203 protein-coding genes, 19 tRNA genes and 16 pseudogenes (1 of these 238 running past the window's edge) are annotated in these 230,686 nt (G+C 50.2%); 157 read left to right on the forward strand and 81 right to left on the reverse strand.

Annotated elements, in window-relative coordinates:
- Positions 1-173: 173 nt before the first annotated feature.
- From KNV97_RS06410 to KNV97_RS06470, 13 genes and pseudogenes are all read left to right on the forward strand, one after another.
- Positions 174-1,514: a Na(+)-translocating NADH-quinone reductase subunit A gene (locus tag KNV97_RS06410; RefSeq protein WP_218562755.1), complete on the forward strand. Its 1,341-nt coding sequence runs from the start codon at positions 174-176 to the stop codon at positions 1,512-1,514.
- 5 nt (positions 1,515-1,519) lie between these two features.
- On the forward strand, positions 1,520-2,764 hold the full coding sequence (locus tag KNV97_RS06415; protein ID WP_218562756.1) for an NADH:ubiquinone reductase (Na(+)-transporting) subunit B: 1,245 nt from the start codon (positions 1,520-1,522) through the stop codon (positions 2,762-2,764).
- A complete protein-coding gene (locus KNV97_RS06420; protein ID WP_136482173.1) occupies positions 2,754-3,521 on the forward strand; it encodes a Na(+)-translocating NADH-quinone reductase subunit C in 768 nt (255 codons plus the stop codon). The genes KNV97_RS06415 and KNV97_RS06420 overlap by 11 nt, the downstream gene beginning before the upstream one ends.
- Complete coding sequence (locus tag KNV97_RS06425; RefSeq protein ID WP_136482175.1) at positions 3,521-4,153, forward strand: NADH:ubiquinone reductase (Na(+)-transporting) subunit D; 633 nt, start codon at positions 3,521-3,523, stop codon at positions 4,151-4,153. The genes KNV97_RS06420 and KNV97_RS06425 overlap by 1 nt, the downstream gene beginning before the upstream one ends.
- Before the next feature lie 7 nt (positions 4,154-4,160).
- The gene (gene nqrE / locus KNV97_RS06430; RefSeq protein ID WP_136482177.1) at positions 4,161-4,757 is read left to right on the forward strand and encodes an NADH:ubiquinone reductase (Na(+)-transporting) subunit E; all 597 of its coding nucleotides are present in this window, start codon (positions 4,161-4,163) and stop codon (positions 4,755-4,757) included.
- Between the two features lie 33 nt (positions 4,758-4,790).
- Positions 4,791-6,014: an NADH:ubiquinone reductase (Na(+)-transporting) subunit F gene (nqrF, locus tag KNV97_RS06435; RefSeq protein WP_136482179.1), complete on the forward strand. Its 1,224-nt coding sequence runs from the start codon at positions 4,791-4,793 to the stop codon at positions 6,012-6,014.
- Positions 6,015-6,205: 191 nt separating this feature from the next.
- The gene (locus tag KNV97_RS06440) at positions 6,206-7,213 is read left to right on the forward strand and encodes an FAD:protein FMN transferase (RefSeq protein WP_136482181.1); all 1,008 of its coding nucleotides are present in this window, start codon (positions 6,206-6,208) and stop codon (positions 7,211-7,213) included.
- Between the two features lie 18 nt (positions 7,214-7,231).
- Entirely contained in the window at positions 7,232-7,465 is a 234-nt protein-coding gene (gene nqrM / locus KNV97_RS06445) for a (Na+)-NQR maturation NqrM (protein WP_020331624.1), read from the forward strand.
- Between the two features lie 194 nt (positions 7,466-7,659).
- A pseudogene (locus KNV97_RS06450) lies at positions 7,660-7,894 on the forward strand (DUF2789 domain-containing protein).
- 174 nt (positions 7,895-8,068) lie between these two features.
- Positions 8,069-9,136, forward strand: a pseudogene (gene dinB / locus KNV97_RS06455) (DNA polymerase IV); the annotation flags it as partial.
- Positions 9,137-9,316: 180 nt separating this feature from the next.
- On the forward strand, positions 9,317-10,066 hold the full coding sequence (locus KNV97_RS06460) for a DUF2884 family protein (RefSeq protein WP_136483151.1): 750 nt from the start codon (positions 9,317-9,319) through the stop codon (positions 10,064-10,066).
- A 52-nt stretch (positions 10,067-10,118) separates the two neighbouring features.
- Positions 10,119-11,687 (forward strand): sensor domain-containing diguanylate cyclase, encoded by a 1,569-nt coding sequence (locus KNV97_RS06465; RefSeq protein ID WP_218562757.1) that lies wholly within the window; start codon positions 10,119-10,121, stop codon positions 11,685-11,687.
- 101 nt (positions 11,688-11,788) lie between these two features.
- A pseudogene (locus KNV97_RS06470) lies at positions 11,789-13,145 on the forward strand (sodium-dependent transporter).
- Between the two features lie 92 nt (positions 13,146-13,237).
- On the opposite strand, the gene KNV97_RS06475 reads toward KNV97_RS06470, so the two are convergent.
- From KNV97_RS06475 to KNV97_RS06505, 7 genes and pseudogenes are all read right to left on the reverse strand, one after another.
- Positions 13,238-14,338: a succinylglutamate desuccinylase/aspartoacylase family protein gene (locus KNV97_RS06475; protein WP_136482191.1), complete on the reverse strand. Its 1,101-nt coding sequence runs from the start codon at positions 14,336-14,338 to the stop codon at positions 13,238-13,240.
- On the reverse strand, positions 14,298-15,203 hold the full coding sequence (gene rimK, locus KNV97_RS06480) for a 30S ribosomal protein S6--L-glutamate ligase (protein ID WP_136482193.1): 906 nt from the start codon (positions 15,201-15,203) through the stop codon (positions 14,298-14,300). Before rimK ends, KNV97_RS06475 begins: the two co-directional genes overlap by 41 nt.
- Positions 15,203-15,643: an ATP-dependent zinc protease family protein gene (locus KNV97_RS06485; protein ID WP_136482195.1), complete on the reverse strand. Its 441-nt coding sequence runs from the start codon at positions 15,641-15,643 to the stop codon at positions 15,203-15,205. The genes rimK and KNV97_RS06485 overlap by 1 nt, the downstream gene beginning before the upstream one ends.
- 324 nt (positions 15,644-15,967) lie before the next feature.
- Entirely contained in the window at positions 15,968-17,440 is a 1,473-nt protein-coding gene (locus KNV97_RS06490) for an aminoacyl-histidine dipeptidase (protein WP_136483153.1), read from the reverse strand.
- 755 nt (positions 17,441-18,195) lie between these two features.
- The gene (locus tag KNV97_RS06495) at positions 18,196-19,974 is read right to left on the reverse strand and encodes an aminotransferase-like domain-containing protein (RefSeq protein ID WP_218562758.1); all 1,779 of its coding nucleotides are present in this window, start codon (positions 19,972-19,974) and stop codon (positions 18,196-18,198) included.
- Between the two features lie 102 nt (positions 19,975-20,076).
- Positions 20,077-21,348, reverse strand: a complete 1,272-nt coding sequence (gabT, locus tag KNV97_RS06500; protein ID WP_136482199.1) for a 4-aminobutyrate--2-oxoglutarate transaminase — start codon at positions 21,346-21,348, stop codon at positions 20,077-20,079.
- Positions 21,349-21,381: 33 nt separating this feature from the next.
- A pseudogene (locus KNV97_RS06505) lies at positions 21,382-22,808 on the reverse strand (NAD-dependent succinate-semialdehyde dehydrogenase).
- Between the two features lie 220 nt (positions 22,809-23,028).
- Here KNV97_RS06505 and KNV97_RS06510 point away from each other — a divergent pair.
- From KNV97_RS06510 to pgpA, 17 genes are all read left to right on the forward strand, one after another.
- The gene (locus KNV97_RS06510; RefSeq protein WP_136482202.1) at positions 23,029-24,045 is read left to right on the forward strand and encodes a TRAP transporter substrate-binding protein; all 1,017 of its coding nucleotides are present in this window, start codon (positions 23,029-23,031) and stop codon (positions 24,043-24,045) included.
- A gap of 12 nt (positions 24,046-24,057) precedes the next feature.
- Positions 24,058-24,717, forward strand: coding sequence for a TRAP transporter small permease subunit (locus KNV97_RS06515; protein ID WP_240798097.1), 660 nt, complete (start codon positions 24,058-24,060; stop codon positions 24,715-24,717).
- Entirely contained in the window at positions 24,707-26,026 is a 1,320-nt protein-coding gene (locus KNV97_RS06520; protein ID WP_218562759.1) for a TRAP transporter large permease, read from the forward strand. The genes KNV97_RS06515 and KNV97_RS06520 overlap by 11 nt, the downstream gene beginning before the upstream one ends.
- A 274-nt stretch (positions 26,027-26,300) precedes the next feature.
- Positions 26,301-27,593 (forward strand): NCS2 family permease, encoded by a 1,293-nt coding sequence (locus KNV97_RS06525; protein ID WP_136482206.1) that lies wholly within the window; start codon positions 26,301-26,303, stop codon positions 27,591-27,593.
- A gap of 39 nt (positions 27,594-27,632) precedes the next feature.
- Positions 27,633-28,097 (forward strand): xanthine phosphoribosyltransferase, encoded by a 465-nt coding sequence (gene gpt, locus KNV97_RS06530; RefSeq protein ID WP_136482208.1) that lies wholly within the window; start codon positions 27,633-27,635, stop codon positions 28,095-28,097.
- Positions 28,098-28,187: 90 nt separating this feature from the next.
- Positions 28,188-29,435, forward strand: coding sequence for an esterase FrsA (frsA, locus tag KNV97_RS06535; RefSeq protein ID WP_136482210.1), 1,248 nt, complete (start codon positions 28,188-28,190; stop codon positions 29,433-29,435).
- Between the two features lie 98 nt (positions 29,436-29,533).
- Positions 29,534-29,923 carry a sigma factor-binding protein Crl gene (gene crl, locus KNV97_RS06540; RefSeq protein WP_136482212.1) on the forward strand — a complete coding sequence of 130 codons (390 nt, stop codon included), beginning with the start codon at positions 29,534-29,536 and terminating at the stop codon, positions 29,921-29,923.
- Positions 29,924-30,043: 120 nt separating this feature from the next.
- On the forward strand, positions 30,044-31,177 hold the full coding sequence (proB, locus tag KNV97_RS06545; RefSeq protein ID WP_136482214.1) for a glutamate 5-kinase: 1,134 nt from the start codon (positions 30,044-30,046) through the stop codon (positions 31,175-31,177).
- Between the two features lie 18 nt (positions 31,178-31,195).
- Positions 31,196-32,446 (forward strand): glutamate-5-semialdehyde dehydrogenase, encoded by a 1,251-nt coding sequence (locus KNV97_RS06550; RefSeq protein ID WP_218562760.1) that lies wholly within the window; start codon positions 31,196-31,198, stop codon positions 32,444-32,446.
- Between the two features lie 102 nt (positions 32,447-32,548).
- Entirely contained in the window at positions 32,549-32,998 is a 450-nt protein-coding gene (gene nrdR, locus KNV97_RS06555; protein WP_136482219.1) for a transcriptional regulator NrdR, read from the forward strand.
- 12 nt (positions 32,999-33,010) lie between these two features.
- Complete coding sequence (gene ribD / locus KNV97_RS06560) at positions 33,011-34,120, forward strand: bifunctional diaminohydroxyphosphoribosylaminopyrimidine deaminase/5-amino-6-(5-phosphoribosylamino)uracil reductase RibD (protein WP_136482221.1); 1,110 nt, start codon at positions 33,011-33,013, stop codon at positions 34,118-34,120.
- Positions 34,121-34,123: 3 nt separating this feature from the next.
- The gene (locus KNV97_RS06565) at positions 34,124-34,780 is read left to right on the forward strand and encodes a riboflavin synthase (RefSeq protein WP_136482223.1); all 657 of its coding nucleotides are present in this window, start codon (positions 34,124-34,126) and stop codon (positions 34,778-34,780) included.
- 38 nt (positions 34,781-34,818) lie between these two features.
- The gene (gene ribBA / locus KNV97_RS06570) at positions 34,819-35,928 is read left to right on the forward strand and encodes a bifunctional 3,4-dihydroxy-2-butanone-4-phosphate synthase/GTP cyclohydrolase II (RefSeq protein WP_136482226.1); all 1,110 of its coding nucleotides are present in this window, start codon (positions 34,819-34,821) and stop codon (positions 35,926-35,928) included.
- A 230-nt stretch (positions 35,929-36,158) separates the two neighbouring features.
- Positions 36,159-36,629, forward strand: coding sequence for a 6,7-dimethyl-8-ribityllumazine synthase (ribH, locus tag KNV97_RS06575; RefSeq protein WP_078925467.1), 471 nt, complete (start codon positions 36,159-36,161; stop codon positions 36,627-36,629).
- Entirely contained in the window at positions 36,629-37,099 is a 471-nt protein-coding gene (gene nusB, locus KNV97_RS06580; RefSeq protein ID WP_136482228.1) for a transcription antitermination factor NusB, read from the forward strand. The genes ribH and nusB overlap by 1 nt, the downstream gene beginning before the upstream one ends.
- Positions 37,100-37,294: 195 nt before the next feature.
- Entirely contained in the window at positions 37,295-38,269 is a 975-nt protein-coding gene (gene thiL, locus KNV97_RS06585; RefSeq protein WP_218562761.1) for a thiamine-phosphate kinase, read from the forward strand.
- Complete coding sequence (gene pgpA, locus KNV97_RS06590) at positions 38,266-38,772, forward strand: phosphatidylglycerophosphatase A (RefSeq protein ID WP_136482232.1); 507 nt, start codon at positions 38,266-38,268, stop codon at positions 38,770-38,772. The genes thiL and pgpA overlap by 4 nt, the downstream gene beginning before the upstream one ends.
- 63 nt (positions 38,773-38,835) lie before the next feature.
- Here pgpA and KNV97_RS06595 read toward each other — a convergent pair whose 3' ends face one another.
- From KNV97_RS06595 to map, 4 genes are all read right to left on the reverse strand, one after another.
- The gene (locus KNV97_RS06595; RefSeq protein ID WP_218562762.1) at positions 38,836-39,216 is read right to left on the reverse strand and encodes a DUF3461 family protein; all 381 of its coding nucleotides are present in this window, start codon (positions 39,214-39,216) and stop codon (positions 38,836-38,838) included.
- A gap of 141 nt (positions 39,217-39,357) precedes the next feature.
- Entirely contained in the window at positions 39,358-40,512 is a 1,155-nt protein-coding gene (locus KNV97_RS22240; RefSeq protein ID WP_407701904.1) for an HD domain-containing protein, read from the reverse strand.
- A 114-nt stretch (positions 40,513-40,626) separates the two neighbouring features.
- On the reverse strand, positions 40,627-41,982 hold the full coding sequence (locus tag KNV97_RS22245; RefSeq protein ID WP_407701897.1) for a [protein-PII] uridylyltransferase family protein: 1,356 nt from the start codon (positions 41,980-41,982) through the stop codon (positions 40,627-40,629).
- 152 nt (positions 41,983-42,134) lie between these two features.
- Positions 42,135-42,977, reverse strand: coding sequence for a type I methionyl aminopeptidase (gene map / locus KNV97_RS06605; protein WP_136482239.1), 843 nt, complete (start codon positions 42,975-42,977; stop codon positions 42,135-42,137).
- 411 nt (positions 42,978-43,388) lie between these two features.
- Here map and rpsB point away from each other — a divergent pair, with 411 nt between their 5' ends.
- The 21 genes from rpsB (at position 43,389) to KNV97_RS06710 (ending at position 66,158) form a co-directional block, all read left to right on the forward strand.
- Positions 43,389-44,117 carry a 30S ribosomal protein S2 gene (gene rpsB, locus KNV97_RS06610; protein ID WP_136482241.1) on the forward strand — a complete coding sequence of 243 codons (729 nt, stop codon included), beginning with the start codon at positions 43,389-43,391 and terminating at the stop codon, positions 44,115-44,117.
- Positions 44,118-44,252: 135 nt separating this feature from the next.
- A complete protein-coding gene (gene tsf / locus KNV97_RS06615; protein ID WP_218562763.1) occupies positions 44,253-45,095 on the forward strand; it encodes a translation elongation factor Ts in 843 nt (280 codons plus the stop codon).
- A 159-nt stretch (positions 45,096-45,254) separates the two neighbouring features.
- Complete coding sequence (gene pyrH / locus KNV97_RS06620) at positions 45,255-45,986, forward strand: UMP kinase (protein WP_136482246.1); 732 nt, start codon at positions 45,255-45,257, stop codon at positions 45,984-45,986.
- A gap of 36 nt (positions 45,987-46,022) precedes the next feature.
- The gene (frr, locus tag KNV97_RS06625; RefSeq protein ID WP_136482248.1) at positions 46,023-46,580 is read left to right on the forward strand and encodes a ribosome recycling factor; all 558 of its coding nucleotides are present in this window, start codon (positions 46,023-46,025) and stop codon (positions 46,578-46,580) included.
- A 95-nt stretch (positions 46,581-46,675) separates the two neighbouring features.
- Positions 46,676-47,428, forward strand: coding sequence for a polyprenyl diphosphate synthase (gene uppS, locus KNV97_RS06630; protein ID WP_136482250.1), 753 nt, complete (start codon positions 46,676-46,678; stop codon positions 47,426-47,428).
- Between the two features lie 16 nt (positions 47,429-47,444).
- On the forward strand, positions 47,445-48,287 hold the full coding sequence (locus KNV97_RS06635) for a phosphatidate cytidylyltransferase (protein ID WP_136482252.1): 843 nt from the start codon (positions 47,445-47,447) through the stop codon (positions 48,285-48,287).
- Positions 48,288-48,338: 51 nt separating this feature from the next.
- The gene (gene ispC, locus KNV97_RS06640; protein ID WP_136482254.1) at positions 48,339-49,547 is read left to right on the forward strand and encodes a 1-deoxy-D-xylulose-5-phosphate reductoisomerase; all 1,209 of its coding nucleotides are present in this window, start codon (positions 48,339-48,341) and stop codon (positions 49,545-49,547) included.
- Complete coding sequence (gene rseP, locus KNV97_RS06645; RefSeq protein ID WP_218562764.1) at positions 49,544-50,902, forward strand: sigma E protease regulator RseP; 1,359 nt, start codon at positions 49,544-49,546, stop codon at positions 50,900-50,902. The genes ispC and rseP overlap by 4 nt, the downstream gene beginning before the upstream one ends.
- Before the next feature lie 48 nt (positions 50,903-50,950).
- Positions 50,951-53,365: an outer membrane protein assembly factor BamA gene (bamA, locus tag KNV97_RS06650; RefSeq protein WP_136482258.1), complete on the forward strand. Its 2,415-nt coding sequence runs from the start codon at positions 50,951-50,953 to the stop codon at positions 53,363-53,365.
- A 14-nt stretch (positions 53,366-53,379) separates the two neighbouring features.
- Positions 53,380-53,889 (forward strand): OmpH family outer membrane protein, encoded by a 510-nt coding sequence (locus KNV97_RS06655; RefSeq protein ID WP_136482260.1) that lies wholly within the window; start codon positions 53,380-53,382, stop codon positions 53,887-53,889.
- Positions 53,890-53,899: 10 nt separating this feature from the next.
- Positions 53,900-54,934 carry a UDP-3-O-(3-hydroxymyristoyl)glucosamine N-acyltransferase gene (gene lpxD, locus KNV97_RS06660; protein WP_218562765.1) on the forward strand — a complete coding sequence of 345 codons (1,035 nt, stop codon included), beginning with the start codon at positions 53,900-53,902 and terminating at the stop codon, positions 54,932-54,934.
- Between the two features lie 116 nt (positions 54,935-55,050).
- Positions 55,051-55,482, forward strand: a complete 432-nt coding sequence (gene fabZ, locus KNV97_RS06665; RefSeq protein WP_206208366.1) for a 3-hydroxyacyl-ACP dehydratase FabZ — start codon at positions 55,051-55,053, stop codon at positions 55,480-55,482.
- A 1-nt stretch (position 55,483) separates the two neighbouring features.
- Complete coding sequence (lpxA, locus tag KNV97_RS06670; protein ID WP_136482266.1) at positions 55,484-56,272, forward strand: acyl-ACP--UDP-N-acetylglucosamine O-acyltransferase; 789 nt, start codon at positions 55,484-55,486, stop codon at positions 56,270-56,272.
- Positions 56,273-56,434: 162 nt separating this feature from the next.
- Positions 56,435-57,574 (forward strand): lipid-A-disaccharide synthase, encoded by a 1,140-nt coding sequence (lpxB, locus tag KNV97_RS06675; protein WP_136482268.1) that lies wholly within the window; start codon positions 56,435-56,437, stop codon positions 57,572-57,574.
- 54 nt (positions 57,575-57,628) lie between these two features.
- Positions 57,629-58,249 (forward strand): ribonuclease HII, encoded by a 621-nt coding sequence (rnhB, locus tag KNV97_RS06680; RefSeq protein ID WP_136482270.1) that lies wholly within the window; start codon positions 57,629-57,631, stop codon positions 58,247-58,249.
- A gap of 95 nt (positions 58,250-58,344) precedes the next feature.
- Positions 58,345-61,824, forward strand: a complete 3,480-nt coding sequence (gene dnaE, locus KNV97_RS06685) for a DNA polymerase III subunit alpha (RefSeq protein WP_136482272.1) — start codon at positions 58,345-58,347, stop codon at positions 61,822-61,824.
- 44 nt (positions 61,825-61,868) lie between these two features.
- Positions 61,869-62,828, forward strand: a complete 960-nt coding sequence (gene accA / locus KNV97_RS06690; protein ID WP_218562766.1) for an acetyl-CoA carboxylase carboxyl transferase subunit alpha — start codon at positions 61,869-61,871, stop codon at positions 62,826-62,828.
- 185 nt (positions 62,829-63,013) lie between these two features.
- Positions 63,014-64,315, forward strand: coding sequence for a tRNA lysidine(34) synthetase TilS (tilS, locus tag KNV97_RS06695; RefSeq protein WP_218562767.1), 1,302 nt, complete (start codon positions 63,014-63,016; stop codon positions 64,313-64,315).
- Positions 64,316-64,378: 63 nt separating this feature from the next.
- On the forward strand, positions 64,379-64,690 hold the full coding sequence (locus KNV97_RS06700; protein WP_218562768.1) for a c-type cytochrome: 312 nt from the start codon (positions 64,379-64,381) through the stop codon (positions 64,688-64,690).
- Positions 64,691-64,804: 114 nt separating this feature from the next.
- Positions 64,805-65,143: a nitrogen regulatory protein P-II gene (gene glnB, locus KNV97_RS06705; RefSeq protein WP_168796919.1), complete on the forward strand. Its 339-nt coding sequence runs from the start codon at positions 64,805-64,807 to the stop codon at positions 65,141-65,143.
- Between the two features lie 166 nt (positions 65,144-65,309).
- Complete coding sequence (locus KNV97_RS06710) at positions 65,310-66,158, forward strand: endonuclease/exonuclease/phosphatase family protein (protein ID WP_218562769.1); 849 nt, start codon at positions 65,310-65,312, stop codon at positions 66,156-66,158.
- Positions 66,159-66,174: 16 nt separating this feature from the next.
- Here the strand turns inward: KNV97_RS06710 and KNV97_RS06715 are convergent, their stop codons facing one another.
- The 3 genes and pseudogenes from KNV97_RS06715 to gloB all read right to left on the reverse strand — a co-directional run bounded on the left by KNV97_RS06715 (position 66,175) and on the right by gloB (position 69,249).
- Positions 66,175-66,861 carry a YIP1 family protein gene (locus KNV97_RS06715; RefSeq protein WP_136482283.1) on the reverse strand — a complete coding sequence of 229 codons (687 nt, stop codon included), beginning with the start codon at positions 66,859-66,861 and terminating at the stop codon, positions 66,175-66,177.
- Positions 66,858-68,304 (reverse strand): annotated as a pseudogene (locus tag KNV97_RS06720) (LysM peptidoglycan-binding domain-containing protein). The gene KNV97_RS06715 and the pseudogene KNV97_RS06720 overlap by 4 nt, the downstream one beginning before the upstream one ends.
- Before the next feature lie 186 nt (positions 68,305-68,490).
- On the reverse strand, positions 68,491-69,249 hold the full coding sequence (gene gloB / locus KNV97_RS06725; RefSeq protein WP_136482287.1) for a hydroxyacylglutathione hydrolase: 759 nt from the start codon (positions 69,247-69,249) through the stop codon (positions 68,491-68,493).
- 37 nt (positions 69,250-69,286) lie between these two features.
- On the opposite strand from gloB, the gene KNV97_RS06730 reads away from it, so the two are divergent.
- The gene (locus KNV97_RS06730; protein ID WP_218562770.1) at positions 69,287-70,039 is read left to right on the forward strand and encodes a class I SAM-dependent methyltransferase; all 753 of its coding nucleotides are present in this window, start codon (positions 69,287-69,289) and stop codon (positions 70,037-70,039) included.
- A gap of 82 nt (positions 70,040-70,121) precedes the next feature.
- Here KNV97_RS06730 and rnhA read toward each other — a convergent pair whose 3' ends face one another.
- The gene (gene rnhA / locus KNV97_RS06735) at positions 70,122-70,586 is read right to left on the reverse strand and encodes a ribonuclease HI (protein ID WP_136482291.1); all 465 of its coding nucleotides are present in this window, start codon (positions 70,584-70,586) and stop codon (positions 70,122-70,124) included.
- Positions 70,587-70,642: 56 nt separating this feature from the next.
- On the opposite strand from rnhA, the gene dnaQ reads away from it, so the two are divergent.
- A complete protein-coding gene (gene dnaQ / locus KNV97_RS06740; protein ID WP_136482293.1) occupies positions 70,643-71,383 on the forward strand; it encodes a DNA polymerase III subunit epsilon in 741 nt (246 codons plus the stop codon).
- 9 nt (positions 71,384-71,392) lie between these two features.
- Positions 71,393-72,642: pseudogene (locus tag KNV97_RS06745) on the forward strand (TIGR03503 family protein).
- 175 nt (positions 72,643-72,817) lie between these two features.
- Here KNV97_RS06745 and fadE read toward each other — a convergent pair.
- On the reverse strand, positions 72,818-75,262 hold the full coding sequence (gene fadE / locus KNV97_RS06750) for an acyl-CoA dehydrogenase FadE (RefSeq protein WP_218562771.1): 2,445 nt from the start codon (positions 75,260-75,262) through the stop codon (positions 72,818-72,820).
- A 300-nt stretch (positions 75,263-75,562) separates the two neighbouring features.
- Here fadE and lpcA point away from each other — a divergent pair, with 300 nt between their 5' ends.
- The gene (gene lpcA, locus KNV97_RS06755; RefSeq protein ID WP_136482299.1) at positions 75,563-76,138 is read left to right on the forward strand and encodes a D-sedoheptulose 7-phosphate isomerase; all 576 of its coding nucleotides are present in this window, start codon (positions 75,563-75,565) and stop codon (positions 76,136-76,138) included.
- Positions 76,139-76,217: 79 nt separating this feature from the next.
- Positions 76,218-77,063, forward strand: a complete 846-nt coding sequence (locus KNV97_RS06760; protein WP_218562772.1) for a class II glutamine amidotransferase — start codon at positions 76,218-76,220, stop codon at positions 77,061-77,063.
- Between the two features lie 101 nt (positions 77,064-77,164).
- Here the strand turns inward: KNV97_RS06760 and purN are convergent, their stop codons facing one another.
- Together purN and purM are read right to left on the reverse strand one after the other, a co-directional pair.
- Positions 77,165-77,803, reverse strand: a complete 639-nt coding sequence (purN, locus tag KNV97_RS06765; RefSeq protein ID WP_136482303.1) for a phosphoribosylglycinamide formyltransferase — start codon at positions 77,801-77,803, stop codon at positions 77,165-77,167.
- 3 nt (positions 77,804-77,806) lie between these two features.
- Positions 77,807-78,847: a phosphoribosylformylglycinamidine cyclo-ligase gene (purM, locus tag KNV97_RS06770; protein ID WP_136482305.1), complete on the reverse strand. Its 1,041-nt coding sequence runs from the start codon at positions 78,845-78,847 to the stop codon at positions 77,807-77,809.
- A 321-nt stretch (positions 78,848-79,168) separates the two neighbouring features.
- Between purM and upp the strand changes: the two genes are divergently transcribed.
- Positions 79,169-79,795, forward strand: coding sequence for a uracil phosphoribosyltransferase (upp, locus tag KNV97_RS06775; protein WP_136482307.1), 627 nt, complete (start codon positions 79,169-79,171; stop codon positions 79,793-79,795).
- 83 nt (positions 79,796-79,878) lie between these two features.
- Here upp and rluF read toward each other — a convergent pair whose 3' ends face one another.
- On the reverse strand, positions 79,879-80,937 hold the full coding sequence (rluF, locus tag KNV97_RS06780; protein WP_136482309.1) for a 23S rRNA pseudouridine(2604) synthase RluF: 1,059 nt from the start codon (positions 80,935-80,937) through the stop codon (positions 79,879-79,881).
- Positions 80,938-81,083: 146 nt separating this feature from the next.
- A complete protein-coding gene (gene smrA, locus KNV97_RS06785; RefSeq protein ID WP_136482311.1) occupies positions 81,084-81,662 on the reverse strand; it encodes a DNA endonuclease SmrA in 579 nt (192 codons plus the stop codon).
- 506 nt (positions 81,663-82,168) lie between these two features.
- Here smrA and KNV97_RS06790 point away from each other — a divergent pair.
- Positions 82,169-82,245: transfer RNA gene (locus KNV97_RS06790), tRNA-Pro, on the forward strand.
- Positions 82,246-82,693: 448 nt separating this feature from the next.
- Here the strand turns inward: KNV97_RS06790 and KNV97_RS06795 are convergent.
- From KNV97_RS06795 to KNV97_RS06805, 3 genes are all read right to left on the reverse strand, one after another.
- The gene (locus KNV97_RS06795) at positions 82,694-83,566 is read right to left on the reverse strand and encodes a TraB/GumN family protein (protein ID WP_218562773.1); all 873 of its coding nucleotides are present in this window, start codon (positions 83,564-83,566) and stop codon (positions 82,694-82,696) included.
- A 280-nt stretch (positions 83,567-83,846) separates the two neighbouring features.
- Positions 83,847-84,290, reverse strand: coding sequence for a DUF411 domain-containing protein (locus tag KNV97_RS06800; RefSeq protein ID WP_218562774.1), 444 nt, complete (start codon positions 84,288-84,290; stop codon positions 83,847-83,849).
- A gap of 15 nt (positions 84,291-84,305) precedes the next feature.
- Positions 84,306-87,068 (reverse strand): heavy metal translocating P-type ATPase, encoded by a 2,763-nt coding sequence (locus KNV97_RS06805; RefSeq protein ID WP_218562775.1) that lies wholly within the window; start codon positions 87,066-87,068, stop codon positions 84,306-84,308.
- Between the two features lie 221 nt (positions 87,069-87,289).
- Here KNV97_RS06805 and gltX point away from each other — a divergent pair, with 221 nt between their 5' ends.
- Together gltX and KNV97_RS06815 are read left to right on the forward strand one after the other, a co-directional pair.
- The gene (gltX, locus tag KNV97_RS06810) at positions 87,290-88,717 is read left to right on the forward strand and encodes a glutamate--tRNA ligase (protein ID WP_136482319.1); all 1,428 of its coding nucleotides are present in this window, start codon (positions 87,290-87,292) and stop codon (positions 88,715-88,717) included.
- A 329-nt stretch (positions 88,718-89,046) separates the two neighbouring features.
- Positions 89,047-90,015, forward strand: coding sequence for an OmpA family protein (locus KNV97_RS06815; RefSeq protein ID WP_136482321.1), 969 nt, complete (start codon positions 89,047-89,049; stop codon positions 90,013-90,015).
- A gap of 105 nt (positions 90,016-90,120) precedes the next feature.
- On the opposite strand, the gene KNV97_RS06820 is transcribed toward KNV97_RS06815, so the two are convergent.
- The gene (locus KNV97_RS06820; RefSeq protein ID WP_136482323.1) at positions 90,121-90,627 is read right to left on the reverse strand and encodes a Fe3+-citrate ABC transporter substrate-binding protein; all 507 of its coding nucleotides are present in this window, start codon (positions 90,625-90,627) and stop codon (positions 90,121-90,123) included.
- 1,285 nt (positions 90,628-91,912) lie between these two features.
- On the opposite strand from KNV97_RS06820, the pseudogene KNV97_RS06825 reads away from it, so the two are divergent.
- Positions 91,913-93,121, forward strand: a pseudogene (locus tag KNV97_RS06825) (malate:quinone oxidoreductase); the annotation flags it as partial.
- Between the two features lie 8 nt (positions 93,122-93,129).
- Complete coding sequence (locus tag KNV97_RS06830; protein WP_256612543.1) at positions 93,130-93,510, forward strand: malate:quinone oxidoreductase; 381 nt, start codon at positions 93,130-93,132, stop codon at positions 93,508-93,510.
- A gap of 802 nt (positions 93,511-94,312) precedes the next feature.
- Here the strand turns inward: KNV97_RS06830 and KNV97_RS06835 are convergent.
- A complete protein-coding gene (locus KNV97_RS06835) occupies positions 94,313-94,966 on the reverse strand; it encodes a glutathione S-transferase family protein (protein WP_218562778.1) in 654 nt (217 codons plus the stop codon).
- A 102-nt stretch (positions 94,967-95,068) separates the two neighbouring features.
- On the opposite strand from KNV97_RS06835, the gene KNV97_RS06840 reads away from it, so the two are divergent.
- Entirely contained in the window at positions 95,069-95,911 is an 843-nt protein-coding gene (locus KNV97_RS06840; protein WP_256612545.1) for a LysR family transcriptional regulator, read from the forward strand.
- Positions 95,912-96,057: 146 nt separating this feature from the next.
- Here KNV97_RS06840 and KNV97_RS06845 read toward each other — a convergent pair whose 3' ends face one another.
- Positions 96,058-96,576 carry a cysteine hydrolase family protein gene (locus tag KNV97_RS06845; RefSeq protein ID WP_218562779.1) on the reverse strand — a complete coding sequence of 173 codons (519 nt, stop codon included), beginning with the start codon at positions 96,574-96,576 and terminating at the stop codon, positions 96,058-96,060.
- Between the two features lie 118 nt (positions 96,577-96,694).
- Here KNV97_RS06845 and KNV97_RS06850 point away from each other — a divergent pair.
- The 4 genes and pseudogenes from KNV97_RS06850 (at position 96,695) to KNV97_RS06865 (ending at position 99,786) form a co-directional block, all read left to right on the forward strand.
- Positions 96,695-97,610, forward strand: a pseudogene (locus tag KNV97_RS06850) (GlxA family transcriptional regulator).
- A gap of 344 nt (positions 97,611-97,954) precedes the next feature.
- The gene (locus KNV97_RS06855; RefSeq protein ID WP_218562780.1) at positions 97,955-98,458 is read left to right on the forward strand and encodes a hypothetical protein; all 504 of its coding nucleotides are present in this window, start codon (positions 97,955-97,957) and stop codon (positions 98,456-98,458) included.
- Between the two features lie 137 nt (positions 98,459-98,595).
- Positions 98,596-99,330 carry a DUF5677 domain-containing protein gene (locus KNV97_RS06860; protein ID WP_218562781.1) on the forward strand — a complete coding sequence of 245 codons (735 nt, stop codon included), beginning with the start codon at positions 98,596-98,598 and terminating at the stop codon, positions 99,328-99,330.
- 132 nt (positions 99,331-99,462) lie between these two features.
- The gene (locus tag KNV97_RS06865) at positions 99,463-99,786 is read left to right on the forward strand and encodes a hypothetical protein (RefSeq protein WP_218562782.1); all 324 of its coding nucleotides are present in this window, start codon (positions 99,463-99,465) and stop codon (positions 99,784-99,786) included.
- Positions 99,787-100,093: 307 nt separating this feature from the next.
- Here the strand turns inward: KNV97_RS06865 and KNV97_RS06870 are convergent.
- Positions 100,094-100,170 (reverse strand) — tRNA-Arg (locus tag KNV97_RS06870).
- Between the two features lie 55 nt (positions 100,171-100,225).
- Entirely contained in the window at positions 100,226-101,329 is a 1,104-nt protein-coding gene (locus tag KNV97_RS06875) for a flagellar assembly protein FlgT (protein ID WP_218562783.1), read from the reverse strand.
- A 193-nt stretch (positions 101,330-101,522) separates the two neighbouring features.
- Here KNV97_RS06875 and KNV97_RS06880 point away from each other — a divergent pair, with 193 nt between their 5' ends.
- Entirely contained in the window at positions 101,523-102,158 is a 636-nt protein-coding gene (locus tag KNV97_RS06880; protein WP_136482331.1) for a FlgO family outer membrane protein, read from the forward strand.
- A 9-nt stretch (positions 102,159-102,167) separates the two neighbouring features.
- Positions 102,168-102,605, forward strand: a complete 438-nt coding sequence (gene flgP, locus KNV97_RS06885; protein WP_136482333.1) for a flagellar assembly lipoprotein FlgP — start codon at positions 102,168-102,170, stop codon at positions 102,603-102,605.
- Positions 102,606-102,696: 91 nt separating this feature from the next.
- Here the strand turns inward: flgP and KNV97_RS06890 are convergent, their stop codons facing one another.
- From KNV97_RS06890 to flgA, 3 genes are all read right to left on the reverse strand, one after another.
- Positions 102,697-103,122, reverse strand: a complete 426-nt coding sequence (locus KNV97_RS06890) for a flagella synthesis protein FlgN (RefSeq protein ID WP_136482335.1) — start codon at positions 103,120-103,122, stop codon at positions 102,697-102,699.
- A 35-nt stretch (positions 103,123-103,157) separates the two neighbouring features.
- A complete protein-coding gene (flgM, locus tag KNV97_RS06895; protein WP_136482337.1) occupies positions 103,158-103,478 on the reverse strand; it encodes a flagellar biosynthesis anti-sigma factor FlgM in 321 nt (106 codons plus the stop codon).
- A 113-nt stretch (positions 103,479-103,591) separates the two neighbouring features.
- On the reverse strand, positions 103,592-104,359 hold the full coding sequence (gene flgA, locus KNV97_RS06900) for a flagellar basal body P-ring formation chaperone FlgA (protein ID WP_218562784.1): 768 nt from the start codon (positions 104,357-104,359) through the stop codon (positions 103,592-103,594).
- Positions 104,360-104,416: 57 nt separating this feature from the next.
- On the opposite strand from flgA, the gene KNV97_RS06905 reads away from it, so the two are divergent.
- The 16 genes from KNV97_RS06905 to KNV97_RS06980 all read left to right on the forward strand — a co-directional run bounded on the left by KNV97_RS06905 (position 104,417) and on the right by KNV97_RS06980 (position 120,874).
- Positions 104,417-105,343, forward strand: coding sequence for a chemotaxis protein CheV (locus tag KNV97_RS06905; RefSeq protein ID WP_136482341.1), 927 nt, complete (start codon positions 104,417-104,419; stop codon positions 105,341-105,343).
- 10 nt (positions 105,344-105,353) lie between these two features.
- Positions 105,354-106,181, forward strand: coding sequence for a protein-glutamate O-methyltransferase (locus KNV97_RS06910; RefSeq protein WP_136482343.1), 828 nt, complete (start codon positions 105,354-105,356; stop codon positions 106,179-106,181).
- A gap of 238 nt (positions 106,182-106,419) precedes the next feature.
- Positions 106,420-106,593 carry a hypothetical protein gene (locus tag KNV97_RS06915; protein ID WP_218562785.1) on the forward strand — a complete coding sequence of 58 codons (174 nt, stop codon included), beginning with the start codon at positions 106,420-106,422 and terminating at the stop codon, positions 106,591-106,593.
- Positions 106,577-106,972, forward strand: a complete 396-nt coding sequence (gene flgB / locus KNV97_RS06920; protein WP_136482347.1) for a flagellar basal body rod protein FlgB — start codon at positions 106,577-106,579, stop codon at positions 106,970-106,972. Before KNV97_RS06915 ends, flgB begins: the two co-directional genes overlap by 17 nt.
- Positions 106,973-106,976: 4 nt before the next feature.
- Entirely contained in the window at positions 106,977-107,393 is a 417-nt protein-coding gene (flgC, locus tag KNV97_RS06925) for a flagellar basal body rod protein FlgC (RefSeq protein ID WP_136482349.1), read from the forward strand.
- Positions 107,394-107,410: 17 nt separating this feature from the next.
- Positions 107,411-108,118 carry a flagellar hook assembly protein FlgD gene (gene flgD, locus KNV97_RS06930; protein ID WP_136482351.1) on the forward strand — a complete coding sequence of 236 codons (708 nt, stop codon included), beginning with the start codon at positions 107,411-107,413 and terminating at the stop codon, positions 108,116-108,118.
- 28 nt (positions 108,119-108,146) lie between these two features.
- The gene (gene flgE / locus KNV97_RS06935) at positions 108,147-109,451 is read left to right on the forward strand and encodes a flagellar hook protein FlgE (protein ID WP_136482353.1); all 1,305 of its coding nucleotides are present in this window, start codon (positions 108,147-108,149) and stop codon (positions 109,449-109,451) included.
- Positions 109,452-109,650: 199 nt separating this feature from the next.
- Entirely contained in the window at positions 109,651-110,400 is a 750-nt protein-coding gene (flgF, locus tag KNV97_RS06940; protein WP_136482356.1) for a flagellar basal-body rod protein FlgF, read from the forward strand.
- Between the two features lie 19 nt (positions 110,401-110,419).
- Complete coding sequence (gene flgG / locus KNV97_RS06945; protein ID WP_136482358.1) at positions 110,420-111,208, forward strand: flagellar basal-body rod protein FlgG; 789 nt, start codon at positions 110,420-110,422, stop codon at positions 111,206-111,208.
- 38 nt (positions 111,209-111,246) lie between these two features.
- The gene (gene flgH, locus KNV97_RS06950; protein WP_136482360.1) at positions 111,247-112,026 is read left to right on the forward strand and encodes a flagellar basal body L-ring protein FlgH; all 780 of its coding nucleotides are present in this window, start codon (positions 111,247-111,249) and stop codon (positions 112,024-112,026) included.
- 91 nt (positions 112,027-112,117) lie between these two features.
- Positions 112,118-113,203: a flagellar basal body P-ring protein FlgI gene (locus tag KNV97_RS06955; RefSeq protein WP_218562786.1), complete on the forward strand. Its 1,086-nt coding sequence runs from the start codon at positions 112,118-112,120 to the stop codon at positions 113,201-113,203.
- A 10-nt stretch (positions 113,204-113,213) separates the two neighbouring features.
- Positions 113,214-114,149: a flagellar assembly peptidoglycan hydrolase FlgJ gene (gene flgJ / locus KNV97_RS06960; protein ID WP_218562787.1), complete on the forward strand. Its 936-nt coding sequence runs from the start codon at positions 113,214-113,216 to the stop codon at positions 114,147-114,149.
- Positions 114,150-114,385: 236 nt separating this feature from the next.
- Positions 114,386-116,320: a flagellar hook-associated protein FlgK gene (flgK, locus tag KNV97_RS06965; RefSeq protein ID WP_136482366.1), complete on the forward strand. Its 1,935-nt coding sequence runs from the start codon at positions 114,386-114,388 to the stop codon at positions 116,318-116,320.
- Between the two features lie 13 nt (positions 116,321-116,333).
- Entirely contained in the window at positions 116,334-117,527 is a 1,194-nt protein-coding gene (gene flgL / locus KNV97_RS06970; RefSeq protein WP_218562788.1) for a flagellar hook-associated protein FlgL, read from the forward strand.
- A gap of 548 nt (positions 117,528-118,075) precedes the next feature.
- Positions 118,076-119,215, forward strand: a complete 1,140-nt coding sequence (locus KNV97_RS06975; RefSeq protein ID WP_136482370.1) for a flagellin — start codon at positions 118,076-118,078, stop codon at positions 119,213-119,215.
- A gap of 525 nt (positions 119,216-119,740) precedes the next feature.
- Complete coding sequence (locus KNV97_RS06980; RefSeq protein WP_218562789.1) at positions 119,741-120,874, forward strand: flagellin; 1,134 nt, start codon at positions 119,741-119,743, stop codon at positions 120,872-120,874.
- Positions 120,875-121,118: 244 nt separating this feature from the next.
- Here the strand turns inward: KNV97_RS06980 and KNV97_RS06985 are convergent.
- The 22 genes from KNV97_RS06985 to lolB form a co-directional block, all read right to left on the reverse strand.
- Positions 121,119-121,203 (reverse strand) — tRNA-Leu (locus KNV97_RS06985).
- A gap of 49 nt (positions 121,204-121,252) precedes the next feature.
- Positions 121,253-121,327, reverse strand: a tRNA-Gln gene (locus KNV97_RS06990).
- A gap of 15 nt (positions 121,328-121,342) precedes the next feature.
- Positions 121,343-121,429: transfer RNA gene (locus KNV97_RS06995), tRNA-Leu, on the reverse strand.
- Between the two features lie 124 nt (positions 121,430-121,553).
- A tRNA-Leu gene (locus tag KNV97_RS07000) sits at positions 121,554-121,638 on the reverse strand.
- A 54-nt stretch (positions 121,639-121,692) separates the two neighbouring features.
- Positions 121,693-121,769, reverse strand: a tRNA-Met gene (locus KNV97_RS07005).
- Positions 121,770-121,805: 36 nt separating this feature from the next.
- A tRNA-Leu gene (locus KNV97_RS07010) sits at positions 121,806-121,890 on the reverse strand.
- A gap of 49 nt (positions 121,891-121,939) precedes the next feature.
- Positions 121,940-122,014, reverse strand: a tRNA-Gln gene (locus tag KNV97_RS07015).
- Positions 122,015-122,029: 15 nt separating this feature from the next.
- A tRNA-Leu gene (locus tag KNV97_RS07020) sits at positions 122,030-122,116 on the reverse strand.
- 42 nt (positions 122,117-122,158) lie between these two features.
- Positions 122,159-122,233, reverse strand: a tRNA-Gln gene (locus KNV97_RS07025).
- Positions 122,234-122,264: 31 nt separating this feature from the next.
- A tRNA-Leu gene (locus tag KNV97_RS07030) sits at positions 122,265-122,349 on the reverse strand.
- 26 nt (positions 122,350-122,375) lie between these two features.
- A tRNA-Leu gene (locus tag KNV97_RS07035) sits at positions 122,376-122,460 on the reverse strand.
- A 46-nt stretch (positions 122,461-122,506) separates the two neighbouring features.
- Positions 122,507-122,583, reverse strand: a tRNA-Met gene (locus KNV97_RS07040).
- Between the two features lie 82 nt (positions 122,584-122,665).
- Positions 122,666-122,740, reverse strand: a tRNA-Gln gene (locus KNV97_RS07045).
- A gap of 15 nt (positions 122,741-122,755) precedes the next feature.
- Positions 122,756-122,842, reverse strand: a tRNA-Leu gene (locus KNV97_RS07050).
- 43 nt (positions 122,843-122,885) lie between these two features.
- Positions 122,886-122,960, reverse strand: a tRNA-Gln gene (locus tag KNV97_RS07055).
- Positions 122,961-122,990: 30 nt separating this feature from the next.
- Positions 122,991-123,075: transfer RNA gene (locus KNV97_RS07060), tRNA-Leu, on the reverse strand.
- A gap of 53 nt (positions 123,076-123,128) precedes the next feature.
- Positions 123,129-123,205 (reverse strand) — tRNA-Met (locus KNV97_RS07065).
- Between the two features lie 329 nt (positions 123,206-123,534).
- On the reverse strand, positions 123,535-124,626 hold the full coding sequence (gene ychF, locus KNV97_RS07070; protein WP_136482374.1) for a redox-regulated ATPase YchF: 1,092 nt from the start codon (positions 124,624-124,626) through the stop codon (positions 123,535-123,537).
- Positions 124,627-124,637: 11 nt separating this feature from the next.
- Entirely contained in the window at positions 124,638-125,228 is a 591-nt protein-coding gene (gene pth, locus KNV97_RS07075; protein WP_136482377.1) for an aminoacyl-tRNA hydrolase, read from the reverse strand.
- Between the two features lie 259 nt (positions 125,229-125,487).
- The gene (locus KNV97_RS07080; RefSeq protein ID WP_136482379.1) at positions 125,488-126,432 is read right to left on the reverse strand and encodes a ribose-phosphate pyrophosphokinase; all 945 of its coding nucleotides are present in this window, start codon (positions 126,430-126,432) and stop codon (positions 125,488-125,490) included.
- A gap of 29 nt (positions 126,433-126,461) precedes the next feature.
- Positions 126,462-127,364 carry a 4-(cytidine 5'-diphospho)-2-C-methyl-D-erythritol kinase gene (ispE, locus tag KNV97_RS07085; protein WP_218562790.1) on the reverse strand — a complete coding sequence of 301 codons (903 nt, stop codon included), beginning with the start codon at positions 127,362-127,364 and terminating at the stop codon, positions 126,462-126,464.
- Positions 127,346-127,960 (reverse strand): lipoprotein insertase outer membrane protein LolB, encoded by a 615-nt coding sequence (gene lolB / locus KNV97_RS07090; RefSeq protein WP_136482383.1) that lies wholly within the window; start codon positions 127,958-127,960, stop codon positions 127,346-127,348. Before lolB ends, ispE begins: the two co-directional genes overlap by 19 nt.
- 174 nt (positions 127,961-128,134) lie before the next feature.
- Here lolB and hemA point away from each other — a divergent pair.
- The 8 genes and pseudogenes from hemA (at position 128,135) to ybaK (ending at position 136,151) form a co-directional block, all read left to right on the forward strand.
- Positions 128,135-129,395: pseudogene (gene hemA, locus KNV97_RS07095) on the forward strand (glutamyl-tRNA reductase).
- A 32-nt stretch (positions 129,396-129,427) separates the two neighbouring features.
- Positions 129,428-130,516 carry a peptide chain release factor 1 gene (gene prfA, locus KNV97_RS07100; RefSeq protein WP_136482387.1) on the forward strand — a complete coding sequence of 363 codons (1,089 nt, stop codon included), beginning with the start codon at positions 129,428-129,430 and terminating at the stop codon, positions 130,514-130,516.
- A 3-nt stretch (positions 130,517-130,519) separates the two neighbouring features.
- Positions 130,520-131,372: pseudogene (gene prmC, locus KNV97_RS07105) on the forward strand (peptide chain release factor N(5)-glutamine methyltransferase).
- Between the two features lie 26 nt (positions 131,373-131,398).
- Complete coding sequence (locus tag KNV97_RS07110; protein WP_136482391.1) at positions 131,399-131,782, forward strand: SirB2 family protein; 384 nt, start codon at positions 131,399-131,401, stop codon at positions 131,780-131,782.
- Positions 131,783-131,883: 101 nt separating this feature from the next.
- Positions 131,884-132,693 carry a SirB1 family protein gene (locus tag KNV97_RS07115; protein WP_136482394.1) on the forward strand — a complete coding sequence of 270 codons (810 nt, stop codon included), beginning with the start codon at positions 131,884-131,886 and terminating at the stop codon, positions 132,691-132,693.
- Positions 132,694-132,713: 20 nt separating this feature from the next.
- Positions 132,714-133,565, forward strand: a complete 852-nt coding sequence (gene kdsA / locus KNV97_RS07120) for a 3-deoxy-8-phosphooctulonate synthase (RefSeq protein ID WP_136482396.1) — start codon at positions 132,714-132,716, stop codon at positions 133,563-133,565.
- 232 nt (positions 133,566-133,797) lie between these two features.
- On the forward strand, positions 133,798-135,459 hold the full coding sequence (gene ushA, locus KNV97_RS07125; RefSeq protein ID WP_218563398.1) for a bifunctional UDP-sugar hydrolase/5'-nucleotidase UshA: 1,662 nt from the start codon (positions 133,798-133,800) through the stop codon (positions 135,457-135,459).
- A 209-nt stretch (positions 135,460-135,668) separates the two neighbouring features.
- A complete protein-coding gene (gene ybaK, locus KNV97_RS07130; RefSeq protein ID WP_136482398.1) occupies positions 135,669-136,151 on the forward strand; it encodes a Cys-tRNA(Pro) deacylase in 483 nt (160 codons plus the stop codon).
- Between the two features lie 89 nt (positions 136,152-136,240).
- On the opposite strand, the gene KNV97_RS07135 is transcribed toward ybaK, so the two are convergent.
- A complete protein-coding gene (locus tag KNV97_RS07135) occupies positions 136,241-137,488 on the reverse strand; it encodes a uracil-xanthine permease family protein (protein WP_136482400.1) in 1,248 nt (415 codons plus the stop codon).
- A 221-nt stretch (positions 137,489-137,709) separates the two neighbouring features.
- Here KNV97_RS07135 and KNV97_RS07140 point away from each other — a divergent pair, with 221 nt between their 5' ends.
- Complete coding sequence (locus tag KNV97_RS07140) at positions 137,710-138,945, forward strand: DUF2066 domain-containing protein (RefSeq protein WP_218562792.1); 1,236 nt, start codon at positions 137,710-137,712, stop codon at positions 138,943-138,945.
- Between the two features lie 155 nt (positions 138,946-139,100).
- Here the strand turns inward: KNV97_RS07140 and KNV97_RS07145 are convergent, their stop codons facing one another.
- The 4 genes and pseudogenes from KNV97_RS07145 to bepA all read right to left on the reverse strand — a co-directional run bounded on the left by KNV97_RS07145 (position 139,101) and on the right by bepA (position 141,963).
- Positions 139,101-139,535 (reverse strand): DUF2069 domain-containing protein, encoded by a 435-nt coding sequence (locus KNV97_RS07145; protein WP_218562793.1) that lies wholly within the window; start codon positions 139,533-139,535, stop codon positions 139,101-139,103.
- Positions 139,532-140,107 carry an NAD(P)H:quinone oxidoreductase gene (wrbA, locus tag KNV97_RS07150; RefSeq protein WP_218562794.1) on the reverse strand — a complete coding sequence of 192 codons (576 nt, stop codon included), beginning with the start codon at positions 140,105-140,107 and terminating at the stop codon, positions 139,532-139,534. The genes KNV97_RS07145 and wrbA overlap by 4 nt, the downstream gene beginning before the upstream one ends.
- Positions 140,108-140,137: 30 nt before the next feature.
- Positions 140,138-140,488, reverse strand: coding sequence for an arsenate reductase (glutaredoxin) (arsC, locus tag KNV97_RS07155; protein ID WP_136482408.1), 351 nt, complete (start codon positions 140,486-140,488; stop codon positions 140,138-140,140).
- 21 nt (positions 140,489-140,509) lie between these two features.
- Positions 140,510-141,963, reverse strand: a pseudogene (gene bepA, locus KNV97_RS07160) (beta-barrel assembly-enhancing protease).
- Between the two features lie 272 nt (positions 141,964-142,235).
- On the opposite strand from bepA, the gene KNV97_RS07165 reads away from it, so the two are divergent.
- The 3 genes from KNV97_RS07165 to KNV97_RS07175 all read left to right on the forward strand — a co-directional run bounded on the left by KNV97_RS07165 (position 142,236) and on the right by KNV97_RS07175 (position 145,639).
- Complete coding sequence (locus tag KNV97_RS07165) at positions 142,236-142,472, forward strand: sulfurtransferase TusA family protein (protein ID WP_218562795.1); 237 nt, start codon at positions 142,236-142,238, stop codon at positions 142,470-142,472.
- Positions 142,465-143,538 carry an AI-2E family transporter gene (locus tag KNV97_RS07170; protein ID WP_218562796.1) on the forward strand — a complete coding sequence of 358 codons (1,074 nt, stop codon included), beginning with the start codon at positions 142,465-142,467 and terminating at the stop codon, positions 143,536-143,538. Before KNV97_RS07165 ends, KNV97_RS07170 begins: the two co-directional genes overlap by 8 nt.
- A gap of 229 nt (positions 143,539-143,767) precedes the next feature.
- A complete protein-coding gene (locus KNV97_RS07175; RefSeq protein WP_218562797.1) occupies positions 143,768-145,639 on the forward strand; it encodes a methyl-accepting chemotaxis protein in 1,872 nt (623 codons plus the stop codon).
- A gap of 57 nt (positions 145,640-145,696) precedes the next feature.
- Here KNV97_RS07175 and bcp read toward each other — a convergent pair whose 3' ends face one another.
- Together bcp and KNV97_RS07185 are read right to left on the reverse strand one after the other, a co-directional pair.
- Positions 145,697-146,170 (reverse strand): thioredoxin-dependent thiol peroxidase, encoded by a 474-nt coding sequence (gene bcp, locus KNV97_RS07180; RefSeq protein ID WP_136482418.1) that lies wholly within the window; start codon positions 146,168-146,170, stop codon positions 145,697-145,699.
- 22 nt (positions 146,171-146,192) lie between these two features.
- Positions 146,193-146,735 carry a glycine cleavage system protein R gene (locus KNV97_RS07185; protein WP_218562798.1) on the reverse strand — a complete coding sequence of 181 codons (543 nt, stop codon included), beginning with the start codon at positions 146,733-146,735 and terminating at the stop codon, positions 146,193-146,195.
- A gap of 437 nt (positions 146,736-147,172) precedes the next feature.
- On the opposite strand from KNV97_RS07185, the gene dapA reads away from it, so the two are divergent.
- Together dapA and bamC are read left to right on the forward strand one after the other, a co-directional pair.
- On the forward strand, positions 147,173-148,051 hold the full coding sequence (gene dapA / locus KNV97_RS07190) for a 4-hydroxy-tetrahydrodipicolinate synthase (RefSeq protein ID WP_136482422.1): 879 nt from the start codon (positions 147,173-147,175) through the stop codon (positions 148,049-148,051).
- 57 nt (positions 148,052-148,108) lie between these two features.
- Positions 148,109-149,137: an outer membrane protein assembly factor BamC gene (gene bamC / locus KNV97_RS07195; RefSeq protein ID WP_136482424.1), complete on the forward strand. Its 1,029-nt coding sequence runs from the start codon at positions 148,109-148,111 to the stop codon at positions 149,135-149,137.
- 77 nt (positions 149,138-149,214) lie between these two features.
- Here the strand turns inward: bamC and KNV97_RS07200 are convergent, their stop codons facing one another.
- From KNV97_RS07200 to KNV97_RS07215, 4 genes are read right to left on the reverse strand one after another with little or no spacing between them, the layout of a single operon-like run.
- Positions 149,215-149,457, reverse strand: coding sequence for a DUF2897 family protein (locus tag KNV97_RS07200; RefSeq protein ID WP_206208368.1), 243 nt, complete (start codon positions 149,455-149,457; stop codon positions 149,215-149,217).
- Positions 149,458-149,461: 4 nt separating this feature from the next.
- Positions 149,462-150,142: a M15 family metallopeptidase gene (locus tag KNV97_RS07205; protein ID WP_218563399.1), complete on the reverse strand. Its 681-nt coding sequence runs from the start codon at positions 150,140-150,142 to the stop codon at positions 149,462-149,464.
- Positions 150,142-151,278, reverse strand: a complete 1,137-nt coding sequence (gene dapE / locus KNV97_RS07210) for a succinyl-diaminopimelate desuccinylase (RefSeq protein WP_218562799.1) — start codon at positions 151,276-151,278, stop codon at positions 150,142-150,144. The genes KNV97_RS07205 and dapE overlap by 1 nt, the downstream gene beginning before the upstream one ends.
- 17 nt (positions 151,279-151,295) lie before the next feature.
- Positions 151,296-151,643 carry an ArsC family reductase gene (locus tag KNV97_RS07215; protein ID WP_218562800.1) on the reverse strand — a complete coding sequence of 116 codons (348 nt, stop codon included), beginning with the start codon at positions 151,641-151,643 and terminating at the stop codon, positions 151,296-151,298.
- Positions 151,644-151,845: 202 nt separating this feature from the next.
- Here KNV97_RS07215 and KNV97_RS07220 point away from each other — a divergent pair, with 202 nt between their 5' ends.
- The 4 genes and pseudogenes from KNV97_RS07220 to galK all read left to right on the forward strand — a co-directional run bounded on the left by KNV97_RS07220 (position 151,846) and on the right by galK (position 155,820).
- Complete coding sequence (locus KNV97_RS07220; protein WP_136482434.1) at positions 151,846-152,133, forward strand: winged helix-turn-helix domain-containing protein; 288 nt, start codon at positions 151,846-151,848, stop codon at positions 152,131-152,133.
- A 371-nt stretch (positions 152,134-152,504) separates the two neighbouring features.
- Positions 152,505-153,521, forward strand: coding sequence for a UDP-glucose 4-epimerase GalE (galE, locus tag KNV97_RS07225; RefSeq protein WP_218562801.1), 1,017 nt, complete (start codon positions 152,505-152,507; stop codon positions 153,519-153,521).
- A gap of 29 nt (positions 153,522-153,550) precedes the next feature.
- Positions 153,551-154,606, forward strand: coding sequence for a UDP-glucose--hexose-1-phosphate uridylyltransferase (locus KNV97_RS07230; RefSeq protein ID WP_136482438.1), 1,056 nt, complete (start codon positions 153,551-153,553; stop codon positions 154,604-154,606).
- 54 nt (positions 154,607-154,660) lie between these two features.
- Positions 154,661-155,820, forward strand: a pseudogene (galK, locus tag KNV97_RS07235) (galactokinase).
- Positions 155,821-156,116: 296 nt separating this feature from the next.
- On the opposite strand, the gene KNV97_RS07240 reads toward galK, so the two are convergent.
- The 5 genes from KNV97_RS07240 to KNV97_RS07260 form a co-directional block, all read right to left on the reverse strand.
- Positions 156,117-157,127: a substrate-binding domain-containing protein gene (locus KNV97_RS07240; RefSeq protein ID WP_218562802.1), complete on the reverse strand. Its 1,011-nt coding sequence runs from the start codon at positions 157,125-157,127 to the stop codon at positions 156,117-156,119.
- A gap of 396 nt (positions 157,128-157,523) precedes the next feature.
- On the reverse strand, positions 157,524-158,561 hold the full coding sequence (locus tag KNV97_RS07245; protein ID WP_218562803.1) for a substrate-binding domain-containing protein: 1,038 nt from the start codon (positions 158,559-158,561) through the stop codon (positions 157,524-157,526).
- Positions 158,562-158,702: 141 nt separating this feature from the next.
- Positions 158,703-161,795 (reverse strand): beta-galactosidase, encoded by a 3,093-nt coding sequence (locus KNV97_RS07250; protein WP_218562804.1) that lies wholly within the window; start codon positions 161,793-161,795, stop codon positions 158,703-158,705.
- Between the two features lie 70 nt (positions 161,796-161,865).
- A complete protein-coding gene (locus tag KNV97_RS07255; RefSeq protein ID WP_218562805.1) occupies positions 161,866-162,729 on the reverse strand; it encodes a MalM family protein in 864 nt (287 codons plus the stop codon).
- A gap of 69 nt (positions 162,730-162,798) precedes the next feature.
- A complete protein-coding gene (locus tag KNV97_RS07260; RefSeq protein ID WP_218562806.1) occupies positions 162,799-164,040 on the reverse strand; it encodes a carbohydrate porin in 1,242 nt (413 codons plus the stop codon).
- Between the two features lie 741 nt (positions 164,041-164,781).
- On the opposite strand from KNV97_RS07260, the gene KNV97_RS07265 reads away from it, so the two are divergent.
- Both KNV97_RS07265 and melB read left to right on the forward strand, forming a co-directional pair.
- Entirely contained in the window at positions 164,782-166,899 is a 2,118-nt protein-coding gene (locus KNV97_RS07265) for an alpha-galactosidase (protein ID WP_218562807.1), read from the forward strand.
- 308 nt (positions 166,900-167,207) lie between these two features.
- Complete coding sequence (gene melB / locus KNV97_RS07270; protein ID WP_218562808.1) at positions 167,208-168,584, forward strand: melibiose:sodium transporter MelB; 1,377 nt, start codon at positions 167,208-167,210, stop codon at positions 168,582-168,584.
- A 56-nt stretch (positions 168,585-168,640) separates the two neighbouring features.
- On the opposite strand, the gene KNV97_RS07275 is transcribed toward melB, so the two are convergent.
- Positions 168,641-168,982: a DUF2956 domain-containing protein gene (locus KNV97_RS07275; protein ID WP_218562809.1), complete on the reverse strand. Its 342-nt coding sequence runs from the start codon at positions 168,980-168,982 to the stop codon at positions 168,641-168,643.
- A 142-nt stretch (positions 168,983-169,124) separates the two neighbouring features.
- On the opposite strand from KNV97_RS07275, the gene KNV97_RS07280 reads away from it, so the two are divergent.
- The 28 genes and pseudogenes from KNV97_RS07280 to flhB all read left to right on the forward strand — a co-directional run bounded on the left by KNV97_RS07280 (position 169,125) and on the right by flhB (position 195,973).
- Positions 169,125-169,589, forward strand: a complete 465-nt coding sequence (locus KNV97_RS07280; protein ID WP_136483161.1) for a DUF2919 domain-containing protein — start codon at positions 169,125-169,127, stop codon at positions 169,587-169,589.
- A gap of 131 nt (positions 169,590-169,720) precedes the next feature.
- Complete coding sequence (locus KNV97_RS07285) at positions 169,721-170,626, forward strand: Dyp-type peroxidase (RefSeq protein ID WP_218562810.1); 906 nt, start codon at positions 169,721-169,723, stop codon at positions 170,624-170,626.
- A gap of 191 nt (positions 170,627-170,817) precedes the next feature.
- Positions 170,818-171,954: a flagellin gene (locus KNV97_RS07290; RefSeq protein ID WP_218562811.1), complete on the forward strand. Its 1,137-nt coding sequence runs from the start codon at positions 170,818-170,820 to the stop codon at positions 171,952-171,954.
- Positions 171,955-172,316: 362 nt separating this feature from the next.
- Entirely contained in the window at positions 172,317-173,450 is a 1,134-nt protein-coding gene (locus KNV97_RS07295) for a flagellin (RefSeq protein ID WP_136482454.1), read from the forward strand.
- A gap of 229 nt (positions 173,451-173,679) precedes the next feature.
- A complete protein-coding gene (locus KNV97_RS07300) occupies positions 173,680-174,810 on the forward strand; it encodes a flagellin (protein WP_136482456.1) in 1,131 nt (376 codons plus the stop codon).
- A 68-nt stretch (positions 174,811-174,878) separates the two neighbouring features.
- Positions 174,879-175,337 (forward strand): flagellar protein FlaG, encoded by a 459-nt coding sequence (flaG, locus tag KNV97_RS07305; RefSeq protein WP_218562812.1) that lies wholly within the window; start codon positions 174,879-174,881, stop codon positions 175,335-175,337.
- Positions 175,338-175,358: 21 nt separating this feature from the next.
- Positions 175,359-177,347 carry a flagellar filament capping protein FliD gene (fliD, locus tag KNV97_RS07310; RefSeq protein WP_218562813.1) on the forward strand — a complete coding sequence of 663 codons (1,989 nt, stop codon included), beginning with the start codon at positions 175,359-175,361 and terminating at the stop codon, positions 177,345-177,347.
- 1 nt (position 177,348) lies between these two features.
- Complete coding sequence (locus KNV97_RS07315; RefSeq protein WP_218562814.1) at positions 177,349-177,654, forward strand: flagellar protein FliT; 306 nt, start codon at positions 177,349-177,351, stop codon at positions 177,652-177,654.
- A gap of 11 nt (positions 177,655-177,665) precedes the next feature.
- Positions 177,666-178,076, forward strand: coding sequence for a flagellar export chaperone FliS (fliS, locus tag KNV97_RS07320; RefSeq protein ID WP_136482464.1), 411 nt, complete (start codon positions 177,666-177,668; stop codon positions 178,074-178,076).
- 227 nt (positions 178,077-178,303) lie between these two features.
- On the forward strand, positions 178,304-179,770 hold the full coding sequence (locus KNV97_RS07325; RefSeq protein WP_218562815.1) for a sigma-54 dependent transcriptional regulator: 1,467 nt from the start codon (positions 178,304-178,306) through the stop codon (positions 179,768-179,770).
- Positions 179,771-179,885: 115 nt separating this feature from the next.
- Positions 179,886-180,938, forward strand: a complete 1,053-nt coding sequence (locus KNV97_RS07330) for a sensor histidine kinase (RefSeq protein ID WP_218562816.1) — start codon at positions 179,886-179,888, stop codon at positions 180,936-180,938.
- Between the two features lie 2 nt (positions 180,939-180,940).
- Positions 180,941-182,347 (forward strand): sigma-54-dependent transcriptional regulator, encoded by a 1,407-nt coding sequence (locus KNV97_RS07335; protein WP_218562817.1) that lies wholly within the window; start codon positions 180,941-180,943, stop codon positions 182,345-182,347.
- Positions 182,348-182,442: 95 nt separating this feature from the next.
- Positions 182,443-182,754 carry a flagellar hook-basal body complex protein FliE gene (fliE, locus tag KNV97_RS07340; protein WP_136482472.1) on the forward strand — a complete coding sequence of 104 codons (312 nt, stop codon included), beginning with the start codon at positions 182,443-182,445 and terminating at the stop codon, positions 182,752-182,754.
- Positions 182,755-182,770: 16 nt separating this feature from the next.
- Entirely contained in the window at positions 182,771-184,516 is a 1,746-nt protein-coding gene (fliF, locus tag KNV97_RS07345) for a flagellar basal-body MS-ring/collar protein FliF (RefSeq protein WP_136482474.1), read from the forward strand.
- Positions 184,509-185,564: a flagellar motor switch protein FliG gene (gene fliG / locus KNV97_RS07350; RefSeq protein WP_136482476.1), complete on the forward strand. Its 1,056-nt coding sequence runs from the start codon at positions 184,509-184,511 to the stop codon at positions 185,562-185,564. The genes fliF and fliG overlap by 8 nt, the downstream gene beginning before the upstream one ends.
- Before the next feature lie 96 nt (positions 185,565-185,660).
- Entirely contained in the window at positions 185,661-186,470 is an 810-nt protein-coding gene (fliH, locus tag KNV97_RS07355) for a flagellar assembly protein FliH (RefSeq protein WP_218562818.1), read from the forward strand.
- Positions 186,470-187,792: a flagellar protein export ATPase FliI gene (fliI, locus tag KNV97_RS07360; protein ID WP_218562819.1), complete on the forward strand. Its 1,323-nt coding sequence runs from the start codon at positions 186,470-186,472 to the stop codon at positions 187,790-187,792. The genes fliH and fliI overlap by 1 nt, the downstream gene beginning before the upstream one ends.
- 4 nt (positions 187,793-187,796) lie before the next feature.
- Complete coding sequence (fliJ, locus tag KNV97_RS07365; RefSeq protein ID WP_218562820.1) at positions 187,797-188,249, forward strand: flagellar export protein FliJ; 453 nt, start codon at positions 187,797-187,799, stop codon at positions 188,247-188,249.
- Positions 188,250-188,465: 216 nt separating this feature from the next.
- Entirely contained in the window at positions 188,466-189,227 is a 762-nt protein-coding gene (locus KNV97_RS07370) for a hypothetical protein (protein WP_218562821.1), read from the forward strand.
- A 643-nt stretch (positions 189,228-189,870) separates the two neighbouring features.
- Positions 189,871-190,452 (forward strand): annotated as a pseudogene (locus tag KNV97_RS22315) (flagellar hook-length control protein FliK); the annotation flags it as partial.
- A 32-nt stretch (positions 190,453-190,484) separates the two neighbouring features.
- The gene (fliL, locus tag KNV97_RS07380; protein ID WP_136482486.1) at positions 190,485-190,982 is read left to right on the forward strand and encodes a flagellar basal body-associated protein FliL; all 498 of its coding nucleotides are present in this window, start codon (positions 190,485-190,487) and stop codon (positions 190,980-190,982) included.
- Positions 190,983-190,989: 7 nt separating this feature from the next.
- A pseudogene (fliM, locus tag KNV97_RS07385) lies at positions 190,990-192,058 on the forward strand (flagellar motor switch protein FliM).
- A gap of 5 nt (positions 192,059-192,063) precedes the next feature.
- Complete coding sequence (gene fliN, locus KNV97_RS07390) at positions 192,064-192,474, forward strand: flagellar motor switch protein FliN (RefSeq protein WP_136482489.1); 411 nt, start codon at positions 192,064-192,066, stop codon at positions 192,472-192,474.
- 3 nt (positions 192,475-192,477) lie between these two features.
- On the forward strand, positions 192,478-192,867 hold the full coding sequence (gene fliO / locus KNV97_RS07395; RefSeq protein WP_136482491.1) for a flagellar biosynthetic protein FliO: 390 nt from the start codon (positions 192,478-192,480) through the stop codon (positions 192,865-192,867).
- Between the two features lie 37 nt (positions 192,868-192,904).
- A complete protein-coding gene (gene fliP, locus KNV97_RS07400; protein WP_136482493.1) occupies positions 192,905-193,744 on the forward strand; it encodes a flagellar type III secretion system pore protein FliP in 840 nt (279 codons plus the stop codon).
- Between the two features lie 12 nt (positions 193,745-193,756).
- Positions 193,757-194,026, forward strand: coding sequence for a flagellar biosynthesis protein FliQ (fliQ, locus tag KNV97_RS07405; RefSeq protein WP_136482495.1), 270 nt, complete (start codon positions 193,757-193,759; stop codon positions 194,024-194,026).
- Positions 194,027-194,034: 8 nt separating this feature from the next.
- A complete protein-coding gene (gene fliR / locus KNV97_RS07410) occupies positions 194,035-194,817 on the forward strand; it encodes a flagellar biosynthetic protein FliR (protein ID WP_136482497.1) in 783 nt (260 codons plus the stop codon).
- Between the two features lie 24 nt (positions 194,818-194,841).
- Positions 194,842-195,973, forward strand: a pseudogene (flhB, locus tag KNV97_RS07415) (flagellar biosynthesis protein FlhB).
- A gap of 57 nt (positions 195,974-196,030) precedes the next feature.
- Here the strand turns inward: flhB and smrB are convergent.
- Positions 196,031-196,585: an endonuclease SmrB gene (gene smrB / locus KNV97_RS07420; protein ID WP_136482502.1), complete on the reverse strand. Its 555-nt coding sequence runs from the start codon at positions 196,583-196,585 to the stop codon at positions 196,031-196,033.
- Between the two features lie 64 nt (positions 196,586-196,649).
- Between smrB and prmB the strand changes: the two genes are divergently transcribed.
- From prmB to KNV97_RS07445, 5 genes are all read left to right on the forward strand, one after another.
- The gene (prmB, locus tag KNV97_RS07425; protein ID WP_218562823.1) at positions 196,650-197,582 is read left to right on the forward strand and encodes a 50S ribosomal protein L3 N(5)-glutamine methyltransferase; all 933 of its coding nucleotides are present in this window, start codon (positions 196,650-196,652) and stop codon (positions 197,580-197,582) included.
- Between the two features lie 266 nt (positions 197,583-197,848).
- On the forward strand, positions 197,849-198,934 hold the full coding sequence (aroC, locus tag KNV97_RS07430; protein ID WP_136482506.1) for a chorismate synthase: 1,086 nt from the start codon (positions 197,849-197,851) through the stop codon (positions 198,932-198,934).
- 151 nt (positions 198,935-199,085) lie between these two features.
- Positions 199,086-199,616: an elongation factor P hydroxylase gene (locus tag KNV97_RS07435; protein ID WP_218562824.1), complete on the forward strand. Its 531-nt coding sequence runs from the start codon at positions 199,086-199,088 to the stop codon at positions 199,614-199,616.
- A 10-nt stretch (positions 199,617-199,626) separates the two neighbouring features.
- Entirely contained in the window at positions 199,627-199,890 is a 264-nt protein-coding gene (locus tag KNV97_RS07440; protein WP_136482510.1) for a YfcL family protein, read from the forward strand.
- Positions 199,891-200,007: 117 nt separating this feature from the next.
- Positions 200,008-200,532, forward strand: a complete 525-nt coding sequence (locus KNV97_RS07445; protein WP_136482512.1) for an NADPH-dependent FMN reductase — start codon at positions 200,008-200,010, stop codon at positions 200,530-200,532.
- Positions 200,533-200,725: 193 nt separating this feature from the next.
- Here the strand turns inward: KNV97_RS07445 and mnmC are convergent, their stop codons facing one another.
- Positions 200,726-202,759: a bifunctional tRNA (5-methylaminomethyl-2-thiouridine)(34)-methyltransferase MnmD/FAD-dependent 5-carboxymethylaminomethyl-2-thiouridine(34) oxidoreductase MnmC gene (gene mnmC, locus KNV97_RS07450; protein ID WP_218562825.1), complete on the reverse strand. Its 2,034-nt coding sequence runs from the start codon at positions 202,757-202,759 to the stop codon at positions 200,726-200,728.
- 128 nt (positions 202,760-202,887) lie between these two features.
- On the opposite strand from mnmC, the gene fabB reads away from it, so the two are divergent.
- From fabB to KNV97_RS07465, 3 genes are all read left to right on the forward strand, one after another.
- Complete coding sequence (gene fabB / locus KNV97_RS07455) at positions 202,888-204,099, forward strand: beta-ketoacyl-ACP synthase I (protein ID WP_136482516.1); 1,212 nt, start codon at positions 202,888-202,890, stop codon at positions 204,097-204,099.
- Between the two features lie 249 nt (positions 204,100-204,348).
- Entirely contained in the window at positions 204,349-205,494 is a 1,146-nt protein-coding gene (locus KNV97_RS07460) for a 4-phosphoerythronate dehydrogenase (RefSeq protein ID WP_136482519.1), read from the forward strand.
- Entirely contained in the window at positions 205,478-206,491 is a 1,014-nt protein-coding gene (locus KNV97_RS07465; protein ID WP_136482521.1) for an aspartate-semialdehyde dehydrogenase, read from the forward strand. The genes KNV97_RS07460 and KNV97_RS07465 overlap by 17 nt, the downstream gene beginning before the upstream one ends.
- Positions 206,492-206,544: 53 nt before the next feature.
- Here the strand turns inward: KNV97_RS07465 and fcrX are convergent, their stop codons facing one another.
- Positions 206,545-206,994, reverse strand: coding sequence for a ferric iron uptake transcriptional regulator FcrX (fcrX, locus tag KNV97_RS07470; protein WP_136482523.1), 450 nt, complete (start codon positions 206,992-206,994; stop codon positions 206,545-206,547).
- A gap of 262 nt (positions 206,995-207,256) precedes the next feature.
- Between fcrX and KNV97_RS07475 the strand changes: the two are divergent.
- Positions 207,257-207,733 (forward strand): annotated as a pseudogene (locus KNV97_RS07475) (DUF4442 domain-containing protein); the annotation flags it as partial.
- 156 nt (positions 207,734-207,889) lie between these two features.
- On the opposite strand, the gene KNV97_RS07480 reads toward KNV97_RS07475, so the two are convergent.
- Positions 207,890-208,777 carry a LysR family transcriptional regulator gene (locus KNV97_RS07480; RefSeq protein ID WP_218563400.1) on the reverse strand — a complete coding sequence of 296 codons (888 nt, stop codon included), beginning with the start codon at positions 208,775-208,777 and terminating at the stop codon, positions 207,890-207,892.
- 120 nt (positions 208,778-208,897) lie between these two features.
- Between KNV97_RS07480 and KNV97_RS07485 the strand changes: the two genes are divergently transcribed.
- A complete protein-coding gene (locus KNV97_RS07485) occupies positions 208,898-209,305 on the forward strand; it encodes a CidA/LrgA family protein (protein ID WP_218562827.1) in 408 nt (135 codons plus the stop codon).
- Between the two features lie 2 nt (positions 209,306-209,307).
- Positions 209,308-210,003: an LrgB family protein gene (locus KNV97_RS07490; protein WP_136483167.1), complete on the forward strand. Its 696-nt coding sequence runs from the start codon at positions 209,308-209,310 to the stop codon at positions 210,001-210,003.
- A gap of 70 nt (positions 210,004-210,073) precedes the next feature.
- Here KNV97_RS07490 and fldA read toward each other — a convergent pair whose 3' ends face one another.
- The 3 genes from fldA to KNV97_RS07505 all read right to left on the reverse strand — a co-directional run bounded on the left by fldA (position 210,074) and on the right by KNV97_RS07505 (position 211,776).
- Positions 210,074-210,601, reverse strand: coding sequence for a flavodoxin FldA (fldA, locus tag KNV97_RS07495; RefSeq protein WP_136482527.1), 528 nt, complete (start codon positions 210,599-210,601; stop codon positions 210,074-210,076).
- Positions 210,602-210,654: 53 nt separating this feature from the next.
- A complete protein-coding gene (locus tag KNV97_RS07500) occupies positions 210,655-210,876 on the reverse strand; it encodes a DUF2788 domain-containing protein (RefSeq protein ID WP_136482529.1) in 222 nt (73 codons plus the stop codon).
- Between the two features lie 135 nt (positions 210,877-211,011).
- A complete protein-coding gene (locus KNV97_RS07505; RefSeq protein ID WP_218562828.1) occupies positions 211,012-211,776 on the reverse strand; it encodes an alpha/beta fold hydrolase in 765 nt (254 codons plus the stop codon).
- Between the two features lie 92 nt (positions 211,777-211,868).
- Here KNV97_RS07505 and seqA point away from each other — a divergent pair, with 92 nt between their 5' ends.
- Together seqA and pgm are read left to right on the forward strand one after the other, a co-directional pair.
- Complete coding sequence (seqA, locus tag KNV97_RS07510) at positions 211,869-212,408, forward strand: replication initiation negative regulator SeqA (protein WP_136482533.1); 540 nt, start codon at positions 211,869-211,871, stop codon at positions 212,406-212,408.
- A gap of 107 nt (positions 212,409-212,515) precedes the next feature.
- The gene (pgm, locus tag KNV97_RS07515; protein WP_218562829.1) at positions 212,516-214,162 is read left to right on the forward strand and encodes a phosphoglucomutase (alpha-D-glucose-1,6-bisphosphate-dependent); all 1,647 of its coding nucleotides are present in this window, start codon (positions 212,516-212,518) and stop codon (positions 214,160-214,162) included.
- Between the two features lie 118 nt (positions 214,163-214,280).
- Here the strand turns inward: pgm and KNV97_RS07520 are convergent, their stop codons facing one another.
- Positions 214,281-215,039 (reverse strand): DUF1853 family protein, encoded by a 759-nt coding sequence (locus KNV97_RS07520; RefSeq protein WP_218562830.1) that lies wholly within the window; start codon positions 215,037-215,039, stop codon positions 214,281-214,283.
- 128 nt (positions 215,040-215,167) lie between these two features.
- Between KNV97_RS07520 and KNV97_RS07525 the strand changes: the two genes are divergently transcribed.
- Entirely contained in the window at positions 215,168-215,926 is a 759-nt protein-coding gene (locus KNV97_RS07525) for a Nif3-like dinuclear metal center hexameric protein (protein WP_168796940.1), read from the forward strand.
- 87 nt (positions 215,927-216,013) lie between these two features.
- Here the strand turns inward: KNV97_RS07525 and KNV97_RS07530 are convergent, their stop codons facing one another.
- On the reverse strand, positions 216,014-217,303 hold the full coding sequence (locus tag KNV97_RS07530; RefSeq protein WP_136482541.1) for a citrate synthase: 1,290 nt from the start codon (positions 217,301-217,303) through the stop codon (positions 216,014-216,016).
- A 394-nt stretch (positions 217,304-217,697) separates the two neighbouring features.
- Here KNV97_RS07530 and sdhC point away from each other — a divergent pair, with 394 nt between their 5' ends.
- From sdhC to sucD, 8 genes are all read left to right on the forward strand, one after another.
- Entirely contained in the window at positions 217,698-218,090 is a 393-nt protein-coding gene (sdhC, locus tag KNV97_RS07535) for a succinate dehydrogenase cytochrome b556 subunit (protein ID WP_136482543.1), read from the forward strand.
- On the forward strand, positions 218,084-218,428 hold the full coding sequence (sdhD, locus tag KNV97_RS07540; protein ID WP_136482545.1) for a succinate dehydrogenase, hydrophobic membrane anchor protein: 345 nt from the start codon (positions 218,084-218,086) through the stop codon (positions 218,426-218,428). The genes sdhC and sdhD overlap by 7 nt, the downstream gene beginning before the upstream one ends.
- A complete protein-coding gene (sdhA, locus tag KNV97_RS07545; protein ID WP_218562831.1) occupies positions 218,429-220,195 on the forward strand; it encodes a succinate dehydrogenase flavoprotein subunit in 1,767 nt (588 codons plus the stop codon). It abuts the gene before it with no gap.
- Between the two features lie 15 nt (positions 220,196-220,210).
- On the forward strand, positions 220,211-220,921 hold the full coding sequence (locus tag KNV97_RS07550; protein WP_136482550.1) for a succinate dehydrogenase iron-sulfur subunit: 711 nt from the start codon (positions 220,211-220,213) through the stop codon (positions 220,919-220,921).
- A gap of 86 nt (positions 220,922-221,007) precedes the next feature.
- Positions 221,008-223,818, forward strand: a complete 2,811-nt coding sequence (sucA, locus tag KNV97_RS07555; RefSeq protein WP_136482553.1) for a 2-oxoglutarate dehydrogenase E1 component — start codon at positions 221,008-221,010, stop codon at positions 223,816-223,818.
- A 30-nt stretch (positions 223,819-223,848) separates the two neighbouring features.
- The gene (gene odhB / locus KNV97_RS07560; protein WP_136482555.1) at positions 223,849-225,057 is read left to right on the forward strand and encodes a 2-oxoglutarate dehydrogenase complex dihydrolipoyllysine-residue succinyltransferase; all 1,209 of its coding nucleotides are present in this window, start codon (positions 223,849-223,851) and stop codon (positions 225,055-225,057) included.
- Positions 225,058-225,252: 195 nt separating this feature from the next.
- Entirely contained in the window at positions 225,253-226,419 is a 1,167-nt protein-coding gene (sucC, locus tag KNV97_RS07565) for an ADP-forming succinate--CoA ligase subunit beta (protein WP_136482557.1), read from the forward strand.
- On the forward strand, positions 226,419-227,291 hold the full coding sequence (gene sucD / locus KNV97_RS07570; protein WP_136482559.1) for a succinate--CoA ligase subunit alpha: 873 nt from the start codon (positions 226,419-226,421) through the stop codon (positions 227,289-227,291). The genes sucC and sucD overlap by 1 nt, the downstream gene beginning before the upstream one ends.
- A 157-nt stretch (positions 227,292-227,448) precedes the next feature.
- Here the strand turns inward: sucD and znuB are convergent, their stop codons facing one another.
- Both znuB and znuC read right to left on the reverse strand, forming a co-directional pair.
- Positions 227,449-228,231, reverse strand: a complete 783-nt coding sequence (gene znuB, locus KNV97_RS07575) for a zinc ABC transporter permease subunit ZnuB (protein ID WP_136482562.1) — start codon at positions 228,229-228,231, stop codon at positions 227,449-227,451.
- Positions 228,224-229,012 carry a zinc ABC transporter ATP-binding protein ZnuC gene (gene znuC, locus KNV97_RS07580; RefSeq protein ID WP_218562832.1) on the reverse strand — a complete coding sequence of 263 codons (789 nt, stop codon included), beginning with the start codon at positions 229,010-229,012 and terminating at the stop codon, positions 228,224-228,226. The genes znuB and znuC overlap by 8 nt, the downstream gene beginning before the upstream one ends.
- A gap of 85 nt (positions 229,013-229,097) precedes the next feature.
- Between znuC and KNV97_RS07585 the strand changes: the two genes are divergently transcribed.
- Complete coding sequence (locus KNV97_RS07585) at positions 229,098-230,111, forward strand: zinc ABC transporter substrate-binding protein (protein ID WP_136482566.1); 1,014 nt, start codon at positions 229,098-229,100, stop codon at positions 230,109-230,111.
- Positions 230,112-230,305: 194 nt separating this feature from the next.
- Positions 230,306-230,686: the 5' end (the start) of a helix-turn-helix transcriptional regulator gene (locus tag KNV97_RS07590; RefSeq protein ID WP_218562833.1), read on the forward strand. Its footprint extends 759 nt past the window's final position; the window shows 381 of its 1,140 coding nt (coding positions 1-381); it begins with the start codon at positions 230,306-230,308; the stop codon falls past the right edge of the window.

Here is a 230,686-nt window from a genome sequence, read left to right on the forward strand (position 1 = left end):
GGATGTTGCGGTTTTGGCTTTTTACAGCCAGAAGCGGACACTGAAAATGTCGTGTCTAGAGACAGTCCACTTCTGCAGTCGCTTCTATTCATGCAAGCTCGCAGAGTTCAGTGCGTCTCGAATTTACGCAATTAAAGAATCTTTTTCCCGATAAAAAAGTAGTGCAAGTGCGTATGATTACAATAAAAAAGGGTTTGGACCTTCCTATCGCAGGAACTCCATCCCAGGTGATTAGTGATGGCAAAGCCATCAACAAAGTCGCCTTGCTTGGCGAAGAGTACGTTGGCATGCGTCCTACGATGCATGTTCGCGTAGGTGATGAAGTAAAGAAAGCTCAAGTTCTTTTTGAAGATAAGAAGAATCCAGGGGTTCTGTTTACTTCACCAGTCAGCGGTAAAGTTGTTGAAATCAACCGTGGTGCAAGACGTGTTCTTCAATCCGTAGTGATTGAAGTAGCAGGTGATGACCAGGTAACTTTCAACAAGTTTGAAGCCAATCAGCTAGCTAGTCTTGACCGTGAAGCGGTGAAAACTCAACTGGTTGAATCTGGTCTTTGGACATCGCTGCGTACTCGTCCGTTCAGCAAGGTTCCCGCTATTGATTCCACCACGAAGGCAATCTTTGTTACGGCAATGGATACCAATCCATTGGCAGCAGAGCCGACGGTGATCATCAATGAGCAATCCGAAGCCTTCGTTGCTGGCTTGGATGTGCTGTCTGCCCTGACTGAAGGCAAAGTTTACGTGTGTAAGAAAGGCAACAGCCTGCCACGTTCTTCTCAGTCTAACGTAGAAGAGCACGTCTTTGACGGTCCTCACCCTGCCGGTTTGCCTGGCACTCACATGCATTTCCTGTACCCGGTAAATGCAGAAACAGTGGCTTGGAGCATCAACTATCAAGACGTTATCGCGATTGGTAAGCTGTTCCTGACTGGCGAACTGTTCAGTGAGCGTGTGGTGTCACTGGCTGGCCCTGTCGTAAACAAACCACGTATTATCCGTACCGTTTTAGGTGCAAGCCTTGACCAACTGACCAGCAATGAAATCATGCCTGGTGAAGTACGTGTTATTTCTGGCTCTGTGCTGTCTGGTGTAAAAGCATCTGGTCCTCATGCTTACCTTGGTCGCTACCATCTGCAAGTTTCTGTACTGCGTGAAGGTCGCGAGAAGGACTTCCTGGGCTGGGCTATGCCGGGTAAGAACAAATTCTCAGTCACCCGTGCCTTCTTGGGTCACCTGTTCAAAGGTCAGCTGTTCAACATGACCACAACAACGAACGGTAGTGATCGATCAATGGTACCAATCGGTAACTATGAAAAAGTATTGCCGCTGGACATGGAGCCGACTCTGTTGCTTCGTGATCTGTGTGCCGGTGACTCCGACAGTGCGCAAGCACTGGGCGCACTGGAACTGGACGAAGAAGATCTGGCGCTGTGTACCTTTGTATGTCCGGGTAAGTACGAGTACGGTCAGCTTCTGCGTGAGTGCTTGGACAAGATTGAGAAGGAAGGGTAATTTTCATGGGCCTCAAAAAGTTTCTTGAAGATATCGAGCCTCACTTTGAACCAGGTGGCAAACACGAAAAATGGTTTGCTCTGTACGAAGCTGTTGCGACAGTTTTCTACACCCCTGGCTTGGTGACGAAAAAAAGCTCACACGTTCGTGATAGCGTTGATTTGAAACGTATCATGATCATGGTTTGGCTAGCAGTATTCCCGGCCATGTTCTGGGGTATGTACAACGCTGGTGGTCAGGCTATCGCAGCACTAAACCACATGTATGCGGGTGCGCAACTGACCTCTATCATCGATGGCAACTGGCATTACTGGTTGACAGAGATGCTGGGTGGCACGCTTGCGTCTGACGCGGGGTGGGGCAGCAAAATGCTGCTGGGTGCGACTTACTTCCTGCCTATCTACGCGACAGTCTTTATTGTCGGTGGTTTCTGGGAAGTGCTGTTCTGTATGGTGCGTAAGCACGAAGTTAACGAAGGTTTCTTTGTTACTTCTATCCTGTTCGCATTGATCGTTCCGCCAACGCTGCCACTATGGCAAGCGGCTCTGGGTATTACCTTTGGTGTCGTGGTTGCTAAAGAGGTATTCGGTGGTACAGGTCGTAACTTCCTGAACCCTGCTCTGGCAGGCCGTGCATTCCTGTTCTTTGCATACCCGGCGCAAATCTCTGGTGATCTGGTTTGGACTGCGGCAGATGGTTTCTCTGGTGCAACAGCACTGAGCCAGTGGGCACAAGGCGGTAACGGTGCTCTGGTGAACTCGGCAACTGGCCAGGCAATTACCTGGATGGACGCTTTCATCGGTAATGTTCCTGGTTCTATTGGTGAAGTATCGACGTTGGCTCTGGCTATCGGCGCTGCATTTATCGTTTACATGGGGATTGCTTCATGGCGCATCATCGCAGGTGTGATGATCGGTATGATTGCGCTGTCGACCCTGTTTAATGTGATTGGTTCAGATACCAACGCAATGTTCAGCATGCCTTGGCACTGGCACCTGGTTTTGGGTGGTTTTGCATTCGGTATGTTCTTCATGGCGACTGACCCTGTTTCCGCTTCATTTACCAATAAAGCGAAGTGGGCATACGGTATTCTGATTGGCCTAATGTGTGTGCTTATCCGCGTGATTAACCCGGCTTACCCTGAGGGTATGATGCTGGCGATTCTGTTCGCGAACCTATTTGCACCGCTGTTCGACCACATTGTGATTGAGAAAAACATCAAACGGAGACTAGCGCGCTATGGCAAGTAAGAACGATAGCATTAAAAAGACGCTGTTTGTTGTTATTGCATTGAGCCTGGTGTGCTCAATCATCGTATCGACAGCGGCAGTGGGTCTGCGTAGTAAACAGCAACGTAACGCCCTGTTAGACAAGCAAAGCAAAATCATCGAAGTGGCTGGCATTCAAGAGTCAGGTTCAGTTCCTGAGCTGTTCGCTCAGTACATTGAACCGCGTCTGATTGACTTCAAGACAGGTAATTTTGTCGAAGGTAACGCAGCGCAATTTGATCAGCGCGCAGCAGCGAAAGATCCTGCTGAGTCAATCAAACTGCCAGCGGATGAAGACTTCGGTAAGATCATTCGCCGTTCAAATACCGGTGTTGTTTACCTGGTCAAAGACGGCGACAAAGTATCGAAAGTGATTCTGCCGATTCACGGTAACGGCCTGTGGTCTATGATGTACGCTTTTGTTGCAGTAGAAACAGACGGCAACACTGTTGCGGGTATTACTTACTACGAACAGGGTGAAACTCCTGGACTGGGTGGCGAAGTTGAAAACCCATCTTGGCGTGCCCAGTGGCCTGGTAAGAAGCTGTATGACGAAAACCACAAACCAGCGATTAAAATCGTGAAAGGTGGCGCGCCAGCAGGTTCTGAGCACGGTGTTGATGCTCTGTCGGGTGCAACACTGACCAGTAATGGTGTTCAACATCAATTCGACTTTTGGTTGGGTGACATGGGCTTTGGTCCGTTCCTGACAAAAGTTCGTGACGGAGGTCTGAACTAATGGCTAGCGCAAAAGATCTTAAAAAGAGCATTGTCGCGCCGGTATTGGATAACAACCCAATCGCGCTGCAAGTTCTTGGTGTCTGTTCTGCTCTGGCAGTAACGACTAAGCTGGAAACAGCATTCGTTATGACTCTGGCGGTAATGTTTGTTACTGCTCTGTCTAACTTTTTCGTGTCTTTGATCCGTAACCACATTCCGAGCAGTGTTCGCATCATCGTGCAGATGGCGATCATCGCATCACTGGTTATCGTGGTAGACCAAATCCTGAAAGCATACCTGTACGACATCTCTAAACAGCTGTCGGTATTCGTGGGCCTGATCATTACTAACTGTATTGTAATGGGTCGCGCAGAAGCATTCGCGATGAAGTCAGCACCGGTTCCGTCGTTCATCGATGGTATCGCTAACGGTCTGGGTTACGGTTTTGTACTGATCACTGTGGGCTTCTTCCGTGAGCTGCTGGGTTCAGGCAAAGTGTTCGGATTGGAAGTACTGCCTCTGATCAGCAAAGGTGGCTGGTACCAGCCAAATGGTCTGATGCTGCTGGCACCTTCAGCGTTCTTCTTAATCGGTTTCCTGATTTGGACGATCCGTACCTTCAAACCTGAACAAGTAGAAGCGAAGGAGTAAGGGCGTCATGGAACATTATATTAGTTTGCTGGTTAAATCGATTTTCATCGAGAACATGGCACTGTCTTTCTTCCTGGGTATGTGTACCTTCCTGGCGGTATCTAAGAAAGTTAAGACATCATTTGGTCTGGGCATCGCGGTAACTGTCGTACTGACTATCTCTGTACCCGTTAACAACCTGGTTTATAACCTGGTTCTGAGACCTGATGCGCTGGCTCCGGGAGTCGATCTTAGCTTCCTGAACTTTATTACCTTTATCGGTGTTATTGCGGCGCTGGTACAGATTCTGGAAATGATCCTCGATCGTTTCTTCCCACCTCTGTACAACGCGCTGGGCATCTTCCTGCCGCTGATCACAGTAAACTGTGCGATCTTCGGTGGTGTATCTTTCATGGTACAACGTGACTACAACTTCGGTGAATCTGTGGTTTACGGATTCGGTTCTGGTCTGGGTTGGATGCTGGCTATCGTCGCTCTTGCAGGTATCCGTGAGAAGATGAAATATTCTGACGTGCCTCCTGGTCTGCGTGGTCTGGGTATTACCTTTATCACAGCGGGTCTGATGGCGCTGGGCTTTATGTCTTTCTCTGGTGTTCAACTGTAAGTCGGGTAAACCGCAACAATAAAGGAATAGTCAATGGACATTATTCTTGGTGTAGTGATGTTTACTCTGATTGTTCTGGCTCTGGTTCTGGTGATTCTGTTCGCCAAATCTAAGCTGGTACCAACAGGTGACATTACAATCTCTATCAATGGCGATCCTGAAAAAGCGATCGTGACCCAACCAGGCGGTAAGTTGCTGAGTGCCCTGGCGGGCTCTGGCGTATTCGTTTCGTCTGCTTGTGGTGGTGGTGGCTCTTGTGGTCAGTGCCGTGTGAAAATTAAATCTGGCGGTGGCGACATTCTGCCTACCGAGCTTGACCATATTACTAAAGGTGAAGCGCGTGAAGGTGAGCGTCTGGCGTGTCAGGTTGCAGTGAAAAATGATCTTGAGCTGGAACTGCCAGAAGATATCTTTGGTGTTAAGAAGTGGGAATGTACTGTTATCTCTAACGATAACAAAGCCACTTTCATCAAAGAACTGAAACTGCAGATCCCGGATGGCGAATCAGTCCCATTCCGTGCTGGTGGTTACATTCAGATTGAAGCACCTGCTCACCATGTTAAGTACGCCGATTACGACGTACCGGAAAAATTCCGTGGTGACTGGGATAAATTCAACCTGTTCCGCTACGAGTCTAAAGTGGATGAGCCAATCATCCGTGCATACTCAATGGCGAACTACCCGGAAGAGTTTGGCATCATCATGCTGAACGTGCGTATCGCGACTCCGCCGCCAAACAACCCAGACGTACCACCAGGCCAAATGTCTTCTTACATCTGGTCACTGAAAGAAGGTGATAAGTGTACAATTTCTGGTCCGTTCGGTGAGTTCTTCGCTAAAGATACTGACGCAGAAATGGTCTTTATCGGCGGTGGTGCTGGTATGGCTCCGATGCGTTCACATATCTTCGACCAGCTGAAACGTCTGCAGTCTAAACGTAAGATGTCTTTCTGGTATGGTGCACGTTCACGTCGTGAAATGTTCTACGTAGAAGATTTCGACATGCTGCAAAGTGAGAACGATAACTTCGTTTGGCATTGTGCACTGTCTGATCCTACGCCGGAAGACAACTGGGATGGTTACACTGGCTTCATCCACAACGTACTGTACGAAAACTATCTGAAAGACCATGAGGCGCCTGAAGATTGTGAATACTACATGTGTGGTCCACCAATGATGAACGCAGCTGTTATCGGCATGCTGAAAGACCTTGGTGTTGAAGACGAAAACATCCTGCTGGATGACTTCGGTGGTTAATCCACAGTAAGTGATATCTTTATGGCTGGCTCGTTTGAGTCAGCCATTCTTTTTTGGCTCTCTGGTCTGGGTATCAATATATTCACACCGAGACATACCTGAGTAGATATAGGTAAATAAGGCGAGGAGCCTGCTGACCGTCGGGATTCGGATTTCCCTATATCTATTTACTGACCTCAAGGAGTAAACAAGTGAAAAACTGGCTTGTTGCATTCGCATCCTTATTGCTGTTGGCCGGTTGCGAGCAGCCACCTCAGCAAGTGCATTTAAGTGGCCCGACGATGGGCACGACCTACAACATCAAATACATAGTTCAGGATGGCCAGCCGTCCTCACAAGCTTTGCAAACCGAAGTGGATCGCTTGCTGGAGCAGGTCAACGATCAGATGTCGACCTACCGTAAAGATTCAGAACTGAGTCGTTTTAATCAGCATCAGAGTACTGAGCCGTATGAGGTTTCAGAGCAGACTGCCACTGTGGTTAAAGAGGCAATTCGTCTTAATCAGGTGACGCAAGGCGCACTGGATGTGACCGTTGGTCCGCTGGTCAATCTGTGGGGCTTTGGCCCGGAGGCGCGTCCGGAAGTGGTACCGAGTGATGAGGAACTGGCCGAGCGGAAGGCTAATGTCGGCATTCACCATCTGAGTGTGGATGGCCATAAGCTGAGTAAAGATCTGCCGCATCTGTATGTTGACCTGTCAACGATTGCCAAAGGCTGGGGGGTGGATGTGGTAGCCGATTATCTACAATCACAGGGCATTCACAACTACATGGTGGAAGTGGGCGGAGAAATCCGGCTCAAAGGTCGTAATCGTGATGGTGTGCCGTGGCGTATTGCGGTTGAGAAACCCACCGTTGATGAGCGCAGTGTACAGGAAATCATTGAGCCGGGTGACATGGCGATTGCCACCTCCGGTGATTACCGCAATTACTTTGAACGCGATGGTGTCCGTTACTCGCACATTATCGATCCACAGACTGGGCGTCCTATACATAACCGTGTAGTATCTGTTACCGTATTAGATAAGTCCTGTATGACGGCCGATGGTCTGGCGACCGGCCTGATGGTATTAGGCGATAAAAAAGGTATTGAGATTGCGGAGCAAAACCAGATTCCGGTCTTTATGATTGTAAAGACTGACGACGGTTTTAAAGAAGTCGCATCAAGTGCTTTCAAGCCTTATCTCAACCGTAATTAACTGAGTGAGCGTGGAATTATGAATACTTTTCTGATTACATTCGGAGTATTTCTGGCTGTTATCGCTGCGATGGCGGTCGGCTATATCTTCCAGAAAAAAGTAGTAAAAGGCAGCTGCGGTGGTCTGGGTGCGGTTGGCATCGAGAAAGTGTGTAACTGTCCCGAGCCGTGTGATGCGCGTAAGAAGCGTGAAGCCCGAGAAGCAGCCCGTGCGGAACGCATTGCCGCCTGGGAAAAAGATCGCATTGCGTAACCCGTTGCCATTGCTTAAAACGTAATAACAGAGAAAACCGGCTCAGGCCGGTTTTTTTATACCTGCTGCCTGGCAGAAGCTTTCGCCTGGCAACGCTATACTCAATGAGCGAGTTCGGATATTTATTGTGTCCTGACACATCAGATTGTTTTAAGCATTCATGGGATCAGAGCAATCCCCTTATTGGAGGAACTATGGAACTGCATCAACATGGTATGGCGGAGCTGTTTGAACAGCTCGGGTTAGGGAAGCAGTCCGCAGGAAATGCGCGATTTTATTACTCAGCATAAGCACCAGCGCGACAGCGCGCCTTTACATGAGGCGGGATTCTGGAGCGCATCTCAGGCGCATTTTCTCAAACAGGCGATTGAGCAGGATGCAGATTGGGCCGAGCTGGTGGATCAGCTGGATGTCATGCTGCGTCCCTGAAATATTGCGTCAGCCATAGCGTTAGTCTTCAGGCAGAAAAGCCTCATTTGTTTATTCGCTGAACGGACAGATTAACGCAGATAGATGAATTGTTGCTCATGCTGATCGATTCGCAGCTTAACTGGTGTATACTGTTTTTTTAAACAGTAATTCATCATCACTGACTGAACAAAGATGGCCGAGCGGATTCGTAAAATTATCCATATTGATATGGACTGTTTCTATGCTGCTGTGGAGATGAGGGATAATCCTCACTACCGCGGCCGGCCGATGGCTGTCGGCGGTTCAGAGAAGCAGCGTGGCGTGTTGAGCACCTGTAACTATGAAGCCCGTAAGTTCGGTTTGCATTCCGCGATGCCGACTGCACAGGCAATAAAACTGTGCCCGGGCCTGCTGGTGGTTCCCGGGCGCATGTCGGTATATAAAGACGTTTCCCGTCAGATTCATGCCATTTTTCAACGCTATACCGATTTGATTGAGCCATTGTCGCTGGATGAAGCCTATCTGGATGTCACCGCATCACCGGCTTACCACGGTAGCGCGACTCTGATTGCTGAAGCCATCCGGCGTGATATCTGGAATGAGCTGCATCTGACCGCGTCGGCCGGGGTCGCTCCGGTTAAGTTTCTTGCCAAAGTCGCCTCCGATATCAACAAACCTAACGGCTGTTATGTGGTGACGCCGGACCAGGTTCAGGACGTGGTCGATAAGCTGCCTTTGGGTAAGATACCCGGAGTCGGTAAAGTCAGTCTGGAAAAGCTCAACCAGGCCGGCTTTTTTGTGTGCGAGGATATTAAAAACAGTGATTACCGTGAGCTGCTGCGCCGTTTTGGTCGCTTGGGAGCGTCGTTATGGAAGAAAAGCCACGGCATTGATGAGCGAGAAGTCGTGGTCGAACGCGAGCGCAAGTCGGTCGGGGTCGAGCGAACCTTCAGCCACAATATTTCGACTTACGAGGAGTGCTGGCAGGTGATTGAGCAGCGTCTTTACCCTGAACTGGATGCCCGTCTGACCCGCGCCTCGGCCGAGCGCGGTATCATCAAGCAGGGGATTAAAGTGAAGTTCGCCGATTTTCAGCAGACCACCATCGAGCACATTCACCCACAACTTGAACTGGACGATTTTAAGCTGTTGCTGAGCGAGGTGCTCAAACGGCAAAAAGGACGCGAAATTCGCTTGCTTGGATTAAGCGTAATGTTAAAGCCGGAAGATCAGATCCGGCAACTGAGCTTTTTTGAATCCGCCACGATGGAATCTGTCACAGGCAGATGTATGCGCCACGCTTGCGCTTTATTTGGCGACAGCATATGCTGCGCAGCCTTGACGATGGTGACATCAGTCAGCGTAATAACTGACTCGCGGTTAACCAAGTGCTGAATGGTTTTGGTTATGGTGAGCAAAAACAGACAAACTGAGGCTATGATGAAAAAGTTAGTATTAGTGATTTCTTTGTTATCCAGTGGCTCTTTGTGGGCGGCTCAGTGCCAGACGGTGGATGTGAAAAATGAACTGCGTCTTAGCCGTGGCTCTGATGTTGAAATCCATACCGCCAATGGCGCGACAGCCTTACTGGATCACGACAACAACCTGTATTTGTCAGGCCAGAAACAGGCGCTGAATTCCGAGCAGCAGGATGCGCTGGAGTCCTACCGTGAAAGTATCGCCGATGCGTTACCGAAAGCGCGCCAGGTCGCCCAGGATGGCGTTGCCATGGCCAATGATATTCTGGACGATGTGGCTGACAGTATCGATGCGCCACAGGCGTTTGACAAGGTCAAACAGTCACTGCAGCAGTTTGTGACGGATATTGAAGCCCGCTACCAAAAAGAGGGCGACTGGGTTCTGCCGGCGGATACGTTTGAATCCATGAGCCAGCAATGGCAGCAGGATTTCGATAAAGCCCGTGCTCTGTTTACCCAGGAATTTCTCAGCGGTGCCTTTGATGCGATTGCCGCCAAAATGAATCAGGATGGTGGCATCAACCTGACCGAGCTGGGTAATACCATGGCACAGTTGCGCTCGCGACTGGAACAGAGATTCAGTGAGCATTCACAAACCATCGAGGAAGAGCGCCAAGAGTTATGTGATTCGCTGGACGAAATGGTGCAACAAGAGCAGCAACTGCATAAAAAGATACCTGAACTCAAGAATTATCAGGTTTTTACGATCTAAAATAAAAGGGCGCGACAGCGCCCTTTTTCGTATTCCCGGTTAGTTAGGTGCCATGTTACTTTCCAATATCAGTATTCGTTGGTTAACTGCGATTACCGCCACCTGTGTGGTGGTCTGTTTTGTGGTGTTTTATCTCACGTTTAAATATTTCTGGTCATTTGAACGTGAGACGCAACATGCTCTGCTTTTGCAGCATGAAGAGAGCAAGCGGGTCGAAACCGTGATCGCGCTGGAAAAGCAGGAGATGGGCAGCTCAATGGCGGACTATGCGGCCTGGAATGACATGGCCGATTATATCGTCTCGCCTGATCCCAGCTTTGTTGAAGACAGTATCGGCATTCATGCGTTTACTTCCCAGTCGCTGGACGGGATCTTCATCTTTGCTCCTGATGCCAGTCTGGTGTGGGGGATGCAATATGATGATGAAGCCGGTCAGCAGATAAGCTATGACAGCTTTATTCCTTATTTCCCGGTCATGCTGCGTGAGTCGCAGCGCTCTTCGGCTGACATGGTTGATCCGAAAGTGCGTTTCGTTGTCATCGATCAGGAGCCCTATCTGGCGGCGGCATCAAGGGTGTGTGACAGTGAAGGATTCAACTGTGACAAAGGGTTTCTGATCTTTATGAAGAAGGTTCGTAGCCAGTTTGAGAGCGTCGTCGAACAGGCAACCGGGATTGATATTGATGTCCTGAGTCGGGCGCCTTTTACTTCTTTACCTGCTAAGCAAATCAATGTTACTTACCTTACTCCGCTCGATTTTCAGGGCCATGCGAGTGTGCTGTTCAAATTGTTGCATCAGGTTAAGCTGCCCGATTTTATTCGCACTGACGAAGTCATTGCGCTGATTTGCTTCTCGTTGTTGCTGTTTTTTGTCAGCTTACTCATGGTGGGTTATCTGGTGCGGCCGATCACCCAAGCCAATATGGCGCTGGAGAACTTTAAAGCGTCACGCGGTAAAATGCCGGACGAAAGCTTGTTCGTGTCACGCGAAATGAAGGATTTTGCCCGCGCAATTAATCGGATTATTGCTGAGCTTGAAGAGAACCGCAATAAATTACGCTGGCAATCTGATCACGATCCTCTGACCCGGCTTTCTAACCGCCGTAAGCTGGAGCGGGAACTGAAACACTTTATTGCTGAACTCAAATATGACTGGTTAGCGGTCTATCTGATCGATGTCGATTACTTTAAGCTGTATAACGATTACTACGGCCACCTTGAGGGCGATGAGGTGCTCAAATCGGTTGCGCAGGCTTTGGAGCAGATCGACTTTAGTGGCGATAAAGTAGTGGCCCGTTTTGGCGGTGAGGAGTTTTGTGTCGTTCTGGCCGGAGACCGTGAGCCTGATACCGGCCATTATGCCGCGCAATTATGTGCACAGATCCGTCAGTTGGCGATCCCACACCAGCGTTCCCCTTTAGGAGGAACGGTAACTGTCAGTATCGGTGGCGTCAACGCGTTTCAAGCGGGACTCGATGATTATCTGCACTTGTTCCATCATGCAGATGCCGCTCTGTATCAGGCTAAACATACCGGGCGGAATCGCTATCAAGTGCTCGACTGGCAACCTGGCAAACAGAAAAACCATATTGGCTCTCCTTTGCCACACAAATTAAGCTAAAAATACGATTTATCTAGTAAACCATTCTTTTACTCATTGAGTATTTTGTTGCTTTATATTAGTGTACTAGCCAACTAGTTTAATGGTATGTGTGAGTCGTAATGGCACAGAACAATTCTCGAGAAACCTTTGGATCCCGTCTGGGCTTTATTCTGGCTGCGGCCGGTGCTGCGGTCGGATTGGGCAATATCTGGGGGTTTCCTACTCAGGCCGCCAGTAATGGTGGCGGAGCCTTTCTGTTGGTCTATCTGATCCTTATCTTTGTGGTTGCCTATCCGATGTTGGTGGTCGAAATGGCAATTGGGCGCTATGGCCAGGCCAATCCGGTTGATAGTATGCACTCACTTAACGACAATCCTGTGGCCAAACGTATTGGTGGTTTGGTCGGTTGGATTGGTCTGAGTGTACCAAGTGCCGTGCTGGCTTTTTACAGCATTGTCGGCGGCTGGATCCTGTGCTACATGTTTGGCGCCATGAGTGATGTACTCGGTCTGACTGACGCTGCTGCATGGTTTAAAGGTTTTTCGGTTGAGCGTAATTTATTTGGTACCTTGCTGTTTTATGTCCTGACGATTCTGATTGTGCAGGGCGGAGTGAAGCAGGGAATTGAAAAGTGGTCGACCCGTTTAATGCCGGCGCTGTTTGTCCTGTTTGCCGTCCTGTTTGTCTACATCATGTTCCAGCAGGGGGGCGGTGGAGGGCTTACAGCATTATTTGCTCCCAGACTTTACCAAGATTTGGGATCGTGACCTGATTCTGGCCGCGATGGGGCAAGGCTTCTTTTCTCTCACCATTGGTGGTTGCTCAATGCTGATTTACGGTTCGTACCTGAGCAAAAAAGAGAATCTGCCGAAAATGGCGATGAGCGTCACCTTAGTCGATACAGCGGTCGCGTTTATTGCCGGTCTGGTCGTAATGCCGGCGATGTTTGTTGCGATGCACAAAGGGGTTGAAATCTATGCCCAGGATGGTTCTCTGCTCAGCTCGGACACGCTGGTGTTTACCGTTCTGCCACTGATGTTTGACAGCCTGGGGCTGCTTGGACAGTTGTTTGCGATTGTTTTCTTCCTGCTGCTGACGATAGCCGCTTTAACTTCATCGATTTCGATGCTGGAGTGTCCGGTTGCTCTGGTTAGTGAACGCCTGAATACCAAACGTACCCCCACCAGCTGGGTGCTGGGCAGTCTGATTGCGCTGTTTAGTGTGGTGATTGTGTATAATTTTGGCGCGCTGTTTGGTCTGGTGGCAAAGACAGCCACACAGTACCTGCAGCCGACTGCGGCGCTGATGTTCTGTCTGTTCGGTGGTTGGGTTTGGAAACGTAACGAGAAATTCAATGAGCTGCGCCAGGGATTTCCGGAGTTCAGTCACAGCCTGTTTGGCAGAATCTGGCCTTGGTACGTGCGTTTTGTCTGTCCGCTGCTGGTGATTACGGTTATCTGGGCATCATTTGGTTAACGCTGGCTGTGAGATAATGCACAACAAAAAGCCCCTGCACACGTGCAGGGGCTTTGTCTATCTGGTTCAGCGCTATAACGGATAACAAGCCGTTACAGCGGGGATGGAGGCATGATCTGGCCCGTGGTCAGCGGTTCGAGATCGGTATCAGCCACTTCTTCAATAAAGTCGCCGACAACCTGTTCGACCACATCATCACGCTGGGTAAAATAGGCCAGATGGAACACGGCATCGCCTTCATTAACCAGTGGCAGAGTTTGCTGACCAATCACAATACCGCCTTTATTAGCCTTGATTTCGACCTCTACGTTCCCCAGCGGGGAGTTGATATACGCCAGAACCTGACCTTTATCTACCCGATCGCCCAGCGACACCACAGTGCGCAGGATACCGTCTGCTTCGGCGCGCAGCCAACTGGTGGATTTGGCAATCACGGAGGTCGGCAGTTTCTTGCGGCTGGCTCGTAACATACCCACCGCCTGCATTACCCGTTTAACGCCCACAATGCCGGCATTAATGGCAATAGGCTCAAAGCGCAGTGCTTCACCGGCTTCATAGGTCAGGACGGTAATACCGGCTTTTTCTGCCTCACTGCGCAGTGAGCCGTTACGCAGCGGCGAATCAATCACTACCGGCGTTGCAAACGCCTGTGCGATACGTAATGTTTCTTCGTTGCTTAAATCGGCACGAATCTGCGGCAGGTTGGTGCGGTGAATGGCACCAGTATGCAGATCGATGATGTAATCGCAGTTGAGAGCAACCTGAGAAAAGAACGTATGCGCCATACGTGAGGCAAGCGAGCCTTTTTCGCTGCCCGGAAAGCAACGGTTGAGATCCCTGCGGTCCGGCAGGTAACGGGATTTATGAATAAAGCCAAACACATTGACGATCGGCACCGCTATCAGGGTGCCTTTGAGTTTTTTCGGGTCGATGGTGCTGTTGAGCTGGCGTACAATCTCAACGCCGTTGAGTTCATCGCCATGAATGGCGGCATTCACCATCAGGACCGGACCCGGTGCGTAACCATGGATGATTTCGACCGGAATTGACAGCGGTGAATGGGTGTAAAGCTTCGCCGCTTCCAGCTCGATGACTTTTCGGCTGGCTGGGGGAATGGTCTCCCCCAGAAATTGGTAGGGTATCTGTTTTCTGTTAGCCTTTACCACGTGTTTTAGTCCTTTTACTGGCCGCATTTTTTTCAATGAATTCGACAATCATTCCTGCGATGTCTTTTCCGGTTGCAGCTTCGATGCCTTCCAGGCCCGGCGATGAGTTGACTTCCATCACCAATGGTCCGCGCTCAGAGCGCAGCAGATCGACACCCGCGACATTGAGCCCCATCGCTTTCGCCGCGTCAATTGCGGTTTTACGTTCGGTCGGGGTTATCTTAATCAGTGAAGCCGTACCGCCACGATGCAGGTTAGAGCGGAATTCGCCTTCTGCGCCCTGACGTTTCATCGCTGCGATGACTTTGTCACCGATGACGAAGCAGCGGATATCAGCACCGCCGGCTTCTTTAATGTATTCCTGTACCATGATGTTGGCTTTCAGGCCCATAAAGGCCTCGATAACGCTTTCCGCTGCTTTACGGGTTTCGGCCAGAACCACACCAATACCTTGTGTGCCTTCCAGCAGTTTGATCACCACTGGCGCGCCGCCCACCATGTCGAGCAGGTCTTTGACATCATCCGGTTTGCTGGCAAAGCCGGTAATTGGCATACCGATGCCTTTACGGGACAGCAGCTGCATCGAGCGCAGTTTGTCGCGTGAACGGCTGATAGCCACCGATTCGTTGACCGGATAAACCCCCATCATCTCGAACTGGCGCAGGACAGCAGTACCATAAAAGGTGACCGAGGCACCGATACGTGGAATGATGGCGTCAAAGCCGGAGAGCTGTTCACCCTTAAAGTGAATTTCCGGCTCTTGTGAATTGATATTCATATAACAACGCAGGGCATCGATCACTTTGACCTCGTGGCCGCGTTGCTTACAAGCCTCGATCAAGCGCTTAGTTGAATACAAAGACGAATTACGAGACAGAATACCAATTTTCATTATTTACACTCCTCGAAAGGGATCAAAAACGATGCTGTAGGATCGACAATGATTCTGTGGTGCATTGCGGTGCGCCCCAGCAGCATACGGAAAGCCATGTTTTCACGGTTGGTCAGGGTAATTTCTGCCGGCCAGGTTTGTCCGCCCAGACAGATCTCAGACTGAACCACATAGCGGGTTTCTTCATGGCCTCCTGAGTCACGTACCGTGCGCTCATCGACCACTTTAGCTTCACACACGACGACGTCGGCGTCATTATGTTGGATTGGGTGCATCCAGAAACGAACCCAAAGTTCATCTTGGTTACGAAAGCTCTCGATCTTAAATGCATGTAAGCAAGATGTTCGGGCTCCGGTATCGATCTTTGCGTTAATTTTATCAATGCCTAAAGCTGGAAGGCTGAGAGTTTCTCGCCATCCGACAATCATTTTTTCTTTCATTGCAGTTCATTATTTGGAGAATTTCAGACACGGATCTGGCCATCAGACGTAAGAGTCGAACGTAAAGCCGCATCCCCGATACCACATCATAATGGCGTTATCGCTTGAATAGAGTTTGGTGATTAACTCAGGGAACTTCAAGGAGGCGAACTCTATCAGTGATTAATCAATATTAGCTAACGAATAAAATTTTCCGTATCGACAAAAAATATTAATAACTTATTTGTGAGCTGCCACGCAAGAAAGTCGCTGTGTGCCGGCCAATAAGCCTGTGGGCAGGGAGAAGGAAAAGCAGCCGGGACGCGATGTCCCGGCTGAGGGGGATCAGTCTTTGGCCGGAATGTTTTCCAGCAGGGCGACCATTTGTTGCCAGAACAGACCCACGGTATCTATCTTGACCTTTTCGTCCGGGGAGTGAGGAAATTTAATCGTCGGACCGAAAGAGACCATGTCCATGTCCGGATACGGCTTTTTAAACAGACCGCATTCCAGGCCGGCATGAATGACCATGATGTTGGGCTTATGGCCGTAGATGCCTTGATACATATCGCGGAAAATCTGCATGATTTCTGAGTCCGCATCCGGCTTCCAGCCCGGGTAAGCGCCTGAGAACGTGATCTCAGCACCGGCCAGTTCAGCGACGGAAGCCAGCATGCCTTCCGTCTGGCTGCGGCCGGAATCGATGAGGGAGCGAATCAGGCACAATACCTTGATCGTATCCTGTTCTGAGGTAATCACACCGAGATTGAGAGAGGTTTCCACGACACCTTCAATTTCATCACTCATGCGCATCACGCCGTTCGGGCAGGCATTGAGTGCGGCGATCAGGCGCTGTTGATCGGCCAGTATCAGCACTTCTGCCTGGCTGTCGGATGCTTGGTTATAGCCAACCAGATTGGTTTCGATTCGGCCCAGCTCGCTTTGCAGCAGTGCGATATACGCCTGGAACAAACTATCAAGTTTATCCTGGTTGGTGGCCGGCACCGCCAGTGTCACAAACGCTTCACGCGGAATGGCGTTACGCAGGCTGCCGCCACGAAATTCAATCAAGCGCAGGTCCAGCTCAGCGGCGTGAGCGGCAAGAAAACGCGCCAGCAGCTTGTTGGCATTGCCGCGTCCGGTATGGATATCGACACCGGAGTGACCGCCTTTCAGACCTTTCAGGATCAGTTGACGAGTGACGTAACCGGCCGGTTGTGCCTCACGGCGGATGTTAAACGTCAGCGCTGCATCTACGCCACCGGCACAACCCATGTAAACTTCGCCTTCCTGCTCGGAGTCGGTGTTGAGCAGGATATCGCCTTCCAGCCAGCCGGCTTCAAGGCCGAAAGCCCCGCTCATACCGGCTTCTTCATCGATGGTCAGCAGGACTTGCAGTGGTCCGTGTTTGATCTCATCGGATGCCAGCACCGCCAGACAGGTTGCCATGCCAATGCCGTTATCGGCACCTAATGTGGTGCCTTTCGCTGTCACCCACTCACCATCAATGTACGGCTGGATAGGATCGCGGAGGAAGTCATGATCGGTGTCTTCATTCTTTTGCGGCACCATATCGATATGAGCCTGCAGCACGACCGCTTTCTTATGCTCCATGCCCTGAGTGGCCGGTTTCTTGATAAACACGTTACCGGTCGGATCACGACGGACTGCCAAACCCTGATCTTCAGCCCAGCGGATGATAGCTTGGGCTAACGCTTCTTCATGTTTAGACGGATGAGGGATCGAACAGATCATATCGAAAAACTGCCAGACAGGCGCAGGTGATAATTTACTGATTTCAGAATGGAACTCAGACACAGTTAACTCCTTTTGCATAACATTTCCCGAATTTTTACTGGTTATTTTTTAATTTCCGGAGAAATTAACTGATATCGGGCTGTGACATGGTGAATCTACACAAGAGCATATCACTATGCGCAGAGAGGGTGTAGTGCTATTCATTACCGTATACATTCCGGTTAGCACAGTCGTGTTTGCTGCGCTGTAATCTGAATCACACTATAAGCAACTCATTGCTTTCATGAAGTGATTTTTTAGCATTCAGACTGATTGTCTTGTAATTTAATTACCAAAAAATTCAAATTAAAGTCACTTTGTGTGATTTATGTGATTTTTGTCACCCTGTGTATTGTAATAAAATTTCTTGGTGGTATATTTATAACCACTTCGCAAGCGAAGCAAAAATGCTCAAAGGATGAGTCCGATTTATCGCCTCCAGGGAACCGAGAAATCAAAACACAATGTTTGGTTTATAAAGGTGATAGTAATGAGTAAAGGTTTATCGTCTGTAAAGTTCTGGCAAAAACGTGCTGTATTTACCGGGAACTTTGCATATCCGGCAAGTTTTGGTTATTGAGATCAAACTTGCTTCCTGAACAGTTTTGTTCACCCCTAAATTGGAATTTATTTTTAATCAATTTGATTAATAGAATTCTCCGCCACCTGAGTTCAGGTGGCGTTTTTTTTGCCTGTTGATCCGGTTTGTTATCGCGCCTGGGATGACTGAGGATCCAGCCGGACCAGGGGAAAAGGTGTGATGCGGGAGGTGGGGATCAGGAGGCGATGCGCGCTTCACCGATAAAATAGCCCTGTTCATCAAAGCGTTTGATCTCACCGTTTTCCTGCACAATAGTGATATAGCGGATATCGGAAAACTGCCAGTTACGCCACTGGTAGACAAATTTGTGATTCTCAACCCACCAGTAGCCTTCATCCATATCATTCGGCCGTTCTGAAATACCCAGCAGCTTACCGTCCGCCTGCAGAGTAATACGATAAGGAATATTGAAGCAGTCTTTCGTCAGCAGGGTCTGATTGGTCAGTGCGGCCCGGATTTGCGCGCTATCAAGTGGTGCGCTGGCACAATCCTCAATACGTGGGATCGGCAGAATCTGTTTGGCAATCGCGGCCAGCTGTTTGATGCCTTCGCGGATGTTCTCACAACGGATCGACTGAAAGCTGAGACGAAAGCTGTTGTTTTTATGATCGCAACTAAAGTATTTGGCCCCGTTATTGATCAGGATGCCGTGTTCTTGTGCCAGTTGCTCAAAACGTTCGGCATCGAAACCCTGCTTGTACTCTACCCAGAATGCGGTCCCGGCCAGTGACGGGATCGCGCCGGATTGCGGGAAGTAGTAATTCATCGCTTTTTCCATCGTCAGCCATTTGTCGCGATAGCGTTTGAGCAGTTTTTGCGCCAGCACGTCGTAATACCCCAGACTGAGAAACAGCGCCAGTGTCTGGCAGTTACTTTTCGGAGGCAGACTGTGGGTACGTACCTGCAGCGATTTTATCTGTGCGATCAGCGGCGCTGCTGCGACAATAAAGCCAATCCGCAGCCCGGGGGCAATGCTGGACGTAAAACTGGAAATATAGATGATGCGTTCGCTCTGATACTCGCAGCGCAGCGGCGGACAACTGTGTTCCATGAAGTTAATGTCATGCTCGAAGTCATCTTCAATCACCAGAAAATCATGCTGCTCAGCGTAACTCATCAAAGCCTTGCGTCGCTCGGTGGACATGCGCACCGTAGTTGGAAACTGGTTGCTCGGCGTGGTGTACACCACATCGGCAGAGCTGAGGCGTTCATCGATCACCATGCCGTTGCGATCGACTTCGATCGGCATAACCCGGGCACGCCGTGCCTGAAACTGATGCAGGGCTTCCGGGTAGCCCGGATTTTCCATGGCGACACAACTGCGTTTAGACACCAGCAGTTTGGACAGGAAATAGAGGCTGTTCTGGCTGCCGAGTGTGATGGCGATGTTTTCCTTGCCGACAAAGATCCCACGCTTGGTGAGTACCCGGGTGCGGATCTGTTCGATCAGTTCATGGTAATCATGATCGTCCGAGGTCCAGCTGCGATGGTTGCTTTTATTGAGTGATTGAATACTGCATTTGCGCCATTCCGAAACCGGAAACAGATCCTCATCCACCATGCCGCTGACAAACAGGTAAGGATACTGGTTGAGGTTTTTCACTGCGATGTCTGAGACGGTATGCTCGGCATTGAGATAGTTGACCCAGTTGAGGCTTTGGCTGGCGGGGTGCTGTTGCTGCTCGCCGGATGGCACTTGCAGTTCTAGTTGCGGGTTGACGTAGTAGCCCTTGCGCTCAATCGGGACCAGAACGCCTTCTTCCGCTAACTGTTCATACACGCGCAATATGGTGTTACGAGAGACTTTTAGCTGCTCTGCCAGACGGCGTGACGACATGATACTGGTATTTTTGGGGACAAAGCCGGCAAAGATGGCTTTGGCTATGTCACCTTTGATTTGATCCTGCAGGGTTCGCGAATCTTGTGGGTCGATATGGATAAATTGGTACAGCATAGCTTTCCTGCTTATCAAAGAGTCGAATCCGTTCAGAATCAACGACAGCGGGAGAGAAAAGATGTGCATTGCTGCACATCTTTTTTAAAGCATCGTTGAAGCTCAGATTAACGACTGAAGTTCCTTGGTGATGATCTCCAGGCCTTTGGTGATCAGCTCCGGCTCGATAGTCAGTGGTGGCAGGAAACGAATCACGTTACCTTTCACACCACATGAGAGCAGGATCACGCCCTGATGATGACACTTTAATACCAGTTGTTTGGTCAGATCTGCAAGTGGTTGTTTTGTTTCAGGATCGTTTAGCTCAATTGCGATCATCGCGCCGACCTGACGAATATCTCCGATTTGTGGGATCGTTTTCTGCATCTCGAGCAAACTTTCTTTAAATTGTAGGCCGACATGCTGGGCTTTTTCACACAAATTCTCATCTTTAATGATGCCAATCACTTCCAGTGCTGCGCGACAAGCCAGTGGTGAACCCGCGTAAGTACCGCCGATACCGCCCGGAGTGGCAGAATCCATGATGTCGGCTTTACCGACCACACCTGACAGCGGGAAGCCGCCAGCGATGCCTTTCGCCATGGTAATAAGGTCTGGTTTCGCATCATAGTATTCACACGCAAACACTTTACCGGTACGGGCAAAGCCAGTCTGGATCTCATCACAGATCATCACGATGCCATGTTTATCACACAGTTCGCGAATCGCGCTGACCCAAGAGTTCGGTGCCTGGTAGAAACCACCTTCACCCTGAATCGGTTCAAAGATGATGGCTGCCACGCGTGACGGCTCGATGTCACACGCGAACAGATCGTTAAGCGCGCTCAGGCTCTGCTCTTCACTGATACCGTGGTAAGCATTTGGGTATGGTACGTGGAAGATGTCACCTGGGAACGGACCAAAGCCGATTTTGTAAGGTGCAACTTTACCGGTCAGACCCATACACATGTTGGTGCGGCCGTGGAAGCCACCTTTAAACGCGATAACACCGCTGCGGCCGGTGTGGGCGCGGGCAAATTTAACCGCGTTTTCTACCGCTTCGGCACCGGTAGTCACAAATGCGGCTTTCTTGTCGAAGTCACCCGGAGCGATCTCGACCACTTTTTCTGCCAGTTCAACGAAGCTGGTGTAAGGGGTCACCATAGAACAGGTGTGGCTGAAGTTATCCAGTTGGTCTTTCACTGCTGCGACGATGCGTGGGTGTGAATGACCGGTGTTGTTGACCGCGATACCCGCTGCAAAGTCAATGTACTGGTTACCTTCAATGTCAGTGATCAAGGCATTTTCCGCTTTCGCTGCATAAATTGGGGCCAGGTTCGCCATGCCTTTTGCAACGACTTTTTCCTTGCGATTTTGCCATTCCGAGTTTGTCATAATGAGGTGTCCTTTTCGTGATTCAGGAGAGGCTTAGAAGCCGCCCAAGCAAAGATATTTAACGTTCAGGTATTCATCGATGCCTTGTTTGGCGCCTTCGCGGCCAAAACCAGACTGTTTCACACCACCAAAGGGTGCGACTTCATTGGAGATGAGACCTTCATTGATACCGACCATGCCATATTCCAGTTTCTCGGCGATACGGAAAGCGCGGTGAATGTTATTGGTGTAGAAGTAGCTCGCCAGGCCGTAGATGGTGTCATTGGCTTTTTCAACTAATTCTTCATCATGGCTAAAGCGAACAACCGGAGCCACTGGCCCAAACAGTTCAGTCTGAATGATGTCCATATCCTGGGTCACTTCGGTCAGCACGGTGGGTTCGACAAACAGGCCGCCGGCCGATTTACCGCCCAGTGCCACTTTGGCACCCTGCGCAATCGCTGTGTCGATGTAGCCGAGGACGCTGTTTTTGGCTTTGATATCAATCAGCGGACCGATATTAACGCCGGCTTGCAGGCCATTACCCATTTTCAGTTCAGCCACGGCGGCGACAAACTTCTCAACGAAAGCATCGTAGACGCCATCCTGGACGTAGAAGCGGTTAGCACAGACACAGGTTTGGCCGGCATTACGGAATTTTGAGGCCATTGCGCCTTTGACCGCTTCGTCGATGTCGGCATCATCAAACACGATGAAAGGCGCGTTGCCGCCCAGCTCCATTGAGGTGCGCTTGATGGTGTCAGCACATTGGGTGATCAGATGGCGGCCAACCTGAGTTGAGCCGGTGAACGACAGCTTTTTGATGTCGTCATGACTGCAGAAAATATCACCCACGGCGACGGAGGAGTGATTGTTGATCACAATCAGCAAATCTTGTGGCAGACCCGCCTGATACGCCAGTTCAGCGCTGGCGTATGCTGACAGCGGCGTCTGGTTGGCCGGTTTAACGATAAAACTGCAGCCAGCAGCCAGAGCCGGTGCGGCTTTGCGGGTAATCATCGCAATCGGGAAGTTCCACGGCGTGATTGCTGCCGCGACACCGACCGGTTGCTTGATGGTCATCAGACGTTTATTACCGGTCGGTGCTGGAATGGTGTCGCCGTAAGTGCGTTTGGCCTCTTCGGCAAACCACTGGATAAAAGAGGCACCGTACATCACTTCACCTTTGGCTTCTGCCAGCGGTTTACCCTGTTCCAGAGTCATGATACGCGCCAGATCGTCGGCGTTTTCGATCATCAGATCGTACCAGCGTTTCAGAACAGCAGAGCGCTCAGCGGCACTTTTTCCTGCCATTCGGCTTGCGCCTGTTTGGAGCGGTCGATCATGGTGTGAATCGTTTGTGTATCCATGGACGGAATGTACGCCAGGATCTCATCGGTAGCCGGGTTCAAAACCGCGATGGCATCATCGCTGGCCGGACAGGTCGCTTTCAATAGCGTCGTGTTAACAATTTGCTCCATGTTTGTGTCTCTTTTGTAGGCTGTTGATTGCATGTTAGACACAAACCTCTGTCGACCCTAAGTACCAGTTTGTTACAAACGTTGGTACCAGTTGGCACCAACCCGCTGGTACCATAACAACTGCCCGACTGGCACTATCGCATTCCTGCCGTGTTCTTCATATTGAGTCCGGGAAACAAATCAATAACAAAAGTGTAACCATGCAGGAAGAGGAATTTCTATGTTAAGCGTTAAAGGAACTAAACTGGCGAAAGCCTTTCTGACCGCGGCGCTCGGTGTCAGCACTCTGGTCTGTTCAACCGCGACCATGGCGGCTGATTACAACTGGCGTTTTGCCAACTTATATGGTCGTGGCACTGCCTTTGGTGAAGTATATGAAGACCTGGCCAAGAACATCGAAACCATGTCTGACGGCCGCATTGCTGTGCAGGTGCTTTACTCCGGTGAGGGGGTGGGGACCAGTGGCATTCTGACCGCGGTGAAATCGGGCCTGATTACGATGGGCGCACCGTTCCAGCCGATGCATGCGGGAGAATTTCCTGCTGGTGTGGTCGAAGTAGGTCTGCCGGGCGGTACGTCGGATGTTGCCGAACTGACCACCTTATTTCATGACAAAGGCTGGGGCAAGGTTCTAAAAGAAGCGTATGGTTCACAAGGCCTGGAATGGCTTGACCCTTACATTCAGCCACCGGTTTACATCATCACGAAAGAGCCCATCAATTCTATCGCCGATTTCAAAGGTCTGAAGATTCGTGCGCCAGGCGCGTACGGTAAATTCCTGCGTAATTTAGGCGCTTCCCCAGTTTCTCTGGCCTGGAGTGAAATCTATACCTCACTGGCTACCGGTGTTATCGATGGTTCTATCGGTTCTAACATGATTGACCACCGTGACGGTAACCACGTCGAAGTGGCAAAGTACATGTATCCGCTGCCTCTGGCCGGTGCGCAGGTGCTGCCGATCATCGTCAACAAGAAAGAGTGGAACAAACTGCCACAAGATCTGCAGGCGATTGTGAAAGCGGCGACCGCGGTTCACGCTCAGGAGCAGATGTCCAAATCAAAACTATGGGAATCTCAGGCCGTTGCAGACATGGAAGCCAAAGGCCTGCTATGGAGCCCGCAACCTTCAGAAGCTGACAAACAAGCCTGGAAAGAGGCGGGGCTGTCACTGGCGAAAGAGTACGCAAGTGAAGATAAGTACTCCAAACAGCTGGTTGATATTCTGGAGCAACAATAAGGCATAACGCAGGTGGACCCTCTGGGTTCACCTGTTTTTACAGGGAGTTTATTTATGCTTGAAGCCATTTTACTGAGGTATTGCCAATTCACGAAATACATCGTCAGTCTGATTGGACGCTCAGTGTCGTACTTGCTTCCCGTTCTGGCTGCGATTGTCTTCTATGAAGTGTTTGCCCGTTATGTGTTAAACCAACCGACCATCTGGGGATACGACACGTCACTGTTTTTATTCGGTTACATTGCAGCTCTTGGCGGCGCGTATGCACAGCAGCGCGAAGCACACATCAACGTGGATATTGTCCACGCCAAAGTGTCAGAAAAGACCCGCCGGATTTTTGATGTCCTGACCGGCATCCTGGCGATTGGTTTCTTGGCGGTGATGGCCAAAACCTGCGGCAGCATGTTTTTTGAAGCTCTGGAGTTTAACTATAAAACTCAGAGCGAGTGGGCGCCTGCTATGCACCACTTCTGGCTGATGATTACCGTTTCTGCCGTCATCTTTATCGCCGAATATTCCACTGAGCTGATCGCAAACCTGTTCTTTTTGATCAAAGGCCGCGAACTCAATGGCGATGTTCACAAACACGTCCATCTGAGCGAACAGCCGTTTAAGGTCGACAACGACCAGTTGAATTGCGTTTTTGACAAGGAGAACACAAATGGGCATTGAGATGTTAACCCTGGTGTTACTGGGTTGTATTCTGACCGCGTTTGTCCTCGGTGCTCAGGTGGGCCTGGCACTGGGCGGAATTGCCATGGGGGTCGGTTACCTGACCTGGGGCGAGTCGATGTTCAACATCATTCCGACTACAGTGGAAAGCACCTTCTTTAATTTCATCCTGCTCGCTATCCCGCTCTATATCTACATGGGGCAAATCCTGACCCGTTCCGGGATCGGTGATGCGATGTTTAATGCCAGCCAGCTGCTGATTGGCCGCCTGCGTGGTTCTCTGGCGATTAGCGTCATTGGAGTGTGTTCGATGATTGGTGCCATGGTGGGCATTATCGGTGCCGGTATCATGACCTCAAGCTCGATCGCGCTCAAACCTATGTTGGAACGTGGTTACGATAAGAAGCTGGCGCTGGGGGTGATCATGGCCGGAGGCTCGCTGGGGATCCTGATTCCGCCGAGTATTCCGATGATCATGTTTGCTTCGGCGACGCAGAACTCGGTCGGCAAGATGTTTCTTGGCGCTATGATTCCGGCGCTGATTACTATTGTTCTGTTGATCGCTTACGTGGTGATCAGCTGTAAGATGCGCCCAGAGCGTGCGCCGCTCGACAGTGACAACGACATCGAGATCCCGAAAGGGTATGAGATGTTTAAGACCATTCGCGATGGGGCCTCTTCTTTTGCGCTGATCGTCATTGTGCTGGGCAGTATTATTGCCGGGATCGCGACGCCAACCGAATCCGGTGCGCTGGGGGTAGTCGGGGCGATTCTGCTGTCGATTCTGTTTAAACGCTTTAAGCCTGAGTTGTTGATACGCTCAGGTATGCAGACCGCTATGCTGGTTAGTGTGGCCATGTGGATCATTCTCGGCGCGTCGGTATTCAGTAATTTCCATTTGCTGATGGGGATTCAGGGTATGGTATCAGGCTTTACCCGCGACCTCGACCTGCCGCCGATTGTGATTATCATGATGTTCCAGGTGATCATGCTGTTGCTGGGTTTCATCATTGATGAGTTCATCATCGTACTGATGTGTGCGCCGATTTTCACGCCGGTTGCCGTATCGCTCGGTTATGACCCGATTTGGTTCGGGGTGCTGATGATTCTTAACATCGTGATTGCGGTGCAGACACCACCTTATGGTTTTGCCTTGTTCTACCTGAAAGGTATCGCGCCGAAAGGGGTGACGATGATGGATCTGTACAAGTCGGTGACACCATTCATTCTGGTTCAGTTCACCGTGCTGGTCATCTGTATGCTGTTCCCGGAACTGGTCACCTGGTTGCCTAACAAGGTGATGAATTAGCGGGGTTGAAATGTGATCAACTGAAGTATATTCTGCAACTCTCCTGGCGCTGATTCAGTAAAGGGAGAGTTGGATCTCATTTTTCCAAGTCATTAAAAAAATTGGTATTTTTGCTCTAAAAACCCGCGTTTTTGTGTCATTCTGGCCTTATTCTGTTCCTGCCTGCTTCTCGTTCCCATAAATTCTGTCTGGAATTTGTGATTTGATAACTTTATAATCTGCGCCCAATCGATTACGCAACCGTTTACTCTTTTACCTTTATTAGGAATCGAACATGCTGGAAAGGCTATTCAAACTCAGTGAATATGGCACTAACGTGCGCACTGAAGTCATTGCCGGGATCACCACCTTCCTGACCATGGCTTACATTATTTTTGTTAACCCTGCGATTCTTTCCGACGCCGGAATGGATCACGGCGCCGTGTTTGTCGCGACCTGTCTGGCAGCGGCGGTCGGCTGTTTCATCATGGGCTTCGTGGCTAACTACCCCATCGCACAGGCGCCGGGTATGGGTCTGAACGCATTCTTCACTTACTCAGTTGTACTGGGTATGGGTTACACCTGGCAGGTTGCGCTGGCAGCAGTATTCTGCTCGGGCGTGCTGTTTATCATTCTGAGTCTGTTCAAGATTCGTGAGTGGATCATCAACTCGATTCCATTGTCGCTGCGCACCGGTATCTCGGCGGGTATCGGCCTGTTTCTGGCGTTCATCGCGCTGAAGAATGCGGGTATCGTGGTTGATAACCCGGCAACTCTGGTTTCACTGGGTGGCATCACTTCTCTGCCTGCAGTGCTGGGTTCTCTGGGCTTCTTCCTGACCATCGCGCTGGTCCACCGCAACGTGAAAGGTGCTGTTATGATCGCAATCCTGGCGATTACTGCACTGGGTCTGCTGTTTGGTGATGTACAGTGGGGCGGCATTGTGTCTGCGCCACCAAGTATTGCGCCGACATTCCTGCAACTGGATTTCTCTTCTGTATTTGAAGTCGGCATGATTTCGGTTGTGTTTGCCTTCTTGTTCGTCGATCTGTTTGACACTGCCGGTACGCTGGTGGGTGTGGCAAGTAAAGCGAACCTGATTGGCGAAGACGGCAAAATTCCACGTCTTAACCGCGCACTGCTGGCGGACTCTACCGCAACTTCAGTGGGCGCTCTGCTGGGTACCTCAAACACTACCTCTTACGTTGAGAGTGTATCAGGTGTCGCAGCAGGCGGTCGTACCGGTCTGACTGCGGTTGTGGTTGGCATTCTGTTTGTGCTTGCACTATTCTTCTCGCCATTAGCGGGTATGATTCCGGCTTACGCAACGTCAGGTGCGCTGTTTTATGTGGCGATTCTGATGTTGTCTGGTCTGGTTAGCATCGACTGGCGTGACCTGACCGAAGCGGCGCCAACCGTCGTGACCTGTCTGCTGATGCCACTGACTTTCTCGATTGCAGAAGGTATCTCAATGGGCTTTATCGCTTACGCAGTGATCAAGCTTCTGAGTGGCAAAGGTCGCAGCGTATCACTCAGTGTCTGGGTGATGGCAATTATCTTCGCGGCTAAATACATTGTGGCTGCGTAAGCGCAGTCCACTACATTTTTTAAAGTTAGGTTTATCACAATGAGCAAAAAATTCGTTATCACTTGGGACAATATGCAGAAGTACTGCCGTGAACTGGCACAACTTCAAATGCCTGCAGAACAATGGAAAGGTATCCTGGGTGTGAGCCGAGGTGGCCTGGTACCAGCAGCAATTCTGGCCCGCGAACTGGGTATTCGTTATGTAGATACCGTATGTATCTCCAGCTACGACCACGATCACCAGCGTGACATGAATGTTCTGAAAGCTCCTGAGCACGATGGCGAAGGTTTTATTGTTGTTGATGATCTGGTCGACAGCGGTGATACCGCACGTAAAATCCGTGAAATGTATCCAAAAGCGAAATTTGTTACTGTATGTGCTAAACCAGCGGGTAAAGACCTGGTTGACGAGTACATCGTCGATATTGAGCAGGATACCTGGATTGAACAGCCATGGGATATGGCGCTGTCTTTTGTTGAGCCGGTTAACCGCAAACAAAAATAAGCCGACGATCGCAACTTTATTTGATGATGGCCCTGTATAGGGCCATTTTTTTTATTACTATTAGGCCATTGCCCTCAACAGAGACGCGTTATGTCCGAAGAAGTCAGTAAAAACCTTTCTGAGACGTTATTCCAAAAGTACAAGCAAGCTCAAGAGACATCATCTCTCACTCAATACATGCCGAGCAGCCATAAGTTCCTGGCCGATAAAATGGCAGAGGAGGGGCATGCCTGGTATCGCAACCTGCGTCGCTTACAGTGGGCGTGGCAGGGCATTGATCCGATTGAGCAGGAAGAGGTGCTGGCCCGGATCGCTTCGTCTACACATTCGCGCACTGAAGAGCAGTGGCTGGATACGGTAATGGGCTATCACAGTGGTAACTGGGCATTTGAGTGGACTAAGCTCGGTATGCGTCACCAGTTACGTGCCCAGCAGCAGCAGGGCGAACAAGCCGCGGATGAAATGTTTTCCGCCTCGCTCTGTTTCAGTATTGCCGGCTACCCGCACCTGAAAAATGACAATCTGGCAACTCAGGCCCAGGTGCTGGCCAATACGGCTTATGCGCAAGCGGCGACTCACACCAAGTACGTGATTAAACGTCTCGAGTTTCCGTTTAAAAATAAAAAAATCATTGGTCATCTGCATTTATCGAAAACGGATAAACCACAGCCGGTGGTGATTGTCAGCGCCGGACTCGACAGTCTGCAAACCGATATGTGGCGCCTGTTTCGCGATTTTCTCGCTAAGCGCAATATCGCGATGCTGACTTTAGATATGCCGTCTGTCGGTCAGAGCTCACACTGGACCCTGACCGAAGATTCTTGCTGTTTACATCAGGAAGTCCTGAGTCAGCTGCATACCCTGCCGTGGGTGGATCACTTCCGGGTCGGGCTGATTGGTTTTCGGTTTGGCGGCAATGCCATGGTGCGTTTATCGTTTCTTGAGCCTGAGCGCATCAAAGCGTGTGTTACACTCGGCGCGCCAATTCATGACGTGCTGGTTTCACCGCCGAAAATGAAAAAGATGCCGAAAATGTATATCGATGTGCTGGCATCACGTCTGGGCAAAAATGCGGTCGATATTGACAGTCTGGCGGGGCAGATGATGGCCTGGTCTCTCAAAGTTCAGGGCTTTTTGTCCAGCCGGCGCACCAAGGTGCCCATTCTGGCCATGGGGCTGGAGGGCGATCCTGTGTCACCGTATAGTGATAATCAACTGGTTGCGCTCTTTAGCCAAGGTGGCAAGGCTAAGCAAATAAAAAGTAAGACAATCAGTCAGGGTTATGAGCAATCCCTCGATTTGGCGATAAATTGGCTAGAAGATGAACTCTGTAGGTGACTTTTTGCACAAATTGGTTAAGAGTGATGAATGTGTATTATTAACTTCATGATTAATAATAATAATTGTCATTCTTAACATGGAAGCAAGGAGTCAATATGTCTGAGATGGCGCGAAATCCTACTCATTATCGTTTGTTGGCAGCCCTGAAGGCAATTGGTCCGTATTTGCGCGAAGGACAGTGCAAAGAAGGCTTTTATCTGTTTGATTGTCTCGCGGTGTGTGTCAACGACAAGAAGTCACCTGAAAAACGTGAATTCTGGGGCTGGTGGATGGAGTTAAATGCCAGCGGCGACGGTTTTGAGGCCAATTATCATATCGGGCGTTACAATCTGGCCGGTGAGTGGGACAGCGATGCTCCGCCTGCCAAAGCGCTGCCGGAAGTCAGTCGTATTCAGGAAGAGTTTCATCAAAAACTGGAAGATACTCTGCAGCAGCGTTTCGCTCTCACTTTAACCCTGGACGCAAAATCAGCCGAATTTGTCTGATTCACCCTTAGTCTTGGAAAACTGAATCAAAAAGGTGCTTTTAGCACCTTTTTCTGCTTGTGCATTGGTCAGTTGATTGCTAAAACATCCTCTCTTAAATGTTTCCACCAAGAAGAAATCATGAAATCGAATCAACAAAGCGGAAAAGCTTCACAAACAGTGATTGTGAAACTAGGAACCAGTGTTCTTACCGGTGGTACATTGGCGCTAGACCGTGCGCATATGGTCGAACTGGCGCGTCAGTGTGCTGAACTGAAAAAACAGGGTCACTCAGTGGTGATCGTGTCGTCTGGTGCCATTGCAGCAGGCCGTGAACATCTTGGTTACCCCGCATTGCCCAACGCGATCGCCAGCAAACAGCTTCTGGCCGCTGTCGGACAAAGTCAGTTGATTGAAGCGTGGGAACGTCTGTTCTCTATTTATGGGATTAAAATTGGTCAGATGTTGCTGACCCGGGCCGATCTGGAAGACCGTGAACGTTTCCTGAATGCGCGCGATACCATTAATGCCCTGGTTGACCACGGTATTATTCCGATCGTCAATGAAAATGACGCGGTAGCGACCAATGAAATCAAAGTCGGTGATAATGACAACTTGTCGGCGCTGGTCGGTATTTTATGTGGTGCCGATAAATTGTTGCTGCTGACTGACCAGAAAGGCTTGTTTACCGCTGACCCGCGTAAAGATCCCAACGCGGAGTTAATTAAAGAAGTGAAAACCATCGATGACACACTGCGCAAAATTGCCGGTGGCAGTGGGACCACCTTGGGGACTGGTGGTATGGCCACTAAGTTGCAGGCGGCGGATATCGCACGCCGGGCCGGAATAGAGGTTATCATAGCCGCAGGTCGTGCACCGAACGTGATTTTTGACTCACTGAGCAATAACCCGCAGGGCACTCGTTTTCTGCCGCTGGAAGAGTCGCTGGAAAACCGCAAACGCTGGATTCTGGCCGGTCCGGCTGCATCCGGTGATATTTTCATTGATGACGGCGCCGTGCGCGCCGTGACCACCAAAGGCAGCAGCCTGCTGGCTAAAGGCGTGGTGCGCGTTCAGGGCGAATTCTCCCGTGGTGAAGTGGTACGGGTGACCAATGGTCATGGCCATCTGATTGCGCGTGGTATTGCCGCGTACTCAAGCCACGACATGGCAAAAATTGCCGGTAAGCACAGTAAACTTATTATCGAAACACTTGGCTATGATTATGGCTCAGAAGTGATTCACCGCGACGACATGGTCGTGATTCAGGAATAGAAGTAGGGAGAAGAGAAAGTGGATTTAACCTTGATGGGAAAAGCCGCCAAACAAGCCGCTTTTCAGTTAGCCACCGCCTCGACGGCACAGAAAAACCAGGCGCTGGCGAGTATTGCTGACGAACTGGAAGCAAAGGCTGATGCAATTTTGGCTGCCAATGCCAAAGATATTGAACTTGGCCGCGCGGCCGGTCTGACCGATGCGCTGCTGGATCGTCTGTTGCTGAACGAAGCGCGCTTGAGCGCGATTGCCGGTGACGTGCGTAATGTGATCAGCCTGAGCGATCCGGTGGGCAGTGAAATTGACAGCAAGGTACTGGAAAATGGCATGTCGCTTTCTCGCCGCCGTGTCCCTCTGGGTGTGGTTGGCGTCATTTATGAAGCACGCCCGAACGTGACCATCGATATTGCCGCACTGTGTCTGAAAACCGGTAATGCTTCTATTCTGCGTGGTGGTAAAGAGACCTTTTTCTCCAATATGGAACTGGTCAAAGTGATTCAGTCGGCGCTGCAGAAAGCGGATCTGCCTGCGGCATCAGTGCAGTACATTGAGAAACCGGATCGTGAACTGGTGACCCAACTGCTTAAACTGGATGACTATGTTGATATGATCATTCCGCGTGGTGGTGCTGGCTTGCATAAAATGTGTAAAGAAAACAGCACCATTCCCGTGATTATCGGCGGTTTTGGTATCAGCCACATTTTTGTCGACGCCAGTGCCGATCTGGATAAGTCCGTTGATGTGATTGAAAACGCCAAAGTGCAGCGTCCGTCGGCCTGTAACGCACTCGATACCTTGCTGGTGCATGAAGCGGTGGCGCAGCCGCTACTGGAAAAGCTGATTGCCAGACTCGGCAACAAGGTCACTTTTGTCGCGGAAGAAAAAGCGCAGCCACTGATGACCTCAGCGGCCGAAGTCCGCGCAGCCGAGGCCGGTGATTTCGATATGGAATGGCTGAGCTACACCCTGGGCGTTAAAGTGGTTAAAGATGTGCAGGAAGCGATTGAACATATGCGTGAGCACAATGCCAGCCACTCTGATGCCATCATGACCAACGACCTGTTCAATGCTGAACTGTTCATTAATTCTGCCGGTTCGGCCGCCGTGTATGTCAATGCCTCGACCCGCTTCACCGACGGTGCTCAGTTTGGTTTGGGGGCTGAAGTCGCGGTGTCTACTCAGAAGCTGCATGCCCGCGGACCTATGGGCCTTGAAGAGCTGACCAGCTACAAATGGGTCGGGAAAGCGAACTACTTGTCACGCAGTTAACAAAATCGCGTGAAGTTGAACTGAAAAGGGGCGTATATGCCCCTTTTTCTTTTCTTCATTCAAGCAATTCCGGTACACTGACAGGATTGCTATGGAGGTGATATGCATTGTCCTTTTTGTTCTGAGAACGATACAAAAGTGATCGACTCACGTCTGGTTGCTGATGGCCACCAGGTGCGCCGCCGTCGCCAATGTCTGGCTTGTAATGAACGTTTCACCACATTTGAAACGGCCGAACTGGTGATGCCGCGTGTAATCAAGTCAAACGGCAATCGTGAACCGTTTGATGAAGACAAAATGGTAGGTGGTTTACAACGTGCACTGGAAAAACGTCCGGTCAGCGCCGATTCGATTGATCTGGCTATCACTACCATCAAATCCAAATTACGTGCTACCGGCGAACGAGAAGTGCCGAGTAAGCTTATTGGCAATCTGGTCATGGAGCAGCTCAAAGAGCTCGATAAAGTGGCCTACATCCGTTTTGCCTCGGTATATCGCAGTTTTGAAGATGTACGTGAATTTGGTGAAGAGATTGCCAAACTAGAAGATTGATCATTTCCGACTATGCCTACATTTACCCCTTTTGATTTTCAGATGATGTCCCGCGCGATCAAGTTAGCCCAGCGCGGGCAATTTACTACTGCACCTAATCCGAATGTCGGCTGTGTCATCACTCAGGGTGAGACGATTGTCGGTGAAGGTTACCATTTTCGTGCCGGTCAGCCACACGCTGAGGTCCATGCCCTGCGCATGGCGGGTGAGCGATCGCAAGGTGCGACCGCCTATGTCACCCTCGAGCCCTGTTCTCATTACGGCCGCACTCCGCCGTGTGCTGAAGGCCTGATTAATGCCGGTGTGGCGAAAGTGATCTGCGCGATGCAGGACCCGAATCCTCAGGTTTCCGGACGCGGTATACAGATGCTGCGTGATGCCGGCATTGAGGTGCAAGTGGGTTTACTCGAGCAGGATGCGTACGCGCTGAATCCGGCTTTCATTAAACGTATGCAAACTGGCATGCCGTTCGTACAACTCAAAATGGCGGCCAGCCTGGACGGCCAGACGGCGCTCGCCAACGGACGCAGCCAGTGGATTACCTCCGCCCAGGCACGTCATGATGTGCAGGTTTATCGTGCTAAAGCCGGTGCCGTGCTGTCAACCAGCCAGACTGTGCTGGCCGATAATGCTTCGCTGACGGTACGCTGGGCTGAGTTACCGCAAGGAGTACAGGACACCTATGCTGAGCAGGATCTGCGTCAGCCGGTTCGTGTGGTGCTGGATCGTCAGCAACAACTGCATCAGCAACTGAAACTGTACGCTGCAGACGGCGCGGTACTGCGCGTGGCTGAACAGGATGCTGAAGTCTGTGTGGCGGTGAATAAGGAGGGTCAGCTCGACCTGGCTCAGGCTCTGAGCGCACTGGCTAAGCAGCACAACATCAACCATATTTGGGTAGAAGCAGGGGCAACTGTAGCCAAATCACTATTGCAGCAGCAACTGGTTGATGAACTGATTTTATATTTGGCACCGAAGGTGATGGGCAGCGACGGACGCGGCCTGTTTGGTGCTTTGGGACTGACCGATATGCAGCAGGTACTGGATGTTAAGATTCAGGATTGCCGTATGGTCGGCCCGGATATTCGCATCGTGGCAACGCCACAATTGAAAGATGATTAGATTATGTTTACTGGAATTGTCGAAGCGGTCGGTACGCTGACTGCGATTACGCCAAAAGGCGAGGACATCAGCATCTCTGTCGATGCCGGCGCTCTGGATATGAGTGATGTCAAACTCGGGGACAGTATTGCTACCAATGGTGTCTGTCTGACCGTGGTGGCCTTTGATGACCACAGCTACAGCGCTGATTTGTCGCTCGAGACCCTGAAAAAGTCGGGTTTTGCTCACTACAAAGTGGGTGACAAAGTAAACTTAGAAAAAGCCATGTTACCGACGACCCGTTTTGGTGGGCATATCGTGTCGGGTCACGTCGATGGCGTGGGTGACATCGTTGAACGTAATGCGGTCGGTCGGGCGATCGAATTCTGGGTCGCGATTCCAGCTGAGCTGAGCAAGTACATCGCCGAGAAAGGTTCGGTAACGGTTGATGGCATTAGCTTAACCGTCAATGACTTGCGTAAAAATGCGTTTAAACTGACCATAGTGCCGCACACTTCACAAGAGACGACGATCGACCAGTTCCAGGTCGGACGTAAAGTGAACCTGGAAGTGGATGTGCTGGCCCGTTATCTCGAGCGACTGCTGCAGGGCGGTCGTGAAGCTGAGCAGCCAGAGTCACGCATTACAATGCAATTCTTACAACAAAATGGTTTCGCGTAACACGTAACGTGCGCGCACCGGATAATAGGACGAGAATCATGCCAATTAGTACGCCGCAAGAAATTATCGAAGATATTCGCCTCGGTAAGATGGTCATCCTGATGGATGATGAAGACCGGGAAAATGAAGGTGATTTGATCATGGCTGCCGAGCATATTACGCCGGAAGCGATCAACTTTATGGCGACCCACGGCCGCGGTCTGATTTGTCTGACCATGACCAAAGAGCGTTGTCACAATCTTGGCCTGCCACCTATGGTGCAGGATAACAACGCTCAGTATACCACCAACTTTACCGTGTCTATTGAAGCGGCCCGTGGCGTGACCACTGGTATCTCTGCCGCTGATCGTGCCCGTACTGTGCAGGCGGCGGTAGCGAAAGGCGCAGTGGCGTCTGATCTGGTCCAGCCTGGTCATATTTTCCCGCTGGCCGCACAGGACGGCGGCGTGCTGATCCGTGCCGGCCATACTGAAGCCGGTTGTGACCTGGCGCGTCTGGCGGGCCTGGAGCCGGCGTCTGTGATTGTTGAGATCCTCAATGATGACGGCACTATGGCGCGTCGCCCGGATCTGGAACTGTTTGCTGACAAGCACGACATTAAACTGGGCACCATCGCTGACCTGATCGAATACCGCAATAACACCGAAACCACGATTGAGCGTGTTTCTGAGTGTAAGCTGCCGACCGAGTTTGGTGAGTTCGACCTGGTGACCTACCGCGATATCATCGACAACCAACTGCATTATGCGCTGAAGAAAGGCGATCTGGTGACAGAAGTACCGCTGGTTCGGGTTCATCTGCAAGATACGTTTACCGATCTGCTGCGCAGTGATCGCAATGCCGAGCGCAGCTGGACACTGGACAAAGCGATGAAACGCATCGGTCAGGATGGCGGCGTGCTGGTTATTCTGGGTAATGAAGAGTCGACTGAACTGCTGCTGCATCGTCTGAAAATGTTTGAACAGCAGGACAAAGGTGAAGCGCCAACACTGGCGAAGAAACAGGGCACCTCGCGTCGTGTCGGTGTTGGCTCGCAGATCCTGGCCGACTTGGGTGTGAGTGATATGCGTCTGCTGTCGTCGCCGAACAAAAAATACCACGCTTTAGGTGGCTTTGGCCTCAACGTGGTTGAGTACATCTGCGAGTAAGCAAACGTCGCTCAGGCCCGCTGACGGGGCTGAGCAATAAACCCGATACCTGTCGCCAAGGTGGGCGGCAAGTGTTTAAGCCTCAATAATAAATTCAAATTCAATCAAGTTCTCAGGGAGAGGGCTGGGTCGGTGCGGGCTGAGGGTGTCAATTTCCATTAGATATCGCTCACAAAATTGTGCTAGAATCCGGCGATTCTCACTTGATGAACATAGTTAAAGGAAAGCTTATGAAAGTGATCGAAGGTGGTTTCCCAGCACCAAATGCAAAAGTTGCGATTGTGATTTCTCGTTTCAACAGTTTTATTAACGAAAGTCTGCTGTCTGGTGCCATCGACACTTTGAAGCGTCACGGCCAAGTGAGCGACGACAACATCACTGTAGTTCGTTGCCCGGGTGCGGTAGAGCTACCACTGGTTGCCCAACGTGTGGCGAAAACCGGTAAATTTGATGCGATCGTATCGCTGGGTTCAGTAATTCGTGGTGGTACACCACACTTTGACTATGTTTGTAGTGAAATGAATAAAGGTCTGGCACAAGTGTCGATGGAATTCAGTATTCCTGTCGCATTCGGTGTTCTGACCGTTGATACAATCGATCAAGCTATTGAACGCGCAGGAACCAAGGCTGGTAATAAAGGTGCAGAAGCTGCACTAAGCGCACTTGAGATGATTAACGTTCTTTCTGAAATTGATTCCTAATGGGGGCCAGTGTGAAACCAGCCGCACGTCGTAATGCACGCCAGTTTGCGCTACAAGCTATTTATTCGTGGCAGATTACTAAAGATAATGTTGCGACTATCGAAGAGCAATTTTTATCCAGTGGTAAGTATGATGAAGAAGAGCATCATGCTGCAGAACCTGCACTTTCAGCGCCAGAAACTGATGTGGCATACTTCCGTGACCTGCTCGCAGGGGTTGTCCTGAACCACACTGAATTAGACAGCAAACTGCGTCCGTTTGTGTCTCGTCCTATGCAGGATCTGGATATGATGGAACTGGCGTTGCTGCGTCTGGCGATGTACGAAATGACTCGCCGCGATGATGTTCCTTACAAAGTGGTCATCAATGAAGCGATTGAACTGGCTAAAGTTTTCGCTGCAGAAGACAGCCATAAATTTGTCAATGGTGTGCTGGATAAAGCCGCACCCCATGTACGCAAAAAATCGTAATTCGCTTTACACTGAAAAGGTCAGCAATCGCTGACCTTTTTTATATCGTTAATTTCGTGTTTTCTATATAGTAAATTTCGTCTATCTAGATAGTTCGTTTAGTCTTTCTATATAGTTCGTTTGGTCTTTCTATATAGTTCGCTTAGTCTTCTTATATCGTCAATTCAGTCTTGCCGACAAGACTTGGTACTCCTGATGTTTGGTGAATTTAACCTAATCGATAAGTATTTTTCTGCCCGTCAGGCACAGCGCAAAGATGTCCATCTGACTCTCGGTGACGACTGTGCTATCGTCAAAGCGCCTGACAACGTGCGCATTGCCATCAGCACCGATACCCTGGTCGCGGGCACCCATTTTTTGCCTGAAGCCAACCCAGCCTGGGTAGCCCATAAGGCTCTGGCTTCCAACCTGAGCGATTTAGCTGCGATGGGGGCGACACCGGCCTGGGTTTCCATGGCTTTGACTTTGCCGCACATCGACGAAGCCTGGCTCGAACCGTTTTGTCATGCTTTCTTTGAGCTGGCCAACTATTACAATATTCAGCTGATTGGCGGTGACACGACCAAAGGCCCGCTGAGCATTACCCTGACCGTACAGGGTTTTGTGCCGCAAGATAAAGTCTTGCTGCGAAATCAGGCTAAAGTGGGTGACTGGGTGTATGTGACCGGTGAACTGGGTGACAGCAAAGCGGGGCTGGATGTGATTCTTGCCCCCGAAAAACGCCAGGAGCCCTTCGCTGCAGAGCTGGAACAACGTCATTACCTTTCAACGCCGCGCATTCTGGCCGGGCAGGCGCTACTCAACCTTGCTTCCGCCGCAATCGATATCTCGGACGGTCTAATTTCAGACCTGGGGCATATTCTGCATCAGTCACAAGTCGGTGTGAGTCTGGATGTCAACTGTCTGCCGATGTCGAAAGAGCTGCGTCAGTTTGCGCCTTCGATTCAGGTTGCGCAGCAATATGCCCTGACCAGCGGAGAAGAGTACGAATTATGCTTTACCGTTCCGGCGCAGAACAAGGGCACTCTCGATAGTGCGCTGGCACACTGCGGCACCAAAGTGACCTGTATTGGTCAGATTCGCCCGCAAGGCGTGTTCGAACTACTTAACAACGGCCAGAAGCTGGATTGGGCGCTGAGCGGCTATGATCATTTCAAGGAAGTAAAATGACCAACCCAAAATCTCGTTTACGTATGAACAATCCGTGGCATCTGTTGGCGACCGGTTTCGGTAGCGGTCTGTCGCCTGTGGTGCCGGGTACGATGGGCACTCTGGCATCGGTGCCGTTTTATCTGCTGCTGGCACAACTGCCGCTGACACTGTATATACTGGTGATTGTTGCCGCCGCTGTGATAGGGATTAAAATCTGTCAGGTCACGTCTGATGACATGCAGGTGCATGATCACGGCTCCATTGTGTGGGATGAATTTGCCGGGTTCTGGATCACCATGCTGGTGGTGCCGCTCATGCAGTTACCGGTACTGGACTGGCGCTGGCTGGTCACTGGCTTTGTGCTGTTTCGCTTCTTTGACATGGTCAAACCCTGGCCGATTGGCTGGCTCGATAAGCGGGTTCACGGCGGATTCGGCATCATGCTCGATGATCTGGTGGCCGGCGTGATGGCGGCGATTGCTCTGGTGCTGGTTGGGCATTGGGCCGGGTGGCTGGTTTAAACCAAAAAAGGTTCCCAAGGGAACCTTTTTTGTCTCTGAGGACGGCGCTTCGCGCTCAACTGACTACAGTTTTTCCAGGTCGGCTTCAATTTCAGCAATTTTGCTGGCCACCACCTTTTCCAGGTGGCGCAAATCGTTGAGGATTTTCTGTTTGGTATCCGTTGCGCTGAGACTGACATGGCGGGTCACTTTGTTGAGCTCTTCAATCACCAGAGTCAGGTTCCGGTTGATTTCCGTGACCTCTTTGTACTGATGGCTGCCACTGTCGACCAGGACATTTTTCACCTGGCGTGGATATTTAAACTTAACGCTTTTGGCAAACAGTTCGCCTTTCTGCTTCTTGAAATAGATTTTTAAGACATCTTTGTGCGCTTCCTGGCGCAGCGAATAACGTTCGATTTGCGCCGGTTCGGCAATACCGAGACCCGTGAGGTGTGGAAACATAAGCGACCTCTTTATTATCAGTACGATAGTGAACAGTGAGACAGTTATTAATAATGTAGCAGCCTGCCACTGGCAGAGACAGCTTACTTTGTCACCACACCTCTAACTTGTGGACAAGATCGCGCTTGCCCCGAGTTTGCCCTAATTCGGCGCAAGTTCGCAGACGTTACTCACCAGATGTTCGCGTAACGTCTGCTCTTCTTCTTCACTCAGTTTACCGCCGTGGGCACCGGTCAGGATAAACAAGTCTTCTGCCCGTTCGCCGATAGTGGTAATTTTTGCCGCGTGCAAATCAAGATTCAGTTCGGAGAAGGTTGCCCCGACAGTGGCCAGTAATCCCGGAGTATCCAGCGCAACAAACTCCATCAGAGTCCGTTTTTTACTCTTGGTGGGTAAAAAGTAGACCTGAGTTTTGACTTTAAAATGTTGTAACTGGCGCGGAATACGACGTGGGCGAATTTTCGGCCGCTGGCCTTCCTGCAATACCTGTAACAGTTGCTCGGTTAAAGGCTTGCGGTTGGCTTCTTCAATCGCATTGCCGTTCTGATCCAGGACCATAAAGGTATCGAGTACATAGCCGTCTTTGCTGGTCATAATCTGAGCGTCATGGACACTGAGATTACGCCGGTCCAGTTCAGCGACCACAGTGGCAAACAGTGCTGGCTGATCTTTGGTGTAGACAAAGATTTCGCTGCCGCCGCGCGGCGCTTTTTTGCTGATCATTACCATAGGTTTGGTGTGGTCTTCGAGCCGCAGCAGATGAGTGCCGTGCCAGGCAATCTGTTTATGAGTATGACGCAGGAAGTAGTCGGCTTTAAAACGTTGCCACAACAGCTCGATTTCGCGCGCGCTGAAGCCCTCTTTGCGCAGCAGGGCAGAGGCCATCTGCTGGTTATGGCGGATACGATCACGCACATCGACCGGGTTTTCCAGCCCGCGGCGCAGGGCGCGCTGGGTTGAGTAGTAGAGTTCGGCCAGCAGAGTGCGTTTCCAGCTGTTCCATAATTCCGGGTTGGTGGCACAGATATCCGCCACCGTCAGGCACAGCAGGTATTCCAGATACTCTTCATCGCGAACTTTCTTGGCAAACTCAATGATCACATCCGGATCATAAATATCCCGGCGCTGGGCGGTGACTGACATCAGCAGGTGATTTTGTACCAGCCAGGAAACCAGTTTGGCTTCCGGTTTGGACAAACCGTGCTCAATACAGAAATCGTAAGCCTCCACTGCGCCGATTTCTGAGTGATCGCCGCCGCGGCCTTTACCGATGTCATGGAAAATAGCGGCCAGGATGAGTAACTCTTTTTCTGAATTTTAGGGTAAACTTCGCAGCAAATCGGGTGTTTATCGTGATTCTTCATATCAGAGAACACATGAATGTGCTTGAGCAGGCGGATACTGTGTTCATCAACGGTATAGACGTGGAACAGATCGAACTGCATCTGGCCGACAATTTGACTCCATTGCGGCAGATAAGCCGCCAGCACCCCCCAGTTTGTGCATCAGACTGAAGGCTTTATGCAGTGCATTCGGATGGCGGGTCAGTTCCATGAATTTTTCCCGCGCTGCCGGAATGGTGTGCAGGAACTTATTCAGACGCCGGCGCGCCGTGCGCAGTTGACGCATGGTCGGTGGTGACACACCTTCTATGCTGGAGTCATTGGCGATATGCAGGAACATATCGAGAATGGTTTCCGGGCGGGCCTGAAACAGCGCCGGTTTACGCGCTTCAATAAGATTACCGCGGCGCTGGAAGTCGTCGTCGATGATTTCCGGCTCGCACTCTTCACCATTATTGAGGATCGCCTGATCAAACAGCTTAAGTAGCATTTTGTTGAGTTCCGCTACCCGGCGCAGGGTACGGTAGAACTCTTTCATCATCATTTCGATCGGGCGGTTATGCTCACCGGTGAAACCCAGGCGTTCAGCGACCTGAGCCTGATGGGCGAACGTCAGCCGGTTATCGTAGCGTTTCAGCTCCAGATGGAGGGCAAAACGTACCCGCCACAAAAAGTCCTGACACTCGACCAGTTCACGAAACTCCGCATCGGTCAGAAAGCCAAACGTGCTCATTTCATACAGCGTCTTGGCGCCGAAGTGGCGGCGTGCTACCCAGCCCAGGGTGTGGATGTCGCGCAGGCCGCCCGGAGTCGATTTAATGTCCGGTTCGAGATTGTAGGTGGTGTCATGGTAGCGTGCGTGACGCTCACGCTGTTCCTGAATCTTGGCGCGGTAAAAGGTTTCACTGGGCCAGAAGCTTTCTGAATGGATAACCAGTTTCAGGCGGTGGAAGGTCTCTTCACTGCCGCTTAGCAAACGTGCTTCCTGCAGATTAGTGGCGACGGTGAGATCTTCGCGACCGATGTCGCCGCATTCAGAGACGGTACGTACCGCATGGCCGACTTCAAGACGTAAATCCCATAAGAAGGTGATGAACTCGCTGATTTTGGCTGCGATGTCGTCGGGGAGCTTGTGGCTGGAAACCACCAGAATATCGATATCTGACAGCGGATGAAGCTCGCCGCGGCCATAACCGCCCACGGCCACCAGGCTCATCTCTGCTATTTGCTCAAAACCGAAGTGGCGCCATAAACGGTTGAGCAGCAGATCCATGTATTCGGCGCGGCCGATAACCAGATCGGCGACCGGATGATGGCTGAGGAATTCGTCTTTCTGATACTGGGCAAACTGTTCGAGCTGCTGTTTCAGTTCACTGATGGTCAGTTGCTCTTCGCTCAGGCTCACAGGAGATAAATAAGGCATAAGTGCGTCCATGCAAATGTTTCAATATATACTGAGATTGAATTTATCAGATAACCGTCAGCGGCCTCAAGATATTACGTCAGTGCTGGCAAGGCGTGGGGCCGGAAGCCGGGGATAAAAAAATCCCTGCCGAAGCAGGGATTGGAAGCCGGTTATGCGTTGTGGAACACGCGTGGGATGCTCTCTTCCTCACGCAGGGTCAGGATTTCGCAACCGTCTGCGGTGACCAGGATGGTGTGCTCCCACTGAGCCGAGTTTTTGCCATCGGCAGTGTAAACGGTCCAGTTATCCTCATCATCCAGGCGGCAACCGAATTTACCAGCGTTAATCATCGGCTCGATAGTGAAAATCATACCTTCACGCAGTACCGTGCGGTCGCTGTTGCGGTAGTGCACCACTTGTGGCTCTTCATGGAAGCCGGCACCGATGCCGTGGCCACAGTAATCACGCACGATCGAGAATTTCAGGCGCGGGTTGTTCTTGTTGTTGGTCTTGATGTGTTTTTCAATTGCGGTACCGATTTCACCCAGTTGTGTGCCCGGTTTAACTTTTTTCAGTGCCAGGTACAGACATTCCTGAGCAACCAGACACAGGCGCTTATCCGCCGGAGCAACGTCACCGACCTGGAACATCTTCGAGGTATCACCGTGATAGCCATCTTTAATCACTGTGATGTCGATGTTCATGATATCGCCATCTTTCAGCACAGCCGGACGGGTGATCTGGCCGTAAGCACTGTCTTGCTCTGCCGGGATGCCGTGGCAGACGATGTGGTTGATTGACGTACAGATAGATTTAGGGAAACCGTGATAATTGAGAGGAGCCGGAATTGCGCCCTGAACTTCAGTGATGTACTTGTGACAGATCTGATCCAGTTCTTCGGTCGTTACGCCCGCCTTAACATGAGGTTCAATCATTTCCAGAACCTCAGCCGCCAGACGGCCGGCTACGCGCATTTTTTCAATTTCTTCAGCAGTTTTAATAATTACAGACATCGGCTTTCTCTACTAACGCTTATGCACACACATTGTGCTAATCGGGCTATTGTAACAGTGGAAGAGGGAAGCGCAACAATACCGTCAAGTAAGAATGAGAATCAGAGGTGATTGAGTGGTCACTAATGAGTCTGCTGCGCGTACCAAAAAGAGAGCGATAACGGCCATGGCAAGCGAGACCTGGCAGCGAGAACGACCGATTTTTTACTAGCCACCTGAGCGCAAAATGTGGTATAAAGCGCGCCGGAAACTCGGTCTGATTTCTTCATTTGGCGAAACAGATACGATTCCACTAACATTTAACTTTAAATCACACACATTCCGACACATGATCCGGGGTGCCTCCAGCGTTAGTTTGAGAGGTCGGAAACATGGGGAATGTGGAGGCCTAACCCCATAGAGGATTATATAATGGCAACTGTATCAATGCGCGATATGCTGAAAGCTGGTGTTCACTTCGGTCACCAGACTCGTTACTGGAACCCAAAAATGAAGCCATTCATCTTTGGCGCTCGTAACAAGGTTCATATCATCAACCTGGAAAAAACTGTACCTATGTTCAACGAAGCTCTGTCTGAGCTGGTTAAAGTTGGCGAGAAAAAAGGTAAAGTTCTTTTCGTAGGTACTAAGCGCGCTGCATCTGAAGCGGTTAAAGAAGCTGCTATTGCTAGCAACCAGTACTACGTTAACAACCGCTGGTTGGGCGGTATGCTGACTAACTGGAAAACTGTTCGCCAGTCAATCAAGCGTCTGAAAGAGCTGGAAGTACAATCTACTGACGGTACTTTCGACAAGCTGACCAAGAAAGAAGCTCTAATGCGTACTCGTGAAATGGAGAAGCTAGAGAAGTCTCTTGGTGGTATCAAAGACATGGGCGGTCTACCAGACGCTCTGTTCGTAATCGACGCTGATCACGAGCACATCGCAGTTAAAGAAGCAAACAACCTGGGTATCCCAGTATTTGCAGTAGTTGATACTAACTCTAGCCCAGACGGCATCGACTACATCATCCCAGGTAACGACGACGCAATCCGCGCTGTTCAACTGTACCTGAACGCTGCTGCTGCATCTCTGACTGAAGGCCGCAACAAAGACGTTGCAGCTGTTGCTGACAAAGACGACTTCGTAGAAGCTGAATAATAGCTGCTCATAGTAATACTTAGTTCTATGTGCCACAAAGCTGAAGCATAAGCTAAGTTATTATAGTTAGCATTGGGGGCCGAAAACGTAGGCCCCCAATTTTTACCACATCCAGAATCAACTGAGGAATAGAGAATGGCTGTTACTGCTGCTCTAGTTAAAGAACTGCGCGAACGTACTGGCGCAGGCATGATGGAATGTAAGAAAGCGCTTGTTGAAACTAACGGTGACATCGAGCTAGCGATCGAGAACATGCGTAAGTCAGGCGCTGCTAAAGCTGCTAAAAAAGCAGGCAACGTTGCTGCTGAAGGCGCGATCATCATCAAAGAAGGTGAAGGCGTTGCTGTTCTTCTTGAAGTTAACTGCCAAACTGACTTCGTAGCAAAAGATGCAAACTTCGCAGCATTCGCTGAGAAAGTAGCTGCAGAAGCGGTAGCTTCTCAAGCATCTGTTGAAGAGCTACAAGCTAAATTCGAAGACGAGCGTGTTGCACTGGTTGCTAAAATCGGTGAAAACATCAACATCCGTCGCGTACAATACGTACAGGGTGCTGCTCTGGCTTCTTACCGTCACGGTGAGAAAATCGGTGTTGTTGTTGCCGGTGAAGGCGACGCAGAAACACTGAAGCACGTTGCAATGCACGTTGCTGCTTCACGTCCAGAATACGTGAACCCAGAAGATGTACCAGCTGACGTTGTTGCTAAAGAACGTGAAGTTCAGGTTGGCATCGCAATGAACGAAGGCAAGCCTAAAGAAATCGCTGAGAAGATGGTTGAAGGCCGTATGCGTAAGTTCACTGGCGAAGTTTCTCTGACTGGCCAGCCTTTCGTAATGGAACCTAAGAAATCTGTAGGTGAAGTTCTGAAAGAAAAAGGCGCTGCTGTTACTTCTTTCGTTCGTCTGGAAGTAGGCGAAGGTATCGAGAAGAAAGAAGAGCTGAGCTTTGCTGAAGAAGTAGCACTGGCTCAAAAAGGTTAAGCCTTTTCGAGACTGCTCAGATAAAGACCGTAGCCCAGGCTGCGGTCTTTTCACGACTAGGCATATAATTCGTTTAGCCGTGATGATTGGAATTCTTATCTAAGTTTCCAATCATGACTGTTAAACAACTCTTTGAACTCTCTTTGGAAGGTAAAGTCCATGACAACGAACCCTAAACCAGCATATCAACGTATTCTGTTAAAACTTAGCGGTGAAGCGCTTCAAGGCGAAGAAGGTTTTGGTATCGATCCGACCGTTCTTGATCGCATGGCGCAGGAGGTCAAGGAACTGGTAGAACTTGGTGTTCAGGTTGGCGTTGTTATCGGTGGTGGTAACCTGTTCCGTGGTGCGGGTCTGGCTGCAGCGGGTATGAACCGCGTTGTAGGTGACCACATGGGCATGTTGGCAACAGTAATGAATGGTCTGGCAATGCGTGACGCACTGCACCGTGCTTATGTAAACGCACGCGTGATGTCAGCCATTCCTCTGAACGGTGTGTGTGATGACTACAACTGGGCCGATGCGATCAGCCAACTGCGTCAGGGCCGCGTTGTGATCTTCTCTGCAGGTACCGGTAACCCGTTTTTTACTACCGATTCGGCTGCGTGTCTGCGCGGTATTGAAATTGAAGCGGACATAGTTCTCAAAGCAACAAAAGTCGACGGCGTTTACAGTGCAGACCCGGTAGCCAACCCAGACGCACAGCTGTATGATAAGCTCGCATACAACGATGTACTTGACAAAGAATTGAAAGTCATGGATTTGGCGGCATTTACCCTGGCTCGTGACCATAAGATGCCAATCCGTGTCTTCAACATGAACAAACCTGGCGCTCTGCGCCGCGTAGTGATGGGTGAGACGGAAGGCACTTTGATTACCTCCGCTGAATAATCACTGGCAAGTTGAAATAAGAATTAAGGTGAAATTGTGATTAATGAGATCAAACAAGACGCTCAAGAGCGTATGGACAAAAGTGTAGAAGCACTAAAGAACAACCTGAGTAAGGTTCGTACTGGCCGTGCGCACCCAAGCCTGCTATCTGGCATCTCAGTTGAGTACTACGGTGCGCCAACGCCTCTTAACCAAATTGCTAACGTCGTAGCAGAAGATGCTCGTACTCTGGCCATCACCGTATTCGACAAAGAGCTGACGCCAAAAGTCGAAAAAGCGATCCTGATGTCTGACCTGGGGCTGAACCCAATGTCAGCGGGTACGGTAATCCGTGTACCACTGCCACCACTGACGGAAGAGCGTCGTCGTGACCTGGTTAAAATCGTACGTGGTGAAGCTGAAGGCGGTCGTGTTGCTGTTCGTAACATCCGTCGTGACGCGAACGCGGATCTGAAAGGCCTGCTGAAAGAGAAAGAAATCTCTGAAGATGAAGATCGTAAAGCGCAGGACGAAATTCAGAAACTGACTGATGCTGCTGTTAAACGCATTGATGAAGTGCTGGCAGCAAAAGAAAAAGAATTGATGGAAGTATAATTTCCGATTAATTTCAGTGATAAAAGCGCTGTGCTCGCAGCACAGCGTTTTTTTATGCTACTCTTCATCATCTTTTTTGTCGTCAATACGTTCCTATGCAAAATTCGCAACTCTCTTCAGATGTTTTACCTCAGCACATTGCAATCATTATGGATGGCAACGGGCGCTGGGCGAAAGCGCAAGGTAAACCTCGAGTCTTCGGCCATAAAAGTGGCGTCTCAGCTGTTCGAAAAACCATCTCTACTGCAGCGAAACTAGGCATCAAAGCGGTTACCCTCTTTGCATTCAGCAGCGAGAACTGGCGTCGTCCTGAAGAAGAGGTCGGTGTGCTAATGGAGCTGTTCATCACAGTTCTGTCGACCGAAGTCAAAAAACTGCACAAGAATAACCTGCGTCTCCGTATCATCGGCGACACCCGTCGTTTTAGTGAGCGACTGCAGAAAAAAATTGCCCAGGCGGAAGCCCTGACCGCCAATAACACCGGTTTGGTCGTTAACATTGCCGCGAACTATGGCGGTAAGTGGGACATTACTCAGGCCACACGTGAAATCGCCCGTAAAGTCGCATGCGGTGAAGTGGATCCATCTCAGATTGATGAAGCCATGATTACCCAGCATCTGACCATGGCCGATATTCCGGAAGTGGACCTGTTGATCCGCACCAGTGGCGAATGCCGCATCAGCAACTTTATGTTGTGGCAACTGGCGTATGCAGAAATGTATTTCACGCCGCAATACTGGCCTGAATTTGGTGAAGAGAGTTTAATTGAAGCAGTGACCTGGTTTGTGAACCGCGAGCGCCGATTCGGCTGCACCGGTGAGCAGGTTAAGGCACTGATGGAATCATAGAATAGGATTTCTGAGTTTGAAGCAAAGAATTATAACCGCGCTCATTCTTGCCCCTCTGGTGATTGCCGGCATTGTCTATTTGCCGCTGGCTTGGTTTGTGGCCGCTCTGGCCGTTGTTACCTTATTGGGCTTTTGGGAGTGGACTCAGTTTGTAGAGCACTCTTCACGTTACGCTGCGCTGTTACCGGCGGTTATCGTTGGTGGAGCAAGCTTTTTTATTATTTCTCCGGCAGCCGCTGAGCTGCGTGAGCCATCATCACTGCATTACGCTGTGATGTTGATTGGCTCGTTCTGGTGGTTGTACGCCAGTTTTCTCGCCGTCACGTATCCTCAATCCCGCAACAGGTGGGAGGGATGTAACGTCTCGCGCCATGCATTTGGCCTTCTTACATTGCTGCCGTTTTTCTGGAGTGTGGTGTTCCTGCGCGCCGAGCAGATCGACAGTGATTTTTTCCACGGTGCCAAGCTGGTGCTGTTTGTATGTTTGATCGTGTGGTCGGCCGATAGCGGCGCCTATTTTTCCGGTAAAAGTTTCGGTAAGCATAAAATGGCTCCGGCGGTGAGTCCGAATAAAACTATCGAAGGTCTGGTGGGCGGCGTGATCGCAGCCATGCTGGTTGGTTGGGTCTTTGCCGATCTGTTCGCTATCGAATTCAGTTCTTTACCTGTTATGCTGCTGACGATTCTGCTCACTGTGGTTATCTCGGTGCTGGGTGATTTGGTCGAGAGCATGTTTAAACGTGTCTCTGGCATTAAAGACAGCAGCAATATCATTCCCGGACACGGTGGTATTCTGGATCGCATCGATAGCCTGACGGCGGCTTTCCCTGTATTCGCTCTTCTATACTTCTTGTTCTAATGTTTGAGCAGGTATTTCGCCTGCTCATCTTTAATCACAACGGTTTTTGCTATGCGTAAATTAACGATTCTTGGGGCAACGGGTTCAATCGGAGCCAGTACGCTCAAGGTAGTCGCAGAGAATCCTGAACAATTTACTGTGGTCGCACTGGCGGCAGGTGGCAATGTTGACAAAATGCGTGAGCTTTGCCAGCGTTGGCAGCCTAAATATGCGGTGATGGCCACGGCGCAAGCCGCGCAGATACTGCAGGCGCAGTTGCGTGAACTTAAGCTTAATATCGAGGTGCTGTACGGCACTGACGCTATGTGTCAGGTTGCTGCCTGCGATGAAGTTGACACCGTGATGGCGGCAATTGTCGGTGCGGCGGGTCTGCTGCCGACGATGGCTGCGGTTAAAGCCGGTAAACGCGTTTTGCTCGCCAATAAAGAAGCCCTGGTGATGTCTGGTCAGCTGTTTATCGACGCGGTAGAAGAGTTTGGCGCCGAGTTGATGCCGGTTGACAGCGAGCACAATGCGATTTTTCAGTGCCTGCCAGTGGAGATTCAGACCCGGCTCGGACGTTGTGATCTTGCCCAGAGCGGCGTTTCTCACATTCTGCTGACCGGTTCCGGTGGTCCTTTCCGTTATAGTGATATCAATACGTTATCTGGTGTGACCCCGCAGCAGGCGATTGCGCATCCGAATTGGTCGATGGGGCCGAAAATTTCGGTTGATTCAGCCACCATGATGAACAAAGGGCTGGAATTTATCGAAGCCAAATGGCTGTTTAACGCGGCGCCGCAGCAGCTCAAAGTGCTGATTCATCCCCAATCGGTGATTCACTCCATGGTGCAGTACCGTGATGGCTCCGTGATTGCCCAGCTTGGTGAGCAGGACATGGCGACGCCGATTGCCCATACTATGGCGTATCCTGAACGGGTCGGAGCTGGCGTAGCTGCGCTTGATTTTACCCGTTTAAGTGAACTGACCTTTATGGATGTCGATTATCAGCGCTATCCGTGTCTGAAACTGGCGATCGATGCCTGTTACGAAGGTCAGCATGCGACCACGTCGCTGAATGCGGCTAATGAAGTGGCGGTCGAGGCGTTCTTAAACGGCAAAATCCGCTTTACGGATATCGCAACTATTAATCAGCAGGTGTTGTCTAAAATTTGCGGCATGAATAATCCGTTACATTCCTATACCTTGGAAAGCCTGCTTGAGCTGGATACAATGGCCCGAAGTCTGGCATCTCAGGAATTAAAAGAGCGATTGTTATGAGTGGCATATTGTGGAATCTGGTGTCTTTTATTGTTGCCTTGGGCATTTTGGTGGCCGTGCATGAATACGGCCATTTTTGGGTAGCAAGAAAATGTGGTGTCCGGGTCGAAAAATTCTCGATCGGCTTTGGTAAGTCGATCTGGAAACGGATCGGTAAAGACGGCACTGAGTACAGTATTGCCATGATTCCGCTTGGCGGTTACGTCAAGATGCTTGACGGGCGTGTCGATGATGTGGCGCCAGAACAGCAGCAGTTTGCGTTTGATAAAAAGCCGCTCTGGCAGCGCAGTGCGATTGTCAGTGCCGGTCCGGTATTTAACTTTATCTTTGCTGTGTTTGCCTACTGGCTGGTGTTTATGATCGGCATTCCGGCGGTTAAGCCGGTGGTTGGCACTGTGACCCCGTATTCAATTGCTGCCGATGCAGGTCTGCAGTCCGGTATGGAAATTAAATCAGTCTCCGGGGTGGAAACGCCGGACTGGGAATCGGTCAACATGGGACTGATTTCCCACATTGGTGACCAGCGCATGACGATGACGGTTTCTTCACCAGACGGTGTCGGGGTCGACGAAATCAAAACTTTTGACCTGAGCGGTTGGAACTTTGATCCTGAAACAGAGTCTGCTATGGGAGCGCTTGGATTTAATCCATTTACCCCTGCTATTTCGCCGGAGTTGACCAGTGTGTCTGCAGGTGGAGCCGGAGAGCGCGCCGGATTACAGGTAGGGGATGTGCTGACCCGCATTGACGGTCAGCCGATTACAGACTGGCAACAGGTGGTTGAGGCGATTCAGGCACACCCTGAGCAACCCTTGACGCTTGACCTTGAGCGTGATCAGCAGAGCCTGTCGGTTGAGCTGAATCCACAGGCGCGAGAGCTGTCTCAAGGAAAAGTGATTGGTTTTGCGGGTATTGCCCCCAAAATCGCAGATTGGCCGGAAAATTATCGATTTGAACTGCAATTTGGTGTATTTGAATCGATCGGAAAAGCGGTTGATAAAACCGGACAGATTATTGATCTGACGATCAGCATGTTGAAGAAACTGCTGGTAGGGGATGTCGGCCTGAATAACCTGAGTGGCCCGATTTCGATCGCGAAAGGGGCAGGGACGACCGCGGATTACGGTCTGGTCTACTTCCTTGGTTTTCTGGCGTTGATCAGCGTTAACTTAGGGATCATTAACCTGGTTCCTTTGCCGATGCTTGATGGCGGCCACCTGCTGTTTTTTGCCATTGAGGCTGTCATTCGTCGTCCGGTACCGGAAAGAGTACAGGAAATGGGGTACCGCATCGGTGGTATGATCATTTTCTCTCTGATGGCCGTGGCAATATTTAACGATTTTACTCGCCTGTGATTGATACGCATTAGGCAAAGGTTGTAGTAAGGACTAACTAAAACAAATATGGCAATGAAAAAAATCCTGTTCGCGACACTGCTCGCAACAAGCGTGTCAGCGCACAGTGCCGAAAACTTTGTTGTGCAGGACATTCAAATTGAGGGTTTGCAACGCGTAGCGCTGGGTGCCGCATTATTGAAAATGCCGGTACGGGTTGGCGATACCGTGGATTCTCAGGACGTGGCCGAGATCATTAAAGCCCTTTACGCCTCCGGTAACTTTGAAAATGTCAAAGTGCTGCGTGACGGCGATACTTTGATGGTGCAGGTCAAAGAGCGCCCGACAATTGCTAGTGTCTCTTTCTCTGGCAACAAGGCAATTAAAGAAGAGCAGTTGCAACAGAACCTGGACGCTTCCGGCATCCGCGTCGGTGAGGCACTGGATCGGACCAAGCTGAGCAACATCGAAAAAGGTCTGGAAGATTTCTATTACAGTGTAGGTAAATACAACGCCACGGTTAAAGCGGTTGTGACACCGCTACCGCGTAACCGTGCCGACCTTAAATTTGTCTTCACCGAAGGTGTCTCGGCTAAAATTCAGCAGATTAACTTTATCGGTAATGATGTCTTCTCAGATGAAGAGCTGCGCTCACGTTTTAATCTCAATGTGGATGTCGCGTGGTGGAATTTCCTGTCTGATGACAAGTATCAGAAGCAGGTTCTGGCCGGTGATATTGAAGCCCTGCGCTCTTTCTATCTCGATCGTGGTTACCTGAAGTTCCAGGTTGACTCAACCAACGTCTCTATCTCACCCGATAAAAAGGGTGTTTATATCACCATGAACCTCAACGAGGGCAAGCCTTATACGGTGAAGGATGTCAAATTCCGTGGTGAGCTGATCGGCAAAGAAGATGACTTCAAAGCCATGATTCCGTTTGAGCTGGGTGAAACCTATCAGGGTTCAGCGGTAACGGAGCTGGAAGAGTCAATCAAACGTGAACTGGGTGAAGCAGGTTATGCTTATCCTCAGGTGCGTACTATCCCTGAATTTGACGATGAAACGCAGCAGGTATCGCTGGTGATTAACGTTGAAACGGGCAAACGTATGTATGTACGTGACATTCGTTTTGTCGGTAACAATGCGACCAAAGATGAAGTGCTGCGTCGTGAGATGCGTCAGATGGAAGGCTCTTGGCTGAACTCGAAAGCGATTGATACCGGCAAAGCCCGTCTCAACCGTCTTGGTTTCTTCGAAACCGTCGATGTACAGACGGTACGTGTACCGGGGACTGATGACCAGGTTGACCTGGTGTATAACGTCAAAGAAGCTAACTCAGGCAGCGTCAACTTTGGGGTCGGTTACGGGACCGAATCGGGCGTGAGCTTTACCGTGGGCCTGACTCAGGATAACTTCCTTGGTACCGGTAACCGGGTTGGTATTAACGCGACCACCAACGATTATCAGCGTAACATCACACTGGAATATCGTGATCCGTACTGGAACATCGACGGGGTCAGCCTGGGTGGCAAAGTGTTCTTCAACAAGTTTGAAGCATCAGAAGCCGGTATTGTTGACTATACCAACGAAAGTTATGGCACCAGTCTGACCTGGGGTTTCCCGTTTGACGAACTGAACCGTTTTGAGTTTGGTGTCGGTTACACCCACAACAAGATCGGTAACCTGACGCCTTACCTGCAGGTCGAGCAGTTCCTGCGTGCTCAGGAAAGTAATATGGACTCAGACGGCAGTCTGATTACCGATGACTTTGATATCAACGTGGCCTGGACCCGCAATAACCTCAACAAAGGTTACTTCCCGACTGCGGGTAACTATCAGCGTGCGTCGGCTAAAATGACCGTACCTGGCTCGGATGCCAAGTACTTTAAACTGCAATATGATGTGCGTCAGTACATTCCGCTGACCAAAAAGCATGAGTTTACGCTGTTACTGCGTGGCCGCTTGGGTTACGGTAACGGCTATGGTCAGACCGACGGCAAAGATAACCTCTATCCGTTCTATGAAAACTTTTACGCGGGTGGCTTTACCTCTCTGCGTGGATTTGGCTCGAACTCTGCTGGTCCAAAAGCGGTATATCGTGATTACTCTGGCTCGAACAACGGTGCGGATACTGCGACCGATGATTCAGTGGGTGGTAACGCGGTTGCCCTCGGCAGCGTGGAGCTGATCGTTCCGACGCCTTTTGCATCGGACGAAGCACGTAACCAGATTCGTACCAGTATTTTCTACGATATGGCCAGCGTGTGGGATACCGAATTTGACTACCGTGATGCTGGTGCCGCTTACGGGGCCAACTATTACTACGATTACTCGGACCCAACCAACTACCGCTCATCTTACGGTGTGGCGTTGCAATGGATGTCGCCGATGGGACCACTGGTGTTCTCACTGGCGAAACCTATTGAGAAATACGAAGGTGACGATGAAGAATTCTTCACTTTCACAATCGGACGAACCTTCTAATAGAGGAAGCTATTTTGAAAAACATCATCAAAGCGGCAGGTGTTAGCCTTATTGTACTCAGCTCTTCATTTATTGCGCAGGCGGCTGAAGCTGCGCAAAAAGTGGGTTTCATTAACACTGCACAAGTCTTCCAGGCTCTGCCACAGCGTGATGTGGTTCTGCAAAAAATGCAGGAAGAGTTCAAGGATAAAGCGGCCGAACTGCAAAGCATTCAGGCTGAAGCTAAGACCAAAATCGAGAAACTGAAACGCGATTCAGAACTGATGAGCGAAGCAGATGTAGAGAAACTGCGTATTGAGATTGGTCAGCTGGACAGCAAGTACAAGATCAAAGCACAGGCACTGGATCAAGCATCTAAGCGTCGTGAAGCAGAAGAGAAACAAAAACTGTTCAAAGTGATTCAGGATGCAGTACAAAAAGTAGCAGAAAAAGACGGCTACGATATGATCATTGACGTAAGCGCAATGCAATACGGCAAACCTGAGTACAATATTTCCGAACAAGTTATCAAAGCAATCAAATAATTAGAACATTATGACTACACTAACTTTAGCCGAATTGGCAACGATTACTGGGGGGGAGGTTCACGGTGACAGCAGTGCTGTAGTATCTGCCGTTGCGCCGATGAATCGCGCACAGCAGGGAGATGTAACCTTCCTGTCAAATCCGAAATACAGTAAACACCTGGCAGAGTGTCAAGCCACCGTCATCATGGTCAAAGCGGAGCAGCAGGCGCTATGCCCATCAAATGTTCTGGTGGTTGCAGACCCTTACGTGGCGTTTGCTAAGGTGGCACAGGCTCTGGATACCACTCCGGCTCCGGCTAAAGGTGGCATTGCACCGAGTGCAGTGGTGGCCGAGGACGCTAAGTTAGGAAATAATGTTTCAATTGGCGCCAATGCGGTGATTGAGTCTGGCGCTGAGCTGGGTGACAACGTCGTGATTGGCCCAGGTTGCTTTATTGGCCAAAATGCTAAGCTGGGTAACAATACTAAGCTGTGGGCTAACGTCAGCATTTATCATGATGTTGTTATCGGTACGGACTGCCTGGTGCAGTCCGGCACTGTGATTGGCTCGGATGGTTTCGGCTATGCCAATGAGCGTGGCGAGTGGATTAAAATTCCTCAGTTGGGTTCAGTGCGTATCGGTCACCGGGTTGAGATCGGGGCGTGTACCACCATTGACCGTGGTGCGCTCGATGACACCGTGATCGAAGACAACGTTATTCTCGATAACCAGCTGCAAATCGCCCACAACGTGCACATCGGATATGGTACAGCCATGGCCGGTGGTACCATTGTGGCCGGTAGTACGACGATCGGTAAATACTGTATCATTGGCGGCGCGTCGGTAATTAACGGCCATATCACAATTGCAGATGGCGTGACTATTACCGGAATGGGCATGGTGATGCGCAGTATTGATGAGAAGGGCATGTACTCTTCAGGCATCCCGCTGCAACCCAATAAAGAGTGGCGTAAGACAGCAACACGCGTTCATCGTATTGATGAGATGAATAAGCGCTTAAAAGCGGTAGAGAAGCTGCTTGAGCAAAAAGCGGAATCATAATTCCGGTTTTTTGTTAAAAAAGGCTCGCAATATGCGAGTCTTTTTCGTCTATAATGCCCTAATTAATTTTTGTATTGATAAATAGGAATATGACTTTGACTACTGAAAAGAAAATGATGAATATCACTGAAATTCAGGAGCTTCTTCCTCACCGTTACCCTTTTCTGCTGATTGATCGCGTAACGGATTATGAAGAAGGTAAATACCTGATTGGCCTTAAGAATGTTTCAGTGAATGAACCTCAGTTCACCGGTCATTTTCCCCAGCTTCCAGTCTTTCCTGGTGTACTGATCCTTGAAGCCATGGCACAGGCAACCGGCCTGCTGGCATTCAAAACCTTCGGTGCGCCAAAAGAAAACGAGCTGTACTACTTTGCCAGCATCGACAACGCAAAATTCCGTAAACCAGTGGGTCCTGGCGACCAGCTGATGATCGAAGTGGAATTCGTTAAAGAGCGTCGCGGTATCGCCCTGTTCAATGGCGTTGCGAAAGTTGACGGTGAAGTGGTGTGTTCAGCTGAACTGAAATGTGCACGCAGAGAATTTTAATATGATCCACGAAACGGCACAAATCCACCCGGCAGCGGTGGTCGAAGACGGCGCAGTGATTGGCGCTCATGTCACGGTTGGGCCATTTACTTACATTACCGCCGGCGTCACCATTGGTGAAGGCACGGAAGTGATGTCGCATGTTGTGATCAAAGGCAACACAGTAATCGGCAAAGACAACCGCATTTTCCCGCATGCTGTCATTGGTGAAGAGAACCAGGACAAGAAGTACGGCGGTGAAGATACGCGCGTTATCATCGGTGACCGTAACGTCATTCGTGAAGCAGTCCAGATCCACCGAGGTACCACGCAGGATAAACACGAAACCGTGGTCGGCAACGACAACCTGTTGTGTGTCAATGCGCACATTGCGCACGATGTGATTGTGGGTAACCACACACACATTGGTAACAACGCCATTCTGGGCGGTCACGTGACTGTGCATGATTACGCAGGTGTCATGGCTCTGTCGGCGATTCACCCGTTCTGCTCAGTTGGCGCTTATGCCTACATCGGCGGCTGTTCTGCCGTGGTTCAGGATGTGCCGGCTTACGTGCTGGCGCAGGGTAACCATGCGTCTCCGTTTGGTCTTAACCTGGTTGGTCTTAAGCGTAACGGCTTTGAAAAAGCAGAAATTCGTGCTTTGCAAAAAGCGTACAAAGAGATCTACCGCGCCGGTAAGACTCAGGCTGAAGCCCTGGTTGTATTGAAAGAGATGGCGGCTGAGTGGTCATCTGTACAGCGCTTTGTTGACCTGCTGGAGAGCTCTGAGCGTGGCATTATCCGCTAAGCTCGGCTAATCCAATGATGGAAAAAGATCGTCCGCCTGTCGGACGGTCTTTTTGTGTTTTATAGCCCAGCGTGTTTTGTGCATCGTGTTTTTTGGACAGCCGCTTTTTTCGTAAAGTTGCGGTCCAAAATGCACAAGTTAGTTTTATAGAGGATATTCGGCGTGAAAAAACCACTACGTATCGGCATTGTGGCAGGTGAGCTATCCGGTGATACCCTGGGTGAGGGCTTCATCAAAGCCGTTAAAGCCCGCTATCCGGATGCCGAGTTTGTCGGCATTGGTGGTCCGAAGATGATGGCCCAAGGCTGTCAGTCTCTGTTTGACATGGAAGAGCTGGCCGTGATGGGGCTGGTGGAAGTGCTTGGACGTCTGCCACGTCTGCTTAAAGTCAAAGCGGAGCTGGTTAAGTATTTTACCACCAATCCGCCGGATGTGTTTGTCGGGATTGATGCGCCGGATTTCAATCTGCGCCTTGAGCTCGATCTTAAGCAGGCCGGGATCAAAACTGTGCACTACGTCAGTCCGTCGGTCTGGGCCTGGCGCCAGAAGCGCATCTTTAAAATTGCGGCTGCGACGAATCTGGTACTGGCGTTTCTGCCGTTTGAAAAAGCTTTCTACGATAAATTCAATGTGCCGTGTGAGTTTATTGGTCATACCCTGGCGGATGCGATTCCTTTCCAGAGTGATCAGCAGGCGGCGCAGCAACTGTTGGGCCTTGATCCGACGCAGCGCTGGCTGGCTGTCCTGCCGGGCAGCCGGGGCAGTGAGATGAAAATGCTGGCCGAGCCGTTTATCCGCACCTGTCAGCGTTTGCAGCAGAGTTATCCGGACCTTGGTTTTGTTGTCGCCCTGGTCAATCAGAAACGGCGTGAACAATTTGAAGCCGCCTGGCAGGCGATAGCACCTGAACTTAATTTTGTTCTGGTCGATGATACCGCGCGTAATGTGATTACGGCATCCGATGTGGTCTTGTTGGCGTCGGGGACGGTCGCGCTGGAGTGCATGCTGCTCAAACGCCCTATGGTAGTGGGTTACCGGGTCAATGCCATTACGGCATTTCTGGCTAAACGACTGCTCAAAACCAAGTACGTTTCGCTGCCGAATATTCTTGCCGAGCAGGAGCTGGTCAAAGAGCTGCTGCAGGATGACTGCAGCGTCGATAACCTCTACCGCGAAGTCAGTCAGTTACTCGACAGCGACAACCGGGTGATGCTGGACAAATTTGACCAGATGCACCACTGGATCCGTAAAGACGCGGACAAACAGGCGGCGCAGGCCGTGCTGGCTCTTATTCAACAGTAATAAAAGCATTCAACACTAATTACACAATCCAACACTTCAGGCTCAGAGCAGATTATGGCGAAAAAACCGCAACAAGAACTTCCTCCGTATCAGATCCCGGCGGGTTTCCATTGTATTGCCGGCGTGGATGAAGTCGGGCGCGGCCCGCTGGTCGGCGATGTGGTGACCGCGGCGGTCATTCTCGATCCTAATAATCCGATTGCCGGACTCAACGACTCGAAGAAATTGTCGGAGAAAAAGCGTCTGGCGTTGCTGCCGGAAATCCAACAAAAAGCGCTGGCCTGGTCGGTCGGTCGTTGCAGCCCGCAGGAAATCGACGAGCTGAATATTTTCCAGGCCACTATGCTGGCAATGCAGCGGGCCGTCGAAGGATTGGCATTACAGCCCGACCTGGTGCTGGTCGACGGCAATAAAATCCCGGTGCTGCCCATGGCGGCTGAAGCCGTGGTCAAAGGTGACTTACGCGTGGCGCAGATCAGTGCCGCGTCGATCATTGCTAAAGTGGTGCGCGATCAGGAGATGGAAGAGCTGGATAAAGCCTATCCCGAATTTGGTTTTGCCCAGCACAAAGGTTATCCGACCAAGGCCCACTTTGCCGCAATTGAGCAACATGGCGTGATTGCCGAGCACCGGCGCAGTTTCGGCCCGGTCAAACGGGCTCTTGGCCTCGGCTAGCCAACGGCTGAGGCAGGAATAAGCCCTGTATCTCAGCACAGATTTACGTAAAATAAGCGCCAGTTAAATTTATCAGTACCCCAGGACAGAATTAAATGTCAGACCCAAAGTTTATCCACTTACGTGTTCACAGTGATTTCTCCATGGTTGACGGCCTGTCAAAAGTGCCGCCGCTGGTGAAAAAAGTGGCAGCAATGGGCATGCCGGCAATGGCCCTGACCGACTTCACCAACTTATGTGGTCTGGTGAAATTCTATGGCACTGCGCATGGCTGTGGTATCAAGCCGATTGTCGGCGCTGACTTTGCCGTGCGTTCTGACGAGTTTGGCGATGAGCTGACCCGCATTACTGTCCTGGCCAAAAATAATCAAGGCTACAAAAATCTGACCCTGCTGATCTCCGACGCGTATCTGCGTGGTCATGTACAGCACCAGCCGGTGATTGATAAAGAGTGGCTGGTGAAATATTCCGAAGGCCTGATCCTGCTGTCCGGTGCGAAAAGCGGTGATATCGGCCGTGCGCTACTGAAAGGCAATCAGGCCCTGGTGGAGAAATGCGTCGAGTTTTACCAGACCCATTTTGCTGACCATTTTTATCTTGAACTGGTACGTACCGGACGTGCCGATGAAGAGAGTTATCTGCATTTTGCCCTTGAACTGGCTGAACAGACCGACCTGCCGGTAGTGGCGACCAACGACGTGGTATTTCTTGAACCGGAACAGTTCGATGCCCATGAAATCCGGGTCGCGATTCACGATGGTTACACCTTAGAAGACCCGCGCCGGCCAAAGAACTACAGCGCGCAACAGTATCTGCGCAGTGAAGAAGAGATGTGCAATCTGTTTGCCGATATTCCGGAAGCGCTGGAAAACAGTGTCGAGATTGCCAAGCGTTGTAACGTGACCGTGCGTCTGGGCGAATATTTCCTGCCGGCATTCCCGACCGAGGGGATGCTGGAAACCGAATTCCTGGTCAAAAAGTCTCAGCAAGGTCTCGAAGAGCGTCTGGAATTCCTGTTTCCGGATCCTGCCGTGAGAGCCGAGCGTCGCCCGGCTTATGATGAGCGTCTGGAGATCGAGCTGCAGGTGATCAACCAGATGGGATTCCCGGGTTACTTCCTGATCGTAATGGAGTTCATCCAGTGGTCGAAAGATAATGATATTCCGGTAGGCCCGGGGCGGGGCTCAGGTGCCGGTTCTCTGGTGGCTTACGCACTGAAAATCACCGATTTGGATCCGCTTGAATACGATTTGCTGTTCGAACGCTTCCTTAACCCGGAGCGGGTATCCATGCCCGATTTCGACGTCGATTTCTGTATGGATAAGCGCGATCTGGTGATCGATCACGTGGCGGAAATGTACGGTCGTGATGCGGTATCACAGATCATCACCTTTGGTACCATGGCGGCGAAAGCGGTAATTCGCGATGTGGGCCGGGTGCTGGGCCACCCGTTTGGTTTTGTCGATCGCATCTCGAAAATGATCCCGCCAGATCCTGGTATGACGCTGGAAAAAGCGTTTAAAGCCGAACCAGCTTTGCCGGAGCTGTACGAAGCCGACGAAGAAGTTAAAGAACTGATCGATATGTGTCGCATTCTGGAAGGGTGTACACGTAACGCCGGTAAACACGCGGGCGGGGTGGTGATTTCCCCGACCTCGATTACCGATTTCGCGCCTTTGTATTGTGATGCCGAAGGCCACCATCCGGTGACTCAGTTTGACAAGAACGACGTCGAATATGCCGGTCTGGTTAAGTTTGACTTCCTTGGCCTGCGTACCCTGACCATCATCGACTGGGCGCTGGGGCTGATTAACCCGCGGCGTGAAAAAGCCGGTGAGGCGCCGGTGCGTATCGAGTCAATTCCGCTGGCGGATCCGGCCTCGTTCCGGGTATTGCAAAACTCAGAAACCACCGCGGTATTCCAGCTCGAATCGCGCGGGATGAAAGAGCTGATTAAACGTCTGCAGCCGGACTGTTTTGAAGACATCATCGCACTGGTTGCTCTGTTTCGCCCCGGCCCGCTGCAATCGGGCATGGTAGATAACTTTATCGACCGTAAGCATGGTCGTGAAGCCATTTCCTATCCGGATGAAAAATGGCAGCACGAGTCGCTGAAAGAGATCCTGGAGCCGACCTACGGCATCATTCTCTATCAGGAACAGGTGATGCAGATCGCCCAGGTTCTGGCTGGCTACACCCTGGGTGGTGCGGACATGCTGCGCCGGGCGATGGGTAAGAAAAAGCCGGAAGAGATGGCCAAACAGCGGGCTATTTTCCAGTCAGGCGCTGAAAATAACGGTGTTGACGGCGAACTGGCAATGAAAATCTTCGATCTGGTGGAAAAATTTGCCGGATACGGGTTTAACAAATCGCACTCAGCCGCCTATGCTTTAGTATCGTACCAGACGCTATGGCTCAAAACTCACTACCCGGCCGAGTTCATGGCAGCGGTCATGACCGCGGATATGGACAACACCGAGAAAGTGGTTGGTCTGGTCGATGAGTGCATGCGCATGGGGCTGACCGTGCTGCCACCGGACATCAACTCCGGTCTGTACCGGTTTAACGTCGATGATGCCGGCGCGATTGTCTATGGTATCGGGGCGATTAAAGGTGTTGGTGAAGGCCCGATTGAAGCGATTCTTGAAGCGCGTAGTCAGGGCGGTTATTTTAAGGATCTGTTTGATTTCTGCGCGCGGATTGACCTGAAAAAAGTCAACAAACGGGTGATTGAGAAGCTGATTCTGGCCGGTGCGATGGACCGCCTCGGGCCGCATCGCGCAGCGCTGATGGCCTCATTAAGCGATGCGGTGAAATCAGCCAGTCAGCATCACCAGGCCGAAGCGTTTGGTCAGACCGATATGTTTGGTGTCCTGACCGATGCGCCGGAAGAGGTGGAGCAGAAATACACTCAGGTCGATGAATGGCCGGAAAAAGTGTGGCTGGAAGGGGAACGCGAGACATTGGGTCTTTACCTGACGGGGCATCCGATTAATGCTTACCTGAAGGAACTCAATAAGTACACCAGTTGTCGATTGAATGAGGCCACGCCAACCCGACGCGATCAGTCGGTGACTGTGGCCGGTCTGGTCATCGCAGCACGGGTCATGACCACCAAACGCGGTAACCGGATTGGTATCATGACGATTGATGATCGTAGTGGCCGGATGGAAGTGATGTTATTTTCCGATGCGCTGGATCGCTATGCAGATTTGTTAGAAACAGATAAAATTTTGGTCATTTCCGGACAGGTCAGCTTTGATGACTTCAACGGTGGCCTTAAAATGTCGGCGCGCGAAGTCATGGACTTGGGCAGCGCGCGTGAAAAATATGCCCGAGGCTTGTCGGTTTCGATTGAGCAATCGCAGATCAATGAGCAGTTTTTTGAGCGCTTTAGTCACATCTTAGAGCCTCACCGAGCAGGGACTGTCCCTGTCAATGTATACTACCAGCGCCCAGATGCGCGAGCACGCCTGACGTTAGGCACCGAGTGGCGTGTCACTCCAAGCGATACATTGTTAGACGAATTAAAACAGTTGCTTGGCAAAGACCAGGTAGAACTCGAATTTAACTAAAATTCAGCTGCGCCAGTGCGAGCTGAGTAAAAAAGGATCGGTAGATGAGCCTAAATTTTCTAGAATTTGAAAAACCTATTGTAGAACTTGAAGCTAAGATTCAGGCGCTACGTGATGTTTCCCGTCACGGCGGCGATACTTCAGTCGATCTGGAAAAAGAGATTGAACAGCTAGAAAAGAAAAGCCTGGAGCTTAAAAAGAAAATCTTCAGTGACTTAGGTGCATGGCAAGTGGCGCAGATGGCGCGTCATCCGCAGCGTCCTTACACTCTGGATTACATCGAAAACGTATTCACAGAGTTCGACGAACTGGCTGGTGACCGTGCCTTTGCTGATGATAAAGCGATTGTCGGTGGTATGGCTCGTCTGGACGGCCGTCCGGTGATGGTGATTGGTCACCAGAAAGGTCGTGAGACGCGTGAAAAAGTGAAACGTAACTTCGGTATGCCAAAACCGGAAGGTTACCGTAAAGCGCTGCGTCTGATGGAGATGGCTGAGCGTTTCAACATGCCAATCATCACCTTCATCGATACAGCAGGTGCGTACCCTGGCGTGGGCGCAGAAGAGCGTGGCCAGTCTGAAGCGATTGCGAAAAACCTCAAAGTGATGGCAGGCCTGACGGTACCGGTTATCTGTAACGTTGTCGGTGAAGGTGGTTCAGGTGGCGCACTGGCAATCGGTGTCGGTGACTACGTCAACATGCTGCAATATTCAACGTACTCGGTGATTTCACCAGAAGGTTGTGCCTCGATTCTGTGGCGTGATTCAGACAAAGCCCCTCAGGCTGCAGAAGCGATGGGCCTGGTTGCTCCTCGTCTGAAAGAGCTTGAGCTGATTGATGAAATCATTGAAGAGCCACTGGGTGGCGCGCATCGTGACCACGTCAAGACCGCTGCTAACATGAAAGCGACGCTGTTGCGTCAGCTGGAAGATCTGGAAAAGCTGGATCAAGAGTCTCTGCTTGAGCGCCGCTACCAGCGTCTGATGAGCTACGGTTACTGCTGATTAGCTACGATTACGCCTGATGAGCATCCTGCTCGGGGCAATAATGACAAAAGGTCGGACTCAGTCCGGCCTTTTTGCTTTTAAGTCAATCAAATAACCTGGTGGCTTATGCTGCCTGAGCGTGGCTTTGTGTATATACTGGAGCAGAGACACACGCTTTGCTTTCCCTGTTCGATTAAAGAGTCATGATGGATTTATACGCTCATTTCAGTCATTCCCTGAGTCAGCATCCGGCCCGGCACTATGTGCTCGCGTTGAGTGGTGGCGTTGACTCGCGGGTCATGCTGGAACTGCTGGCACGTTACCGCTCGCAGCACGGCATCCTCATCTCAGCGGTGCATGTGCATCATGGCCTCAGTGCTAATGCCGATCAGTGGGCTGAGCAGTGCCAGGCTTGGTGTGATGTGTTAGCGGTTCCCTTACGCGTTGAGCGGGTCAACCTCGATACAACCCAGGGTGACAGTATTGAACAGCTGGCGCGCGAGGCGCGCTATACGGCGCTGGCCGGGTATATTGACCAACACAGTTGTCTGCTGCTGGGCCAGCACAGTGATGATCAACTGGAAACCTTCTTACTGGCACTTAAGCGCGGTAGCGGTCCGAAAGGACTGGCTTCAATGCCGCGCAGTGCTGTTTTTGGCCAAGGCCGGTTGCTGAGACCTCTGCTCACTGTCGCCAGGAGCGATATAGAAGCGTTTGCTGCGCAGCAGCAGTTAGCCTGGGTCGAAGATGAGAGTAATCTCGATACCCGCTATGAGCGTAATTTTCTCCGTCATGAGGTGACGCCGCTGCTCACTCAGCGCTGGCCCTCGATTCGCCAGGCGGTGCAGCGCAGTGCTGAGCTGTGTGCCGAGCAGGAAAGCGTACTGGCCGAATTACTCGCCGATGCTCTGCTGCAAGCGGTGCAGGCCGACGGAAGCCTGGCTATTGAAAGCCTGACCAGACACAGTGCTGCGGTGCGGCGGCAATTGCTGCGCGCCTGGCTGGACCGACATGGGGTGAATATGCCAAGCCGCATCCAGACAGATATCATCTGGGATGAAGTGGCGCAGGCCGAGCAGGATGCGAATCCTAAGCTAAAATTAGGGCTGCATCATATCCGGCGTTTTAATCGCCGTTTATATTGTGTTGGCCTGCAGGCCGATGTCTCTGCCTGGAGTCGGCAGATTAAGCCCGACCAGGTACTTGATTTACCGGATGATATAGGGCAACTTGTGCTACGTGTTGCACCTGGGGGTAACTTGCGTATTCCCGCCGAACCGGAGCATTTACGGGTTATTTTTGAGCCACAGGGATTATCAGCCTGTCCGGTAGGAAGAGCCGGGTCACGCAAACTGAAAAAGCTGTTTCAGGAGTATCAGATTCCGAGTTGGCAGCGACGGAGGATACCAATACTTATGTATCAGCAACAGGTTGTTGCTGTGGCCGGTCTGTTTGTGGAGCGTGATTTCAGTGGTACCGATGCTGAACTGCTCTGGCAACAGTAATCCCTTTATGTCACAACATCGTATCGAGCAATACAAATAACAATATGGAAAGAAGGGCAAGCAATGAAGAAAATTACTATGGGAATGATGTTAGGTTTGAGCCTGCTGGCGGGCAATGCATTGGCTGCCGGTGATGCAGCGGCAGGAAAAACCAAAGCGTCAGTGTGCGCAGCGTGTCACGGCGCAGATGGTATTGCGGTAATTCCGGGCTATCCGAACCTGAAAGGACAGAGCGAGCAATACATCATCAATGCACTGAATGCATACAAAAACAAAGAGCGTACTGGCGGCAATGCTATGATTATGCAGCCTCAGGCATCGATGCTGAGCGATGCGGATATTGCCAACCTGGCGGCTTATTACGCCAGCCTGTAATGGTATCTATCCCTCAGTTTGAGACACAGCCCGAGCTTCGCTCGGGCTTTTTATTGATTGTTTACAACGGCTAGCAGATAATATTGCTATCAAAGAGAAGTTTAAGGGATGAACATGAAAAAAATCGAAGCCATTATCAAGCCATTTAAACTCGATGATGTTCGTGAAGCTCTGGCTGAAGTCGGTATTACCGGTATGACGGTCTCTGAAGTGAAAGGGTTTGGCCGTCAGAAAGGCCATACCGAGCTGTACCGCGGCGCTGAGTACATGGTCGATTTCCTGCCGAAAGTGAAACTGGAAATTGTCGTGACAGAAGATGTAGCAGACCGTTGTGTTGAAACCATCATCGAAACCGCTCAAACCGGCAAAATTGGTGATGGTAAGATCTTCATTACTGAAGTGGAGCGCGTTGTGCGTATCCGTACTGGCGAAGAAGACGAAGACGCGGTTTAACCCCTGCGGGTAAATGTCATGCTTACTTGAATCGTTGAATAAGGAGCTCAGGCTCCTTATTTTTTTGCCCGTGAAATGTGCGTAAAGTGCACTGAGAGCCGTGCAGGCTTGTCGCGTGATTTGCGCAGTGCTATGGTGCTGCTAATGTCTGACAGGATCAATTGTGATGAAAAAACGCCTTGTAGTCTGGGGGCTGCTGCTGGCTGTTTTGCTGGTGCCAGGCAGCTTTGCAGTCCTGTTTTCAGTGCCAGATAAGCCACAGTTAACCCAAGCTGATCCCCTTACCGAAGCGTTGCCACAGCAATGCTCTCAGTACCCGGCCCACGATTATCTCGACCAGAATGGTACGCTGAAACTGGTGGTATGGAACATTTACAAGCAGAACCGGCCAGAATGGCAACCGGTGTTGCAGGAGTTGAGTGCGAATGCGAATTTACTCCTGTTGCAGGAGGCGAGTATGAGCGGTGAATTGCATGCCTGGTTGCAGCAAAAGCGCTGGCAGGCCAATCAGGTCAATGCGTTTGAGGTACTTGGCGAGCCAGCGGGCGTGCTGAATGCTGCACGTGTAGCGCCGCAACAGGTGTGCGCCTTTACCGCGCTGGAACCCTGGTTAAGGCTGCCTAAATCAGCCTTATACGCCCTGTATCCACTCAGCTCAGGCCAGAGCCTGGCCCTGGTCAATTTGCATGCGATTAACTTTACCTTAGGTACCGCAGAGTATCAGGCTCAGATTGAGCAACTGCTCGGTCAGCTTCAGCAGCATCAGGGGCCGGTTATCGTCGCCGGTGATTTTAACAGCTGGAGTGAGGAGCGGACGGCATGGCTCAGTCAGGCAATGACGGCAAACGGGTTACAGGAAGTGCACTTTAATCCCGATCAACGGGTCCGTTTTATTAACGGTTTGCCACTCGATCACGTGTTTTTTAAACAGCTCAGTCTGAAAACGGCAGAGGCGCCCGTTTCGGACGCCTCTGATCATAACCCTTTGCTGGTGACATTTACCTTGAGCGAGTAAAGGGCGGCAATAAGGATTAACTTAAGCCGATAAATAGGGCCCAGATCAGGTAAAACGCCAGCCAGGGCAGAGTTGCAATCACCAGCACCTGACCGCGTTCAAGCTGAGTCCAGGTGCCGACCGCGGTATAGCCCAGCACGATATACCAGGGCAGCAGCAGCGGGAAAGCGCCGGCAAACTGAGCCCAGTCGCTGGTCAGTGGCAGTTTAATCAGGCCATTGAGGCTATTGAGGTCGGCGGCGTAGTTCATCACTTGACCGTGCTTAAGTAACAGACTGACGTAACTGGCTAAATCACCAATGACGGCCGGAAACAGCACCACGCTGCTGGCGGCAAACCATTTCCAGTAGCCCATCTGTGGCGCGACGGGTTTTGTTGCCAGACGAAACCACAATGCCAGGGTCAGAATGGTCAGAGTCCGCCCCACCAGATCGCTGATGATTTCACTGGCCATCAGGGGATCAGGCTGCAGCAATTCCAGCTGCGTCGGACTGGCGCTGGTCAGCTGTGCTTGCAGAGCCTGTCTCAGCCACTCAAAGTTAACGTTATCGAAGTACGCCCCCCAGAACAGAAACGGCGTAATCATTAACACCAGATAGGTTTGCCAGCCCCACAGACTGCGCTGGTAGAGGGCGGCAAAACAGTCGCTCGGTGAACGGAAAATATCCACCAGCATGATCAAAGGATTACCTGAAGGTGTCATACCGTAACCTTAGTAACATCGACATACAATTTCAGTTTCTGGCCCGGACGCAGGTATTTCTGATTTGACAGTTCATTCCACTGCACAATATCGCGTGTTTTGACACTGAAGCGCGAAGCGATGCCACTCAGAGTGTCACCACTGCGCACCTGATAAAATACGGTGCGGATGATGGCGCCGTCGCTGCTGTCTTTCCAGATCACCAGTTTTTGTCCCACCCGTAAGGTATCGCGCGGGCCCATGCCATTCCATTTGGCTAGTGCCTGATGCGACACATTGTTTGCTCGTGCGATGGTCCACAGGCTCTCGCCGGAATGCACGGTATGGGTCAGCTTGTACTGGCCGCGGGCCAAAGACTGAGTCTTGGCCAGACGGTTGCTGGCACTCAACGCATACGCTTTTTCATCTTTGACTGACGTCGGCACCATCAGGTGTTGGCCGACGCGAATCGAGGTGCCGGACAGGCTATTGGCGGTTTGCAGAACTTTGGTGGTGGTGTTATAGCGATTGGCTATCACGCTCAGGGTATCACCGCTTTTCACCTGATAACGAATCAGTTTCATCCCTTTGCCTTTATTGGCCGCCACTTGCTGCTCAAAGCGCGTGACTTTATCGACCGGGATCAGCAGTTGATGCGGCCCGTTGGGCGCCGTGGCCCACTGGTTAAACGCCGGGTTATAGCTTTGCAGTTCTTTGACGCTGATACCGGCATACTGGGCCGCAATCGCGAGGTCGAGCTGCTCTTTCGGATCAACCAGCTTCAGTACCGGTTGGTTGGCAATCGGCGGCAGCTCGATACCGTATTTTTCCTGGTTGGCGATGATATCAGCCAGAGCCAGTAATTTAGGCACATAACCGCTGGTTTCTTTCGGCAGATCAAGTGAGAAGAAATCGGTCGGCTTGCCATGACGGACGTTTTTACGCATCGCCTGAGACACCCGGCCGCCGCCACTGTTATACGCAGCGATCGCGTTATACCAGTTGCCATCAAAGCGCTTACCCAGCACGGTCAGGTAATCCAGTGCCGCGTCGGTGGCAGCATCTACGTCCCGGCGTCCGTCGTACCAGAAATTTTGTTTCAGGCCGTACATCTTGCCGGTCGCGGGGATAAACTGCCACAGCCCGGCCGCACTGCCGTGGGAGTAAGCAAATGCATCGAATGAGCTTTCCACCACGGGCAGCAGAGCCAGTTCGAGTGGCAGATGACGCTGTTCGATTTTCTCGGTAATTAAATGCAGGAAAGGTTTGGCCCGCTCGGCGACAATCGCTAAATGGCCCGGATGTTTGAGATACCAGGTGCGGTAGTAGTTGACGGTTTCATCATCCGGAATCGGCAGCGACAGCTGCATAGCGATGCGCTGCCACACGTCATCCTGCTCCTGAGGGGGGAACCACCTTAGGGGCTTTTAGCGTCGTTTTGGATGGGGCTGGCGGCACGGTCATCTGGGCAGATGCTGTGCTCTTTTCCCTGTTTTCTGATGTATCTTGACTCAAAGGCTGGGTAGTTTGGCATCCGGCAAGTAGCAGTGCAATTACCCAGCTGAATTGTACTCGCATGTAAGACAGCCTTTTTTATCGTTGGCTGCTGATAATACTTTCCGTATTAATCCCGTGACAAGCAAGAATACGTCAAAATTCGTTCTTCCATTCACGTAATGCGCTAAATACCGACAACGCATCCGTTTGCTCGGTACGATTGGTCACTGACTTCATGACGCTTGAAGCCTGTGTGCGCAAGAAAGGATTGACCCATTTCTCCCGTTGCAGGGTGGTCGGCAGGGTCGATTTGCCTTGGCCGCGCAGACGGATGACTTCATCACGATAAATTTGTAACTGTTCGTTATCGGGCTCGACGGCCATGGCAAAAGCGATGTTACTGGCGGTGTATTCGTGTGCGCAGTACACCTCGGTTTCATCCGGCAGGCTGGTGAGTTTGTTCAGTGAAGTGAACATCTGTTCCATCGTGCCTTCAAACACCCGTCCGCAGCCGGCAGAAAACAGCACGTCACCACAAAACAGCTTGCCGTCGCCCACATAACCGATATGGCCCAGCGTATGGCCCGGTAAATCAAGCACCATAAAACGTTCATCAAACAGTTCAATTTGATCGCCGCCGTCGACCGGGTGGGTCAGGGTCGGAATCGGCTCTTTGGATGGGCCGACGACATCAACGTGTGGAAACTGACGCACCAGTTCAGGCACTCCGCCAATGTGGTCATGGTGGTGGTGGGTGATAAGGATGGCATCCAGAACCAGTTCATGCTGAGCCAGGTAGGCAAGCACCGGGGCGGCATCGCCCGGATCGACCACCGCACAACGCTGATCGCTATTTTTAATCAGCCAGATGTAATTATCATTAAATGCGGGTATGCTTTTGATATGTAACATGAGTTATCTCCAGTCACCTTGGTGAAGCGAGTTAGCAATGAAACCAGCACGCAGTGAAAAAAAACTTGAGACACCGCATTCGTGGTCTCAAATGAAAAATGGCCAGTGGGTCTGTGAGTCGATTCAAACCCGGCTTGATGAGTGGTGCCCGAAACTGTTTGGCTATCATATGTTGAAACTGGGTGGCTTGAGCTGCGAACTTGCCAGTTGTAACTGTAATATTCAACACCAAGTTCATCTCGATATCCAGAACCCATTGCATAATGTGATCGCCGACAGTGGTGAATTACCATTTTTGGAACGCAGTATTGATGCCGTGATTGTGACCCATCAACTGGACTACTGTAACGACCCGCACCGGATGTTACGTGAGGTAGACCGGGTTTTGATTGATGATGGCTACATCATTCTGACTGGCTTTAACCCGCTCAGCCTGACCGGGCTGGCCAGTTTTTTGCCTTGGCGTAAGCGCAGCCTGCCGTGGAGTGGACGTATGTTTACTCCAAACCGGATTAAAGATTGGCTTGGGGTGCTTAATTATCAGGTGGTTGAGTGCGATCAGTATGCGTTGTTTCCGATGCTGAAATATCGTCCGCTATGGACCTGGCTGGAAAACGGCCTTGGTGACTACGGGCGTGCCTTTGGCAGTCTGTATTTCATCGTGGCGCGCAAGCGTACCTATCCGCTTAAGCCGATTAAGCCCCACTGGCGCTTCAAACGTCGTTTGTCACCAGTCGGAGTCAATTACCGGGTTAAGTCTCAGTCCAAACAGATGTCTGAGCAGAAGTAACGCCTGAGTCGTTTCTACCTCAAACATCGAATTCGACAACGCTTAGCCCGGTAATATGAGGTGCATCAACCGATCTGCAACATCAGCTTGGTTGATAACCGGTATCTTCTTCGGTTGGATTTTCAGCCGCAGTGCGTGCCAGTTCGTCGCACATTTCGTTTTCGCGGTGACCGGCATGGCCTTTTACCCAGTGCCATTCCACTTTATGGCGGGCGGTTTCTTTGTCCAGTGCCTGCCATAAATCGGCATTTTTAACCGGTTTTTTATCGGCCGTTTTCCAGCCGCGCTTTTTCCAGTTATGAATCCACTGGGTGATGCCCTGACGCACATACTGGCTGTCGGTGGTCAGTTGCACCTCGCAGGGCTCTTTCAGGGTTTGCAGCGCGACCACGGCCGCCAGCATTTCCATCCGGTTATTGGTGGTGAGGCGATAACCTTTGGCAAGGGTTTTTTCCACTTGTTTATAGCGCATAACGACCCCGTAGCCACCCGGGCCCGGATTGCCTAAACAAGAACCGTCAGTGAAAATTTCCACCTGTTTCTTCATGATTTGATACTATTGGGTTTGGCACACAATTGGCATAGTCTGACATATAAATCCTCATGAATACTAGCAACAATTCTGATTACGGTCGCATTGTGGTTCTCGATACCGAAACCACAGGTATGAACCTTGAAGGCGGTCCTCATTACGAAGGGCACAGGATCATCGAAATCGGTGCGGTGGAGATCATCAACCGCAAGCTGACCGGTCGTCATTTCCATGTTTACCTCAAACCGGATCGCGAGATTCAGGCTGAAGCGGTGGAAGTGCATGGTATTACCGATGAATTTCTGGTGGATAAGCCGGAATATAAAGATGTGCATGATGAGTTTCTCGACTTTATCAAAGGCGCTCAGTTGGTCGCACACAACGCGCCCTTCGACGTCGGCTTTATGGATTATGAGTTCAGCAAACTCAATGCTTCGATTGGTAAAACCGAGCAGTACTGCCAGATAACCGATACGCTGGCTATGGCGAAGAAAATCTTCCCGGGCAAACGTAACAACCTGGATATTCTGTGTGAGCGCTACGGTATTGATAACTCACACCGTACTCTGCACGGGGCATTGCTCGATGCCGAGATTTTGGCTGATGTTTATCTGCTGATGACCGGTGGCCAGACGTCGCTGCAATTCTCTGCCGGGTCACAGGAAAATGGCGCTGGTGGCGATAACATCAAACGGGTCAGTGAAAGTCGAAAAGCGCTAAAGGTTTTGCGTGCGACGGCCGATGAAATACAGGCACACCAGGAACGTCTGGATCTTGTTGAAAAAAATGGGGCGTGCCTCTGGCGCCAGTAGGGAGAATCTATGTTTAGAATAGGGTTGGTATTATTCGGATTACTGTTTGGTGTCAGTGCATTTGCCAGCGATGAGTCAACCCTGTCTTTGCTGGATAACCGGTTTCGGGTCGATCCGACTATTTCTCAGATCACCTTTGTGATCTACCGTGAAAACAATTCTCAGCCAGTGGTACTGGTGCGTCCGGATGGTAAAAAGTATTACGCCTGGCGTAAGCCGGACAACGTACGCTGGTACGAAGAACCTTCCATGGACATCATCTCCATTGATCATCCGATGCCGGGCCCCTGGCAGGCGGTGGGGAAGGTATCGCCGAGGAATAATATCAAGCTTATTTCCCACCTTCAGCTCAGCTCGGATGTGTTTCCGAACCGGGTTTATCAGGGGAGGAGATCAAGTTTACTGCCCGCCTGACTTCTGATGGTAAGCCTCTGCTGTTGAGGGACTTTTTGGACCGCGTGAATCTGAAAGTGACCTTTACCAAGTACATCGAAAATGAAGAGTCGTTGCTCAAAGAAGCCCGCCCGCTACCGACCGTAATTGGCGAATTTGCTGATGACGGACAGGGGCTGGATGAGAAGCCTGGCGATGGCGTATTTACGGTCTCGCTGCCGATTTCACCCGACCCGGGTAAGTACCGGGTACGAATCACTTCCGGCAACGGCGTTTTCCTGCGAGCTCAGGAACAGGCAGTGCTGGTGTATCCGTCACCGGTGACCACCACTTTTATCCAGTCTCGAGAGGATGGCCAACCGCACCAACTGGTGGTCAGCGGCGAGCAGGGTATGATTGAGCCGGGATCGCTGGCTGCGCATGTGGAGCATTTCAATGCTGACCAAGAGCAGTTTCTCGCCGAAGGAGTGGCTGCGAAAGATGCACTGAAGGTGACGCTGATGATTCCTAACCGTGAAAAGGTCGGTAACTATTCCTGGCAAGCCAAGTTGTATGCGACGGATTTGGCCAGTCAGCGTGAGCTCTACTTCCCGATTGGCCTGCATACCTACAGCGTTGTTAAAGGGATTGATTTAGCGGCGACCCGCCGCTTACAGGAAGAGGAAGCGGCCGCGAAGCGTAAAATAGAGCAGGAACGTCTTGTGATTCAGATGCGTGAAGAGGCGCGCCAGCGCAGCATCATCTACATTGTGGTGGGTAACCTGTTGGTTTTGCTGCTGATTGTGGTCGGTTGGTTTGTGATGCGCAAATTGCGCGTTGGCAGGGAGCCAAAACCGGAGATGCAGCTCAATGTGCCGAAAAAATAGCCCAGGCCGCAGCTAAGTGATTCACTTAGCTGTGATAGCGTAAACGACCAGTAAATTAAGCGAAGCGGCTTATCAGCCGGCGAAAAGCACGATAAGAAAAAACAGGAGGCTTTGGCCTCCTGTTGGGATTGATACTTTGCTGTTAGCTGCCGACGGTTTCAGGCTGAGCTACGTCTCAGGCGGCATCACCCAGCTGCGGCGAGGTTTTCTCTGCGGCCAGCTCCTGCGGTGCGAAATCATCCACATTGATGGTGGCCAGACGGTGCGCTTCAGCTTCGCTGAGGTGTTTTGCCTGTTCCGGCGTCAGGATATTATGCTGCAGTCCCAGTTTGGCCACTTCATCCAGGCCGGTGAATGGACGACGCTGGTTGAGCGCCTGGCACACTTTATCAAACAGTGGCTCAGCGTCGAGTATCACCCGCAAAGCCAGCTCAATTTTTCCGGCCGGGTTATGCTCGCTCGGCTCCAGGTACTGATTGCGGCCCAGGCGGTCACGGGTGGCACTCGGTGTTTGCACAATTTGCGCCACCTGACTGTCGAGCTTGTCACTGGGCACTTGACGCACCCGGCCAAATGGCAGGATCAGCATTCGCAGTACTCTGCCCAGCAGGCGGTTCGGGAAGTTGGCCAGGAACTCATCGATAGCCACTTCTGCCTGCTGCATACTGTCTTGCAGTCCCCAGTGCACCAGAGGCAGGTCTTCCACTGGCCGGCCGTCATTGTCAAACCGTTTCAGGGTTGCAGAGCTGAGGTAAAGCTGACTGAGAATATCCCCCAGTCGGGCTGACAGGCGCTCTTTACGTTTCAGTGAGCCACCGAGCACTGCCATGGAAATATCAGCCAGCAGCGCCAGGTTGGCACTGTAGCGGTTGAGTTGTTGATAGTAACGTTGGGTCGCATCCCGGACCGGAGCCTGTGAGCCGCGTCCATCGCTCAGACCAAACCAGATACTGCGTACCAGGTTGCTGAGGGTAAAGCTGACATGCCCGGCCAGAGCCTTATCAAATTGGGCTAAAGCGTCCGGCTGATCGGAATACGCCGCTGCCATTTCCTGTAGAACATACGGATGACAACGGATCGCACCCTGACCAAAAATAATCATCGAGCGGGTCAGAATATTGGCCCCTTCGACAGTAATGGCAATCGGGGCGCCCTGATATCCGCGTGCTAGGAAGTTAGAGGGGCCAAGACAGATCCCTTTACCGCCCACGATGTCCATCGCATCGATAATGGCACGCTGACCACGATGGGTGCAGTGATATTTAACGATGGCCGAGATCACCGAAGGTTTTTCCCCGCTATCGATGGCAGCAACGGTCATGTTGCTGGCGGCATCCATCACATAAGCATTACCTGCCAAACGGGCCAGCGGCTCTTCGATACCTTCCATCTGTCCGATAGGCTGTTTGAATTGACGGCGGATACGGGCGTAAGCACCGGTCGCCAGTGCTGCGGTTTTGGTGCCTCCGGTTGAGTTGGATGGCAGGGTAATGCCGCGTCCGACCGACAGACATTCCACCAGCATACGCCAGCCCTGTCCGGCCATTTGCGGCCCCCCGATAATGAAATCGAGCGGCACAAACAGATCACTGGCACGGGTCGGTCCGTTCTGGAACGGAACGTTGAGCGGGAAATGACGGTTGCCAATTTCCACGCCGGGCAGGTCGGTTGGGATCAGGGCACAGGTGATGCCCACTTCTTCTTTGTCGCCTAACAGGCCGTCCGGATCGCGCAGTTTAAACGCCAGGCCAAGGACGGTTGCGACCGGAGCAAGAGTGATATAGCGCTTGTTCCAGGTTAGGCGCATACCCAAAACCTGTTTGCCTTGCCATTCACCGTGACAGACGATACCGAAATCCGGAATTGAACCGGCATCGGAACCGGCCTCTGGGCTGGTCAGAGCAAAGCAGGGGATTTCGCGACCTTCAGCCAGGCGTGGCAGGTAGTATTCTTTTTGCTCTGTGGTGCCGTAATGTTGCAACAGCTCACCGGGTCCCAGGGAGTTAGGGACGCCAACGGTTGAGGAAAGAACCCCTGACACACCGGTCAGTTTTTGCAGCACCAAGCTTTGTGCGTAAGCGGAAAACTCCAGACCGCCATATTGCTTCTTGATGATCATGGCGAAGAATTTATGTTCTTTAAGGTACTGCCACACCTGCGGCGGCAGGTCGGCCAGTTCATGGGTGACCTGGTAGTCACTGACCATGGCGCAGACTTCATTGACCGGCCCATCGAGAAATGCCTGCTCTTCGGCCGACAGTTCAGGCGCCTTGATACGATGCATCTGCTGCCAGTCGGGTTTACCTTTAAATAACTCGGCTTCCCACCATACCGTACCAGCGTCCAAGGCTTCTTTTTCCGTTTGCGACATGGCCGGCAGAACTTTTTTAAAGCCGGCCAACGCTTTGCGCGATACGACAGACTGGCGGACGGCAGGGATTGCCAGTAGGACAACCGCAGCCAGATACAGCGCCCAACTGATGAGACCCAGAGGACCAAACAGCGTGAGGACGAGTAGGGTAACGGTTAGGGCGGCTAAGGCAGTAATGAGTGAGCTACGATGATAGAGGCAGCCGCCGAGAACAACCATCAACCCACAGACAGAGAGCAAGATTTCCATATTTTTATCCTTATTCAGACCGGAGTGTTCGATGAGGTTTTATTCTGGTCTTACCAGTTAAGTGTAAGCGAAATATTAATAAAATGTAAAACCCTGCAATACTTAAAAGTGATCTGAATGGAGTAATGCTTCTAAATTTTGGATCAAGCCCGGGTAACAGGAGGCGATTTACGCTGAATGTGGCAAATCTTGCAGGCTAACTCTCGACAGAGGAAATCGTTTGGGTAAACTCATCGGTAACGAAACTCTCCGGTTTGTAGAGAGTTTGTCTGCCAGCAGCGTAATAAAGAGAATATACCTATGTACCAGGATCTGATTAGAAGTGAATTAACTGAAGCGGCCGATGTTCTGAACAAGTTTCTGAGCGACGAGCACAATCTGGCTCAGATTGAAGCCGCAGCGAAACTGATCGCTGACTCCTTTAAACAGGGGGGTAAAGTACTGTCATGTGGTAACGGTGGCTCACACTGCGATGCCATGCACTTTGCTGAAGAGTTGACCGGTCGTTACCGTGAGAATCGCCCGGGTTACCCTGGTATTGCCATTTCAGATCCAAGCCACCTGTCTTGTGTGAGCAATGATTTTGGCTACGATTTCGTGTTCTCGCGCTATGTTGAAGCGGTCGGTACTAAAGGGGATGTGTTGTTTGGTCTGTCGACGTCCGGTAATTCTGGCAACATCCTCAAAGCGATGGAAGCGGCACAAGCGAAAGGCATGAAAACCATCGCTCTGACCGGTAAAGACGGCGGTAAAATGGCCGGTGTGGCCGACGTGGAAATCCGCGTTCCTCACTTTGGCTATGCAGACCGTATCCAGGAAGTACATATTAAGATTATCCACATTGTCATTCAGTTGATTGAAAAAGAGATGGCGTAATCAAGAACCCCGGGCTGCGGCCCGGGACTCTGGGATAGCTGAAAGGTGAAGTGTGGTTTAAAGAGGAGTGGTTTAAACCATGTGTGAATTGCTCGGCATGAGCGCTAATGTGCCAACCGATATCTGTTTTAGTTTTACCGGCCTGATGCAGCGTGGCGGACGTACCGGCCCGCATCGTGACGGGTGGGGAATCACCTTTTATGAAGGTAAAGGCTTTCGGACCTTTAAAGATCCCAGCCCAAGCTGTCAGTCAAAAATTGCGGAACTGGTTCAGAATTACCCGATCAAAAGCTGCGCGGTGATCAGCCATATTCGTCAGGCAAATCGCGGTGCTGTGAACCTGGAGAACACCCACCCGTTTACTCGTGAATTATGGGGGCGCTACTGGACGTTTGCTCATAATGGTCAGCTGACGGATTATCAGCATCTGATTTCCGGTCGCCATCGCCCGGTCGGTGAGACAGATAGTGAAGTTGCCTTTTGCTGGCTGCTAGATGAGCTGGAGCATCGTTATCCGCAGATCCCTGAGGATATGACCGAAGTATTTGCCTACATTGCTACGCTATGTGACCAGTTACGTGCCAAAGGCGTGTTTAACATGCTGTTGTCCGATGGCGACTACGTGATGAGCTATTGCACTAACCACTTATACTGGATTACCCGTCGCGCGCCATTTGGACATGCTGCGTTGATCGATGAAGATGTTGAAGTCAATTTCCAGGAAGAGACCACACCGAATGACGTGGTATCGGTGATCGCGACTCAGCCATTGACCATGAATGAAATCTGGCAACGCATGAAGCCCGGAGAGTATAACCTGTTCCATTGTGGCGAGCTGATTGCAACCAATGTTGAGCAACTGGCGGATGTTGAGTTTGTACCGGGTAAACCGGGAGACCAGTCGCCGAAAGCGCCATTGGCGTAGCCCCGGCATCTGCCAGTCGTTGGGGCGGGTTGGGACAAATAAAAAGGGTTGATATGCTATCAACCCTTTTTTGTTGTCAACTTTGTCCCGGACGCAGACGGTTACTGGTCAGGATGGCCGTGGATGCCGAGCGGATTACCATCAAGATAGGCTTTACCGTCTTTCATCTCTAGGCGTCCTTCAACAAACCACTGGGTCACCAGTGGGTAGATGCGGTATTCCTGCTCCTGAACGCGTTTGGTCAGGCTATCCACCGTATCTTCATCGTAGATGGGTACACTGGCTTGCAGAATCACCGGGCCACCATCAAGTTGCTCGGTAACGAAATGAACACTGGTACCGTGCTCTTCATCACCGGCATGGATAGCGCGTTGATAGGTGTTCAACCCCGGGTATTTCGGCAACAGTGACGGGTGAATATTGATCATGCGCCCCATGTAATGGCGCACGAATTCACTGCTCAGAATTCGCATGTAACCGGCCAGAACTATCAGGTCCGGCTGATATTCATCGATCTGTTGCATCAGGGCGTGATCGAATGCATCACGCGTTTCAAACGCTTTTGGATCGACAAACACTGCAGCCGCACCTGCTTTTTTAGCCCGTTCTAAGCCATAAGCAGTTGCTTTGTTTGAAAAAACAGCCGTTACTTTGCCATCGCCAATACTTGTTTCACAAGCATCGATGATCGCTTGTAAATTGGTACCATTTCCTGAAACTAAAACAACAATACTTTTCATTGATTATTTGATCTCTACTTGCTCTTCATTTTCCTGAGCAGCGGCGATTTCACCAATAACCCATGCGGTTTCACCTTCTTGCTGCAGCAGTTCTACCGCAGCCTGAGCCTGATCTTTTGGCAGTGCAATCACAAGGCCGACACCACAGTTAAATGTACGGTACATTTCGTGAGTGTTTACATTGCCCTGCTGTTGCAGCCATGTGAAGATTGCAGGCCATTCCCAGCTCTTGCCGTCGATAACCGCTTTAGTGCCTTCTGGCAGTACGCGAGGAATGTTTTCCCAGAAACCACCACCAGTGATGTGAGAAATCGCATGAATGTCATGCTCAGCAATCAGTTTTAAACCTGATTTGATGTAAATTCGGGTTGGCTCCAGAAGGTGTTCGCCGATTGCTTTACCTTCCAGTAGCTCGTTTTTGTCAGCGCCGGATACTTCCAGGATCTTACGAACCAGAGAGTAGCCGTTTGAGTGAGGGCCGCTGGAGCCCACAGCAATCAGTGCGTCGCCGGCGGCAACTTTGCTGCCGTCAATGATATCTTCTTTTTCGACCACACCGACACAAAAACCTGCCACGTCATAGTCTTCACCTTCGTACATGCCTGGCATTTCAGCAGTTTCACCACCGATCAGGGCACAGCCAGCTTGCAGACAACCGTCAGCAATGCCGGATACTACGTCGGCTGCGGTATCCACGTCTAGTTTACCAGTTGCATAGTAGTCAAGGAAAAACAGTGGTTCAGCGCCTTGTACAATCAGGTCGTTTACACACATCGCAACCAGGTCGATACCAATGGTGTCATGCTTTTTCATATCCAAAGCAAGACGTAGTTTGGTACCCACACCATCCGTGCCTGACACCAGGACCGGTTGTTTGTATTTGGTTGGGAGTTCACACAATGCACCAAAGCCACCAATGCCACCCATTACCTCTGGGCGACGAGTACGCTTTACTGCACCTTTAATTCGTTCAACAAGCGCGTTGCCTGCATCGATATCTACGCCAGCATCTTTGTAGCTAAGAGAAGTGTTGTTGCCGCTCACGGGGAAAGTCCTCGATCTAGTTGGATATGAAAACGGCGTTATTCTACAGGGCTTAAAACAAAAAGGAAAACGTTTGCGTCAGTTTTTTTCTGCCATTTTTGTAACCTGAAATTTTTCCGCCAAATTTGATTTTTCCGCCTCGAACCGGATCCTGGATGAGGCAGGCTTGTGGGGCAAAGGTTATGTGGCACAAGGGCTAAAGGGCGGAATAAGCGCGCTGAATCGGGCCATGACAGCGCTAAAAATCCCGGACAAACGTCAACATAAGGAGAATTTCAGTGTATAATCGGAAAGTTTGATTAAATTATGCCGGAGATGGAAATGAAAGTTGTTGAAGTGAAACACCCTCTAGTGAAACATAAAATTGGCCTGATGCGAGAAGGTGATATCAGCACTAAACGTTTTCGTGAGTTAGCAACCGAAGTTGGCAGCCTGCTGACTTATGAGGCCACCGCTGACTTTGAAACTGAAACAGTCACCATTGAAGGCTGGAACGGCCCGGTTGAAGTAGAGCAAATTAAAGGTAAAAAAGTAACGGTAGTGCCGATTCTGCGTGCTGGTCTGGGCATGATGGATGGCGTTCTGGAGCACATGCCGAGCGCACGCATCAGCGTAGTCGGTATTTACCGTGATGAAGAGACACTTGAGCCGGTACCTTATTTCAATAAGCTGGCCTCGAACATGGAAGAGCGTATTGCTCTGGTGGTCGATCCTATGCTGGCGACCGGTGGTTCTATGATTGCAACCATCGATCTTCTGAAAGAGAAAGGCTGTAACCAGATTAAAGTTCTGGTGCTGGTGGCTGCGCCTGAAGGTGTTGAAGCTCTGGAAAAAGCGCACCCGGATGTTGAGCTGTACACAGCGGCTATCGATAAGAAACTTAATGATAAAGGTTATATCGTTCCAGGCCTGGGTGATGCCGGTGATAAGATCTTCGGTACTAAGTAAGCTTTAACGCGCTTGTTATCAATTGAAAAGGGAGCCAGTGGCTCCCTTTTTATTGGCAAATCATCGTGTTCGGCGTGATGGTACTATTTTTTCAGGCTCAGTGTGCCACCTTTGCGTGGCGTGACATTAGGCTTATGAGAGGTGTTGGAAACGTAACTTTTTGGTTTACGTGCAGCAGGCGCTTTGTCGCTGTAAGTCTTAGCGTTGTCGCGTTCTGCCTTGCCGTTCGACCGCTCTGACTGGCGCTGCTGGCCTTTTTTCGAGTTCGGTGCATGACGGTATTCATCGGCATTATGGCCGCGGAACGTTTTTGGGTTACGGCGTGCTTTCGAATGCTGGTTTTCTTCGCGGCTGTCATACAGCTTGGCATCCGTCGCTTTACGAATACGCTGACCATTATGGCCGACTTGTGAGGCTTCTTCCGTACTGCTCGAACCTTCACACATAGCCAGAATCTCGGCAATCTCCGCATCGGTTAGGTAACGCCATTTACCGTTCGGAATACCATCCAGAGAAATATTCATGATGCGTACCCGGCGCAGTTTGAACACTTCATAACCCAGAGCTTCACACATACGGCGAATTTGGCGGTTAAGTCCTTGAGTCAACACGATACGAAACGAAAATTTGGTTTCCTGAGTGACTTTACATGGCAGAGTCACGGTATCGAGGATCTTGACCCCTGATGCCATCTGCTTGATGAACTCAGGTGTGATTGGTTTATCGACCCGCACCACGTACTCTTTTTCATGACTGTTACCGGCGCGTAGAATTTTATTGACGATATCACCGTCGTTGGTGAGAAAAATCAGACCATCAGAGGGTTTATCGAGGCGGCCAATCGGAAAAATACGTTTCTTGTGACCGATAAAATCCACGATGTTACCTGGGATATCACGCTCAGTGGTACAAGTGATACCGGTCGGTTTGTTAAGGGCAATATAAATCGGTTTTTCTTTGCTGCGCAAAGGCTTACCGTCAATGCATACGTCATCGTTTTCGGTGACTTTGGTACCCATCTCCGGCAACTGGCCATTTATGGTTACGCGGCCCTGTTCAATCAGTTTGTCTGCTTCACGGCGTGAACAAAAGCCGGTTTCACTGATAAATTTGTTGAGGCGTTTTTCGATAGGTTGCGACATGAGTTCTCCTGACGTTTCACAACGGAATGGGCTCGCACAGCGTTAGCCACAGCAAGCGGGGCAGAGGAAAGATTCTCTACGTTAAAGCGTTAAAGCGCGCGTTTCAGCGACGCTCAGTTGGCGCGCATTGTAGCAAGTCAGCGTGATTAGCCAAGTCGTTTCTGATGGCGTTCGCGATTCTCACTTTTTTTATCGGCGCTCTTTTTCAGCAGGACGTAGACCGCGCCACTGCCGCCATGGAAACGCTGCGCTGAGTGAGCGCATTGCACGTCCTGAATCTGATTGAGCCAATTAGCAACATAACTTTTCATCATGGCTGGCGGATTAGACTTTTCACCGCGGCCATGTACGATGAGCACCGTACGGATATCCATGCGCATGCACTGCCTGAGGAAGTTGACCACTTCATCGCGTGCTTGTTTGAGCGTTTTGCGATGCAGATCGAGGCGAGCCTGAACCGGATATTTGCCCAGACGTAATTTGCGGAAAACGCCTTCCTGGACGCCGTCACGTTTGAATTCAATGATATCGTCTGGTTTAAGCATCGGCGCGAAGTCGACCGACAGATACTCAGGGTCGTCTTCGGACAGGCTCATGGCCGCTTCACGCTTGGCCAGCTGACCTTCGGTGATGGTGTGGTGCTTTTTCAGTTCAGCGGTGTCTTGTGTGATGGGTTTGACGTCTCCCATCATCTGCTGAAACAGTTCGAAATCATCCTGAGACATAATCGCATCTCGAAATCATTATTGAATATCAGGATTATACCAACGGAATGGTGTGGGTGATCAACGACTAATAATAAAAAACCGGAGCAGACAAGTTACCTACTCCGGTGCATAGCGAAATTCTATTTTGCAATAGCAGCTAAGCGATCTAGTGAGGAGATTTGTCGTTCATGACTTTGACAAATAAAGGAATCGCTGGGTAACAGCACCAGACCCAGAGCTTCAAGACAATTTTCCTAATTGCATTACCCAATAGGAGCTTGAGCTGTCAGTCTGTATTCCCTCCAAAGCGTTCGAAGACAGGACTAAGGTAAAATCTGTTGGGGGAGACGACACTGATCTGGATCAATGATGTTGCAGAGGTTGCGACAATGTTTATATTGCTGTGTTTTTAGTCACATTTTTTTGTGTTTGATTGAGTTTTAAGCGAACAAAGCAAAAATGCAAAAAAAGTCTGCTAAAGGGCTTGCACCAAAAACCAGAATCCGTACTATACACAACGTTCCCGGTGAATAGCGCAGTTTGGTAGCGCATCTGGTTTGGGACCAGAGGGTCGGGGGTTCGAATCCCTCTTCACCGACCACATTTAAAGCCTCGTCAGAAATGACGGGGCTTTTTCGTTTTTCTAGAATTTGAAATGAGAATTCATAGCATAGAGGTCGGGGGCTGGAAGCCCAGCCGCGTCGAATCCCTCATTCACCGACCACATTTAGAGCCTCGTCAGAAATGACGGGGCTTTTTCGTTTTTCTGGAATTTGAAATGAGAATTCATAGCATAGCGGTCGGGGGCTGGAAGCCCAGCCGCGTCGAATTCCTCATTCACCGACCACATTTAAAGCCTCGTCAGAAATGACGGGGCTTTTTCGTTTTTCTGGAATTTGAAATGAGAATTCATAGCATAGCGGTCGGGGGCTGGAAGCCCAGCCGCGTCGAATTCCTCATTCACCGGCCACATTTAAAGCCTCGTCAGAAATGACGGGGCTTTTTCGTTGCTAGTGTGTTTGAATTTTAGACCCTAGACCTTCACTCACTTAATAAAACTGACAATCTGCCGCTTGGGAATGATTGCGTTTGTGTACGGTAAAGCCGCGTTGTTGCAGCATACTCAGCAGGCTGTCTTGGCCGACCAGGTGAAGGGTTCCTACTACCATCAGATATTGACCCTGACTTTGGGGCAGCAACTGGCCGCTGGCCAGCTTGTCAGCCCAGTCGCGATTGCGATTTTGCACCATGGCTTGTTCCAGTTCAGGGGACATCTCGGTTAGCTGTGCCATTGAATTTAGATTGTCGGCGTCGCCGGCAATCCAGCTGTCGATCATGCATTCAGTCATGGCCTGATTTTTTTCCCAGTCGTCAAGCAGGGCCGTCAGCATCTCCTGACCCGCATCGGGTTGCTTGGTGAGCAGATCAACCTGAAACTGGACCGATTCCAGGGCCACGATGGGTTTATTGGTTTTGATGGCTTTGTCCATCAGTACGGCATCGACGCCTTGCGTCGGATGAAAGCCGAGTTGTTGCAGTTGCAGTAACTGGATTGATAAAGCGGCTTTCCATGGTGCAAGCTGGCGAAATACTTTACCGTCTTGACCCAGATCTTTAACCACCTTATCCAGCATAAAAACCTGCTCATCCGATAAAACTTGCTCAGCACTCGGTTGCCCGCTCGGGTAGCGGATATGTTGATTGTCGCGAATATCGGCTTCAACGATTAAGCCGTCTGCGTCCTGCAGAGCCTGGTATACAGGCTGCGGCAAGGGATACATTTTCGGCTCGCCAACGTGAATCGAGCCGAAAATAGTCAGTTGAAGATCGCCTTTACTGGCTTGCCAGTAGAGAGGCTCGGCTTGAAGAGAGAAAGCGGCCAACAGGCAGCATGTGGCGATAATGCGGGAGATCCCTGTCATAACGTATTCCTTGCGTATTTGAATATAATTACCTTACCGGAACCCGCAGGTAAAGGTCGACTTGTTATGACTGTTATTAAGCGGGACACCGCCTTTATTTTACGCGGAACACACATCCTTGTCTTAACGAGGAGACTAATGTCTTAACGAGGAGACTCGCCTTTACCAGCGGCAGGCCAATGGTAACAAAACTCAGCGAGGTGATGGTGCCTGTCCCGTAAAGTATGTGGATACACAATAAAGTAAAGCCCTGCACAAGGCAGGGCTGATAGGCTGAACATTACTGATTGGCGGGGTATTGCCGGTATTTGAAGCTTTGACCTTGTTCGTTAAAGGCGTACACCACGTAGGCATCTTTCTGATCGCCATACTCCATGCCCGGAGACCCCATAGGCATGCCGGGTACTGCCAGCCCCTTGGCATTTTTCGGCGGATTGGCAAGGAACGCTTTGATATCTTCAGCCGGGATATGCCCTTCAAACACATAACCATTGATTTCAGCCGTATGGCAGGATGCTAACTGTGGAGTGATCCCCAGTTGCTGCTTAATGTCATTCATATTGTTGTGCTGCTGTTCTTTAACATTAAAACCGTGCTCTTGCATATGTTTGCCCCATTCGCCGCAGCAGCCACAGTAAGGGGACTTATGGTTGATGACATCGGTGGCTAACGCCTGGCCGGAAAACGCAAACAACAGTGCAAGTCCGAGTGAGTATTTATTCATAGTTGCCTCTTGTATTCAGGAATGAAAACGAGTTTTCACCAAGCGCAGTCGGTTGGCATTACTGACCACAGTGATTGAAGACAGCGCCATCGCTGCGCCTGCGACCACCGGACTGAGCAAAAAGCCGAACGTAGGGTAGAGCACGCCGGCCGCAATCGGGATACCTAATGTATTGTAAATAAAGGCTCCCAGTAAGTTTTGTTTCATGTTCTTCACGGTGGCCCGGGACAGTTCGATAGCGCTGACGACAGCCAGTGGTGAGGAGTTAAGCAACGTCATCTGAGCGCTTTCTATGGCCACATCACTGCCGCTGCCCATCGCGATACCGATATCTGCCTGTGCTAATGCCGGTGCATCATTGATGCCGTCACCAATCATGGCAACACGGCGGCCTTCACTTTGCAACTGCTCTATTTGCTGCGCTTTCTGATCCGGCAGCACCTGGGCAATCACCTGATGGATACCAAGCTCTCTGGCAATCGCATCTGCCACGCTTTGATGGTCACCGGTCAGCATCACGGTATGAATCTTCATCTCGTTGAGGGCGCGTATGGCTTGCTGCGCGCTTTGCTTAATCGGGTCAGCAATAGCGATAAGTCCAAGTAACTGTCCTTGACAGGCAATGGCGACGGGGGTCCAGGCCTGACGGGCAAATTCCTGCAGCGTTTGCTGGGCTGTGTCGAGGTTAATCCCGCTGTGCTGGAAGTGATCCAGTGACCCGACCTGGACTTTTTGATTTTGATACTGCGCCTCCAGCCCGCGGCCTCGCAAATTATTAAATTGAGAGATGGCCGCCGCTTTAACCTGATGCTGCTTGCCGTAGTCAATAATCGCTTTGGCCAGTGGATGTTCTGAATGTTGCTCCAGCGCAACAGCCAGACTGAGCATCACGGACTCTTCGCCCTGCAAGGTGACCACTTGTTGTACGACAGGCTTACCTTCGGTCAGGGTGCCGGTTTTATCAAACACCACGGTGTCTATCTTGCTGGCGCTTTGCAGTACGTTGGCATCACGGATCAGTATGCCCATTTCCGCGGCTTTACCGACTCCGACGGTCACTGACAGTGGGGTGGCAAGGCCAAGAGCACAAGGACAGGCGATAATCAGAACCGTGGTGGCGATCACCAGCATGTAACTGGCGCGAGGTTCAGGACCGGCCCAGAACCAGATGGCGGCAGCCAGCAGAGCGATGGCGACCACGGTCGGTACAAATACCGCGGAAATTTGGTCAGCCATTTTCGCGATTGAAGGTTTACTGCTTTGTGCCTGACGTACCATCTGAATAATTCTGGCCAGCATGGTTTGCGAGCCTGTCCCGGTTGCGGTGATGATCAGGCTGCCGTCCTGGTTAATGGTTCCGGCGGAAACATTATCGCCGGCGGATTTGTGTACTGGGATCGGTTCGCCGGTTAGCATTGACTCATCGATATACGAATCGCCTTCGAGGACTTTACCGTCCACCGGAGCTTTTTCACCGGGTTTGATCCGCAACTGCATACCCTGGCTGATGTCTGCAACCGCGATCGTGCGCTCGGTGTTGCCTTCAATCAGAGTCGCTTGTTGTGGCTGCAGGTTAATCAGTGCTTGTAACGATTGGGTCGTCCGGGCTTTGGCACTGGTTTCGATGTAATGACCGAGTGAAATCAGGCCAATGATCATTGCTGTGGCCTCAAAGTAGACATGGCGTGCAGCGGGCGGGAACCAGTCCGGAAATACGACCACCAGAACGGAATAAAACCAGGCAGCGCCGGTGCCAAGTGCAACCAGAGTATCCATCGTCGCGCGGCCATGTTTTAGTGCTTGCCAGGCGCTGCTGAAAAAGCTGCGTCCGGCAGTGGCGAGTAACGCCAGGCATAGTAAGCCGATGATACCCCAGGCGATCTGATCGCTGCCGGACCGGATCATCATATTGCCGCCCAGCACGCCCCAGGCCATAAGTGGCACACCGACCATCAGGCCGGCCAGAGCACTGCGTTGATGCTCTTTTTTCACCTGCTCAAGTTGCGCCTGCTGTTTTTGCTGCTGTTCGGCCGGGTCATCGACGGATTCAGCCTGATAACCGGCTTTTTGCACAGCGGCAACTAATTGCGCGGTGACGTCCTGGGTTGCGATGACCAGTGCGCTCTGTTCTGCCAGATTAACTTGCGCGCGGTCGACACCGCTAACGGAGGTCAGCGCTTTTTCCACCGACGAAACGCAGCTGGCGCAGGTCATGCCTTTGATTAGTAAGTGCGTACTGACCTGCCTGTCGTTTGACTGTGCTGATGGTGTAATAGAGTCACGCTGAGACTGGGCAGCCGTTGTCAGCGTGTCTTGGTCAGAGTCAGGAGCGGAGGCGGTGTGAGAGACTGCGTCTGTCTTGACTTCTGCGGCTGTCTCAGAGCTTGCCGCTGTGCCAGTCAGTTGTGCCTGGTAACCCGCCTCAGCCACTTTGGCGATGATGTCATCTGCGCTTAAAGTGGTTCGGAGTGACAGTGAGTCTTTACTTACCTTCAGGCGTGCAATCTGGTTACTCTGTTCGAGCTGTTTGGTCAGTTTGTTCACACATCCCGCGCAGCTCAGTCCTTGCAGCTCAAATTCGAGAGCCTCTGCGCCCTGATAGCCCAGTGATTCGACACTATCAAGCACTTGATCCAGCGATGCATCGACATCGAGTTCGATAAAGGTCGGAGAGAGAGTCTGAATCTCGGCGCTGAAATCTTCATTAATGCGGCGCTCAAGCTTACGTGCGCAGCCCATGCAATTTAAACCCGATAAACTTAAAGTAAAATGACTCATGGTTTTCCCCTCCGATATTTAATAATAGCAGGATAAACCTTCCCCTTGCGGCAAGGTCAAGCTTTGTTCGTCACGGGCAACTTTTCAGGTCCATCCGGGCTAAAGCGCAGTTGAATATGCCAATCAACGTTGTGGACTGGGAGCTGTGGGTGCTAGAATACTGGCCAAAATTTCGCGCATGCTGAACTCTCAGCAGAAGTTCCAGACAAAGGTAAATCATAATGACGGTTAAGACTCGTTTTGCTCCCAGCCCAACTGGCTTTCTTCACGTAGGTGGTGCCCGTACCGCACTGTATTCTTGGCTTTATGCAAAAAGTCAGGGCGGAGAATTTGTACTGCGTATCGAAGATACTGACCTTGAGCGTTCAACTCAGGAAGCAGTAGATGCCATTCTGGAAGGCATGAGCTGGCTTGGACTGGATTGGGATGAAGGTCCTTACTACCAGACGAAGCGCTTTGACCGTTACAATGAAGTGGTTGAACAGCTTCTTGCCGAAGACAAAGCTTACAAATGTTACGCTTCAAAAGAGCTGCTGGACGAAATTCGTGCTGAGCAGGAAGCGAACAAAGAGATGGCTCGTTACGATGCGAACCATCCGAAGATCAAAGCGGTCAACGAAGCGGCAAAAGAGGGGGATCCTTGTGTTATCCGCTTCCGCAACCCGAAAGAAGGCAGTGTGGTCTTTGATGACCAGATCCGTGGCCGTATCGAAATCCGTAACGACCAGCTGGATGATCTGATCATTCGTCGTACAGACGGCTCGCCAACGTACAACTTCTGTGTTGTTGTTGACGACGTAGACATGGGCATTACCCACATCATCCGTGGTGAAGACCATATCAACAACACGCCTCGTCAGATCAACATCTACAAAGCAATGGGTGCGACTATCCCGACATTTGCTCACTGTGCAATGATCCTGGGCGACGATGGCGCCAAACTGTCTAAACGTCATGGCGCGGTGTCTGTAATGCAATACCGTGACGAAGGTTATCTGCCAGAAGCACTGATCAACTACCTGGTGCGCCTGGGTTGGGGTCATGGCGATCAGGAAATCTTCTCTCAGCAAGAGATGATTGAGCTGTTCAGCCTGAATGCTATTTCTAAATCGGCCTCTGCGTTTAACACTGACAAACTGTTGTGGCTGAACAACCACTACATCAAAACCTCGTCACCTGAACATGTTGCTAAGCATCTGGAATGGCATTTTGATCACCAGGGCATCAACAAAGACAATGGCCCGGCACTGACTGACATTGTTAAGCTGGTGGGTGAGCGTTGCCACACTTTGGTTGAACTGGCACAGCAGTCGCGTTACTTCTTCGAAGACTTTTCTGAATTTGAAGCAGGCGCAGCGAAGAAACATCTGCGTGGTGTCGCGAAAGAGCCTCTGGCACTGGCGCTGAGCAAGATTGAAGCCCTGACAGAGTGGAGTAGTGAAGCGCTGCATCAGGTGATTGCTGCTGTATGTGAAGAGCTGGAAATCGGCATGGGTAAAATCGGTATGCCACTGCGTGTTGCCGTGACCGGTGGTGGTCAGTCGCCTTCAGTGGATGCTGTGATGACGCTGATTGGTAAAGAGCGAGTGATTGCTCGTATCAAGCTGGCACTGGCGTACATCGAAGAGCGCGAAGCGAACGCCCAGTAAGGATAATGTCTCACCGGTTGATGCAACATCAGCCCGGTCAGTGTCCAACCTCAATGCAAAACCGCAGCTGATGGCTGCGGTTTTTTTATTTTCTCCTCTTATCATTTGGACTGCATTTGAGATAAGTTCTCGGTTTGCAAGCGTTTATATCTGAGAATTCGCAGAAAACTAACAAAACTTAACCAAATCCATATGCAACTTTTCAATGCTATTCATTATAGTTAATAGCGAAGGCCCGCTTTTTAACGGGAAGTCGGTAATGAACAGGTTCACACAGACGTTAAAGTCGCGAGTCTTACAATCACAATAATGAACCGTAAGGAATGGTTATGAAAAAGTTAGCAGCAATGGTATCCGCGTCAATGTTAGTCGCATCAACGGCCGCTATGGCCGATGTGTATGTTGGCGGTAAAGTCGGTAAAACCTGGCTTGATGATGCGTGTCACAATACTGAATCCTGTGATTTGGATGGTACAACGGCAGGTGCTTTAGTCGGTTACAACTTCAATGACTGGTTGGCTCTGGAAGGTGGTTACGATTACCTGGGTAAATTTAACGGTGCAGGCATTGATCGTGACACTGCAGAAGCATTTACAATTGCACCTAAACTGAGTGTCGGCCTGACGGATTCTCTCGATCTGTACGGTAAAGTCGGTGGTGCACGTGTATTCTACGGCCACTCTTCTGACTACTCATACCTGGGTGCTGCGGGTCTGGAATATGCAGCAACCAGCAATCTTGGTGTTCGTCTTGAGTATCAATACCTGAGTGACATTAATAATGACGTTGTACGTGCCAAAGCACATACAACCACTCTGGGTCTGGTTTACCGTTTTGGTGGTAATGATGAGCCAGCACCGGTCATGGCTCCTGTGAAACCAGCACCAGTTGCAGAGCCAGCTCCAGCACCTAAGCCACAAATCGTGACTAAAACTTTTGAGTTCCAGCGTCTGGACAGCAAAACCTTTGCTAACGACAGCGCATCGCTGAGTGCTGAGAAAAAAGCTCAGCTGGATGACCTGGTGGTCTTCATGAATGAACACCCACAGGCAAAAGTAGAAGTGACCGGTCACACCGACTCAAGCGGTCCTGAAGCCTACAACCAGAAACTGTCTGAGAAACGTGCTCAGGCTGTCGCGACAGCACTGCAAGAAAAAGGCATTGCAGCTTCTCGTATCAAAGCGACAGGTCAGGGGGAAAGCAACCCGGTTGCTTCGAACAAGACTGCAGAAGGTCGTGAGCAAAACCGCCGCGTAGAAATCGTGATTCCGGCATTTGATTACCAAGTGCAAGAATAATCGGCGATTGTTAGCACAAAGCCCACCAAAATGGTGGGCTTTTTCATTGTCTTCGCTTGACGGGTATTCAGTTGAACCTCGTTGTAACAATATCATCCGAACGGGTTATTTGAGATCAATACTGTTTAAACGGCCCATATAAACCAGTATATCGAGACAGTCTTTATGGGCTTCCAGCAGAGCCTTTTTAGTTTTAGTGTAAGCGGCTAATTTGCCATGCTTATTGATAGAGCAGACCACGCTTTTGAACGTGCAGCGACCTTTTTCATCATAGTGACGCCAGGCTGCGATGTAACAGGCATCACGGCAGTCCGGGTTATCCTGAGTCGGGCGCGGTTTATATATGATTTTAGGCTCCAGACTGTGCGGCAGTCGGGTCATCAGGTACGGGTCTTTCAGGATACGTCGCCAGTGCTGGCCCCACATTTCTCGTCCAAGCTCGTTACGCATCTTGATTGCTTTTTTTAATCCCTTTTTCTCACCAATTCGGATGTAGCCCACCGACCGATGCAAAACTTTATCATCAGGGGTGTGAATGTGAATCTTGTACGCCGTCTTGGCTTTAGAGATAAAGCGGTGACCAGTGTTGGTTTCCAGGTTACTCTTTGTCATACGCGATGCTATAGATAATATTGTTAATAGTAATAGTAGAATAAATTCCCAAGAATAGTAGCGACAGAATAGGGGGAAACTGATCGCCCTTCATCAGGGCGATGTCAGATTTGCGCGAAATGAAGCTGGCCCCCGCCACAAAAGGGACACGCAAGTTTAGAAATGGAACTGGACACACATCTTTGCAAAAAAGACTCCGCATAAAAAACAACGAATTGGCCTGGAAATTAGCCACTAAACGGACAGGGTTAATGGCGTGGGTTGTTATTTTTACCGCGGATCATTTAGGCAGGAGAGATTATTTTATAAGAGTGTAGTTGCTTATTTTTTGGTGTGAGTGGAGAGGGAGAAGTCCTAAACTTGCTTTACTATCGATGAAGGAAATTAAATGAACTCTCATTAATGAGAAACGGTAGCAGCGCTAAATCACAAAACCATTCATCATATCTATGTAATGGCTCAGCCAACCATGTGTTGTCTGTTGAGGCTCTGCTTGGCAACGCGCAATGGCTGAGAGCCACCTATCCATCGTCTGGAGTTTAATCCAAGCTGGAGGGCGTAAAGGGGCGTGTCCCGTTTATTTCTTCCTGCTTATGATTGGTACGGATATAAATACATCCCCTGAAAGAAGCTAAATCTAGTCAGAAAAAAGCATGAAAACCCAGCGATTAATCAGAAAAATTCGGCTATGTGTACTGGTATTTTAGTATTTATTGTTTTGAATTTGTCTGGTGGTTTATTCTTTAGTAAATAACCTTTTATATTGTGATGTTTTAAGTGACCTAATATATAGAATGTTGTTCTATATAGTGAATTATTTAAAAAAGAAAAAAATAGTGAAGCTTTTGTTGTTGCTTTGTATGTTTACTTCACATTTTTGCTATGGTAGTTTGCGTGCCCCAAGGAAGGACACTGTGGTTTACAGTGTGTTTAGTCAAAACTAAATAAGTGAAATCTTATTTTAATGGCTGCTAAGTCATGGTTGGTTAATTTTTATTGAGTAGTTGTACAACGTGCTTTTATTCAAAATATAACGTTGCTTATTTTTAATAATGTTAATTTAAATCTGGTCGTGTTGCGCTATGAATTATTTTTGTCATTGTTTTAAGGCATATGACTACGATGATGATTTATTGATGTGTTGTTGACAGATTACCTACTTAATATCCATTTGTTATCCGTGCTTTTTTAGAGCAAAGGCGGTTTTCCTCGGCTGCTTAATTTTATATTTAAGGTCAGTGTCTTTATGAAAAAATTAGTCATGATGTTGTTTGCTGTTGCCAGCATGACATCTTTTCCGTCAGCGTATGCTGACGATAATGATTCACCGGTTGATGTGCTGCTGATTGGTGGCGGGATCATGAGTGCGACTCTGGGCACCTACCTGCAGGAGCTGGAGCCTGAGTGGAACATGACCATGGTTGAGCGTCTGGACAATGTTGCCCAAGAAAGCTCGAATGGTTGGAACAACGCAGGTACCGGTCACTCGGCACTGATGGAACTCAACTACACGCCGCAAATGCAGGATGGTAGCGTCGATGTCACCAAAGCGGTGAAGGTGAACGAAGATTTCCAGATCAGTCGCCAGTTCTGGGCATACCAGATTGAGCAGCAAGTGATGCATAACCCGGCATCTTTTATCCGCAGTGTGAATCACATGAGTTTCGTCTGGGGTGATACCAACGTTAACTTCCTGCGCGCTCGTTACGCTGAACTGCAGAAGAATACGCTGTTCCAGAGTATGGACTATTCAGAAGATCCGGCACAGATCAAAGCCTGGGCACCTTTAGTTATGGAAGGTCGCGATCCGAATCAGAAAGTGGCGGCTACCCGCTCAGTACTCGGTACGGATGTAAACTACGGTGAAATCACTCGCCAACTGGTCAGATCGCTGCAATCGCAACCTAACTTTGACCTGCAACTGCAAACGGAGGTTCGTGGTCTGAAACAGAATACAGACGGCAGCTGGACAGTGACCGTGGCTGATCTGGCCAACGGTGAGCAGGAAAAACAGATCCACGCTAAATTCGTTTTCATTGGTGCTGGTGGTGCGTCTTTGCCGCTGCTGCAGGCATCGGGTATTCCTGAAGCGGATAACTATGGTGGTTTCCCGGTTGGTGGCCAGTTCCTGATCACGGAAAACCAGCAAGTCGTGCAACAGCATCTGGCCAAGGTGTACGGTCAGGCTGAAGTGGGCGCGCCTCCGATGTCGGTGCCGCACCTGGATGCGCGTCGTATTGATGGTAAAGAAGTGATCCTGTTTGGTCCGTTCGCTACCTTCTCAACCAAGTTCCTGAAAAACGGTTCACTGTGGGATCTTATGAGTTCGACTACTGCGGACAACCTGATGCCGATGGTACATGTGGGGCTGGATAACTTTAATCTGGTGACTTACCTGATTGGCCAGGTACTGCAGGATGATGAAGACCGTTTTGCCGAACTGCAGAAGTACTATCCGAACGCGAAAAAGAAGACTGGAAACTGTGGACAGCGGGCCAACGTGTGCAAATTATTAAGAAAGACCAAGAGAAAGGCGGTCGTCTGCAATTTGGCACTGAAGTTGTTGCTTCACAGGATAAAACCCTGGCGGCTCTGCTGGGGGCATCTCCAGGCGCGTCTACCGCAGCCCCTATCATGCTGAATGTGCTGAAATCCGTATTTAGCGAGCGTGTTGACGGTGTCTGGAACGATAAATTGAAGCAGATCATTCCTTCATTTGGTCAGCACCTGAATGGTAATGTTGAAGCGACGCTGAACGAGCTGAACTACACCAGTAAAGTACTTGGTCTGCACAAACCTCAGCAGGCGCAAGGTGATGCACCAGCGCCGGATGCTGATGCAGCGATTCCTGAGAAAGCACCGATGGCTGATATCGAGCTGTAAATCTCGCTGCCACAATGGGGCCAGATGAGTAAGGATAGGGCGCCTATCTGCCTGCGTTGCAGAGACTCGCGATAAAATAGAGTCAGATTTGAAATCCAATCCCCTTATGCTTTGTGCCTGAGGGGATTTTTCTGTATGGCCTAATCCGCGCATGAGCGGCTGGTTAATAACGTACATTCACGAGCAGGCCGACATAAGTGCCGTCAGATTCAGGCGGAACGACGAACTTATGGTGTGCCACATCTCTTTACCAGAGGCGCTCGTCTGATACGAGCTGAGGTAGCATATGAGTTGGAAAGGCTATGCTTTTAACAAGGTTATGTGTCGGGTTTTTCAGCCGTTTTATGAATATGCAGTGGATAAGGCAAGCGGTGTTATCAAGTCCAGCCTCTACGATGAGGACGAGCTGATTCGTGTACTTAAAGGGTCAGCAGCGAAGGTGACGACTATATGTCCGTGTTCATGATTGGTAGATAGAGTCGCAGATGCAGAGTGTCTTTTAACTTGGAGTTCTGTGAATAACTGTATTTTTGAGGATTTGTAACACATATTTGCCCCATTCGAAGTTACGCCTGATTAATGCACTAATTCAGAAAGTTGCTTTTTGGATTACTTTTATTCATTTTTGATCGAAATAAGAAACCAGTAAAAATTAGCCCTACTTAGCTCTCAACAAGCTAAGTTCGAATCAGTTAAACGTGGCAAAGCAAGAGTGAGTGGAGAACTCACTCTACTTCAAAGGGATACCCAATACCTAAAAACGATTAGCTAGATAGTAAAGGCAAAGTGAGTTGAGCAATTATCAATAATGGTTTTCGCTAACATCACTATTTAGTGTTTCCTTCCGCAGTCCGACATTCGAAAGTTGCATAGGTACAAAGCCAGATAGCCCTTCTACTCGTTTGAGCCAAGATTCAAGAACAGGGTAATCAGCTAAGCTTATGCCGCCTTCTGGTGCTAACTTGATATAACTGTAGAGCGCTAAGTCTGCAATAGTCGGCTTTGTTCCGACCAACCATTGGCGGCCGTTTTGGTAATTCTGAAGTTGCTTGAGTAGCTTATGTGCTTCTTGAGTGAGTGGCTCACTGTCTATGTTGCGATTAAATAAGTTCGCTGTGCGTAGTTTGGCGATTGAACCTGCTAGTCGGTGAGCGGCAAGAGAAAGACACTGCTCGATATTCGCACGTACTAGAGGCGACTCGGGAAGCCATTGCTTTTCTCTATCATAAACGGTAGCGAGATAAACCAAAATCGCGTTTGAGTCAGAAATGACGGTTTCACCATCAACTAATACTGGTATTTGACCAAACGGGTTAAGTGCCAAAAACTCTGACCGTTGATGTTCCCCAGCCGGTAAATCGACAGTAATGAGTTCAAAATCCAATTCGAGGATACTTAATAGCATGTGCACGCGGTGTGCGTGCCCTGAGATAGGGTGCCAATATAGTTTTATCATTGTTTTCTCCTAACTAGTTGTCTGTTCTATATTTAAGAATAACTTGCGAAGAAGAAAAACCCCGCTAACATGGAATGATAATTTCCAGCATGTTGATAAATTATGGACACTATCGATGGAATGAGAACAGTTGTGGCAGTAATAGAAACAGGCTCATTTACCGCTGCTTCAGAGCGTTTAGGTATTTCTAAATCTTTGACTTCCAAATACGTTAACCGCGTCGAAGAGCAGCTTGGAGTCAAACTGTTTCATCGCACTACCCGCAAGCTTTCAGTTAATCAGTCTGGCCAAGAATACTACCTTCAAGCACAACAAGTTTTGGCTAAGTTTGACCAGCTATATCATCAGCTTAACTCAAATAATAAAGAGGCTTCGGGGCCTTTGCGTGTAACAGCTTCACAGGGTTTTGCAGAGGAATTATTAAGCCCACTTATTCCTGAGTTTCACGCTCGATATCCAGATATTCAGATTGATATCATCGTTACCAACCAAAAACTGGATTTAGTGGAGCAAGGCATAGACATCGCTTTCCGTGCCAGTGAACTCGAAGACTCCAACTTAAGATATCGTAAGGTAATGTCACTTCAAAGTTCAGTGTATGCCGCACCTGACTTAGCAAAACAGTATCGGCATGATATGGAATTGAAACAATTGCCATGCCTTATAGATAACAATCTTCACTCCACAGCTCGTTGGCCTGTGGCCAGTGCTTTGAACCAGAGCAATACTGGTAATAGTCTCACCGTACGAGCCGTTTTCAAAAGTAATAGTCCACGGCTTATTCGCCAGTTGACGCTCTCAGCAGTCGGAGCAAGCTATCAACCCGATATTATCGCTGCACCTTATGTGAAAAAGGGATTATTGCAAAAGCTTGATATCGGTTTTAAACCACTTAAGTATCCGTTAAACGCTCTCTACCGTGGAGGTGTTTATCAACCTGAATGAGTGAAAGCCTTTTTAGATTTTGTTATTGATAAACTTGGTGCAATTGATTGAAAGCAGCAGATACGCGCTGGCACATATCTGCTCCATTGTTCGTTAAAGCGAAACCTCACTAGAAAGCGATACCAGTGAGGTTTCAATACATTAAATTATAACACTTCGGAAAACGTTACTAGAGGTACGCGAGGTGATGCAGCATTCAAAGCAATTTTATGAATCATCGCATCTGTAGTTGTGCAACAATCTTCAATAATTGAAACTTTATATTTTTCTGCTTTCTTTGATATAGCTGTATGCGTAACGCAATTTTGTGTCATCATCCCACATATCAGTAACACGTCAATATCTAATTTTTCCAGTGATTTCTCTAACTGAGTTTGATAAAAGCTATCTGCATGCTGTTTATGTACGATTTCTGCATTAGGGCATATCGCGATTATTTCTGGGTGGATATTCGCTCCTTCACTACCTTTTTCAAAGAAAGGTGCCATTCCTTTAGGAGCTGAAGATACATGTTGGATAAGAAAGATCGGAACATGCTGTTGGTTAGCTTTAGCAATTAATTCTTTAATGTTTATCAGGATCTTATCTGTGTTCCATAATGGGAATTTACCTTTAGGGAAGTAATCATTTTGTATATCAATTATAAGTAACGCAGTTTTGTTCATTTTTGATCTCCTGTTTTTTTAACTTTTTGTTCAGGAAAATTATGAGCAACTTGCTGTAGTCTTTTTAGTGGTTAAAATGACATAAAAAGGGCAAAAATCGACATGTATAGAGATTCGTATGACAAAAATATCCATTGGAATTTGTGAGTATCCTTCAGTATTGAAGTCTGCGGTTTTTGGTCTTGAAGAGATGTTTTTGCTTGCAAGCAGAGTTTGTCGAGAACAAAGGATTGAGGTCTTATTTGAACCAGTCATTATTTCGCATGATGAGTTGATAGAGGATAGTTTTACCGTTGTTTTTCTACCGCCAGCTTCAATAGACGATTATTACTTGGCACCTGAAGCCGAACTTATTGAATGGCTTAGAAAGCAGTATTCCAAAGGTACAGTTCTATCATCTGCTTGCGCGGGGGGTATTTATTCTGGCCGCAACGAACTTGCTTGGTAAAAGAGAAGTGACAACCCATTGGGCGTTAGCAGAAACATTTGCCAGAATGTTTACGGAGATTCCACTTAACAGTAATAAGATATTGATCGATCACGGTGACATAGTGACGGCGGGCGGTATGATGTCGTGGCTGGATCTCGGGTTTGAACTGGTCTCTAAATATTCCTCACCTCGGGTTGTTCGCCAACTTGGTAAAACACTTGTTATCGATACTGCGCAGAGAGAACAGAGCTATTATCAACAATTCAAACCATCGTTCGATCATGGTGATTTGGTGATTGTTTCGGTTCAACAAATAATGCATCAAGGTTATACAGAACCGTTATCGATACATCAGCTAGCGAAGCAAGTAAGCATGACTGAACGTACTATGCAAAGACGGTTCCTAAAGGCTACGGGTTACAACCCAAATCAGTATTTGCAGCGTCTCAGAATACAGAATGCATGTGATTACTTGGAAAGTACAAAGCATTCATTTGAATGGATAGCCAATCAAGTTGGTTACGAAGATATCAGTGCATGTCGAAAGGCCTTTATCAATATTGTTGGATTAACTCCACGAGAGTTTCGAAAGAGATTTTCCTGATACAAAATCGGTTGGTAGTTAAGGTACGACAGAATCGCTTGGTGATCACAGGTTGCAGACCATTGCCGTAACTTATCTCTGCCCCTTTCTGGTGTAGCGTCGAATCCAATACACATTCTGCCAATGTGCGTTTGGCTTACTAAAATTTATCCGACGAAGTCTGAATGTTAGACTTTCTAAAATTATGCGCCATTTTACAGTCTAACATCCCATACTTCTAGCTAACGTGCTGATTATCAATTGAACTACGATAAGAAACACCGCATTATAGAACGACAAAAGACGGCTAACAGTCGTATAGAAAGCGTTATACACCAACGGATTCAATTTCTAGAGGTATTGGCATGAAATCTATTAATATAGTAACTCTCCCAGTCTATAGAATCGAAAAACAAAAGTACTACGCTCAACGAGAACTATTTGTAGAAAAATCGATATTTGGTGGACCAGATGGGCAGTTTAAAAGAGAGTATGCTATCAAAGACCCGCATTGGTTTACTCGTTTTAGCGCACACCTATGTGATGCTTACGGTGGAGCATGGGACTTTAATGAGGTGATTGGGTACATAGAGATACATATTATGGGCAATCAAATACGTGGTAAATATTGGCAGGATAATAAGAAACGTTTTGTAAAATCACGTAGAAAGCAATTTAAATATGTGACTCATAAATTAGTACCTGAAGTGAGTTTTTCTCGTTCGTCGGATAGTGATCAGATTTATCAAGCAGTTTTAGAATATGTTTCGCATTGTCAACGATACCTCAAGCAACGTTATATTGACCAAAGTAATCTGACCAACATCGGAAAGTATATGGACTGGAAATCGCTGATAAACGGTGTATAGCAAACAACTTAAATGGGACAGAAACACGCACGATTTTGGGTTCGGATTGTTTTTAGGGTTCCGGCTGATGCGGTTGAGTGAATGGGTTTTGGTTTTTGCCCTTTAGTTGGGCTAAGCGTATTCGGGAGGTTATTAGATTGAAATATAACATTGTTGAAAATTATTGTGTTGAGCTGCAGAATCTATATAGCTCAATTCAGTTCTCGCTGAAAGAAGATAATGATTTTAGTTTTTTTCTAATTTGTTATATGTATAAGCTAAATCAGCATATGAACTCTATTAGTAAATTAACACCTTCACCAGATGTACAACTCCTAGCCCGAACGATGATTGAGACATTAATGCAAATGCTGTGGGTTGCTCATAAACCTGAAGAACGTTCATCAATGTGGCGTAGGTTTGTATTTATAGATGATTGGTATAAGTTACAAAATTTATTAGATAAAGGTGAATATGTTTCACCTGAAGATCGTATTACAGTCGAAAATGCATTTGAATTGGTCAAACATGAATATCTAACGAAAAGTAAAAAAAGTATTCATCGAGATTGGAAAAAAGGTACCAAAATTCACGAAATGGCGAAGGATGTTAAAGCCGGCGAGTTATATACAGTTTTGTACTCAAGTTTTTCTGATTGGGTTCATGGTGGGCCATCTTCCCTTGCATATCAGGTGGAGTTTACTGATGAAATGGAACTTATAATTGGTAGCAATGTTCCGCATTTTGTAAACGCTAGTTTGAGTGCTGCATTTCAATGTCTTTATCAAGCTCTTCAAGTTTGTACTCAACATTTTTCCTTGGGGTTGGACGAACAGCTTAAGAATATATATGAGCAATATATTAATGAAATGACAGTGGAAAGTTACGCTTAACAAGGCAATCAAGATGATGCATTACACTCGGCATTTGTGGTGTGGAGTTCAGTGTGCTTTGCTAGTTCAGTGAGGCACATCTTATTGCAGGCGTTATGCACTAATGGGTTAAAATTAAATAGGTTGTACTGAATGGCGAATATAAAAGATGTAAATAACTTCAAATGTAAGGTTTTTGAACCTGAGACAGCTGAATTGTCGCACAGAGAACTTAAAGGGATGCTGAGGCAACTCTACGAATACTACCCCAAGACCGTATCATCTGATGGAACCCGCAAGCCCTATGATGCAAATAGCGATTACTCAAAACAGTGGTTTCAGTGCTACAACCATTTGCTCATGTTGATAAATATGCGTAAACAAGAAAGGAAATTTAATATTTCAATTTGGCTTTCAATCTTGGCTTTGGCAGTATCAATTATAGGAACTATTATTCGTTTATCAGCAATTAATTGATCGTGCATAACAATCCATCAAGGAATCAACATATTTTTCCTAATATGACAGAAGCGCTTTAGAGCATAAATTCTGAATCGTTTCTGTCCAATTGCGTAGCTAACTTGGCTCGCTCATGTTCTTCCCTATGCCTAGCATCTAGGCTTAATTGGCATTTATCGCGACAATCATCGCCAAGTTTCTAAAACCGGCTCGCCTAGTACTTGATACCTTTTATTTTTGCCAATTTGCGATTTTAATCTGCTACACCGAGAACCAAAAACACCAAAGGCTTAGGTATTAATGATACCTAAGCCTTTGTTTTATATGGCGCTCCCGACAGGATTTGAACCTGTGACCTGCCCCTTAGGAGGGGGCCGCGCTATCCAGCTGTGCCACGGGAGCGGAGAAAGAATATACTACCCAATTATTTGAATAAATTCATGTTTTCAAATCACAATCATAACTGTTTGTGCATTACGTCGCCAACTTGAATACTGGAAGCCAGCTCCGGCTGATCTACGGTCAGTTCTGCATTGGTGTCATAGACACGGCTTACGGTCAGGGTGATTTCGCTTTGTGACACCTTGTTACGCGGCAACCCGTTTTGATCGATAAAGGCACCGGTGTGCCACAGTTGCAACTTATCGCCCTCTCTGACACCGTGAATTCTACCCAAATCCATGCTCACGGTATTGCCAAATTTAGCCACCACCTCTGGCAGGGTAATTTTGCAGGAGATTTGTGATTCCAGATCCAGCATGATATCCCGGCTGACCTGAAGCAGCATCTGACCGTAAGTGGATGTCCAGAAGCGGGCGCTGCGGGTATCGACCTGGCTGGTTTTAGCAAATGGCCAGTTGGCCACTTCGCGGTAGTTACCTTGATACACTTCGCTGCCGGTTTTGCCGTCAAACACATGCAGTTCGAGCGCGAACTGACGGTTAATCACATCATCCTGGAAGGTGCCCTGATCGACGGTTGCGGTCAGGTCGGTAATCACTCCGCCAACCAGGTACTGAGCTCCTGAGTCCTGAGCCAGCATTTTGATCCGCTCCGGGTTGCGGGCATCAATATCATAGTCTGTGGTGCCAACCGACATAAAACTGTGCGAGTCCTGCTCGATCTGGCGATTGAGGATATGGGCGAAGTCATCGCCGACATCGTAGATCTGACCCATCACGGCTTGCTGGGGAGAGGCAACATCAATATTGCCGATCATAAAGGTCTTTTTATAGTTACTGATGTGGCAAGCTGTTGCCGACGGATAAATATCAATCCGGGCGCGCACCTGCATCACGTTCCCGACCACAAGGCGTTTTTCCACCAGAATCGAGCGTACCTCATGATTAGCAAACAGATATTCGCGCCGGTTGTCCTCCAGCAACGGTAACAGGTTACTGATACTGCCAATATCTGCCCCGGCAAAATTTACCGCTTTATAGATGGCATCTTCCAATGCATGCAGTCTGGCCGATTCTTCGGAGGCAACAATGGCCGAGGTTCCGGTAACCTCATACCAGGCTGCGTGGGCTGCAGGAATCCAAAGTGACAATAAAAGCATTGAAACTAAAGAATAAATGTTTTTTTTTCATCGTAATTTACCAGTCAGGTACAAATTTTGCTTTTTAATTTTCAGCTGATGTAGGCATTTGCTGTTCAAAGTGGTCTCAGCTTAGAAAAGCAAAGAGCGTTCCAGTTTTGTCACAGAGAGTGAAATTGAACGTGTCGCCTTAGTATATCTGGAGATGAAGATAATGAAAAAATGGCTTTGCTTAGTGCCGGCGATGATGCTGACTGCCTGCTCTTATGCCCCGATCTATAACGGCAAAGAGTCATACGGTGGTTCGCAGTTTATGTTGATGGAGAGTCCGCGCCACACCCTGGACTTCTTTGTGGACAGCTTGACCGAAGATCTGGTCGAATCGAATACCAGTGTGACTGCCCGTACACCGATTGCAATTACCTCTTTTGTCGATTTGCAGAATATGGATACCACTAACTGGCTGGGCAACTCGGTCTCGGAAGGGTTGATTTATCAGTTCCAGCGCCGTGGGTTTAAAGTGGTGGATTTCAAAACCACAGGTTCCATTCAGGTCACTCAACAAGGTGATTTTGCTTTCAGTCGTGAATGGAAAGATCTGGCCCAGCAGCAAGAGATTCAGTATGTTCTGACCGGGACCATGTTGCGTCAGGAAGGTGGCGTACTGATTAACGCCCGAGTGGTTGGTATGCAGTCACGGATCGTTGTGGCTACCGCGCAAGGCTTTTTACCGGCGGATCGTATTGGCCGCGATCTGGATACGCTGAACAGTATGCGTACTCAGGATGGGGTGTTAATTCGGTCCGATCCAACCATGACTCAACCATACACTGTGATTTTGCGTCCCTAGGAGGAAAGGATGAAATACGGATTACTCGTACTGCTGGCCGCTGTGATGGCCTTATCCGGATGTCAGCCGCTCCAGACTTTGCGCGCGGATGAGTGGTTGACTGCGGTGGGTTACGCCAATATTAATGAACAGCGTGGCCGCGATACGGCAGAGAAGCAGGTTCGCGCGATGCGCGCATCGAAAATCGATGCTTATCGTGAACTCGCTGAACAGGTGTATGGCATGCGCGTCAGTGGGCGTTCGCAATTGCAGGATCAGCGAATGGGGACTGAACTGACGGCTGGTGCTGTTGATGGTGTGATCCGCGGTGCGGAAGTGGTGCGTAGTTATAAAGTCGGCGACAATTACGTGACTGAGCTGCGTCTCGATATTCGTAAGATGGATCGTCTGCGCGACTACGGTGAAGTGCAGCAGGTGCCGGAAAATCGTCAGCAAACATTATTCTAAGCGGCACACTCTCATCTCTCCAGATAACAAAAAAGCGGCGCTCGACAGCCGCTTTTTTGTTATCTGTTACGCAGTTTATGCCCTGATGCGGTCAGGCTTTAATATTGGTGCCTAAGGTCGATACGGTATGAGTTTGACCGGTCGCGTTGTAAGTCATGCCGATTTTACCGTGACTTTGTTGCATCAGATTATTCAATTTGTTGAAACTTAGCTGAGCACGATTTAGTGCCTCGCCGTTGACGGCATTAGCTTGTTGGCACTCTTGTACCAGACTGCGGATTTGTTCGACCAGATTCGCCAAGTATTCATCTTCTGTCAGGCTCGGAACATGAGGATGATTGGAAATGCGTTGGTCGGTCTGTTGCAACTGGCCGACTAGGGTGATTTTCTGTTTCGCCAGCGCTTCTATATCCGCGGCAACACGGCCGGTGATGGCAATTTTTTCCTGCTCCAGTAACGCGGACAGCTCCTGGGCGTTTTTGAGCTGAAACTCGACTAAGTCTTTCAATGCTGCCATGACTTCATCACCTTTTTGCCGGACTGAGTATCAGCTTACAGGCCACCCAGTTCATTTTCAAATTTGATCATATTGTCGGCCAGTTTTTCCGGATCGACTTTGTACGAGCCGTTCGCAATCGCTTCTTTGATTGCAGCGACTTTGGCGCTGTCGAAACTCGGCGTCGCGGCCATTTCGTTATGCATTTCACCGATTGCTTTGCCCTGAGAGCTCAGCGATACCGCATCGTTACGCGGTTGAGAACTCTGACTGACTGAGCCAGAAGTTGTTGATGATGCATTAGATTCTGAACGCGCAGGGCTTCGGCTCGTTGTCGTCAACGAGTTTCCTGAGCGAATGTTATCAATGCCTGCCATATTTTTGAGCCTTATAAAACTATGAACGTGTACCGTCAATATCGACTGTTGAGCGACGAACTTTAGCTTTTTCTTAACAGTCGGGTAAATTTCCCTGCGTTGAGTAGAGGCAGCTAAAATCGTACGGTGACTTCACCTATTCCGCTGACTTGAGCATCTATTATACGGTTAGATTTGCTATTTTTCACTTTTATCTGTTCGCCAAAGGTCCCGTCCGACAATGCGGTGCCTTCGGTTGTGATGCTCATCCCGCCGCTGACGGCGCGGATACGTACGTTTTCATTACGGCAAACCACACAGACATCATTTTGCTCGATGACATCACCTAACTTAAGGTTTTTCTTGGTCTTTGCTCCGACCACCAGATCCGGAGAGGAAAAACCTTGCCGTCTGAAGCGCAGCAGATCTACCATACTCATCGTCACATTATGAGCTGTGATGATTTGGCCGCGGGTCAGCGGTGTTAGTGCGGTGACCATGGGAACCGTTACCGTTAATTTGACCGGAACATAGACTTTCCAGTTATCAGGCTCACATTCTACTAACACAGTGATCGCACTGGCAGAGCCGTTGTTAGATGATGATGAGGTCTGCAGTGGCGCAGGGCAGTCGGTGGCAAAAATACGCTCATCGATATTGGCGGCACTGACATCCAGCTCGCTGCCGGCCGGTGTATCCACGTTGCTCAAAACGTGCTGCTGAGCGGCTTGCTGAATCTGAACAATTTGTTCTGGTGTTGCACTGTGCACAGAAAGACTAAAGAAAACGCACAAAAAGCCGATACAGGTATAATAAAAGTGGCAGAAAGCTCTACACTTACGTTTGGTATGTTGGCATACACGGGTATTCGAAATCATGGTTCGGTTCTCTGGTTTCTTCATAGCCTTAGGTAGGTTATCACTTTTTTACATAAAAATGTTTAAGATGGAGATGTGCATATGACGGGTATTCTTGATTCTGTGAATCAACGTACGCAACTCGTCGGTCAAAACCGACTGGAATTACTAACCTTCCGTCTGAACGGACGCCAACGTTATGGCATTAACGTATTTAAGGTGAAAGAAGTTCTCCAGTGCCCTCGTTTGACTGCAATGCCTAATTTGCATCGACTGGTAAAAGGCGTTGCGCACATCCGTGGTCAGACCGTATCGGTGATTGATTTGAGTCTGGCGATTGGTGGCCGTCCGACCACCGAAATTGACAAAAGTTTTGTGGTCATTGCCGAGTTCAACCGCACGATTCAGGCTTTCCTGGTCAGCTCAGTTGAACGTATTATCAACATGCGTTGGGAAGCCATTTTGCCACCACCGGAAGGGGCTGGTAAAGGTAACTACCTGACTGCGGTGACCAATATTGATAACGAGCTGGTAGAAATTCTCGACGTAGAGAAAATTCTGGCCGAGATCGCTCCGGTGAATGAAGTGATGGATGCCAGCATTGGCGAGCAGATTGCTCATGCCGAGCAGGAAAAAGAAATCGTACGCCGTATACTGATTGCGGACGACTCGAGTGTGGCACGCAAACAGGTGCAACGTGCGATTGAGTCGATTGGATTTGAGTGTATCCTGGCCAAAGATGGCAAAGATGCTCATCAGCAATTGGCCAATATGGCTAAAGAGGGGAGCATTTACGATCAGATTTCTCTGGTTATTTCAGACATTGAAATGCCGGAAATGGATGGTTATACCCTGACTGCTGAAATTCGTCGTAACCCGGCTCTTAAAGACTTGTATGTTATTCTTCACTCGTCACTGAGTGGTGTATTCAACCAGGCGATGGTTGAGCGAGTCGGTGCGAATTCGTTCATTGCGAAATTTAACCCGGATGAACTGGGTAACGCAGTGAAAAAGGCTTTAGTAGAATAAAGAGAACTGAATGACTGCGATAACTATCAGCGATCAAGAATATCGTGATTTCTGCCGTTTTCTGGAATCTCAGTGCGGCATCGTGCTGGGAGACAGTAAACAGTACCTGGTCAGAAGTCGTCTGAGTCCGCTTGTCAGCAAATTCAAGCTGGCATCGCTATCCGATCTGCTGCGTGATGTTACAACCGGCCGCAACCGAGAGTTGCGTGTCGCCGCAGTGGACGCGATGACGACCAATGAAACCTTATGGTTCCGTGATACCTATCCATACACAGTTTTGGCCGATAAGCTGTTGCCTGAACTGGCCAAGAACAAGCGTCCGATCAAAATCTGGTCTTCGGCCAGTTCTTCTGGTCAGGAGCCTTACTCTATGGCGATGACCGTGTTGGAAGTACAGCAACGTCGTCCTGGTGTGTTACCCAGCGTGTCTATTACTGCAACCGATATCTCGACCAGTATGCTGGATATGTGCCGGGCCGGTGTGTATGACAACCTGGCTCTGGGGCGTGGTCTTTCTCCGGAGCGCCGTCGCACCTTCTTTGAAGACGCCGGTGATGGCCGGATGAAGATCAAAGACAACGTCAAGCGAATGGTTAACTTCCGCCCGCAGAACCTGATGGAAAGCTATAGCTTGCTGGGCAAGTTCGACATTATTTTCTGTCGAAATGTCTTGATTTACTTCTCGCCAGAGATGAAGTCCAAAGTACTTAATCAAATGGCAAGCAGCCTTAATCCCGGTGGCTACCTGCTGCTTGGGGCATCAGAATCTCTGACCGGTCTGACTGACCGTTTTGAGATGGTGCGCTGTAACCCAGGTATCATCTATAAGCTCAAATAAGCTATAAGCTCAAATAAGCGTTATACCTCACCGATAAGCCCGGCAAATTGCCGGGCTTTTTGTTTGCCGCTGTACTCGCCCGTGACTCCTCACCATTGCCGCCGGCAAGCGCTTGTGCGATCGGCTTAAGGTGTGTGTCCGGTTAAAGATGACGGCTATACTAAGGAGGCAAAGGTGCGCTGCAGGCTTGCCGCCGGGCTGACATTCCCCCGGTGGCGGCTTGGTAAAATAGGGTTGGATGAAAACATTACCGGATATGGTTTTTGCTCAGCGCTCTGGCGTGTATTTTGCAAAACAGCAAGGGATGATGATGTGGTCAATGTGTATTATTAAAGTTGGTACGCTAATTGCTATAAATTCATCAGTAACGGTCAGTTCTATCAAAGAGGCACAGTATGGCTATTTCTTTTGACAATGCACTCGGTATCCACCAGTACACGGTGGGTGTGCGTGAACGTAATGCGGAAGTGATTGCTTCTAACATTGCGCAAGCAAACACTCCTGGGTTCAAAGCAAAAGGAATGGACTTCCAGAAGGCGTTGCAGGCGGCAAGTTCGGAGGCAAGCATTGGTCTTAGCCTTACCGATGGTCGGCATATTCCTGCCTCTGCGAATGTGACAGGGGAAATGCTTTACCGTCTTCCGACACAACCTGACACTGGTGATGGCAATACGGTGGATGTGGATCTGGAGCGTAACTTGTTTATGCAAAACCAGATGCGTCACCAGGCATCACTCGATTTCTTAGGCAGCAAGTTTAAGAACTTAACCAAAGCTATCAAAGGGGAATAATTAGATGAGCTTATTTAATGTGTTCAATGTGACTGGTTCTGCAATGAGTGCTGAATCTGTTCGTCTAAATACCACTTCGAGCAACCTGGCGAATGCGGACAGTATCAGCAGCTCTGCAAAAGATACTTACAAAGCTCGTCATGCGGTGTTTGGCGCTGAGTTAAGTAAGGCACGTTATAACCATGATGTGAATGTGCCAGTCAAAGTGTTGGGCATTGTAGAAAGCGATAAACCGCTTACCGCGGAATTTAACCCGGATCACCCACTTGCTAATGACGAAGGTTATATCTACAAGCCTAACGTCAACGTGATGGAAGAAATGGCCAATATGATCTCAGCATCCCGCGCATACCAAAGTAATGTTCAGGTCGCTGAGGCGAGTAAACAAATGCTGCTGCGTACGCTGCAGATGGGTCAATAAGGATAAGGAGGTAGCGAATGGCCGGAATTAATAACGTTGGTCAAAGCGGCTTGTCCTATGTTGACCAGCTAAAAGCGCTTCAAGAGAAAAATAAGCCAACCGAGACAACGGGTAAACAGGATCTCAAACAAGAGGATTTCCTGTCGTTGCTCACCAAGCAGCTTTCTCAACAAGACCCTTTTAAGCCGGTCGGCAACGACCAGATGATCGCGCAAATGGCTTCATTTGCCACGGTTGATGGTATCGGCAATATGAACAAGCAGTTTGAAAGTCTCAACTCGTCGATGACATCAAACCAAGCTCTGCAGGCATCTTCTCTGGTAGGTCGTGATGTACTGGTACCAGGTGCTGCAGGGGTGAAAAAGGACGGCGCCAGTATGGCGGCGATGGTGAAGCTCCCCCAATCCATGGAAAACGTCATGGTGCGAGTTGAAAACGAAGCGGGCCAGCTGGTGCGCACGTTTGATCTCGGAGCGAAGCCAAGCGGTGATAACCGCATCGAATGGGACGGTAATGATCAAAACGGTAATCCATTGCCGGGCGGCAAATACAAAGTGAGAGCTTCGGGTTTGCTGAATGGGGAAAGCAAAGACTTTGAGGTGTCGACCTATGCCAATGTCAATAGCGTTCTCCTGGGTAAAGGTGATGGTAACGTACTGCTCAATCTGGCTGGTTTTGAATCGCCAGTTCGACTTGCTGAAGTACTAGAAGTTGGCCAAGCATAATCATGCTAGCTAGATAGGAGAATTTGGAATGTCATATGTATCTCTAAGCGGTTTGTCCGCAGCTCAGTTAGATCTGAACACCACCAGTAACAACATTGCGAACGCCAATACCTTTGGCTTTAAAGAGTCGCGTGCGGAATTTGGTGATGTTTACTCGAATTCACTGTTCACTAACGCGAAAACCACTCCGGGTGGTGGCGTGATGGCGAACAAGGTCGCGCAGCAATTCCATGAAGGTTCAAGTATTTATACTAACAACCCGATGGACCTACGTATCTCAGGTACCGGCTTTTTTGCGGTTTCTAAAGATCGTATGGTGCCGCAGCAAAATGAGTTGACGCGTAACGGTGCGTTCCACCTGAACAAAGACAACTACATGGTGACCTCAAATGAAGAGTTCCTGCTGGGCTATCAGGTTAATCCGGATACCGGCGAAGTGCTGTCTTATGAGCCTTCACCGCTGAACATTCCAGCTGAGTTTGGTAAGCCAAAGCAGACCTCAAATATTGATGTGGGTGTCAACCTGCCGGCTAACGGTGATCTAAAAGATCCAACCTTGTTTGATTTCACCGATCCGGAAACTTACAACCGTTCAACCTCGTCAACCATCTATGACTCGATGGGGCAGTCGTATAAGTTAACCACGTATTATCTGAAAGATCAGACTCAGCCGAATACGTGGCAGACATATTACACAGTGACTGACCGTGACGGTGAGAAGCCAATTAACATCGCTGGCGGTGATGCAACGTCGGGTAGCGGTCAGGTTGGTCACACCATGCGCTTCAATAACGATGGAACATTGGCAAGCCTGAACAATGGTCAGCCTATTGTTTCTGAAGCATTGGGTGCGGGTGCTAACCCGCTTAACCTGAATGGTGCTGATGTCAACCAGACCTTATCTTTCGGTCTGGATGCGGCCACTCAGTTTGCCGCTCCGTTTGAACTGACTAAGTTTGATGAAGATGGGGCGACAACCGGCTTCCTGACCAAGATCGATTTTGACGAAAACGGCAGTGTGATGGGCACTTATTCGAACGGTGAAAACGTGACTCTGGGCCGAGTGGGCCTGGTGCGTGTACCGAACGAGCAAGGCCTGGATAAAAAAGGTGGTACTCAGTGGGATTCGACTCAGATGTCCGGTGGTAAAATCTGGGGTGAATCCAACAAAGGTTCATTTGGTACCATTAAGAACGGCACACTCGAGCAGTCAAACATTGATATGACTCAGGAGCTGGTGGACCTTATCTCCGCGCAGCGTAACTTCCAGGCCAACTCACGTGCTCTGGAAGTCCACAACCAGCTGCAACAGAATATCCTGCAGATTCGATAATCCTTTCATCTGGCCTGTCAAACCAGCGGCAACGCTGGTTTGACAGGATTGCCACTTGCCTCATTGCCGCGGCAAATTCTGTCTTCCCCTCTCAACAATTTTCTGCTTTATCTTTCCTAATAATTTGATTTAAAACACTATTTATTTTTGGCACGCCAATTGCTTTATTACAGTTAATAAACGATTTTGGGAGCGAATTATGGATCGTGCTTTGTTTTTAGCCATGAGTGGCGCCAAGCAGAATATGCAAGCAATGCAGCTGAGAGCGAACAACCTGGCCAACGTCAGTACCACCGGTTTCCGGGCGGATCTGGAGCAGGCGCGTTCCATGCAAGCGTACGGTGATGGCCTGCCAAGCCGGGTATTCAGCATGACTGAGCGTCCGGGGCACAATTTTCAGCAGGGCAGTGTGATCACGACCGGCCGCGATTTAGATGTGACTGTCCAGGGCGATGGCTGGCTGGCAGTGATGGATAAAACCGGCAAAGAAGGTCTGACCCGCAACGGCAATCTCAATATCGACGCGAACGGACTGCTGATGAATGGCAGTGGCCATCTGGTACTGGGTGAGAATGGTGCGCCTATCACTTTGCCGGTTCCGCTGGCCAAAGTGTCGATTGGCAATGATGGGACGATTTCGGTTCGTCCGCAGGGCGCTCCGCCGGATGCGATGGAAATCGTTGATCGCATCAAACTGGTTAAACCCGATAATCAATCGTTATATAAAGATGTCAATGGTCTGTTCCGGGCGAAAGATCCCAACGCAGCCTATGACGCAGATGCAACGGTCAAAATCCTGACCGGTGCGGTAGAAGGCAGTAATGTCAATGCGGTTGGCGAAATGACCAGCCTGATTGATCTGCAACGTCAGTTTGAAATGCAGGTCAAGATGATGAAAACGGCAGAAGACATGGATAAATCATCCGATACTCTGCTGCGCATGAGCTAACCGAGAACAGGAGTTTAATATGCAGCCGGCATTATGGGTAAGTAAAACGGGTCTGGACGCACAGCAAACCAACATTGCGACCATTTCCAACAACCTGGCCAACGCCTCGACCGTAGGGTTTAAGAAAAGCCGTGCGGTGTTTGAAGACCTGTTTTATCAAAATATTAACCAGCCAGGCGGCCAGTCGTCTCAGAACACCGAATTACCGAGTGGTCTGATGCTGGGCGCGGGCTCAAAGGTGGTCGCAACCCAAAAAGTGCATACTCATGGGAATGCACAGACCACGTCCAACAGTCTGGACATGATGATTGAAGGTGATGGCTTTTTCCAGATTCTGATGCCTGATGGCAACATCGGCTATAGCCGTAATGGTCAGTTTACTCTTAATGCTGAAGGCGTGATTGTGACCTCAGGTGACGGCTATCCGCTGCAGCCGGAAATTGTTATCCCTGACGATGCTATCTCGATTTCGGTTGGTAATGACGGTGAAGTGTCAGTAAGGGTGCGTGGCCAGCAGGACAACCAGGTGCTTGGTCAGATCACCACCGTTGATTTTATTAACCCGGGTGGCCTGGAACCGATTGGACAGAACCTGTACTTACCGACCGGCGCCAGTGGCGATCCGCAGGAAGGGGTGCCTGGGCTGGATGGCCTGGGTAATATCCGTCAGTCGATGCTGGAAAGCTCCAACGTGAACGTGACCGAAGAGCTGGTCAACATGATTGAAGCGCAGCGCGTGTATGAGATGAACTCAAAAGTGATCTCGGCTGTGGACAAAATGATGAGCTTTGTTAACCAGCAGCTGTAAGCGCTGGATTAGTGACAGATTAGCAAGAGAATGCCGCGATGAAACGTTTACTCAGTTTAGCTTTGATTTCACTGTTATCAGGCTGTAGCCTGCTGCAGGAGCCGATTGAAACACCGGATGTTGCAGCAGGCACCACAGTGGTGGATGCGGTGGAAGGTGATCAGTCTGAGCCGAGCAGTACCGGCCTTATCGATACGTTGCGTAATCGTACCGACCCGGTGGCGGGCGACCCGGCCTGGGCGCCGATTCATCCGAAGAAAAAACCGGAGCATTACGCGGCAGAAACCGGCTCGCTGTTTAATCTTGACCATGCCAACAGCTTGTATGACGACTCCAAACCGCATGGTATCGGGGATATTATCACGGTTAACCTGGACGAGAGCACAAACGCCTCTAAGAGTGCCGATGCGGATTTATCCAAATCGAATGATGCCTCGATGGATCCGCTCAATGTCGGCGGCCAGGAGCTCAAACTGGGCGATTACAACTTCTCATATGGTCTGAAAAACGATAACAAATTTTCCGGCAGTTCCGCTGCCAACCAGAGTAACAGCCTGTCCGGTTCGATTACGGTCGAAGTGATTGAGGTGCTGGCTAACGGTAACCTGGTGATCCGCGGTGAGAAATGGCTGACCCTCAATGCCGGAGACGAGTACATTCGTCTCAGTGGCACCATTCGTCCGGATGACATTGGGTTTGATAATACCATTGCCTCAAACCGCATTTCCAACGCCCGAATTCAATATTCCGGCACCGGAACCAATCAAGATATGCAAGAACCTGGATTCTTGGCACGATTTTTTAATGTCTCTTTGTAAGTCGGACTGGGCGGTCGAGATTTTGACAGCTTGAGGTATCGATGAGGCCAGATTGGCCTCATTGTTTTTATAAAGAGACAGGTAATCCACCATGAAAAGACTCACATTGTTATTGTTGATGTTTGTTGCGGCAACGGCGCAGGCTGCCCGCATCAAAGATATGGCTCAGGTAGCGGGTGTGCGCAGTAACCAGTTGGTGGGTTACGGCCTGGTCACTGGTTTGCCGGGCACCGGCGAATCTACCCCCTTTACCGATCAAAGCTTTAACGCGATGCTGCAGAACTTCGGCATCCAATTGCCGCCGGGGACCAAGCCAAAGACCAAAAACGTTGCCGCTGTGATCATCACTGCTGATTTACCGGCATTTTCCAAACAGGGGCAAACCGTTGATGTGACCGTTTCATCGATTGGTTCCGCATCCAGCCTGCGTGGCGGTACTCTGATGCAGACGTTCCTCAAAGGTCTGGATGGTCAGGTGTATGCCGTTGCCCAGGGGAATCTGGTGGTGAGTGGCTTTAGTGCTAACGGCGCGGATGGCTCGAGCATTGTCGGCAATAACCCGACGGTGGGCATCATCTCCAATGGTGCCATTGTCGAGCGCGAAATTCCGACCCCGTTCAGTCGTGGCGATTTTATTACCTTTAACCTGTTTGAATCTGATTTCACGACCGCGCAGCGTATGGCGGATGCGGTGAACCAGTTCCTCGGGCCGCAAATGGCATCGGCTGTCGATGCCACTTCAGTAAAAGTGCGCGCACCGCGTGATGTCAGCCAGCGTGTGGCCTTCTTATCTGCGATTGAGAATCTTGAGTTCAATCCGGCAGACGGTGCGGCAAAAATCATTGTCAACTCGCGTACCGGCACCATAGTCGTCGGTCAGCACGTGCGTCTCAGACCGGCTGCGGTCACCCACGGTGGCATGACGGTTGCGATTAAAGAAGATTTGAATGTCAGCCAGCCCAATGGACTCTCGGCAGGTCAAACTACAGTCGTACCGGACTCATCGATCGAAGTGACCGAAAAACAAGGTAAGATGTTTAAACTTGAGCCTGGCGTGACGCTGGACGACTTAGTCCGCGCGGTCAATCAGGTGGGCGCAGCTCCGTCGGATCTGATGGCTATTCTGCAGGCGCTCAAACAAGCGGGTGCCATTGAAGGTCAACTGATCATTATTTAAGGAGCAGGTTATGGTTAATAATCCTAATGATGTCGGTTTTATTCACGATATTGCCAGCCTGGACAGCTTGCGTAAGCAGGCGGTAACCGGCGACAAACAATCGGAAAAAGAAGCACTGCGCTCGGCTGCGCGCCAGTTCGAATCGATATTTACCACCATGATGCTCAAATCGATGCGTGATGCCAATGCCAGCTTCAAATCGGGAATGTTCGACAGTCAGAACGAAGACTTCTACCGCCAGATGCTGGATGAACAGATGACCAGCGAACTGAGTGCTTCCGGCTCGCTTGGCTTAGCCGATATGATTGTTGCCCAGCTCTCTGCAGGCGATAATGCCGGTGCTGATCAGGGTGATAATTTTGACCAGGCGATGCGCCGTGTCGAGCGTGCCCGTGAGCAGGCGGCAATGCAACCGGCAACGGAGCCGGCGCAGGTTGCCGCAGCGGCAAGCCCGGTTGCCAGTGAGAAAGCGGATACATTTGAATCACCGCAGTCGTTTGTCGCTTCGCTCAAGCCGTACGCGAATAAAGCGGCCAAAGCCCTGGGTATTGATGCCTCACTGCTATTGGCTCAGGCGGCACTGGAGACGGGGTGGGGGCAGAAAGTGGTCAAAAATGCGCGTGGCAGCAGCCATAACCTGTTTAACATTAAGGCTGACCGCAGCTGGCAGGGTAATAAAGTCGCGACTCAGACGCTGGAATATTACAACCATACGCCAGTGATGGAAAAAGCGGCATTTCGCTCTTACGGCACCTATCAGGACAGCTTTAATGATTATGTGCGCTTTTTAGAAAATAACCCACGTTACAATACCGCGCTGCAGCATGGCGGTAATGATGAAGCCTTCATTCGTGGTATTCATCAGGCCGGTTATGCAACGGATCCTGAGTATGCCGACAAGGTGTTGCGGGTGAAAAGCCAGATAGAGCAGATGGACGCGCTGTAAGCGTGGTTGCAATGTCGCATCGTTCCCTTATTGCTAAGCCGGCATTGTTGCCGGTTTTTTTACTGCTGCCGGATGAGCCTTCTTTGCTTTACCTTGTTACCAATCACTTATTTATCTTGTTACCAATCCCTTATATTTCTGTAGCTTAGTCCGATTTTATCTTTTGGCATACATATTGCTTTTACCTTAACAGGTGCTGTATTACTGCGGCAATTTTCTTGGTTTTTGGGGGCATTATGGCGTCTGATCTGCTGAATTTGGGTGCGCAAAGCGTACTGACAGCTCAGAGACAACTTAACACCACTGGTCATAACATTTCTAATGTTAATACAGAGGGTTACAGCCGTCAGTCTGTCATCCAAGGCACCAATACACCGCGCCAGCTTGGCGGTGAAACCTATGGTATGGGCGTGCACGTGGAAAATGTTCGCCGCTCATGGGATCAGTTTGCCGTCAAAGAGCTTAACCTTGCCACCACCGACTACTCCTTTAAACGCGACAGCGAAGAAAATCTCGATATGCTTTCCAAGCTGCTGTCGTCAGTCGCATCGAAAAAAATCCCGGAAAACCTCAATGAATGGTTTGATTCAGTCAAAAGCCTGGCAGATTCTCCCAATGATGTCGGCGCACGTAAAGTGGTGCTGGAAAAAGCGGATTTAATTACTCAGAACATGAATGACTTCCATGAGACCGTGCGGCGTCAGTTTGATGTGACGAACAAAGGGCTGGATGTTGGTATTAAACGCATTAACCAGCTTGGTCTGGAAATCCGCGATCTGCAGCGTCTGATGATGCGTACTCCGGGGCCGCACAATGACCTGATGGATCAGCACGAGAAGCTGGTTAAAGAGTTGTCTGAGTACACTAAGGTCACCGTGACGCCGCGTAAGAACGCTGAAGGGTTTAACGTTCATATCGGTAACGGTCACACTCTGGTTTCCGGTACCGAGGCCAGTCAGCTGAAGATGATTGACGGTTATCCGGATGTGAAACAGCATCGCCTGGCCATGGTGGAAGGCAACGGTATCAAGCCGATTACCGCACGCGATATCGGCGGTAAGATCGGCGCACTGATGGATATGCGTGACAAGCATATACCTGGCCTGCTGGATGAACTGGGCCGCATGGCAACTTCATTCAGTTATGAAGTCAATAAATTACAGCATCAGGGCCTGGATCTGCGCGGCGATGTCGGCAGCGATATCTTTATTGATGTGAACTCGGACGAAATAGCCAAGGCTCGCGTTGTCACTGGCAGCGATTCCCAGGCGGACATGGCGGTGTATATTCAGGACATCAGCCAGTTGCAAGGTGGCGAGTACTCACTGAGCTATAACGGGGACGATTACATCATTACCCGCCCGAACGGTGAACAGAGCACTGTGGTGCCTGTACGCGACCATATCGATCTGGATGGTTTCCGTATCCAGATAAATAACGAGCCGCGCGCCGGCGAACGGGTGATTATCCGCCCTACCCGTGACGGGGCGGCCAATCTGCGCATGGCCACCGATGATGCGTCAAAAATTGCCGCTCAGAGCTATGAAGCCTCGACCGCTTTTGCTCAGGGGACCGCCAAATTCAATATTGAGCAGGCGGGGGACGTGCGTGAATTTGAAGCTTATGTGATTCAGCCGCGCGATGGGGACGGCAATCCAAGCGGCGGCCTGCAACTGCGGGTGCAGGATAAAGCCGGCAATATCCTGGTCAACGAACCTTACCAGTTTGACGACAATCAGGAGCAACTGACCATTACTATTCCGGAACAGGAGAATGACGGGCGCGAGACCATCTTCACCCTGAGTCGTGGTGCCCTGCGTGATGATAAGTTTACCGCCAACCTGGTTCCGTCCGATGGTGACAACGGTAACCTGCGCAAAATGATTGATATTCAAAGCGATAAAACCGTGGATGACAACAACTCGACCATTATCGATGTCTACCACAATCTGAATACCGAATTTGGCCTCAAAATGTCGACCGCATCGCGTCTGACCGATGTGGCACGCTTAGAAAAAGAGTCTGCAGAATCACGGGTAGCTTCTGTCTCCGGGGTTAACCTGGATGAAGAAGCGGCCAATATGATGAAGTTTCAGCAGGCTTATATGGCATCGTCGCGCATTATGCAGGCGGCCAACGATACCTTTAACACTATTCTGGCACTGAGATAGGGGGAGCAACTGAATGTTTAATCGTATTTCCAGCTTCCACAATTATCAGTCGGTGCAAAATGATTTGCGTCGTCAGGAATCGAAAGTTCATCACAACCAGGCTCAGCTGGCTTCCGGTAAGAAGTTGTTGTCGGCGGCGGATAATCCGCTGGCGACTCACTATATCCAGAATGTGTCACAGCAGGAAGAGCAGCTGCGCCAGTACATTGATGCCATTACTCTGGTCCGTAACCGGCTTGAGCATCAGGAAGTGATTGTCTCCAACACTGAAGATTTTGCCGATAAGGCGAAACGCAACGTGATGGAAATGATCAACGGCTCACTTTCTCCTGAAGACCGGGCTGCTAAAGCCCGTGAGCTGGAGGAAATTTCGAACAACATGCTCAGCCTGGCCAATGTGCAGGACGAATCGGGTAACTATATTTTTGCCGGCACCAAGCCGACCACTCAGCCGTTCTTTCGCGATAATGCCGGTAATGTGTCGTACGCCGGAGATGATTACCAGCGCAAGATGAAGATCTCTAACAGCCTGGAAGTACCGTTTAATACTCCGGGCAGCAAGATGTTCATGGAGATTGAAAACCCGTTTGGCGATTACGCACCGGATTATCAGTTGCAGGAAGGATCAGAATTGTTGCTTGAGAGAGCGACCAACAGCGATCCGGATGACGATGGTCAATACACGCTGACCTTTGTCGATATGCAAAACGGCCAGTTCGGTTATCAACTCGAGCGCAATGGCTCTGTGGTGGCGGCAGATGATTTTGACCCGAAAACCGGTATTGAATATGAAGGGCTGACCATACACGTCAAAGGACAGCTGACTGCCGGCGACAGCATGTCGCTGACGCCACGCGATAGCTACAGTATTTTCGACACCTTCAGAGATGCCATTGAGCTTTCTAAAGGGTCAGTGTCTGATGCTTCAACCACAGCCAAGTTGCAGCAGATGACCGAAGAATTTCATACCGCTTTTATTCATCTTAATAAACAGCGGACTGATATTGGTGCCCACCTGAGTACTCTGGATATTCAGGAAGAGCAGCATGAAGATTTTAAAATCAGCCTGGCGAAGTCGAAAAGCCAGTTTGAGGATCTCGACTACGCGGACGCGGTGATCGAGTTTAATGAGAATTCCCGTGCGCTGCAGGCTTCTCAGCAAGCTTTTGGTAAAACCAAAGATTTGACCCTGTTTAATTATATTTGATCACGCCTGGCGCTGATTAGCACGATGGGTGGTGGTGGTTCTTTATCTGCTCGCAACTGCATCGTACTTCCCTGCCATATGAGCTATGCCATATGTGCGAAGTGAGATGACAGCAGCGAAATGAAAAAGGCACGCAGGCGAAGTCGGAGGGCCGCGCTACGTCAACGCTTTACCTGATGGGCATTTTTTTGCCGCGTTGGCAGGGCAGGGGTTGCCGCCTCGGGTGGTGAATAAATAAACGGCAATGATTATGGTAATGGTTGTTTGCCGCTCAGGGTAATGGTTAACAGCTGATAGGCCTTTAAAGCACAAGGTGTTAATTAACTCATTGAAAAACAGGTAAATAATTTTTTAATTACTTACAGGTTTTAAAGTTGGCACACAATTTGGATTGTTATTAGTAACCTTAAATTATTACCACAGTTTATAAATACGGTTCTAAAACGCGCAGTGATGCGTGTTTGGCAAGTTATTCACGGTCAGTGCTTCCAAAAGAGTCCAGCTGACCGCTTCGCATAAAGCTTGCGAACTCGATAGGAGAGCAAACTATGACCATTAACGTCAATACCAACGTGTCGGCGATGACCGCACAACGTTATCTGAATAAGTCGTCTAACGAGCTGAACACCTCGATGGAGCGTTTATCGTCAGGTAATCGTATCAACAGTGCGAAAGATGATGCGGCCGGCCTGCAGATCTCAAACCGTCTGACAGCTCAGTCTCGCGGTCTGGATGTGGCAATGCGTAACGCCAACGATGGCATCTCAATTGCGCAGACAGCGGAAGGGGCGATGAATGAGTCTACCTCGATTCTGCAACGTATGCGTGACTTGTCACTGCAATCGGCGAACGGCACCAACTCAGACTCTGAACGTGGTGCGATTAACGAAGAAGTAAAAGCTCTGCAGGACGAATTGAACCGTATTGCTGAAACCACCTCTTTCGGTGGCCGTAAGCTGCTGAACGGCTCATTTGGTGAAGCTTCGTTCCAGATCGGTGCTAGCTCAGGTGAAGCGGTGATCATGGGCCTGACCAGCATTCGTGCTGATGACCATCGTATGGGCGGTGTGTCGTACCTTGCTGAACAAGGTAAGAGTCAGGACTGGGGTGTACCAGCGAATGCCAACACGATGCAGTTAGAGTACACCGGAGAAGACGGTGAGCCTGTGACGATTAATATCAATGCCAAAGCTGGTGATGATATTGAAGAAGTGGCGACGTACCTCAACGGCCAGACTGACATGTTTAAAGCCTCGGTTGATGATGAGGGACGTCTGCAAGTTTTTGTTGCGGAACCTAATCTGGCCTCTGGTTTGAGCATCTCTGGTGGCCTGGCCAATGAACTGGGTCTGAGTACCGATAACGGTGTTTACACCACAGTGCAGGACATTGATGTGACCTCGGTCGGTGGTTCACAAAACGCAGTCGGTATCCTGGATGCAGCACTGAAATATGTTGACGCACAGCGTGCAGATCTGGGGGCGAAGCAAAACCGTTTGAGCCACAGTATCAGCAACCTGGCTAACATCCAGGAAAACGTGGAAGCTTCGAAGAGCCGGATTAAAGATACCGACTTTGCGAAAGAAACCACGCAAATGACCAAAGCACAAATTCTGCAACAGGCAGGGACTTCGATTCTTGCCCAAGCAAAACAGTTGCCTAACTCTGCAATTTCACTATTGCAGTAAGATAGGGAGCCTTTATTTCCGGCTCAGACGTGAGCTTACGATGAAGGTCCCCTGGCAAAGTATGATAACCGGAGATTGACAAGCTCTCTCACCTAAACCTGCTTGTTAAGCAAACGTTGTCATACACAATCTGGTAGCCAAAATGTGTTCATTTCTCTGATCTCCACATTGGCGTTGGCTTCCAACCCAGCCCCGGTTCTCTCAAAGGAAAGGGGCTTTTCTTTTGCCTGCTATTTACTCACGTCTGATTGATACCCCATTTACTTGCCCTGATGTGCACTGTGTTGCACCGTCCGTTTTTGATTAATCTTTAGCCTTTTTTGTTCGGGTTGTTTACTTTTGCGTCTTATCTCGCACTTCTTGCATCCATTGTTCGTTTTTTAACTTATTCGCTGCGTTTGTCTAAAGCTAAATTTAGCCGGGTCGCTATTAGAGATAACTTTGAGAGAACACTTTGGATTTCCGAGACGTCGGAAACCGTTCGTTAAGTTCCGCTACGTCTGAAAATCAACAGGAGATAATCTTATGGCGGTTAATGTAAATACTAATGTGTCAGCAATGACAGCTCAGCGTTATCTGAACAGTGCGACCAACGCCCAACAGGCTTCTATGGAACGTTTGTCGTCAGGTTACCGAATCAACAGCGCAAAAGATGATGCGGCCGGTCTGCAAATATCTAACCGCCTTAATGTCCAGAGCCGTGGCCTGGATGTAGCGGTGCGCAATGCCAATGACGGCATCTCGATGGCGCAGACCGCGGAAGGTGCAATGAATGAAACCACCAACATTCTGCAACGTATGCGTGATTTGTCCCTGCAATCGGCCAACGGCTCTAACTCGAAATCAGAGCGCCAGGCTATTCAGGAAGAAGTGACGGCGTTGAATGATGAACTGAACCGGATTGCGGAAACCACTTCATTTGGTGGTAACAAGCTGCTCAATGGTACCTTTGAAACCAAAGCGTTTCAGATCGGTGCTGACAGCGGTGAAGCCGTCATGCTGACCCTGAACAACATGCGCAGTGATAACCGCATGATGGGCGGCACCGGCTACCAGGCGTCACAAGGCAAAGACAGTGACTGGGGCGTGGCAGCCGATGCGAATGATCTGACCATTACCCTCAATGACCGTTTTGGTGGTGAGCAGACCATCTCAATTAACGCCAAAGAAGGTGATGATATTGAAGAGCTGGCCACTTACATCAATGGTCAGACCGACATGGTCAAAGCCTCCGTGGATGAAGAGGGCAGGCTGCAACTGTTTGCTGACAATAACAAGGTCACCGGACCGGTGAGCTTTGGGGGGAGTCTGGCTGGTGAGTTGGGGATGCAGGATGGCCAGGCGCTGACTGTTGATACGATTGATGTTACCTCTGTAGGTGGCGCTCAGCAATCAGTGGCAGTGGTGGATGCCGCGTTGAAGTTTGTGGATAGTCACCGAGCTGAACTGGGTGCATTCCAGAACCGCTTTAACCATGCGATCAGTAACCTGGATAACATTAACGAGAATGTGAATGCGTCGAAGAGCCGTATCAAGGATACGGACTTTGCCAAAGAAACCACGGCACTGACCAAATCTCAGATCCTGGCCCAAGCTTCCGGCTCGGTGCTCGCTCAGGCAAGACAAGCGCCAAATACCGCGTTGGCGTTACTGGGATAAGTGCAGTGACTCAATAGTTGCTTCACAAACAGCTTCGTTGGCTTATGAACTGCGTATTGGCTTAGGATCGATTTAGTGAGTGGGTAGACTAATGCCTGAGCGCGTAAACTAAATCGTGAATTTGAACATGAGACAGTGACTAACAGATCCCGCTTAGGTTGGATTTTTTAGTACCCAGGCAGTAGGGAAATATAGGAACGACAGATAAAACAAAACCCAGCCGATGCTGGGTTTTGTCAATCTATGGTGCGGAAGGAGAGACTTGAACTCTCACACCTTGCGGCGCCAGAACCTAAATCTGGTGCGTCTACCAATTTCGCCACTTCCGCAACTTGATTTGTGGACAACCCGACTTGGTATATCGAATCATCGTTGTAATGGCAGGTCTACCTGGATTCGAACCAGGGAATGGCGGCATCAAAAGCCGCTGCCTTACCGCTTGGCGATAGACCTACAAGATACTAAATTTGGTGCGGAGGGAGGGACTTGAACCCTCACGTCCTAACGGACACTAGCACCTGAAGCTAGCGCGTCTACCAATTCCGCCACCACCGCAAAATTTAGTATTACTCTGTTAAGCTATCTTGTGACAACCTGTTCCGGAATACTAACCGGAACTTAAGCTGTTGTCACGCAGCTTTTTGATAATATTGAAAAGTTTTTCATATTATCGTCAACATGGTGCGGAAGAAGAGACTTGAACTCTTACACCTTGCGGCGCCAGAACCTAAATCTGGTGCGTCTACCAATTTCGCCACTTCCGCATGTTTCCTAACTACTCTCGGTTCAGATGTTCTGATCTAAAAGCGTTTAGGAAATGGTGGCTACGACGGGATTCGAACCTGTGACCCCATCATTATGAGTGATGTGCTCTAACCAGCTGAGCTACGTAGCCACTCTGTTATTCTTATGTATTAATACTTAAGAATAATGGTGCGGAAGGAGAGACTTGAACTCTCACACCTTGCGGCGCCAGAACCTAAATCTGGTGCGTCTACCAATTTCGCCACTTCCGCATCATGTTTTGTAGATAACCCGACTTGGTATATCGAATCATCGTTGTAATGGCAGGTCTACCTGGATTCGAACCAGGGAATGGCGGCATCAAAAGCCGCTGCCTTACCGCTTGGCGATAGACCTACAATCTACTGAATTTGGTGCGGAGGGAGGGACTTGAACCCTCACGTCCTAACGGACACTAGCACCTGAAGCTAGCGCGTCTACCAATTCCGCCACCACCGCAAATTCAGTATGTTGTCTGATAACCTCAGACAAGGTGTAAAATGGCAGGTCTACCTGGATTCGAACCAGGGAATGGCGGCATCAAAAGCCGCTGCCTTACCGCTTGGCGATAGACCTACAGCGGATAACGTGTCGTTATCGCAAATTATGGTGCGGAAGAAGAGACTTGAACTCTTACACCTTGCGGCGCCAGAACCTAAATCTGGTGCGTCTACCAATTTCGCCACTTCCGCAAAACAGTTTCAGAATATCGGGATGATGGTGCGGAAGGAGAGACTTGAACTCTCACACCTTACGGCGCCAGAACCTAAATCTGGTGCGTCTACCAATTTCGCCACTTCCGCGTCCCGGTATTCTAAGCCAATCAGCAAAATGATTAACTTGAATAAGTGGTGGCTACGACGGGATTCGAACCTGTGACCCCATCATTATGAGTGATGTGCTCTAACCAGCTGAGCTACGTAGCCAACAATTTTGAGCGAGAAACTATAATACAATCTCGCATTCAGTTCCAATGGTTTTTAAATCGCATTGAAATCTAAAGAATTATGGCAGGTCTACCTGGATTCGAACCAGGGAATGGCGGCATCAAAAGCCGCTGCCTTACCGCTTGGCGATAGACCTACAATCTACTGAATTTGGTGCGGAGGGAGGGACTTGAACCCTCACGTCCTAACGGACACTAGCACCTGAAGCTAGCGCGTCTACCAATTCCGCCACCACCGCAAATTCAGTATTCTGCCTGATAACCTCAGGCAAGGTGTAAAAATGGCAGGTCTACCTGGATTCGAACCAGGGAATGGCGGCATCAAAAGCCGCTGCCTTACCGCTTGGCGATAGACCTGCAGGCAATAACTTGCGTTATCTTAAATAATGGTGCGGAAGGAGAGACTTGAACTCTCACACCTTGCGGCGCCAGAACCTAAATCTGGTGCGTCTACCAATTTCGCCACTTCCGCATTATTTCCTAATTACTCTTACTTAATCAAGTTAAGCGAAAGCATTTAGGAAATGGTGGCTACGACGGGATTCGAACCTGTGACCCCATCATTATGAGTGATGTGCTCTAACCAGCTGAGCTACGTAGCCAACAATTTTTCATTTTCGTTACTCGCTTCAAAGTTGCCTTATCGCTGAGAACGGAGCGCATTATGCGGATATGGCTCAGGAGCGTCAACAGTTTTTTTGAATAAATTCCCTGAAATTGACTGTTCGGGTTATTTTTAATCAAAGAGGCGTGTTTGTGATCAAAAAGCGCTAGTAAAACAACAGATTCATTACCTTTGACCTGAGCGAATTTCTCATATTTAACAGCCGTTAAAACAAAAAAGCCAACCGCTTGGTTGGCTTTTGTTCAACTGCCTGATTTTGCCTCAGGCGAGTTGAATGTTATTTAAACGGATAGGTCAACGCAGAGCTTAAACGTTGAAGCGGAAGTGGATAACATCGCCATCTTTTACGATGTAGTCTTTACCTTCCAGACGCCATTTACCGGCTTCTTTGGCGCCACTTTCACCGTTGAATTCGATGTAGGCATCGTAACCCACAACTTCAGCACGGATGAAGCCGCGTTCGAAGTCGGTGTGGATCTTACCGGCAGCTTGCGGAGCCGTTGCGCCGACAGGGATAGTCCAGGCACGTACTTCTTTAACGCCGGCGGTAAAGTAAGTGTGCAGGTTCAGCAAATCGTAACCAGAACGGATAACCCGGTTCAGGCCCGGCTCTTCGATCCCCAGATCGGCCAGGAATTCATCACGCTCTTCTTCTTCCAACTCAGACAACTCAGATTCGATCGCGGCACAAACCGGAACCACCACGTTGTTTTCTTTGGCGGCGAATTCACGTACAGCATCCAGGTACGGGTTATCTTCAAAACCGTCTTCCGCCACGTTAGCGATGTACATGGTCGGCTTCAGAGTCAGGAAGTTGAGGTAACCAACGGCTGCCAGCTCTTCTTTTGACAGTGTCACCGTGCGGGCAGAACCACCTTCAGTCAGTACTGGCAGCAGTTTTTCCAGTACGGTCAGCTCGAATTTTGCGTCTTTGTCGCCGCCTTTGGCACGTTTGGCCTGGCGCTGGATGGCACGCTCACAGCTGTCCAGGTCAGCCAGAGCCAGTTCCAGGTTGATCACTTCGATATCTTCAATCGGAGAGACTTTACCCGCAACGTGAACGATGTTTTCGTTCTCGAAGCAGCGTACAACGTGACCGATTGCGTCAGTTTCACGGATGTTAGCCAGGAATTTGTTCCCCAGACCTTCACCTTTTGATGCACCTGCAACCAGGCCCGCGATGTCAACGAACTCCATCGTGGTTGGCAGAATACGCTCCGGGTTAACAATGTTTGCCAGTGCGTCTAGGCGCAAATCCGGTACCGGAACGACACCTGTGTTTGGTTCGATGGTACAAAACGGGAAGTTTGCCGCCTCGATACCTGCTTTTGTGAGTGCATTAAAAAGTGTTGATTTACCAACGTTTGGTAGACCAACGATGCCACATTTAAAACCCATGACTGTAAACCTTATTCAGCTTTGAACGTGTGTAAGCGGTTTTGCGCTTTCGTTAGGCCATCTTTGATTAAGATGTCGAGACAGCGAACGGATTCGTCCACCGCTGCATCCAGACACTCCTGCTCTTTAGCCGGAGCTTTACCCAACACATAGCCTGCTACTTTATCTTTATGCCCGGGATGGCCGATGCCAATCCGCAGGCGGTAAAATTCTTTGTTATTACCCAGTTTACTGATGGTGTCTTTCAGGCCATTGTGACCGCCATGACCACCACCTTGTTTAAACTTAGCAATGCCCGGAGGAAGATCGAGCTCATCGTGCGCGATCATGATCTCTTCCGGCTTTATCTGGTAAAACTTGGCCAGTGCGGCCACGGCTTTACCGGATAAGTTCATAAAGGTCGTTGGGATCAGCAGACGCAGATCTTCGCCGTTGACGACGATTCGACCGGTTAAACCAAAGAATTTTGGTTCATTTTTGAGTACCACATTATGAATGCGCGCGAGTTCTTCGACCACCCATGCACCTGCATTGTGGCGTGTCCTGGCGTATTCTGGTCCCGGATTGGCCAGACCGACCAGTAATTTAATTGGTTGACTCAAGGCTAGGATCCCTTCGGAAACAAAAAGCGCGGTATGATAGCACAGAAAAGCGCCGTGGGGCGATACTCTGCATTTTCGTGCGCGATGCGGGTAGATGACATGATGAGTATCAACGAGACCAGGGGTATCAGTGCGATAATAATGGGTTGCTCACGAAATAAGCCGCGCCAGGCGTAAATCTCACACCGTCAGCAAACAAAAAGCGCCTCATCCGAAGATGAAGCGCTCAATTTAGAAGAGATAATCTGAGCGAAGCTACTTAGTTGAACATCGCTGAGATAGATTCTTCGTTGCTGATACGACGAATCGCTTCAGCCAGCATGGTCGACAACGTCAGTTGAGTCACTTTACCGGTCGCAGCCATCTCTTTTGACAGAGTGATTGAGTCAGTGACGATCACTTGGTCAAGCACAGAGTTTTTGATGTTCTTAGCAGCATTGCCTGAGAACACCGCGTGAGTGGCGTAGGCAAATACACGTTTCGCACCGCGCTCTTTCAGCGCTTCTGCTGCTTTACACAGAGTGCCGCCGGTATCGATCATGTCATCAACGATAACACAGTCACGACCTTCAACGTCACCGATCAGGTTCATCACTTCAGATACGTTAGCGCGTGGACGACGTTTGTCGACGATCGCGATATCGATATCGCCCAGAGCTTTTGCAGTAGCACGTGCACGTACTACGCCGCCCAGGTCAGGAGAAACGACTACCGGATCTTCCAGGCCGCGCACTTTCATATCTTCCAGCAGTACCGGTGTACCGAAGATGTTATCTACTGGTACATCGAAGAAGCCTTGGATTTGCTCTGCATGCAGGTCGATGGTTAGCACGCGGTCAACGCCGACGTTAGAAAGGAAGTCTGCAACAACTTTTGCAGTAATTGGCACACGGGATGAACGCACGCGGCGATCTTGACGAGCATAACCAAAGTAAGGGATAACAGCAGTAATACGGCCTGCTGAAGCACGGCGCATTGCATCAATCATGACCACCAACTCCATCAGGTTATCGTTGGTTGGTGCACAGGTTGATTGAATGATGAATACGTCGCTACCACGAACATTTTCGTTGATTTGTACTGCGACTTCGCCGTCAGAGAAACGGGATACAGTTGCATCACCAAGGGAAATGTAGAGACGTTCAGCAATACGTTGGGCTAGTTCAGGTGTGGCGTTACCAGCAAATAGCTTCATATCAGGCACGGTGGAAACCTCAGGGTTGCGTCCAGTTTTTAAATAGGTTGGGTGTAGGCCAATTGGTAATCAGCCAGCGTCTCTTTCAGCGGTGAAACATTGCGCCCATAGGCAATAAACGCAGAGACGTTGTCAGGTAATTTGGCAAGGACAGCTTCCGCTTCTTTCTTGCTCAAAAACTCAGCAAAAACGCAAGATCCCGTCCCAGTCAATCTTGACGGCGCGTATTGTAGCAGCCAAGAAAGTTGCTTATCAACCTCTGGGTAAAGCATTCGGACAATTTTTTCGCAATCGTTTTCGTAACCAGTGTCAACCAGCGTTGCCAGATCACGCTTGGGGGTGTCGCGCGTCAGATGCGGATGAGTGAAAATATCCTTGGTGGCTATGCTCACATTCGGGCGAACCACCAGGTACCATTTTTGCTCAGGTTCCACCGCGACTAACTGTTCACCCACGCCTTCGGCAAAGGCGGAAAAACCGCGTACAAACACTGGTACATCTGCGCCGAGCGCTAAACCAATCTCAGCCAGTTGTTCATCACTCAGGCCGGTTTGCCATAAAAAATTCAGTGCCACCAACACGGTGGCGGCATTCGACGATCCTCCGCCGATCCCGCCGCCCATCGGCAGAACTTTGTTGAGTTCTATCTCAGCACCTAACGAACAACCGGTTGCTTGCTGCAGGGCCGTAGCCGCTTTCCAGATCAGGTTATCTGTGGTGGCCACGCCCGGCAAAAGCGGCGAAAGATCTATCTGACCACTGTTATTGGCTCGAATAGCCAGGGTGTCACCATGGTCGAGAAACTGGAAAAGAGTTTGCAGTTCGTGATAACCGTCCGCGCGGCGGCCGGTGATGTACAAAAACAAATTCAGTTTAGCCGGTGACGGCCAATGGGTGGTTTGATCAACAATCGGGCCTTGGATCATGGGGTCAGAGTCCATTTAGATACCACCAGATTAATCGCGGTCTGGCGTTGGGTCAGTTTCAGTTTGTCCGGCAGAGGCAGGGCAGTGCTTTGCCACGGATATTCGCGGTAGCGGGCATAATCGACATGCCAGCTGCGATTACCGGCGGTTTTGTCCAGACTCTGCAGGGTGTTATTGCTGTTGAGCTGGTACTGATCGGCCTGAGACGGTAAGCCGAGGATCCAGTCCTGGAGCAGGTTGATCGGAATATCAAGTCCGGTCAGTTGCCAGATCAGTTGCTCTGCATTATCGGCAGTGTAGACCTGATCATCATAGGTTTCGACCCGAGCACCCTGGGCAGAAATGGTCAGGTTGAGAATCGTCTGGCCAAGAAAGTTGGTCAGGCGCAGCTGACTGCTGTCGGCCTTTTTCTGCCATTGGAAATTAAATGATTCGCGTTGTTCCGGAGAGATATAGCCCATTTTTCCGGACAGACGGAATTGCGAAATATTAGCCAATCTGGCCTGGTGTGACTGCCATTGCACTTCACTTACCGGTTCAGGGGCCATGCTACAGCCAGCCAGAATCAGTAAAAGGGCAAAGATCAGGTAAATACGTGGCTTAAAAGTCATGATTTGCTCGTTATTTATCCAGTCTGTGTAAGGGAAGCGCTTCACTATACCATTGAAATCACGCTGTCGGGAAAACAAATCCCGGTGACTCTTTTAACATGACCCTTTCAATAAACGGGCCCATCAAGTAAAATTCGGCGCCTAGTCCATTTCATATCAGAGAACCCTCGATAGATGTCCTTGCTTGCTATTGGTATCAATCACAATACGGCTTCGGTTGAATTGCGAGAAAAAAGTTGCTTTTGGTCCAGACAAATTGTCTGAGGCTCTGGGGCAACTGTCGGACAGCGCCTATGTGCATGGCAGTGTTATTCTGTCGACCTGTAACCGCACCGAAATCTATTGCGATGTGAAATCGTCGAGCAAGAATAAACTGATCGAGTGGCTGTCTCAGTTTCATCAGGTTAACCCTGAAGATCTCAAACCCAGCCTTTATGTACATGAAGAGCAGGCCGCGATTCGTCACCTGATGCGGGTGTCGTGTGGTCTCGACTCTCTGGTGCTGGGTGAGCCGCAAATTCTCGGGCAGGTGAAGCAGGCTTATGCCGACTCGCGTGAAGAGCGGGCGGTAGACCCGTCACTGGAAAAGTTATTCCAAAAGGCGTTTTCTGTTGCCAAACGTGTACGTACTGAAACCGAAATCGGCGGCAGTGCCGTTTCGGTTGCGTATGCGGCGTGTACGCTGGCAAAACATATTTTTGAATCACTTTCTGATGCGACCGTCATGCTGGTCGGTGCCGGTGAAACCATTGAGCTGGTGGCCAAGCATCTCGCCAGTCACAACTGTAAACGCATTATTGTTGCGAACCGAACTCGCGAACGGGCCATGACTCTGGCTGAGCAGTTTGAGGGTGAGGTTATCGCCCTGAATGAAATCCCTGAGCATCTCGCCGCGGCGGACATCGTCATCAGTTCGACCGCCAGCCCGCTGCCTATTATTGGCAAAGGGATGGTGGAGACTGCGCTGAAAGCGCGCCGTTATCAGCCGATGTTGCTGGTCGATATTGCGGTCCCGCGCGATATTGAGGCTCAGGTCGGCGATCTCAATGACGCCTATCTCTACTCAGTGGATGATTTGCAGTCTATCGTCGATAGTAATATAGAGCAGCGCAAGGTTGAGGCGATTCAGGCTGAGGCGATCGTCAGTGAAGAGAGCGCGGCCTTTATGTCGTGGATGCGCTCGTTGCAGGCGGTCGACAGTATTCGTGATTACCGGAAAGCGGCGAATGAAATTCGTGAGGATCTGCTGAGTAAAAGTTTGCAGGCCTTGGCGGCTGGTGGCGATCCGGAGAAACTGCTGACTGAATTGAGCAACAAACTGACCAATAAACTGATCCACACCCCAACGCGTGCAATGCAGGCTGCGGCCGAGCAGGGCGAACCGGGTAAACTGGCGGTAATCAGAGAAAGTCTGGGTCTTGATGACCCGCAATAATTTATCACTCCTTATTCATTAAAGAAGAAACTATGAAAGCGTCGATTTTAGTTAAGCTTGAATCCCTGGTAGAGCGTTACGAAGAAGTCCAGCATCTGCTCGGCGATCCAGCGGTGATTGGTGATCAGGACAAGTTCCGTGCTCTGTCAAAAGAGTACTCTCAGCTTGAAGAGATCACCAAGTGTTTCCAGGCTTATCAGCAGGCGCAAGATGACTTGGTGGCCGCCGAAGAGATGGCCAGAGAAGATGACGCAGAAATGCGTGAAATGGCACAGGAAGAGATCAAAGAATCGAAAGCGGCGATTGAGCGTCTCAGCGATGAGCTGCAAATCCTGCTGCTGCCAAAAGATCCTAACGATGACCGCAACTGCTTCCTGGAGATTCGTGCCGGAGCGGGCGGTGATGAAGCGGGCATTTTTGCCGGTGATCTGTTCCGTATGTACAGTAAATACGCAGAAAAGCGTGGCTGGCGTATCGAAGTGATGTCATCCAACGAAGCGGAACACGGCGGTTACAAAGAGATGATTGCCCGGGTCAGCGGTGATGGCGCCTACGGCGTGCTGAAATTTGAATCCGGCGGTCACCGCGTGCAGCGTGTACCGGCGACGGAATCTCAGGGGCGTGTGCATACCTCGGCATGTACGGTTGCGGTCATGGCGGAAGTGCCAGAAGCGGAAATCCCGGAAATTCGTACTGCGGATCTGAAAATCGACACCTTCCGCTCATCGGGCGCGGGTGGTCAGCACGTCAACACCACGGATTCTGCGATCCGGATTACCCACTTACCAACCGGTATCGTGGTTGAATGTCAGGACGAACGTTCTCAGCATAAAAACAAAGCCAAAGCGATGTCAGTGCTGGCTGCGCGTATTGCCCAGGCCGAAGAAGCGAAACGTGCCGCGGAAATTTCGGATACCCGTCGTAACCTGCTGGGCTCCGGTGACCGCAGTGATCGGATTCGGACCTATAACTATCCGCAAGGCCGTGTGTCAGATCACCGTATCAACCTGACTATCTACCGTCTGAGCGAAGTGATGGAGGGTGAACTGCAGACTCTGGTTGATCCTGTGATTCAGGAGCACCAGGCTGACCAGCTCGCCGCTCTGGCTGAGCAACACTGATTTATGTCTCTGACCATAGAAGCCGCCCTGAAGGCGGCGACTTTGCAATTGAGCGCCAGCGGCAGCGATTCGCCGGCGCTGGATGCTGCTGTGCTGCTGTGTCATGCTCTCGACAAGCCGCGATCTTATCTGCTGACCTGGCCGGATAAAGTGCTGGACAGTGACGTGCAACAAGGGTTTGAGGCCCTGCTGGCTCGGCGCAGCAGCGGTGAACCTGTGGCTTATATTCTCGGTGAGCGGGAATTCTGGTCATTGCCGCTTAAAGTTGCCCCCCTCAACCCTGATCCCAAGACCGGACACCGAACGGTTGGTCGAACTGGCTCTGGACAAAGCGGTGACCCTGGAGGGGGATATTCTCGATTTGGGAACCGGGACCGGTGCAATTGCCCTGGCTCTGGCATCAGAGTTACCTCAGCGCCAGGTGGTCGGAATTGATTTACGTCCTGAGGCACAGCAGCTTGCCTGCGAAAACGGCCGCCGGTTAAATATCACCAATGTCACGTTTCTGCATGGCAGTTGGTTCTCGCCATTGGCGGCCGGTACAAAGTTTGCTTTGATTGTCTCTAACCCGCCTTATATTGATGAGCATGATCCTCATCTTGACCAGGGCGATGTGCGTTTTGAACCCAAAACTGCACTGGTCGCTGCTGATAACGGTTTAGCCGATATCAAACATATCAGTCAGGCTGCGCGGCAGCATCTGTTGCCGGGCGGCTGGCTGGCGTTTGAACACGGTTATCAGCAGGGCGCGGCTGTTCGCACCATTATGCAGGATTTAGGTTATCAGTCAGTGAGCACAGAGCTGGATTATGCCGGCAATGACCGCGTCACTCTGGGGCAATTCCCGGCTTGCTGATTACGTTGAAATAAAAGAGGAATAGAATGTACGAAGGATTAAAACATTTTCACATGCTGACCATCGCCCTCAGTGCGCTGTTGCTGACTGTACGCTATGTACTCATGATGCGCGATTCAGCTCTGTTACAACATAAGTTCCTCAAAGTGACTCCCCATGTTGTTGATACCTTTCTGTTGCTGTCCGGCATCGGTCTGATTTCCATCACAGGTTTTATTCCATTTACGGCCGCCGCGCCGTGGATGACCGACAAACTGACCTGTGTACTGGCTTATATTGCCCTGGGTCTGTTTGCTCTTAAGCTAGGTCGTACCAAGCTGATGCGCACCCTGGCCTTCTTTGGCGCACTGGGCTGGCTGGCGATTGCTGGCAAGATTGCAGTGACCAAAGTTCCGATGTTCTTTGGCTGACAGGCTGCCAGTGGTGTCTTGCCATGTCATGTAAAGGCACGCCCTTGCCGCAGGGCGTGCAGACATAACCTGAAGAAATAACCAACCGATAGAGTAGTTTGATGCTGGATTTGTGTGATGAAGATTTTGATGCGATGGAGCTGGTGGACGGTGCTCTGGCGCTGAATAAAGCCATCAATCCTGACACTCAGGTCGCCTGGGCTAAAGTGGAACTTAAGCGTCTGCTGGATGAAGCCGAGCTTGCTCTGTTGCATGAGCGTGATGAGAAACAACGCTTTGAGGCGTTTTTGCGCCTGTTTTATTTCGAGTGGGGTTTCGCCGGTGACAGCGAAGCCTACTTTGATTCCAGTAACGCTTTTATCGATAAAGTACTGGAGCGACGTAAAGGGATCCCGGTCAGTCTGGGGGCTCTGCTGCTTTATTTCGGCCGCCAGCTCGGCTTTCCGCTGCAAGGCGTGACATTCCCGACCCAGTTTATTGTTGAGCTGCACTGGCCGGATGAAGGGCCGCGTTACATCAATCCGTTTTCTGGTGAATATGTCTCGCTGCATACGCTGCAGGCGTGGTTGATTGGCCACAAAGGTCCGCTGACGAAACTGAAAACGGATCACCTCAAACCGGCCGATCACCCGACCATTATCGGTCGCTGGCTGGCGCTGGTGAAAAGTGCTCTGCTGCGTGAAGAGCACTATACTCTTGCCCTGCGATGTACCGATCTGGCCCTGACATTTGTGCCCGATGATCCGTACGAAATTCGCGATCGCGGTTTTATCTACCAGCAGCTCGATTGTCATCAGGTTGCCTTGACCGACTACCAATATTTTATTGAACAGTGCCCGGATGATCCGGCCGCAGAATTACTGAAAACTCAACTTAATGCCCTGAGTCACGATGCCGTGACCCTGCATTAAGCCTAACTAAGAGAAAAAACATGGAACAGAAAATTGTTCACGTAGGTGATATCCCGGTAGCGAACGACAAGCCGTTTACTCTGTTTGCTGGTATGAACGTACTGGAATCGCGCGATATGGCGATGCAGATCTGTGAACACTACGTAAAAGTAACTGAAAAGTTGGGCATTCCCTACGTATTCAAAGCGTCGTTTGATAAAGCGAACCGCAGTTCTGTCCACTCTTACCGCGGCCCTGGCCTGGAAGAAGGGATGAAAATCTTTCAGGAACTGAAAGATACTTTTGGGGTGAAGATCATTACTGACGTGCACACAGAAGCTCAGGCTCAGCCTGTTGCCGACGTTGTGGACGTGATCCAGTTGCCGGCGTTCCTGGCGCGTCAGACTGACCTGGTGGAAGCGATGGCGAAAACCGGTGCGGTGATTAACGTGAAGAAACCACAGTTTATGAGTCCGGGTCAGGTGGGTAACATCGTTGAGAAGTTCGCGGAATGTGGTAACGAGAAAGTGATTTTGTGTGAACGTGGTTCTTGCCACGGTTACGATAACCTGGTGGTTGACATGCTGGGCTTTGGGGTGATGAAAAAGGCGTCTAACGGCAGCCCGATCATCTTTGACGTGACTCACTCTCTGCAGATGCGCGATCCATCTGGCGCCGCTTCCGGCGGTCGCCGTGAGCAAACCGTAGAACTGGCTAAGGCTGGTCTGGCGACCGGTATTGCCGGCCTGTTTATCGAAGCGCATCCGACTCCGGATCAGGCCAAATGTGACGGCCCGTCTGCGCTGCCGCTGGACAAGCTGGAGCCATTCCTGGCCCAGATGAAAGCTCTGGATGATATGATTAAGAGCTTTGCGCATATTGATATCCGCTGATTGCTCTGCGCTGCAAATCTGAAAAACCGCCGTTTGGCGGTTTTTTTATGCGCGGCATCTCTCGAACGTACACGCTAAAACTGGCTTGAGCGCGATTTGTTGCACATACTTGGCGGATAAAGCAGATGCCTTCAGTGGGGACGGCCAGCAAGCGACAGATTTGCACCGGCGTAACATGTTTACCGCTGAAGCGTATCACCGCAGTGGAACCGTATCAGTGGAACGCATTCTCATGAAACAAGGCTTACTCGTAAAATCCGCGCTGGGAAGTGTGCTGGCCGCTGTGCTGGCGGGCTGTGCCAGTTCACCTCAGCCCGCCTGGCAGGAAGATAAAACCTACACTCTGACCATCTTGCACACCAACGATCATCATGGCCGCTTCTGGCCGAATCAGTATGGCGAATATGGCCTGGCCGCACGTAAGACTCTGATCGAACAGATCCGGGCCGAGGTGACCGCGCAGGGTGGCAGTGTGTTGCTGCTTTCCGGCGGTGATATCAATACCGGTGTGCCGGAATCAGACCTGCTGGATGCGGAGCCGGATTTTAAAGGTATGAGTGTGCTGGGTTACGATGCGATGGCAATTGGTAACCACGAATTTGATAATCCGCTGGAGGTGCTGTTTAAGCAGCAGCAATGGGCTAATTTTCCGCTGCTATCCGCCAATATTTATGATAAAGCGACCGGACAGCGTCTGTTCCAGCCGTATCAGATCATCAATAAGCAGGGGATTAAAATTGCTGTGATTGGCCTCACTACCGAAGATACCGCACTGATCGGTAATCCACAGTATATTGAGGGGCTGGAATTTCGTGATCCTAAAACCGAAGCCAAACAGCTGGTGGCTGAACTGCAGCATAGTGAACAGCCGGATGTGGTGATTGCGGTCACCCACATGGGGCACTATCAGGATGCGCAGCATGGCAGTAATGCGCCGGGCGATGTCTCCCTGGCCCGAGCTCTGCCGCATGGTGCGCTGGATATGATTATTGGCGGTCATTCGCAGGAGCCGGTGTGCATGGAAGGCCCGAATGTGATGGTGAAGAAGTTTGCTCCCGGCGATGCCTGTCGGCCTGATCAGCAGAATGGCACCGATATCCTGCAGGCCTATGAATGGGGCAAATATGTCGGCCGTGCGGATTACCAGTTCCGCAATGGCGAACTCAATCGGATCAGTTATCAGTTGATCCCGGTTAACCTGACAAAAAAAGTCAGCGTGAACGGAGAGAGCAGCCGGGTTATCGCCACTCAAGCTATCGAGCCTGATCCGGCGCTGGAGGCTTTCCTGCGTCCGTATCAGGAGCAGGGCCAGGCACAGCTGAATGTCAAAATTGCCGAGACCAACGGCAAGCTGGAAGGCGATCGTGATGTGGTGCGTTTTAGGCAGACCAATCTGGGTCATCTGATTGCCACTGCGCATATGCAACGGGCAAAAGCCGATTTTGCTATCATGAACTCAGGCGGTGTGCGCGATTCGATCGCCGCCGGTGAGGTGACCTATAAAGATGTACTTCAGGTTCAGCCGTTTGGTAACACACTCAGCTATGTCGAGATGGGCGGTGAGGAGTTGCTGGCGTATCTGAATGTCGTGGCGACCAAACCGGTCGACAGTGGTGCGTTTGCCCAATTTGCCGGTATTTCGATGACGATTGCTGACGGTCGGGTATCGAATGTGTTTATCAGTGGCAAACAGTTGCGTCTGGACGGACATTATCGCTTCAGCATTCCGAGTTATAACGCTGCGGGTGGCGACGGTTATCCGGATATTACCCGGCATCCGGGTTTTGTGAACACCGGCTTTGTTGATGCCGAGGTTTTGAAGGATTATCTGCAGGCGATGAGTCCGATTGACGTCAATCTGTATGCCCCATCCGGTGAGATTATTTATAAGTAAGGGGTGTCTATCCGCTGCCGAGGAATATTCCTGACAGTTTGACCGCAGAGATTGACGTTATGCGTGCGATCCCTTTTACTAACCGCTGAGCGGCGCAGTTGCCAGAATTTGTCAGAGTTTGCCAGAATTGAGCCGCTTTTGTGGACAGGCAGGCGGCATTAAGTCCGCCTGTTTTTGTGTTTGTTAACGGGGATAAGGACCTATTTCGCATGACTCCTGCCATTAATCTTGCCAAGAAGAAGAAAATTGCCCACACCATTCACCAGTATGAGCATGATCCCAGCCACAGCAGTTACGGACTGGAAGCGGCGCAGGCGTTAGGTCAGGATCCGAAAACCGTATTTAAAACCCTGCTGTTCTGTCTCAACGGTGAAGCCAAGAATCTGGCCGTGGCTATCCTCCCGGTTGATCAAAAGCTCAATCTCAAGCTGGCGGCCAAAGCGGCAGGCGCCAAGAAAGCAGATATGGCTGATCCGGATATCGCGCAGAAAACCACCGGCTACGTGGTCGGGGGCATCAGTCCGCTTGGCCAGAAGAAAGCGTTACCGACCTTTATTCATCGCAGTGCCGAGACCTTGCCGACCTTGTGTGTCAGTGCCGGAAAGCGCGGCCTGGAAATTGAGCTGGCCCCACAGGATTTAGCCCTGCTGACCCGGGCTAAGTTCGCGGAGTTGTGTCAGCCCGAGGGTTGAGTGGATACGCATCCAATAAAAAACGGCCTCTGCAGAGGCCGTTTTGTGGTGAATTCTTACTGAACTCGCGCTGTGTTCAGACACGCAAATTAGTTGTCTTCTTCCATCTGGGCATTATCGACCACATGGTTTTCACCCAGATCCTGTGGCAGAACCAGGTTAAGAATAATCGCCACAATTCCGCACAAGCTGACGCCCTGCAGGCTGAACTCGCCGATGCCGAAGGCCATGCCACCGATACCAAAGACCAGAGTAATCGCCACAATCACCAGGTTACGTGATTTGTGCAGGTCAACATGGTTTTTGATCAGGGTGTTGAGGCCGACCGTAGCGATTGAACCAAACAGCAGAATCATAATACCGCCCATCACCGGAACCGGGATGGTTTGCAGCAGCGCGCCCAGTTTACCGACCAGAGCCAGAATGATAGCCGTCACGGCAGCCCAGGTCATGATGACCGGGTTGAATGCTTTGGTCAGCATGACTGCACCGGTTACTTCACTGTAGGTAGTGTTTGGCGGCGCACCCAGGAAAGTCGCTGCGATGGTTGCCACTCCGTCACCTGCGATGGTGCGGTGCAGACCCGGTTTTTTGATGTAGTCTTTACCGGTCACGTTCGAAATGGCCAGCATATCACCCACGTGCTCGACCGCCGGAGCAATGGCCACCGGAATCATAAACAGGATCGCATTGATATTGAATTCAGGGAAAGTGAAGTTTGGCAGTGCAAACCAGGCAGCTTGTTGCACCGGTGCAAAGCTGACCACTCCGAAGTAGAGTGACAGTGCATAACCGGCTGCAATACCGCCACAAATCGGCAGTAGTTTAAAGAAGCCTTTGGCAAAAACACTGATGACCACAGTGACCAGCAGCGAAACACAGGAAATCCACAATGCTGCGTCGCCGTTGACCAGCTGGACTGAACCGTCGCCGGTTTTACCCAGAGCCATATTGACCGCAGCCGGAGCTAGGCCCAGACCGATGACCATGATCACCGGGCCAACCACAACCGGTGGCAGCAGTTTATGGATGATGCCAACACCGCGCACTTTAATGACCGCACCCAGAATAATGTACACCACACCCGCGGCCATCAGGCCACCCATGGTCGCCGCAATACCCCAACTTTGGATACCGTACATAATAGGAGCAATAAAAGCGAACGAAGAGGCAAGGAAGATTGGCACTGAGCGGCGGGTAATGAGTTGGAAAAGAAGGGTGCCGACACCAGCCCCGAATAGTGCAACGTTAGGATCCAGACCGGTCAGAAGCGGTACAAGAACCAGAGCACCAAATGCAACAAATAGCATTTGTGCGCCTTGAATGGCATTTTTCATCGTTTTTTCCCTGATGCTGAAACAAAATTCGCGCGATTCTATCACTTTTGCAAACGATTGCCATGCAAACTGGATCAAAGTTTTTGTGGTTTTTATCACTAAGGCGGCAAAAGTACGCTGGAGCGGGCAGAGCCAATTTGACCTGAGACAGTAGGCGCGCCTTGCCCGAAGCGGGAGAGTTGCTTATCATCAGGCTTCACGATGTGGAAGGTAGGAAGAGTATGCGTTATTTAGCTTGGTTGATGATGGGGCTGATGAGTCTGCCCGCGTTTGCCCTGACAAAAGTCAACTTGTATCAAACGGAAGTGGTACTGGATCAGCAACAGGATAACGCCGATGCTGCCGCCCGTGCCGCGGGATTGCAGCAAGTGATCATCCGCGCCAGCGGCAATAAAGATGCGGCCAGTAATAGTGTGGTGCAAAAAGCCCTCGGCCGCACGTCTCAGTATCTCAATCAAATCAGCTATGCCCAGCAGGATGACGCCAAAGTGGTGCGTATGGGCTTTAGTGCGCCTAACGTTCGTGCATTACTGACCCAGGCTCAATTACCATTCTGGCCGCAGGAACGTGCCAATCTGCTGGTGTGGCTGGTAGAAGAGTCCGATTATGATCGCAGCATCAGCTGGGAACACAGTGATTCAGCGCTACTTAAACACATCAGGCTTGCCGCTGCTGCCCGAGGTTTGCCATTGACGTTACCGGTGGGTGATTTTGATGATATCACCGGTGCACAGATTTCCGATTTGTGGGGTGGTTTTAGCCGGCCAATCAGCCAGGCCAGCCAGCGTTACGCTACGGATGCGGTACTTGTGGTACGCGCCCAAGGTTCTGATTTACGCTGGACCTTGTATGATCAGCAGGCCGAGAGCATGATTTCCGCACCGAAAACGCCGTTGAACGGCCAAGCATCCGGTGCGGATGCGGCGACCCAGATGGTGGATGAGCTTAGCGATTACTATGCCAAGCAGAATGCGGTTGTGGTCAATGGCGAATCATCGCAAGCTGTACTGGCGGCCTTTAAACCGATTGATGGTGCGATTGCTTTCTTTACTCTGGAAGAGCAGTTACAGCGCCTGAGTTCAGTGGCGTCACTGGACATAGTGAAAATTCAGGGCGATGAAGTCACCTTCAAGGTGAATCTGCTGACCAGTGAAGCTGAGTTTGAACAGGAAGCGCTGCGTATTGGTGCAGTCGGTAAGCGTGAAGCGCCACCAGCACCACTTGGCGCGCCTGTACCTGAGGTGACGCCACAGCCACTGAGTGATGACGCATCTGTGACTGATGAGGCAGAGATTGATGGCGCTGCGGTTCCGGCGCAAGAAAGCAGCGCCGATCCGATATCGCCAACAGACATTACTCCGGTATTGGCAGAGCCAACAGTGGCGCAAGCGCCGCTTGCTGAGCCTGAGCCGCTACTACCTGCACTGCCAGTGTTGTACTTTAGCTGGCAACAATAACCGTCGGCGGCAATAAGAATGAGCAGTGACAACAGCGGCAAATCATGTCAGCGGGAATCAGTCACGATTCGTCATCAGTAAAAAAAGCGCCATTAGGCGCTTTTTTAATGTCGTCTGTCTTTACCATCAGCTGCGCTATTTGCGGTGCTGAGGCATTACTTACGTGGCTGATCAAATCGGGCCCGCTCCTGCTTTTCCACCTCTGACAAGCGGGTCAGCTTAAAGCCCAGCTCTTTACCACGGTGACGGGCGTAGAGGATATTGCCGATAAAGGCGGCAAAGGTAAGGACAAGTTCCACCGCCGCCAGCAAGCGTTCACCGTTATCGATGTACAGCAGAGTCAGGGCGTGCAAAAAGTAGAACATCAAAATGAAATTGGCCCAGGCATGCGTGTACGGTTTGCCGGCCAGGATTCCCGGCAGTGGCAGTAGCAAGGGGATCATCCAGGCGATGGCCAGGGTCAGCGCATTAATGTGCGGATGAGGCGATAGCGACAGTTGCCACAGTGCTATCCAGGCCAGCAACGCTAAATTTCCGCCCAGTGCCAGCCAGCGGAACAGCGCAGTGCGGGGAGACATGTCGACACTCATGAATTTTCCTTCAGTTGGCTTGCGATACGCGCAAGGCGTTGCCCTAAGCGTTGCGCCAGCTGGTTTTCCTCTGCGCTCAGTTTGTCCTGATGACCCGACACATGACTGGCGCCATAAGGCGTGCCGCCGGAGCTTGTGGTGTGCAGCGCCGGCTCGGAATAGGGGATGCCGAGAATCAGCATGCCGTGATGAAGCAGGGGTAATTGCATGCTTTGCTGTGTGGTTTCCTGGCCGCCATGCAAAGTGGACGAGGAAGTGAATACGCAGGCCGGTTTGTCGATGAGATCTCCGCTCAGCCACAGCGGAGTGGTTTGATCCCAGAAGTGTTTCAGGGGAGCGGCCATATTACCAAACCAGACCGGGCTGCCCATCGCCAGACCATCGCACTGCTTGAGCTCATCCAGAGTCAGATGGGGATCTTCTCCATCGGCCTGCTGCGGGCTGAGCTCCGGCACAGTGCGCAGTACGGCCTCACAGCCAGCGACCGACTCAATGCCACGTGCGACCTGACGCGCCAGCGCACGGGTGCCGCCATGGCGGCTGTAATACAGCACTACGAGTTTCAGACTCATACCTGTTCTACTCTCATACCTGTTCTACTGTCATAGAATGTCCAGTACCTGCTCCGGTGGACGCCCGTGGCGGGCTTTTCCGTTGGCAACCACGATTGGACGTTCAATCAGCTTCGGGTGTTCGGCCATGGCGGCAAACAGGTCATCATCCGATAGTGAGCTGTCAGCCAGGTTGAGTTCTTTATAGAGTTCTTCTTTGGTCCGCATCATCTCGCGCACCTGACTCAGGCCCAGCTGGGTGTACAGCTCTTTCAACTGGGCCACGCTCAGCGGCTCATCCAGGTATTTCACCACTTGTGGGTCGATGTGGTTGGCTTGCAACAGCACCAGTGTTTCACGGCTTTTGGAGCATCTCGGGTTGTGATAAATCACGACAGACATAAAAACTTCCTCTTAAGTAGGTTATTGCAGTGTCAAGAAGCGCTCTCGTTGCACCATCAACTGGTCGATACGTGCATCGTAGCGCGCCTGTTCCAAACTGCCCAGTTTCGCCAGCTGGCTGGCCTGAGTATAAAACTGAATCGCTTTGTTCCAGTTGGCTTGCAGAGCGAGGATTTCAGCCCGTGCCGCCAGCTCTTCGGCGCCGTTCCCCCCAGGGCACTGGACTCAGATAACAGGTGCCAGCCATTGGGATCGTTGGGGTTGTCATGGGTGTAGCGCTGCAGGGTACGTATTGCCTGCGGATACTGCTCCGCTTTGATCAATGCGTTGGCATAGTTGATGATCAGCACCGGGTTGTTCGGCTTCTGCTTCAGCGCGCTGCTGAGGCGTTCGACTGCCTGTGGCGCGCGGTCTGTGGCCAGATACAGGTCGGTCAGCGCATCGAGATAGAAATTATTGTTGGCATCGCTTTTGAGCAGCGAATCGAGCAGGGGCTCTGCCTCATCAAAACGGCGGCTGTCGAGATACACCAGCGCCTTACCATACTCAAAGGCCGGTTTGAGCTCGGGAGCGGCTTTTTTCTGCGTGCGCTCAAACCAATCCAGCGCGGCATCTGAGTCAATCCCGGCATATCGGGCAACCACGCGCGCGCGCGCCAGGTGATAATGCAGCGACGGCGGCAACTGAACCGGGCTGAACTGCTGGGCACGCACCCGGCTGTCGGTGATACGATCAGCCGGCAGCGGGTGAGTCAGCAACATAGGCGGTGGTGTGCTGGCATAGCGATATTCATCGGCCAGACGACCAAAAAAGCGTGGCATGGCATTGACGTCAAAACCCGCTTTGGCCAGGGTATTGATGCCAAACCGGTCGGCTTCTTTTTCATTGGCTCGGGTGTAGTTGATCTGACTCTGAATATTACCGGCGGTCGTGGCGGTAATGGCGGCAATACCCGCTTGCGGGGCTGCGATAGCCAGCAGCAGTGAGCCAGCCAGGGCGGCAATGGTGGCCGGCGTTCGCTGGGCCTGATCTTCCATACTGCGCGCCAGGTGACGTTGGGTGACATGGGCGATTTCATGCGCCATCACCGATGCCAGTTCACTCTCAGACTGGGCATGCAGGAATAGGCCGGAATGCAGGGCCACATAACCGCCGAAAAACGCAAACGCGTTAATGTTACGATCGCGAATCATAAAAAAGGTGAACGGCGTTTTGACATCATCGCTGTTGGCGACCAGGCGGTGACCGAGCGCATCGATGTATTCGTTCAGGACCGGGTCATCGATAACCGGTTGGTTATTGCGCAGCATGCGCATGTATGCGTCACCATAGATCAGTTCCTGATCTATGGTCAGGGTTGAGCCGGCGACGGTGCCGATGTCGGGCAATTCAATGCTGTCGGCATAACTCGGCACCGGAGCGGCCAGGGCCGCTGCGAGGCAGAGACATAACAGTGAACGAGTACGTTTGACTATCATAGCTACAGGTAATACTCCAAAATCATCTCTCACTAAGACACTGTCTCATCGGAATGGTTTCCCTGCGGGCGGCCGGGACTGATACGCTGACAAGGTGCGCCGGCATGGCTGCAGCGCTGCACCTTTGACCATTAGTCAATCTTGCGCGGGTTTGCCGATTCGCTATTGCTTGGTAATGAAAGGTAACGATTTTTTCTCCGAGAGAAAAACTGGCACGCCGCGCAAAAGACTATACAATATCTCACCTATATTAAGGATTGAGCCGCAGAATGGAACCGAATATTCTCGATTTACGTCAGCAGCGCTGCCCTATGGCGTTATTACTTGCCAAACGTCACACTGTGCAGCTGGATGCTGGTGAATCGACCACCATTTTGCTGTCTGATCCAAACTCAAAACGCGATATTGAAGCCTACTTGCTCCGGCAACCGTTTACCTGCCAGAGTGACTATGCCGATGGTTATTTTTCGCTATACATAGTTAAGGAGAGAGGATCCAATGTTTGAACTGGTGAGTCGTTGGTATAAGCGACGTTTCTCCGATCCACACGCTGTCAGCCTGGTGGCGATACTGTTCTTTGGTTTTATTACCATCTATTTCTTTGGTCATCTAATTGCCCCTCTGCTGGTCGCTATTGTACTGGCTTATCTGCTGGAATGGCCGGTGATCCAATTGTGCCGAATGAAAATCCCGCGCACTCTGGCGGTGATATTAGTCATTATGCTGTTTACCGGCCTGATGTTGCTGGCGGTGTTTGGCCTGGTACCGACCATCTGGCAGCAGATCGTTAACCTGATTAACGATATTCCCAATATGTACAACGGGCTGCAAAAATTTATCGCCATGATTCCAGAGCGCTATCCGGAACTGGCCAATCTGCAAATCGTTGAATCGATTGTAACCAATGCCAAAAATAAAGCGTTGGGTATGGGCGAATCCGTGGTGAAAGGCTCTCTGGCTTCCCTGGTCAGTATTGCGACCTTAGCGGTTTACCTGATCCTGGTGCCTTTGCTGGTCTTCTTCCTGCTCAAAGACAAGCAGGAAATGTTGGGTATGGTGCGCGGCGTTTTGCCACGCAACCGTAAGCTGGCCAACAAAGTCTGGCATGAAATGAATCAGCAAATTTCCAACTATATTCGCGGTAAAGTATTGGAAATATTGATTGTGGGTAGTGTCAGCTATGTCACTTTTGCTATTCTTGACCTGCGTTATTCGGTGCTGCTCGCGGTCGCGGTCGGCCTCTCGGTGTTGATCCCGTATATCGGTGCTGCCGCAGTGACGGTTCCGGTGGCAGTGGTCGGTTTGTTCCAATGGGGAATGACGCCGCAGTTTTACTACCTGCTGATTGCTTATGGCATCATACAGGCACTGGATGGGAATGTACTGGTTCCGGTGCTGTTTTCTGAAGCGGTCAACCTGCACCCGGTTGCCATCATCGTCTCTGTGCTGGTGTTTGGTGGATTATGGGGTTTCTGGGGGGTGTTCTTTGCTATCCCGCTGGCGACTCTGGTGAAAGCGGTCTGGAATGCCCTGCCGAGTACCGAAGAAGAGCCACCGGAGCAACTGAGCTGATTGCAGCACTAAATTTTGCGGCGCCCTGTCATTGTATGATGGGGCGTTAATTTATCCGGTGAATAAAATGTAAATAAAGTATTATTGATTGAACTATAACTAACGGTTAAGTTAAGCCTTAAGTTTTGTTATGGCTAGTCGATATATACACAATGATGGATCAAATAATAATAAATGACTTTTTATTGATTGCAGTTAATCGCTACAAGCTTATGAGTTGAGGGAAGATATGAGATTTAGCCAAAAAATTGTGGCCGCTTCATCGGCGCTACTGTTACTGATTATATTGCTGTTATCGATTCAGCAGCTGAGCACAGTGCGCACAGAAGTCGAGTCTTTGGTTAACAGCAGCCTGAAGGAGATGGTTGCCGGGGTAAATAACACGATTACCGCACAGATGACCAGTAAAAAGGCGCTGGCTCAGTCCACCACCGAAGTTCTGGAACTGGATCCGCAGAACCGCACTTACGTTAAAAACGTGTTGGAAAAACCGGCACTGAAAGGCAGTTTCCTGGCGGTCGGTCTTGGCTATCAAGCCGACGGCAGTGTGGTTGAAAATGACGATGGCTGGGAGCCAAGCGGCGATTATGATCCGCGTAAACGCCCTTGGTTTATGGCCGCCAAGCAAGAGCGTAAGCTAACGCTGACTGCGCCGTATGTTGATGTATCAACTAAGAAAACCATTATGTCTATCGGTACGCCGGTGTTTGACAACGGTCAGTTTGTCGGTGGCATGTTCTACGATCTTGAGCTGACCAAGCTGGCAGATCTTATTAACTCCATTAACCTTTTCGATGCCGGTTACCTGTTCATCGTTACCGCCGATGGCACCACTATCGCGCACCCGACCACGGCGAACAACGGCGAGAAGCTGAGCAGCTATCTGCCACAGGTCACCATTACTCCAGGAACGCAGGAAATAGAGATTGATGGTAATCCGTTTATGGTCAACTTCACCAAGGTGCCAAGTGAAAACTGGTACATAGGTGCGATTGTCGATGAAAATAAGGCTTACGATGCAGTGGATACGTTGCGTACTAATAGCATCATTTACACTGTGATTGGCGTATTGGTGAGTATCGTCGGCCTGAGCTTGCTGATTAAGTTCCTGATGCGTCCGCTGGGTACGCTCAATGAAGCGATTAAAGATGTCGCGTCCGGTCAGGGTGATTTAACCAAACGTCTCAGTACGGACACCGATAAAGAGTTTGCTGAGCTGGCACAGGGCTTCAATACCTTTACCGAAGCACTGCAAAAGCAGATTCAGCAGTCCAAGGCGATTGGCGTAGAAATCATGCATGGTGCTGAGCAAACCATGGGAACAGTGCAGGGCTCTGCGGCGGCGATGCGCGATCAACTGCAGGAGCTTGAGCAGTTGGCAACCGCGATGCACGAGATGGCGGTGACAGCAACGGAAGTGGCCAATAACGCCCAAGGGGCCGCTTCAGCGGCGAAAGAAGCCGACGATGCGACCGTGGAAGGTTCACGTGTGGTGAGTGATACCGCCCAGTCGATTGACCGTTTGTCCGCTCATATTGAGATGGCGGTGGAAGAGGTGCGCGGTCTGGAATCGGCGACATCCAATATCGAAACCATCTTGAAAGTGATCAACGATATTGCCGATCAGACCAATTTGCTGGCGCTGAACGCGGCGATTGAAGCTGCCCGTGCCGGTGAGTCTGGCCGAGGTTTTGCTGTGGTTGCCGATGAAGTTCGGACCCTGGCGCAACGTACTCAGCAATCGACGACGGAAATCCGCAGCATGATTGAACAGTTACAGGCGGGTGCAGGTTCCGTTTCTGTGGCGATGAAAGAGAGCAAGTCGACCGCAGAAGATGCCGTGGAAAAAGCTCAGCTGGCGGATGAAGCGCTGCAGCGTATCCGCGCGTCAATTCAGCAGATCAGTGATATGAATATGCAAATTGCTTCTGCGGCGGAAGAGCAGAGCCTGGTTGCGGAAGAGATCAACAGCAATACGGTGAAAATTAAAGACCTGTCGACTCAGGTATCGGAATCTGCGCAAGAGGCGAGTATTTCGATGCAGGCCCAGACAGAAAATGTGCGTGAGCAAGACGCCATTCTGAACAAGTTTATTGTCTGAGTGGTGTACAGCTTCACACAAAAAAAGGGCCAGTCTTGTGACTGGCCCTTTGACTATTTATGCATTTTTCTCATTGAGATAATTAAGAACAACTTCGTGATGATCTTTGGTTTTGAACTTATTAAATACATGTTCAATTGTGCCGTTTTCATCAATCAGAAAACTGATGCGGTGCAGGCCATCGTACACCTTACCCATGAATTTTTTCTCGCCCCATACGCCAAACTGTTCCGCTACGGCATGGTCTTCATCTGACAGCAGCGTGAAGTTGAGATTGTCGCGTTCAATGAATTTGCCCAGACGTTTAACCGGATCAATGCTGACACCCAGAACGACCACATTGTGCGCATCCAGTTCTGCTTTGACATCACGCATTCCTTGTGCCTGGACAGTACAGCCCGGAGTCATGGCTTTCGGGTAAAAGTAGAACAGCACTTTTTTACCGGCAAAGTCAGACAAAGAGACCGTATTACCATCCTGATCGGGAAGCGCAAAAGCCGGTGCTGGTGAGCCTGCGGTTAGTGTATTCATCATCCTTCCTTTTATTGCTTGTTCAGAGACTGTTTTTAATAAAGTTCAGCGAACCTTTGACCTGTAATTGAGCGCACACCGCATCAAAATCTTCCTGCAGTTGCATCAGATTACAATTACCGTCGACATGCGCGGTGATCGCGAGCTGGAACTGGTCGCGTTCACTTTCAAGTTTTTGCTTATCGATGGTCTGGGCACTGAGTGAGGCCATACCGATATTACGTTCGGCAAAAAACTGGGTGAACTTTTCAGTCAGCCCGGGCTTGTCATCGGACTCGACGTAAATGTCTACGATGTAAGCGTTGTTTTGGCTCACATGAGGTGAGGTGCGTTTCATCATGGTGATCAGCTCCTGCTCCTGCCCCAGTAACGGCAGCAAGGTTTCCACCCGTGTGACACTGTTGGCATTGCCCGACACTAACATAATCAGGGTAAATTCGTTTCCGAACAAGGCGATACGACTGTCGATGATATTGCATCCGGCCTGAGTCACCAGTTTGATCACCTGATTACAGATGCCTGGTCGGTCGCTTCCTACTGCGGTAATTACTAAATGTTGAGTCATAGCATCACTTCGCTGAATTTTTCCGGCATGTTAACACAGTTAAAGTATAGAGAAAGCGCACCAAAACGTCTTTTTCTGTGCGACGACAAAGCGTTATTTTGACATACCCGAAAGTGATAAAAATAAACCCTCTATAACGCGACAATTATCCTTTGCATGCAGTGATTTCATGATACAGTCGGGAAAGCAGGCATAGAGCCTTTACCAAGTTGCGGTTCGCATCGAGCGCAGAAAGGGGTGTCTTTGGGCATAAATGACCACCGTTTGACATCCGGTGGTTTGTACTGTGTATAAAGCAGAGTACAGAATAGAATGAGCTTAAAATCTGACATCTGATAAATATTCACTCATAAGGGCTATTTAAGCGGTTTGCCCCTCTTGTGTTTTTCAAGCGCCATGCAGTACCATGCAAGAGTTATCAATCTAGGGAGATAGACATGTTTTCAGGAAGTATCGTCGCGTTAATTACACCTTTTAATTCAGACGGTGAGGTCGATTATCGTAGCCTGAAAAAGCTGGTCGATTACCATATCGATGCTGGCACTGACGGAATCGTTTCTGTGGGGACGACCGGTGAATCAGCCACCCTCTCGATCGAAGAGCATGTCAAAGTTGTGGAGAAAACTGTTGAGTTTTCCGACGGGCGTATTCCGGTCATTGCGGGCACTGGTGCGAATGCAACCCACGAATCAGTGACCTTCAGCCGACTACTGAACAATACCGGCATCTCAGGTTACCTGAGTGTGACGCCGTACTACAACAAACCGACTCAGGAAGGTTTGTATCAGCATTACAAAGTGATTTCTCAGGAAACCGACGTGCCGGTTATCCTCTACAACGTACCTGGCCGTACCGCGGTTGACATGAAACCAGAAACAGTGGCTCGTGTTGCGGAACTAAAAAACATTGTCGCACTCAAAGATGCAACAGGTGATTTGAGCCGTGTTGCCCTGCACCGTGAACTGTGTGGTAAAGATTTCGATCTGCTCAGTGGTGATGACGCGACCGGCCTCGAGTTTGTAAAACTGGGTGGTCAGGGTGTCATTTCGGTGACCAACAACGTTGCAGCTGCAGACATGGCAAAAATGATGCGTCTGGCGCTGGAAGGTAAGTTTGAAGAAGCTGAAGTGATTAACCAGCGTCTGATGGCGCTGCACAAAGGTTTGTTTGTTGAGTCCAGTCCGATTCCGGTTAAATGGGCTGCTCACAAAATGGGTCTGATTGCAGAAGGTGATCTGCGTCTACCTTTAACGGAACTCTCTGAACAAGCTCGTCCACTTGTTGCCCAAGCAATGACAGAAGCCTGTATTTTCTAAGGCACTATCCAGTACAATGCCGGGGTTTTCATACCCCGGTACATTTTAGGAGTTTCAATGAAGTTATCGCGTCAGCTGGTGGTTGGGTCACTGGCTGTTTTGGTGTTGAGTGCCTGTTCAAGCAGCCCAACGCAACGCCGCCAGGCCAAAGATGATTTTGCCTATCTAGAGACTAAAGATTTTAAACAGTGGGCATTGCCTGAAGGGGCGACGCCGCAGTTTTATCCCGATTACGATATTCCTCAAGGTGATTTCAAAGGTGGTGTCGGCACTGTGGTCGATATTCGTCCGCCGCAACAGGTGCTGGAACTTATTCCAGGCGCCAGAGCCGAAAGCCAGAATGGCAAAGTCACTTTGTGGATGATCCGTAAAGATGAAGCCGATCAAGTGTGGCAGACTGCACTGACGATGATGCGTGAGCATAAAATTAAAGCGCGTCAACAATCAGACACCCAAGTTGAAACTGACTGGGTGAACTGGGTCTCGGAAGATGAAGATGCCGAAATCGGCAGCCGTTACGAACTGAGCCGGGTCGAAGCGAATAACCGTTATGGTTTCTCGGTCGCCCTGATCGACTGGCAGCAGGCTGGTGAGCGTCAGGCGGTCTCTATGACCAATAAAGAACGTTATAGCGTGTTGATGACCAACCTGGTGACCGCTCGATACGATCAGGAAGTGCGCGCGGAAGCGGAGCGTAAAGCTCAGGCGCTGGTGAAACAGATCCCGATCTCTATGGGTGCTGACCGCAGTGGCTTCCCGGTCATTATTGCTCGCTCTCCTTATAATGTTTTGTGGCCTCGACTGCCGGAGCTGTTGCCTCGCATGGGCTTTACTCTGGAAGAACGTAATCAGTCACAAGGTACGATTAAGGCTAAATATGCCGCGCCGGATGATGAGTTCTGGCAGCAAATCGGTGTGAAACCAATGAACCTCAAGGCGGGTACTTATACCTTCCTGTTTGGTGATTTGGGTAACCGCACGTCAATCAACGTGACAGATTCAGCGGGTAAACCGGTTGAGGAAGCGCTGTTGAAAGAGATGATGCCGGTGCTGGCGGCGATTTCGGAGCGCAGTAAAACGCAATAAAGGCTTTATTGACGTTACATCGTTATAAACAACAAAAGGGACGCATCAGCGTCCCTTTTTACTGTCATTGCACTTTATTATTGCATTTTATCACTGTGTGATCGCTTATCCTCACTGGCCGGGTCTTGCGCTGACTCGGGCTGCGCCGCTGATTCTCCGTGGCGCGCTTTATCCAGTTCATTGAGCTTGTCCAGTTCGCTTTTTGGCCGCTTTTCGCCAAACTTGACCGTATTGGCCGTCTGTTTCAATGCTGCAATATTGCCGACGAACACAAATATCACCAGCAGGGTGATAACCCAGGGATTGAGTAAGAAGTCTATCATCTCAGTCACTATCGCAAATATGGCTAATAAATTGAGTGTAGATCTGATTGAGGTGTTCGCGCACCCACTGTTTCGCCAAAATGGGCGCCTGTTCTAACTGCTGATCCAGGATTTGCGGCGTGAGGGCACTCAGACATTCACGTGCGGTCGCACGGTGGCTGATATGCCAGGGTTCAAATGCCACTCCGGAACCATGCTGCTGGTAAGGGAAAAAGAAGCCGAAGCGGTGCAGGTTGCATTGCAGCCATTGATAAAAAGGCCGCTGATGGGCTTCTAAGTACTCCCAGGGCTCAAGTTGCAGCGTTTGTCCCTCAGGCAGGGCATGACGGTCAAAGACATCAAAATCACTGCCCCAATGATGACGGCTGCCACCGGGCAGGGCGGACCAGCGCAGGATGGCCTGCGCCTTTTCATCTTGCGATAATCGCGCCGTATCTAACGGCTGATTATCGGCATCGCGGATCACCGCTTCGCCGTTCATCTTACGGTTCCAGATCGCGAGCTGACGTTCAAACGAGCGAAAACCGCTGGCAATATTGAAATTAAAGCCGGCCGCATCGGCGGCTTGTTTCAACGCCAGCAAATCGGCGCTGACCTGTGGGTGGACCAGAAAGGCTTTCTGGCCTACCACGACTTCGGTCAGGTGTGACTCGGTTTGCCCGGTCAGCTGCTCCGCGGTCATCATTGCGCGAGCAGGTTCTCGAGAGTTTTCTGATACATATCAGTCAGCTTTTCCAGATCCGCAATGTTCACGCACTCGTTGACTTTGTGGATAGTGGCGTTAACCGGACCCAGTTCCACGACCTGCGCTCCCATGCGGGCGATAAAACGGCCGTCTGAAGTCCCGCCTGTGGTCAGCAGTTGCGGCTGCTGATGGTTAACTTCACTGACCGCTTTAACCACCGCATCGCGCAGAGCACCGGTATCGGTCAGGAACGGATGACCGCTCAGTGTCCATTTCAGATCGTACTCAAGACCGTGCGCATCCAGAGTTGAGTGTACGCGACGTTTGATCTCTTCATCGCTCAGTTCGGTACTGAAACGGAAGTTAAACTGGACATTAAACTCACCCGGAATCACGTTGGAGGCGCCGGTACCGGCATGCAGATTCGGGATCTGGAAGCTGGTTGGCGGGAAGTATTCATTACCCTCATCCCAGGTGGTCGCAGCCAGTTCTGCCAGAGCAGGCAGTGCCTGATGAACCGGGTTATTGGCCAGATGCGGGTAGGCCACGTGGCCCTGGGTACCGTTTACAGTCAGATCACCAGTAATTGAACCGCGACGGCCGTTCTTGACCACATCACCCACGTAACGCGTGCTGGATGGCTCGCCGACAATGCACATGTCGATTTTCTCGTCACGTGCCATCAGGGTGTCGACCACACGCGTGGTACCGTTGATGAACGGCCCCTCTTCGTCAGAGGTGATCAGGAAGGCGATTGAGCCTTTGTGATCCGGATTTTCAGCGATGAAGCGCTCCACGGCCACCACCATACAGGCCAGTGAGCCTTTCATATCCGCAGCGCCACGGCCATGCAGGTGGCCGTCTATAACGGTCGGTTCGAACGGAGGCGTATGCCATTGCGCCAGCGGTCCGGCCGGTACGACGTCAGTGTGACCGGCAAAAGCAAACAGCGGCGCTTCGCTGCCGCGGCGCGCCCAGAAATTGGTGGTGTCTTCAAACACCATCATCTCAATCTCAAAACCGAGTGCTTTAAGACGTTCGATCATCACGTCCTGACATCCCGCATCGAGCGGGGTCACAGACTGGCGGCTGATTAAATCTTTTGCGAGAGCCAGAACAGGGCTGTCTGTCATCCTTGAAATCCTTGTATTTAAGAGAAAAGAGAAGCGTATTGTTCGGCTTTAAAACCGATATGGAGCTGACCATCGACACGCAGAACCGGGCGCTTGATCATCGCGGGTTGTTCAACCAGCAAAGGGACTGCATTGTCCTGATTGAGACCATCTTTCTGTTCTTGTGTCAGTTGACGATAGGTAGTGCCACGTTTGTTGAGTACATTTTCCCAGCCGAGAGCCTGACAAAATTCACTTACCAGATCAGTGTTGACGCCATCTTTACGATAGTCGTGAAACTGATAATCCACACCTTGTGCTTCCAGCCATTTACGCGCTTTTTTGATCGTGTCGCAATTGGGAATACCGTACATAGTGATGGTCATAGGAATCCTTTGAATACTGCTTATTATGAGGTTTGCCAAATCGTAACAGGAAGGCTCCCTTCTGACAAAAGTGTGATGAAACTATTTTAGTGAATTGAAAAATTATGCACTGGGCTACGGCGATTAGCGAGTTATTGATCGAACTCAACACCTTGAACTGCAAAACAGAAATAATGTGCTTAGCATAATTAGGAGGTTATCAATGGAATTGAGTCCTGTATTTGCAAGGCGCCTGTATTTAGCCTTGCTGGTGGAGAGTCTTGAGCGACCGAATGTTCCCAAACTGATTGAGAAGACTGGCTGGCCGCGGCGTACTATTCAGGATGTGATCAAAGCACTGCCGGGGATCGGCATTGAATTGATGTTCATTCAGGATGGCCGGCGTCATAACGATGGCTACTACCAACTGTCTGATTGGGGGCCATTCGACAGCCAGTGGGTACTGGAGCGCAAAACGGCTATCGCTGCCAGCCTGGGTTTCAGTGCCTGAATACGGTCATAAGTCCGACCGACCAGGATGCGTCGTCCGCCAGGGCGGCGCATTTTTTTCATTTCCGTCATTTCCGTCATTGCCGTGTTTATGGTGTCTGTCCTGCTACGTCGTTTTTCTAATATCAGAACACTCGGATTGTGATCCGAGAAGCTAAGTAACGCCTGTTTAACGACTCTGATAACTCAGCGAGTGAAAACGCTATCTCTTTCTCTGGTTCTCTTATTTTAATGATTTCTGTTTTTCTTAAAGCCATTTTTTGCCAATTTTGTGGAAACGTTTACACCTTGAGAGCAGAGTCACAGAAAGTGCGCTTAGGTTGAGGATAAACTGCATCCTATAGTCAACAGACAACGAACAAGAGGTGACAGGTGAACGTTCTTATTACAGGTGGTATGGGATACATCGGCAGCCACACATGTGTACAGATGATAGCGGCCGGTATCACGCCGGTGATTGTCGATAACCTGTGTAATGCCAAGGCAGAAGTACTCAACCGGGTAGAGGCGTTGACCGGTGTACGCCCGCGTTTCTTTGTCGGCGATATTCGCGATGAAGCGTTTTTGGATTCGGTGTTTGCCCAGACGTCAGTCAAGGCGGTGGTCCATTTCGCCGGTCTGAAAGCGGTCGGGGAATCGGTCAGCAAACCGATTGAGTATTACGACAATAATGTCAACGGCACGCTGGTTCTGCTGCGCAGTATGCGCAAAGCCGGAGTGAAAAGTCTTGTCTTCAGTTCATCGGCGACGGTGTACGGCGATCCGCAACAAGTGCCAATCACTGAATCGTCTCCGACCGGTGCCACCACCAATCCGTACGGACGCAGCAAATACATGGTGGAGCAGTGTCTGACCGATCTGTTTGCTGCTGAGCCGGACTGGAGTATCACTCTGCTGCGTTATTTCAATCCGGTCGGTGCTCACCCGTCCGGCAGCATGGGCGAAGACCCGCAAGGAATTCCCAACAACCTGATGCCGTTTATTGCTCAGGTTGCTGTCGGGCGCCGTGACAAACTGGCGGTGTTCGGTGATGACTATGCCACGCCGGACGGTACCGGCGTGCGTGACTATATCCATGTGATGGATCTGGCCGATGGCCATATTGCCGCACTGGATAAAGCCGGTTCTGAGGCCGGATTGCATATTTTTAACCTCGGCACAGGGAAAGGGTCGAGTGTACTGGATATGGTCAATGCGTTCAGCGATGCCTGTGGTCAGCCGGTGCCTTATGAGATCTGCCCGCGTCGTCCCGGTGATATTGCCGAATGCTGGGCCAGTACCGAAAAAGCCCGTCAGCAACTGGGCTGGCAGGCAACACGCAGTGTGGCTGAAATGACCAGAGATACCTGGCGCTGGCAGTCACAAAACCCGCAAGGTTATCAGGACTAACGGCCCATACATTGTTTAGGTAAGCACAGATGACAAATCTTAAATTTAATCCGGTGGATCATCCACACCGCCGCTATAACCCTTTGACCGGACAATGGGTATTGGTCTCTCCCCATCGAGCCAAGCGCCCGTGGAGCGGTCAGGACGAAACACCGTCTACCGCCCAGTTACCGAGCTATGAGCAGCACTGTTTTCTCTGTCCGACCAACGCCCGGATTTCGGGCGATGTTAACCCGGATTATTCGGGGACTTATGTGTTCAATAATGATTTTGCAGCGTTAATGACGGATTCACCGCAAGCTCCGCAGTCGGACAGTCCGCTGTTTAAAATTCAGGGTGTGACCGGTTTGAGCCGGGTGATTTGCTTCTCACCGGATCACAGCAAAACCCTGCCAGAACTTCCGCTGGCGGGAATTCGCGCCGTGATTGACACCTGGAATGAGCAGATTGAAGAGCTGGGTAAAGAGTACCTCTGGGTGCAGGCGTTTGAGAACAAGGGTGAAACCATGGGTTGCTCGCAGCCGCACCCGCATGGCCAGATTTGGGCCAACAGTTTCTTACCCAATGAAATTGAGCGTAAAGAAGCCCATCTTAACGCCTATTACCAGCAACATGGCACTAACCTGCTGGTGGATTATGTTCAGGCAGAGCTGGCTGACGGTTCACGCATCGTGGTGGAAACGGAGCATTGGGTGGCACTGGTGCCTTACTGGGCTGCCTGGCCGTTTGAAACCATGCTGCTGCCCAAGGCCCATGTTCGCCGCATGAATGAACTGAGCGACGAGCAACGTGATGATCTGGCGCTGGCGATTAAAAAGCTCACCAGTCGTTACGATAACCTGTTCCAGTGCTCTTTCCCGTATTCAATGGGCTGGCATTATGCGCCGTTTTTCAGTGCCGGAACCGATATAGAACACTGGCAGTTACATGCACTGTTCTATCCGCCTCTGCTGCGCAGTGCCACAGTGCGCAAGTTTATGGTTGGTTATGAAATGCTGGCTGAAACCCAGCGCGATCTGACCGCGGAACAAGCGGCGCAGCGTTTGCGTGATGTCGCGGACATCCACTACAAAGAACAAGCCTGATTAGTCGGTACGGCGTGCTTTAAGGCGCCGTCCTTAACCAAAGAGAATTTAATGATGTCTGATCTTAAACACACGGTAAGCGCGTCTTTCCACGCCGCGTTCGGCTGTCAGCCAAGCCATATTATTCAAGCTCCGGGACGGGTCAACCTGATCGGTGAACATACCGATTATAATGACGGCTTTGTCCTGCCGTGCGCCATCGACTATCAGACTGTCGTGGCCGCGAAAAAACGCGATGACAATGTAGTACGTGTCGTGGCCTGTGACTATGACAACCAGATGGACGAATTTACCCTTGATGGTGAAATCCGTTTTGTGGATGACAAAATGTGGGCCAATTACATCCGTGGTGTTGTGCTTTGCCTGCGCGAACGCGGCCAGATTTTCCGCGGGGTTGATCTGGCGGTCAGCGGCAACGTACCCCAAGGAGCAGGGCTGAGTTCCTCAGCGGCGCTGGAAGTGGTGATAGGTCAGACCTTTAAAGAGCTGTACCAGTTGCCGTTGTCACAAGCGGAGATCGCACTCAATGGTCAGCAGGCCGAAAACGAATTTGTCGGTTGTAACTGCGGCATTATGGACCAGCTGATTTCCGCTCAGGGCGAGGATAATCATGCGCTGCTGATTGATTGCCGCAGCCTGGAAACCGAGGCGGTTTCGATGCCGCAGGACATGGCGGTGGTGATCATTAACTCCAACAAGCAGCGCGGGCTGGTTGGCAGTGAATACAACACCCGCCGTCAGCAATGTGAGCAGGCCGCGCAGTGGTTCGGCGTCAAAGCTCTGCGCGATGTCAGCCTGGAGCAGTTCAATGCCCGCAGCGCCGGGCTCGATGAAATGGTGGCCAAACGCGCCCGTCATGTGATCAGTGAAAATGCCCGCACTTTACAGGCGGCGCAGGCGCTGCGTAACGGTGATATGGTCGTTCTGGGGCAACTGATGGCCGAATCCCACGCTTCCATGCGCGATGATTTTGAAATCACCGTGAGTGAAATTGATACCCTGGTCGACATTGTAAAACAGGTGATCGGTGAGCAGGGCGGCGTACGTATGACTGGGGGGGGTTTGGCGGTTGTGTGGTCGCGCTGGTTCCGCCGCTGCTGGTAGATAAGGTCACCAGCGCGGTTGCTGAGCGCTATCAGGCTGCGACCGGACTGAAGGAAAGTATCTATGTCTGCCAGGCTAAATCAGGGGCGGGGTTGATGGCGGTGCTGTAATCAGCACCGGTTTAAGTTGTTCTCACTGTTTTAGGTTTTCTATAGCCAGTTACCCATGGCAACATCTTGAGCATAGTCGCGTTGCCTTGTAGGGAGTGGCGCGGCGCGCGAACTGCATTTTCGGGGGAGAAAGCAGTGCGTTGTGGCAAGATTGTTGATCATGGGTTTTTTTATGATTGATCAGGCGCTGTTGCGTGCACAATCAGTACGTGGCCTGCCTGCCAGAACGAAAAAGCTCACTTTGTCAGTGAGCTTTTGGGGGAGAACTTTTCTTGGTAGGCAGCGGCGTCAGACGCTTAATCTGCCATAGTCCCTGCGACGGAATCACGTTTGACCATAGTCGGAGAGTAGCGTTTCGGACTGGTGTCCGCTTCCGCCGGCTGTTTGGCCAGGTACAGGGCGAGCTGGGCCGCATTTTCCGCCATCATCTGAATCGGATAACGTACTGTGGTCAGGCGCGGTTTAACGTAGCGCGCAATCAGTCCGTCATCAAAGCCGACAATCGAAATCTGATGCGGAACCGCAATGCCGTTTTCTTCCATCACTGACAGGGCGCCAGCGGCCATATTGTCGTTGTAGGCGACGATGGCGCTGATCTCGAGCCCTTTACTGAGCAGATTGAGCATCGCCTGCTCACCACCTTCACTGCTCGGATCGCCATATTCAACATAGCTGTCAGGCTGGGCTAAGCCATGCTCCTGCAGCGCATCGCGATAACCGCTCAGCCGTTCGTCCACATCCGTTATCTGATGGCTGGAAGCGATAAACGCGATTTTGCTGTGTCCCTGGCGAATGAGAAAATCCGTCGCCAGATGCGCACCTTTGTGGTTGTCGAGATAGATGCAGCGCTCAGCCAGTTCGGGGATAAAACGGTTGATGATCACCATGCCCGGCGCTTCTTGGGCAAAGGCAATCAGTTCGTCATCACTCAGCGCTTTAGCGTGGATCACCAGCGCATCGCAGCGGTTGTTGATCAGCAGTTCGATAGAGCGGCGCTCATCTTCCGGGTTATGGTAACCATTACCGACCAGCAGATGCTTGCCGTGCTGGCGCGCGACCGTATCTACAGCTTTGACCAGAGTGCCGAAAAACGGATCAGACACATCCGATACCAGCACGCCCATCGTCTGGGTACTCTGGCTAACCAGAGCCCGCGCGGCGGCATTGGGGCGATAGCCGAGTTCACTCATTGCTTTAGTGACAGCGTCAATCGACGCCTGACTCGCTTTCGGTGATTTATTGATCACGCGCGATACGGTGGCGACGGATACGCCGGCGGCCTTTGCTACGTCTTTGATGGTTGCCATGGGCTGTAAACCTTTTTAATCTGTACTGAACTCTCTATGAGCAGTTAATACTGAGTTAGAGTGGTTTCCGCGTTTTTATCCTTCCTAAAATCAAGAGGATGGTAAAGTCAAAAATAAACTTAAATTTGCGGTTAATTATCGGATCGATGCTTTAATGTCTGTAGTCATACATTCTTTATACTTTTACTCATAAAGTTTTTAGGTGAATTATGCAAAAGAGAGTAAAAGAGGCTCAGCTAAAAAGACGGAGAAGACCAGTTTCGAGCCAATCAGTGGTTTCTTTTCAATATGCTAAATAGTACCTCAATGTGCCCATGAGTGGTACCACATTTCCTCTATGTGATATTGAATGTGGGGTAACATTCAGTCTATCTAACACTTTGTTTAAAAAGGTTTTTATTTGCGTATGGTTTCTGTGTTGATATGAGTGCGTGGAATGATGTTCGCAACAGTTGAGCGTCTAACTAAGATTGGTAGAAAAAGTCGATTTTGCTGTGCAATTGATTGAGATTCAAGCAGTTGATTAGATAGCTTAACCGCTTCGGCTGCCATAATTTGAATAGGGTAGCGGATAGTAGTTAATCTTGGATATATATAACGTGCAATGAGCCCATCGTCGAAACCGACAATTGAAACGTCTTCTGGTATACGAATCTCATTTTCCTGCAGCATTGCCATACATCCAGCCGCCATATAATCGTTGTAGGTAGCCACTGCTGTCAGCGGGATGTTTTTCGCCATGAGATTTACCATGGCTTGTTCACCGCCTTTTTCATCTGGTTCTTCGAATTCTATATAATAATCTCTTTGGGCAAGACCATAGTAACTTAGTGCATCGCGATACCCATTTAGGCGGTCATGGGCATCTGTGATGTTGTGGCTTGAACAAATATAGCCAATATCACGATGGCCATTTTTGATTAAATGTTCTGTAGCCAGAAAGGAGCCTTTATAGTTATCAAGAGCAACGCAACGATCTTCCAAGCCAGCGACAATCCGGTTAATGAACACCATACCTGGTATTTCTGCTGCTAGCTTATAAAGCTCTTCATCGCTCATTCCTTTACTATGAACGACCATGGACTCACACTGGCTGTTTAATAGAAGCTCGATGGCATTACGTTCTTTATCTGAGTTATGGTAGCCGCTTCCGATAAGTAGCTGCTTACCTTGTTCACTAGCTACAGTATCAATGGCTTTAACCATAGCGCCAAAAAAAGGGGCCGAAACATCATTTACCACCACACCAATAGTATTGGAAGCCTTGTTAACCAGAGCTCTGGCATTAGCATTCGGACGATAGCCTAGTTGGTTCATTGCTAATTGTACGGCTTGAATCGCAGAAGGACTGGTATGGGGGGATTTATTAATCACTCGTGATGCTGTCGCAATAGACACGCCAGCAGCTTTAGCTACATCTTTAATGGTGGCCATTATCTTCTCTTCGTAACTCGAACACCTTATTTAACCGTGTGTAGCTCAAAAAACCAAGCGAGAGAGTGAGACATAGTGCGTGTTTGCAAACATTAGCCCTAGAAATATCCCCGCCAGCAGAGCGGGGATATTTTGCCAAGGTTAACTTTTTGGACTCATTGATAGTTTGTAATGATAATTTTTTTTGTTTAATTGATATTCCGGGTGAACGCTGGGGCTCCAGGAGTCATCGCCACCCACGCCCATCTGTTGATGGTCAATACACAAATAGATTTGATTTTGCGCAAACAGTTCATTGGTGTGTTTAGCCTGTGCTAATTGTTGTCCTCCAAATTGACTGACTGTGAACAAGAAATCACCCTTTATACTGATATTATTTAAGGTCAGTTTTTCTGTGCCACACCGCAAACCATTATCTGTTGGAAAAATATACGGGGTGTGCATCTGCTCCAGGGTTTTTGTGTGTAATCCAAACCGGGCGGCAGAGCAGCGATCCGGATAGTTTTCAAATGGACCAAGTCCGAGCCAATTTATTTCAGGACATTCCACCAACAGTGGCAACTGCATTTCCAGTCCAATTCTTGGCATTGGAGGTAAATGATCTGCTAGTTCCACATTAACATTGAGTTCTATTTCACCTTGGTTATTCACGTCGTATATCCACTGGGTAATCGCCTGGATTTTACCGTGATAAGTGTAAGTATAGGTTGTGGTTACACGCACTGTATGTGTTAGTGTTTCACTAACGCAGCTAACGCATTGTCTTTCCCAATGGCCGATGCCTGCATTATCCCATCGGCATATCCACGAGTTAGGGTCAACATTATCAATTTCACTTATACCAATATCGTTATCTAATGGCGCGCGGAAAAAGTTATCGTGAGGAGACGTTAACAGATGTTGGATACCGTCTGTTGTCCATTGTGTCATTAAGCCCGTATTTGAGTCCCATTGCCATTGGTGTCTGCCGTCGCTACTGGATAGCTGAATCCACTGGTTATTCTTAGTAACTTGCGGGGGCATTGTTGTCATTGGTTCTGCTAAACGCAGTCCGGATTCGTTAGATAAGCGAATCTGTTCGGTTGCAATCACATAACCTGCGTCTGCCCACTGAGTATCGGCCACTAATTGGATATCTATATTGAGGTGATACTGTGCGCCAGGCTTGTGCTGCCAATCCCAAGATAGCTCCAGCGCTTGCGAACTGTCGGGTAATATATCGAGTTGTTTTGTACCGGATATAACTACCAAACCATCTTCCAGGACAGACCAGGTTAACATTTCGTTATCTGTGGCTCGGAATAAGTTTTCATTGGTGACCTGCAGGCTGCAGCCATTATGAAACTGCTTGTGCAGGGCAACTGTGATCATACGCTGACAGTACTTGGCTTCTTCTAATGCCGGATGTATGGTGCGATCCGGGAAAAGTAATCCATTGATACAGAATTGGCGATCATTTATTTTATCGCCAAAGTCACCGCCATAGGCCCAGTAGTGAACTCCGTTTTCATCCCATTGACTCAGGCCTTGATCCACCCAGTCCCATATAAATCCGCCTTGCAGACGAGGGAACTCTCGGAACGCCTGCCAGTAATCGGAGAAGCTTCCCAAACTATTACCCATAGCATGAGCGTATTCGCACAGAATTAGCGGACGTGTTTCATTCGGAAGTGATATCCATTTTTTTATTGCCCATTTAGGAACAGCTTCATCCTCAAGAGTCGTGTCAGTGCGTGCATACATAGGGGCTATAATGTCTGTTGCTGTAGTGTTTGAACCTCCGCCTTCGTACTGTACCGGGCGAGAAGGGTCAAATTGCTTAGACCAGGCGTACATGGCATTGTGGGTACTGCCATGGCCAGATTCATTGCCCAGAGACCAAATAATGATCGAAGGATGGTTTTTATCGCGAAACACCATTTGGGTATAGCGGCTCATGTAAGCATGTGCCCATAAGGGATCGGATGACAATCGATTCATGGGTTGCATACCATGCGTTTCAATATTTGCTTCATCACAGACATAGAGTCCATATTCGTCACAAAGCTCATACCAACGAGGATGATTTGGATAGTGAGATGTGCGCACCGCATTAAAGTTGTTTTGTTTCATCAACTTTATGTCACGCAGCATCGCTTCTTCGGTCATCACGTGACCAAGTTCTGGGTGATGCTCATGCCGATTGACACCACGAATGAGTAACGCTTTGCCATTCAGGGTTAGTTGACCTGCTTTGAGTTCCACCTTGCGGAAACCAACTTGATAAGCTTCACTTTCAATATGTTCCCCGTGTTCATTGAGCAGAGAAACAACCACTCGATAGAGATGAGGTGTCTCGGCGCTCCATTGTTTAGGCTCCTGAACCTGGAGAGTCTGGAAGACTTTATCTTTATAGGCTCCTCGTTCATCAATACGGCGATTGTGTGGTCTGGCGATATGCGGGTCTGTTACCGCCTGTTTTTCATTAAACAGTTGAATCTGAATCTGGTAGTTGTCGGGAGCATTGATGCGTGTTTCAACAGACAAGATGCCATCTCGATAACAGGCATCCAGATCGGGAGTAATGAAAACATCTTCGATACAGTATTTGGGTTTTGTCAGCAGAGTCACGTCGCGAAATATACCGCTCAGCCACCACATATCCTGATCTTCCAGGTAACTTCCATCGCTCCATCGCATGACCATCACTGCCAGAGTGTTCTCACCGGCAACCAAGTAAGGTGTCAGATCAAACTCGGCTGGAAGACGACTGTCTTGACTATAACCAATCCAGTGACCGTTGCACCATAAGTGGAATGCCGAGTTGACGCCATCAAAAATAATTCTCTGAGTCTGTTGAAGTTCACTTTCTTGCAATGAAAATGAGGTTCGGTAACAGCCGGTTGGATTATCAGCAGGAACAAATGGTGGATTAACCTCAAATGGATATTTGACATTGGCGTAGATAGGTTTGTCGTAGCCTTGAAGCTGCCAGTTTGATGGAACAGTAATGCTATCCCATAGAGAGTCATCGAAAGTTACTAGCGAGAATTGTGCATCAGCCAATTCAGGGGCATCAAATAGTTTGAATTTCCATTGACCGTTTAGTAAACGACGTTGTGCTTCAATGCCATCTCGCGCATGCTCTATCTGTCGGAAACTTGATAATGGGCTATGGGCATTTAGACAGTGGATATTGACTGACTGCGGGTTCTCCCAATCGCGTCTATTTAGTATCTCTGAGAATGACGTCATAGTAATTCCTGTGTGTTGTATGCAGCTCTAGAAATAGGCCTGCGAATTTTCTGTTCTTCGTTGATTTCATCTACTGGGCTAGTTGGTTTAACAAGTAGTCTTTAGCTTGTTTTATACCTGCCTCTGAGGCTTGGGTTGCAATTGCAGCGGCTTGCTTTACGTTGTCATTTTTCAGAGCGTCATCAATTTTTTTCTTGTATGTGGGCCAGAGCAAGTGGTTAGGTTGTTCTATTACTGATATTGGTGAGTTTTGAGAGGTGGCAACTGACTTTAATTCACTCACCAAGCTAAGAAATTCATTATTTTGTGGGCTACTAGTGGTCAGTTCAATATGGCCAAACTCGCTGAAAGAAGCAGTTAAAGGTAACTGTTTTTGTTCGATAATCTGTTGGGTTTGCGCGTATAGTGTCTGCGGGTGTTGTCTGATGATGGTATGCGATAATGCCTGACCATCTGCACTTAACATAAGGTAAGTGGCGTTATTTTTTTGTGGATTTATAGTTATAACAGCTTCAATTCTCTCCAATCCCTGCAGGCTGGTCGGTTTATAGTCAAATTGAACACTGGAGTAGCGTTTAATAAGTCGCCAGTCAGGATCATACACTCGCACTTCAGGAGCAAAGAGCGAATTTTGTGTGATATAGGAGCGAATCATCAAAGACAATGGTTGTGTGGATACCAAGCGATACGTCAATACAGGGACCCGTTTATCGTTATTGGTTTCATCTAACACAGCTAAAGGTAGCAATGGTAAATGGGTATCCATGACCACTTTTTTATGTGAGGGAACGGAAAGTGACGTCATCGGTAACTCAGTGAGTTGAGTACAACATGCTTCGTTGTTTGTCTGAGTATCGAGTTCCTGTTCGGATAAAGTGCTGCAGGCGGTCAGCAGAGATGCAATCATTATACTTATTAAAAAAGGGCGTCTCATTTACAAATCCTCAGTTATAGGGTGGATGGTCCACCCTGTTTTAATGTCAGCGCTTACAAGTTGGCGTGTTTACCACCAGGTTTCAACGTTGAAACCAAAAGTCACTTCATCGATCTTGTCACGATTGATGCTGGTAGCAGAACCATAAACGTCGCCACCGCGGTTCCATTCGTCGGTTTTTTCTGAATAAGTGACGAACAACCGAATAGACGGACGTGCCCAGAGTCCTTTGCCAGCCTGGAACATTTGAGCCAGTGTTACCTTGTACAAATCGTTGGTGCCAGAGCCATTTTGTGCTTCAACCGATTCATACCCCGCCTCTAAGGCTGTCGCCATATAGTTGTTCCAACTATATTGTGGTCGGGCACCTATACTGAGCCATTTTTCCCCTTCAGCGTTATCAAGATGGTTATCCTGATAAGCCAGAGAGTACATCACTTGAAAATCGTCATTGAGATTGAGATCCCCGGAGTTAAAAATACGCCAGCTGTTCCCGTCGTGTTCGACACCGGTACTGTATTTGCGGTTGGATCCCCCCTCGGCACTCATGAGTCCACCCGCTAAGGCATCTGTGCCATATTGAAATGCCAGTGTATTTGAACCATAGTCCCATGCTTGCCTATACAATGCAGAGAACATAGCGCCAGATGTGGTGATATTGTCCTCCTCATAACTGGAGTTTTGGGTAAAAACATAGTTGATACCTAGCGTGAGATCGGCTGATTCAGATAGTGTGATATCACTCAGGCGGGCATCAACGTTATGTAATGTTCTGCCATCCGCACTTGAGTTAGGTGACAGCCAGGCAAGGTGACCTTTTGCATATCCTAAGTCCCAGTCTTCAATACCGATACCCGTACTAGAAGTGTCCCAGTATTTAATATCAATCATGTGTACTTCGTGACGGCGGTAAAAGCGTTCTCCGGCCCAGACTTTGGCTTCAGGGTTGTCTGAAAATATGCCGTGACCTGCTGACCAAAGCTGGATAGTACTTACATCTCCCCAGCTTTCTCCGCTGCCCAAATAGAGGGTGGTGTCAAAATGGGCAGTATCTTGTTGCCAAATATCTGCTTTAACACCAGCTTCCCACCAGTTGAGTTCATTGCCTAAACGAAAATTGCCATAACCTTGTGTGGCTCTAATGACAGTGTTGCGTTCTCCTTTGCCATCATTATGGTTGTCATTGTCGGTATATATCGTTCCCCATTTGGCATAACCAAAATAAGTAACATTCTCCACTGCGGCTATACCGGTTAATGGTATTAGAGCGAGGGTACAACCGAATGCTTGTGCCAGCATCTTTGGTTTCATGTGGTGTCTCCATCTATTTTTATTTTAGGTAGCGCTATCTATCTTTGAGTCCTAACTCGTGACGGATTGTAATCATTACTGGAAACGTTTTCATGATGAGGTTGGCATTTTTTACTTTATAAAGATATATGAGTAATTATGTGAGCCTTAGATCACACTAAGTGTAGTTGGTCAGTTAAATACAGGGATAAAAATCACTGTTTTTTATGTAACCGTTTTCTTTTCTAGGCAATCAATTGGAAAGGATGTAAGGGAGATTCGGACACTTGAGGAATGTTAGAACGATGTGAAAAGGGATTCCATTAATGGAAAATAACCCAACTAAATTTAGTTGGGTGTGAGATAAGCAAAGCCGTTGATCACAACCATCGGATAGTTCCTCTGGTTAAATCATTGTGTTTTGGGAATAAAAGTTAGGACCCAAAACGGCGCTATGGAGGATTCTCTAAGTGGTTAGAATAAGACTCTAGGTGTTTAAGTTCAAGACTAATCCAAGTATTAAGGCCTTTAATATCAATAAAATAACATGATTTCCTTTTGGATATTTGCTTGATAACGATAGGTGCTGTGCAGATATGTGGTAACGCACGTATTGATGTTATGTGCAATGCGTTTGGCAAATCAATTTATCAGCGACGTATGAATTGTTTGTAAACGTTTCCATGTTTTGTGGTTGCTCACAGAATATTGTGTAGTTTTCATTAAGATGCTTGCTCTTCGGATCGAGGTAGAGGCAAGAAAATGAATGAAGGCAAACTGGTTCAGCTCGCAGGTAAGCACACTCAGTTGTTGATAAAGGTCGGCGAGAGTGCAGAAATAATCCATTGGGGAAAAAGGATTGACGGGGAAAGTAAATCTTCTGGTTTGTCTCTTGAGCGGCCAGTCCCCTATGGACGTCTGGATGTAGATGTTCCGGTTTCAGTGCACCCTGAGTTGGGGCGGGGCTCCTTTGGGAGTCCTGGATTAGAAGGTCACCGCAGTGGTTTTGATTGGGCTCCCGTGTTTGTAATCGAGCATATTGAACAGTGTGATCAAAGTCTATCTATTATTTGCACTGATACTTTGGCCGGTTTGAGACTGACAACTGAGCTGATGATTGATGATCATGATGTGCTAAAAGTTCGCCATACGTTACAAAATATCAAACCTGAGAATTATCAAGTTAATCGCCTGTCTTCGACCTTGCCTTTACCTCCTCGTGTCAATGAATTAATGACCTATTCGGGACGTTGGGTTAACGAGTTTCAGACTCAGCGTCAACTGTTGCAGCATGGTGGGTATCAACAAGAAAATCGGCGAGGTCGAACCTCCCACGAACATTATCCAGCGCTGATTGCTGGTAGCAGACATTTTGACGAAATGAATGGCGATGTGTGGGGGTTTCACTTTGCATGGAGTGGTAACCACAGATTACGTGTAGATGCTAAAGCTGATGGACGGCGCTATTTTCAAGCTGAAGTTATCTACCTACCAGGTGAAATCTCGTTGGCGCAAGGGGAGAGTGTGACCACCCCGTGGCTATATGCCAGTTATAGTGATGCTGGATTAAACGGCATGAGCCAGCAATTTCATTCCCATGTTCGTGCAGAGATTCTTCCGAAAGAAGTGAAAAACAAATTACGCCCAGTTCACCTGAATACCTGGGAAGGGATCTATTTTGACCATGATCCGGAATATATTATGTCGATGGCTACGCAATCAGCTCAGATGGGCGTCGAGCGTTTTATTATTGATGATGGCTGGTTTCGTGGACGCACTGGAGATAAAGCCGGATTGGGGGATTGGTTTCTCGATCCGACTAAATATCCGCAAGGTTTAGAGCCGATTGTCCAGCATGTGAATGGATTGGGAATGGAGTTTGGGTTGTGGTTTGAGCCTGAAATGATCAACAAAAATTCGGATTTGTATCGAAATCATCCAGAATGGTTACTGGCTGTAGAAGGATATGAGCAGCCAACGGGAAGGAATCAGTATGTAATTGATTTAAAGAACGAAGATGCATTCAACTATCTGTTTGAGCGGTTGGATTATTTTCTGTCCACTTACAACATCGCTTATATCAAGTGGGACATGAATCGAGAAGTTGTTCAACCTGGACACAACGGTATGGCCTCTGCCTACCAGCAAACACTCAATTACTACCGTTTAGTAGACCAAGTACGTGCTAAACATCCGAAGGTTGAAATTGAGTCATGTGCAGCAGGTGGTGGACGTATAGATTATGAAATTCTGAAAAGGACACATCGCTTTTGGACATCAGATAATAATGATGCTCTGGAGCGTCAAGCTATCCAACGTGGTATGAGTTATTTTTTCCCGCCTGAAGTGATGGGCAGTCATATCGGTGCGAGTTATTGCCACAGTACTCGCAGACGGCACACTATTCAATTTCGAGGGTTGAGCGCATTATTCGGACATATGGGAATTGAACTTGACCCAGTGAAAGAAGAAGTATCCGAAAAACAGGGTTTTGAACGTTATGTGACCCTGCATAAAGCATTGCGTCCATTGTTACATAATGGGACCTCTTGGCGTATCAGTGCGGATGACCCTGCTCATCAAATTCAAGCGGTGGTGGCGAAAGACTTTTCTGAAGCGGTTGTTTTGGTTGCTCAATTATCGATGCCGACACATTCTCTTAGTGGCCACCTGCGGGTTCCGGGTTTGGATCGGCAGGCGCAATATCGTATTACGTTGTTGGATAAGCCGCTTAACTATGAAGATATTGTCAATTATCAACCACCATGGACGATAAATGGATGTGAATTATCCGGGGCTTGGTGTGAGGAGGTAGGATTGACTATGCCGATTCTCGATCCAGAAAGTGCCGTGTTGATTCATTTCCAGCGAATCAGCTAGTTACACGGCAAAACACTTTCTTTCATGTATTAACCACACAAGTAGTTTCTTGTGTGGTTTTGTTATTGGTTTTATTTTAATTGGTTGAATTTAAAGTATTAATTTTTTGTGTTAGTAGGGGGTGTTATCTTTTGGCTTAGCTCTCATTTTTCACAAAATTCATTGTAAACGTTTCCATAAAGAAGAGTTTGATCACAACCTAATGTGTTACGCAAAGGTAGCATTCACGGCGAAACATAAATATAAACGCTCGAGACTAGGACACGGGGTTAGGCTGTGGAATAGCGAAAGGGCACTAAGGAACGGTTATGTCTGATAAAATTACTCTACAAACTAAAATATCCTACGGTGTAGGCGCGCTTGGAAAAGACTTTGCTTGTGCACCAATCTACATTTTTCTAATGTTCTATTTTACTGATGTGGCTGGCCTATCAGCGGCATTTGTTGGAACTATCTTTCTGGCAGCGCGGATTATTGATGCCATCACAGACCCTATGATGGGGGTAGTTGTTGATAATACACGTTCACGTTTCGGTAAGTTCAGACCTTGGATCGTGATAGGCACGTTATTAAATGCTGTTGTTCTGGTTGGGTTATTTAGTACGCATTTGTTCGAGGGCACCGCACTTTACGTGTATGCTGCTGCAGCCTATATCTTGTGGGGATTAACTTACACTATAATGGATATTCCCTACTGGTCGATGATTCCTGCTTTATCTAGTTCTCGTGAAGAACGCGAAAAATTAGTGGTATGGCCTCGTCTGTTTGCCAGCCTGGCTTGGTTTATCACTGGTACTTATGGATTACATATTGTTGGAGAATTAGGGAATGGCAATCAGGGTGACGGTTTTTTTAATGTTGCTGTGTTGATTGCCGTACTGTTTGTGATGAGTGCATTTCTTATTGCCCGTAATGTAAAAGAAAAAGCTTCACCTGCAGTGACAACGGAAAAGTTCAATTTTAAAGATGTTCTGACTATTATCGGTAAAAATGATCAGCTGAAGGCATTAATTGGTACTGTACTCTCTTTTCAGATAGCTAATTTATTGGTTGGTGGTTTTGCTATTTACTATTTTTCCTATGCACTAGGTAACGCGGAACTTTTCCCTGTTTATATGATGGTGGCCGGTGTTGCTGAAGTTGCCGGGGTTTTCTTATTTCCACGTATTGCGGCATGGTTGCCACGTGAACATTTATGGTTGATTGCTTGTGGTTTTCCGGTTGTGTCTTGTGTGCTTTTACTCCTGATGGGATTCCTCTCTCCAGCGAATGCCGTCATGATTGGTATGGCAGGTGCCGCAATCAAATTTGGTGTAGGCATTGCCAACGCTCTGCAGACCGTAATGTTAGCCGATGTTGTGGACTATGGTGAGTACAAAACCGGGCGTCGTAGCGAAAGTGTTATCTTCTCTGTACAAACCATGTTGGTTAAGTTCGCGGGCGCGGCTGGTGGTTTTATCGTGGGTATGGGTCTCTCTATTGTTGGTTATATTCCAAACGTAGAGCAATCTTCAAGCACTATTGCTGGACTGGAGTTTATGATGATCGGTTTACCTGCGATCATGATGATCCTAAGTGGTCTCGTGTATTATCGTTACTATCGTTTACACGAAGGGTTTGACAAGCGATTACTTAACGAGAAAGATGCAGAGTCATCTCTGGATACAGTTAAAGCAGAAGTTTAATTCGTTTATCTAACAAAACAGGCGCTTGATTGAGGCGCCTGTTTTGTCATCAGCCATTATTTGAATATAAGCAGTGTAAAACCGAGCCAACTCACTACCAGCAGTATCCAGGGCAGTCGGCTTGGCCATGGGGAAGCGGCTTGTGTTTCTGAGACGGATGGTTGTGAGGCATCGTCATGGCCCGAAGTCGCCTGCTTGCTTTTCAGCGCTTTTTTGCGTGCCCGATCAGCCTGGCGCTGTTTCTCTTTTTGTTCTTTCTTATACAGGGCAATGCCTTTTTCGATACCTTGGGCAATCAGCTTGGTTTGCTCTTTGGTTTGGCCGGGCTTTTGTGTCGCCCTGGCAATTTTATTGGCGTCGTCCTGAGTTTGCGGCGACGCGACGATTTTGTTTTTCATTTCAGCCGTCCTATCAGTTTTCACCAAGGGTAACATGAAGCTTGGTTGGCACCAAAAGTAGCGCTTGCATATAGCTATTTGAAATCATTGCGCTAAAGTGGAAGGCAATAACATGAAGTTGCTAAGTGGTACAGGGCGAGCAGTGCGTTACGCGATTGAACAATATGATACACATGGTTACCTGAAGGCACCGGTCTGGCTATGGCTGGGCTGGATATTTCTGGCCCGGGCCTGGCTGGTGTTTGTGATGGCAGGCGTCAGCCGCAGCAGTGGTTCTGATATTCTGGCCTGGGTCTATCCGAATTCGGCCACCCTGTATCTTGGTTTGCTGTCTGGCTTGCCCGGTCTGGCACTGATGTGGCTGATTGGCCTGCGCCATCAGCAGCGGACAAAAATTAACGCTTTGGTGCGTAACGGGCGCTGGCTGACGATACTGACGGTGCTTGTACAGTCAATCCAGGTGGGATACCACACGTATTTGCAACACGGCATTTTTCATTGGGCGAATGCCCTGACCTTATTGATTCTGTTATGGTTAGTTCTGTATCTGCTGCGCAGTCGCCGGGTAAAAGACTGCTTTTGTGAACCGATAGACGCTAATCGATAACCGCGCCGGACACGTACAAACCAGCACTTATTTTTAGGATAAGCACAGCGGCGCCGGGATTGGCACGCAGCACTGAGTGGGCTTGTCTGATGATTGAATACACTGAGCAAAAACAAAAGTGAGGACTTAATATGTCAACGCCACAGTCGGCTATTTTGCCGGAAGCGAAACCCTTCGCACTGTACAGTCTTTTGAAAATTAAGCAAAACTACGCTCAGGTTCTTGAGCAGTTGCAGGCTTTACCTGCGCTGGTGGAGGAACTGAACGCAACGCAGCCAGGCGCGGAATTGAGCTTGTCTATCGCATTCAGTAAGGCGTTCTGGCAACAGCTGGAAACGCCGATGCCGGGAGAATTAATTGATTTTTCTCCGCTGGGAGAAGGCGCAACTCAGGCACCGGCAACCGATGTCGATGTGCTGATTCACTGTCACAGCCTGCGTCACGACCTGCTGTTTTACGTGATGCGCCAATGTCTGGAGCAGGTGGCGGAAGATGTCGAGGTGGTCGATGAAACCTATGGCTTCCGTTATCTGGACTCCAGAGACATGACCGGTTTTATTGACGGCACAGAAAACCCGAAACAGGAGCAGCGCCGTGAAGTCGCCATCATACCCGATGGTGAATTTGCCGGGGGCAGCTATGTGTTGGTGCAGCGTTTTGTCCACAAACTGCCGGCCTGGAATCGCTTGAATGTGTCCGCGCAGGAAAAGGTCATTGGTCGAACCAAAGTCGACTCAGTCGAGCTGGATAATGTGCCAGCCGCTTCCCATGTCGGCCGGGTGGATATTAAAGAGCAGGGTAAAGGGCTGAAAATTGTGCGCCACAGCCTGCCTTATGGCAGTGCCAGCAGTGAACATGGTCTGCTGTTTATTGCTTACTGCAATACGCTGCACAATATTAAGACTATGCTCGACAGCATGTATGGGGTAACCGATGGCAAAACCGATCAGCTGTTGCGCTTTACTCAGGCGGTCACAGGTGCTTATTTCTTTGCGCCGTCTGAGGCGATGTTGCACTCACTCAGTCTGAAAGCCTGAACGAGCGCAAAGGTTTTTATTGGTCAGGATTGAGTTCAAGCCAGGCTTTGCCTGGCTTTTTCTTTATCTCGTTGCTGCTTAAAGTAACATCTGGTCTGAGTGAGCTAAATCTGCTAGCGGCACTAAAGTTTAGTGCCGGTCTGCCGATAGAGCTTGCATACACGATACTCAGCACAGGGTGCCTTCACTGCATGGCGATTACGGTCAACACCAATATCTCAGCGCTTATAGCCCAGCGGCATTTGACCAGCGCGACCGATATGCTCAATCAGTCAATGGAGCGGTTGTCTTCTGGAAACAGAATCAACAGCGCCAAAGATGATGCGGCAGGTTTGCAGATCTCCAATCGACTCAAAGCGCAAATGAGTGGGCTGGATGTGGCGGTACGTAATGCTAATGACGGCATTTCAATCATGCAGACTGCCGAAGGCGCGATGCAGGAAACCACCAATCTTCTGCAGCGAATGCGGGATTTGTCTTTGCAATCGGCTAACGGGTCAAACAATAAACAGGATCGAGTCGCTTTACAGGAAGAAATGGGCGCTTTGAATGATGAACTGAACCGAATCGCTGAAACGACCTCTTTTGGTGGGCGAAAATTGCTCAACGGTTCTTTCGGTCAGGCGTCCTTCCAGATTGGTGCCTCATCCGGCGAAGCGGTGCAGTTATCGCTGAAGAGAATGCGCTCTGATGACATTAATATGGGTGGTTTCAGTTATGTTGCCGCTGGGATGGCAGATAAAGACTGGCGGACCGGTAATGGCCGCAATGAGCTGAACATCTCCTACCTTAATGCGCGTGGTCAGCAAGAGCAGATCACCCTCCAGGCCCGCAATGGCGATGACATTGAACAGCTGGCTACCTACATTAATGGTCAGACCGATAAGGTCTCGGCATCGGTTAATGACAAAGGACAGTTACAGATTTTCATGGCCGGTAAAGAAACGGCGGGCACTTTATCTTTCAGCGGCAGTCTGGCCGATGAGCTGCAGATGAACCTGCAAGGTTATGAAGCGGTTGATAATCTTGATATTACTTCGGTTGGCGGTGCGCAGCGCGCTGTGTCGGTGCTGGATACTGCCATGCAGTATGTCGACAGCCATCGCTCTGAACTGGGGGCGCTGCAGAACCGTTTTGGTCATGCCATTAACAATCTGGATAATGTGCATGAGAATCTTGCTGCATCCAACAGTCGGATTAAAGATACCGACTACGCCAAAGAAACCACTCAAATGATTAAGCAGCAGATCCTGCAGCAGGTTAGTACCACGATTCTGGCCCAGGCACGCAATCAGCCCAATATCGCCCTGACTCTGCTGGGTAACTAGTATTCTGTTAGCTGTTACTCAGCAAGAGGCTTGTTCCTATCTCATGTTCATCATCGCCTCAGATAATGAATAGGTGTGATACAACGAATAGGCCTTGTTACAATCAATAAGTCTTATTGGTAAGCCGAACCAAGCAGTATCGACAAGCGCTTGAAAAGCTTTAGTGAAAAACGCAATTTTTTAGCTCTTTTTGTAGTTTCGTCACTTTTAATCCGCTAAAGCAGTTTTTTTCAAAAAAATCTTAAAATCGACCTAAAGCTTTTCAAACCCACGCCGTTAAAGAAAGTAACTTTGAGAGAACTACTTGGTTTTCCGAGACGTCGGAAACCGGAAATATCGGAAAATCAATTGGAGATACCACTATGGCAGTAAATGTAAATACCAACGTATCAGCGATGACCGCGCAACGTTACCTGAACAGTGCAACCAGTGCTCAGCAAACCTCAATGGAGCGTCTGTCTTCTGGTTCACGTATCAACAGCGCAAAAGATGATGCGGCTGGTCTGCAAATTTCAAACCGTCTGAATGTACAAAGCCGCGGTCTGGATGTCGCGGTACGTAACGCCAACGATGGTATTTCGATGGCGCAGACAGCAGAAGGTGCGATGAACGAAACCACCAATATCCTGCAACGTATGCGTGACCTGTCTCTGCAATCTGCTAACGGTTCGAACTCTAAATCAGACCGTGTCGCGATTCAGGAAGAAGTTACAGCACTGAATGATGAGCTGAACCGTATCGCAGAAACTACGTCTTTCGGTGGTAACAAACTGCTGAACGGCACCTTCGAAACCAAAGCATTCCAGATTGGTGCGGATAACGGTGAAGCGGTGATGCTGACCCTGAAAGATATGCGCAGTGATAACCGTATGATGGGTGGTACCAGCTACCAGGCAGCCAATGCTAAAGACCAGGACTGGACAGTCGCTGATGGTTCAAATGACCTGAGCATCACGCTGAACGATGCGCAAGGTACAGAGCAGACCATCAACATCAGCGCGAAAGCGGGTGATGATATCGAAGAGCTGGCGACTTACATCAACGGTCAGACTGACATGGTCAAAGCGTCGGTAAACGAAGATGGTCAGCTGCAAGTGTTCACGGACAACAACAAAGTGTCTGGCCCTGTTTCCTTCAGCGGCGGTCTGGCTGGTGAACTGGGTATGGGTGACGGTCAGCAAGTGACAGTCGACAACATCGACGTAACCAGCGTAGGTGGTGCTCAGGAATCGGTTGCTATCGTTGATGCTGCTCTGAAATATGTTGATAGCCACCGCGCAGAGCTGGGTGCATTCCAGAACCGCTTCGGTCACGCTATCAATAACCTGGACAACATTAACGAAAACGTGAATGCGTCTAAGAGCCGTATCAAAGACACCGATTTCGCGAAAGAATCGACGGCAATGACTAAGGCACAGATTCTGTCTCAGGCTTCAAGCTCAATCCTGGCTCAAGCCAAACAGACTCCGCAAGCGGCACTAAGTCTGCTGGGCTAATCGCCTCCAAGAACAAAAAATCCAGCTTCGGCTGGATTTTTTTATGCCTGAATTTTGTGTTCTTGGTCACGTTTTATTCATAAATGGACAATTGTTGGAAAAAAGGTCGCAGTTCGGCCTAAAGGATGTTGAGTGGTCGCCGTTAAAGGATACGAGAGAAATGAGGTGCGTGGACGAGAGGTGAGAGACTCGAAAACGCGCCAACTATTCCGCCTTAGGAGATCACAATATGGCAATTAATGTAAGTACCAACGTCTCGGCGATGACCGCCCAGCGTTATCTGAACGGTGCAGCTGACGGTGCCCAGAAGTCGATGGAACGTCTGTCTTCCGGTTACCGTATCAACAGCGCTAAAGACGACGCGGCGGGGCTGCAGATCTCAAACCGACTGAGTTCACAAAGTCGTGGTTTGGATATGGCTGTACGTAACGCAAATGATGGTATCTCAATCGCGCAAACCGCTGAAGGTGCGATGAACGAGAGCACCAACATTCTGCAACGTATGCGTGACCTGGCATTGCAATCCTCAAACGGCTCTAACTCAGGTTCTGAGCGTCAGGCAATTCAAGAAGAAGTGTCGGCGCTGAATGATGAGCTGAACCGTATTGCGGAAACCACTTCATTTGGTGGTAACAAACTACTAAACGGTACTTTTGGTAATAAATCATTCCAGATTGGCGCAGATTCCGGTGAAGCGGTAAATCTGAGCATGGGCAACTTGCGTTCTGATACCATGGCAATGGGCGGTAAATCTTACCGTGCAGCAGAAGGGAAAGCCGCGGACTGGACAGTGGGTGATGCCACTGAGCTGACTCTGAGCTATACCGATCGTCAGGGTGAGGCGCGCAATGTGACCATCAACGCTAAACAGGGTGATGATTTAGAAGAAGTAGCGACTTACATTAACGGTCAGAATGATGATGTAAAAGCGTCTGTCGGCGAAGATGGTAAACTGCAACTGTTTGCTGCTACTCAGAAGGTAAACGGTGAGGTCACTATCGGCGGTGATCTTGGCTCTGAGATTGGCTTTGCGGCTGGTCAGGATGTGACAGTGAAAGATATCGATGTGACCAGTGTGGCCGGCTCGCAAGAAGCGGTCGCGTTGCTGGATGGCGCATTGAAATCGGTTGACAGTCAGCGTGCTTCTCTGGGTGCATTCCAAAACCGTTTTAACCATGCAATCAGTAACCTTGATAACATCAATGAGAACGTGAACGCGTCTCGCAGCCGTATCAAAGATACTGACTATGCACGTGAAACGACGGCGATGACCAAGTCACAGATCCTGCAACAAGCGAGTACGTCGGTACTGGCGCAGGCGAGACAGGCACCATCTGCAGCTCTTAGCCTGCTGGGTTAATCCTGGCAGCTGGGAGCTTTAGGTCGTCGTTCTCTTAACGACGGCTGATAAGGTGGAGGGAGATTGTTATGGACGGACCATCCTATACATCGAACGTCCAGCCTTACGGCTCGCAGAGTGGCATTAAATTTGCTTCAGAAAACGATAGCGTGAAAGGCGCTTCTGATTCGAAAGATGACTACCGCATGGTTCAGCGTGGCGATAATACTGCACGTTTGGCACAGCAGACACAACAAGGTCAGGACCAGGCATTGGCAAGCGCCGTTGAGCAATCCCGTGAACAACAGCGGGTCAGCGAGGAGCAACGTGCTAAGATTGTTGAACAGATGAGTGAATTTGTTGATTCGTTCAACAAGGGGCTGGCATTCAGGGTGGATGAAGAATCAGGGCGGGATGTTGTGACGATTTATGAGGCCTCAACCGGCGACATAATACGTCAGATTCCAGATGAAGAAATGCTTGAGGTTTTACGACGCCTGTCGCAGGGACAGAGCCCGACATCGGGCCTGTTACTGACCAAGGTGTAATCGTTTTTTTGAGGTGAAATAATGAGTTTAGGCCCAATGGGAATGAACACTGGTTTTGATATTAATTCAGTGGTCAGCGGAATTGTCAATGCAGAGCGTGCTCCCAAGCAGCAAAGCATTGACAATAAGCGCACTGAAATTGATACCAGTATCAGTGCCTATGGCAGACTCAGAGAGTCGCTGGATACCATGCGTAACCTGATGACGAATTTTCGTCAGCAGGAGGCTTTTGCCGTGCGCAAAGTCGATACAAGCGACGACAAGGTGGTATCTGCGACCGCATCCACAGACGCAATCGCAGGCAGATACGCAGTCGATGTGCTGCAGCTTGCCCAAAGTCATAAACTGGCATCAGCGGTATTACCGGAAGATGCCAGGTTTGGCCCGGGTAAGCTGCAGATTTCTCTTGGTGATCAATCATTTAGTGTCGATGTACGTGGTCGATCCCGATTGATTGATGTCGTACGTGGCATTAACGACGAGGACCGTAACCCAGGAGTTCGTGCTTCGGTCATCAATGACGTTGACGGGCCGCGTTTGATTGTCGCTTCAAATTTATCCGGTGCGAATCACCGCATTAGTATTCGCGCCGATGCCCCATCCGGGGATGCGTTGCATCGCCTGGAATACAAAACGTTAGAAGATCGGGTCAAAGATCTGGAATCAGCACGCGCCAAAGCACAGCAGCTGATTGCCCCTCTGACACCCGAGCAGCAAAAAGTTGCCGCTCAAGTTGCCGATCGGATTGGCGAGGCGGCACGAAATGTCGATCAGGCCATGTCAGAACACGTCAATTCTGCTGCACAAAGCACAGGTCAAAGTTCTGATTCAGATGAGCTGTCCGAAGACGCAGTCCGTGCAGCGGCACAAGCCGGCACGGATGCCAACCGTTATCTGAGACCACAAGACAGAATTCCGGGCTGGACTGAAACGGCTTCGGGGACTTTACTCGATTCCTATTCAGAGCCGGAAGCTGAGTTAGACAGTACGGCGCAGGAAAAATCATCGCAAGTGCCGGGCTGGAGCAACACTGCCTCCGGTACGCTCACGGATTCTTATGTTACGCCGCAAGAGGCTCAGGCTCGTCTCGATGCCCAACTAGCCCGTGAACAGGCTGCCATTGACGCAGCCGTGCAAAGCGGCAATATGACGCCACAAGAAGCTAAGCAAGCTGCTCGCGCGAAACTGCCGGAAGCAGAGCGCGAACGTCTCGAGCAACTCGAACAGGCGCAGCAGGAACTGAAAGCGGCGCAAGATTCATTCGATGGTTATTCAGGAATGATTCAGGTTCAGGCCGGGCAGGACTCCATGGTGATGCTGGACGGTGTCGCTAAGTTGTCGAGTGAAAACAACGTGATTGAAAATGCCATTGACGGGGTTGATTTAACCCTGAGTGGTAAAACCAATCCGGGTGATCGACCGGCTGAAATCGATATTGAATATGACCGTGACAGTGTGCGTCAGGATATCGAACAATTTGTCGCAGCGTATAACCAGTTTTTTGCGGTCAGCCAGGATCTGAGCAGTGTTGATCCCACGACCGGGAAGGCGGGGCCTCTGGCCGGTGACAGTGTGGTGCGCAGCGCGCATTCACGTTTACGCTCGGTGTTTTCATCGCCGGTAGAAGGTGCTCCGCAAGATATTCGTAGCCTGACTGAGTTTGGTATTACGACGACCCGTCAGGGAACACTGGAGATCAATCATGACATGCTCGATCGCCAGCTGAACAATAACTTCACTCGTCTGGGCGAGTTTTTTGGCGGCAACCAGGGATTCGCACGCAAAGTAGAAGATGCGATTCAGAGTATGACCGGGGTGACTGGTTCGATTCGCACTCGTGAGCGTAGCCTTGGTGAGCAGGACAGACGCCTGACGGATGACCAGGCGGCATTAGATCGCCGCATGGATAATTTACAGCAGCGCACCCATGCGCGCTTCTCTGCCATGCAGGATGCAACCAGCAACATGCAGTCCCAGCTGTCGAGCATGATGAGTATGTTAGGTCAGTAACATGGATGATGAGCTGCAAGTTTTACGTGATCTGGATCACCAATTAAAGCAGAGTCTTTCAGTGCAAGACATTAACACTGAAGAAATTGTAGACTTGGTCGATAAGAGAGAACGGTTATTGCAAGGATTGTTACTCTACGCAGCTGACAATCCGGAATTTGCCCATTCTGAGGTTTGGCGCAAGGCAATTTTGCAAACACAACAGCTTGTTGAACAGATGCAGTCACAAACGACTGCAATAGGTCGATTGTTGCATAAATATCGCTACGGCAACAAATCAGTTCAGCAATACAAAAAGTTTTTATAAAGAGGAAGACTATGCGTGGTTCTTTACAGGCGTACAAAAAAGTATCAGTGGATAGCCAGCTAAGTGCGGCCTCACCGCATAAAATCGTTCAGATGCTGATGGGCGGTGCAATTGAACGTCTTATTCAAGGTAAGGCGGCGATGTTGCAGGGTCATATCCCGGTTAAAGGTGAACGTCTTGGTAAGGCGTTAGAAATTGTCATCAGCCTGCGCAGCTGTCTGTCGATGAATGATGGTGGCGAAATCGCCGAGAATCTCGATCAGTTGTATGAATTTATGATCACTCAGATCACGACGGCAAACTATGAGAATGACCCTCAGCCTATTGACGACGTTATTGATATTTTGCGTGAAATCAAGTCCGCCTGGGATCAAATTCCGGCTGAATACCACAATCTGACTGCCTCAGAAGTGGGAATCTAAGGAATTTTTGAAACTTTTAACTGATATCACATCGGTTAATTGCCAGGTTGCCTTATTTTTATAATTAAATAGAATAGAAGCCACTAACTAGCCAGTGGCTTTTTTGTTGCTGAATTCCACAAATTGTCTGTCGTTTAGACAGATAGATATTATAAATTGTCGGGTCTGATGATGACAGTCAGCAGCGCGACAACAACATTCCAGAATTAAGGCAAATAATCTCACCTATGCAAGGTTTAGCAAAACTACTTGTGATTGAAGACGATCCCTCGATTCGTCTGAGTCTCAGTACCATATTAGAATTTGTTGGAGAGCAATGTGAGGTGATTGAGTCTTCTCAGTTGGATCAGATTGACTGGTCGGCTGTTTGGGCTGGATGCATCCTGGGCTCCCTCGGAACGCAGTACTTACCTGAGTTGCTGTCGAATTCTCTTGCAAAAGCTAACCACATCCCGCTATTGGTCGCGAATAAGCAGCCGTACTCGCTGGAAGAGTTTCCCCATTTTGTTGGTGAGCTGGATTTCCCTCTCAATTATCCGCAGCTCAGTGAAGCACTGAGACACTGCAAAGAGTTCCTGGGGCGTAAAGGCATTCAGGTCATGGCGAGTGCGCGTAAAAATACGCTGTTTCGCAGCCTGGTTGGGCAAAGTCATGGTATCCAGGAAGTTCGTCACCTGATTGAACAAGTTGCGGGCACCGAAGCCAATGTACTTATCCTGGGGGAATCCGGGACAGGCAAAGAAGTGGTGGCACGTAACATCCATTACCATTCGTCACGTCGCGGCGGCCCGTTTGTGCCGATTAACTGCGGTGCTATTCCGGCCGATCTGTTAGAAAGCGAACTGTTTGGTCATGAAAAAGGCGCCTTCACCGGGGCAATTACCGCGCGGAAAGGACGTTTTGAACTGGCTGACGGCGGTACACTGTTCCTGGATGAAATCGGTGATATGCCGATGAGTATGCAGGTGAAGTTACTGCGAGTGCTGCAAGAGCGCTGTTTTGAGCGTGTCGGCGGTAACAGTACGATTAAAGCCAATGTCCGCGTGATTGCGGCGACGCACCGCAACCTGGAAACTATGATAGATGATCAGCGTTTCCGTGAAGATCTTTACTATCGTCTCAATGTGTTCCCGATTGAAATGCCGGCGCTGAAAGAGCGCAAAGAAGATATTCCGCTCCTGCTGCAGGAGCTGATGACCCGTCTGGAAGCGGAAGGCGGCCTGCCTATCTGTTTCACACCACGCGCGATCAATTCTCTGATGGAGCACGACTGGCCGGGGAATGTGCGCGAGTTGGCCAATCTGGTCGAGCGCATGGTTATCCTGTATCCGAACAGCCTGGTGGATGTTAACCATCTGCCGACCAAATACCGTTACAGTGATATTCCTGAATTCCAGCCTGAGCCAAGTCGTTTCAGTTCGGTTGAAGAGCAGGAGCGCGATGTGCTGGCGGATATTTTCTCGGAAGACTTCAGTTTTGGTCAGGATGAAGACTTTAGTGAGCAGCTCGATGCCCCACAATCACTGCCTCCGGAAGGCGTGAATCTGAAAGAGTTGCTGGCCGATTTGGAAGTGAACCTGATTAACCAGGCTCTGGATGCTCAGGGTGGCGTTGTGGCTCGTGCCGCTGATATGCTGGGTATGCGCCGCACGACTTTGGTTGAGAAAATGCGCAAATACAACATGCAGCGCTGATTTTCGCTGAGTCAATTTATTGTCATAGCATTAACCTGCTGAAAAGTAATGTAAATAGCCTGGCACGCATCTTGCGTTACAGGCTATTGTTGTATTTAGAGGCAGATTTCCGACGATGGACCACGCAGCGCAAGAACAGCATTCTCATTTAGACTCCCTTGAGCATCAGGTGGAGCGCTACAAACAAGTACTGGATGTTATGCCAGCCGGAGTGATTTTGCTCGATACCCAGGGCATAGTGCGTGAAGCCAACCCTGAAGCTCAGCGTCTGCTTGACGTGCCGCTGCTGGGTGAGCGCTGGTATACCATTATTCAGGCCGCTTTTGCACCGCGCGAAGATGACGGCCACGAGATCTCGCTGCGTAACGGACGTAAGGTTCGTTTGGCTATCTCGGCATCGGCGACCGGACAACTGATTCTTATCACGGATCTGACGGAAACCCGGCTGTTACAGTCGCGGGTCAGCGATCTGCAACGTTTGTCATCGCTGGGCCGTATGGTGGCGTCATTGGCGCATCAGGTCAGAACACCGTTGTCGAGCGCAATGCTGTATGCCTCCAACCTGTCAGCGCCTAATCTGCCTCAGCCCACTCGCGAACGTTTCCAAAGCAAACTGATGGATCGCTTGCATGACCTGGAAAAACAAGTTAACGACATGCTGCTGTTCGCCAAAGGTGGTGATAACAAAGTGATTCAGCCTTTTACGGTGGCCGAGCTGGTGAATGAATTTTTGCCGATGATCGAAACCGCAGTAAAAAATAATCAGATTGATTACGGCCAGGAAGTGGAGCAGCAAGAGACCCAACTGATGGGTAACGTTAATGCGATCGCTTCTGCGTTAAGTAATCTGGTGATGAATGCGATTCAAATCGTCGGTAAAGGTGCTCAAATCGATGTCTTTTTCCGACCGGTGAATGGGGTATTAAAAATTTCTGTGCAGGACAATGGGCCAGGTGTGGCGAAAGAGCTACAACAAAAAATTATGGAGCCTTTCTTTACCACCCGTTCACAAGGCACCGGCCTTGGTCTTGCGGTTGTACAAATGGTGTGTCGTGCACATGACGGCCAACTTGAGTTGATTTCTGAACCGGGGAATGGTGCCTGTTTTACCATGTGTTTGCCTCTGGAGCGTCAACCACACACGTCTCACTCAGATTCGGGAGAATGATGATGGCTCAAAGTAAAGTCTTAATCGTTGAAGATGATGAAGGTCTACGCGAAGCACTGGTAGACACTCTGGCATTAGCGGGCTACGAATGGCTTGAAGCCGATTGTGCCGAGGATGCGTTGTTGAAACTGAAAACCTATCCGGTTGATATTGTGGTCTCTGACGTGCAAATGGCCGGAATGGGCGGCCTGGCCCTGCTGCGTAACATCAAACAGCATTGGCCGAATCTTCCGGTGCTGCTGATGACCGCGTATGCCAATATTGAAGATGCAGTGTCGGCGATGAAGGAAGGGGCGATTGATTATATGGCCAAACCTTTCGCACCTGAGGTGTTGCTTAACATGGTCAGCCGTTACGCTCCGGTGAAATCGGATGACAATGGTGATGCTGTGGTCGCGGACGAAAAAAGCCTTAAGTTGCTGAGCCTGGCAGAAAAAGTCGCGAAAACCGACGCGAATGTCATAGTTCTGGGGCCAAGTGGTTCCGGTAAAGAAGTGATGTCCCGTTATATCCATAATGCGTCACCGCGTAAAGCCGGCCCGTTTGTTGCCATCAACTGTGCTGCGATTCCGGACAACATGCTGGAAGCAACCCTGTTTGGTTACGAGAAAGGGGCATTTACCGGTGCGGTTCAGGCTTGTCCGGGCAAATTTGAGCAGGCTCAGGGCGGTACTATTTTGCTCGATGAGATCAGCGAAATGGATCTTAACCTGCAGGCCAAACTACTGCGTGTGCTGCAGGAGCGTGAAGTGGAACGGCTGGGCAGCCGCAAGAGCATCAAACTGGATGTGCGTGTACTGGCAACCAGTAACCGTGATCTTAAAGCTTACGTGCAAGAGAAAAAATTCCGCGAAGACCTTTATTATCGTCTCAATGTTTTCCCAATCGCCTGGCCGGCGCTGTGTGAGCGGAAAGGGGATATTGAACCGCTGGCCATCCATCTGGTTGAGCGTCACTGTAAAAAGCTTGGTCTGGCGGTTCCGGCAGTTTCTGAAAGTGCAATCAATAAGTTGCTGAGCTATAACTGGCCGGGTAACGTGCGCGAGCTGGATAACGTGATTCAGCGCGCTCTGATTCTGAGTGACCAGGACAGCATTGATCAGCAGCATATTTTGCTGGAAGGCCTCGACTGGCAGGATGCAAGCAGCTTGCAGAGTGCGGTGGAAAGCGGAGACGTGGCCGCGGTAGAGATTAAGCCGGTTGCCGAAGTCGACTTTGCCAAATCAATCAGCGCGAGCAGCGGTTTAGGCGGCGAACTGCGCGATCAGGAGTACGCCATCATCATGGATACCCTGGTGGAATGTGAAGGACGACGTAAAGAGATGGCCGAGAAGCTTGGTATCAGCCCGCGCACTTTGCGCTACAAACTGGCCAAAATGCGTGATGCCGGAATCGATATTCCGGGCTGAGTGAGCGTTGCGGTGCATGGCACATAACTTGCTGGATCTGACTAAAAGGTGATTCACAATGGGCATGAGTCAAACAATTGGCATCTGAGGTAATAATGAGATTAGACGGCTTACAAAGCGAAATGCAGGCGATGATGATCGAAGCGGGTAACAGCCGCCCTGCAGCAACAGGACAAAAAGTTGGCGCTGATTTTGGCGATATGCTCGCTCAGGCCATCAATAATGTAAACGCTCTGCAAAAATCATCCGGTAATTTACAAACCCGTTTTGACCGTGGTGACGAGGGGGTTTCTCTGTCGGATGTGATGATCGCCCGCAACAAATCGAGTGTGGCTTTTGATGCCACGATCCAGGTACGCAATAAGTTGGTTGAAGCGTACAAAGAACTGATGAACATGCCAGTGTAATTGTAGGATTTGAACTGTGGCTGAAGATAAGCAAACAACTGATTTGGCACTGTCCGGCTCTGGCGGAGATCAGGCCCTGCTTGCCGGCGCGGATCTTGACGGCGTGGCGCAGAATCCCGATCTGGATGAGAAAAGCTCATCCAAGATGGATTTTGCTATGGGTGATCTGGATCTGCTGCGTCAGATCGTGCTGGTTCTGTCCATTTCGATTTGTGTTGCTTTGATCGTGATGCTGTTTTTCTGGGTCAAAGAGCCGGAAATGCGGCCGCTTGGCGCCTATGAAACGGAAGAGTTGATTCCGGTGCTGGATTACCTGGATCAGCAAAAACAAGATTACAAACTGGATGGCAACACCATTTTGGTGCCGAACAGTGACTACAACAGCCTCAAACTGAACATGGTGCGCGCCGGCCTGAATCAATCCCGGGAAGCCGGTGATGATATCCTGTTGCAGGATATGGGGTTTGGGGTTTCCCAGCGTCTCGAGCAGGAACGTTTAAAACTGAGCCGGGAACGTCAGCTGGCCAAAGCGATCGAAGAGATGCGTCAGGTGAATAAAGCGCGTGTTCTGCTGGCACTGCCGAAACAGAGCGTATTCGTGCGTCATAACCAGGAAGCGTCCGCCTCAGTATTTTTGACCCTGCGTACCGGCTCCGACCTGAAACAAGAAGAAGTGGATTCGATTGTCGATATGGTCGCCAGTGCGGTACCGGGGATGAAACCGACCCGGGTCACGGTCACGGATCAACACGGTCGTCTGCTCAGCTCCGGTTCACAGGATCCGGTCTCTGCGGCACGCCGCAAAGAGCAGGAGCAGGAGCGCAAGCAGGAAGACAACCTGCGTGAGAAAATTGACTCGGTGCTGATCCCGATCCTTGGCCTGGGTAACTACACCGCTCAGGTGGATGTGGAACTGGATTTCAGCGCCATTGAACAAACGCGCAAAAGCTTTGACCCGAACACGCCATCGACCCGCAGTGAATATACACTGGAAGATTACAACAACAGTAATACGGTCGCGGGGGTTCCCGGCGCTCTAAGTAACCAGCCGCCGGCGGATGCCTCGATTCCGCAGGATGTCGCGCAAATGAAAGACGGCTCGCTGATGGGACAGGGTTCGGTGCATAAAGAAGCCACCCGCAACTTTGAGCTCGATACGACCATCAGCCATGAGCGTAAGCAGACGGGCGTAATTAACCGCCAAACCGTGGCCGTTGCGGTGAAAAACCGTGCCAGTGTTAATCCGGAGACCGGCGAAGTGACCTACACTCCGCTGAGTGAGAGTGAGCTAAACTCTATCCGACAGATTCTGATTGGTGCGGTGGGCTTCAGTGAAAATCGCGGTGACCTGCTCAATGTATTGAGTATGCAGTTTGCCGAGCCTGAAATAGAGCCGCTGGCCGATGTGCCAATTTGGGAGAACCCGAATTTCAGTGACTGGATTCGCTGGCTGGCGAGTGCACTGGTTATCATCGTTGTGGTGCTGGTGCTGGTTCGCCCGGCGATGAAAAAACTGCTCAACCCTGTAGCAGAAGACGACGAACAACTGTATGGCCCGGATGGCCTGCCTATCGGAGCGGATGGTGAAACCAGCCTGATTGGCAGCGACATTGAAGGCGGAGAACTGTTTGAGTTTGGTTCGGGGATTGACTTGCCGAATCTGCATAAGGATGAGGACGTGCTGAAAGCCGTACGTGCTCTGGTGGCCAACGAGCCGGAACTGGCGGCTCAAGTAGTGAAGAACTGGATGCAAAATGCCTGACGAAATCGTACCACGTAATGCCGGCGGTGAAGTGGCTGAAACCAAAATTGATATTGCCTCAATACCGGGTGATGAACGTGCAGCAATCCTGTTGCTGAGCCTGAATGAAGAAGATGCGGCCGGGATTATCCGCCATCTGGAACCCAAGCAAGTTCAGCGGGTCGGTAGTGCGATGGCGCGGGCTAAAGATCTGAGCCAGGATAAAGTCAGTGCGGTGCACCGTGCATTTCTGGAAGACATCCAGAAATACACCAATATCGGTATGGGTAGCGAAGACTTTATGCGTAATGCTCTGGTGGCAGCACTGGGAGCAGACAAGGCCAACAATCTGGTTGACCAGATTCTGCTCGGTACTGGTTCGAAAGGTCTCGATTCACTCAAATGGATGGATCCGCGTCAGGTTGCCAGCATTATTGTTAACGAGCACCCACAGATCCAGACCATTGTCTTGTCTTACCTTGAGCCGGATCAGTCGGCGGAGATACTGGCCCAGTTCTCCGAACGTGACCGTCTCGATTTGATGATGCGAATTGCCAACCTGGAAGAAGTTCAGCCATCCGCACTGGCGGAGCTGAACGAGATCATGGAGAAACAGTTTGCTGGTCAGGCTGGTGCGCAAGCGGCTAAGATTGGCGGCCTGAAAGCAGCGGCCGATATCATGAACTACCTCGACAATAACATCGAGGGAGCTCTGATGGATCAGATGCGCGACCAGGACGAAGATCTGGCTACTCAGATCCAGGATCTGATGTTTGTGTTCGAGAATCTGGTCGAAGTCGACGATCAGGGGATTCAGAAACTACTGCGCGATGTTCCGCAGGATGTGCTGCAACGTGCGCTTAAAGGTGCCGATGACGCGCTACGTGACAAGATCTTCAAGAACATGTCCAAGCGTGCTGCTGAACTGATGCGCGATGACCTGGAAGCGATGCCGCCGATCAAAGTGTCGGATGTCGAAGCGGCCCAGAAAGAGATTCTGGCCATCGCTCGTCGTATGGCGGATAACGGTGAACTGATGTTGTCCGGCGGCGCCGACGAGTTCCTGTAACACAATCTATTTTGTCAGGGGCTGTTGACCTGATGACAGCAGCAGACCCGGGCCGGCTGATTCAGCGGGCCCTTTTTTATCTTGGGTAGGGATGGTATGTCTGGAGAAAGAAAACGCGGTTTTATTCGTTTAGGCTCAGAATCAGAAGTGGCCGCCGAACCGCCAAAAAAATGGGGTCTGCCTGATTACAGTGCTGAACAGCATAAAACGGCTCGGGAAACGGCGATGAACTACGACCCGAGCTGGATGCCGAATTTTGATGAGCCGGAAGAAGAAGAACCGGTGCAACTGACCGAGCAGGATATCGAGCTGATTAAGCAGGCCGCTTACCAGGAAGGTCTGGAACAGGGTAAAGCGGAAGGCTATCAGCAAGGTTTCGAGCAGGGCAAAGAAGCGGGCTATAACGCCGGCCATGAAGAAGGCTTAGTTGCGGGGCAGGCCGAAGGCATAGAAGCCGGGCAGGCGGTGATAGAAGAACACGTGAATACCTTTATTGGTCTTGCCAATCAGTTTGCCCAGCCGCTGGAGTTGATGAACGCCCAGGTTGAAAAGCAGCTGGTGGATATGGTGCTCACTTTGGTCAAAGAGGTGGTGCACGTAGAAGCGCAGACCAACCCGCAAGTGATACTGGATACAGTCAAAGGTTCGGTGGAGGCGCTGCCGGTTTCCGGCCACGCCATTACGTTAAAACTCAACCCGCAAGACTGCGAGATTATCGAACAGGCTTATGGTGAACAACAGTTGCAATTACGTAACTGGACGCTGGTGAGTGAACCGGCTCTCAATCGCGGCGATGTGCAGATTGAAGCCGGCGAATCGAGCGTCAACTATCGGATGGAAGAGCGCATCCGATCTGTATTGCAGAGTTTTTGTGGTACCAACCGTCATCAGCAAGGTAATGAATAATGTTAGCGTTGGCAGAACGTCTTGCACAGTATAAAACCCAGGGGTTGACCAGTCGTCCGATTGCCTCTGGCAAACTGGTACGTGTGGTCGGACTCACCCTCGAAGCGACCGGCTGCCGCGCGCCAATTGGCAGCTTGTGCCGGGTCGAGACCATGTCCGGCGAGATGGAAGCCGAAGTGGTTGGTTTTTCCGGCGACAGTTTGTTTTTGATGCCAAGTGAACAAATAACCGGGGTTCTGCCCGGGGCAAAAGTGACCCCACTGACGGAAGAGACCGGACTGGCGGTCGGCATGGAACTGCTTGGCCGGGTGATTGATGGTGTGGGCAATCCGCTCGACGGACTTGGCCCGATTTATACCGACCAACGCGCCTCTTTCAACGCTCAGCCGATTAACCCGCTGGCACGCAAACCGATCAGTGAGCCGCTTGATGTGGGCATCAAGGCCATCAATGGCCTGCTCACGGTCGGTAAAGGACAGCGTATCGGTCTGTTTGCCGGTTCAGGTGTCGGTAAATCGGTCACGCTGGGCATGATGACCCGGGGCACGACAGCGCAGGTGGTCGTGGTCGGTCTGATTGGTGAACGGGGCCGCGAGGTTAAAGAATTTATTGAAGAGATCCTCGGGGTGGACGGACGCCAGCGTTCTGTGGTGGTCGCCGCGCCAGCGGACTCCTCTCCACTGATGCGGCTCAAGGGATGTCAGACGGCGCTCACGATTGCTGAATACTTTCGTGATCAGGGTCTGGATGTCCTGCTGCTGATGGACTCACTGACCCGTTTTGCTCAGGCGCAGCGGGAAATCGCGCTCTCGGTTGGTGAACCGCCAGCGACCAAGGGTTACCCGCCATCGGTGTTTGCCAAGCTGCCCGCGCTGGTGGAACGGGCCGGTAACGGCGGTCCGCAGCAAGGCTCGATTACCGCATTCTTTACTGTGCTGACCGAAGGCGATGATTTGCAGGACCCGATCGCCGATGCGTCACGGGCAATTCTGGATGGCCATATCGTGCTGTCACGGGAAATGGCCGATGCCGGCCATTATCCGGCGATCGACGTTGAGAAATCCGTCAGCCGGGTCATGCCACAAATTACGACAGATGAGCACGTGCTGATGTCCAAGGCGGTACGTCAGGTATTGTCTATTTGCCGTAAAAATCAGGATCTGGTGTCGATTGGTGCCTATAAGCCGGGCACTGACAAAGCGATCGACAGTGCCTTTACTCTCAAGCCGCGCCTGGATCTCTATCTGCAGCAAGCGATGAAAGAATCCGTCCCTTACGAGATGTGTGTCAGCATGCTGAAAAATGTGCTGAGCATGGAGTAACATCATGGATAACGCATTACAGTTTTTGCTGGAGCAGGCCAAAGATAACGAAGATAAAGCTGTCCTGGCGCTCAACAAGGCGCGCACTGAGCTGGAAGGTTATTATCAGCAAATCCGTCAGATTGAGCAGTATCGTCTGGAATACTGCCAGCAACTGGTTGAGCGTGGCCAGTCCGGGCTGACGGCCAGTCAATATGGTCACCTCAACCGCTTTCTGACTCAGTTGGATGAAACTCTGGCCAAGCAGCGCGATGCAGAACACCACTTTAAAAATCAGGTCGTCAATTGTGAGCAGCATTGGATGGCGGTACATAAACAGCGCCGATCTTACCAATGGCTGATCGATAAGAAGCAGACCGAAAAACAGCGCGCAGAAAATAAGCGCGAGCAGAAGCTGATGGATGAGTTTTCGACCCTCAGCTTTAACCGACGTCGTCCCGGTTCCAGTTTGAGCTGAGTTTATTGGGCCATTGACGTGCTTGGCGTAGATTTTGCAGCAGATTTTGTAGAGTAGTAATGTGCAGAGTAGTAACAGATATCCGTGAGTCTCATCTCTGCAGACTGAGTCTCATCTTTGCAGATTAAGTACAAAGTGCTGTCCGACGCAGTTGTGCACGTGACAGTGGATTCGCTGCCGTTTAGGTGTGCAGCCTGAAATACGAGCTAAGTAATTATGAACGTCAACTCAACCTCATCTGCTGTTGATAATAGCAAAGCCACCAATGTGGCTAAGTCTGCGGGACAACAGGTCCAGCAGGATGAAAGCGGGGAAAATTCCGGCTTTTTGAGCAAATTATCGGCTCTGCTGTTTGGCGCCTCTGACCAGAGCGAATCCAGTAATGTCAAAAAAGCGGCCGGACAGCCACAAGCTGCATCAGTTTCTACGCAAGATAAGCTTTCTGCGCAAGACCAGCAGTCTGCAGCGGATGGCAAGCTTATTAGTGTTGATAGCGGACAAGATGCGGCTGAGGGACTGCTCGAACAAGGTGACGGTGATGAGCAGACTCCGTCAGCCAAAGGGCAGCCAGCGGAGACGCAGCCTGATATTCCTAAGAATTTACAACGTCTTATTGCTGACGAAAGTGACAGCAAGCAAGGCGTGAATGCCACAACCCAGCAAGTCATGAGTGACGGCGATGCGCTGATAGGCCGCTTAAAAGACGCCAATCAGGCACTGGCTGCCAGTAACGGCAACATTTTGCCTCCGTTCCCTGCTCAGCCTGCAAGCCGAGGTCATAGTGAAGATGATCTGTCATTGCGCGCCGCGTCGGAATCCGTTCAGGTCGTTCGTCCGATGAGTGCAAAGGGTGTGCTCAGCAGTGCTATAACCGACAACGCTCAGCTAACCGCACCCGGTACTCCGCTCAGTGCTGCACAGGGGGGCAGAGATCACCCAGTTGCTGGCCGAGCAGTTAACCAGGTTAGGATTGGATGATCAGATGAGCACCGAAGAACTGCAAGAGCTGACACCGCAGCAGGCAGCGGCTATCCTCGCTGCTTTGAAGGCCGAGTCGGCTCAGCCTGCGTCTGCGGATCCTGAACTCAGCTCTGCCAACAAGTCGGGAGAAGTTAAGATTCAATCTGCTGCTGCCGATAGCCAGAGCTTAGCGCAGCTTGCGCAAGGAGTTATGCATGATAAAGGTGACGCTACACCTGGCGTTGTCGCAGTGACGGCGGATTCAGCACGACTCGCGAACTCGCGGGCAGAGAGCCAGGTTTCTGCAGACAATGCGCCGCACTTAACCGCTGTGGCACAAGGTGTTGCAGCCGCAGCAGGTTCGGAGCTCGCCAGCGCTCAGACGACGTTGGGCTCTTCTGAGCAAGCAGACAAAATTAAGTCGGGAGTACACCATAATCCGGCTGGTGCAGCGCAGCAGCTTATCAATCAGTGGCAAACTGCTCAGCAACAATCTACTCAGCAAGCCGGCGCGTCAACCCATAACGTACCGGTCCAGGATGCCACTAATAGCGCGACTGTCACCACCAACGCCGCCAATCCGGCGCTTAATCCTGCAATGCTGGCCCAAACTGAAAGCCTCAGCCCGGCAGCATTAAAAGCTGCACTCGCAGGTAGCGGGATAGGTAAGCTGACCAACAGTAAAACAGGCCAGCCTGGTCAGGACTCGGCTTTTGCTAGCCAGGTGGCAACGGCTGCTGGTCAGCAGGGTATGAATGCCACGTCGTCCAACCTGCGTGCAGAACCAACCCAGGCTCAGCCGCAGATGCCGCTGCATCTGAGTAAGGAAATGGATGTGGATGATATGGCACAACGGGTCCAGATGATGATGTCTAAAAACCTCAAGCAGATTGATATTCGTCTCGACCCGCCTGAGCTGGGCCGTCTCCATATCCGCATGAACATGCATGGTGACGGAGCCAGCGTACAGTTCACCGTGGCCAACAACCAGGCGCGTGATGCGCTGGAACACTCTATGCCCCGCCTGAGAGAAATGTTGTCTCAACAAGGCGTTCAGCTTGGAGATACTTCGGTACAACAACAGAATTCAGGCCAGCAACAGCGTTATGCGGCAGGGGGGGGCGGTCAATCCGGTCATTCCTCAGCCAGCGAGCGTTTTGCTGGTGAAGAAAATCTTGATACAGACGTCAAACTTGATTTGAATGTGGCTGCAAAGCGTGATGGAATCAGTTATTACGCTTAAACTAAATACAAAATAACGACATAGAGTAAGTTATGGCTGTTGAAGAATTACCTGATGGTGCCCCGAAAAGTAAAAAGAAACTGATGATCATCATCATTGCTGCTGTCGTATTGCTACTGGGCGGCGGTGGTGCGGCTTTCTTCCTGATGGGCTCAGATGGCAGCGAGCAGGCTCAGGAAGAAAGCGCTGAGAAAGTTGAAACTGTCGCTGAGCCGGTCTCTTACGTCAACATTGCCCAGCCGTTTGTGTTTAATGTCAGCGGTGATGCGCGTGAGCGTATGGTGCAAATTAAAGTGCAGCTCATGGTGCGTGGCACTGAAAACGAAGATCAGGCCCGTTACCATTCGCCGTTAGTTGAAAGCACGCTATTAAGTACCTTTGCTTCGGCTACGGTTGAGCAACTGCGCAGCGCCACTGGCCGTATTGACCTGCGCGACCAGGCGACAGACGATATCAAAGCAGCCATGACCAAAGTCGTCGGTAAGCCTGTGATTGAGCGGGTTCTGTTCACTGACTTTGTTATGCAGTAGGTGACGTGTGACTGATCTATTAAGCCAGGATGAAATCGATGCTCTGCTCCACGGTGTGGACAGTGTCGATGACGTTGAAGAAGAGTTAGATAGCTCCGATACCAGTGCGGTATCTTTCGATTTCTCCTCACAGGATCGGATTGTGCGCGGCCGAATGCCGACCCTGGAGTTGATCAACGAACGCTTTGCCCGTCACCTGCGTATCAGCCTGTTTAATATGCTACGCAAGACCGCAGAAGTGTCGATTAACGGCGTACAGATGATGAAGTTCGGAGAGTATCAGAACACCCTGTACGTACCGACCAGCCTGAATATGGTGCGTTTTCGCCCTTTGAAAGGCACAGCGCTGGTCACCATGGAGGCACGCCTGGTATTTATCCTGGTGGAAAACTTCTTTGGTGGCGATGGCCGCTATCACGCGCGGATTGAAGGTCGCGAGTTCACCCCGACCGAACGCCGTGTTATCCAGCTTCTGCTTAAAATTGTATTTGCTGATTACAAAGATGCCTGGGCGCCTGTGATGGGGGTGGAATTCGAGTATCTCGATTCGGAAGTGAACCCGAGCATGGCCAACATCGTCAGCCCGACCGAAGTGATTGTGGTCAGTTCGTTTCATATTGAAGTGGATGGCGGCGGCGGTGATTTTCACATAGTGATGCCGTACTCCATGGTGGAACCGATTCGGGAACTGCTGGATGCCGGTGTGCAGTCAGACAAGATGGAAACCGACGTACGCTGGAGCTCGGCACTGCGTGAAGAAATTATGGATGTCCCGGTCAATTTCCGCGTCAACCTGCTGGAGCAGGATCTGGCGCTGCGTGACCTGATGGAACTGCAGGTCGGCGATATTATCCCGATCAATATGCCCAAACATGCCACCATGTTTGTCGAAGAGTTGCCGACCTACCGGGTTAAGATGGGACGCTCGGGCGATAAACTGGCAGTGCAGGTATCGGAAAAAAATTAAACGCCCGGATGTGGTAAAGACCGATCTCGCTTTCTTTGGTAAGGACATTATTGCCGAGCTGGAAGATGACGAGGAGGATGATGAAATGACGCTGGACAAGAATAGGTAACAAAGATGTCAAAATCAGAAGATCAAAAGCTTGCAGACGAGTGGGCTGCGGCACTGGGGGAAGACCCGAATGCGCCAGACGTTGATGTCGATGAGATTCTGGCGGCGCCACTGGATGAGTTGAAAGATAGTGCTCAGCCTATTTCAGATGATGAGCGGCGCAAACTGGATACCATTATGGATATCCCGGTCACCATTTCGATGGAAGTGGGGCGCTCTAAGATCAGTATCCGAAACCTGCTGCAACTTAACCAGGGCTCGGTCGTCGAGCTGGATCGCATCGCCGGTGAATCGCTGGATGTCATGGTAAACGGCACTCTGATAGCCCATGGCGAGGTGGTGGTCGTGAATGATAAGTTTGGTATCCGTCTGACCGATGTGATCAGCCAGACTGAACGCATTAAGAAACTGAGATAGCTTATGAAAAAGCTCATAAGCCTGGCGCTGTTTTCGACCCCGGCATTGGCGGTGGAGAATAATCAACTGGACCTGGCGACCACGCTGGGTTCTTTGATTTTTGTCATCGCGCTGATTCTGGCCATGGCCTGGATGCTCAAACGTATGCGGGTCCCCGCGTTTGGTCAGCAGAAAGGACTGAGTGTGATCAGGCAACTGGCCGTCGGAACCAAAGAGCGGGTGATGATAGTACAGGCGGGGGAAGAGCAGTTCCTGATAGGGGTAACCGCGCAATCTGTTCAACTGATCTCAAAACTGGACAAGCCACTCCAGCCACAGGAGACGGAAGCGGCTTCTTTTACTAATCAACTGACCCAGCTACTGAAAAAACATGATAATAAACCCTCTGTTTAAGCGCTTGCCCGAGCGGCTGTCCTGGATAGCTGTGCTTATGTGGTTGTCTGCACTGCTGTTTGCGCCGTTGGCCAGTGCACAGCAGGAACTGGAAACCCCCATCCCTGCCACCGCCGCCGGCGCTGAAAATGTGACGGTTTCGGCGATGGAACGCGAGCAGGGGGCGGCCCGGACGATGGCGCTGGGCTCAAGCAGTGGCGGCGGGGGCATTCCTGCCTTTACCATGACGACAACTGCCGATGGCGGCGAGGAATACTCGGTCAATCTGCAGATCCTGGCCCTGATGACCATGCTCGGCTTCTTGCCGGCCATGGTCATTCTGATGACCTCGTTTACCCGTATCGTCGTGGTAATGTCGATTCTGCGTCAGGCGATGGGGCTGCAGCAGACGCCGTCCAACCAGGTGATTATCGGCATTGCTGTGTTTCTGACCTTTTTTATCATGTCACCGGTTCTCAACCGCATTAATGACCAGGCCGTACAGCCTTACCTCAATGAACAGATCACCGCCCGGCAGGCTTTTGATTTGGCTCAGGAGCCGATGAAAGATTTTATGCTCAAGCAGACCCGGGTGAAAGATCTCGAGACCTTCGTCAATATTTCAGGATCTGAGGCGCAGAATCCTGAGGATGTCTCTATGGCCGTGCTGATCCCGGCTTTCATTACTTCTGAACTTAAAACGGCTTTCCAAATCGGCTTTATGCTGTTTTTGCCGTTCTTAATCATCGATTTGGTCGTTGCTTCGGTACTGATGGCGATGGGTATGATGATGTTGTCGCCGATGATTGTTTCGTTACCGTTTAAACTGATGCTGTTTGTGCTGGTGGATGGATGGAATCTGATTCTGTCAACCCTGGCGGGCAGTTTTGCCTTATAGCAGGAGCATTGAATGACACCAGAAGTCTTTGTCGAGCTGTTTCGTGATGCGCTGTGGATGGTCCTGATTATGGTCTGTGCCATCATAGTGCCGAGCCTGCTGATTGGTCTGGTGGTGGCGATATTTCAGGCCGCAACCTCCATTAACGAACAGACGCTGAGTTTTTTGCCGCGTCTTATCGTGACTTTGCTGGCACTGATGGCGTTTGCGCACTGGATGACGCAAATGCTGATGGAATACTTTTATTCCATCGTTGAGCGCCTGCCTCAGGTGCTGTATTAGGCTGGCGTATGGAATATCCTGCCAGCGTCGTCCTCGATTTTATCGCCAACTATTTTTGGCCCTATACCCGCATTTCAGCCATGCTGATGGTGATGAGTGTCACCGGGGCGCGATTTGTTTCCACTCGTATCCGGCTTTATCTCGGTCTGGCGATTACCTTTGCCGTTATGCCCGCTATCCCAGCGGTTCCTGCTGATCTGCAACTGCTCTCTTTTCAGGGTTTTATGACCACGCTGGAGCAGTTGATCATCGGAGTGGCGATGGGTATGGTGACCCAGTTTATGGTACAGACCTTTGTGATGCTGGGCCAAATTCTCGGTATGCAGGCGAGTTTGGGTTTTGCTTCCATGGTCGATCCTGCCAACGGTCAGAATACGCCGCTGCTTGGTCAGCTGTTTATGTTTCTGGTTACCCTGTTTTTTCTTGCCACCGATGGACATCTGAAAATGATCCAGCTGCTGGTGATGAGTTTTAAAAGTCTGCCGATTGGCAGTGGATCGCTCACCGCGGTTGATTTTCGCGAGCTGGCGTTGTGGCTCGGGACCATGTTTAAAGTGGCCCTTAGTATGTCACTGTCAGGCATCATCGCTCTGCTGACGGTCAACTTATCCTTCGGGGTGATGACCCGCGCTGCGCCGCAGCTGAATATCTTTTCACTCGGTTTTGCCTTTGCGCTGATGGTCGGCTTGCTGCTGTGCTGGTATATCATCAGCGGGCTCTATACTCATTATGATCTGTACTGGAATCAGGGCGAACAGCAGGTGTGCAGCCTGATCCGGTTAACATGTTAATTCACGGCGTGTCAGGAGGCTGAATTGGCAGAATCAGACGGACAAGAAAGGACCGAAGACGCCACCCCCCGACGGTTGCAACAGGCGCGAGAAAAAGGCCAGGTTGCCCGGTCGAAGGAGCTGGCGTCTGTGTCGGTACTGGTGGTCGGCGCTTTATCTCTGATGTGGTTCGGAAAGTCGATGGCCAGCGGTTTGCTGACTGCGATGGGGCGGCTTTTTAACCTCAGCCGGGAAGAGATTTTTGACGTCAACAAACTGTTCGACATCATTTCTGGTGTGCTGGTGCAGCTGCTGATGCCGCTGCTGCTTATTCTGGTGACGTTATTTATTGCGGCGCTGATTGGTGCAGCCGGCGTCGGCGGGATCAGTTTCTCAGCCGAAGCTGCGATGCCAAAATTATCCAAGATGAATCCGCTCAGTGGTATCAAGCGCATGTTTGGCATGCAGAGCTGGGTTGAGCTGATCAAATCGATTCTCAAAGTACTGCTGGTGGCCGGGATGGCGTTTTATCTGATTGAAGCGTCGAAACAAGATCTGTTTCAGCTCAGTCTGGATGTCTTTCCGCAAAATATTTTTCATGCCCTGGATATTCTGCTTAATTTTGTCTTGCTGATCAGCTGTTCACTGCTGGTGGTGGTGGCGATCGATATTCCGTTTCCAGATCTGGCAACACGCCAATCAGTTGAAAATGACCAAGCAGGAAGTCAAAGACGAATACAAAGACACCGAAGGTAAACCTGAGGTGAAAGGACGGATTCGGATGCTGCAACGCGAGGCTGTGCAGCGGCGTATGATGGCTGATGTACCGCAGGCGGATGTTATTATTACCAACCCGGATCACTTCTCGGTTGCGCTGCGTTATACACAAAACCGCGACCGGGCGCCGGTGGTGATAGCGAAAGGGGTTGATCACCTCGCCCTGAAAATTCGTGAAGTGGCACGGGAGCATGACATTATGATCGTGCCGGCTCCGCCCTTAGCGCGGGCTTTGTATCATACCACTGAACTGGAACAGGAAATTCCTGACGGATTGTTTGTTGCTGTGGCCCAGGTACTGGCTTATGTGTTCCAACTGAAACAATATCGGCGTAAAGGTGGCGAACGACCTAAACTGAAAGAAGAGAATATGCCGATACCGGATGAGATGAGGTACTAAAGGGCTATGACTCACAGGTTAAGCCATAGCTATTCAGAATTATTTTTTGCTGACTGACTATTTTTCTGGGACTGACAGCAGAACCAGTAGTGCACCGGCACCGCCAAATTCCAGCGGCGCCTGGTGGAAAGCCATCACATCCGGATGCTGGGCCAGCCACAATGGCACCTTCTGTTTGAGAATGTGTTTACCAATGCCGTGTTGGACGCAGGCACAGTGGGTACCTTCTTTGATACAGTAGGCGATCATGGCGCCAAGCTCACGTTTGGCTTCCTGTTGCGTCATGCCATGCATGTCGAGGAAAACATCCGGCACATAGACTCCGCGTCGCAGACGTTTGACCTCGTATTTGGACACATCGCTGCGCGCGTAACGAGTCGGCCCCTCTTCACTGAGCAGGGGGACGAACTCATCGGAAAAGTAGAAATCGTTGTCGCGGGCTTCACGCGCGGTACGACGGGTTTCTTTTTGTTTAGGATTTCTGTTTGGCTCCTGGATTATGGTATCCTGCGCCAACTTTTTAACGCCCTTTACTGCATCCTGAAATAAAGCGAAATCGTCATCGGTGTCGACTTCATAGTTGTCGTTGAATTCGGTCTCTTTTTTGCTCATTTGGGATTAGATAATCTGTTATAAATCGAAATTGGCAGTATTGTAGCGCTTTTCGGAGGCAAGTTTGGATAAGATTTTTGTAGAAGAGGCGGTTTCAGAGCTGCATACGCTTCAAGATATGATTCGTTGGACGGTGAGTCGCTTTAACGCTGCGAACTTATTTTATGGTCACGGTACCGACAATGCGTGGGATGAAGCGGTTCAACTGATCCTGCCAACCCTTTATTTACCGATTGATGTGCCTCCTCATGTGTTGAACTCACGCCTGACGACCAGCGAGCGTTTGCGTGTGGTTGAGCGTGTGGTGATGCGGATTAAAGATCGCACCCCGGTGGCTTACCTGACCAATAAAGCCTGGTTCTGCGGCCTGGAATTTTTTGTTGATGAGCGGGTGCTGGTGCCACGTTCACCGATTGGTGAGCTGATTCAGGCTCAGTTTGAACCTTGGCTGGTAGAAGAGCCGCAACGTATCATGGATATGTGTACCGGCAGTGGCTGTATCGCAATTGCCTGTGCACACGCATTCCCTGATGCAGAAGTGGATGCGATTGATATTTCGGCGGCAGCGCTGGAAGTGGCTGAGCAAAATATCCAGGACCACGGACTGGAACAGCAAGTGTACCCGATTCGTTCTGACCTGTTCCGCGATCTGCCAAAAGAGCAGTACGATGTGATTGTCACCAACCCACCATATGTGGATGAAGAAGACATGAACAGTCTGCCGGATGAGTTCCGTCACGAGCCTGAACTGGGTCTGGCGGCCGGAACCGACGGCCTTAAACTGGTGCGCCGTATTCTGGCGAATGCCCCGAATTACCTGACTGAGAAAGGTATTTTGATCTGTGAAGTGGGTAACTCGATGATTCACATGATGGAGCAGTACCCGGAGATCCCATTTACCTGGATTGAGTTTGAAAATGGTGGTCACGGCGTATTCATGCTGACCCGCGATCAGCTGCTGGCGTGTGCCGATGAGTTTGCACTCTATCTGGATTAACCAGCACTGAGCTGTATACATAGTTAAGACAGTTGTCTAGAACACCGGCTTTGCAGCCGGTGTTTTTTTATCTTTTTAATGGCTGATCGTATGTAAATCAGTGGATTGGAAAGGTGATGCCCATTTTAGGGAGAAAGATTGCACAAATTGTGCAAGCTTAGGCTTTACATCAAATCGTAATAAAGCGACTATGATTCCACGAAGAATAGTAATGAGTGCTGCGGGCGTCGCGTTCAACGTGCGCAGCAAGCTAATTTGAGGACATAATGGCAGGAAACAGTATCGGACAACATTTCCGGGTAACGACATTCGGAGAAAGTCACGGTATCGCACTGGGATGTATCGTAGACGGTTGCCCTCCGGGGTTAGAAATCAGTGAAGCAGATCTGCAGGTCGACTTAGATCGTCGTCGTCCGGGCACATCGCGTTATACCACGCAGCGCCGCGAAGCGGATGAAGTAAAGATTTTGTCGGGTGTGTTTGAAGGTAAAACGACCGGCACTTCGATTGGTCTGCTGATTGAAAATACCGATCAACGTTCCAAAGATTATTCCGACATTAAAGATAAGTTCCGTCCGGGACACGCTGACTATACCTACCATCAGAAATATGGGGTGCGTGATTATCGTGGCGGTGGCCGCTCATCGGCTCGCGAAACCGCGATGCGTGTTGCCGCCGGTGGTATTGCCAAGAAATACCTCAAACAGGAATTTGGCATCGAGATCCGAGCTTATCTGGCACAGATGGGCGATGTTGCGATCGATAAAGTGGACTGGAACGAAATCGATAACAATGCGTTCTTCTGTCCTGATGTCGATAAAGTGGAGGCTTTTGACCAACTGATTCGCGATCTGAAAAAAGAAGGCGATTCGATTGGTGCCAAAATTCAGGTTGTTGCCACCAACGTACCGGTTGGTCTTGGTGAGCCGGTATTTGACCGTCTGGATGCAGACATTGCGCATGCACTGATGAGCATCAATGCGGTCAAAGGGGTGGAAATCGGCGATGGTTTTGATGTAGTGCAGCAAAAGGGCAGTGAGCATCGTGATCCACTGACTCCGCAGGGTTTCAGCTCTAACCATGCTGGCGGTATTCTGGGCGGTATCTCAACCGGCCAGGACTTAGTGGCGAATATCGCGCTGAAACCGACCTCGAGCATTACGGTTCCGGGCGATACCATTACCCGTACCGGTGAGCCAACTCAGCTGATCACTAAAGGTCGTCACGATCCTTGTGTCGGTATCCGTGCGGTACCGATTGCCGAAGCCATGCTGGCGATTGTGGTTCTTGACCATCTGCTGCGTCATCGCGGGCAGAATTTTGGTGTCACCACTGACACTCCGGTTATCTGATAATCCGAGCTCTTCACCCCAAAAACGCCCTCATGTGAGGGCGTTTTTGTTGGTGCAGAGCCCAGGTTGTCACACGCTGGCTGATTGCACTTTACCCGCCGCGAAAAAATCGCCAAAATGCGCGCTGTCGATGACTGTTAACCTTAATCTTATGTCCCACCAATATTCCGATTTGATCGCTATTTTCGATCAAACCTTTTTTGCTGATTTTAACACCCGTCTGGTGCGCGGTGATGACGAGCCGGTTTATCTGCCTGCTGATGACAGTACGCCTTACCACAGGATCATTTTTGCCCGCGGTTTTTATGCCTCGGCGTTACATGAAATATCTCACTGGTGTGTAGCGGGTCCTGAGCGCCGTTTGCTGGAGGATTTTGGCTACTGGTACGAACCAGACGGACGAACGGAAGCGGTTCAGGCCCGGTTTGAGCAGGTAGAGGTGCGCCCTCAGGCGTATGAGTGGATCTTCTCGTTGAGTGCAGGCTTTCCTTTTACGGTCAGTTGTGACAACCTTAACGGCGATTTTGAGCCGGACCGGCTGGCTTTTATGCACAAAGTGCAACAAGAAGTACGGTCGATTCTGGCCAGCGGATTACCAACCCGAGTGAACATGCTGTCGCAAGCGCTGCGCGTGTTTTACCACACGCCGCCGCTCAGTCCAGACCAATTTATTGTGAAGTAACGAGATAACTATGATTATTGAATTTGAAGAAAAACTCCTTGAGCTGATTGATACCCGTATCGCGACGGCGTCGGACGATGAGCTGTTTGCCGGTGGTTATCTGCGTGGTCATATTTCGTTATCCGCGGCAGCGTGTGAAGAAGAGGGCATTAATGATCTGAACGAGTTTAAAAGCCGTATCGAGAATAGCCTGGAACAGGCTCGTTCAGAGCTGACCCCGGCTGACCGCATCATTGTTGCCGATCTTTGGCAGGAATTGGCTGCTCAGGCCTGATGGCCGCATTATCGATCGTTCAAATTATTCGAATGAATCCATAAAAGTTTTATAGTTGTTGTTGAGCGGTCGAATGATTACTCTATCATCATCAACCGAACAGATAGGATTACCGACATGAAAGTTATCGCATTCGGAGCTAGTACTAGCTCAACATCAATTAACAAAGCATTAGCGACTTACACCGCTGGTCTTGTTGATGGCGCAGAGGTTAAAGTTCTGAACATCAGCGACTACAGCGTGCCTATGTTCAGCGAAGATCTGGAAAAAGAGATCGGCCAGGCTGAAGGTGCACAAGCGTTCCTGCGTGATTTGGCTGATGCTGACGCCCTGGTGATTTCGTACGCAGAGCACAACGGCCATTACCCGGCTGCTTTTAAAAACCTGTTTGACTGGGCAACTCGTATCGATCGCGAAGTGTTTAAGAACAAACCAGCGGTTTACCTGTCTACATCACCTGGCCCTGGCGGCGCGCAATCTGTTCTGGCTGCTGCAGTAGGTTCTGCACCTTTCTTTGCTGGTAACGTGAAAGCATCACTGTCTGTACCAAACTTCTACGATGTGTTTGATCTGGAAGCGGGTCAGGTGAAAGACGACGCGGTCAACGCTCAACTGAAAGAAGCGGTTGCTAAACTGGCTTAATGAGCTGACAACAGGTCGATGCTGACTGTTGTCAGCCAATGAATCTAAAAACGCCTCGCAAAATTGCGAGGCGTTTTGTTTTTTGCCGTGGCGGACGGAACGGTTGTGCCATCTTGCCGACGAATTTGCCGAAGGTTAGTTCACTCAGTGCGGTTATTATCTATTCGGCGCGATTATTATCTATTCGGCGTGATTATTGTTCACTGATGGCTTTACCTTTACGCAGGCGGCGCACCCACATCCGGCTCGGGTGCAGGCTTTCCATCACATCGACCGGTAGCGGCAGCGGATCACCACAGATGATGGATGCCAGAACTTCGGCCAGAAGAGGGGCCGAACTTAGGCCACGCGAACCGAGACCAAGCAAGCCATACAGTTGCGGGTACTGAGCCACACGTGGCGCTTCATCCTGTGCCATGTGCACCAACTGTTGGTACTGCTCGAGAATTTCCGCCATTTGACCGATACTGCCGACAAAAGGCAGGTGATCACGGCTGACGCAGCGGATGGCCTGACGTGAGTCGTTACCTGAGGTGTCGACCTGAGCCGGCCAGCTTTGTGTACTGACACATTTGGCCAGACGTGCGCCATTTTCGGTTTGTGCCTGCGCGTCAAACTCACGGTCGATGTGTTCGCGGTCATAACTCGCCCCGATGCAATGGGTGGCTGTGTCTGGGTTGGCCGGGGTCATGTAACCGTCGTAACACAAAACCGAACGCAGTAACCGCAGGGTGTCGTTGCTTGGTACATGACTGACCTGACCTTTGACTTTACCCAGCGGCTGTAGCTTGGTCTGCTCGATGGCGTCAAACTGATGACCATTGGCCATAATCACGCACTGATGATGTCTCGTCTGCTGCACGGGTGATGTGCCGGCAAAGGACAGCTGCCACTGCTGGCTGTCAGCCAGCCATTCCAGTTTGGTCAGCTCATGATCATAACGGGCAGTCAGTTTGCCTTGTCGGGTTAAATGGTTCAGCAGCCCTGTGGTGAACTGAGCCGGGCATAGCCAGCCGCCCAGCGGGTAGTGGACGCTTTCCACATCAACCGGTAAGCCGACCGCTTGCGCGCTCTGCTCGGGGCTGAGTTTGGTGACTAAATCGTGACTGAAATCACCGGCGATCATTTTATTGAGTTTTTTGGCGGACTTTTCATCCCACAGTAACTGAGTCACGCCACACCAGTCATGATCGAATTCGATGTTTTCTGCCATCTGCTCAAAGAACTGGCGGGCGTATAAAAAGGCCGGGGCAAACACGCGAGACACGCCGTTATGCTCACCATTGAGCAGCGGATAGACGGCGCCCTGGCGGTTGCCGGACGCGCCCTGAGCCGCTTCACTGTCCTGGCAATACAGCGTGATGGCCACGCCACGTTCGCTCAATGCTTTAGCCAGAGCGGCACTAGCGATACCGCCACCTATAATGGCCACATCCTTGACGTCGCTCAGGGCCTCGATGTGATACCAGGGTTTAATATTGCTGGCCGGCTGTTTGTCGCTCATGGCACCGGCGATCATTTCCCGTTTGGTGCCAAAGCCTTTGACTTTCTTCATGTCAAACCCGGCTTCTATCAGGCCGCGACGCACAAAACCGGCTGCGGTGAAAGTGGCGCAGGTACAGTCTTGTTTCGCCATCATTGCCATGCCGTTAAACAGGTTTTGATTCCACATTTCGGGATTTTTACTCGGAGCAAAGCCGTCCAGGAACCAGGCATCGACCAGACCTTTTTCAGGAACCGGAACGCCGGGCATGCAATCTTTAATGTCACCAAACCATAAATCCAGGGTGACCGCGCCATCGGCCAGTACAATACGGTGACATTCTGGCACAGCAGGCGGATAATGCTGATGTAATTGCCTGGCATAATCAGCCAGTTCCGGCCACGCCTGATGAGCCTGGACTAAATCTGCACGACTGAGCGGAAACTTTTCAAAACTAATGAAATGTAACTGCTGTAGTGTCGCTTGTGGGTTTTGCTGTCTAAACTTGTCAAACCATTGCCAGGCGGCAAGGAAGTTAAGTCCGGTACCGAATCCGGTTTCGGCAATGACGAAACGGCGCTGATCGTGTTCGTGCCAGCGCTGAGGAAGGTGATTTTGGGTCAGAAATACGTAACGGGTCTCTTCTAACCCATTAACGTTAGAGAAATAGACGTCGTCAAATTGGTCAGAAACCGGGGTTCCGGCCTCGTTCCAGCCGAGTTGTGCATGAGTGATTGAAGTCATAATGGGCGAGTTCTATGATATTTGACGTAATTATGGGCCGGGATTGTACGGATTTATGGGAAAGCTGACCACTTTTGTTGGCCTTCTTCGTTATCATTTATCAGAATTTTGAATTATAGGAATGTCACATGAAACGAGTCGTAATCACCGGTATGGGTATTGTTTCAAGTATCGGTAACAACGTCGAAGAAGTTTTAGCGTCTCTTAAAGCAGGTAAGTCAGGCATCAATGCTTCTGAGCAATTCAAAGAGAAAGGTCTACGTTCTCAAGTTTGGGGCGACCTGAAAATCAACCCTGCTGAACATATTGACCGTAAACAAATGCGTTTTATGGGCGATGCAGCGGCATACGCTTACCTGTCGATGGAACAGGCGATTGCTGATGCAGGTCTGACTCCAGAGCAGGTTTCTAACGACCGTACAGGTATCATTGCCGGATCGGGCGGTGCGTCTTCCCTGAACCAGGTGAACGCGGTCGATATTCTGCGTGAGAAGGGTGTGAAGCGCGTTGGTCCTTACATGGTACCGCGTACTATGTCTTCAACGGTTTCGGCTTGTCTGGCAACTCCATTTAAAATCCGTGGCGTAAACTACTCAATAAGCTCTGCTTGTGCGACATCTGCACACTGTATCGGTAACGCAATGGAACTGATCCAACTGGGTAAACAGGACATCGTATTCGCGGGCGGCGGTGAAGAACTGGACTGGTCACTGACCATGATGTTTGATGCGATGGGTGCACTGTCAACTAAGTACAACGACGATCCATCTAAAGCGTCTCGTACCTACGATGCAGACCGTGACGGTTTCGTTATCTCCGGCGGCGGCGGTATGGTCGTGATTGAAGAGCTGGAACACGCTCTGGCACGTGGCGCGAAAATCTACGGTGAAATCGTCGGCTACGGTGCGACTTCGGACGGTTACGACATGGTCGCTCCGTCTGGTGAAGGCGCAGTGCGTTGTATGCAGATGGCGATGCAAAACGTGGACGACGTGGACTACGTAAACACACACGGTACGTCAACACCGGTTGGTGATGTGAAAGAACTGGGTGCGATTCAACAGGTCTTTGGTGGTAAGAGCCCGGCGATTTCAGCAACCAAAGCGATGACAGGTCACGCTCTGGGTGCGGCGGGTGTGCACGAAGCGATCTACTCAACCCTGATGCTGCATCACGGTTTTGTTGCACCAAGCATCAACATTGAAAACCTGGATGAAGCGGCGCAAGGTCTGGATATCGTGACTGAAGCTCGTGAACAGGAACTGACCACTGTGATGTCAAACAGTTTTGGTTTTGGTGGCACTAACGCGACGCTGGTAATTAAGAAATACCAGGGCTAAGCGCCTCTGACCAATCCGTTTCCAGAACCGATCAGCCTGGCTGATCGAACAGACGCAGACTCTGTCCCATGGAGAGCGGGACAGGATCCTTTTGTTCTGGTTATTGCCCGGCAACCATTTTTGGTGCCGGGCATTTTTATGGCCGACGTGTTAATCCTCGACACTGGCAACGCTTTTCTGCACAATGCGTTGTTAACCTGCCAAGCACACTAGTAATGCAACCCCAGTCAAAAATAATGTGAACTCTGTATGAAAATTGTGATCGACGAAAACATGCCTTATGCAGCTGAGCTGTTCAGCCAGTTGGGTGAGGTGATTTTAAAACCAGGCCGGACTCTGACCGCCGACGATCTGATTGATGTCGATGCGCTGATGATTCGTTCGGTGACCAAAGTCAACCAGGAACTGATCAGTAAGGCCAATAAGCTGAAGTTTGTCGGTACGGCGACTGCGGGAATGGACCATGTAGACCAGGCGTTGCTGCAAGATCGCGGAATCTTCTTTACTGCGGCACCAGGCTGTAACAAAGTCGGTGTGGCGGAATATGTGGTCAGTGTGTTGATGGTTCTGTCACAGCAACAGGGTTTTTCGGTCTTTGATAAGACGGTCGGTATCATTGGCGCGGGCCAGGTGGGCAGCTATCTGGCCGAGTGTCTGAGCGGTATGGGCATCAAAGTTCTGCTCAATGATCCACCGAAACAGGCGCAAGGTGACTCTCGTGTCTTCACTCCGCTTGAGGCTTTGCTTAGTGAAGCGGATGTGATTACTGTGCATACGCCGATCACCAAAGACGGTGAATGGCCGACCCATCACCTGATCAACGCCGACGTGCTGGCGAATCTGCGCAGTGACCAGATCCTGATTAACGCCGCTCGTGGTCCGATTGTCGATAACGAAGCGCTGAAAGCGCGTCTGCTGGAGCGTGACGGTTTCACCGCTGCGCTGGATGTGTTCGAGTATGAACCTCAGGTCGATATGACACTGCTGCCTCTGTTGGCGTTCGCGACGCCACATATCGCCGGTTATGGTCTGGAAGGTAAGGCGCGTGGTACGACTATGATTTTTAACAGCTACTGTGAGTTTCTGGGTGAAGCTCATTGTGCTAATCCATCCAGCTTACTGCCGGTAGCTCCGGTTCCCGAGGTGACGCTGGATCGGGCCTGGGATGAAGCGACACTGCTGTCCTTAACCCAACTGATTTATGATGTGCGTAGGGATGACGCACTGTTCCGTCGCGAAATACACAAACCTGGCGCGTTTGACCAAATGCGTAAACACTATTGGGACAGACGTGAGTATAGCGCGGTCACACTCGTTGGTGATGCCGGATGTAATCTGGAGCCGCTGGCGAAATTAGGTTTTAAAATTGAGGTAACGAATGAGCCAAGAATTTAACGTTGCAATATTTGGTGCAACAGGCGCCGTCGGTGAAACGATGCTGGAAGTGCTGCAGGAGCGTAAGTTCCCGGTCGGCAATCTGTACCTGCTGGCCAGTGAGCGCAGTGAGGGCAAGACTTACCGTTTCAACGGTAAAACGGTCCGGGTCGAGAATGTCGAAAACTTTGACTGGACGCAAGTTCATATTGCGTTGTTCTCTGCAGGTGGTGAACTGTCAGCCCAGTACGCGCCGATCGCGGCAGATGCTGGTGTGGTGGTGATTGATAACACCTCACAGTTTCGTTATGACTACGACATTCCGTTGGTTGTGCCGGAAGTGAACCCGCAAGCGGTGGCGGATTTCCGTAACCGTAACATCATCGCTAACCCGAATTGCTCGACCATCCAGATGCTGGTCGCACTGAAGCCGATTTATGATGCGGTGGGTATTGAGCGCATTAACGTCACGACTTACCAGTCGGTATCCGGAGCCGGTAAAGCTGGCATTGATGAGCTGGCAGGACAGACCGCCAAGCTGCTGAACGGTATTCCGGCTGAGAGTAAAGAGTTTCGTCAGCAAATCGCGTTTAACTGTATTCCGCAAATCGATCAGTTTATGGACAACGGCTACACCAAAGAAGAAATGAAAATGGTGTGGGAAACGCAGAAGATTTTTAATGATGCGGCGATTACGGTTAACCCGACCTGTGTGCGTGTGCCAGTTTTCTACGGTCATGCAGAAGCGCTGCACGTTGAAACCAGTGCTCCGATCGATGCTGAGCAGGTGATTGATTTGCTGGAACACACCGAAGGAGTGGAAGTGTTCAAGGGTGAAGATTTCCCGACCCAGGTGCGTGATGCCGGCGGTAAAGACCATGTGATGGTGGGACGTATCCGTAACGACATCAGCCATCACAGTGGTATTAACCTGTGGGTTGTGGCTGACAACGTGCGTAAAGGTGCGGCGACCAATGCAGTGCAGATTGCTGAGGTGCTGATTCGGGATTATTTCTGAGTTAAGTCAGTCGTCTGATGTAAAAAAAACCACCGCAAAACGGTGGTTTTTTTTTATTTCTTCGGCTTGTGAGCGTCAGGGTTGTCTTTGCAACTTCCGTCTGCGCATTTGCCGTAAAGATACAGGCTGTGGTTGGTCAGTTGGACATTGTACTGCGCGGCAATTTGTTTCTGACGATCTTCGATCATATCGTCCGAAAATTCAATTACTTCACCGCAGTCCAGGCAGACCAGGTGGTCGTGGTGGTGCTGCGTTGACAGTTCAAATACCGATTTACCGCCTTCAAAATGGTGACGGGTCACGATGCCTGCATCATCAAACTGGTTTAGTACCCGATAAACTGTGGCAAGGCCAATCTCTTCACCGAGATCAATCAGCTTCTTGTACAGCTCCTCAGCACTAATATGTTGGCACTCAGGCTGCTGTAATACTTCTAAAATCTTGAGCCGTGGAAGGGTTACTTTAAGACCAGCATCCTTTAGCGCTTGGTTATTGTCTGACATATACTTTCCCGTTGATGATCTGCAGTAATTAACAGAAGTCAATGTTGTCCAACATTATAGGTTAGTCGCCGCGAACAATAAACCACGAACTTCAAAGGGTTACTACTAATTATTATAAAGCGGGAGTACATCACTGATATAAGTAATCCGACCAGTTACACTTTGTTAACATTTGGCAGAGGTAAAATCTTGGGCGGTTGACGCTTAACTCCCTGATTTTACGCTGGCTGGGTATCTACATGGCGTCAGAGGTATTTACATAATGCATACAACCCTCGCAAAACTCTATCGTCCTGGTGTGGTGAAATGGGCATTGAACTGCTGGCCACCATTTTGGGGCTCAGGGATTAAAATAGTCACTATCAGTAATGATTTTCGTGAAGCGCGTCTGCAGTTAAAGCTGCGTTGGTGGAACAAAAATGCCAATCGCTCGCAATATGGCGGCAGTATCTTTTCTTTAACCGATCCGGTTTACGCTCTGATGTTGATGGGGATCCTCGGCGATCAGTACTATGTCTGGGACAAGCAGGCGAGCATCAATTTTATTAAACCCGGCCATACCGATTTGCATGCGGACTTTTTGATCTCGCAACAGCAACTGGATGACATTCTGGCTGCAACCGCATGTGGTGATAAGTGTTTTCCCGAATTCATCATCCATGTCAAAAACGCGCATGGTGAAGTGGTGTCGGAAGTGCATCGCCAGCTCTATGTGCGCAAGAAGCCCAAATACCGCGATGTGGAGCCCTCAGCGATGATGGAATCACAAACAACAGTGCGATCGGAAAATATTGCCTTGGTCGAGTCGTTAAGCCCGGCAGAGTCGATAACGTCGACCAGTCGGGTTGTGACGCAGGACGACCGTGCCGCGCGGCGTTACGGGCAGCAGCGCTAGCTAGCGTGTGCGGTTGCGATAGGCCCGGCATACATCAATCCACGCTTCCGCCGTGCGTGGCACGTAGCGCTCGGCGTGCCAGATAGCGCCCAAGCGCCATTCAATTGAAGGTGACATGGCTTTTATCACCACACCTTCGCCCTGAATACGATGACACAAAGGCTCAGGTAAAAAAGCGACGCCCACGCCGCTTTTGACCAGTGCGACCAGAAAGTCCCACTGGCTGCTGCGTGCGGCGACAGAAGGTGTGATTGCCTGTTGCTGACACAGAGTTGCTATGTATTCGCTGAGGGTGAAATCATCGGTATACAGATAAAACGGCTCGTGCTGAATATCCTGCCAGTGCACACTGTCCATCTCGTTCCAGGGCGCGACATCCGGCAGCACGGCGCAAATCGGGTAACTGTCGAGATCGAGAATATTGAGCGTGTCGGCGGCGCTGGGCGAGAGCATGGTGACGGCGACGTCAAGGTCACCGTTATACACGGCTTGCTCAATTTTACGTCCACCGCACTCAACGATGGTCAGTTCGACATTAGGAAAGGCTTGGCGATACTGGCGAATCAATCCGGCGTACATATGGCCGACCATGGGCGGTATTCCGAGGCGCAGGTGGCCGCGTTGCAATTGGTTGAGGTCGAGCAGCTCAGCATTGAGCTGGTTGAACTGAGCCAGGATCTGCTGGGCACGCTGATAAACCACTTCACCGGCATCGGTGAGCCACAAACGGCGACCTTCCCGGTGCAGTAATGGCTGTTCGACTTCCTGCTCTAGGCTGCGAATCATCTTACTGATGGTCGGTTGGGTGACAAACAACTTTTCTGACGCCCGGGTAAAACTCTGCTCGTTGACCACTTCAATAAAATAACGCAGTGCTTTGATGTCCATGTCGTTCACTCTGGTTGCTAAATATTCCATTTTGGCATGAATTGAATAATAAAAATTCATTTTATGATGGTTTTGCCTCTGCCTATACTGTGATTGACTTCTCAAAAAGGCAAATGGGCAATGATAAAACTAATGAACGCGCTGATGACTCTGGGTCAGGTCACAGTATTAACCCTGATCTGGTTCATCGCCGATGAGCTGGTGGCACACTTCCATCTGCCATTGCCAGCTAATTTAACCGGCATGCTGATGCTGCTGGCCTTGGTGATGTGCCGAGTGGTCAAAGTGGACTGGTTCCGGCGTGGTGCCAGCTGGTTGCTGGCCGAGATGCTGCTGTTTTTTATTCCGGCTGTGGTGGCAGTGATCAATTATCAGGATATGCTCGCACAGCAAGGGTTGCGCATTCTGCTGGTGCTGGTATTGAGTACCATCATAGTGATTGCCTGTACGGCCTGGGTCGTTGACAAGCTGTATCGTTATGAGCTCAAAGTGGCGCGGCGGCGCAGTCAGTTAGGGCAGGAAGCATAATGATGGCTGCCGGAACTTCGCTGTTGGGGGCAGTTTGTCTGTTAATGACATTAGTGCTCTATTTTGCTAGTAAGGCGCTCTATCGTCGTAAGCAGACTATGTTGTTGATGCCGTTATTGCTGGTACCTGTGTTACTTATTCTGGTGGTGGTGGGTTTGCATATCTCTTATCAGGATTATATGGCCGAGTCACACTGGCTGGTATGGATGCTGGGCCCTGCCACGGTAGCGTTTGCGGTTCCTGTCTATGATAACCGACATTTGATCGCGCGCCACTGGCTCTCTTTATCAGCTGGCGTGGCGGTTTCTGTGGTGGTTGCGGTCAGCTCAACGGTATTCCTGGCCCGTTGGCTTGAGTTGCCGGAATTGCTGCAACGCAGCCTGGCGATGCGTTCAATCACGACCCCTTTTGCTGTCGAGGCCACCAAGTCAGTCGGCGGACAAACCGATCTCACTGCGCTGTTTGTGGTGCTGACTGGGGTGATAGGTATGCTGGTCGGCGAGGTGATTTTTACCTTATTGTCGATTCGCTCCCGTCTGGGACGTGGTGCCAGCTTAGGAGCCTCAGCCCATGGTGCTGGTACCGCTAAAGCCTATCAGCTTGGTCATTCCGAAGGGGTCGTCTCGAGCGTGGCGATGATGATAGCGGGAATTATCACCGTGCTGGTGGCACCGCTTATCGGTCAGGTGATGTGGTAAATCTGCGCTAAGCGTAAGCGGATATAAAAAAACCCTGCCTGGCAGGGTTTTTTCAATCAGTGCGACAAGCTTAGTCTTCCAGCTCAGCCAGACACATCTCTTCGTAAACCTGGGTTACCCATTTGGTCACACGTTGCTCAGTCAGTTCTGGCTGACGGTCTTCATCAATACACAGGCCGATGAAGTGGTTTTCATCAACCAGCGCTTTCGACGCTTCAAACTCGTAACCTTCTGTTGGCCAGTGACCCACAATGGTTGCGCCTTTGGCTTCAACGATGTCACGCACGGTGCCCATCGCGTCACAGAAGTACTCAGCGTAGTCTTCCTGGTCACCACAACCAAATACAGCGACGAGCTTGGTTGAAAAATCAATGGCTTCTAATTCAGGGAAAAAATCATCCCAGTCACATTGAGCTTCACCGTAATACCAGGTAGGGATACCGAGCAGCAACAGATCGAAGTTATCAATGTCTTCTTTGCTGCTTTTAGCAATATCTTGAACGTGAACCAGTTTTTTACCCAGTTGTTTCTGAATCATCTTTGCAATAGCTTCGGTGTTACCTGTATCGCTACCAAAAAAGATACCTACACTTGCCATAGAGTCTTTACCTTTAAATTGTTATGGGTTGGCGCTGGTTGAACGCGCGGGCATTAGCCAAGTCCGGTTCCTTCCCAACTCAGTTGGATAATGCCTTTGGCGATAAAGCCGGCACAACCTAAAAATAGAACAAGCCACACGATACGACGGCCAAATGGCGGAACATTACCTTGTTTTAAAACGTCTTTTATTGCCATTCCGATCAGAAAAAATATAGACGCAAACAGCAGATCGAGTCCGACAGACTCAAGCATGTTCATGTAGTCGTACAGCATGGTAGTCCTTTATGCCAATTTGCTTGCGCGCACTATACCATTGTTGTCGGGCAAAGTTAATGCGCGGATGAGAATCGATTTCACACTTGGCGGATGAGAAAAACCGCGATCAGCCGACAACTGCAGTGCGTTATCTCATGTGATGAATTTGCGTATCGCACGCAGTACTTCGGTTGGCTTTTCTGCATGTAGCCAGTGGCCGGTGTTGGCGATGACGTGGGCTTTCGCCTCGCTGAACTGGGCCTGAACCTCGCTCTGATGCTCGGCGGTCAGATAATCGGAGTCACCACCTTTAATGAACAGGGTCGGAATCGTGCAGCATGTGATCGGCTCCCAGCCCATAATGTGAGCGTAGTTGGCTTTGAGCGCGGTGACGTTGAAGCGCCAGGCCATGATGCCATCGCAGTTATACAGGGATTTACCCAGGAACTGACGTACACCGTCAAGCTCGATGTGCTCGGCAAGAATCGCCATTGCTGCACTGCGCGAAGTCGGCTTTTGTTCTTCAACCGCGGTCAGACCGGCAAAAACCTGCTGGTGGCGATGTTCGCGGTAAGCATACGGGGCAATGTCCATTACCACCAGTTGACGCATACGATCGGCGGCGATATCGGCCAGTTTCATTGCCGTTTTTCCGCCCATGGAATGGCCGACCACGATGGCATCACGAATATCAAGATGTTCGAGTAACTGTTTGATATCCTGAGCGAGCAGAGCGTAATTGTGCTGCTCACTGTGCAGTGACAAGCCATGGTTACGCAGATCGACACTCAGGACCTGATGATCGGTTTTCAGGTCGCGGGCCAGCAGGCCCAGGTTGTCCAGATTACCGAACAGGCCATGGATCAAGACGACGGTGTGACCCTCACCTTCAAGTTTGTAATTCAGAAGTGCTGACATTTTATCTTATTAGTAATGGGTTTAACGTAGAGTCTCGGCAAAGATCTCGCTATAATCCCCCAGAGTTTAAACATTGAGATTGTGAAAAGCGAATGAAAACAATTGAGGTAGATGAGGATCTATACCGTTACATTGCAAGCCAGACCCAACACATCGGTGAGAGCGCGTCGGACATTCTGCGCCGCCTGTTGAAAGCGGATGGACAAAGCACTCCTGTTGCTCCTAAGTTGTCGGTGGAGCCGAAAGGTATAGTTGTGAGTAAAGATGCTGGGCAAGAAACGAAACTGGATGGCGTGAAAGAGATGCGCGCTCTGCTGATTTCAGACGAATTTGCTGGTCTGAAAAAAGCGGTTGATCGTTTTATGCTGGTGCTTTCCACTCTTCATCGCATCGATCCTGCCAGCTTTTCTGACGCCACGTTAGTGAAGGGCCGCAAACGTGTTTATTTTGCGGACAATGAGCAGACCCTGCTGGCCAACGGTCAAACGACGAAGCCCAAGGCGATTCCGAATACCCCGTTCTGGGTGATCACCAATAATAATACCAGCCGTAAACAGCAAATGATTGAGCAGGTCATGCTGCGTATGAACTTCCCGGCTGAGATTATTGAAAAGGTCACTCAATCTATTTGATTATATTGATCAAGCCCTAAAAGTCTGACTAAAACCTCATAATATGCAATCTAAACTGCGTATTATGGGGTTTTTTATTTGTCGTTATTTCTGAAAGGATGTCTCCTATGCCAATGCACCCACGTGCAGGACAAAAAGCCCAACAGCAGGACCTGCATAATATTCCCGCGCTTGTTGCTAACTACTATCTGTTGCAGCCTGATCCAAGCAATCCGCAACACAAAGTGGAATTTGGCACCTCAGGGCATCGCGGTACTGCGGATAAATCCACATTTAACGAGAACCATATTCTGGCGATCGCCCAGGCGATCGTTGAAGTCCGTACCGAGCAAAAGACTTCAGGTCCGCTGTTCGTTGGTAAAGATACCCATGCGTTGTCTGAACCTGCCTTCAGCAGCGTGATCGAAGTCCTGATTGCCAACGGCGTTGAAGTGATTGTTCAGCAGGACAACGGTTATACGCCGACGCCGGGTATTTCCCATGCCATTTTGACCTACAACCGTGACCACGCCGAAAAAGCGGATGGTATCGTCATTACCCCGTCGCACAACCCGCCCCAGGACGGCGGCATCAAATATAACCCGACTCATGGCGGCCCGGCGGAAGGTGAACTGACCCAGGCGATTGAAAACCGTGCTAATCAGCTGATTGCCGAGGGGATGAAGGGAGTAAAACGCCTGCCGATTGGCGAGGCGAAACAGTCTGCATTGTTTAAACGGGTGGATTTGGTTAAGCCTTATATTGACGACCTGGTGAATGTGGTTGATATGGCGGCGATTCAAAAAGCTAACCTGAAACTGGGTGTGGACCCACTCGGCGGCAGTGGTATTGATTATTGGCGCCAGATCGGGAAGGCCTACAATCTGAATCTGACCCTGGTCAGTGAAGCGATTGATCCCAGCTTCCAGTTCATGTCACTGGATAAAGACGGTGTCATTCGTATGGACTGTTCTTCGCCGTATGCGATGGCCGGTCTGCTGGCATTGAAAGATGAGTACGACCTGGCGTTTGGCAATGACCCGGATTATGACCGTCATGGCATCGTGACTCCGAAAGGTTTGATGAATCCGAACCACTTCCTTGCGGTGTGTATCGATTACCTGTACCGCCATCGTGACGGCTGGGGTAAAGATGTCGCTGTCGGTAAAACCCTGGTTTCTAGTGCCATGATCGACAAAGTGGTGGCGGATTTGGGCCGTGAACTGTGCGAAGTGCCGGTCGGCTTCAAATGGTTTGTAGATGGGCTGTACAACGGCAGCTTTGGTTTTGGTGGTGAAGAGAGCGCTGGCGCCTCTTTCCTGCGTAAAGATGGTACGCCGTGGTCAACCGACAAAGACGGCATCATTCTGTGTTTGCTGGCCGCGGAAATTACGGCTGTGACCGGTAAAACGCCGCAGCAGTACTATGACGAGCTGGCGGCCAAACATGGTGATTCACACTACAACCGGATTCAGGCGGTCGCGAACGGCCCGCAAAAAGAGGTATTGAAAAAGCTGTCACCTGAAATGGTGTCAGCCCAGACTCTGGCTGGTGATGCGATTACTGCCCGTCTTACCCATGCGCCGGGCAATGGTGCAGCGATTGGCGGCCTGAAAGTGACCAGTGATTTTGGCTGGTTTGCGGCGCGTCCTTCCGGCACCGAAGATATCTACAAGATTTACTGTGAGAGTTTCAAAGGTGAAGCGCATCTGCAGCAAATAGAGCAAGAAGCTCAGGATATCGTGAACCAGGTGTTTAAAGACGCCGGACTGTGATCGGCTGAGTGAGGCGGTTGAAGACTATGACGTGAAGAGGCGCACTGAGCGCCTCTTTTTATCTCTGCAGTTTCCGGTTTGTCTGCCCGAGTACAGCGTGATTGTCGAGGCGTTCGGATTACGCGCCGATATTGTGGGGCCAGTCGCGAGGAACCACAAACCAGAATTGGCCGGATTCACTCTGGCAGTGGACAAAACCGTCGGCGTCGCCGTGAAAACGCTCGGTATCCGCGCTGCGCCCGGTCAGCCATTGTGATTTGTCCAGCAGGTAAAGTGGTTCTTCTATCTGAGCGAACTGATGATCATAACACCAGTATCCGCTGACCTGCGACTGATTGAGGCGAAAGCCCAGACAGTCTTCGGGCACGGTTTCCGGCTCGAACGGATTGACGTACAGACGTCCCTGCATCAGCAAATTGGGTTGTGCATTGGCCCATAAAGGATAGGTTTTGATGAACGCATCGTTGGTTGACATCGGCAACTGGTGGTTGAGCATATGGGCCAGTTTGAGATCCAGTCGGTCCTGGGCATTCGGGCCGTACCATAGCCCATTCTGGAGCAGATAAAACTTTACCGCGACTTCCCAGTGCTCATACTGCTCGGTTTTGCTGTTTTTAACGATAAAATCGATGGAGCCCAGTGTACGGCCATGTTGATTGAGCTGAATCTCGTCCGATACAGAGTGATAACGCGGCGTGGCAGAGAAGAGTTGCAAACATAAATGCTGATAAAGAAAGCCCAGACGGCGGTTGCCCTGATATTCAGCCCATTTCTGCGAAGCGGGCTTACGAAATGGCGGTGTGCCGGCAATCGGCGGGGCAGATTCAAACAGTGATGGGGTAGTGGCTACCCAGTGGGTGAGTTGTTCCAGATCCATAATTGTCTCGTTCCGTCAGTGTTCTTTTCGACATTTTAGCGCGAAATTGGTAGCGTAAGCGGGAAATTGTCAGTTTTAAAATGAAAATGTTATAACCACGCCATGAATATCAGGCAATGGGATCAATGATGAATAATTTACAACTTGAAATGTTGCTCAATGACACGCTGTCGCCACAGCTGATTAAAGATTATTGCCCGAACGGTTTGCAGGTTGAGGGTAAATCGGAAGTCAAAAAAATTGTTACCGGTGTGACAGCATCTAAGGCGCTGATAGAAAAAGCGATAGAGCTTAATGCTGATGCGTTGCTGGTCCATCATGGCTATTTCTGGAAAGGTGAAAATGAGGCGATTCGCGGTATGAAAGGTACGCGCATCCGTCAGTTAATTAAGCATGATATCAACCTGCTGGCCTATCATTTACCACTTGATATCCATCCTGAGCTGGGTAATAACGCGCAACTGGCCAAGCGACTGGGTATTAAGGTTGAAGGTGGACTTGAAGGGCATCCGCAATCGGTGGCGATGTATGGTTCATTGGCTGAGGCGCTCAGCGGAGATCAATTGGCACAGCGTATCAGCCAGGTACTCAGCCGGGCACCGCTGCACATTGCCCCGGAGATGGCAGACAAACCGATTAAAAAAGTCGCCTGGTGTACCGGTGGTGGTCAGGATTATATTGAACTGGCGGCAGCGCAGGGTATGGATGCGTTTATCTCCGGTGAAATCTCAGAACGCACCACATACAGTGCTCGTGAGCTTAACATTCATTATTTCTCTGCGGGCCATCATGCTACGGAACGCTATGGGGTGAAGGCGCTGGGGGAGTGGCTGGCGGCCGAGCACGGATTTGAGGTTGAATTTGTCGATATTGATAATCCGGTATAACGGACAATCTGAACTCAATGCGCGATACTAATGAAAAGAGCGAGGCCTGGCCTCGCTCTTTGTTATCACACAACAAACATCTGGCTATTATTCGCGTTCGTGCAGAGGCACGAAGTCACGCAGACCCTGACCAGTGTACAGCTGACGTGGACGACCGATACGGCTGCCCGGGTCGCTGTGCATTTCATTCCAGTGAGCAATCCAGCCGATAGTCCGCGACATCGCGAAGATTACAGTGAACATAGACACCGGGATACCGATCGCTTTCAGAATAATACCGGAATAGAAGTCTACGTTCGGGTAGAGTTTCTTCTCGATGAAGTATTCATCAGACAGAGCGATACGCTCAAGTTCCATCGCCACATCCAGCAGTGGATCCTTGATGCTGAGCTCTTTCAGCACTTCGTGACACGCTTCGCGCATTACAGTTGCACGCGGGTCATAGTTTTTGTACACGCGGTGACCGAAGCCCATCAGACGGAATGGGTCATCTTTGTCTTTCGCACGTTCAACATACTCAGGGATCTGATCAACTGACCCAATCTCTTCCAGCATACGCAGACACGCTTCGTTCGCGCCGCCGTGAGCCGGACCCCATAGCGATGCAATACCGGCGGCAATACATGCAAATGGGTTAGCACCAGAAGAACCAGCCAGACGAACTGTTGACGTCGAGGCGTTTTGTTCATGGTCTGCGTGCAGAGTAAAGATCTTGTCCATCGCACGGGCGACAACCGGGTTCACTTCGTACTCCTCACATGGTGTTGCGAACATCATGTGCAGGAAGTTTTCAGCGTAGCCCAGATCATTGCGTGGGTAGATAAACGGTTGACCTGTTGAGTATTTATAACACATTGCTGCCAGTGTAGGCATTTTAGACAGTAGACGGTACGCAGCGATTTCCCGGTGCGAGTCGTTGTTGATGTCCAGTGAATCATGGTAGAAGGCTGCCAGGGCACCCACCACGCCACACATTACTGCCATTGGGTGAGCATCACGACGGAAGCCGTGGAAAAAGCTTGCGATTTGCTCATGGACCATAGTGTGACGAGTAACGGTACGTTTGAATTCTTCGTACTGATCGCGATTAGGGGCTTCACCGTAAAGCAGAATATAACACACTTCTAGGTAATCAGCGTTATTGGCTAACTGGTCGATAGGGAAACCGCGGTGTAGCAGAACACCTTTGTCACCATCGATATAAGTGATTTGAGATTCACAAGATGCAGTGGCAAGAAAACCAGGGTCAAAAGTGAAGTAACCATTTGAACCTAATTTACGAACGTCGATTACCTGAGGGCCCAGTGAGCCATCCATAATCGGCAGTTCGATTGGCGCTTTGCCTTCGATATGAAGGGTCGCTTTCTTATCTGCCATAACAATCTCCTTTGTTTATTATTTAATCCGTCCAGGATGTTTGTGTGCCATTCTTGTACGTCTGATCTTGGTTAAAGTCAATTAATCTCACCCGATGTGTGCACTTACTTTGATTTTTTATACATATAAAGTTAAAAATCTGTTCTGTGTAGCAAAAATTGTTACATCAATTGTTGTAGAATGTTGCTAGCCGTATATTGGCGTGGCAAATTTTGGTGGAAACCTTATAAATTAAGGGTTAGCTATAACGGTGAGGTGATAGCTTCTCTCCTTTGTTAACAAATGTTTTACAATCTTATTCCGGTGTTTAAGCGGGTAAAGGTTAAATAAATGTTAACTTTTGTGGGTTTGCCACCAAATTTCATCCATAACTATAAATGCTCAATGGAGCTGAGTGAGCAAGCCCGTGAAAGAAAGAAAGTCTAGACCTGTTAATTTAGATCTGCAGACCATCAGCTTTCCGATCACAGCAATCGCTTCTATCCTTCACCGCGTGGCGGGGGTTATTACGTTTGTAGCAATCGGAATTCTGCTTTGGTTATTATCCATGTCATTATCCTCCCAAGAAGGGTTCATCGAAGCGAGCGATATCGTTGGCGGTTTCTTCGTGAAATTTATTCTGTGGGGTATTCTGACCGCATTGGCGTACCACATCGCTGGTGGTGTTCGTCATTTACTTATGGACCTTGGCTATTTTGAAGAGCTTGAGTCTGGTGCGCAGAGCGCGAAAGTGGCGTTCGGCGCTACTGTGGTTCTCTCTCTGTTGGCGGGGGTTTTGGTATGGTAAAACACGTTTCCTCATTTGGTCGTAACGGGGTTCATGATTTTCTGTTGATTCGCGCCAGCGCAATCATCATGACTCTGTACACCATCTATATCGTTGCCTTTTGTGCATTTACTGATATCTCTTACGTTTCCTGGACCGAGTTCTTCGGCGGCACGTTTACCAAAGTGTTCACTATGCTGGCCTTGGTATGCATCCTTATCCACGGCTGGATCGGCTTGTGGCAGGTTCTGACCGACTACGTCAAGTGCGCTAAACTGCGTGGCGGTTTGCAGCTTGTCGTGATCGCCGTGTTGTTCGGATACTTTTTCTCTGGCCTATTTGTATTGTGGGGTGCGTAAGTGACTATTCCAGTTCGTGAGTTTGATGCCGTAGTAATCGGCGCAGGTGGTGCTGGCATGCGTGCAGCACTGCAAATTTCAGAGCAAGGTTTGACTTGTGCTCTGTTGTCAAAAGTGTTTCCAACTCGTTCTCACACGGTATCGGCGCAAGGCGGTATCACAGTGGCACTGGGCAACTCGCACAAAGATAATTGGCAATGGCACATGTATGACACCGTAAAAGGTTCTGATTACATCGGTGACCAGAACGCTATCGAATACATGTGTAAAAATGGCCCGGAATCGGTAATTGAGCTGGAGAAAATGGGTCTGCCATTCTCTCGTTTCGAAAATGGCTCGATTTATCAGCGTCCGTTTGGTGGCCAGTCTAAAGAGTTTGGTGGCGAGCAGGCTGCACGTACTGCAGCAGCGGCTGACCGTACTGGTCACGCACTGCTACATACTCTTTATCAACAAAACATTAAACATAAAACCACCATTTTCTCAGAATGGTACGCACTGGATCTGGTGAAAAACCAGGATGGTGCTGTGATGGGTTGTACCGCACTGTGCATGGAAACCGGCGAGATCTGTTACTTCAAAGCGAAGGCAACGGTTCTGGCAACGGGTGGTGCAGGCCGTATTTACGCATCGACCACTAACGCGCACATTAACACCGGTGATGGTGTTGGTATGGCTCTGCGCGCTGGCGTACCTATGCAGGATATGGAAATGTGGCAATTCCACCCAACCGGCATTGCCGGCGCCGGCGTGCTGGTGACCGAAGGCTGTCGTGGTGAAGGTGGTTACCTGCTTAATAAAGACGGCGAACGTTTCATGGAGCGTTACGCACCCAACGCCAAAGACCTGGCTGGTCGTGACGTGGTAGCGCGTTCAATGATGATCGAGATCCGTGAAGGCCGTGGTTGCGATGGTCCGTGGGGCCCGCACATCAAGCTGAAACTGGATCATTTGGGTAAAGACGTGCTTGAGTCTCGTCTGCCTGGTATCTGTGAATTGTCACGTACCTTTGCTCACGTTGATCCGGTGAAAGAACCGATTCCGGTTATCCCGACCTGTCACTATATGATGGGTGGTGTTCCAACGCAGGTTTCCGGTCAGGCTATCAAGCAAACGGCAGCAGGTCAGGACGTTGAAGTTCAGGGTCTGTTTGCCTGTGGTGAAATTGCTTCTGTATCGGTCCACGGTGCCAACCGTCTGGGTGGCAACTCGCTGCTTGACCTGGTGGTATTCGGCCGTGCAACCGGCCTGCACCTGGGTGAAACCCTGGCTGCACAGGCTGAGGCTCGTCCGGCAACTGAGTCAGACATTGAAGCTTCACTGGCGCGTACCATGCGTTGGGAAAACAGCAAGGGCGGCGAAGATCCGGTGCAAATCCGTAAAGACCTGCAACGTTGCATGCAAAACAGCTTCTCGGTATTCCGTGAAGGTGATGCAATGGCAAACGGCCTGGAAGAGCTGAAAGTGATTCGTGAACGTCTGAAAGATGCTCATCTGGCGGACAAGTCACAGGAATTCAACACCCAGCGCGTTGAGTGTCTGGAGCTGGATAACCTGATGGAAACCGCTTTCTCGACTGCGGTTGCAGCGAACTACCGTACCGAAAGCCGCGGTGCCCACGCTCGTTTCGACTTCCCTGATCGTGACGATGCAAACTGGCTGTGCCACTCGATTTACAACCCGGAAACTGAGCAGATGAACAAGCGTGATGTCAACATGACGCCGGTTCACCGCGAAGCGTTCCCGCCAAAAGTACGTACTTACTAAGAGGAGGACTGACTGATGAAAATGAACTTCTCTCTGTACCGCTACAATCCGGATGTCGATAAAAAGCCTTACATGAAAGACTACGTGCTTGAAGTGGAAGAAGGCTCTGACATGATGGTTCTGGATGCGCTGATTCTGCTCAAAGAGCAAGACCCGTCGATTGCGTTCCGCCGTTCATGCCGTGAAGGTGTGTGTGGCTCGGACGGTCTTAACATGAATGGTAAAAATGGTCTGGCGTGTATCACTCCATTGTCGGCGTTAAAAGGCGACAAAATTGTGATTCGTCCGCTGCCAGGTCTGCCGGTAATTCGTGACCTGATCGTTGATATGACTCAGTTCTACGATAACTACGCCAAAGTGAAACCATTCCTGATTGCTGACGATGCATTACCACCATCGCGTGAGAATCTGCAATCTCCGGAAGATCGCGCACATCTTGATGGCTTGTATGAATGTATCATGTGTGCATGTTGTACAACGTCCTGCCCATCATTCTGGTGGAATCCGGACAAATTTATCGGTCCTGCGGGCTTACTGGCCGCTTATCGTTGGTTGATCGACAGCCGCGACACCGCGACAGACGAACGCTTATCCAATCTTGATGACGCATTCAGCGTTTTCCGTTGCCACGGCATCATGAACTGTGTAAGTGTTTGTCCGAAAGGATTGAATCCGACGAAAGCAATCGGCCATATCAAGTCGATGCTGGTAAACCGTTCGGTTTAGATAAAAAATTGCAGGCCTGCGGGCCTGCGTTTATTAGCTCGGCGTAGACCGAAGCAAACGTGAAAACTACTGGTTAAGGGAAAATAATGCACAACGGCGTGATGAAGGCATGGCTCGAGTCTTCACACTTGGCTGGCGCCAATGCAACTTACGTAGAGGACCTCTACGAACTGTATCTAAGTGATCCCGATCTGGTCAGTGAGGAGTGGAAACGTGTTTTTGAAGGGCTGCCTGCGCAACCCGACAATGTGGCAGAACAGCCACATTCACGTGTCCGTGACTACTTCAGACGACTCGCTCAAGAAACAAAGCATTACAGTGTCCAAGTTAGTGATCCTGAAGTCGATGCAAAACAAGTAAAAGTCCTACAGCTGATTAACGCATACCGCTTTCGCGGACACGAAGCAGCCCAATTGGACCCTCTCGGATTGTGGAAACGCCCTCCTGTGGCGGAATTAGACCCCTCTTTCCACAGCCTGACTGCCGAAGATATGGAAGAAACTTTCAACGTAGGTTCATTTGCGGTTGGCAAAGAAACCATGCGTCTGAAAGACATCTATCAATCTCTCAACAACATCTATTGTGGCTCGGTTGGTGCAGAATACATGCACATGACAGACACAGAGCAAAAACGTTGGATTCAGCAACGTCTTGAGCCTGTGGTCGGACAGCCGTCGTTCACTCTGGATGAAAAGCAAACTTTCCTGGAAGAATTAACCGCAGCTGAAGGTCTGGAACGCTATCTGGGGGCAAAATTCCCGGGTGCAAAGCGTTTCTCACTGGAAGGTGGCGACGCGATGATTCCAATGACCAAAGAACTGATTCGTCATGCGGGTAAAACCGGTATGCGTGAAGTGGTCATCGGGATGGCGCACCGTGGCCGTCTGAATATGCTGGTCAACGTTCTGGGTAAGAAACCGCAGGATCTGTTCGATGAGTTTGCAGGTAAGCATGACGAAACCTGGGGTACCGGTGATGTGAAATATCACCAGGGTTTCTCGGCTGACTTTGCAACGCCTGGTGGTGATGTGCATTTAGCACTAGCATTCAACCCATCACACCTGGAAATCGTCAACCCTGTGGTTATGGGCTCGGTACGCGCTCGTCAGGATCGTCTCGGCGATGATGACGGTAGCAAAGTTCTGCCAATTACCATCCACGGTGACTCTGCTGTTGCCGGTCAGGGTGTCGTGGCTGAAACCTTCAACATGTCTCTGGCGCGCGGTTACTGCGTGGGCGGTACGGTTCGCATCGTGGTGAATAATCAGGTCGGCTTTACTACCTCCAACCCTCGTGATACTCGCTCGACCATGTACTGTACTGACATTGCGAAGATGGTTCAGGCGCCGATTTTCCACGTTAACTCGGATGATCCGGAAGCGGTTGCTTTCGTTACCCGTCTGGCGCTGGATTATCGTAATGAGTTCAAACGCGACGTAGTGATTGACCTGGTATGTTACCGCCGGCATGGTCACAATGAAGCGGATGAGCCAAATGCGACTCAGCCTCTGATGTATCAGAAAATCAAAAAGCATCCGACACCTCGTAAGCTGTACGCGGATGTGCTGATTGACCGTAAAGAAAGTGATATCGAAACCGCGACTCAGCTGGTGAATGAATATCGCGATGCTCTGGACCGCGGCGAAGTCGTAGTGAAAGAGTGGCGTCCGATGACGATGCACTCGGTTGACTGGTCACCATACCTGGGCCATGAGTGGAATGAAGAGTGGGCCAACAAATACCCGCTTGAGCGTCTGCAAGAACTGGGTCAGCGTGTTTGTCAGTATCCTGAAAGCCACAAGCTGCAAAGCCGGGTAGATAAAATCTACAACGACCGTCGCGCGATGCTTTCCGGCGAAAAAATGCTCGACTGGGGTATGGCGGAAACACTGGCTTACGCCACTTTGGTGGATGACAGCAAACGTATCCGTCTCTCAGGTCAGGATTCCGGTCGTGGAACCTTTTTCCACCGTCATTCAGTTCTGCACAACCAGGGCGATGCCAGCACTTACATTCCGCTGAGCAACATTCATGACAACCAGGGTCCGTTCGAAGTGATTGACTCGGTTCTGTCAGAAGAGGCAGTACTGGCGTTCGAATATGGTTATGCCACAGCAGAACCCGGCGGCCTGACTATCTGGGAAGCGCAGTTTGGTGACTTTGCCAACGGAGCTCAGGTGGTGGTGGACCAGTTCATCTCTTCCGGTGAGCAGAAGTGGGGACGCTTGTGCGGCCTGACTATGCTACTGCCACACGGTTATGAAGGTCAGGGCCCAGAGCACTCCTCTGCTCGCCTTGAGCGTTACTTGCAGTTGTGTGCTGAGCAGAATATGCAGGTTGTTGTACCGTCGACTCCGGCTCAGGTTTACCACATGCTGCGTCGTCAGGTGGTGCGTAAGATGCGTCGTCCGCTGATCGTGATGTCACCGAAATCGCTGCTGCGTCATCCGCTGTGTGTTTCCAGCATGGAAGAGCTGGCTGAGGGGGCATTCCAGGCCGCAATTCCGGAAATCGACACGCTGGACCCTGCCAAGGTGAAACGCGTGGTGTTCTGTTCAGGTAAAGTTTACTACGACCTGCTGGAACAGCGCCGCAGTAACGAGCAGGAAGACGTCGCGATTGTACGTATCGAACAGCTGTACCCATTCCCGATTGAAGAAGTACAGGCTGCTATCGCCCCGTACACCAATGTGGTGGACTATGTTTGGTGTCAGGAAGAGCCGCAAAACCAAGGCGCCTGGTACTCTAGCCAGCACAACTTCCGCGCAGCCATCCCAGCTGGTGCGGATCTGAAATATGCAGGCCGTCCTGCTTCTGCTTCACCAGCAGTAGGTTACATGTCGGTACACTTGAAACAACAAAAAGCGTTGGTTGAAGACGCTCTGACCCTAGCTTAAGAACTAGAACTAAAAAAGGAAGACATAGATATGACAGTTGAAATTCTGGTTCCAGATTTACCTGAATCAGTAGCAGACGCAACCGTTGCGACATGGCACAAACAACCAGGTGACGCCGTTGCACGCGATGAAGTGATTGTAGAAATTGAAACCGACAAAGTAGTACTGGAAGTTCCGGCTCCTGAAGATGGCGTGCTGGAAGCTATTCTGGAAGAGGAAGGCTCGACCGTACTGTCTAAGCAACTGCTGGCTCGCATCAAAAAAGGCGCGGTTGCCGGTGAGCCGACTAAGGACACCACCAGTGCAAGCGAATCTTCACCAGACAAACGCCATAAAGCGACACTGACGGAAGAGAGCAACGATGCACTGAGCCCGGCGGTTCGTCGTCTGCTGGCTGAACATAACCTGGAAGCCTCTCAGGTGAAAGGTACGGGTGTTGGCGGTCGCATCACTCGTGAAGACATCGAAGCCTTCCTGGCTGCTGATAAGAAAGCGCCTCAGGCAGCACAAGAAGCACCTGTTCAGGCTCCGGTTGCAGCACGCAGTGAAAAACGCGTTCCAATGACCCGCCTGCGTAAGCGTGTGGCTGAGCGTCTGCTGGAAGCGAAAAACAGCACTGCTATGCTGACCACGTTTAACGAAGTCAACATGAAACCTATCATGGATCTGCGTAAGCAGTACCAGGATGTGTTTGAGAAGAAACACGGCATCCGTCTGGGCTTCATGTCTTTCTACGTTAAAGCGGTGACCGAAGCGCTGAAACGTTTCCCTGAAGTGAATGCGTCAATCGACGGCGACGAGATTGTTTACCACAATTTCTTCGATATCAGCATCGCGGTTTCTACGCCACGTGGTCTGGTGACTCCGGTACTGAAAGACTCAGATACACTGGGCATGGCTCAGATCGAAAAAGGTATCAAAGAGCTGGCAGTGAAAGGTCGTGACGGCAAACTGACGGTTGACGAACTGACTGGCGGTAACTTCACTATCACTAACGGTGGTGTGTTTGGTTCCCTGATGTCAACGCCAATCATCAACCCGCCACAAGCGGCTATTCTGGGTATGCACAAAATCCAGGACCGTGCCATGGTTGTCGACGGCAAGATTGAAATCCTGCCAATGATGTATCTGGCGCTGTCTTACGACCACCGTTTAATCGACGGTCGTGAGTCAGTTGGCTTCCTGGTAACCATCAAAGAGTTGCTGGAAGACCCAACACGTCTGCTGTTAGACGTTTAATATCGCTGAAACGTCTAGTTATCGCCGATAGCTAGACGTTTGATTGCGGCTAAGGCTAGACTGCTCAACGTCCGGCCTTCATATGAACTGTCTTGCGCAGTTGATTTGAGAAGACCCTACAGACGCGCGACAGTAACTGTGAACGCGTCATGGAAATTATAAGTCCCTTAAGGGAAGAACAAACGGAATAGATCAATGAATTTGCATGAATACCAAGCCAAACAGCTGTTTGCAGAATTCGGATTGCCTGTGCCAGAAGGCTATGCATGTGATACGCCACAGGAAGCTTTTGAAGCGGCTGGCCGTATTTCGACGGCAAAAAAAGTAGTTAAATGTCAGGTTCACGCAGGTGGCCGCGGTAAAGCGGGCGGCGTAGAACTGCACGACACCAAAGAAGGTGTCAAAGAATTCGCACAGAAATGGCTGGGTAAAAACCTGGTCACTTACCAGACAGATGCGAATGGTCAGCCAGTGACTAAGATCCTGGTAGAAGAAGCGTCAAACATCGCTAATGAACTGTACCTGGGTGCCGTTGTTGACCGTTCGACCCGTCGTATCGTTTTCATGGCATCGACTGAAGGTGGCGTGGAAATCGAGAAAGTTGCGGAAGAGACTCCGGAACTGATTCACAAAGCAGCGATTGATCCATTGGTTGGCCCTCAGGCATACCAAGGCCGCGAACTGGCATTCAAACTGGGCCTGCAAGGCGATCAGATCAAACAGTTCGTTAAAATCTTCATGGGTCTGGGCCAGATGTTCGCTCAGTACGACTTGGCTCTGCTGGAGATCAACCCTCTGGTTCTGACCGGTGAAGGCAACCTGCTGTGTCTGGATGGTAAGATCAACATCGACTCTAACGCTCTGTACCGTCAGCCAAAACTGCGTGAAATGCACGATCCTTCACAAGAAGATGCCCGTGAAGCGCACGCAGCGCAATGGGAACTGAACTATGTTGCTCTGGATGGTAACGTAGGTTGTATGGTAAACGGTGCTGGCCTGGCAATGGGTACCATGGACATCGTGAACCTGCACGGCGGCAAACCGGCTAACTTCCTGGATGTCGGCGGCGGTGCTACTAAAGAACGCGTTGCAGAAGCGTTCAAGATTATCCTGTCTGATGACAACGTAAAAGCCGTACTGGTTAACATCTTCGGCGGTATCGTGCGTTGTGACATGATCGCTGAAGGCATCATCGGTGCTGTGAAAGAAGTCGGCGTAACTGTGCCGGTTGTCGTTCGCCTTGAAGGCACTAACGCGGACCTGGGCCGCGAAGTACTGGCTAAGTCAGGTCTGGATATCATTGCAGCTGAGTCGCTTACTGACGCAGCGCAGAAAGTTGTTGCTGCAGCGGAGGGCAAATAATGTCTGTATTAATTAACAAAGACACCAAAGTAATCTGTCAGGGTTTTACCGGCGGACAAGGTACCTTCCACTCAGAGCAGGCGATCGCTTACGGTACACAAATGGTGGGTGGTGTTTCTCCGGGCAAAGGCGGTCAAACACATCTGGGTCTGCCAGTGTTTAACACCGTACGTGAAGCAGTAGAAGCCACAGGTGCAACGGCAACCGTTATCTACGTACCAGCGCCTTTCTGTAAAGATGCGATTCTGGAAGCGATTGATGCGGGTATCCAGCTTATCGTCACTATCACTGAAGGTATCCCGACAACGGATATGATTGACGTGAAAGTGAAACTGGAAGAAACCGGCGTACGTATGATCGGCCCTAACTGTCCGGGTGTTATTACTCCGGATGAGTGTAAGATTGGTATCATGCCTGGTCACATTCACCGTAAAGGTAAAGTCGGCATCGTATCTCGTTCAGGTACGCTGACTTATGAAGCAGTAAAACAGACGACTGATGAAGGCTTCGGTCAGTCTACCTGTGTTGGTATCGGTGGCGACCCAATTCCGGGTTCTAACTTCATCGATATTCTGAAACTGTTCCAGGAAGATCCGGAAACCGAGGCGATTGTTATGATCGGCGAAATCGGTGGTACTGCGGAAGAAGAAGCGGCAGCGTTCATCAAAGAGAACGTAACCAAACCGGTTGTTTCTTACATCGCGGGTGTTACTGCTCCTCCGGGCAAGCGCATGGGCCACGCTGGTGCAATCATCTCTGGTGGTAAAGGTACGGCAGACGAGAAGTTTGCGGCACTGGAATCAGCAGGCGTGAAAACAGTGAAAAGCCTGGCAGATATCGGTTCAGCACTGCGTGAAGTGACTGGCTGGTAATTCGCTGGCGAATTGAGAAAAACCCGGGTTTTCCCGGGTTTTTTTATGGCTGACAGTTTTTTTATTGCTGACAATGTTGATTGCGACTATCTGTTCTCTCAGTCTGTCCGCATTGCTGGTCGAGCAACTCATCGCTTTTTGACATGTAAACCATTCATCAGGTGCGCTTGAAGAAATGGCTTAGAATGAACATGGTGGTGGCGCTGACCACGACAGACGGGCCTGCCGGCGTATCGAAATGCCATGACAGTGACAGGCCGGATAGCACGCAAATCATACCAATGGCTGACGCCATAGCGGCCATTTGTTCCGGCGTTTTGGCAATGCGGCGCGCCGTGGCGGCCGGAATAATCATTAACGATGTCATGATCAGGGCACCGACAAACTTCATACCGACCGCAATCACCAGACCAATCAGCAGCATCAGAATCAGTTGCATCAAGTCGGTATTAGTCCCTTCCACCGACGCCAGTTCTTCGTTGATACTGCTCGAAAGCAGAGGACGCCAGAATACACATACCGCAATGCCGACCGCAATCACGCCACTCCAGATGAAGATCAAATCAGACGGACTGACCGCGAGCAGGTCACCAAACAGGTAACTCATCAAATCGATGCGGACATTATCCAGGAAGCTGACGGCAATCAGACCGAGCGATAACGCACTGTGAGCGAGGATGCCGAGCAGGGTATCGGTGGCAATCAGCTTCTGCTTTTGCATCGCCACCAGAATCACAGCCAGACCAAGACAGCACACCAGCAGCGCGAGGTAAAGGTTGATGTCGAGCAGAAAGCCCAGCGCCAGTCCTAGCAGGGAAGAGTGGGCCAGCGTGTCGCCAAAATAAGCCATACGCCGCCAGACGATAAAAGAGCCAAGTGGGCCGGCGATCAGTGCAATACCAATCCCGGCGATAATCGAAGGTAACAGAAATTCAATCATGTTGGTGGTGACCATGTGAATGGTGGGAACAATCCTGAGCATCGCCTTTGACTGGCTGGCCCGCTAAATCATGGTGATGGTGTTCGTGATCGTGATGGTAAAACGCCAGCGCTTCACGGCTGGGTTGTCCGAAGAGGGCAATGTAATTCGGATGCTGGGTAATCGCGGCCGGTGTGCCTGAGCAACAGATGTGATGATGCAGACAGATAACGTTATCGGTTTTCGCCATCACCAGATGCAGATCATGGGAAACCATAAATACACTGCAGCCAAAACGCTGGCGAATGGTGTCAATCAGATCGTACAGATCTATCTGCCCCTGGACATCAACTCCTTGCGCCGGTTCATCCAGTACCAGCAGATCCGGACGACGCAACAGGGCTCGTGCAATCAGAATACGCTGGCTTTCACCGCCGGACAGCTTGTGCATGTCATTGAGCAGCAAATGCTCGGCGCCAACCAGACGCAAAGCCTCGATCAGTTCTTGTTTACTGTATTTACCCGCCAGTTGCAGAAAACGTTTTACGGTTAACGGCAGGGTATCGTTGAGTTTCAGTTTTTGCGGCACGTAACCGATACGCAGGTTTTTGGCGCGCTTGAGCTGACCTGAATCCGGCGCATGCAGACCGAGCAGCACCCGCACCAGGGTTGACTTGCCTGCACCGTTGGGACCAATCAGCGTAGTGATCTTACCGCGAGTAAGGGTGAGGCTGACATTATCCAGGACCTGGCGTTGGTTAAAAGCAACGCGAATGTCTTGTAATTCAATAAGCGGTGACATGGAAGAGGAACTCATTTGCAAAGTGGTGATGTTATAATGTAACATCCATAAACTAATAACGCTATCGCTCGGAGACAACATCCTCATGTTACCCAGAATTGCCTTACTAACCGCACTTGCGGCTGCTTCAAATTCTGCCTTGGCGGCCAATATACTGACCAGTATTAAACCGATTCAGATGATTACCCATGAGCTGACAGCCGGTGTGGCTGAACCTGATGTGTTGTTACCAGCGAATGCTTCACCGCACGATTATGCGCTTCGTCCCTCAGATGTAAAGCGGATTCATAATGCCGATCTGATTATCTGGTTCGGAGAAGACCTGGAACCCTTCCTCGATCGTGCTCTGGCCAGTCACAGTAATGTGCTGACGCTGGAAAAATCACCGCAACTGGTCCTGCGATCTTACGGTGAAGCGGAAGAGCATGACGACCATGAAGAGCATGTCAGCCATGCGAACCATGCTGACCATCACCACGAAGAACACGCTGATCATGACCAGCACGATGAGCACGTTGCCCATAATGATGAGCACGACGACGGACATCATGAAGAACATGAAGGGCATCATCATGATCACGGCTCGCATGACCCGCATTTCTGGCTGAGTGTCGAGCAGGCTAAGCAAGCGGCCGGAATTATCGCTCTGCGCCTGGAGGAGACGGACCCGCAACATGCAGACCTGTACCGCAAAAACCTGGCGCGTTTTATTAAGCAGGCTGATGAGACGGACAGCGAAATCCGCTCTCAGCTCTACGCAGTGCAATCTGTACCTTATTATGTGTTCCATGAAGGTTATAGTTACTTCGAACAGCGCTATGGCCTGAATAACATGGGTCACTTTACGGTCAGTCCTGATCGTAAGCCTGGCGCAAAAACCCTGATCCGGATCCGCCAGTCTCTGGCTGATAATCAGGCCAAGTGTGTGTTTGCAGAACCGCAGTTTCAGCCGGCGGTGATTGATACGGTTGTCAGAGGCAGTAAAGCGAAAATTGGTGTTCTTGACCCTCTGGGTACGGAAGTGAAGATTGAGCAGGGCAGCTATTTCACCTTCCTGCATCAGCTCAGTGATAGCTTCTATCAATGTTTAGCACAGTGATTCTTTAGCGCACTGATTCGAAAGCCAGCATCTGCTGGCTTTTTTTGTCTCTGAATTTTGCATGTCGTTATTTAGCGAACTTTGTACGCTATAAATCAAGTCAGCCCCAGAATTAGATGAAATACTCTAAAAATACATAAGCCGGTCAGACATTCAGTCCCGGCCCGGGGACTCAGCGGATGTAGGAGATGAGAATGAAGCTAACCATCATACTGGTGCTGTTGGGCGGGGTGATGATGATAGGGTGGGGATTCCACCGTCGGTGCAATGCTCACTTGCAGGAGCTGGTCACTCAGGTTGCCCGACTGCGTCAGGATAACTGCAAGCTGCTCAACCATAACTGCCAATTGATGAAACAAATCGAAGTACGTGAGATCTGGCAGGAAAACCACATTGCCAATCTGATACCCACATTGAGTCGGTTGAGTGTTGGTCACGATAAGCAGCAGGGCAAGCAGGCCCATTTAGCTATACGGTGCAGCCTTGGCCGGTTAAGCCGTTCGACTGTGGCGGATCTTCCCCGCGCCGCGCCGCCAAACATCAGCTATCGGCTCATCGATATAATGACCAGCGTC

It is taken from the genome of Vibrio ostreae (genome assembly GCF_019226825.1).
Taxonomy (GTDB): domain Bacteria; phylum Pseudomonadota; class Gammaproteobacteria; order Enterobacterales; family Vibrionaceae; genus Vibrio; species Vibrio ostreae.

Coding starts and splice junctions, on each gene's coding strand:
- KNV97_RS06410 (WP_218562755.1), top strand. CDS start 174: ATGATTACAATAAAAAAGGGTTTGGACCTTCCTATCGCAGGAACTCCA.
- KNV97_RS06415 (WP_218562756.1), top strand. CDS start 1,520: ATGGGCCTCAAAAAGTTTCTTGAAGATATCGAGCCTCACTTTGAACCA.
- KNV97_RS06420 (WP_136482173.1), top strand. CDS start 2,754: ATGGCAAGTAAGAACGATAGCATTAAAAAGACGCTGTTTGTTGTTATT.
- KNV97_RS06425 (WP_136482175.1), top strand. CDS start 3,521: ATGGCTAGCGCAAAAGATCTTAAAAAGAGCATTGTCGCGCCGGTATTG.
- nqrE (WP_136482177.1), top strand. CDS start 4,161: ATGGAACATTATATTAGTTTGCTGGTTAAATCGATTTTCATCGAGAAC.
- nqrF (WP_136482179.1), top strand. CDS start 4,791: ATGGACATTATTCTTGGTGTAGTGATGTTTACTCTGATTGTTCTGGCT.
- nqrM (WP_020331624.1), top strand. CDS start 7,232: ATGAATACTTTTCTGATTACATTCGGAGTATTTCTGGCTGTTATCGCT.
- KNV97_RS06460 (WP_136483151.1), top strand. CDS start 9,317: ATGAAAAAGTTAGTATTAGTGATTTCTTTGTTATCCAGTGGCTCTTTG.
- KNV97_RS06465 (WP_218562757.1), top strand. CDS start 10,119: ATGTTACTTTCCAATATCAGTATTCGTTGGTTAACTGCGATTACCGCC.
- KNV97_RS06475 (WP_136482191.1), bottom strand. CDS start 14,338: ATGCGGCCAGTAAAAGGACTAAAACACGTGGTAAAGGCTAACAGAAAA.
- rimK (WP_136482193.1), bottom strand. CDS start 15,203: ATGAAAATTGGTATTCTGTCTCGTAATTCGTCTTTGTATTCAACTAAG.
- KNV97_RS06485 (WP_136482195.1), bottom strand. CDS start 15,643: ATGAAAGAAAAAATGATTGTCGGATGGCGAGAAACTCTCAGCCTTCCA.
- KNV97_RS06495 (WP_218562758.1), bottom strand. CDS start 19,974: ATGCTGTACCAATTTATCCATATCGACCCACAAGATTCGCGAACCCTG.
- gabT (WP_136482199.1), bottom strand. CDS start 21,348: ATGACAAACTCGGAATGGCAAAATCGCAAGGAAAAAGTCGTTGCAAAA.
- KNV97_RS06510 (WP_136482202.1), top strand. CDS start 23,029: ATGTTAAGCGTTAAAGGAACTAAACTGGCGAAAGCCTTTCTGACCGCG.
- KNV97_RS06520 (WP_218562759.1), top strand. CDS start 24,707: ATGGGCATTGAGATGTTAACCCTGGTGTTACTGGGTTGTATTCTGACC.
- KNV97_RS06525 (WP_136482206.1), top strand. CDS start 26,301: ATGCTGGAAAGGCTATTCAAACTCAGTGAATATGGCACTAACGTGCGC.
- gpt (WP_136482208.1), top strand. CDS start 27,633: ATGAGCAAAAAATTCGTTATCACTTGGGACAATATGCAGAAGTACTGC.
- frsA (WP_136482210.1), top strand. CDS start 28,188: ATGTCCGAAGAAGTCAGTAAAAACCTTTCTGAGACGTTATTCCAAAAG.
- crl (WP_136482212.1), top strand. CDS start 29,534: ATGTCTGAGATGGCGCGAAATCCTACTCATTATCGTTTGTTGGCAGCC.
- proB (WP_136482214.1), top strand. CDS start 30,044: ATGAAATCGAATCAACAAAGCGGAAAAGCTTCACAAACAGTGATTGTG.
- nrdR (WP_136482219.1), top strand. CDS start 32,549: ATGCATTGTCCTTTTTGTTCTGAGAACGATACAAAAGTGATCGACTCA.
- ribD (WP_136482221.1), top strand. CDS start 33,011: ATGCCTACATTTACCCCTTTTGATTTTCAGATGATGTCCCGCGCGATC.
- KNV97_RS06565 (WP_136482223.1), top strand. CDS start 34,124: ATGTTTACTGGAATTGTCGAAGCGGTCGGTACGCTGACTGCGATTACG.
- ribBA (WP_136482226.1), top strand. CDS start 34,819: ATGCCAATTAGTACGCCGCAAGAAATTATCGAAGATATTCGCCTCGGT.
- ribH (WP_078925467.1), top strand. CDS start 36,159: ATGAAAGTGATCGAAGGTGGTTTCCCAGCACCAAATGCAAAAGTTGCG.
- nusB (WP_136482228.1), top strand. CDS start 36,629: ATGGGGGCCAGTGTGAAACCAGCCGCACGTCGTAATGCACGCCAGTTT.
- thiL (WP_218562761.1), top strand. CDS start 37,295: ATGTTTGGTGAATTTAACCTAATCGATAAGTATTTTTCTGCCCGTCAG.
- pgpA (WP_136482232.1), top strand. CDS start 38,266: ATGACCAACCCAAAATCTCGTTTACGTATGAACAATCCGTGGCATCTG.
- KNV97_RS06595 (WP_218562762.1), bottom strand. CDS start 39,216: ATGTTTCCACACCTCACGGGTCTCGGTATTGCCGAACCGGCGCAAATC.
- KNV97_RS22245 (WP_407701897.1), bottom strand. CDS start 41,982: ATGCCTTATTTATCTCCTGTGAGCCTGAGCGAAGAGCAACTGACCATC.
- map (WP_136482239.1), bottom strand. CDS start 42,977: ATGTCTGTAATTATTAAAACTGCTGAAGAAATTGAAAAAATGCGCGTA.
- rpsB (WP_136482241.1), top strand. CDS start 43,389: ATGGCAACTGTATCAATGCGCGATATGCTGAAAGCTGGTGTTCACTTC.
- tsf (WP_218562763.1), top strand. CDS start 44,253: ATGGCTGTTACTGCTGCTCTAGTTAAAGAACTGCGCGAACGTACTGGC.
- pyrH (WP_136482246.1), top strand. CDS start 45,255: ATGACAACGAACCCTAAACCAGCATATCAACGTATTCTGTTAAAACTT.
- uppS (WP_136482250.1), top strand. CDS start 46,676: ATGCAAAATTCGCAACTCTCTTCAGATGTTTTACCTCAGCACATTGCA.
- ispC (WP_136482254.1), top strand. CDS start 48,339: ATGCGTAAATTAACGATTCTTGGGGCAACGGGTTCAATCGGAGCCAGT.
- rseP (WP_218562764.1), top strand. CDS start 49,544: ATGAGTGGCATATTGTGGAATCTGGTGTCTTTTATTGTTGCCTTGGGC.
- bamA (WP_136482258.1), top strand. CDS start 50,951: ATGGCAATGAAAAAAATCCTGTTCGCGACACTGCTCGCAACAAGCGTG.
- lpxD (WP_218562765.1), top strand. CDS start 53,900: ATGACTACACTAACTTTAGCCGAATTGGCAACGATTACTGGGGGGGAG.
- fabZ (WP_206208366.1), top strand. CDS start 55,051: ATGAATATCACTGAAATTCAGGAGCTTCTTCCTCACCGTTACCCTTTT.
- lpxA (WP_136482266.1), top strand. CDS start 55,484: ATGATCCACGAAACGGCACAAATCCACCCGGCAGCGGTGGTCGAAGAC.
- rnhB (WP_136482270.1), top strand. CDS start 57,629: ATGGCGAAAAAACCGCAACAAGAACTTCCTCCGTATCAGATCCCGGCG.
- dnaE (WP_136482272.1), top strand. CDS start 58,345: ATGTCAGACCCAAAGTTTATCCACTTACGTGTTCACAGTGATTTCTCC.
- accA (WP_218562766.1), top strand. CDS start 61,869: ATGAGCCTAAATTTTCTAGAATTTGAAAAACCTATTGTAGAACTTGAA.
- tilS (WP_218562767.1), top strand. CDS start 63,014: ATGATGGATTTATACGCTCATTTCAGTCATTCCCTGAGTCAGCATCCG.
- KNV97_RS06700 (WP_218562768.1), top strand. CDS start 64,379: ATGAAGAAAATTACTATGGGAATGATGTTAGGTTTGAGCCTGCTGGCG.
- glnB (WP_168796919.1), top strand. CDS start 64,805: ATGAAAAAAATCGAAGCCATTATCAAGCCATTTAAACTCGATGATGTT.
- KNV97_RS06710 (WP_218562769.1), top strand. CDS start 65,310: ATGAAAAAACGCCTTGTAGTCTGGGGGCTGCTGCTGGCTGTTTTGCTG.
- KNV97_RS06715 (WP_136482283.1), bottom strand. CDS start 66,861: ATGACACCTTCAGGTAATCCTTTGATCATGCTGGTGGATATTTTCCGT.
- gloB (WP_136482287.1), bottom strand. CDS start 69,249: ATGTTACATATCAAAAGCATACCCGCATTTAATGATAATTACATCTGG.
- KNV97_RS06730 (WP_218562770.1), top strand. CDS start 69,287: ATGAAACCAGCACGCAGTGAAAAAAAACTTGAGACACCGCATTCGTGG.
- rnhA (WP_136482291.1), bottom strand. CDS start 70,586: ATGAAGAAACAGGTGGAAATTTTCACTGACGGTTCTTGTTTAGGCAAT.
- dnaQ (WP_136482293.1), top strand. CDS start 70,643: ATGAATACTAGCAACAATTCTGATTACGGTCGCATTGTGGTTCTCGAT.
- fadE (WP_218562771.1), bottom strand. CDS start 75,262: ATGGAAATCTTGCTCTCTGTCTGTGGGTTGATGGTTGTTCTCGGCGGC.
- lpcA (WP_136482299.1), top strand. CDS start 75,563: ATGTACCAGGATCTGATTAGAAGTGAATTAACTGAAGCGGCCGATGTT.
- KNV97_RS06760 (WP_218562772.1), top strand. CDS start 76,218: ATGTGTGAATTGCTCGGCATGAGCGCTAATGTGCCAACCGATATCTGT.
- purN (WP_136482303.1), bottom strand. CDS start 77,803: ATGAAAAGTATTGTTGTTTTAGTTTCAGGAAATGGTACCAATTTACAA.
- upp (WP_136482307.1), top strand. CDS start 79,169: ATGAAAGTTGTTGAAGTGAAACACCCTCTAGTGAAACATAAAATTGGC.
- rluF (WP_136482309.1), bottom strand. CDS start 80,937: ATGTCGCAACCTATCGAAAAACGCCTCAACAAATTTATCAGTGAAACC.
- smrA (WP_136482311.1), bottom strand. CDS start 81,662: ATGTCTCAGGATGATTTCGAACTGTTTCAGCAGATGATGGGAGACGTC.
- KNV97_RS06795 (WP_218562773.1), bottom strand. CDS start 83,566: ATGACAGGGATCTCCCGCATTATCGCCACATGCTGCCTGTTGGCCGCT.
- KNV97_RS06800 (WP_218562774.1), bottom strand. CDS start 84,290: ATGAATAAATACTCACTCGGACTTGCACTGTTGTTTGCGTTTTCCGGC.
- KNV97_RS06805 (WP_218562775.1), bottom strand. CDS start 87,068: ATGAGTCATTTTACTTTAAGTTTATCGGGTTTAAATTGCATGGGCTGC.
- gltX (WP_136482319.1), top strand. CDS start 87,290: ATGACGGTTAAGACTCGTTTTGCTCCCAGCCCAACTGGCTTTCTTCAC.
- KNV97_RS06815 (WP_136482321.1), top strand. CDS start 89,047: ATGAAAAAGTTAGCAGCAATGGTATCCGCGTCAATGTTAGTCGCATCA.
- KNV97_RS06820 (WP_136482323.1), bottom strand. CDS start 90,627: ATGACAAAGAGTAACCTGGAAACCAACACTGGTCACCGCTTTATCTCT.
- KNV97_RS06835 (WP_218562778.1), bottom strand. CDS start 94,966: ATGATAAAACTATATTGGCACCCTATCTCAGGGCACGCACACCGCGTG.
- KNV97_RS06840 (WP_256612545.1), top strand. CDS start 95,069: ATGGACACTATCGATGGAATGAGAACAGTTGTGGCAGTAATAGAAACA.
- KNV97_RS06845 (WP_218562779.1), bottom strand. CDS start 96,576: ATGAACAAAACTGCGTTACTTATAATTGATATACAAAATGATTACTTC.
- KNV97_RS06855 (WP_218562780.1), top strand. CDS start 97,955: ATGAAATCTATTAATATAGTAACTCTCCCAGTCTATAGAATCGAAAAA.
- KNV97_RS06865 (WP_218562782.1), top strand. CDS start 99,463: ATGGCGAATATAAAAGATGTAAATAACTTCAAATGTAAGGTTTTTGAA.
- KNV97_RS06875 (WP_218562783.1), bottom strand. CDS start 101,329: ATGCTTTTATTGTCACTTTGGATTCCTGCAGCCCACGCAGCCTGGTAT.
- KNV97_RS06880 (WP_136482331.1), top strand. CDS start 101,523: ATGAAAAAATGGCTTTGCTTAGTGCCGGCGATGATGCTGACTGCCTGC.
- flgP (WP_136482333.1), top strand. CDS start 102,168: ATGAAATACGGATTACTCGTACTGCTGGCCGCTGTGATGGCCTTATCC.
- KNV97_RS06890 (WP_136482335.1), bottom strand. CDS start 103,122: ATGGCAGCATTGAAAGACTTAGTCGAGTTTCAGCTCAAAAACGCCCAG.
- flgM (WP_136482337.1), bottom strand. CDS start 103,478: ATGGCAGGCATTGATAACATTCGCTCAGGAAACTCGTTGACGACAACG.
- flgA (WP_218562784.1), bottom strand. CDS start 104,359: ATGAAGAAACCAGAGAACCGAACCATGATTTCGAATACCCGTGTATGC.
- KNV97_RS06905 (WP_136482341.1), top strand. CDS start 104,417: ATGACGGGTATTCTTGATTCTGTGAATCAACGTACGCAACTCGTCGGT.
- KNV97_RS06910 (WP_136482343.1), top strand. CDS start 105,354: ATGACTGCGATAACTATCAGCGATCAAGAATATCGTGATTTCTGCCGT.
- KNV97_RS06915 (WP_218562785.1), top strand. CDS start 106,420: ATGAAAACATTACCGGATATGGTTTTTGCTCAGCGCTCTGGCGTGTAT.
- flgB (WP_136482347.1), top strand. CDS start 106,577: ATGGCTATTTCTTTTGACAATGCACTCGGTATCCACCAGTACACGGTG.
- flgC (WP_136482349.1), top strand. CDS start 106,977: ATGAGCTTATTTAATGTGTTCAATGTGACTGGTTCTGCAATGAGTGCT.
- flgD (WP_136482351.1), top strand. CDS start 107,411: ATGGCCGGAATTAATAACGTTGGTCAAAGCGGCTTGTCCTATGTTGAC.
- flgE (WP_136482353.1), top strand. CDS start 108,147: ATGTCATATGTATCTCTAAGCGGTTTGTCCGCAGCTCAGTTAGATCTG.
- flgF (WP_136482356.1), top strand. CDS start 109,651: ATGGATCGTGCTTTGTTTTTAGCCATGAGTGGCGCCAAGCAGAATATG.
- flgG (WP_136482358.1), top strand. CDS start 110,420: ATGCAGCCGGCATTATGGGTAAGTAAAACGGGTCTGGACGCACAGCAA.
- flgH (WP_136482360.1), top strand. CDS start 111,247: ATGAAACGTTTACTCAGTTTAGCTTTGATTTCACTGTTATCAGGCTGT.
- KNV97_RS06955 (WP_218562786.1), top strand. CDS start 112,118: ATGAAAAGACTCACATTGTTATTGTTGATGTTTGTTGCGGCAACGGCG.
- flgJ (WP_218562787.1), top strand. CDS start 113,214: ATGGTTAATAATCCTAATGATGTCGGTTTTATTCACGATATTGCCAGC.
- flgK (WP_136482366.1), top strand. CDS start 114,386: ATGGCGTCTGATCTGCTGAATTTGGGTGCGCAAAGCGTACTGACAGCT.
- flgL (WP_218562788.1), top strand. CDS start 116,334: ATGTTTAATCGTATTTCCAGCTTCCACAATTATCAGTCGGTGCAAAAT.
- KNV97_RS06975 (WP_136482370.1), top strand. CDS start 118,076: ATGACCATTAACGTCAATACCAACGTGTCGGCGATGACCGCACAACGT.
- KNV97_RS06980 (WP_218562789.1), top strand. CDS start 119,741: ATGGCGGTTAATGTAAATACTAATGTGTCAGCAATGACAGCTCAGCGT.
- ychF (WP_136482374.1), bottom strand. CDS start 124,626: ATGGGTTTTAAATGTGGCATCGTTGGTCTACCAAACGTTGGTAAATCA.
- ispE (WP_218562790.1), bottom strand. CDS start 127,364: ATGGACTCTGACCCCATGATCCAAGGCCCGATTGTTGATCAAACCACC.
- lolB (WP_136482383.1), bottom strand. CDS start 127,960: ATGACTTTTAAGCCACGTATTTACCTGATCTTTGCCCTTTTACTGATT.
- prfA (WP_136482387.1), top strand. CDS start 129,428: ATGAAAGCGTCGATTTTAGTTAAGCTTGAATCCCTGGTAGAGCGTTAC.
- KNV97_RS07110 (WP_136482391.1), top strand. CDS start 131,399: ATGTACGAAGGATTAAAACATTTTCACATGCTGACCATCGCCCTCAGT.
- KNV97_RS07115 (WP_136482394.1), top strand. CDS start 131,884: ATGCTGGATTTGTGTGATGAAGATTTTGATGCGATGGAGCTGGTGGAC.
- kdsA (WP_136482396.1), top strand. CDS start 132,714: ATGGAACAGAAAATTGTTCACGTAGGTGATATCCCGGTAGCGAACGAC.
- ushA (WP_218563398.1), top strand. CDS start 133,798: ATGAAACAAGGCTTACTCGTAAAATCCGCGCTGGGAAGTGTGCTGGCC.
- ybaK (WP_136482398.1), top strand. CDS start 135,669: ATGACTCCTGCCATTAATCTTGCCAAGAAGAAGAAAATTGCCCACACC.
- KNV97_RS07135 (WP_136482400.1), bottom strand. CDS start 137,488: ATGAAAAATGCCATTCAAGGCGCACAAATGCTATTTGTTGCATTTGGT.
- KNV97_RS07140 (WP_218562792.1), top strand. CDS start 137,710: ATGCGTTATTTAGCTTGGTTGATGATGGGGCTGATGAGTCTGCCCGCG.
- KNV97_RS07145 (WP_218562793.1), bottom strand. CDS start 139,535: ATGAGTGTCGACATGTCTCCCCGCACTGCGCTGTTCCGCTGGCTGGCA.
- wrbA (WP_218562794.1), bottom strand. CDS start 140,107: ATGAGTCTGAAACTCGTAGTGCTGTATTACAGCCGCCATGGCGGCACC.
- arsC (WP_136482408.1), bottom strand. CDS start 140,488: ATGTCTGTCGTGATTTATCACAACCCGAGATGCTCCAAAAGCCGTGAA.
- KNV97_RS07165 (WP_218562795.1), top strand. CDS start 142,236: ATGGAACCGAATATTCTCGATTTACGTCAGCAGCGCTGCCCTATGGCG.
- KNV97_RS07170 (WP_218562796.1), top strand. CDS start 142,465: ATGTTTGAACTGGTGAGTCGTTGGTATAAGCGACGTTTCTCCGATCCA.
- KNV97_RS07175 (WP_218562797.1), top strand. CDS start 143,768: ATGAGATTTAGCCAAAAAATTGTGGCCGCTTCATCGGCGCTACTGTTA.
- bcp (WP_136482418.1), bottom strand. CDS start 146,170: ATGAATACACTAACCGCAGGCTCACCAGCACCGGCTTTTGCGCTTCCC.
- KNV97_RS07185 (WP_218562798.1), bottom strand. CDS start 146,735: ATGACTCAACATTTAGTAATTACCGCAGTAGGAAGCGACCGACCAGGC.
- dapA (WP_136482422.1), top strand. CDS start 147,173: ATGTTTTCAGGAAGTATCGTCGCGTTAATTACACCTTTTAATTCAGAC.
- bamC (WP_136482424.1), top strand. CDS start 148,109: ATGAAGTTATCGCGTCAGCTGGTGGTTGGGTCACTGGCTGTTTTGGTG.
- KNV97_RS07205 (WP_218563399.1), bottom strand. CDS start 150,142: ATGACCGCGGAGCAGCTGACCGGGCAAACCGAGTCACACCTGACCGAA.
- dapE (WP_218562799.1), bottom strand. CDS start 151,278: ATGACAGACAGCCCTGTTCTGGCTCTCGCAAAAGATTTAATCAGCCGC.
- KNV97_RS07215 (WP_218562800.1), bottom strand. CDS start 151,643: ATGACCATCACTATGTACGGTATTCCCAATTGCGACACGATCAAAAAA.
- KNV97_RS07220 (WP_136482434.1), top strand. CDS start 151,846: ATGGAATTGAGTCCTGTATTTGCAAGGCGCCTGTATTTAGCCTTGCTG.
- KNV97_RS07230 (WP_136482438.1), top strand. CDS start 153,551: ATGACAAATCTTAAATTTAATCCGGTGGATCATCCACACCGCCGCTAT.
- KNV97_RS07240 (WP_218562802.1), bottom strand. CDS start 157,127: ATGGCAACCATCAAAGACGTAGCAAAGGCCGCCGGCGTATCCGTCGCC.
- KNV97_RS07245 (WP_218562803.1), bottom strand. CDS start 158,561: ATGGCCACCATTAAAGATGTAGCTAAAGCTGCTGGCGTGTCTATTGCG.
- KNV97_RS07250 (WP_218562804.1), bottom strand. CDS start 161,795: ATGACGTCATTCTCAGAGATACTAAATAGACGCGATTGGGAGAACCCG.
- KNV97_RS07255 (WP_218562805.1), bottom strand. CDS start 162,729: ATGAGACGCCCTTTTTTAATAAGTATAATGATTGCATCTCTGCTGACC.
- KNV97_RS07260 (WP_218562806.1), bottom strand. CDS start 164,040: ATGAAACCAAAGATGCTGGCACAAGCATTCGGTTGTACCCTCGCTCTA.
- KNV97_RS07265 (WP_218562807.1), top strand. CDS start 164,782: ATGAATGAAGGCAAACTGGTTCAGCTCGCAGGTAAGCACACTCAGTTG.
- melB (WP_218562808.1), top strand. CDS start 167,208: ATGTCTGATAAAATTACTCTACAAACTAAAATATCCTACGGTGTAGGC.
- KNV97_RS07275 (WP_218562809.1), bottom strand. CDS start 168,982: ATGAAAAACAAAATCGTCGCGTCGCCGCAAACTCAGGACGACGCCAAT.
- KNV97_RS07285 (WP_218562810.1), top strand. CDS start 169,721: ATGTCAACGCCACAGTCGGCTATTTTGCCGGAAGCGAAACCCTTCGCA.
- KNV97_RS07290 (WP_218562811.1), top strand. CDS start 170,818: ATGGCGATTACGGTCAACACCAATATCTCAGCGCTTATAGCCCAGCGG.
- KNV97_RS07295 (WP_136482454.1), top strand. CDS start 172,317: ATGGCAGTAAATGTAAATACCAACGTATCAGCGATGACCGCGCAACGT.
- KNV97_RS07300 (WP_136482456.1), top strand. CDS start 173,680: ATGGCAATTAATGTAAGTACCAACGTCTCGGCGATGACCGCCCAGCGT.
- flaG (WP_218562812.1), top strand. CDS start 174,879: ATGGACGGACCATCCTATACATCGAACGTCCAGCCTTACGGCTCGCAG.
- fliD (WP_218562813.1), top strand. CDS start 175,359: ATGAGTTTAGGCCCAATGGGAATGAACACTGGTTTTGATATTAATTCA.
- KNV97_RS07315 (WP_218562814.1), top strand. CDS start 177,349: ATGGATGATGAGCTGCAAGTTTTACGTGATCTGGATCACCAATTAAAG.
- fliS (WP_136482464.1), top strand. CDS start 177,666: ATGCGTGGTTCTTTACAGGCGTACAAAAAAGTATCAGTGGATAGCCAG.
- KNV97_RS07325 (WP_218562815.1), top strand. CDS start 178,304: ATGCAAGGTTTAGCAAAACTACTTGTGATTGAAGACGATCCCTCGATT.
- KNV97_RS07330 (WP_218562816.1), top strand. CDS start 179,886: ATGGACCACGCAGCGCAAGAACAGCATTCTCATTTAGACTCCCTTGAG.
- KNV97_RS07335 (WP_218562817.1), top strand. CDS start 180,941: ATGGCTCAAAGTAAAGTCTTAATCGTTGAAGATGATGAAGGTCTACGC.
- fliE (WP_136482472.1), top strand. CDS start 182,443: ATGAGATTAGACGGCTTACAAAGCGAAATGCAGGCGATGATGATCGAA.
- fliG (WP_136482476.1), top strand. CDS start 184,509: ATGCCTGACGAAATCGTACCACGTAATGCCGGCGGTGAAGTGGCTGAA.
- fliH (WP_218562818.1), top strand. CDS start 185,661: ATGTCTGGAGAAAGAAAACGCGGTTTTATTCGTTTAGGCTCAGAATCA.
- fliI (WP_218562819.1), top strand. CDS start 186,470: ATGTTAGCGTTGGCAGAACGTCTTGCACAGTATAAAACCCAGGGGTTG.
- fliJ (WP_218562820.1), top strand. CDS start 187,797: ATGGATAACGCATTACAGTTTTTGCTGGAGCAGGCCAAAGATAACGAA.
- KNV97_RS07370 (WP_218562821.1), top strand. CDS start 188,466: ATGAACGTCAACTCAACCTCATCTGCTGTTGATAATAGCAAAGCCACC.
- fliL (WP_136482486.1), top strand. CDS start 190,485: ATGGCTGTTGAAGAATTACCTGATGGTGCCCCGAAAAGTAAAAAGAAA.
- fliN (WP_136482489.1), top strand. CDS start 192,064: ATGTCAAAATCAGAAGATCAAAAGCTTGCAGACGAGTGGGCTGCGGCA.
- fliO (WP_136482491.1), top strand. CDS start 192,478: ATGAAAAAGCTCATAAGCCTGGCGCTGTTTTCGACCCCGGCATTGGCG.
- fliP (WP_136482493.1), top strand. CDS start 192,905: ATGTGGTTGTCTGCACTGCTGTTTGCGCCGTTGGCCAGTGCACAGCAG.
- fliQ (WP_136482495.1), top strand. CDS start 193,757: ATGACACCAGAAGTCTTTGTCGAGCTGTTTCGTGATGCGCTGTGGATG.
- fliR (WP_136482497.1), top strand. CDS start 194,035: ATGGAATATCCTGCCAGCGTCGTCCTCGATTTTATCGCCAACTATTTT.
- smrB (WP_136482502.1), bottom strand. CDS start 196,585: ATGAGCAAAAAAGAGACCGAATTCAACGACAACTATGAAGTCGACACC.
- aroC (WP_136482506.1), top strand. CDS start 197,849: ATGGCAGGAAACAGTATCGGACAACATTTCCGGGTAACGACATTCGGA.
- KNV97_RS07435 (WP_218562824.1), top strand. CDS start 199,086: ATGTCCCACCAATATTCCGATTTGATCGCTATTTTCGATCAAACCTTT.
- KNV97_RS07440 (WP_136482510.1), top strand. CDS start 199,627: ATGATTATTGAATTTGAAGAAAAACTCCTTGAGCTGATTGATACCCGT.
- KNV97_RS07445 (WP_136482512.1), top strand. CDS start 200,008: ATGAAAGTTATCGCATTCGGAGCTAGTACTAGCTCAACATCAATTAAC.
- mnmC (WP_218562825.1), bottom strand. CDS start 202,759: ATGACTTCAATCACTCATGCACAACTCGGCTGGAACGAGGCCGGAACC.
- fabB (WP_136482516.1), top strand. CDS start 202,888: ATGAAACGAGTCGTAATCACCGGTATGGGTATTGTTTCAAGTATCGGT.
- KNV97_RS07460 (WP_136482519.1), top strand. CDS start 204,349: ATGAAAATTGTGATCGACGAAAACATGCCTTATGCAGCTGAGCTGTTC.
- KNV97_RS07465 (WP_136482521.1), top strand. CDS start 205,478: ATGAGCCAAGAATTTAACGTTGCAATATTTGGTGCAACAGGCGCCGTC.
- fcrX (WP_136482523.1), bottom strand. CDS start 206,994: ATGTCAGACAATAACCAAGCGCTAAAGGATGCTGGTCTTAAAGTAACC.
- KNV97_RS07480 (WP_218563400.1), bottom strand. CDS start 208,777: ATGGACATCAAAGCACTGCGTTATTTTATTGAAGTGGTCAACGAGCAG.
- KNV97_RS07485 (WP_218562827.1), top strand. CDS start 208,898: ATGATAAAACTAATGAACGCGCTGATGACTCTGGGTCAGGTCACAGTA.
- KNV97_RS07490 (WP_136483167.1), top strand. CDS start 209,308: ATGGCTGCCGGAACTTCGCTGTTGGGGGCAGTTTGTCTGTTAATGACA.
- fldA (WP_136482527.1), bottom strand. CDS start 210,601: ATGGCAAGTGTAGGTATCTTTTTTGGTAGCGATACAGGTAACACCGAA.
- KNV97_RS07500 (WP_136482529.1), bottom strand. CDS start 210,876: ATGCTGTACGACTACATGAACATGCTTGAGTCTGTCGGACTCGATCTG.
- KNV97_RS07505 (WP_218562828.1), bottom strand. CDS start 211,776: ATGTCAGCACTTCTGAATTACAAACTTGAAGGTGAGGGTCACACCGTC.
- seqA (WP_136482533.1), top strand. CDS start 211,869: ATGAAAACAATTGAGGTAGATGAGGATCTATACCGTTACATTGCAAGC.
- pgm (WP_218562829.1), top strand. CDS start 212,516: ATGCCAATGCACCCACGTGCAGGACAAAAAGCCCAACAGCAGGACCTG.
- KNV97_RS07520 (WP_218562830.1), bottom strand. CDS start 215,039: ATGGATCTGGAACAACTCACCCACTGGGTAGCCACTACCCCATCACTG.
- KNV97_RS07525 (WP_168796940.1), top strand. CDS start 215,168: ATGAATAATTTACAACTTGAAATGTTGCTCAATGACACGCTGTCGCCA.
- KNV97_RS07530 (WP_136482541.1), bottom strand. CDS start 217,303: ATGGCAGATAAGAAAGCGACCCTTCATATCGAAGGCAAAGCGCCAATC.
- sdhD (WP_136482545.1), top strand. CDS start 218,084: ATGGTAAAACACGTTTCCTCATTTGGTCGTAACGGGGTTCATGATTTT.
- KNV97_RS07550 (WP_136482550.1), top strand. CDS start 220,211: ATGAAAATGAACTTCTCTCTGTACCGCTACAATCCGGATGTCGATAAA.
- sucA (WP_136482553.1), top strand. CDS start 221,008: ATGCACAACGGCGTGATGAAGGCATGGCTCGAGTCTTCACACTTGGCT.
- odhB (WP_136482555.1), top strand. CDS start 223,849: ATGACAGTTGAAATTCTGGTTCCAGATTTACCTGAATCAGTAGCAGAC.
- sucC (WP_136482557.1), top strand. CDS start 225,253: ATGAATTTGCATGAATACCAAGCCAAACAGCTGTTTGCAGAATTCGGA.
- sucD (WP_136482559.1), top strand. CDS start 226,419: ATGTCTGTATTAATTAACAAAGACACCAAAGTAATCTGTCAGGGTTTT.
- znuB (WP_136482562.1), bottom strand. CDS start 228,231: ATGATTGAATTTCTGTTACCTTCGATTATCGCCGGGATTGGTATTGCA.
- znuC (WP_218562832.1), bottom strand. CDS start 229,012: ATGTCACCGCTTATTGAATTACAAGACATTCGCGTTGCTTTTAACCAA.
- KNV97_RS07585 (WP_136482566.1), top strand. CDS start 229,098: ATGTTACCCAGAATTGCCTTACTAACCGCACTTGCGGCTGCTTCAAAT.